Here is a 230,686-nt window from a genome sequence, read left to right as displayed (position 1 = left end):
TAATGCCTGGAAGAAAGGTACGATCTATAAAGCCTTTCATGATCGCGGGACTACCAAACCACCATACAGGGAATACCCACACGATATGGTCTGCTGACTTTATTTTTTCGATAGCTGCCAGCAGGTCTGGTTCCAATTCCGTTCTTTTACGGTATCCATATTGAAGGTTGGGATTGAATTGCAGGTCTCTTATAACAATGATGGAAACCTCAGAGGAAGAAGCATTCAGTCCTTTGCAATAGGCGTTTATGAGTGCATCATTGAAACTTTCTTTATCCGGATGGCCGTTTATAATCAGTATCTTTTTCATGACTGCAAAGCAATGACATCTGTGTTGCCGCAAAAAGGACAAATGTCTAATTCGTCACAGCCTTTCTGATGCGGCTCAGGTGGCGCTGTGTAATACCCAGGTAGGAAGCCAGGTGCTGTAAGGAGATAAACTGAATATAAGCCGGATTTTTTGCAAGCAGATCACGATAACGCTTCTCAGCGCTTTCTTTGAGTAGTCCTAATACACGTTGTTCCATCCTCAGGTATTCCTGCTCTGCCAATAGTTTGAGGAATCGCAACCAGTTAATGCTTCTCTTTTCCTGTTCGAGGATAAAGTCGTGTGGTATTACGATCATTTCCACCGGTGTTATCGCCTGGATATTTTCTGCGGTGGGGCATTGTGTGAGAAAAGACGCATAGGCTGTTACAAAGCTGCCGGCAAACATAAAGCAGCTGGTGATCTCCTCTCCTTTTTCATTTATATAAAAAGACCTGAAGATGCCTTTATTGATAAAGGCTACTGCTTTACAAGTTTGTCCACTCCTGATAAAATAATCATCTTTCTTAATAGCACGGTTATTTCCTGCCTTTAAGACAGCTGCTATTTCTTCTTCATTAAGTATATTAAATGCTTGCAGGTATTGTTCCATTGTATGTACAGAAAAGGCAAATATCAGTAATATAGTGGGTATTCACCTAAAACTAGATACTATAGCCTTTTATATACATTCTCTGCCAGATGATGATGGAGCCATTTGCCGGCGGCTCTGGTATCTTTATCAGTGGTGCCTTTCCCGGCAACCAGTTCCAGGCCCCATTTGCGGCCTTCGAACTCAAAAAGAATATCTTTAGCTTCTGTGGGTTCTGTCACCATCCAAATGGCTACCGAGATATTCCTGAACACGAAAGTACAGTCCCAGGTTACGTAGTAAAGCTGTTGCTGATAAGGGATTACCTCGCTGTAATTGATAAATTTACCGGCATATCTGCCTTTGGTTTCTATGCCTGTTTTCACCGCCGCAGTAGAATTTTTCATCTGGTAGTATACCAGCTTGAGTGGAGGTTTGGGCTCATCGCCTTTACGGCGAAGCACTTCACGGAATAGCACCAGCCACATCTCCTGTATTTCATGCACGAATTGTAATTCTGTTTTTAAGTCGGCCCCATTGACCCACACTCCCCAACCCGTGTTATTGGTCCTTTTCAGGCCCATACTGCGGTCATTGGAGAGATGACGTATAAACTCACCTGCTCTGCCCCAGGTCTCAAAACCGAGCATAAACAGTTCGTTATTTTCAATAATGATTGCTTCCATGGCATGGCGCATGATAGGGAGGAAGGGGTAATGAATTTCCTCAATGCGCACGATGCTGTTTTTGTATCTGTAATACAAACCTTCTTTGATATGCTCTAACTCTAATGGCACTGCTATACTATTTGCGGATGAAAGTGCCCCGGCACAAAAATACTAATATTTTTAGCATTTGAGCAAATTAGATTTCATTTCTTGCAGTGCAATTTTTTGAATGAAAATAGCGGCATGTATGTCAATGCTTTGCGACATCCATTATTGCATATTCATAATCTCCAATATTCCTTTCTGTACTTATGAAGTTAATACCAACGAGAACAATCGGTTTCTTCTCATCCAGGTAAGGCTGATAATACTTATTGGTGCGTATTTGCTCAATAGCGCGCGACGCACTGCTATTCAGCTTCAGTTCCAATATATAAATGAACTTATCTGTATTAATAACAATATCTGCACGCCCTCCTGCCTGCATCTCATCAGATCTTACTTCTTTACCCAAAATCGAGCGAAGTACTATAAATAACGGCGTATGATAGGCTTTTTCACTTTTCTCAAATAAGAAATAAGAAACACTGCTAAAGAGCCTTTTAACTGTTTCTATAAAGCCATCCACATTGCCCATTTCCAGGTCCATCTTCAATTGATGCGAAGCCACTCCAACAAACCTGGATAATTCTCTGGTCAATTCCGCTTTAGTTATTAATACCCCTAATAACTCACTCACGCTAACATCCTTGATAGATTGTTCACACATCACATGTGCCCTATTATTGGTTCTTGCTTTTTGCAAGACTACGTATTTATGATAATAGGGAATGGTGGCCTTCATACATTCCTGACATAAACAAGGTACCAGCATGTCATAATCAATTCCACGATACAGCGCATTTATACTCTCCAAATGTGTAACGATACTTGCCAGGTAACCGCGTTTCTCCACGCCTGCAACAGCAATAGAAAGCTCCTTTTCTTCCTCATCTACGATTACTACCGCTTTGGCTTCATAGTTTTTATCCTCTATCACCATACCTGTTCTCCATTTCAGGTCATTCTTAATCTCTTCATGGCGCTTTACTACCATTTTAGGAAAAATAGATTTAGGTAGAAACGCATTGTACTTGACCTTAAATTTCAGGGCATTCTTAAAATCAAATTTGAAGTCGGGTTGCTCTTTACTCAACAAGTCGGGAATGAGAAAATTATTATCATCAATTTTATAACACAACTCAAATTTCAGCATCAGCGATACTAAAAAATTATATTTCCATATAGGATATCGCTCCTTGTCAAGAATTCTATCTAATTGACATAAAGAAAAACGCCCATAATTATTGGCTATTTCTGCGGAATTTATGATAGCATAAAATGCCCCGGTAAGCCAGGATGGATTGATTACATTAGTTTCATTCAAGCCCGCATCCGGAAAATAAGTAACAGCCCCTAAATGATGTAGCCAGTTAATCAATGTTCCCTGATGGGTGTCCGCAACTCCTTGCTGATTACAGATTTCCCGGTAAGCTTCAAAATGGATATAGTCCTTCAATTCATCTCCATTTCTCATTTTCTCTAGCTCAGACTTTACACCCAGCCAATTATTTCCCCACATCGTTTTTACATAGGACAACTCTTCGATTGTATCAACCAGCATCTGCTTGAATTCAGGCAGATTTTTTCCTGTCTGACAGGAGATCTGTAAATAGCGCCCATTTATATTAGGGTACTTTCCAGTAAGATGTTTAATATTTTCATGGCTGGATGGGTTTTCATCAATCTTATTCGTGACGATAATCACCGGAGAATTTCCACCAAAGACCTGTATTAATTTCAACCACTTCTCTGTATCTGTATTTTCTCGGGCATTCAATACGAGCACGTATACACTTCTTTCTGTCAAAAAAAACTGATGTGTATGATGCATGATATCCTGTCCCCCAAAATCCCAAATTTTCACCAATACATCATTGGGTAACTTGCTGATGTCTATATTGATTCCATGCGTTTGCGCTTCCTGCGCGTTGTGTTGCTTACCTATCAGGTAATTCAGCAAAGATGTTTTTCCCGAAGCCCCCTCTCCTAAAAGAATAACTTTTACTTCGTTCAGTGGCTGCGCACCATTATCCAGTGATTTAAAGTAGTCGCGTATTGCCTCCTTTCCAATGGAGATCAATTCAACAGGGATATTTTGGATAGGGTTGTTATCTATACAAATACCATTCGGTATGTACTCCAGTCTTTTTCTTAATGGCAAATCCCAATCAAACAACCATCTTGGTAATTTAGAGATCTGATTATCGTTAAGGTTGACTGTCTGAAGAAAGTGCATTTCCCTCAACACCGAAATTTCTTTAATATTATTGTATGATAAGTCAAGCTCTGCTAAGGATTTAAGCTCCTTTAGTGCAGCAATACTATCTAGTTCATTTTTACTTAAATATAGGTGTACTAAGCGGGGCAGATCCAAAACAGGTAAATTTCTGAGCGATAAATTGCTGGCATATAAATACCTTAACTCTTTCAAATAATTAACTACTGCAATATCAACAATAGGATTTGCAGCAATTCTCAAGGATTGTAGTTTATGTAGAGACACCAAAACAGAGATATCTGCTATTTGATTAGATTCTAATGAAAGATAGTTAAGGTTTGTTAGTGAACTAAGCGGAGTAATATTTTCAATGTAATTATTAGACAAACCCAATTCTTGCAATTTCGATAGCTGGCCTAAGCAAGAAATATCAGTACATCTATTACCTGACAAATTGAGGTCTTCCAGATTTGTAAATAAAATAAGTTCTGATAGATCCTCCAATTGATTACCTGCCAAATCAAGACTTCTTAAATTCTTCAGTTGCTTCAGTTCCGCAGGAATAGTTGTAAACCCACATCCTCGCAAAACAACCGACACCACTTCTCCTTTTTCCATCCCATACCCATTACCAGTACGGAAATGATGTAAATGTTTCAATTGCGTAAAACTATCGCGACGTCTACTATCTAAATAATGATGCCTAGGCATCTTTTCAAGCAAACTTGGATCATTACGAAACTGTTCTTTCACTCTTTTTCGTATAGCCCTAATAATACTGTCTTGGGGATTTGCCATTTTTACAGCGTGGTTTTGGTGGTATAATGCTAAACAATGTATCGAATATAGATATCCATACACATGATCTCAATAAACAAATAACTTATAAATTAATAAAAAATAAGCATCTGCCAAAAAATCTACGATAGCAGTCTTCTGAAGAATAGTTACCTTTCCTTATGTTTTTACAATCATTCCTATGCCAAATGTCCTTCATGATAAATTCCTAGGCTGCCTCGCAGGCGGTGCTGTTGGTGATGCCATCGGCAGCCTCTATGAAACGCAGACATACATCTCCGACATCGACTTTAACTATATACATGGCATCACCGATGATACACAGCTAACGATGGCTACTTGTGAAGCCATCATTGACAGTCCCGTGCTGACGCCCGATGCCGTAGCACAAGCCATGCTGAAATGGTATAACAAAGGGATACTACGTGGTCTTGGCAGTAGCACACTTAGTGCATTGCGAGCATTGCAGGTTGGCGCGCACTGGGCGCTGGCAGGAAGAAGTGGAGAATATGCTGCCGGCAATGGCGCCGCCATGCGTATAGCGCCACTAGCCTTCATTTTGGACGTTTCAGCCCAACGACAACTAATCCGCGACATCTGCTACATCACACATAAAAATGAAGAAGCTTATGTTGGTGCAATAAGTGTATTATATGCGCTACAAAATATCCTCCGGGAAGGCAAACCCGCCACAACAAATCTTATCGCTCCAATCATCGACCATATTCCTGACACCAAAGTAAAAGATAGTCTGCTCCTACTCGCTGAACGCCCACATTATAAACTACCCATTGCCGCTGAATTAATAGGCACGTCTGGCTATGTAGCCTGCTCAGTTCCATTTTCTATTTTCGCCGCACAGCAAATCACTCACATGGACTTTCTCACTGCCATGAAAGGAATTATGCAATGTGGCGGCGACACCGATACTAACGCGGCCATCGCCGGACAATTAATGGGCGCCGCTATCGGCTATAATGCACTACCTCCTGAAATAAAAACTGCCTTCAGGAAAATTCCTGAAAGCAGCTATATTTTTGAATTAGCAGAAAAGATGAAAACAAAATGCCTATTATAACCTCGCATTTTTACTAATCGCCTGCATGATCACACCCATGGCCTCCCGCCCTTCAGGGGTAGGCATTGCCACGTAATTATGCACCTGTCCCTGCTTCAAATACAACCTGACAGGTACGCCAGCAGCACTGGCTTTTGCTGCCAGATCAACGCTGTCGGGATACAACAGGTCCAATGTTCCGGAAAAAATTATCATCGGCGCTAAGTCATGACAGTCGCCGTTCAGCGGACTAACATAAGGATGCCTTATATCCTGTTCGCCGGCATACATACGAGCGCCTTCCTTCATGCCAGGAATATCCTGGATAGGATCGGATTTAGCCAGAGCCACTTGTTCTGCGCGATTAATACCTGCATCGAGTCCTGGTGAAATCAGCACCAGCTGCTCCGGCTGCATACAACCGTTATCACGCAACCATTGGGCTGCAGCCAGCGACATACCCGCTCCTGCCGAATTACCCATCAACGTTACTTTTGCGACACCGGCATCCATCATTAAATCACGTAGCAATGCTCCTACCACCGGTACAATATCCTTGGCAGTAGCACCGGGCGCCAATGGATAGATAGGTACTACACAATGAACGCCAGCCTTGCGGGTCATCTCCCCAATGATACGCCAGTGGGCAGGCACAATCTCATTAATATAACCACCACCATGCAGGAATACTACATAATGATGGACAGCGGCATTATCTGTAGGTGCGGTGTAGTATACAGGCCATCCTGCAAAAGTTTTCCTTGTTACCGTTACGCCGCTGCCTAGCTTCTTCGGCTCATAGGATGCAGGCCGCAAAGCTAGTTTACGCACCCGTTTCTGAACAGCAGCTGCCGAAGCCGTTTGTCGCTTAATTGGCAGTAATCTCAACAAAACAGTAAAAAAACGACTCTGCCAGCTGGAACCCTGGTCCTCTTTTATCAGTAGTTTATCTGCATTCATTATAAAGCTATCCTTGTTCATTGCCAGTAATTTTAGAAAGATGTTTAGCTACAAAGCTCTATGAATGAAGCATCTAAAACTTGTACAAAGCTGCTGACTTTTGCAGATGGCAATTACCAGGGAGATCATCTTATCTTGAATACAGTAACACCGCAGCGGCTTGATATACATTTATACTGTTACCCGTATTTTTTTCAACCAAATCTGTAGCTTTTATGAGAACACTACTACTCTTCGCAACAGCGTTGTTGTGCAGTAACATGCTGTTTGCACAAAATTACTGGAAAGCCCATACCGACCCCGGCAACATCAGTACAGACAAGGCCGTAGCCCGACTTGCATTTCCGGCAACCTTCAAATTATTTGATCTGAATATTAGTTCTTTACGGGGCGATGTATTCAGAGTTGTCAGCAACAAGCAGGTGCCTAAAACCATTATTGAACTACCCAATGCCGACGGGCAAATCGAGCAATTTGAAATCAGCGAAGCCTCTAACTTCGATCCTGCCCTGCAGGCGCAGTTTCCCGAGATAAGAGCATTCTCCGGAAAAGGCATCACCGACAAATCTGCCACTGTAAAAATGAGTATTTCTCCACAAGGAATACAAACCATGGTTTTTCGTACAGAGAAGGAAAATGAATTCATCGAGCCTTATTCTGCAGACCATAGCGTGTATAGTGTATTTAAAAAACACGCCAAGGTATTACCATGGAAATGCTCTACGCCAGAACAGAAGCTGGCAACAAGCATCAACAATCAAATTCCTGTAACGGCCAGATCTACCGGCGATGTTAAAACATTGCGACTGGCACAATCCGTGACTGCGGAGTATTCCAATTATTTCGGCGCTACCAGTCCTGCACAGGTTTCATTGGTGCTGGCAGCTATTAATGCTACGCTTACACGCTGTAATGGCGTTTATGAGCGCGACCTGGCCATACACCTCAACCTGATAGCAACAGATACGGCGGTTATCTTCTATGATCCTTCTACAGACCCCTATTCAGTAGCTTCCACTGGTGCCGGCGGTGCATGGAACAGTGAATTGCAAAACACCCTTACCGCCAAAATCGGCGCAGCAAACTACGATATCGGTCACCTGTTTGGTGCTTCCGGTGGTGGCGGTAATGCCGGCTGTATCGGTTGTATCTGTGTGGATAATTCAAAAGGAAGTGGTTTTACCTCTCCTGCTGATGCAATTCCACAGGGAGACAATTTTGATATAGATTATGTGGTACACGAAGTAGGCCACCAGCTGGGTGCTAACCACACCTTTTCTATGTCTAACGAAAGCACCGGTATGAACGTAGAACCAGGATCAGGTATCACCATCATGGGATATGCTGGTATCACCAGCCAGGATGTTGCACCACACTCTATCGACATCTATCATGCAGTGTCCATCGCGCAAATCCAGGCTAACCTTGCCAGCAAATCTTGTCCTGTTACTACCAGCATTGCTGGTAATAATGCGACTCCCGTTGCCAATGCTGGCAGTAGCTATTATATTCCTATCAGCACACCATTTGCATTGACAGGTTCTGCTACTGATGCAGATGCCGGCGATGTACTTACTTATTGCTGGGAACAAAAAGATGCTGCCTCTACTTCACAGACAGGATCCAGCAGTGTGGCCAGCGCCACTAAAGCTACCGGCCCTAACTGGATTTCATTTGCACCTACCACTTCGCCTGTAAGGTATTTCCCTAAAATGGCCACCATCCTTGCAGGTAACCTGATCTCAGGTCCATTGCCAGGCGGCGATGCAGGTGCCAATACGGAAGCGTTAAGCTCTGTTTCCAGAACATTAACATTCCGACTAACGGTAAGGGATAACGTACCGTACAGATCTACCGCACCGGTGGCTATCGGACAAACAAACTTTTCCGACATGACCGTAAATGTTACCAATACTTCCGGTCCATTCGCGGTAACATCTCCCAATACCAAAGTTACCTGGGCAGGTAATTCTTCTCAAACCATTACCTGGAACGTAGCCAGCACCACAGCTTCACCGGTAAGCTGCGCCAATGTGAAAATCTCCATTTCTACTGATGGTGGAAATACTTTCAGCACATTGGTAGCCAGCACGCCTAATGATGGCAGCGAAGTGGTAACCATTCCGGATATCGCTACAACCACCGCCAGGATAAAAGTAGAAGCAGTAGGAAATATCTTCTTTGATATTTCTAACAGCGACTTCACTATTACTTCCAGTTCTACCTGTACCCCGCCAACAGCATCGGTTTCAGCGATCGATACTGCTGCGGCTACCATCAGTTGGGCAGCTATCAGCGGCGCAGTATCCTACGACCTGGATTATAAAGCGACCAGCTCTTCTACCTGGATCAATGCGGCAACAGCTACCACATTGCTCACTAAGAGCCTTACCGGCCTGGTTCCTGGCACCACTTATGATTACAGAATAAGAACAAATTGTGCTAGTGGCAGCAGTAGCTATGTATCCTCACAGTTTAGCACCAACCCTTCCGGTTGTGGTACGCCTGCAGGCCTGAACAGTTCAGGTGTTACCAGCAGCGGTGCCAGTGTTTCCTGGACAGCCGTAAGCGGCGCGGTAAGCTATGATGTGGATTATAAACTGAATAGTTCCTCTACCTGGACCAACGCAGCTACCGCAACCTCAGCTACTTCCGTAAGTTTAAGTAGTTTGACTTCCGCTAGTTTGTACGACTGGAGAGTTAGAGCGAATTGCTCCGCTGGCAGCAGCTCGTATAGTGCAGCGCAGTTTACTACATTAACTGCATCCGGCTGTGCGAATACACTGGATAATGCGACCAACAATACCACCTCCGGCGCCGCCACCATTCCGTTTAATACGGATGTAACAGGACTGATCAGTCCAAGTGGTGATATCGACAACTATAAATTCGTTATCACTACCAGCGGTACTATCACTATTACATTGGGTACGCTACCTGGCGACTATGACCTGAAACTGCTCAACAGTGCGGGTTCGCAGGTGGCTATCTCTCAACTGGCCGGCACCAGCAGTGAAACCATCAGCAGAACTGTTAGTGCAGGTACTTACTATGCACAGGTATATGGCTATAATGGCGCTAATAGTAGCACCACCTGTTATACCCTGCGTGTACAGTTAGGTACTGCAACAAAAGATGCGGAGCATGGTAGCAATGATGCACCACAGGTACACGTATATCCTAACCCTGCCAATAATGTATTGAACGTTAATCTGGCCGGATACAAAGGAAAATCAGAAGTGAATATCTCTGATGTAAGTGGCCGCGTGGTGGTACGCCGTTATGTTAGCAGTGCCAGTGCACAGGTAGATATCAGTGCATTACCTGCAGGCGTGTATATCATCAGCGTTAAAAACAAAGATGGCAATGCCACTATGACGAAGTTTATTAAACAGTAATAATTTTTTTCACACAGAAAGAATAATTACGGGTAATCCAATAAACGACAACACCCGCCATGATGGCGGGTGTTGTCGTTTACACTAATATTATTTACCATAACTATCTTTATAGGGCTCTTTTGCCTTTCGGGCCTTTTCAAGATATGCAACAGGATTAAAATTGGGGTTCGGATTATCTCTATACTCACGTTCCACGACATCTTTCATTAAAAAAAAGTCATACCCCACCTGCTCAGTTGTTAACCAACCATCTGGATTCAAAAATGATTTACTGCTCCAGTTCAACTCCAAATCAAGCTGTTTAAGTAATGTAGGAATCCTTTCATAATTACGATTATAAAGGTCCAGGTTCCAACTAAACTCGCATTCTTCCTTATCATAAACCAGTGGCATCCAAATATCCGTGTTCAGTTTGAGCATAAAAAATTGCTCGTAGGTTCTGAAATCCTCAATGGTTACAATGCCATGATGGATGTCTGATCCTGCAGAAGTAAATATTACAGTATCACCGGTAATATTGAATCTGGACGACTTATCCAAACGGCCACTATTAGCAATTATTTCAAGGAGTTGATCCAGTGTTTCATATACTAACACTTCATTATTAATTTTTCTTGGGATAAGTATCCCGGTTGAAATGAGGTTTGATAATAGTATACGCAGGTCTCTTCTTACTTCCTGATATGGTTTATCAGTGTTCTCATCATTCATTACCCCACTGAAGCCCCAAATGCCAGTAACTTCTACCATAATTTAAAATTTAATGTACTGTAGGTTATTATTTTCGTATATCACTTTAATTTTTTCTCCATCAGAAAAAATTAAATGTACTTCATTCATGATAGTATTATTATTATTCTCGCTCTTTATATTAAAATGAAGGACATTGAGTAATGCTTTTGTTATTTCTTCATTATTCTTTATGCTAGCCAGATTATCTCCTGGTATCAGGCGCAATTCTGGAATTCTAAAATCTACTTTTGCTTTTTCCAGCTGACTACATGCATTATAAATAGTTTGTTTACTCAATAAAGCAGTATTTGATTTAAATTGATAACCTACAGAATACTCCATTGCACCTGGTGCTTTGCGAATACCTAAGTCAACATCATATTGTCCAGGAATATTATCTTCAAACATCAGATACTCTGCTGTATGATTGTTCGCCAGTAATTCTTCGGCCTTATCTAAAGCCTGCATTGACGCTTTCATACCTTGTTCATTCACGATAGCATTAGTAATAACTTTCTGGTAATTATAAATACTCTCGCATTTCCCTTCAATTACCTGTTTAGCAAATTTGGATGAAGTTGCCGTATTTTCTTTCATCCTTGCAAGCAATTTATCAAATTTGAACTGAAGTTTTGTGTCTTTGCCAGCAAATCCATAGAGCTTGGTTTTGAGTGCATCCCAGTTTATGTCTGAGGGGCCACTGACATCAGTACTGATCGAATTTCCAAGTTCAACAAATTCTTCACCTGCCGCTGGTACATTGCTCAATTCTATTACAGGTGCTGATTCAATACTACCTCTAGGTGTAATTCCAACAAACTCCTGCGATGGAACAATTGCGCCGTTCGGATAAAGTCGCACCGAACCCTCACTGGCTACCAGGTTAATACCGGTGTACCTACTCAGGTTTTGAGCTGCCTCCAGACTTGAACAGGAAAGTAATACAATTGTTTTTCCGGATAGTTCTGGATTACCTAAGATCCATTGTCCCAAGGAGCGGTGATTGAAGGTTTTCTCCACACCATTGACCATGATACTGAATTCTTCTCCGGAGCCGTGCAACACAATGTAAGCATAATTGTCTTCTCCTGCCTTGATCCATGATCCAACTTTTCCAAGCTGTGTCTGATCTAATACTACTACCAGCTTATTAATACCTGCGGCCTTTTCAGCTGCCACAATTGCCTCACCATTAGCGATGGTCCGCATCCGACTCATTCCTATTGCCAATTCAGGACTTGCTGATGCTACCGGGGCAATGGTTTTCTGGAATTCATAATAGGTATTCAGGAGTGGCTCAGCATTTCCCAGTTTATTTAGCGCATGTGATGCTCCCCAAACGGTTAGATTCACACCCAATCCCGCCATGTTTGCATAGTCAACAGCTGATGAAATACGTTCCCACTGATCGTATCCTTCTTTATTCAACAGGTAAGCCTGGGGTGATATATTATTTTTTTCTTTCTGGATAAGCTGATCACAAGCGGATTTAGCAGCACTGGCTTCTGCAAGGAAAGCATTTACCTGACCCAACAAACTTAGCGATGCGCCATCAGACAAAATCACTGAAGCAACATAAGTAGCCATCACCAGGTTATTGATGCCCTCTCTTCTATCTCTTACTGCCTGCACACGTAACAGGTCATTACGGTAAAGCATACCCATGAAAGACGGCAACACCATCTTATCGCCAGCGGTAATTCCCAATTCATGAATATTACGTACAGCCAGCATACTCATAGGCTCAAATGGATCCAGGTCATAATCATAGGTCACATCCATCTGTGTTGCTGGCAATAAGGCTGTTTTCTCCCCTTTCCAGGTGTAGTTCTGATAAAAACGAATTTTTCCAGTTTCCTTGAAATCAACAGCTGTGTTGTCATTTAAATCTACAGATACCGGATCCCCAGCATTCATCTTTAGACCGAACTTAGCCTCATAGCTGATACCATTGATATCATAAGCTTCTCCCGCTTGCGGCCCTAACAACATTATTTGCTGCGCAGGATAATAAGTTACCTTATTAAATCCGGTCACATAGGTCTGATAACTTCTGGATGTTATAGGCACTTTCAGTGCTGCATAATCCGTTTGCAGCCAGGTCGCCAGGATATCAAACACGCTGTGAAGGTCCTCATACCCTACACCATTGAACTGGTTCATGGTTTCTTTCCACAAAGTGCGCAGCCATTGGTTGTTATTGCGCATGAAACCATTTTTCAGCAACTCTGTTCTATTAGAAGCAGGCGTGGAGTTAATCAGATCTTTTAATATGAACTCGCCATCATTTGTAGAGAACCAGGAAGGATCGGTAAACCAGTTATCATTATCTTCTTTTGCTGATAATAACTGATCAAGAATATAAATTCTATCCTTGATATCTATACCTACCAGGGCACACTTCGCATAATTAGCTACCAATATTTTATGGATGTCAGCCGCATCCATATTAGCTTGTACGGCCTTGTGCAAATCAGCTACGAGCTTACTGTCTCCTACTGCAAGCTTGGCAAGTTCAGTTAATACATCATCTTTTGCTTTTTTATAGAACTCATTACCTGAAGGATCTTTGAAAGTATATTTCAGATTGCGGAAAGATTCCAGGAATTGTCTTGACCAAACACGATTACCCAGACAACTCTTATAGGCTGACAACTCATTTTCCTTCAGGTTGGCGATGGTATAGAAGGTTACTAAATCCTTTAATGGACTTGATTCCGATAATACCTCCTGCAAAAATTCTTTTAAGGTAGATTTTCCGTTCTCAAATTCAAATGGTAATTCCTGATTATGGAAGTTGAAAGTTTCAACAGGCAACTCCAGTACTGGGTAGTCAGCAATTTTCTTACTATTCAAAATACTTTCCAGTGTGGCTTCATTGAAAGATGCCTCAATATCAATAACAGCAAAATCCTTTCTGTAAGTACCCTGGCCACTATAATCACCAACAACAGCCGATATATTCTGCTTGACAGCAAACCTGGAAGCATACGTTACAAAGCGGCCACCCTTTACACCCAGGAATACGCCAACACCGCTATTAACCAGCAAATCTTTTGAATATTTCTCTTTGTAGATTACTTTATCTGGACTACCATATCCTATAAAATTATCCCCATCGAAATATGCCTCATAAGATATATTGTTGATATCAAAAGAAATCAGTGCACCAAGGGATACCAGTCGGTTCGTTGCTTGTAAAGTGCCGTCAATTGTCCGGAAAGTCCTGTCTAAGGTGGAGAATTTCAGGTTCTTTGCATTCTCTGGCAAAGTAATATAATTACCAGCCGGTGAGATAAATGTATACGTATTATTGGCTGTATTCTTCAGCTTTTCAAACACCTTGATGTCTGCATATCCAACAAGATCTGCTGCATCATCACCTTCAAAGAGTCCCCATACATTACCTGGATCATGTACTACATCCCACTGGTATTTCAACAGACTATATCCATCCTTATAGTCCATCAAGTTGTCTGTAGTTCCCTGATCGATACCTATGCCCCCACTGAATGTATGCTCTAATGTATAAGCGCCATGCCCCGTTTCATGTGCCACCGCACGGCCTATTTCAGCGACAGAAGCACCTTTTACAAATACAAATCCAAATTGGCTTTGACGCGGCATCTTACCCAGCAAATCGGCATCTTTCAGCACTACTTCATCTACTACAAACAGATAGGTTGCGTCTTTATCAATGGTACGCCCCTTGCTGTAAGCTTTCTTCATTGCCTTTTCTTCACCAGTAAAACCATTCCCGAGAAAAGCACTTTTACCATCCTGCAGCACTTTATCGCCATCCTGGTCCCAGGACAAGTCAGTCCTGAAAGAATTATCCACTTGTACGGTATAGTTCACCCCTATCTTACCATAGGCCTCTGCCAGCCTGTTACGGATTGCGTCTTCTGGAACTGCGGTGTTAGCACCAACAGGCACCAGCACCACTTTTTTCTCCATAGGCAGGTAGCTGGATACCAATAGTTTTCCTAAGCTAACATACTTTCCTGCCTTCGCATGTACGGCAAATATCTCCTGTGCATCATTACCAGGGCCGCCAGTGACCGTAATCGTATATTTATCACCGTTACGTACAAACGGAAATGCGATGCCTTTCCCACTCACAAACTTAATACTGTCACGGTTGATAGCATCAGTGCCATTCGTAAGCGTTGCTATCACTTCTTCTATTTTACCAGGTACAATTGCTTTCGCACTTACCCTATATGCTCCATCTGCCAGTGACTCATAACTTTTTTCCAGTACCTTCTTACCATAGTAGGATGGTTTCCAACTATCAAATGCATATTTATTGGAAGTACCTGGAGAGAATATCACTGACCCTTTTGTAAGATCGAGTATATTCAACGCAGCCAGTGCTGTGGCATTACCCGCCAGTCCTTTATCACGTTTACCCGCCGACGTTACCTTCCCGTCTTTATCAACATTATATAGATTGCCATCAGTATCTTCAATCACCATTGGCAATGTTTTGCCCTTGGATTTATAGTCAATTACTTCCTGTTTACCAGTCTGACTGTCTGTTAAAGTGATAGTGCCTTTATCAGGGTCAACTTTAATATTATCTTTTGTGAAGATGTGCAGGTTAGTAGTGATGTCTGGAATAATATCTCCTGTTTTCACCTGTCCTGCATCATTACCACCCCGTTGCTCCTTCAAGGCATCTTCTGTAAACTTATCTATTCCGTCTGTGGCTGCCTGCATCTCACCTCTGATCACTACCATGTCGCTGTTGACAAAGACTTTCCTGAACTCCAATAGCAGGCCGGCGCCAAAGCCAGTAGTGATAATCTTTCCTGTTCCGCTGAACGTCCCATCCCCACCGGATACCTCTTTCAGTAAAACATCGAAATGTCCTACCCGAACGATCATACCAGCAGATAAAGACGGTATTGGCTGGCTGTTCTGCGGCAGCTGCAAGGATGCCATTTCACCGCAATTGAATGTGCGTAAAGCATCTGTGGTGACTTTCACTATTTCACTGAAGGGTCCATAAACCCCAGCCACGCGCCATTGTAACCTGGCTTCATAGGTACGGCCAGGTTCAAGACTATGCAAACTCAGCACAGTATCTGCCTGCTTCTCTTCCGAATGCCAGTCGAAATCCACTCCTCCCTGCGCCGAAGCACGATATTCTACACGATAGGCGTCTACGTTATATCGCGCTGTACCTGTTGCTAGTGGCCATGATAACCGAATGCTTCTTTCGCCCATACCTTTACCATACAGTGTTGGCTTTGCGATGTTATAGGCATCAAATGGATTATTGCCCTGGTAAAGGAATTTGCAGCTCTGGCTATAACCTTGATTGCTATACGCATCACGGCCACTTTTATCCCTTGCCTGTACTATCCAGGCATACTCCATACTATCTATTAACGCCGGCTCCGCAGGACCATAAACAATGCTGGTATTTTCTGTAGTAACCGTATATATAGGACGTGCACTACGGATGATATAATCCGCATTGCTACCCTTTGGTTTTATTTCATATAGTGAGAATACATATTCTGTGGCACTGCCTTCCACTGGGCTCAGTGTAGTGCGGCTACTCCAGCTAAAGGAGAGAAACTGTGGGTCTTTCTTTTCTACCCTACTACCACATACCGGTAAATTCAATAATGGCGGGTCATTCTTTCTGAAATAAAAAACATTAGCGCCAACGTTACTTATCTGAATAGTAGGCCTTCTGAAATCGAATGCTGTAAACGTAATGCGATACGCACCTTCTGGTAATGATTTGTTCTTTTCATAGGCATCACGACTGAATCCACCAGTAAAATCAATATTATCCGAATTGAGATAATCCGTCAGGTCGGCACCACTGATAATGGTAGGTACTCCTGCTGATAAGGTAAGCGGCCTTGCCACAAAGCGTGGAGAAGTACGCATGATTACCACTCCATTTTGTTCAATAGTCATCCTGAGGACAACATCGTAGGAGGGCCTCGTAAGATCGTTCTGTACTAATATCACCCGCATCTTATCACTGCCAGGCACCACATAATCGGGAAGATATACGCTATAGGGTGGGATGATCTGCGTACTGGCAGTAACAGGGTATTGCTGCGCAACCACCGTCTGACGGAACAGTATTAATAAAATTAAACTGAACAGGTATCGGATAATTCTAACCTTCTGCATATCTCTCATTAAAAAGAATAAGTATAATTGATTGTACTGGTCAACTCGCTGTAGGCCTGTTGTGACTCGGTAGCACCTCGCATCAGCCAGATTACTGACAGGCCTATATTATGTCCCGCCTTCCTACTGAATAATTTTCGTTTACCCGATGACGTTACAGTTTCTGTTTTCTTTCCCTTTGGCGTATAGTTAAGATTTAACCCAGAATTAAAGAGTGAACTCGACGCCGTCTTCGTTTCGCCGGAAGTCGCGGTAGTAGTAGCCTGCGTAACATTATAAGTGGCCATCACAGCGGTTCGGAATGTTTTATCCAAATATTGCTTGCTTACGTTCATGGTAGGTCCCAGAAAGGTTGTCTGTACCCCGGTAGCATTGTTGTTATAATAGTTTACTCCACCCGTCAGTGACAGGTTTTTCGGTTGTATATTATAATTATAGTTTACAGCAGATGTAAAGAATTTACTTAGGTTAGGCACTGCATCTTTAGCAGTGCTGTTATTATTTGCATACTGATAGGAAGAATTAAGCATAATGGTATGCTGATGTTCTTTGCTACCCGTACGATACATCACGGTACCATTGTAGCTGTTGTTGACCTGATAGAAATCAAGCGTATCCATGGCATTGTTGAAGTAGGGATCTACTTGCGGCCGCATCCTCGTATAATTGCTAAAGTTGGAATAGCTGCCGTTCACAGCCCAATGTTCATTTGGCACCACCGCCACGTTGAACGTACCAACAAAACGCTTATCATCGCTGGCGCGAGTATGGTCAAGGTTATTCACTTGCATACCAGCGTTTCCAGAGAGATTGACTTTTCCTTTAAATAGGGTAACAGTAGGTGCAATCGTAATGTTACGCATGTCGTTTACAACCGTATAGGCGCCTAACGTTTCATATTCTGGCGCAACTCTTTCATAGCGTAGCTGTATGGAATAAAAACTGCCTGAATAACCAAGTCCAGCCTGAATAGCATCGAAATAGCTGGTAGTACCTGTTGAAGATAACAGGTTACCTAAAAAATTATGTCCGGAACGCACCGTACTATCTGATCCTTTTATCGCACGGGTATCTCTGTTTAGTGCAGACACAGCGTACTCAATATCAGTAAAGAAGCGCTTAAATATTGTCTTACGCAGATTAAATGATACGGCCACATTTTCTTTTGGTGTGATAGTAGCATCAGCAGGAATAAATTCCAGCGAGCCCATTTTATCTTTTGCCCGGAAGATGGAAATACCATAGGCGTCACCGTTATTTTCGTAACCGAGCTTTAAACCATAGCCATTGCGTTCAAAAGCAGCGCGGCTATAATTTTCGGGATGCAGTACATCAAACTGGACAGCTTTCAGGAGTCGGCCATACATTGCCGACATCCGCCATTTGCCAGGCGACAACTCAACTCCAGCCCCATCAAACATATGACCGGCCAGCGTGTAGTTGGAGAAATTCATACTGGTAGTACCAAAATATGCTCTTGCCCATTTATAGGAAGGTGCAAATCTAAACTGGTTGAAAGGTTGTGAATAATTACTCCCCTGGTTACTATAGCTGAAAGTAAAAGGCATATCATATCCAAACATGTTAATGTTCAGATTACCATTAAAATACCAGGCCAGCGGATCACGGCGGTTTTCAATGCCGCTGGCGCTATACGCAGTAGCAGAGGTATTTAATGAACCGCTCATCGTTATGCCCTTTTTAACGCCCAGCTGATCGAGGGCCTGCGACCATACATGACCAGGCATGCCTGTCAACAGCATCAGTGCTACTATATAGATATAGGATCTTCTCATAGTTCTCTTTTGATCGGTTTACCTGGTAATGATGAAACGGATATCCCTGCTTTCATTTTCTGTGACGATACGTAATACATAAGTGCCCGTAAGCGCATTATTCAGTGAAAACTGATCTTCTATCGTTAGCGCGGGATTGTACTGACGTTTGTCATATATCTTACCGTTTATATCAAAAACCGTAACGATAGCCTGCTGCTTCCTGTTGAGCTTCACATTCAGCTTAAAGACACCGGTATTGGGGTTTGGTGATAAAGTAGCCTGATCAATTACCTGTATCGGTGTGGAATAGGAAGGACCAGCGGTTGGGTCATAGCCATCGATAGTGATATTTTTCCTAAGTGTATAGGTACATGCACCAAAAGTAGCTTTCATTTCTATCCAATAAGTCCCAGGTGTACTGAACTTCACTATTGGCGATCCTTCGTTATAGCCTAACAATATAGCCATCGGGTGGAACGACCAGTAAACATTATCCGGCGCAGGCAGGTTGATTTCCTTTATGGCCAGGGTATCCATCGCATTTTTACGGCTTGCTACGAGGAAGTCCACGTCTGGTTTCACATTTGCCTTTTCTATTTTCAGATCTTTATTGGTCGTGCATCCATGTGCATCTTTTACCAATAAGTTATAACTACCTGGTAAAATACCTTGGAAGAGTGCATTTGCGGTGAGTCCACCGTTATTCAAAGAGTAATTGTAAGGAGATGTTCCGCCTGTTACGGTAGCCTGGATAGTACCATCGTTCAGGCCATCGCAGACTGGTGCCGCGGTGGTAACCATTGTTAGTAACTCAGGCTGTGTAACAGTATAGGTGTAGTCTTTATAGCACCCCTTGCCATCAGTAATGCGCAAATCGTAAGTACCTGCCGGTATCCTGTCTGCTATCAGGCTGTTGCCCGCTCCATTACTCCATTGGTAACTGAAAACACCATTACCACCGGTAGCGGCTACACGAATAGCACCGGAGGTTTCACCAAAGCAATTCACAGGTGTGATAACCTCTGTAGCACTAATAGCAGGATATAATGCCCGTATAGTCGTAGTAGTAGTTGCGGCACATCCATTAACATCTATTACCTGTGCATTGTATATACCTGCATTCAGGTTAGTAAAGCTATTGTTGTTGTTGTATGTACCCGTAATTGTATAGGCATAGGGAGATGTTCCACCATTAGCCTGTAAATCAAATTTACCGGTAGGACTGGCACCACAATCCAAATGAACGATATTATTAGCCGCCAAGGTAACTGCTGCTGCCGGCTGTGTTAAATTCACCGATTTATTGATTACACATCCTCTACCATCCTTAATGGTAATCGCATAGTTGCCTGCGCTGAGATTAGCATAATTTGTATTACCTGTATAGGCGCCAGTGTTAATACTATAGGTATATCCCGTATAGGCAGCACCGTTACCACCGCTTGCTGCGATATCGAATTTACCGTCTTGAAGTCCATAACAGGAAATCTGTCTGCCATTATAATTACTGGTTGTAATAATGGCATTCAATGGTGCTGCAGGACTGGTGATACTTATAGGCGCACTTTCCACTGAGTAACAACCTATGCCGTCAGCTACCCGTACTTTATAGGTTCCGGCCACTAATGGCGTGGTATTGGTAAAGTTAGTATAGGCGTTGCCGTTTACTGCATATTGGTTTATCAGCGTTCCACTACCGCCATGCGATTGGAGGGCGATGGTACCTGTAGTACCAAAGCAGATAATATCTTTCGTCGTAATATTATCAATTGTAATCGGTGGATTCAGGGAAGCTACCGTAACATCCATCGCATTGGAGCAGCTATTAACATCCTTCACCTGAATATGATAATCACCGGCAACCAGGCCACTAAAAGTGGTGCCTGCTTGCCAGTTGGCACCACCATCAATACTATATTGAAGCTGTCCTACGCCGCCGCTGCCGCTAACAGTAATACTACCGCCAGGCGTAGATGCACAACGAACATCCTGTTTGTTTGACAAAACAATAGAAAGTGCCCTTGCAGATTCTGTGAGCGCAACCGTCTTGGTTACCACACATCCACGACCATCCTGTACCTTTATCTGATGAGGTCCTGCATACACAGATTGTATGAATGGATTAGCAGAGAATGCGCCATTATCAATTGCATAGGTATATCCAGTATAGGCGTTGCCGTTACCACCAACTGCTGAAATCTGTATCGAACCGTTATTGCCGCCTACACAGGAAATGTTAAAACCATTATAATCCGACAAAACAGTGCTGAAGGTAATAACTGACGGGGGCGCCGTGATAGTGAGCTGTCCAGGGTAATCAGCTTTACAGCCCTTACCATCTGTAATGCGCAGCTTATAGCTACCAGCAACTAATGGTGCGCCACTAGTATATGAAGAAGCGGTAGCCCAGTTATTATCACTGATGGAGAAACTGTAGTTATTATCTCCCCCGGTACCGTTTAAAGAAATCATTCCCTTCTCTCCCAGACAGCGTATATCCGTTGCGGTAGCCGTGTTGATAGCCACCTGCGGATACATATATACGATATTGATCGAAGTATCCTTACTACATCCGTTTGCATCTGTCACCTGCAACAGATAAGTACCCTTTGCCAGACTATTGATTGGGGTGGCGATATTCACGAGGTTTCCATTCAGTTTTACCTGATAAGGAACAGCGCCGCCACTGACAGTGGCAGTAAGCGTTCCTGTTGAGGCGCCAAAGCAGGTAATATCCTGTTTGGTCACAGACAGCTGAAGGTCTGGCTGTACAAGTGTATAGGATTGTGATACTTCACAGCCCCTTCCATCTGTTACAGTTACAACGTAAGTTCCTTTGGAAAGATTATTAAAAATATTGGAAGCCTGATAAGAGCCATTATTCAGCTTATAGCTGTAACCGGCATAGCTTCCGCCGTTTCCACCGCTAGCGACAACCGTGATCTTACCATCCGTGGCATCTTTACAGGAAACATTAAATCCATGATAATCGGCTACTGTAGCAGTAAAGCTTAACGCCACTGCTGGCAGTGAGATTGTTTTGGGCGTAGTGCTTTCTGTGCTGCAACCCTTGCCATCAGTAACCTTAATGAGATAATCGCCAGCTTGCCTGATAGTGAGCGGCGAGGCAAATGGCGTATAGGTAACACCGTTATTATTAGACCAGGCAAAGGTATATACACCATCACCACCTGTTGCCGATGTTACCAGTTTGGCTCCATCAGCCAGACATACAGCATCGGTAACACTTACAGTCCCCAGCACCACTTTGGTTGGCTCGGCAATAGTAATAGTAGAAGATGTTACTGTACAACCGGCATTTGATTTTAAGTCGGCAACGATGACGCGGTAGGTGCCAGGGTCCAGCGCTTCAATTTTAATATCTGTACTGAACCAAAAACTGTTGCCTATCCAGCTACCATTCTTAAACTGCTGCCAGGTATATTTATATGAAGATGACCCACCTGCGGCAACTGCACGCAGCGTGCCATCTGCGGCGCCGTTACAGGTGACATCTGTTTTCGTCAGCGCAACCGTTAAAGGCGCGCGCTGAAATACGTCTACATCCAGGGTTTCATTATCTGTACAAGCGACGTTGCGGTTATATACTTTCACGTTATATTTTCCTGCGGAAAGATTACTAAAGTCGCCTGTATTGCTATTGATAGGATTATTATTGGCATCGGTCAATACATAGCGATACTGTCCTGATCCACCAGTTGCAGAAAAGGCAATATGCCCATCATTACCACCAAAGCAAGAAACACTATCTTTTTGTATGACCTTTATTGTGAGTGCAGGTACCACGTTTAAAGTAGTGGTGGAAGTCCAACCAGTGCAGGCAGGATAATCAGCATTGAGGATCTCTACTTTATAAGTACCGCTGTGTAGATCTTTAAAAGTATAGGATGCAGCTGTAGTAACCGGGGAAGATGCCAGCAATGTAGCATTTTCGTATAACCGGTACTGATAGTTTGTTGCTACGGGTACTGCCACAATATTGATAGCGCCATTACCTGGTGTGTTACAATCCGGTTGTGTCAGCGTAATCTGTCCCGTGATCAGCGGCGGCTGTGTGAGCGTAGTTTTTACAGTTACGATACTCCTGCAGGCGCCATTTCTGACTACCGCCGTATAATCACCCGCAGGCAGGTTATTCCAGACGAAGGTATTTCCTGCAAGCCACTTACCTGTTACCAGCGTATCACCAGACTGATTCATTAACGTATATATATACCCGGCATTGACATCCCCACCAGTAGCTGTTACGCTTAGCTTACCATCATTGGCACCATTGCAACTTATATTGGTAGCCACGACGAGGTTTGCTGGTACTGCCAGTGCTGCTAACTCACCAATATGTACTGAAATTGGCGTATAGCAGTTACCAGCATCACTTCCGGGGTTCAAGACCCATAGCGAGTAATCACCAGGCTTTAAGCTATTAACAACAATAGCTTTGTTTGCAGGCTCAGCGCCATTACTCCAGTTGACATCACCACAGGCACTATCGCCGGTGGATACACGCGGATCGCAAGGAGCAGTATTATTAATACCTTTTCGTATCAGCCAACGCAGGTTTGGATAATTACAAACGATCGCTTCTTTTGGAATAATGACCTGTCCATTATCTTCATTGAAGCAGGACGCTATTTCTATTTTTTGGGATGCATCTATTTTCGGCGCTGGTGGCAGAAAGAAATAAGAGCTCAATTCTGAATAAGGACTTTCAATATTCAAGGAGCTAACTGCCTTCACGCGGAAATGTACTTTCCTGGTACTAGTTATACCGTTGGAAAACAAAGCAGCTGGATCAAATGAAGTAGTGGCATCTGTACCCGTACTTAATGTTTGCCAGTGGTGAATCGTAACCGAGTCCGGCTTAGCGCAATCATCGCTTGGGAAGAACACATCGTAGGGGTGCATCTGATCATCTTGTCCCCACTCCCAAACAATCTCCCAGTGACCGCAACCGTCATATTCGTTGTAATCTTCACAAAAACACTTATCAGGATTTTTAATATTGTAATCTTCTTCCGCAAAAGCATACTCCCAGGTATATTTTAACCCAAGGCCATTGCCAGTAGGAGTGGTTGCAATATTGATCGGGTTATTGGTACAAAAGGTATTTGTACTGCCATTAGCATCGCTGAGCTTAGGTGCAGAAGACGCCAATACCGGCAACTTTAGGGAAACATCTGCATAAACAATTGTATTACCTTCATATACCCGCATCCTCGGAAATGGCCACCATACACCCTGTGGTATATTCAATGGGGTAAAATTCAAAGTGGTGCTGGCCTCATGCAAGTCAGGCACATTAAAAGTAATACCGCCTACATCCTGTACAGTACAGGGGTCACTACCTGTTTTTCGTTCATGGTGTGTTACCATTACCAAATTGGTAGTACCAGCCCAATTACCCGCCGGGTTACTGAAGTATATATTATCTACTTTATCAAAGTTCTGCCTGTCTTCCTGGATACATATTAATCGGCGGTACTCATTCCAGGAATCTCTGTAAAACCGGAGCCTGGCGCCATAGTTATCTCCCTTATCGTTATAGTTGGCGCCCCAGGCTGTAACCTTATACTCCATTGTTACTGTTTGGGCAGTAACCACTTTCATTGATAATAAAAAAAATAAATAAAGTAAAATTCTTTTCATAGGATTTCAGGGATTGGGGTTAATACTTCACTTCTGTTACCTTGCTCATCTCTGTTTTAATATCTCCTTTCAAAATGGCTGTAATCTTGTATTTGTAGACGTTTCCAAGAATGATCTCTTCATCCTTCCATTGTGATTGATTACCGTCCTGTGTAGCAAATAATACAAAAGGGCCGTCATTCTTCGCCCTGTAAATACGATATGATTTTGCATCATCTTTGGTACCTGTCCAGGATAATACGATCTGTTTTTTCTGCTCATCTACTATTCCTTTCACGCCGTTAATGGCAGCACGCTTGCCGGTTTCAAACCATACATCGCCACTAATGTCTCTGGATGTATTCCCTGCATCATCAGCTACGGCCAATTCATAATAGTAAGTATTTCCCAGGCGAACAGCCGTATCCACGTACACAGTGCGTACTTTGGAGGTATCCCAAACTGCAATTTCCAACCGTACACTGTCTTTTGTATTAATTCTATACAAAACATATTTTACAACATCTTCACTGCTACTGTTTACCCAACTTAATACTACTGCCTGCAGACTATCATTTCGATATGCTTTTGTAATTACTGGCGCAGTAGGTGCAATTGTATCAGGGCGCTTCAGCATCAGATAAGGGCTATATTCAGATGTATTGAAATTTTTATCTATTGCAATAACCTTGTAATACACTTTGGATGCTAGTGTATGTAGCGTGATAGTGTCCAGGAATAAAGGTTTTTCAGCAATTTCTTTGGTCACCTCTACAAAGTCTTCCTGTAATCCGTTAGCACGGAAGATCCTGTAACCTTTGAGATCTGGTTCTGCATTGTTATCCCATTTCAGCGTGACGTGTCCCAGTGAATCTACCTTTCCTGCCAGGCCCACAGGTACAGCAGGCGGGATGGTATCCATTACCTGAGCAAAGTATGGGAATGAATAAATAGCTTTTCCACGTTTGGTTATACCTTTGATTCTGTAATAATTGGAGTTGAAAGGCTTTTCATCTGTATACTCATAAACAGGGCCATTAGCCATGGAGAGTGTTGCCAGTGGCTTAAATGGACCACTACCATTATCAGCGCGGGTAATAACAATACTGGATAATTGTTTGGCGAGATCTCCCGGCAGCTGCCATCGGAGTTTTACTTTTTTATTATCTATGATGATAATCGTGTCCATCACAGGTCTTTCCGCCACAGCAGGCATGCCTATTCCATCTGCAACTTTAGAGTATGGTCCATATTCACCGAAAGGCGTGATACCTCTTACGCGGTAATAAAATCTGGTATCATTGTCTGGCAGCGCATCTTTATAATAAGAAAAACCTGCGGCATCGGGTGCGGTAGGTATGATAGGCAGATCGGAAACTGGTTTGAATATCTTTCCGTCAGTTGACCTTTCTACCTGGTATGCCGTGTACATGGCTTTACTGAAAGTTGTCAGCCAACCTAAAGTGGCAGCGCTATCTGCCCATACGATTGCCAGTTCTGGTGGCCTCGCCAGCAGTACCTGCTGTCCTGGCGCAGCAGAAACTACCGCAGTATCTATCATCAGATTCTTTGGTTGCTGTGCGAGGAAAATACGATATGCATATCTTTCTCCCTGTTTCACAGTGGTATCTTCCAGGTAGAGCCCAGCAGCCTGGGCTACTTTCACAGACATATCACAAGAAAGCAACGCCATCGCCATACGCCAGTCGTTCTGGTTCTTTGTCTCGAAGAAAGCTCCCAAGCCTTCTTCTGGCTTCACTTTCTTATTACCATCTCCATAAATCATCTCTGCAACAATGGCGACACGTTCTTCTTTTGCAGATAGCTTTTCCATCTCCACCAGGGATGCTGGTTTAATGGGTTGAGGGTATAACAATACTGGTTTAGGATTGGCTGTTAAAACGCCATTTACAGATATGGTAAAACGTTCTACAACATAACCATATTTATTTCCCATTTCCCAACCGATATAAGTCGTTGGCGACCACCGAAGCTGAACGCTGTTCTTCTTCGGGTTGGCAATACCTGCAATTTTATGTTCCTGCTGTGCATTCGCATAAACCGTAATCATCAGCAAAAAGAAGGATAACAAATAGTTTTTAAACATACGGTGCATCAGCCTTATAATTTATAGTAAATACTTCGTGTAATCGATGACGTTATATTATTAGAACCTGGCAGGCGATACTGGAATTCTACTGGATAGAACTGTCCAGCCTGAAGGTCTGGGAATGTTGAATTTAGTAACCTGCTAATTTGTGGCGTTACTGTTCCTCCATTGATATAGTATTTGGTAGCCTTGTTCATCAGCTCATTGAAATCATCATTGGCAAAAAAGGATACATAGTACATAAACCTGCACTTACCAGGGATACTCAGTGCAATACCTTCTTTGACATGTGCATCTTCCAGCTGATAAAGGTTATAATCATTATTATAGAGCTTAACTGCATCAAGTGGTGGAATACCGCCGGTGGCAGGATCTCTTGTAATGGTAATGGAAGGATGGAAAGGATAACCGTTATACAATAATGGCAGCAGGCTATACTGGTACCAGCTATTACCTGTTACAGCTTTCATGGTGATCAATGGTTTGGTAGCCAGACTGGCATCTCCTTCGATTTCAAATTTATCGAAGGTCTCATCTGTATCAAAGCGTTGGCCTATCACACTGATATAGTTTATTGCCACATCAAACAGATCGCGGGGATCTGTGGTGCCATTCATTTTCTGGACGAAAGTGCTGTACTTGCTGGTACGGAAGTTATAGCTGATCAGCTCTTTGGACAAGCCTGAAGACGCGGTACCTTTCAGGGTATTCTGGGAATAGGTGGTCGTGTCGCCATCTTCCCCAATAATGGTTGTTGATTTTTTCTGCACATTGTTGATAGCCGTTTGTCCATCCAGTGAAGTTCGTTGGATCGCAAATCCGTATACGGCTTCTTTGCTTAGTGCCGAAGGAATATCGAAGTTTACCATTGCCACAGCAGCATCATATGAAACGTTGGTTGCTGCTGTCTGCCCTTGTGCAGATGTCATTGCACCCGTTACCTTCCAGTTTTTCCCTGCAGCATCAGTAGCGTCGAACAGGTAAGGTTGGCCGCGTTTCAATTTGATATAGCCTTTGTTATACTCTTTTGGATAGAAATTATACTGACGTCTGATAGGATAGCTATATGCTACGTTTTCCCAGGGAATATTATCAGGAGCCTCGCCAGTAGTGAAGTTCACAGATTTTGTTTCGTAGTCGATGCTGCTGCCGTTTTTCAGTGCATCCCAGGCGCCACCATTCTGACGTTCAATATGCACTTTGGCAGCAGCTGTCAGTTTGCTGGTTGGCGGGAGGATATCCCGCAGGATGAGCGAAGCAGCTGTTCCTTCCGAATTTATTTCGGTAATGCCTTTTATCTCCTGCTGATCTTTCACGAGTTTCAGTTCGTCCAACTGAATGCGATAGGTGGCCACTTCATCATATTCATTCAACATGCTAAAAGGTTTACCCACCGCCAGGTTGAAGGCCACCTGCGGCGTAGCAAATACGCTTACATCCTGTGCCTGATCATCAGGTTTGATATCACTTATCACCTGTACATTCAACTCTTTAGCACCTACAACTTCACATTGGGTACCCAATTCAATTTTAATATTCGCAGTACCTTTTACCAAGCCGCCCAGTACAGCATACTTCACACCTACCATACCACGGAACCAGCTAGGGTTGGGTAATTTTGCCTGTAACAATACTGCTGCTGATAAGCTCGCAATAGAGAATCCACGCTTCTTACCAAATACTTTCACCCGGATACCCACATCTCCTTTTACAAAAACATAAGCTTGTCCTGATGCATACCATCCATTGAACCCTATCACACTATTGCTTCCTTTACACCTGGCCTCTCCATAGTTACGTAGTAATATATCTGTACCAGCACCTAGGGCGAAGTCGCCATACACGCCAAAATCGAAACTGAAGCCTACCCTGAAATGCGCACCAAATCCAAAACCACGGCCTGTAGACATACTGTTCTCCATTGCCATAAAGTCGGTATTGATATCAGGGAAGACATCTTTCACTTCTGTAGGTAGCGGCGGCATATCTTCTACCTTGGTACCCATCATGAAATAAGTTTTGATCTCTGCCAGGCCAAGAACGTTTAGCCCAAACATCTGTGAAGGACGACCAATATAAAACCACCAATCCGTAGGGCTTACGTGGAAAGCTGCTTCCCCAACGAGTCCGCGCTCGTTGATGCCGCGTAAAACGCCGGCAATATTTATATATGTTTTACAGTTAGCATCAAAAGTACTGTTGACATTATCATAACGCATTTTAAATTGTACCCAAACAGGGGCTGACTCATCTTCTCCAGCTTCTTTATTATTTTTTGCTTTAATAGGAAGATGGACTACGTATCCTGCACCATCAAATTGTGCATACCGGAAACCGCCATCGGTACCAAATTGCACCTCCAGTGCAACGTTGGCATTCACTACCATTTCTTGCACCAAAGACAATGACACACCGCCAATAAAGCCTAGTCCGGCTTCTTTCACTGGCAGGTAACGGAATATTTCGCTAAGATCTTGTTTCATCCCACCAGACTTATCTACATTATCTCTGGCCTGGTAAGGGTCGAAGTTTGCCGGCCGCTCCATGTGATAGGACATACCGCCCATCAGGCCAGTGATCTGAACGACAGGCCCAATTGGTATGGTTACACCGATATACGCATCTACGTGCCAGTAGCGATAATCATCTTTGGAGCCAAAATACGCGGTGGCTTTGGCTTTAGGAATAGGACCCGGAATACTGAAATCCAGCATCCCTCTGAAACCATTGCCAAATGTAGGATGGTTATCAAAGATGGTCAGTACCCCATGCATAGAGAAAGCCATTACCTTCACCGTGAGGTCTATATCATTAATGGCCACCTTATCCAGTTTCCAATGGGTAGTCGTTTTGGTAAAGGTTTCATTTTTAATATTGACCGTCTGTGTTTCCTCCTCTTGTTTTGCTGTGATAATAAAAGAAGTACTACCGGCAAATCCTTTATCACTAGAATTCATGAAGTTCAGTCGAACCGTAGCACCTATAGCCACTTTGCCTTCCGACAAACCGATATGGATATCATCAAAGCCAATAGGGAACCCACTCATCTTGGAATCACCAGTGGTCTTGATGTCGAATGTACCACTATGAACATAAGGTCGTTGAGTCGATAACGTTAGGTCCTGGAAGCTGATATCTTTCACTTGCAACAGGGAATGACTAAGCGATACCTTTCCATTCAATACCGCCACTGGTATGAAGTCTGTAGCTGTTTTAGAAACCTGTATACGGCTATTTTTATTGAGCGTAATTTCTCCGGCAAAGAATGGATATTTCTTATCTGTAGTGGTACTGATACCAAAAGAATAATAAGTATCGCTACCTCGCATACTCACGGATGCATTATATCCTAATGGGTCTTCACCAAGGAAACCTATTCTCATGAATCCTGCAAGCTCACCACCATTGAGTTTATTTTTGCTAAAAGAGAGACCTAATTTTGTTACAGACAATGGCCATCCACCCGCGCTGGCATCCCCCAGCGGAATAAGGTTTTCGGCTACTATGCTACCACTGATACCCTGATCATCTATAAAGAAATTTTTAACCGTAACAGAAGGACGGCCTTTGGCAGTAGCCAATTGCTGTGGTAGGCCTACCTCCAATTCCTGCAGAAAAAAACCACGCCACAGGAATGGGTTAGAAGGATCTTCCAGCATATCACTAGTAACCATTAAGCCCGTTGGATTGGCGATATCACTCATGTCCACTGTGGCATTTTTTACTTTAAAGCTGAAATCCTTTAAGCCACTGATATGGAAAGATGGAATATCAACAGATGCCATGATATTATTCAGATCATGAACATTAACCTGCATCCTTGCGCGTAGTTTATCTGCTGTCGGGTCTTCGGGAGATATCCAACCTTTGTCAAATTCAAAAACGCCGGAAAGATTCGCTGCCTTAAAACCATTACAATCCCATTCAACATAATTCGATCCGTCGCCAGGGAAAGTTAGATTCAGGTGTTCATTTATAGGAATTGATTTCTCATTTAACAAAACAAGTTTGGTAGATGATGAAGCAGATATGCCACCGGGAGTAAAGGCTACATCTTTAGCGCCAAAGATCAGTTCTGTTTTGGTACCAGGAAAAGTAAAACGAAAATATGCATTAAAAAATGCGCCATTAGGCGTTAATCTGGCACTGTCTATTGCAATAACATACACGCGTCCATTGATCTCTCTGACAATACCCACCGGCAATTTGCCCATATCCTCTGCACTTAGCGCATTAATATAATGCCCATCCTCTTTGATCTTATCAAAAACGCCAAGTGCATGTCCGACAGCAGTATTCTTAATAGTGCTATCAGCCATGAGTGCGGGAACGGGATCTTCAGCAGCAAATACAGGATTGACCAACAAAAGTGAAAACAGTATCACCAATGCCGACAGGACATAGGAAGGGCTACAGCGTTTTTTTGACATCAGACTTCTAGGTATAGGGTTTGGCTACATTATTACTTGCGGGCAAATATATTAGGAAATATTAAATTATAAATTTTTACCATTAAATTTAACATAGGCAGCTTAAAAGTAAGCCACCACTGTATATCAAAGGATGTAACCGCTTAAGCGGCGCTATTCATCAACTTTCCCAGTCAGGTTAACATCCGCATATTTCCATGCTTCATCAAATGCCAGCTTTACTTGTGCAGCCTCTTTATCTTTTTTCTGTGCGGATAACGCATGATATAATCCTGATAATGCCCATCCATTCTTTTTCCATGTTTTTAAATCCTGGCGATATACGTTTTCAGCTTCGTTGTACTTACCGGCTAGCAGGAGCGCTGCACCGAGATAATGCCTAACAGAGAAGAACCAGTCTGGCGGCTCGTTATAATTCAAATTATCTTCAATTGTTATGGCCTGTTGCAATAGTGCAATAGCATTACCTGTATGCTTTCCCTGCAAGGCTATTTGTGCTGCCAATACTTTTTCAGCAATTTGTACAAGATCAGCAGTGGTGTTGATATCCCAAACAGTAAGGTGTGCCAGCGTGGTATCCCGGGCAAGTACTTTCAGCGTATCCAATTCTTTTTGTGCGTTGGGCAGTTGATGCTTGCCAGCATATGCCATGCCTTGCGCATAATGTCGGATAGCATTTATATACACTAAATTTTCTGGTGGCTGAGGAAGTGCAAGAATGGTATCCCACATGCCAAATTTTACGGCGATATTATAGGGGATGGTATAGTAATGCTGCAAGGTTCCCCATTTAGGCTGACGCATAATATCTGTTGCCGTGTGCTCCTGCAGCTTTCTTGCGGCCTTCCAGGCCAGGGCTGCATTACCTTCCAGGGTTGCGGCTGCCGCCAAAAAATGCCAGTTATGTGGAAAATACGCCAACGGATACACGCCCTGCGCATGACAGGCAATGAAGTAATTACTATCCACCTCTACCGCATGAATATTAGCCAGGGCTCCTAAATGATAATCTCCGGTATTAATATAAATATGTGAAGGCATATGTAACAGATGTCCAGACCCGGGCACCAGTGTATCCAGCAAATGTGCGCTGGCTAAGGCTTTTTCGGGCGTAGCAGATGCTTCCAATGCATGAATATAGAAATGATGTGCGCCGGGATGTTTGGGATTTATTTTCATCAGGTGCTCCAAAACAGCGATCAGCTCTGGCGTCCAGGGTTTTGGCTGCTTTGTTTTTTTCTCATACAAATCCCATGGATGCAAGTCCATTAAAGATTCTGCGTATAACGCACCAACATCCGGATCACCAGGAAATTGAGTATATACTTTTTTCATCGCCGCTGCAAAGGCAATGTCCAGCGGCTTTCTGTCGGCAGGCGCCGGCATAGCATAACGCGATACCAATGCATGAATCAATGCCTTTTCCTTTGGGGTAGCGTTGTCGCTGAGTGACTGCGCTTTTTTAGCAGCATCGTAGGCACGTTGAAAGTTATCTTCTTCCATACCACCATTGTAGTTAGGCCCCAGCACATAGGCAAAGCCCCAATAAGCCATGGCACAGGTGGAATCCAGGCGCGTAGCCTCATAGAAAGACCGGGCCGCTTCGGCATGATTAAAGCCATACAACAACATCATGCCCTGATTAAAATAATCTTGTGCTTCCTTGCTCCTGGTAGAAATACTGAAATTAATACCTTTTAACCCTGGCAACTTAGGCGCTTTCTTTCCGGAGGTATACCAGCTTTTGTCTGTTGTCCGGGAAGTGTAGCAGGGAATATCCGCGGATTTTTTGCCAGAAGCCTGCGTCTCTTTGTGCTTACCGCTGTTATTACAGGCAAGCAGGAATAAAATAGAAATGATTAATAAATAGTTTGGTTTCATCAGTAGCTTATTTAAATGATTACCAGTAAATAAGCTCCGCACTACTACAGTATAGGTTATACGAAAATTAGCCATAACTAATTTACAAAAAAAGAAATAGTATTTCTCTTCCTACCACAAATACCCGATAGAAGGAAGATAATATTAGAGAGAGATGATAATAAATCAGTTAGGTCAACAACAATTCTAAATGCTATGTGTTTACTAAGACAAAGCTACCAAATTTCCCTCCTAAGCCATAGCTAACAGCAACCATCTACGTCCGTCAGGACAAGTGCAATTGTATTTTCAATTTCTGTTTTTATTTGCTGTGTTACATTGAGTGTAGCATAACAGGATTCTTTTGCGTTGGTGTTTTATAAACATTAACCAGGCAAGACAATCAGGCGAGTGGGATGTATTACAAAACGACCCAGTATCACCACTATTCCATCAATCTGCGGCAGATAAAAATATGTCCATCAAACAACAGCGATAAATATTACTGAAATCTACCTTGGGCGCATTGGTAAAACCCGGCTTCCATCTAAACAAAAACCGCAAACTATGAAAACTCGAGACCTAACTGTTCTGAAAAGGGCAGCAATAATGGGATTGCTCATCTTTGGCATTCAGCTGCCTCAAAAAGTGAAGGCACAAGCTGATCCACAGAAAGTAACCGCTGAGCAATTCAAAGGCGTCATTAAACTGGACGTGCGCGATTCTAAACCTGACTGGGCCCCCTACACGCCGAAAAAAGCGCCCACCGGCGCGCCCAATGTACTATTCATTTTGTTTGATGATACTGGCATTGCCGCATGGTCGCCATATGGTGGTGCCATTCAAATGCCTACCCTCCAAAAGCTTGCTGACCGCGGAATCCTGTATACGCAGTGGCATACTACCGCGCTCTGCTCTCCTACCCGTGCTACACTACTTACTGGTAGAAACCACCACCTGACAGGCAATGCAGCCATTACGGAAGCGGCAAACGGCTTCCCCGGTGCACATGGCCGCATCCCAGCACAATGTGCTACCATCGGCCAGATATTACAAGACAATGGCTGGAGTACTTTCTGGATCGGTAAAAACCATAATGTTCCCGAACAGGATGTTGCCTCCGGCGCCAGTAGAAAACAATGGCCGTTGCAGTTAGGCTTCGATCGTTACTATGGCTTCCTCGGTGGTGAAACCAATCAATGGTATCCCGACCTCGTAGAAGACAACCACTTCGTAGATCAGCCATACACGCCAGAAGAAGGCTATCACCTTTCAAAAGACCTGACAGATAAAGCCATTCAATACCTCCAGGACCAAAAGGCAACTAATCCTTCCAAACCCTGGTTCATGTGGTATTGCCCAGGCGCCAACCATGCGCCGCATCAGGCTCCCGAAGCATATATTGCTAAATACAAAGGCAAATTTGATGAAGGCTATGATGCTTATCGTAAATGGGTAGTTCCCCGCATGATCGCTAAAGGCATTATCCCGGAAGGTACAGTACTCACCGATTTCAATCCGTTGCCGCCAAACATTGCTAACCCTGGCGACTATGTGAAACCCTGGAATGAACTGAAGCCCGACGAGAAAAAATTATTCTCCCGCCTGGCAGAAGTATATGCCGCATTCTCTGAATACACCGATGCACAGGTAGGTCGTGTGATCGATTATCTGGAGAAAACTGGTCAGATGGATAATACCCTGATCATCTACGCAGCTGATAACGGTGCTTCCGGAGAAGGTTCTCCCAATGGTTCTGTTAATGAAAATAAATTCTTCAACGGTTATCCTGATCAGTTATCAGAGAACCTGAAATACATGAATAAGTTAGGTAGTCCTGATACCTATGAACACTATCCTACTGGTTGGGCAGCAGCATTTTCAGCGCCTAATAAAATGTTCAAACGCTACAGTGAATATGCTGGCGGTACTTCCGACCCATTGGTCATCTGCTGGCCTAAAGGCATTAAAGCACATGGAGAAATACGTAATCAATACCATCACTCTACCGATATTGTACCTACTATCCTGGATGTTTGCGCAGTGCAGATGCCCAACACCTATCGCGGCGTAGGACAGTACCCGTTATCCGGCGTATCTATGCGTTATACTTTTGATGCTAAACCTGACGCACCTACGCAGAAACATGTGCAATATTATGCCATGCTAGGCACCAGGGCCATCTGGGAAGACGGCTGGAAAGCAGTGGCATTACATGCTCCACTAACCGGCAAAGGTCATTTCGACCAGGACGAATGGGAATTATATCATGTAGATGCAGATCGCTCCGAATCAAAAAATCTAGCCAAACAACATCCTGATAAACTCAAACACCTGGTTAATCTCTGGATGGAAGAAGCAGAAAAAAATCTGGTATTGCCATTGGATGATAGAACAGCTGTAGAAGTATTAGGCTTAGAACGCCCTGCAGAAGAAGCCCCTAGAGACTTATACGTGTATTATCCAGGAACAGCGCCAGTGCCGGAAGGCGTAGCCGTGAGCATTCGTGGCAGATCCTATAAGATATTGGCGGATGTAGATATTAAAAGCGCGAATGCCAACGGTGTCATCTTTGCTCATGGCTCTCGTTTTGGTGGGCATAGCTTGTTTATCAAAAACAACAAGTTATACTATGTATACAATTTCCTGGGCATCAAGCCTGAACAGAAGTTCGTATCCAATATTCCATTGAAGCCTGGCAAATATACCGTGGGGATGGAATTCACGCGCGAAAGCACAGGCGAACATGGAGAACAGATTGGTAAAACAAAACTTTATATCAATAATAAAGTAGTGGCAGAAGGTCCGATGAAAACACAGCCAGGTAAATTCACACTGGCGGGTGATGGGCTCTGTGTTGGCTATGATAGCGGTGATGCGGTAAGCGAGGAATATAAGAGCCCTGGCAAGTTTACTGGTGGTACTATACTCGGTGTAGGCGTTTCCGTTGGTAAACAGGAATACAGTGATCTGAATAAAGAAGCACAGCGCGCATTACAAAGAGATTAAGTAAGATGTGTTGTTTATTGAAAGCGAAAGGTGGTGATCACCTTTCGCTTTTTTATTATAAAGAGATATCCCATTGTAGTCTGAATCGCCATTCTGTAGCGGGAATACCGCCTGTTTTATCATAATTGAAATAGCTACCTTCTGCAGTAATTTTATTTTTATGTCCATGAAAAAACCAGTTAACGGCAACAGTATTTTCTCTTTTCTTGGTTTGATCTTCTTCTCTGTTGGGAAAATAACCAGCATTTCTGTAGGCTACTTCCAGCGGTGCGGGCCACCAGTCGAAGGCCTGATGAAAGAAGTACCCTGCTTGCGCATAGTAGCCGTGGATGGTATTTGTTTCGTTGTTATTCAGTTTGTCGATGATCTCTTTCCAGTGTGCTTCCATCTGCCAGCTAAAGCCTCTATACATAAAAGCCGTTTCTATATTGGCCTGGTTAACACGGTACTGCCCGGGTTTACCATCGGCATAACCGTCCAAATAGCCGCCACCAGCCTGAGAGAAACGGGTATAAGGACTTTGGTTGGTAACGCCGTTGATGGCAAGTACACCAGCAGGATGTTCATGGATTTCAATATCGCTGCCTTCAAAATCGAGGTATAGGCCGGTAAAGTTCCATTGCAGGCGGCTGAAGTACATGAGATGATTATCATCATTTGTTGTGGAGCCGCGGCCTGTACCTGTGAAAGCGCCCAGCCAGTAATTGAAGTCGGCCAGGCCCTTGCCTTTCAAATGCCCATAAATCTCTGCGCCTTGTTGCCTGTCTACTGTAAATTCCCTATTAATAATTGATCTGTCTGCCAGCTGTTGTTCTCCGCTGCTGATCCTTCTCTCCCTGGAATATTCCACTTTAAACTGCCCGACCTGGAATTTAAGCCAGTCCCACTTTTCCACCATTATCGTATAGTTGAGCAGGTTAGATTGACTCAGTTCATATTCCCAGTAATATTTCAGCCAGGGTTTAAATGCGTGCCCGCCTACTTTTAGTCTGGCCCTGTTGATTTTAAAAGCGGTTTTATGTTCACCGAAGAAATCATCATAAGTAACGGGGTCCTGATCTTCCGGGGTGGCAAACCGAAATTGCAGGCGGCTTTGTATCTGCAAAAGGAATTTATCGTCTCTGGTGCGGAATTCAAAGCCTTTATCACCATAAACGGCAGAAACTTTTTTGGTCGTATCGGATAGAATATACTGAGCTGCGGCATGCTTACCTAACAGGCAGAATATAGTCAGACAGCAGATTGTACGGGCTTTAGGGCCGGAGTAGCATTTGAACATACAACTTCTTTTCTGTGGGAATAGTAACAATTACATCTACAGTACGCAAGGGTTGATACCTGGTATGCCCTGTTCTTCATACATCCATAACCGTTAACAAACCTATAGGAGAATTGTTGATCCACAGGAGGAATTGTGGTGAATGAAAAGGTTACACCATGCGCTGGGCGCGGTGTAACCTTTTCCATTTTCATGCATGTCCGTTAGCGATGGATTATTGATAGAGGTAATTTAATGCGATGATGTCATTAGCATTAAAAGTACGGTTGCCACCATTGGAGCATGCCAGCATCCAGGAATTGGCATCAGGGCCGCTAGGGGTGCCTGGGAGATATACAGCGCCAATACCGCCATCACCTTCATCAACAGGATCGCCGCCGCAGCTATAGGAACGGTCCATATAGTCAGTATGGCGCATACCAATGCAGTGGCCTATTTCATGCTGGATCACGGAGCCTACATACTGCACGTTAGGGTTGCTGCCGTAAGCATCTGGATGGGTATTCATCTGTACCAGGTTATATGGATTGCCATAATCATCAGGGAAGCCGGAAGATCCGAGGGTGATGTATCCGCCGCTAGGACCTTCATAGAAGCCCTGGATGGTGATATCCGCAGTACCGCTGGTGATGCGTTGGAACTGGATACGCAGGCCCAGTGCGTTGTAACGTTGAATAGCCAGGTCAGTGCCCTGAATGAAGGCAGATCCCAGGTTACTGACAGACACGGTGATCACACGTGGCAAGCCAGACACCAGGTTATTAGTGGAATACTGTTCTGTTTTGGCGACCCTTACTTTATTGGTCTGCCCTTTTTTGTTAAGCTCTTTAGTGCTGAGAAAAATATCTCCTTCAACGAGATAGCCTCCGTTTACGGCGTGTACATTGGATGTACTGAAACCTTTCGCTTTAATAAGTGCCATTACATCATTGGAGATGTTAGGTTTGGTGGCACTTCCTTGTTTGTTGTCTTTCTGGCAAGAAGTAATAAGTGATCCTGCCAATAGGCAGATCAGGAAAAACAATACTTGATTTTTCATCGGGTTGCGATTTTTGGTTTGTGGGTTTGTAGGTTTTAGATTGCTATTGTCTCTGCATGAAAAAGTCTTTACCATAGCCGATTTTGGCAGCTAACGTTTAAATGTATACGTACTTTTATTTGAAATGTGGGTTACTCAGATTTGCTATAAGATAATGGCTCTGCGTTCGGGTTTTAATCGTGACTATTTTCCAATATTACAGCTTTCCTTCAATTGAAAAAAAATAATTTAAATTAGTTCCACTCGTATTTCCACGTTGTGGAATTGCAGTCTCCTGGCCTATTTTACAGCTTCATTTCAGGTTATTTTAATCGCTTTTTAATTCGTTTTTAATCTCAATGATGATAAATTCGATTGCATTATTTTGTTGAGCGATATTTACCGTTTTCTCAAACGGACAATTGACAGACCTTTCCACGGCAAGTATTATTTTTCTATTTTTCAATTAACTTAGTGTATAAACTTTCTGCTTATGACATACGATCAACTATTGGCCAGTCGTGTCAGAATTTATTTAAGTGAGATAGAAGGTATAGCGGTTGAGGAAAAAAATATGTTTGGCGGTCTTGCATTCATGATCAACGGTAAAATGTGCATCAACGTTTCTGACGACCAGCTAATGTGTAGGTTTGATCCGGCACAAACAGAGGAGCTGTCTCTGAGAAGCGGCTACCAGTCCATGATTATGAAGGGTAAGGAATTAAAGGGCTATTGTTATGTTGATCCTGTTGGCTATAAAAGCAAAAAGGATTTTGAGTTTTGGATGCAACTTTGTCTGGATTTTAATGTGAAAGCTAAATCTTCCAAGAAAAAATAAAAGGCTGTCTCTACCAGGTAGAGACAGCCTTATTATCCTTTGTACCTGCCGGTATTAGTAATTCTTCATAGATACTACTTTCTTTGGCACTGGCTCAAAGAAGCCTACTTCTTCTGCATATTTAATCATCAGATGTACTTTTTCTTCATCAAAGTATGTCCATTTGAATTTCAGCTTTTTCAGGATGGCATCCGTAGCCTCATAACATACCTGATAAGAATGTCCTTCTTCCTGCTTATCATCTCCAAACAGATCTGCCTGTAGGAATAAGCGGTCTATCAGGTCTTTTTTAGTATGATAGGAATCCAACATTTTCTCCAGATAAGTATAGATATTTGTTAGCTCTATTTCATATCCATAACTATTCAGATGGGCCGCAAATTCAGCAGCAGAAAGCAGATGCGGATTACGAACATGATAATTTTTATTCAGCAATCCTGGCTTATCAAATATCTGTAGTATCGCGGCAGCTACCTGGTCAATATTAGACAACTCCAGCTCATTGAATTCTTCCGGCATCACCTGGAAGGAAATAAATCCTTTGATCTGGTTATAGAATGCATTGTTGTCGATATTCTCCTGGAACTTACCGGTAGCAGAATGGAATGATAAGTGCCCTACACGATAGATGTTGACCGCAATCCCCTGGGCTCTTGCCGCATCCAGCAGCCGTTCTGCCTCCAGCTTGCTCTTCGTATAAAAGTTAGGTGCTGCTTGTCCCTTGTACAAATCGGCTTCTGTATACAGATAATCATTGCTGCCTTTTTCTGCCATACCAGCAACACTGGTAGTAGAAATATGGTGGATGGCTTTCTTTCTGCCCATTTTACAGTAATCCAGCAACGTCTGCACGGAATGGGTATTCACTGCCTCAAACTCACTGTAGCTACCATAGTGTTTTACGTTAGCGGCCGTATTCAGGATACAGTCTGTATCTGCCATCATAGCCTCAAATACCGCGTTATCCATTCCTAATTGTGGTAAGGCAATATCACCTTTATAAACCCGCAGTTTTGCATGGTCTTTAGGCAATGGCGTACCAAAATAGAAGGCATACTTTTCAGACAAACGACTGAAAGCTACGTCATCACTCTCTGCACGCACCAGCACGCATACCTGTGAATTGTTTCGCTGCAGCAATTCATACAACATATGAATACCCAGGTAGCCGGTTGCTCCCAGCAGTAAGATTTGCTGATAGTTAATAGTGCTGGTAACATCCAGCTGTTGCCATGCTTTCACCTGTTCGAGGTATGGTCGTTGCTGTTCTGCCAGTAGCTCCTGCATGGCCGCAGCCTGCGTCTGCAGGGCTTTATGATCTACCTGTGCCGGATCAAACCTATTCATCATCGCTGCCAATTTATTCTTAAAGTGATCTTTTTCATAAATCACATATTTAGAAATACCAGCGATAGTAGGATGTTGGAAGAGGTCATTAATAGATACCTGAAAATCTACCTTCATCTTGGCAATTAAGCGGATCGCGGTAATAGAGTTACCACCAGCAGCAAAGAAATTATCGTGTATGCTTAACTGTGGTATGTTGAGTACCTCTTTCCAGATTGTCAGCAGCTGTTCTTCTATCTCGTTAGCCGGGCCAGCATCCTGTTGATGATCGGTGAGCATCGCGGAAGTCGGCGATGGTAACCCTTTCCGATCAATTTTACCATTAGGCGTCAGCGGGAACGACTCCATCGGAATCATCACCGGCGGCACCATAAAGTCGGGCAGCTTGCTCTTCAGATAGGCCATGATAGCATCTTTATTGAATTCCTGATCTGGTATCACATAGGCCACTAGTAGTTTATTATCATGCTCACCACCTTTTACGACCACCACGGCATCATTTACCAATTCGCATTCCTGCAACACGTTTTCTATCTCTCCTAATTCAATACGATATCCACGTACCTTCACCTGTTCATCTATCCGGCCCATGTATTCAATGTTCCCATCAGGCAGCCAGCGGCCCAGATCACCGGTACGGTACATGCGGGTTTCGCCGTTACCTGCATATGGATTGATCACAAACTTCTCCTGAGTAAGTTCAGGGCGGTTGAGATAACCACGTGCCAGTCCTGCCCCACTCACACATATCTCCCCTGCTACCCCTACCGGACATAAGCCACCATGTGCATCCTGGATATATACCTGTACGTTAACCACAGGCTTACCAATAACAACGATCCCATCTTCTTTAATAGGGTCGGTAGACATTGTAGTACAGATACTATTTTCCGTAGGTCCGTAACCGTTAAGCAGCCGCACACCTTTAGCCTGTAGGTACCTGCCATCCTCTCTGTTTAATGGCTCGCCACATGATACAATGGTTTTCGCTCTGTCTACCAGGTCTATCATACTGTGCAAATAGGACGGTGGCAATAATAACACATCTACTTTTCGTTTATTGATCAACGTAGCAAAGCTGGCAGAAGACAGCAGATCTTCTTTACGAGGTAGCACCAAAGTACCACCATTAGACAGCGCACTGAATATCTCCATGCAGGAGGCATCAAAGCCGATCGTTGCAAACTGCAGCAGCCGCGTTCCTACTTCAATTTCTAATTGTTCCCGCTGATCATGTACCAGGTTCACCACGCCTCCGTGTTCAATCAATACACCTTTCGGTTTACCGGTAGAACCGGAAGTATAGATCACATAGGCCAGATCATTCACCAGTGGTGCATCAGCCAATGCTGTTACCGGATAACCGTCGAATAATGCGGTATCTGTAGTTATTACCTTTTCTATACCATCCAATGCGGCGCCTAGTTTATCATTTACCGCAGGACTACTTACCATAATGCTGGCAGCGGTGTCGCTGAGGATATATTGTATCCTGTCTGCCGGATACTCAGGGTCCACCGGAACATACGCTCCTCCTGCCTTCATGATGGCATATAAGCTAATAATCAGCTCCGGTGAGCGTTCCATACATAACGGCACCAGAGTATCTCTTCCAACGCCTTTACTGCGCAGGTAATGCGCTAACTGGTTGGTACGTTCATCCAGCTCTTTATATGTCAGGGTAATATCCTTAAACATTAATGCCGGCGCATCAGGAATTTCCGCTGCCATCGCTGAGAACATGCCAGGTAAGGTCAGCTCCTGCGGCACAGCTGCTACCTTACTGTTGAAGTCTATCAATAACTGCTGTTCTTCTTCCTCATTCAATAACGGCAACGCACATATGTGAGTGGCAGGCGCCAGGGTGATGGATCGTAGCAGCTGTTCAAAATGTCGTCCAATCCTGCTCACCGTTTCTCCATAGAACAAGTCAGTACTATATTGAATGATCAGGGAAAGTCCTGCCTCTGTTTCCTTCAGGCAGAAGTTAAGATCAAATACAGACGTAATATGATCCAGTGGTTCTTCTGTTAGCTGCACCGTTCCTAAGGTCAGCTGAGGAATTTCCGGGGTGTTCTGTAATACCAGCATTACCTGGAACAATGGGCTTCGGCTCATATCACGCTCTGTCACCACGGCGTCCACTATTTTCTCAAATGGAACTTCCTGGTATTCATAAGCGCTTAATGTAGTTTGTTTCACCTGCTGTAGCAAGGAAAGGAATGCAGGGTTACCAGCAAGGCTACTGCGTAGTGCCAGTGTATTGATAAAGAAACCTGCCAGCCCTTCTACTTCCTGGCGTGTACGGCCGGAAATAGGGCTTCCCACGCAAATATCATCCTGGCCACTGTAACGATATAATAAAACGTTCAGTGCTGCCAGTAATGTCATGAAGAGGGTTACACCTTCTTGCTGCGATAAGGCCATCAGCTGGTCTGTTAGCGCACGATCGAGCTGCAGGTATTCTACAGCACCTTTTTTACCTTTTACGGCAGGCCTGCTTTTATCTGTTGGCAGCTGCAGGGCGGGTATGCTTTGCAGGTTTTCTTTCCAATATAATAGCTGTGTTGCCAATACCTCATCCGACATATATTTCCTTTGCCAGATAGCATAGTCAGCATATTGTATTTCCAGTGCAGGCAACTTCACTTTTTCACCGGTTGTATAGCCATTATACAGCGCGATCAGTTCTTTGAACAGAATGCTGATAGACCAGCCATCAGAAGCAATATGATGCATGTTCATCACCAGGATATGCGTGGTGGCATCCAATGCGATCAGGTGCACGCGTAACATATATTCTTTGGTGAGATCAAAAGGCTTTCTTATCAAGGAATGCACCAGCGTTCTATAGTCTGCAATAGCAGGTTGATTGCCACATAAATCAATATGTTGCAGCTGCCATTGTTGTGCCGACAATACCTGTTGGCCTGAATGTCCATCCTGCTGTGTAATGACAGACCTTAATACTTCGTGGCGTGCTACCAGGTCGTGGTAGGCATTTGCCAGCGCTGCTTTATCCAGCGTACCCTCCATGCGCAATACTACTGGCACGTGGTATTGTACACTACCTTCCATCTGGTCAATGAACCACAAACGTTCCTGGCTATACGAAAGCGGGATCAGTTCAGGCCTTTGTTGTGGCGTTACTGCCGGCAGCAGCCAACCCTTACCATTCTGACGGATAAACGCTGCCAGACGTGCAATGGTAGGATTCGCGAAGATGGATTTTACCGCTACTTCAACCTCCATATGCTTACGCAGGGCAGATTGCAGGCGCATAGCCAGCAGTGAGTGGCCTCCCAGTTCAAAGAAATTATCGTGAACACCTACTTTTTCTATTTGTAATAAAGTACTCCAGATAGCTGCCAGCTGTTGCTCTGTCAGGTTGCGAGGCGCTACATACGTAGTACCTCCCAGTGCGCTGAGGTCTGCTTCAGGTAATGCGCGTTTATTGATTTTACCATTATTTGTCAATGGCAGTTCCGGTAAAGTGATGAAGAGAGATGGCACCATATACTCTGGCAGTCTGGACTGCATCCAGGTGCGCAGCTCTTCTTTTCCGAAATGATGTTGCGGTACCACATAAGCCACCAATCGTTTATTACCGTATTGGTCATTTTTCACCAGTACCACACATTGTGCCACCAGCTCACATTGACCCAGTACGCTTTCCACTTCGCCTATCTCTACACGGTTGCCACGGATCTTCACCTGGTCATCTTTACGCGACAGGTAATTGATATTACCATCAGGCAACCAACAGCAGATATCACCAGTTTTGTATAAACGACCATTGCCACTTGTATCAAATGGATCGGTCATAAACCGCTCTGTGGTTAACTCCGGCAGATGCAGATAGCCTTTGGCTACTTGCACGCCACCGATAAAGAGTTCACCTGGAACGCCCACCGGACAAGGATTTCCGTTGGCATCTAAAATGTACAAAGTAGTATTTGCAATTGGTTTACCAATAGGCGGTAATACACGGTGGTTATAATCTTGCGGCTGTATCATATAGGCACTTACCACGTGTGCCTCCGTAGGGCCGTATTGGTTATGCAGGCGTGTATTTCCTTTTTCCAGGAATAAGCGAAGATCATTGCTCAGTTTGAGCTGCTCTCCTGCCGTAACTACTTCCTGCAGATATTGCGGATAGATACCGCTTTCCTGTGCGTATTCTACGAGATTTTTCAGTACTACATATGGCAGGAACAGGCAATTGATCTTTTCAGTATTGATCTGCTCCATGAGGATGGCCATGTCTTTCCTGCGTTGTTCATCTACGAGGTGCAGACTCCCACCAAAGCTGAGTGTAAAGAATATCTCCTGGAAGCTCACATCGAAATTGATACTTGCAAATTGTAATATTCGTTTAGGCATGCGGGTATCAATCTCTTGTTGTTGCCAGCAAAGCAGGTTAAACAGCGCTTTATCCGGCATTTCCACGCCTTTTGGTTGTCCGGTAGAACCGCTCGTATAGATGAGATAAGTTAGTTTGTCAGGAGATGTATAACGGCTGATATTCGCAACCGGCTGGCCCGACAAAAGATCGTCCTTCAGGTTGATGATGCGCGCTGCTGCAATATCTCCAGGCAAGAGACCCTGACTACGTTCATCTGTGATCATCAAACTAAAGTTTGTATCGGAGAGAATATAACGGATACGCACCTCCGGATATGCAGGATCTACTGGTACATAAGTGGCGCCGGCCTTCAGAATACCAACAATGGCAGTAATCATTCCAAGGGAGCGCGACATGCAAACAGGTATCAGCGTGTTTTCTACCACACCTCTTTCCTGCAGGTAATGCGCCAGTTGATTCGCTTTTTCATTCAGCTGACGGTAGGTATATTGTTCATCTCCGAAAACAACGGCTACAGCATCCGGCGTTAATCTTACCTGGGCTTCAAACAGGTCTATCACTGCTTTATCGGTAGGATATATTCTTGCCGTATCGTTGAATGTCAGCAATAATTGTTTTTCTTCTGCGGCCGTGAGCATCGGCAATGCTCCTATCTGTGTAGAAGGTGCTTCCACAACGGCTTTCAACAGCATAAGATAATGTTCTATCATCCTCGCGATCGTGGCCTCCTCATACAGATCACTGCAATACTCTACGCGGAAACGTAAGCCGGTAGCGGTGGTTGTAACATCCACTGTCAGATCGAATTTGGCAGTGGTGTTAGGCACCGGCTGAATAGTTACCTGTACATCTTCTAATTGTAAGTCTGGAATTTCCGGCAGGTTTTGCAGGATAAACATCACCTGGAACAATGGTGTGCGGCTCATATCTCGATCACTTACCACAGCTTCCACAATTTTTTCAAATGGGGCATCCTGATATTGATATGCCTCTAGCAGCGTTGCTTTTACCTGTTTGAGTAAAGACAAGAAGTCCGGGTTACCAGCCATGTTGCTACGCAGCGCAATAGTATTCACAAAGAAGCCGATCAAAGGCTCTATGGTTTGCTGGGTACGGTTAGCAATAGGGCTACCCACACAAATATCCTCTTGTCCGCTGTAGCGGTATAACAAGACTTTGAAAGCCGCCAGCATGGTCATAAACAGCGTAGTCCCCTGTTGTCTGGACAGTTGATTCAGTCCAGCGGTGAGGGTGCCGTCTACTTCATAATACAGCGTATTTCCGCGGGTGCTTTGTGCAGCAGGACGTGGGAAATCTGTTGGCAGTTGCAACGTAGTGACATCGTCCAGTTTCTCTCTCCAGTAAGCCAGTTGCTGATTAAGCAGCGTGCCTTCCAGGTGATGCCTGTGCCACAATGCATAGTCCGCATACTGCACCTGCAACGGTTCCAGCTTATGCGGCGTTTGCTTATGTTCCGCATCATAGATCGATATTAACTCTTTGAGCAGTATCGACACCGACCATCCATCAGAGGCGATATGGTGTTGTACTATAACCAGGAAATACTCACGGGGAGCCAGTTCCACCAGGTGTACCCGCAGCATATAATCTGTAGAGAGATTAAACGGCTGGTTATAACAGTCTGTGATTTCTTCCAGGATTTTGTTCCTGTTGGGCTCCATGGTCCTGTCTATTACGTGTATACGCCATCCATCTGCTGACAGGATATGCTGGCTTACCTCTCCATCTTCTTCCAGGAATACGGTGCGTAATGCTTCATGCCTGTCTACTATTGTTTTCAATGCGCTTTGCAGTGCATGTACGTCCAGGTCACCATCCAGTTTCAATACCAGTGGCATATGATAGGCTACACTGCCTTCCATACGGTCTATAAACCATAATCTTTGCTGTGCTGAAGAAAGTGGCAGCTTGCCTTCTCTTGGATAAACAGTAACTGCCGGCAGCACCGTTCCTGGCTGCTGGCGGCGGATATGCGCTGCCAGATCAGCTACAGTTGGATAGCTGAAGAGATCACGTATCGGGATCTCCACTTCCAGTTCGCGGCGTATTGCAGATACCACGCGGGTAACCAAAAGAGAGTGCCCACCCAGTTCAAAGAAATTATCGTATATCCCTACCCGTGACACTTTCAGCAATTGCTGCCAGATGCCTGTCAGCACCAGTTCCGTAGCATTACGTGGAGGCATATACGCTGCTGCCGGCATCAGAGAATGGTCCGGCTCTGGTAACGCGCGTTTATTAACCTTACCATTGCTTGTCAGTGGAAGCTTTTCCAGTGGCATCAGCACTGCTGGAACCATATAATCTGGTAGCAGCTGTTTGAGATAAGCTTGTATTTTTTCTTTCTCAAAACTACCTGCCGGTACTATATAAGCAGCAAGGTATTTACTACCCAGCTCATTTGTACGCGCCATTACTACGGCTTGTTCTACCCATTCGCACTGTTGCAGTACTCTTTCTGTTTCTCCAGGTTCGATACGATAACCACGTATTTTCACCTGATCGTCTGTACGGCCCAGGCAAAGCACATTTCCATCGGCTTGCCAACAGCCCAGATCGCCGGTTTTATATAATTTTTCGGACCTGTTATTATTGAACTGATGGGAGATAAAACGTTCTGCTGTCAGTTCAGGTAAATTGAGGTAGCCCAGGGAAAGGCCAGCGCCACCTACATATATTTCGCCGGTAACGCCTACTGGCACCAGCTGACGGCGGCTATCCAAAATATATACCTTACGGTTGCTCAGCGGGCGACCTATAGGCACCGGCACTTTCACGGCGCCAGCTTCCACTTCGTAGGTGACCGAGAAAGTAGTATTCTCCGTAGGGCCATAAGCGTTAATAATACGCAGTGCAGGATATTGCTGTTTTAATTTACTGATATGTTCTTCTGATAATTTCTCTCCACCTGCCAATACTACGGACAAGGTTTCAAAAATACTGCTGTCTGTATCTATCAGCTGATTAAACCAACTGGCAGTAAACCACATCATATTCACCTGGTGCGTGCGGATTTCCCGTTTCAACACTTCATTATCCAACAACTGTTGTTCAGGACAAAGAATGAGTTGACCTCCATTGAGCAGCATACCCCAATATTCAAAGGTAGCCGCATCGAAGGAAGGTGCGCCGGTAGATAACAAGCGATCGTTTGCACTGAAAGAAACATAGTCCACTCCTTTCACGAGGCTCACCACATTTTGATGGCTTACCATAACGCCTTTAGGCGTGCCGGTAGAACCAGAAGTATAAATTACATAGGCCAGGTCTTGTGGAAGTGACACCGGCAATGGCATGCTCTCAGCAGTAGTCAGCTGTTCCAGCTGATCAAGGGCGATACACTTCATGGTAGTACCAGTCTGTTGCAGCGTTGCAATATGGCTGGCAGTAGTAAGCAACAGTGTACTGTTGCTTTCGGATAACATATAGCTGATGCGTTCCACAGGATAATGTGGATCTACTGGTACATAAGCACCGCCGGCCTTTAATATCGCCAGCGTGGCTATGATCAGCTTCTCTGATCTTTCCATGCAAAGCGGAACACGCATACCTGCCGTTACGCCTGCGGCCACGAGGTATTGCGCTAATTGCGAAGCAGCAGTATCCAATTCAGCATAGCTGATTTCCTTACCATCAAATACTACAGCGATGGCGTCTGGCATCAGGGCTACCTGTGCTGCGAAAAGCTCGGTAATACCTTTCTCCGCAGGATAGCTGATAGCCGTATCGTTAAAGGTTTCCAGCAGTTGTGTTTCTTCCACCGCCAGTAGCATCGGCAAGAAACCGACCTCCATAGCAGGACTGTTAACGATTGCCGTCAGCAGTTGTTTGAAGTGAGTAATCATCCGCAGGATGGTGTCCTCGCGGAACAGGTCTGTACAATATTCTACGCTTCCTGAAAGCCCTGTAGCAGTTTCTTCTAACGTGAAGTTCAGGTCTACCTGAGCAGTAGTATATGCGATTTTTTCAGGTTGTAAATTTGCGGCGCCCAAAGCGAGATTGGTAGCCACCGGCATGTTCTGCAAAGTAAATATTACCTGGAACAATGGACTATAGCTGAGATCACGCTCTTTAACAACAGCTTCTACTACTTTTTCAAAAGGAATATCCTGGTGCTCATAGGCATCCAACGTAGTATTTTTTACCTGTTGTAGCAAGCCTGCAAAAGTTGGATTATCGTGCAGTTGCGTACGTAATGCCAGGGTATTCACGAAGCAGCCAATCAGGCTTTCCGTTTCCTGGCGCGTACGGCCGGAAACAGGACTACCAACGGTAATGTCTTCCTGGCCGCTGTAACGGTATAGCAACACATTAAATGCCGCCAGTAACGTCATGAACAAAGTAGTGCCTTCCTGCTGCGACAATGCATTTAACTGCTGTTGCAGTGTATCGTCTATATGGAACGGAATGATAGCACCACGATTGGAGAATACTGCCGGACGGGTGAAATCCAGTGGTAACTGTAACGTGGTAACATCCGCCAGTTGGCGGTTCCAATAAGATTGTTGCTGTTCCAGCACCGTGGCTGACATATACGAACGCTGCCAGCGGGAATAGTCTGTATACTGGATATCCAATGGAGATAGTACAGGCAGTTGTTGTTGATTAAATGCGGTATACATCTCCATTAATTCTTTTATGAAGATGCTCACAGACCAACCATCACCTGCGATGTGATGCAGCGTAAGCGCAAGGATATGAGATGTTGCCGACAATCCGATCAGTTGCCCACGTAACACATGGTCAACAGACAGATTAAACGGCGCATCAATCAGCGTTTTCACATAATCATGCAAAGCAGCAGTATCCTCGCAGAGATCGTGTCTGGTGATGGTTTCCAGCTGCCATCCATCTTTCTCCATTACCTGCTGATGTGGCAACTCATCTATAACGGTAATGACAGTACGTAATACTGCATGACGGTTAACCATTTCACGGATGGCCAGTTCCAGTGCTTGTTTGTTGATGACGCCTGTGAGACGGAACACCACCGGTATATGATATTGTATACTACCTGTCAGGCGATCTATAAACCAAAGCCTTTCCTGTGCAAAGGATAACGGCTGCGGACTGGTATATGCCTGGGCAGTAATCCCTTGCAGCACGGGGCCGGTCTGTTGCGTGATAAAGGCAGCCAGGCTAGCGATGGTAGGATAATTGAAGATCGCTTTTACTGGTACTTCTGCCCGTAATTGTTTTCTGATGGCAGATTGCAGACGCATCGCCAGCAAAGAGTGTCCTCCGGATTCAAAGAAATGATCGTGTATACCTACACGTTCTCTGGATAGCAACTGTTGCCAGATGCTTGCCAGCAGGCTTTCCTGTTCATTACGGGGAGCCATATACGCAGCATCAGAGAGCGCAGTATCGTCTGGCGCAGGCAGTGCTTTTTTATTCACTTTTCCGTTTGGCGTCAATGGTAGTGTTTCCAGGGCTATCAGGAAAGAAGGAACCATATAATCCGGTAATCTATCTTTGAGATAAGCCTGTATAGCTTCTCTATCAAAAGTATTTTCTGTTACCACATAACCTGTCAGGTAGCGGTTTTGCTGCTTATCTGTCCAAACAGTTACCACGGCTTGTCTAACGCCAGGACAAGCTTCCAGCACTCTTTCTGTTTCTCCTGGTTCAATACGGAAGCCACGGATTTTCACCTGTTCATCAATGCGGCCCATGTAAACGATGTTGCCATCAGCCATCCAGCGGGCGAGGTCACCCGTACGGTAAAGCCTTGCGGAAGGATCATCAGAAAAAGGATCTGCTATAAATTTGGCAGCGGTCAGTTCAGGATCCAGATATCCTTTAGCCACGCCATCTCCCCCTACATATAATTCTCCAGTAACACCCACCGGAACAGGATGTCCCGCACTATCAAGGATATACGCAGTTCTGTTTTTCAATGGGCGGCCAATAGGTACATTGCCACTGACAGTCGCTTCATGGATGCGGTAATAAAGGGAGAAAGTTGTATTCTCCGTAGGGCCGTATATGTTAGACAGTGCTATGTGCGGATAAGTACTTCTGAATTTATCAGCATGCTTTTCGGACATCTTCTCTCCTCCTGTCAGCACATCCTTTAATCCGGCAAATACGCTGATATCCATATCTATCAACTGATTGAACCAGCTGGTAGTAAAGAACATTTTCGTAACCCTATGTTGTATAAGGTCTTGCTTTAACAATTCAATATCCAGTAAACTGCTTTCTGTGCTTAACACGACGCAGCTGCCATTCAACAGTGCGCCCCAATATTCAAAGGTGGTAGCATCAAAGGAAAGAGAGCCGGCAGAAAGGATCACATCCTCATTCGTCATGGTGATGTATTCCTGCGATTTTGCAAGACTCACCACATTTTTATGTGTAACCGCAACACCTTTAGGTTTTCCGGTGGAACCGGAAGTATACATAACATAGGCCACTGTTGCCGGTGTTGACTGTTCTACAACAACATCCACCGGGAATTGCAACAAGTCATGATTATCATCTAAATAAATTATTTCTTTATCAACAACTTGTAAGGTATCCTTCCAACTCATTTCACTTAATACCAGCGAACTATCACAATCATCCATAATCTGCAATATTCTTTCCGCAGGATAGTCAGGATTTACCGGAACGTAAGCGGCGCCGGTTTTCAGAATACCCAGCAAGGCTACCATCAGATTAGCAGAGCGTTTCATGCATACTGGCACATAGGCCCCCGCATTTAATCCTTTACTGCGTAACTGGTGCGCAAGGCGATTAGCTGCTTCGTCCAGTGTTTTATAAGTAAACGAAGTTCTATCATATACCACAGCAATTGCATCTGGTGATAGCTTCACCTGCGCTTCAAACAACGCAGTGATGCTCTTATCCGCAGGGTATGGTATTGCAGTCTGGTTAAACGTCTGTAACAGCTGTGTTTTTTCGGCAGCTGTCAGCAGTTGAATGTCTGCAAGTGTTTTTACAGGCTGCGTGGCTATTTGCATTAATACCTGCTCAAAATGCGCGGCTATCATTTGGATAGTGGCAGCATCAAGCACCACCTCATTATACAACAGGCCTATTTCCAGTCCTTTCGACATCATCACGCGTATCGTCAGTGGATAGTTAGGATGTTCCTGTACCTGGAGGTTATGCATTTGCAGTTTCCATTGAGGAGATTGCAGCACAGGGTTTTCCGGGTAGTTTTCAAATACCAGCAGGCTGTCAAACAATTCTTCGCGGATGCCTGTCCAGCGCTGGATATCATTCAATGCTGCATATTGGTGTTCACGGCTTTGCAGCTGCGTAGCCTGGATATCCTGCAGCCACCCAGTGATGGATTGCTCATTTGCCAATGTGGCGAACAACGGAAGCGTGTTGATATATAATCCAATTTTTTTATCAACACCATTCATTTCATCAGGTCTGCCGGCAACGGTTACACCAAACATAGCGGCGGGTTTCCCGGTATAACGGGATAACAGGTACGCCCACACGCCTTGTACCAGGGTGTTGAGGGTGATATGTTGTTGGTGGGTAAATTTCTCCAATTGCTGACGTGTAGCGGCATCCAGCTGCAGTAGCGTTTCTTTGATGCGCCCTTCTCCTTTTGTACGGGAAGCTGAGGCAGCCACAAACGGTAATAAACAACCTTCGGTGGCCTCTTTCAGATAGCCGTGCCAGTAAGCTTCTTCAGCCAATAAATCTCTGTCTGCGAGGAAATGGATGTAGTCACCGAATTCGTCTACTTTCAGCGCTGGCACTGTGTTATTGGTTACAATAGCCTCGTAGGTTTCCACCAGTTCACCGAGTAATACCGGCAATGACCAGCCATCCATCACCAGGTGGTGGTAGGTCCATTGCATGCGATATTTATCATCTTGCAGGCGGAACAGCGTAATACGCATCAAAGGCACGTTCTCAAAGTCCAGCCCCTGTTCGCGGTCTGCTATCATCCATGCTTTCAACGCTTCCTGCTGTTCATTCTCCGTCATATGACGGTAGTCCAGCACGGTAAAAGGCAATACCGCATTATGATATACACATTGCACCGGAATACTGCAAATCTTTGCGTAGAAGGCAGTCCGGAATATCGTATGATTTTGTATCAGGTGTTCCCAGCTTTTTTGGAATGCGGCAACATCGAGATTAGCGAATTCACAGCCCGACTGTTCTATGTAAGCGCCACCTTTTTCATCAAACAGGCCATGGAACAGCATTCCCTCCTGTAATCCTGTGAGCTTATAAAGTCCTGCTACCTGAGATCTTCTGGAGTTACCATTTTCTGTGCCATCGAGGAATTGGTCCAGTTCATCGTTGGTCATTACTGCGCCTAGTCCATAGTCTGAAGGAGACGTGATGGATGCTTGGTGACTGCGGTCAGCACAGTGTGAGATGATTGCTTCCAGCTGCCGGCGATAGTCTGCCGCGATGCTGGCAATAGTGGCCGCGTAGAAGTGTAGCTGGCTGTAGCTCCAGTCGATGACGAGTTGTCCGTCATGAATCATGCTGTTGACAGCCAGTTTCTCAGGAACGAAGCGCAGCGGCGACCCGCCGGCATCCAGTGAAGACAGTGAGGTTTTAATGGCGCCCTGGCTTGCAGGCAGGTTATCACCTTGTCCCAGATAGTTAAAGCCTATTTCCCAAGGTACGGCTCCTTGCAAGGCTGCATGTCTGCCAATATATTTGCTGACGCCATATCCGATACCTTTATCAGGGACCTGGCGTAGTTGTTCTTTTATATCTCTGATCAATCGGCCGGTATTATCTCCCGTAGGAGCTTCGAGCCATACTGGATACTGGCTGGTAAACCAGCCGATGGTGCGGTTTACTGCGATGTCAGCGGCGATATCTTCCCTACCGTGTCCTTCCAGGCCTACAAGCACGCCTGTGCCTTTATTCCAGCTTGTAAGGGTAAGTGCCAGGGCAGACAACAAGATATCGTTGATCTCTGTGCGGTATGCAGCTGGTACCTCCTGCAGCAGACGGCGGGTAGCCGTTGCATCCAGGCGTACCGTTTCTTTGCGTATATCCGATACCGTTATTTTCCCGATATATTGAAGATCAATTGGTAAAGTGCTACGTTTAGCCACTACCGTTTCCCAATAGCGTAACTGTTGCGGGTGGTGGCTTTTTTGTGCGTAATCAGCCAGGGCATCGTGCCATTGCCGCACGGAGCTGCCTTTAGCGCCCAATACAGCGTCTGCAGGAGCCGCTGGCTGTTCCAGCAAGCGATTGAGATCTTCCAGCAGTATACGCCAGGAAACGCCGTCTACAACCAGGTGATGAACAACGAGCAACAACCTGTTGTTGATTTCAGCAGAAGGCGTTTGTATGAGCGTAGCCTGCAGCACATTACCATCACGAATATTCAGGCGGGCCAGACTTTCTTCTACATAAATGCCAATCTGCTGCTGCCAGTTTTTCTGTTTGCGCCGCATATCCCTGACATGCAGGGTTGGTTCCATAGTACCATATGTTTGTTGCCATACATTTTCTACTTGGTGATAGGAGAAACGAAGTGCATCATGGTATTGTACAAGCTTGCCGAGTGCGTTTTCCAGCAAAGCCGGGGACAGATGCTTATCTATTTCCAGCAACAATTGTTGTGTAAACAGTGCAGGCTGGCTGCTGCCTTCTTCTTCGAAGTACCAATGTTGAATGGGCAAAAGGCCGCTGTTACCTGTCAGCAATCCTTGTTCACCAGTGATGCTTACTGCAGTTTTCAGCAAGAGCTGTTCTGCCAGTGCAGCCACTGTCTGATACTTGAAGAGATCTTTGGCCTTCAGTTCATATCCTACTCTTCTGGCACGGCTCACCACTTGCATGGATACGATGGAGTCGCCGCCCAGTTCAATGAAATTATCGTGTATGCCTATACGTTGCAGTCCCAGCAGCTCCTGCCAGATAGCAGCCAACTGCTGTTCTGCTTCATTGCGCGGCGCTACATAAGCTTCCTGCTGAAGGTCGGCAGCATCAGGTGCTGGCAGTGCTTTTTTATCTACTTTACCATTGACAGACAAGGGCAGCTGTGCCAGTTCCACGAGTATGGAAGGCACCATATATTCAGGCAGTTGCGCCTTCAAACGGTCAAGAACAGCTAGTTTATTATACTCCGCGTCTGTGGTAACATAACCTACCAGGCGCTTATTATTTCTTTCATCTGCCCATGCTACTACCACTGCGTGTTTAACGCCTGGGCATTCCTGCAGAGCATGACTGATTTCCCCTAGTTCTATACGGTAGCCACGTATCTTTACCTGATCGTCTATACGGCCGAGATATTCGATGTTGCCATCCGGGAGCCAGCGACCGGTGTCGCCGGTTTTATAGAGGCGTTTGCCAGTGGTGTCGGTAATAAATTTTTCTGCCGTCATTGCCGGGAGATGCAGGTAACCATTGGCCACCTGGGGACCTCTTACATACAGCTCACCTGTTACGCCCAATGGCAGCGGGTTTTGCTGCGCATCCAGTATATGTACCTGGAGATTCGCTACCGGCTTACCGATGGTAATTAGTTTGTCTTCCGGTTGAATTTGTGCCACAGACGACCATACAGTACACTCCGTAGGTCCGTATTCGTTATATAGCGCAGCCTGCTTTACTTCTCTGAAGTGGCGCTGTGCCAAGGATACTTCCAACGCTTCCCCTGCAAGGATTACCGTAGATAAAGCCGCCTCCTTTAAGAGGTCTTCTTCCAGCAAAAAACGGTAATACGAAGGCACACAAAGGATCATATCCGTACGTCTGAGTAATTGCTTTACGGTGTCCGCATCTTTCAATGTTTCTTCTCTGCATACGATCAGTTTTCCGCCGCTGCACAATGTTCCGAAGATGACTGCTACGGAGGAGTCGAAAGAGAAAGACGGTACCAGTAATGCAGTACCGGTGCTGCCGTAATAGGCTATTCTTGCCTGTGTGGAGGCCACCAGGTTTTGATGCGCGATGGTAACGCCTTTTGGGTTGCCTGTAGAGCCAGAAGTATAGATTACATAGGCCATGTGCTGCGACTGTAAGTCCGTTTTCACGGGAGTTACAGGATATTGCAGCAGCACATCTTCCAGTAGGCGGACGTCAATAATTTCAGCGGTGGTGTATTGCTGCAGCGGCAGACTACCAGCCACATTGCTGAGCACTATTGCCGCCTGGGTATCCTGCAGCATGAAGGTGATGCGGTGTTGTGGATAGGCCGGATCTACCGGAACATAGGCGGCGCCAGCTTTCAGCACGGCGAGGATGCCAATGATCATCTCAGCGGAGCGCTCCATGCATACCGGAACAAATGTATTTTCACGTACCCCCCTTTCACGCAGGTAATGCGCCAGCTGGTTGGCCTTTTGATCCAGCTGCTGGTAAGTGAGTGTTTGGTTTTCAAACACCAATGCTTTAGCTGTTGGCTGAATGCGCACCTGCTCTTCGATCATTGCATGGATAGAAGGATAAGGCGCTACATCGATATGATTGTTGTTAAAGCTTGCCAGCAGCGTTTCTTCTTCATCAGGGATGACGCTGATATCGGCTATCTTTAGCTGTGAACCATTATTGAATTGCTGAATGATATGCAATAAGCGTTTTACCAATAAGCGTATATCCGTTTCCGTGAAAAAGGCAGGATAATAATCCGCTTTCAGTTGTAGTGGCTGACCATTGCCATAGTCGCGCCAAAGCAGCTCCAAAGGGTATCGGGTGATCTCACTGGTAAGTTCGTGGGTGCTGCTACTGATGGCAGCACCGAAGTCCAGGTTCAGATTGAGATTGGCGTGGTTAACAAGAATATCTACCAGTTGATCTGTGGTGCCATTGAGTTTCAGGGAGCGGCTCAGATCAGCTATCTGATATTGCTGATGGAGGTTATCATTTTTTCTGGTGGTTGCAATCTGCTCCAGCAAAGCAGTTACCGTATCTTCTTGCTGATAAGTTCCCAGGAATGGCGTGATACCAGAGAACATTCCTGCTATTTGCAGTAGTTTTTTATCTTTTCTGCGATGTACCGGCGTGCCGAATACAAAGGTGTTATGTTCAGTGGTTTTTGCGAAGTAGATGGTAAGCGCCGCCAGTGTAAGGCGTAGTAAATTGGCCTTGGTAGCTTCTTGCAGCCTTTCCAGCGCTGCTTTTTCCGCCGCAGTAAAATCTATAATGAATGCCTGGCACTGGCGAGGATTGGCATCTGCACGCTGATACCTACGCTCCAGCAATTGGGCTGGCTTTTTATCGATCATCTTTTCCCAATAGGCAGCATCTTGCTGATAGGCTGGCGACTCTTGATAGGCGATGGCCTCAGCGGCAGCGGCTATGTACGAAGCGGGCGACCACTCCAGGTTAGCACCTTGCACCAGGGATTGATATTTGCGTGCCACATACTGATAGGTGGCTGCAAATCCATATCCATCAATAATCAGGTGATGATATTTACAGAAATACAGATGTTCATTTGGGGCAATGGTGAGGAGGTATTGTTCGCTGAGTGCGGTGTCTTTATTCAGGAGGAAAGGCACTTCCAGGCGATCCCTAAGCCACTTATCGATGGCGGCAGGTTCAGCGTCGGTAAAGTCAATACAAATCACTTCCTGCAGGGTGAAGGCATCGTCCAGGTAGGCATGTGGTGCTGCGTCGCTAACGTCGAACCGCATACGGAATACATCAAATACCGCTGGCAGCGTTTCTGCGGCGGCAATAAATTTTTCTCCATCGAGGGGGCCGGTGATTCGGGTTACGCCTCCAACATTATAGGTCGAGTTGTTGGCGTTGATTAACAAATCCATGAGGATATCCCGCTGAGCAGGATGAATGGGCGTTGCATGAAGTGGCATGGCTTAACGGCATTAAATAATGAAATAATAGATCAGGGTGTGTTCCTGATCTCGCTGTCATTTTCTGTTACAACAAACAATGACAATCTTGTCCAACTGGCTACAGCAGTTAGTAATAGGTTAAAAGTATCAACAAGTTTGTGCAGGTAAATCGTATTACATTGTCAATGAGTATAGCTATTGATGGGTAATCGTTGTACTGCAGTAACCCTTAAATGAACGGGTATAAAAAACAAGACCTGGATAGTAATTTTGAGTTCATGTCAGTAGGGTATTTTATAATGGGAAAATATTTTCTTGTTAATTCATCATGCAACAGTTAACAAATAGGCATGGAACTGCATTCCACTCCTGCATGTATCTGGTGTATGATATCATAAAATCATTATATAAAAATCCGCTGATTGCTACTGCAATACAGGGAATGCTGGTTAACCTGATATTTCTACTGCTAAAACACACATAATTTCTTACCTCAACTAACAACAGGTTATTGTTAAAAAATCATGTTAAAATTGTAAAGTTTCTCATAAGCCCAGGGTTTTACAACAAGGCTTCGCAAAATAAATAGTGATTTAAAAGGATTTCAAAATTGGCACTAACAAACTTCTAGTCTGCGACTAAAAATTGCGGCATGAAGGTAAATAAAATTAACAACTGAACAAAAAAAATTGGATTTGCGGAGGCAGATTTCACAGAGAATTCATCTCGTATAAAAACAGCCTAACAGCAAGGAAATCAAGACAAAAGGACTGCAAAAACCAGCCGTATAGCGGGGTACCAACGAAGCACATTTATGAGGTATCATATAAATTGAAAGTAATGGTTAATGGGTAGTTTTTTCTATCAAGAATATCAATTCATTCAGCTTTAGATTTTACAATAAATTAAACTTCCTTTTTTCGTTTTGTCATTTCTGCCAAAGGGCACAAAAGCAAACGACTTGAACCTGATAAAAAACCAGACTCAAGTCGTTTACTGAGCATGCTCTAAGATCCAGGAATCCTTCATCAAGTCCCTCGCTTCTTATAAGCTCTTTCTATTGTTTTTCAAATAGTTTTAAAAAGGCAGGATAGATATCATCTATTTTCTTATCAGGATTCTCTGCACGAACTTTCAGCAGATTATCAGTAAAAAGTTTCATCTGAGGGAAACCTCTGCCTGTCATCAGCTGGCATAATTCCGCAGTGGTTGCAGTGAAAGCAGCATCATCATAATGTTCTTTTATATACAGCAGAAAAACACCATAGGTCATATACTCGTCGAAAACCTTAATGGGATTAGGATAAGCCGATATCCCATATACTTTTTCGTTCACCCAAAAATTCCTGTCTTTGAAAAGTTGATTAATGCTTTCTTTATTGTTATCAGATGGAAGCCCAACATAGTTGTGGTCTATCTCTGTAAACATTATCCTGGTATTGTAAATGGCATTTTGTTTTTCGGTAAGATCAGGGAGCTTATCCACAGGCGGCAGCACCATGAAAATTTGTTGGAAATTATTATTCTTAAAATCGCCCGTGTAGTTTAACCCATTAATTAAAGGGGAGCAGAATACAATATAGTTATTGATACTATTCTTAAAATTTTTTTCCAGCCATTTCCACTGATTGCCAAGGTTGGCATTTTTTTCATAATCATTTACAATGCTCGCGTAATATGTTTTATGGCTGTTATAAAACTTCCTGAAGTTTGATTTTTTGGCAAAAGCCTCTATCTGCGTTTTGTAAGTGGTGATAGGATTTTCTTTGATCGTCATTTTCGCAAGACTTGCTGCAGGAAAGAGATATACTTTACTTTTCTCCAGTTTATCCTTTTTAAAATTATAAGCGAAAGCATTTCCCGTTAGAAAAATATAATTGATAGGCGTAACTGCCATCAAAGAATCAAAGGTTTTAATGATCGGCTCATTGGCAAATGGTTTGAAATAGGCAAGAACATCCTTATAATAGTCGCCTTGTTGCTGGATCATATCATCATTCTCGATGCCAGAAGGAGTAATGGCAATCATAATATGGATTAACTCCTTTACTTCATGGATATCAATTTTGTATTTTCCCTGGTTTTCCTTTTTGAAAGCATCAGAGAAGCTTACTTTTTCCTGGGCATACGAATGAAAAGTTGCAAAAAGCAGCATTAACGGCAAGAGATGTTTCTTCATAAATTTTACAGTCAGATGGAATAGATTTTATTATAACCAGATGCTTATTACGCTGGTGCGTCGGTATTTTCAGCGGTCAAAGATAAAATTTCACGGGGTATTCATAAGGGAAAAATTCTTGAATATTGCGGCAGCAGCCAGGTGCTCCCCCAAAGAAACGAAAGCCTATCTCTATAAAGAGATAGGCTGCCTCGAATTAAGTGAAGCCTCAGCGGCGCCTCTTAAAATCGATTATTTTTCATTGTTAAAATCAGTCTTTCGAAAGCATTAATGTACTTATTTCTTCTAATGTCTTACCACTCGTTTCTGGTAGCTTTTTCCAGGATATCCAGAAAGCAAACATGCTGAATACAGCAAATCCCAGGAAGGAGACAGCCGCCCCTGCATATTGCAGACATAGCGGAAAAAACTGTCCTACCAGCCAGTTGGCAATCCACAAGCTCATGGTAGACACCGCGATAGCATTACTTCTTACAGCAGTAGGGAAAATCTCGTTAATAATAACCCAGGTCACCGGGCCAAATGAAAAAGCAAAACACGCAATAAAAATGACGATGGGTAACAATACCACCCATCCGTTTACGATGTTGAGTGCAAACAATAATGCAGTAGTTAACAGCGATACCACAGCACCGCCGATTCCCCACAGCAGCAAAGGCTTACGACCATATCTGTCAATAATATAAATCGCTACAAAAGTGAATAATGTATTTACAATACCAATGGTCACCTGTCCTCCCAGTGCCTGTCCTAGTTGCAAGCCTGCATGCTCCAGAATGGAAGGCCCATAGTAGATGATAGCATTGATACCACTGAACTGCGAAAGTGCTGCCAGTAATATGCCTATGAACAATGCCTTTTTAAGGCTGCCATTAAACCTGGCGCCTTGGTTATTCTTCGATTCATTCAAGGAAGTTGTTATTTCTTTCATTTCCCTATCTGCTTCTTCATTACCGGAAATCCTTGCCAGTATACGTTGCGCCTTATTAAACTGCGCGCGCAAGGCCAGCCACCGCGGACTTTCAGGAATAAAAACACTCATCAGCAAAAACAAAACAGCCGGAATAATACCCACCGCAAACATGCCCCTCCATACCTCACTATTAAACATCAGGTGTAACCAACCTGTGGATATCGCCTGGCTATCCGCACCTGATTGAATAAGCGAGTTCGAAAAATAAGCAGCCAATATACCAACTGTGATTGCCAACTGATAGAAAGTAACCATCTTGCCACGGAGCGATGCCGGCGCCAGCTCAGCAATATACATGGGACAAATCACAGAAGCCGCGCCAATGCCTGTGCCGCCAATGAGCCTGAATATGATGAGCCATGTGGCATCCGGCGTGAAAGTACATCCTGCCGCAGATATTGCAAACAAAATGGCAGATAGCAACATCACCTTCTTTCGTCCCAGCACATTCCCCAGCCATCCGCTGACGAATACGCCCGCAATACAGCCTAGCAAAGCAGAGCTTACAAACCAGCCTTCCATGAGGGCGTTCATATGGTACTGGCTTTTTACAAATGGAATTGCACCTGAAATAACAGCAGTATCAAAGCCAAATAAAAATCCTCCCAGTGTAGCCGTTAAAGTTATAAGCGTCAGGTATCGGGTATTAATAGCAGATTGTTTGTTCATGCTGATTATATTGAATAGTTAACAACATTCATCTTTTACATAAGCAGAAACCAGAAATGCCTTTTCTGTTCCTTTATTACGGACAGTGTAAGACGTCACCGCAGCAGGTACTACAAAGGTTTCCGCATATCGGAATACAGTAGATTTTTTATCAACAACAACTTCTATTTCGCTTCCTTCCACCAACATACAAATATGGCATTGCCCATTGGTCGCAATAGTTATATCACCAGAAAATTCATACCTGTCTACCGTATAGAAATGCTCCGGATGCGTTGGCAGTTGTAGCTTTCTTCCTTCATTCCATTCAGTTACGACCTGTGGGTGAGAGATTAGATTCGTAGGCACATAGTCGCCTTTCCGGTCGAAATAAAGGTTATTAAAGGCATGTTCAATGTTAATAGGGCGCGGCTTTCCGTCGAGGCCGGGTCTTAACCAATCATACATTTTAAACGTGAAGATGTAGGGTGTGCTGCTTATTTCCAGCACCAGATTGTTCTTACCCGAAGCATGTACCGTACCGTTAGGAATAAGGAACAGGTCATGTTTTTTAGCGTCAAACACCTGGATATAATCTGATACCGGAAGCGCTTTACCTTGCTCCTGTGCAGCTATCAGGGCCTGTTTAAATTCCGCAGGATTAATGTTCTCTGTGAAACCAAGATAGACCTGTGCATCAGGCTTGCAATCCATGATATAGTAGGTTTCATCCTGCGTAAAATTCTCACCGAAGTTTTCACGAATGTATGCTACTCTCGGATGACACTGTATGGAAAGGTTGCCTCCATCAAAGGTATCGAGGAAATCGAAACGGATAGGAAACTCAGTACCAAAGCGTTTTGCAGCTTTGCCCAATACTTTTTCATTATCCTGATACAGCAGGTAATCAAATGATATCTCTAACAGGTTATTATCAGACTCCAGTACGATCCCGTTTTCGGGTGTTATCAATTCAAAAGACCATGCATAGTTGACTTCTTGTTGTTGAAGGCCATCCAGGTGTTGTTTCATCCAGTTGCCTCCCCATATGCCAGCCTCAAACCATGGTCTGGCACGGAATGGCTGTGCTACAACGGCATGAAGTGCATTTCTGAAATCCTCACCGCTCATCCAGGAAATATGATGAATACGCTGTTCATCAACAATGGCAGCCATCTTATGTAAGAGCTGTGCTTTATGCATATTCAGCACCGGCCAGTCTACAAAATAAAATCGTTTATACGTTTGGGTTAGTGGGTAGCGAGCTCCAGTACCAAGATTGGTAATACTGCCAGCCCTCATACGATACTGGATTTCGTTTTTGGGAACATCCAGGTATATGATTGGCGCATCCCATCCACTAAGAGCGGCACCGCTGCCATATACGATATTGATATCTGCATTCCCGTCAGGTTGTAGCAGATGTAGTTTTTCCTGGTCAAAGAAATCAACAAGGGCGCCGGTGAATTTCTTTCCAAATACAGGATCCTCTCCATTCAGTGATGCATTTACCATCAGGTCTACAGCCGCTTCAGATTTCAGACAAGATTCAATATCATACCAGAAAGCACGTACTCCCTGGCTTAGGAGAGCTGCATTCAGTTGCTGACGAAAAGGTTCCCAGAGTACGCCCCCATATCCATCAATGACCAGATTTTTGTGTGTACGGATATACGCTGCCAGCGTGTCAAAACCTGTATGCACCTGCCCTTCCGCCAATTGAAAAGCGGGGAACATATCATAACCAGGAACAGCAGTTTTATTAATCGGTAAAAGCGGTTGGTTGGTTTTTCTGTAAGATGTAATATCTGCTGATAGTTGTAAGTTGATTGATTCCATTTGTCCAAAGTATTTATGATAACCATTATCCTCAGCCATTATGGCCGCGCCATTGATTATCATCTGTTCAGTATCATCTGTAAAAATTATTTCCGTAGTACAATTATTGTCATTGAAATATTGTTGAAGTTGCCCGGCAAAGAGATGATTAGCCCTGGCAATACTGCCACCAATCACTAATACAGCACATTCAAATTTTTTCAGCCATGGTATAATAAATGCAGACAAATTATCTGCAAATCTTTCAAAAATGATGACGGCTTCTGTATTATGTTCCTCCACCAACTGCTTTACAGACGAAATATGACTACTGGTAAGCATTTCATACTCCTGTAAAAACCAACGTGTAGAAAAATAATCATCTGCAATGCTGGCTTTAAATGGCTGATCATAGAATGCTGCATTAGCAGGAATAGACGGATGATGATGCAATAACTGGTCTTGCTCAAAAAAGGCAGATCCAAAGCCTGTTCCCAATGTCAGGAAGATACTGCGAGGCGATGTGCGCTGCAAACTGTTGTAGCAGCCTATGGCAAAGCAATGTGCATCGTTGGCAAAATGAAAGGCTATTTTATTATCGAATGATGCCTGCAATGCTGCCTTCATATGCAAGCCGAAGGTTTTCTCAAACTTGCTGCCTACCCCACTGATAGTGCTTACCCCTTTGGGATAATTGAACGGCCCTGGAAAGGCTATCCCTACAGTGGATACACGACTTTCTTTTTCCAGCAGGCATGCAACAGCAGCCTGGATATCCGAGCAGATTTTAAATGCAGCGTCATTGCTATTGAGAGATGTCCGCTCCACATACAGCTGCCTGTCATTTTCCAGCAAAGCCGCTGTGATATGGCTTCCTCCAACATCAAGGCCTATCTTAAACTGATCTTTCATTTATGTAATGGTGAATATTGGCAGTATAAAAATTTCATAACGTGGAATTCAATAATGTCATACTGTGGAATCTATATTTCTTCTATTGCAGCATCATTAAGGGCAAAAAAATCCCCGGCTCCTGCCAGTACTTATTTTCCGGCGGAGCATCTTCTATTGCACTAAAGCTGTTTACGGACGCTTGATCTCTATACTATAGGTAAAGCAATCACTCCGATACCAGCAGATATTGAATTCGATGGGTTTCTTTCCGGCGTCCAGCACTACCCTTCTTCTTTCCAGTACCGGTGTGCCTTTCGCTATCTTCAGCAGCCCTGCAATTTTTTCACTGGCAGCAATGGCCCTTATTTCCTCCTGGGAGTAAACAGGCACTGTATTAAACTCATTGTCAAGCAATTCGTACAGCGGCTGTTCATAGTTCTCTTTTCCCGTAAGGCCTATTCGCGGATGAAAAAAGGATTCGAAACATACCATTGGCTTCCGGCCTGTGCTGCGGATACGCTCCAGGCAAACTACTGTAGTGCCAGGCGTTATTTGAAGACTTCTGGCTACTTCCTGACTAGCTTTTACTGTACCTACTTCGTGCTGAAGTGTTTTGAAAGGAATGCCTTTATCTTCCATTTCATGTGTAAAGCTATACCAGTTGCTTAAGTCGGTCTTGATCTTGTTCTTTTTCACCAGGGTCCCAGACCTTTTCTTCCGCTCCAGCAAGCCATCTTTCACCATAGAGCCAATGGCCATGCGGAGGGTATTGCGGGAAATGCCCCAACGTTTGGCCAGGTCCATTTCTTTCGGGAACAAGTCGCCTTCCTTAAAGTAATTCTCTTTGATCAATCGGCGCAATTGGTCTTCCGCCTGCTGATGCAGTGGAATTTTGCTTTCATGATCTAACAAAGGAATTTTGTTCATATGTGCGAACATATTATTTTTTTCAGATTCCAGGAAATAAAAATTTGGATCGGTGAGATATAGGAAAATAGTACTTGTATAGATAGCTATTGGGGCATGCTCCGTTTTTTAAAGCGCATTTGTATTAAGATATTAGCTTTGGCGCTATGGTAAAGGTTATAGACGAAAAAAGGCGACCATAAGGCCGCCTTCTTCCGTCTATAACTATACAGGGATCTCACCATATCATCTGCCCCCGCCACAGCATCCACCGGTAAAAAGTACCATTATTCTTACCTTCTTTTGCGTATTATCAATATAGCAGCTCCGAGGGCCAGCAACAATCCTGGCAATACCCACAGCAAAAAGATCTTCTCTACTTCCAGACCTTTAGGTGTTATGTTGATTTTTTTGTCTTTACCTTCTGGAAGAATGGTATAGATAGGAAACTCACCATAGCTTAACCAACTGAATAGTGATTTACTAAAATAGAAGTTGGCCATAAACTTATTTCCATGTATAGCCATCACTTCGATGTTGGAGATGAAGTCTGCATCACCTGTTACAATGATGCGTTGTTCTTTACCATGGACTTTTCGGCTAAGACTCAGCGCCAGTGGGACCGCTTTTCTATCATCGCCGTTGGCGGCAGAAAAAACGATCTGACCAGAATCTGTCACCAGCTTGTCCTTCTTAATCCAGCTCTGGGTATCATCAGAGATTAGCAGCGGTTTTACGGTAAAGCCACTGTTGCTATCCCATGTAAGGCCAGTAGCACCAGGCATGGATACAGGCAAACTGTCTTTATGGGCTTTGTCTACTTCTTGCGTAAATGCCGCAGATGTGCTGGTGAGATAAGTTAGTGCCAGGTCAGGGGCCTTGTCTTTACCAGGTTGTACTAGGATACCATCCATCAGTTGTACCCCCAGGGTTTGCAGCAAGGGATTGAGCACTGCTTGCTTTCCAGGCTCACCGGCTATCAGTATGTTGCCACCGTTCTCAATGTACTTTCTGAGTTTTGCCAAGACAGTATCAGGGAAGGCTGCCTTAGGATCAGCCACCACCAGGGCAGTAATATCTGTCGGGATATCGGATGTTTGCGCATTCACGGTATCCACATCAAACCCTTGGTTTATCAGGGCATGTCTAAAAGTGGGCTCATTGCTCAGCTTCTTGTATTCTCTGTCTGCTGCATTATGAATGCTGCGTTCCAGTTCTCCTGTCAGGAAAGCGATCTTGGGAAACTTGGACTGCTGCAGACGTTTAAAAGCAGCAGCTATCTCCGATTCACCCGGAAAAAATTCCATATCATTAAAGACACGAAGGAAGGTGGTTTTGTTCTTATAGCGCAGTTGCATAACAAAGCGACTGAGCTCTGGCTTCAGGTCTATCATTTTCCGGATCTCATCCGGTGATTTAAAAATTTCAAAATCCACATTTTGCGCCTTGGCTTTTTGTTGCGCTATTTCCTTCAGCGTTTTTCCTTTGTAGTATTTAAGGTCGTCCCGGCTATCATCATAGGTGCTGTCATAATAGTTTACAAAGTTGAAATTGATGTCTGTCTTGAACCTTAAATAGGTTCCCCATTTCCCCATAAATCCGTTCCGGGCTTGAGGCAGGCCTATATAACAATTCCTGTTTAACAGATTGTTATAAACAGTTATATCAAGAGGACCATCATTAAATGCCTTCGTAATTTCCTGCAACCTTGGCCTTAGGGTATTGGTTTTACGAGCAGTGGCATCATAATAACCGATAAAACGGGGCCGTGAACTGATATATCCTATCACCAGCACTAGTACGAACACTATCACATATCGTGCACCTTTCACGATAGGCGGCTTGGACTCCATACCACCTTTCAGTTTGAGGTAAGTAAAAGCCAGGAACATGGCCGTAACCAATACAAAGTAAAGAATGGTGCTCGTAGAGATCAGCCCTCCCAGCAAAGTGTGGGCACGTCCTGACAGCGCAAGGAAGTAGGTAAGGTCCCTTACGAAATTAATATTCTGCCAAAGAGTACCAACATAACTCAATGCGGCAATCATTACAAAAGTACTGATGGCGGCTACTACCTGATAAATAGAGAGGCAGGACATGAAAAGGCCGATGGCGGCATAAGTACACAGCAACAGATAAAAGCCCAGGGTTGCAGAAAGCAGGAGACCTACATCTACTGACTGGATATTGTAGGCGCCAGCCACCATAAATATGGCGGCAATACTTACCATTATCAGGCTATATACCATGGTGGCCGCATACTTCCCGAGAACAATCTGCCATACCTTTACAGGTGAGGAATAAAGCAAGCGCATGGTACCACTGCTGGTTTCCCGGCTGATAAGCCCCATTGTCAGCAATGGAATGTAGAGATACAGCTTGTCCATCACTGAATTGAAAAAGCCATCCTGGCTGAGAAATATTCTATTGGTGAGATCCGCGATGTAACTTGCAGATAAGCCACCAGCTTCCTGATAATTGAGGTAGCGCTCCAGCAGGCCCATGTATGCCAGGGCACTCTGTACGAGGAACGCAATCATCAGGAACCAAACTATCGGCGAATAGAAAAGTGTGCGTAGTTCGGTCTTTGCAATTTTTATAATCGTTTTCATTTATGACTGATCGGAGAATTAAGATTGAGAGGATTTGATGGACAATTGTTTGAAGATGGTATCCAGTGCGGTTTTATCGAAGGAGATCTCACGCAGGCGCCAACCATTATGCACAGCGGCGGCAGTAAGCCTTTCGGCTATTTCCTGGTCGCAGTCGAAATGTACGCGTAGCAGCTTTTCTGTGAGGAAATCCACCTTGGTCACACCAGCTACCTGCAGCAGTGCTGCCTCAGCCGGGGCGTTTTCCAGGTGTATAACCACACTGCGTGGTTCTACGTAATTATTAAAAGCGTCCATGGTATCAGCAAAAACAATCTTGCCACCCTCAATCATCCTGATGTCTTTACAGAGCATTTGTACCTCTGTGAGAATATGTGATGAAAAGATCACGAGGCAATCTTTCGCGATATCTTTGATCAGTGCTCTTACTTCCAGGATCTGGTTAGGATCCAGGCCATTGGTAGGCTCGTCCAACACTACCAAATGGGGACGATGAATAATAGCCTGAGCGATGCCCACGCGCTGCCGGTAACCTCCGGAGAGGTTACGCAGCAGGCGGTTACTGAAATGAGTTATACTGCAACGCTCCTTTACTTCCTCCAATGCTTTTTGCACCTTATCCTTTGGCATTTGCCGCAAGCCGGCACAATAGGTCAAATACTCGTCTACCGTCAACTCCAGGTGAAGCGGCGCCTGCTGCGGCAGAAAGCCTACTTCTCTTTTGGCCATTTGCGGCTGTTCTCTCATATTGAATCCATTGATGTACACCTGTCCTTCGGTTTGGTTAAGCGTACCACAGAGGATATTCATGGTGGTGGATTTTCCCGCGCCGTTTGAACCTAATAGTCCAACTATTCCTGTATTGTTGAACTCCATGTTGATATCACGGATCGCCCAGGACGCGGAATATTTATGAGAGAGATGCTCAATTTTTACGATGCTGTTCATTTTGCTTTCTTCTATTGTTGCTATTATTTATGGATTGTTTGGCATGCCTGCGTTGTATTGCATGAAATTGTACGGGAGCTGCAGCACCAGGCGGTCTGGCTGGCGCAGTGTATATGAAACAGTACTGCCGTCCTTATTATACAGTGTATGCGTAAACGTTATTCCTGTAAAAAGGGGGTCCACAGAAAGGCGGCGCATATCAAACCAGCGATAACCTTCCATTGCAAATTCACGGATACGTTCTTCAATGATGAATTTGATCAATGCTACCTGATCCCCTGCTACTGTGGCAGGAACTGTTGCATCTACTACAGGCATACGATGGGCACGCAGTGTTTGCACATCTTCAACTGCCCCTGACAGGTCATTGAGTCGCGCTTTACATTCGGCACGTAACAAGTATAATTCTGATAATTCCAGCCCATATCTGCTGTACATCACACCATATTTTCTCAGGCGTCCACCAGCATTGAGGGAACCATCAGGATTCTTGTTGGTATAGAGGAGCAAGCGTAGATCTGAAGCTCCATACAGGGCTGCTGTTTGAGGTGTCAGTACCAATCCGTTGTTTCCATAAAAATTCCCGTTAAATCCAGCATTATAAAAGACCTTGAATAGTATAGATTCTGTCATGTCGATATAACTATTGCCAGGTCCTTTGGTTGGACCGTAATTGTTGCTGATAGGCAGGAACGCGCCACCCGGCGCCATGGTCTGGTTATAATCATACAATTGTGCACCACCGGTTCCCAAGTCATTGAAGGCTGCATTCAGTAATGGTAACGCATCATTATAACGCCCCATAAAAAGGTATATCTTTCCTAACATTCCTTCTACTGCCGCTTTAGACATACGGGTACGAATAACTGGTACTACCGGCAGGTCGGGCAGGGCTTCTGTAAGATCTTTAATGATAAAATCATACATCTCCTGCACAGTACCTCTTTTAAACACGGTAGCTGTGATATCCGCCTGAGTAATAATTGGAAAGCCCAGATCTGTACCTGCGGTAGCAGCCTGATATGGTTTTGCATAAAGATTAATGAGCTGGAAATTACCCCAGGCACGGGTTGCACGGGCTTCGGCACGGATGCTTCTTTTTTGTGCATCTGTTCCTTCACTGGAATTCATCACCTCATTAATAATCTTGTTCAACGAATACATATTAGTAACAATACTACCCAGCAACAATGGTTGGCGCTGATATGGATCATTCGGGAAATAGATCACATCCTGCCACTGGAAAAGCCTGACCATGTGTTGGGAAACAGTACTGAACAGCCCATCTTCTGCGGCCAGATCATCTTCCATTAATGCAACTTCCTGCCATCCTCCTGCAAAACGCGAATCATAGAAACCAGGACTGTTCATCAGTTTATCATAATCGGATGTAGTAGATGCCACCTGATTACCCAACGGCACTACTTCCAGAAAACTTTTTTTACAAGAGGTGAAAGCTACCGGAGTTGTGATGCAGATCAGGAGATATAGTAATTTCTTCATAATGCTGTGTTGTTTAAAATCAGATTAAAGTGTTACTCTTAACCCCAGGCTATAACTATGTTTAGACACCGGATAAAAGTAACTTCCATTAAGCGGGTCTGAATTGAATTCCGGATCAATGCCGTAATGATTCGCTTTCCAAACCATAAAGTTGCTGGCCTGTGCAAATACACTGGCACGTTGTACTCTTAAAGCTTTTAATAAAGACGGCTGCAGGTCGTAAGACAGCGTAATATCCCGGAGTTTTATATAGGAAGCATTTACTACATTTATATCTGCATAGTTAAAGTAGTCCATGTTTCTGCGGGTATAATCAATTGACGGATTAGAAACATAGGAAGGCACGTTGGTAAATGCTTCATCACCTGGTTTTTTCCAGCGGTCAAGAAAATCTGTTCTGAGATTACCACCGAAGTATGCACGGTTGGCAAGACGACCGGAGCTTGTATAGTTTACTACCCTACGCATCACATGGCCAAGGTTGTAGATGAGATTTGCAGACAGGGAGATTCCTTTATAACTGAAAGTATTGGTAAGTCCTCCACTGAATTTAGGTTGTGAAACACCTTTATATACCAGGTCGTCGCCTGTTGCGATATTGGGATTTTTGGTTATCTTATTATTGGCCAGTTTTATTTGAGGATCACCCAAGCTGTCGAGACCAGCATAATTGTAGGCGAACACCGCACCGAGCGGATAACCAGCCACCTTCGCAGATCCAATTTTAGAACTGGTTGTGTTGTATATCGGTGAATTTACGCCCCAAGACAGCAGTTTATTCTGGTTATATCCGAATACCCAACGGGTAGTCCACCTAAAATTATCAGTGCTGATATTCTGTGAAGTCACCGTGATCTCTATCCCTTTGTTGTTTGCCTTTCCGAGATTACCAGCGATTTGTGAGAATCCGGTAAATGGATTTGCAGGGATATAACTGAGTAGGTCAACTGTAGTCTTACTATATCCTTCAATACTACCATTGATGCGATTGTTGAACAACGCAAAGTCGATTCCCACGTTGATAACTTTCACACTTTCCCAGGAAAGTCTTTTATTAGCCGCGGTTCTGATGCTCATAGCGTCTCCGGCTATACTACCGCTGAACGTTTGAGGATTAGCGCTCAGTACATCATACAACGTTGCCGCACCTACGTAAGGGGAATTTCCCAGAATTCCGTATGTACTTCTCAGTGCAAGCGCGTCAATCCATTTGATCCCTGACATGAAGGACTCCTTATCTAATCTCCATTTGCCACCCAGACTCCATACTGGTTTGTTCTGGGAAGACACATCACTACCGAAAAGGCTACTCTGGTCTTGTCTCCAACTCATATCAGCACTGTACTTCTGGTTAAAGGAGTAGCTTGCCAAAGCAAAGTAGGAATTGAAACGGGTGACAGTTCTGGAAACCTGGTAGAAACTGCCGCCCAGATAGCCAGTACCAGTTATAGTGCCAGGTATTCCTTTGGACATGGTAAGATAGTCCAGCACCGGATAGGAACCTAAGTCCCGGTTATATCCATATATGTTAACACTGGAGTTTTGCGCATATTGTTCCTGCGCTTCCTGTCCTGCCTGCAGGGTAAGTGCATCTTTTCCCTGGCGTGGTTTGGCCTCATACACCAGCTGGTTACGCACCATCCAGTTATGTTGGTCGTTGGTGCTGGTGTTATAAGTGCCACCTGTTATCGGGAAATAATAAATAGGTGTGGAAGCTGCTGTAGGTGCTACGGTAAGGCTCAACTGCATTTTTCGTACGTTGAGGGTTTTGCCGTCGGAATAAGTATCATAGGTACCAGGGGTTTTCTGATAGCCGTAAACACCCTCAAAACGAAGTCCTTTCCAGAGTTTCACGCCCACTCTGGCATTTACACTTGCACTCAGATTGGTCTGTTTATTCTGTTGGTTGTTGAGGTCTTCCAGTGGGTAATAGTCCAGGTTTATACGGCTGCGTGCCTGGTAATCCTGCCGAATGGAATCTCCATAACCTGTCATATAAGGCATGTTGATGTTTTTACCATTTGCGTCCTGAAACTGCTGATACGGCAGGACATCATTAGTGATGCTCAATATGCCCTTGCTGGTAGTGACGGTATTATTCAGTGCTGTGTTCAATGTAATGGTAACACGTTGGCCGGCATTGAAATTCTGAGTGAGATTCAGCCTGTAGCTGTTGCTCTCCTGGCCTCTATTGATGCCCTGTGCATTTACATAACCCAGGGAAAGGTAATAGGAATAAATATTGGTACCACCGGAGGCAGATATGGTATGACTGGTAGTGACAGCAGGCTGGGTGGTAAGACTGATCATCTGAGATCTACCATCGATGTTGGCAAGGCTATCCAGACTTTTGTTAGCTTGTTCTGCGGAAATCAGTCCCCGATACTGGTTGTAAAGGATCATATCATGGGGGGCTACATAACCATTGGCGACACTGGCCCATGGATAGCGCACCGGATCAAATACTTCCCGGGCTGCCTGAATATATTGTTTGCTGTTAAGCATAGGATCATGGGCCCATTCCGGCTTGCTTTGAACAGTTACAGAACCATTGTAATCAATGTTCATGCGCTGGTTCTTTTTACCTTGGCGGGTAGTGATAACCACTACGCCATTAGCAGCACGGGCACCGTAGATGGCCGCTGCCGCCGCATCTTTAAGCACCGTGATATCTTCTATATCATCCTGGTTCACGGCACTGAAATCAGTGGAAACAATACCATTTATTACGTATAAAGGCTCCACATCCAGCATTACGCTGCCATTTCCCCGGATCAGGCTTTTCCTTGATGTAATACCATTTGAATTACCTTTGGACTTTACACTAAGGAGACTGTTATTCACGGTCATACCAGCCACCTGTCCATCCAATCGGCCAATAATATCCGTTACGTCCCTGCTGCCTACCCGGTTCTTGAAAACCTCCATATCCGGTTTAGCAAAAGAACCCGTAGCCCTTTCCTTGCTCAGCTGCTGGTAACCGGTATTGTATACGACGGTTACAGCCGATAATTGCGACAACTGTTGTTTCAGCGTCACGCTCATCTGTTCTCCCAATTTTACAGCAACCGTACGTGTTTCATAACTGATACTTCGGAATATCAGGCTATCGCTTTTCTCCGCAGGTAATACGAAAAAGCCCTTTTCATTTGTAGGCATAACGCGTTTGTCGCGCTTTGTCATAACTGTAATACCAGGCAATGGGTTTCCCTGTTCATCAGTTACAATACCAATAACACGAGGCAATTCCTGCTGTACTTGCTCTTGCGTAGGTGAACTGTTCTTCACTGCTTTTTTTCTGATGAATACTGTCTTGCCCTGGATGACGTATTCCAACGGCAATTTCTCCAGTATAATACTCAGCGCCTTCTCCAATGGCATGTCCTTTAACTGTACGGCAACAGGATCTATCCCGGCCAATGCTTCATTGGAATAAAAGAACTTGTAGCCCGTCTGCATTGAAATGTCAGCAAACAATTTCGCAGGCAATGCCTTTCCCGAATAGTTGACATGCTGTGCCTGCACGGCTACACACAGGTGCAGTAATAATCCCAGCACCAGCATGTTACGGACTTTAATAGTTGGTTGGTTTTTGATTCTCATACGCTCTTTTTGCCGCAGTTGCGCGAGGATAGGGACATTGTAACCCTTAATTTGCATACTTTTGCGTTTCTTGAGTTTAGTAAATGAGTAGAGGTAAATACTGCTTCATGGTAAACTTTATGACAAGCCGGGGGCAGGACGCCAATCACTGGCACCCGGTTTTTTCATTTTGTCCACATAAAATATTTTCAGGATTCCCCTTACTGTTTGATTTTGGCTATTATTATGGCATTTTTATTATGGTTGTATGATCAGCTTATTTCCATTCTCAAATGTATAGTGCAGCTCATTCGACCCTAATCCCTGCAATACCTGCAAGAGTGTTAGTGATCTTTCTATTTCCCCGGTAAAAGTGGCCTTAGGCATCTCTCCTCTGAACTCTACTTCTATATTATACCAACGTGACAGTTGGCGCATTACTGTTTTTATATCCGCATTCTCAAACCAGAAAAGACCATTTTTCCAAGCCATCACTGCATTTATGTTTGCTGTTGATACAGACGTATTTCCATTTGACGTTATTGCCGCTGTCTTTCCTGGTGTTAATAAACAGCTTTCTCTTTTTGTTTCTATTTTTATCGCTCCCGATATCAATGTAGCTTTTATAGCTTTCTCTTCCGGGTATGCATTAACGTTAAAAGAGGTTCCCAGTACACGTATGGCGGTGTTATTCACGCTTACTGTAAATGGCTGATGTGCATTTGACGCCACCTCAAAATAGGCTTCACCAGTGACTTCTACACTTCTTTCCTTGCCGGTAAAGGCTGTCGGATAACGGATAGAACTGGCGGCATTCAGCCAAACTTTTGTGCCGTCTGCCAATACGAGACGAAACTGTCCCTGGTTTGGAGTACTCAACTGATTATAACTGACTTCTGTAGCTGCTCCTTTTATTTCATATTGCAGACTGCCATTCTGCTGATGCAAAGCTGCTGCTCCCTGTTGAATAATCTGATTTCCGGTACTATCAAGTGCCACCTGTGATCCATCAGCCAGGGTAAGCACCGCCTTACTGTAACCTGACTGAATATCAGGAATCATTGCAATTGCATTACGGGCATTTCCCTGCTTGTGATTAAAAAAATAATAACCGGTCATCACCAGCAAACCTGCAAGTACTGCTGCTGCCCATACCCAACGACGTATATAATTGGATTCAGCCACATTAGGCGGCATCTGATGCAATATCCCCGACTTTTGGCGCCCCGCCTGCAACACCAGCGCTAACTCACTGGAGATGAGCTCCTGATCTAACTTTTCCGCTATTCCGGCATCCTCATTCATCAATGGATTCAAAAGTTCCTGCCAATCATGTTCACTGCCATCTCCTGCAAAAGCAAGTAATTCTTCCTGCTCAGCAGCAGAGAGTTGGCCTGACTTATATTGTTCCAGTAAATAACTAAAACGGGATGCGTCCATAATTCGGTGTTCAGTAATTAAAGTGGCGTGGAAAAAACAAACGTACTAATCATCGCCAAAAAAAATTTCTGGCCAGAGGATCATTACGCTTATAAATCATCAATTTATTTAAAAATTATCCAGCAAAGCAACACCCAGGGCAAGGGATAACCTGCCTGCGCCAAATGTTCCCGGATCTGCTTCAAAGCGGTTACCAGCGTGTTTTTTACTGTATTTACAGAGAGAGATAGATGTGCTGCAATTTCTGAAGGCTTCATTCCTTCTTCCCGGCTCAACTGGTAAATGCGCCTGCGTTGTTCGGGCATTCTCAATACGGCATACCGTACCAACCCGGCTAATTCAGCCACAGTAGTAGGATCAGTCTTTGTCAGCGGCTGTCCATCCGACAGACCATCCTGATATATTGTATTCTCACAGCGTTTTATCACCAGGTTCTTACGTAATACTGCCCTACATTGCCGCGTCGCAATCCGAAGGAGCCATCCCCGCATGTTCTGCACATCCAGTAATAGCTCACGCTGCAACCAAATCTGTAGAAATGTTTCCTGTAGCGCTTCACGCACATCTTCATCATTCAAGGAAAACCGGTGTACTAACGAAAATAACTGGGGGTAATAATAGGTGAAAAACTCGCCAAATGCCTGCTCATTGCCAGCTGCTATTTGCTCGACAAGCACTTTCTCATTATGGATATAGTTGGTGGACAATGCTGCTAGTTGACTTTGGATGGGGCTAAATTTAGTAAAAATAATTTGTCGTCCAAATAATTACGATTTCATTGCCATAGTCGACCTGGTACTATACCTGCAACATATCCAGTCATTCAACAACAGGGGAAACCTTTTACAGTAAAAGGTTTCCCCTGCTTATATATTTTACACCTTCATTGCCTAAACAGGCATTTAAAAATTTAATATAATTGGAAGGTCATGATAGTAGCTCCATTTTTACTGGTAATTTTTCCATACATATTGCCGCTATCAAAATAATAATCTAAAGAAAATTCATTGTTCTGTAAGAATGTATCCAATAAACTTACGTTATAGGTGGCATAACCTGGAGCCAATACAATCTTGTTACTAAGTTTATATAATCCTGTTGTTGGGTTAAAGTCATAGTCATAACGGAACCTGGTGGCATATATAGCATTTCCTTTGAATAACAACCCTTCCATTATAATCTTCTTATTAGCAACATCCCATACCAGATTGATCTCGCTCTTGTCGTAAGAGTTCGGATAAGCCAGTACAAGTAGGCTCAATTGCTTCAGGATAGTGGTTCCCGCAGGATTTGTGCCCGGCAGGTTAGCTAAAAATGGAAGATTCAATCCCATATAGCTGCGACCTATCATTTGATTCAATGGAAGCAACGCTACCTCCGAACTACGAACTTCTATCTTTTCGCCACTCATTGTTTGTATAAAAAGCTTATTGCCTTCCAGCAATATCCGTGTAACGGATGTATTCCCAATCTGCAAGCCATTGGATAATTCAAGACCATTGATAGAAAAAGAAAAATTCCCTGAGGAAAGTTTGATTTCATTATTTACCACACTCATTATTCCCACACTTCTGGCACCAGTATTAGGTATAATCTGATAAGTAACGCCGCCATAGTCGAAAAGTGAAACCTTGTTAGTTGCAAAAACATTCTTTACCGTATTAATATTTGCCCGATAACCTCCGCTTAAATAAGCATCCTGTTCCTGTTTGTTTGCTTTTACCAAAATCATGCTGGTCCTAAATTTGCGACCTACCAGGAACATCGAATCAGGGGTGGTCCGAACAAACTCAAATTCATTGTCTCCTTTAAATCCTTGCCCTACAACACCTCCACTCACAGCAGGATTTGGATCACTTAACAAATGAATGTAATTATACGTCTCAAAGGAAAGGATCGGTGCGTTTACCAATTTAACCCTGTATGCAGATACCTGCACCACAGCGCTACTGGTATCATTAACATCTGACACCATGCCAACCCGGTCCTTATTTCCTCCAAAATCGAATGACATATAAAATCCGAAATTACCTTTCAAGCCAGTGGTATTGGTAACTTTCCAACCATACTGTGCTTGCGTGAGCATCTGCAGGTATTGTTGTTGCTGCGCGCTCATACGCTCATCAGGCGTTTTATCAAAAACAAGATCTACATCTGAGCGGCTACAACCTGTAACCAAAACAGAGATGACAAAAATGAGTTTATATAAATTCTTCATAATCTCATGTATTAATTTGATTAATCGTTATTCATCCTACTTTCTCAATTTCACCAACTGAAAGTTGAGATAACTACTCCTGTCGCCGGCCTTATAAAAGCCACCTGTGTTGAAAAAAGTTTCATCGCGGCGGGAGATATCCGGTTTATTCACCGACCAGTCTACCTTGAAATTTGAACCTGTCAGATAACTGGAGATATTGGCCATGAAAGATGCCATGAAATAATTGGCATTAGTATAGTTTACGCCAGTTCCCTGAGTAGCTTTTACAATGCTGATAGTATGATTAACCGGATCCTGTGTGTAAGTGAAGTTATAATCCGCGTAGATGACTGGGGCCGTACCGGACCTGAAAGGCACACTCACTATCAAAGTTCCGGTGGTAGCATTAGTAGGCGTAAATATATACGTCAAATCCTGCACAACATATTTAGCAGATGGGCTGTATGCGTATACTGCTGCTTTAAAATTATCTACGGCAGTTTTTACGTCCGCAGAAACGGTGGCGGTATTATAGCTTAGTTTTGGATCAAATAATCCCTGGTTGAAAAACCAATATTCAAAAGCCTGAAAACTTTTATCATTGAATTGATTATACATCGCAAAAGCAACTTCTCTTTGTAATTTTCTGAAATCAACATCAAATTGATCTCTGAAATAGTTTACAACAGCCGTTTCCTTTTTCTTCAATATGTCATATCCTGATTTGGGTATCTTACCGGCTTTATTATCAAACCACAGCTGTCCATATGCCAATAAAAAACCTGCGGTTTCTGCAAAATCCTCCATCACATTGGCTCTTGCATAACGGGAAACAAATCCCAACGAATCGTTATCCTTATCCGGATAGAGCGTAGTATTACGCCAGGATTCTGTATAGTCAGCCCTGGAAATATTTTCAAACTCCAGTGGCAATCGTTGAATCTGCGACAAGGTATGTGTGAATTCATGGTGTAAGGTCTTCAGCCTTGGACGCACCGCTTCCGGGTCATTGACATTGACAGCGTTCACCTCGTAGAGCGTAATATTTCTACCACCACTGGCAGTAGCTAATACGCGTGATCCATCAGACTGAACAGAAAATGATCCAAATAAAACCCATTCTTTGGGAACATTTTTTTTCACGAAGGTGTTGCCTCCTGCAATTTGATAGGGCTGTACAAATCCATTCAGCACCATTCCCATCTGTTCTTTTACTTTGCTTTCCAGCGGTGGCACCAGGTTTTCATCAATTGATCCTTTGTATCGATCAAAACGATAAACAACTTCTATGTTATATGGATCTGTAAAATTTTTAGTTAACCAATTATCAAGTTCGGTAGGTGTATAATCTAAATTCTTATTGAATTCGAAATCCACCTTCTCTTTTTTCCTACAGCCGGAAGCACCCAGCACTAAAAGGAAAGAAAGTATGATACAAAATATTTTCATAGCCAAATTTTAAATGTGATCTATCTGGGATTCTTTGTTAATCCTGAAAGCGCTGCACTTGCAGGTATTTGAAAAACACGGCGTAAATCATTCTTCTTTAACACGTCATATGTTGTATCCCAATTACTATCTAACAACCGGTGTGAAATCTCTATTCCGAGACGATTAATATCCAACCAACGAATCCCTTCATGTGCAAAAGCCTTTTGTTTAAAGTCCATTACAGTATTCATCAGGCCTGATTTAATATCTGTAGTGTTGTAGAAACTCAAGATTTTTTCCTCGGTGATTTTATGCAATGTCACATCGTAACCATCAATCCTCACTTCCGCAAAGTCATTCAGATCTTGTAGTGCCGATGCATAATCACCTGTATTGATATAGGCTTCCGCCCTGTTCATCAGCGCCTCATCCGCCGAAAACAGGCATTGAATAGTGTAATAGGTCCAGTCAGTGGTATATGCGTTTGCTCTATAGGAATAAGAGGGGTATTTTCCTAATTGCAGTTTATCCGGATTTCCGCCAAGGCGCGTATAATATTGGTAAAATTGTTTTCCGGCAACAGTATTCCCACTGATTATTTTCTCTGTGGACAATCCTGCACCATAACGACAACTCGCCGCGATGTTACTGAAATTGGAATAGACATTTGCCAGCATCAGGTTGAAATTCTGCTGACTGCTTGCAAATAAAGAAGGTGAATTACTACCAGCCGCCTTCAGCGCTCCGGCTATGGGCCTGATATTCTGTTTAAAATTGTTTTCAGGGAAAATAGCACTTGCATATTTAATAACTTTATCATACTCTCCCTTGAAAAGGTAAAACCGTGCAGCAAAAGCATTGGCCGCCCGCTCGTTGAAATGGAATTTAGGTGACTTATAGGTGATTCCTTTAATAAGGTTCATACCTTCCAGTAAATCCTTTTCAATATGCTCATACACAGAAGCCACCGTTCCCCTTTCATAATTTTTGAACGCTGTATTTTCCGGAACAGTGAGATACGGTATCCCTGGAGATGAGTTATCACCATTGATCTGATAAGGTTTCGAAAACAATGACACCAGCATATGATGCGCATAAGCCCTTGCCAACAAAGCCTCACCTTTGTATTGCTGCCCTTTTGTGCCAAAATTATTATCATCAACGGCTTCAATAGCATGATTGGCTGCTGCGATAGCTCTATACATATCTAACCAGTAAGTATTGGGAGAATAGCTATCAGACACTTGTGCGACTTCTTTCCACAGATAGCTGTCGCGGGCAACATCATTAAGTGAGAAATCACCAGGTCCTTTATCTACGCTATTGTCTGAAGCCATTTCTGCAAACAGGAAGTAATCAGCTGATGGGTAGGCCGTCACTAATAACTCCCCTACTTTGTCAGGAGTGTCTAATTCCGTACGCATATCCGGATTGACTTCAAAATACTTCTTACAGCTTCCCAGCAATAATGTAAGCAGTGATAAACTGATAATATTGTATATATTTTTCTTCTTCATTTTATTCAATGCTTTTAATTAGAAACCAGCTTTCAAAGAGAAGGTAAATTGTCTTGGTACCGGCAATGCTACTCCTCCGCTGCCAAAAAATTCCGGGTCCGCGCCATTCAGTTTCTTATCGGCATAGAGTAGCAATATGTTGTTACCCACCAGGGCTAAATCGAGATTTTTCATTTTTAACCAGGCAGCATAAGCCTTTGGCAGGCTATAACCCAGCGTAACATTTTTTAAGCGGATAAAATCACCTTTGGCCACCCGTTGATCTGAAGAATTATAGGCACTATAAGCATAACTGGGGTCGCTGGGCATGTGAGCCTGGGCCACCAATGGATCTACAATAGTCGGAATGTTCGTACGTTTTTCATCCCCTGGCACCATCCATCGGTTTAACCACTCTTTAGACATCCCGATATCATCACTCAGCACCGAAGTGAATACAGGGGCAAGACGTACGTAGTTGCCCATACTGAAGGTAAACAGGAAGGAAAGGGATAAATTTTTATAAGCCAGCTGGTTATAGAAACCACCTGTCAGTGTTGGATCTACCGGACCATGATATTTCAGGTACTGCACATTAGTGCTCTGAAAATCTACCTTCATGGCATTTCTTTCACCAGACTCGGAAACGAAGGTTGGATATCCATAATTGGGATTCAGTCCATCAAACTGTACAGAAAACAATCCTCTTTGGGCATAACCTTCTAATGGGCCTCCTTCTGCTCTTACTAAATTTGCCAGTGTAGGGTTAATCACCAATTTGGTAATCTTATTTTTGTTATAAGCAAAATTGAAAGAACTGCGCCACCTGATATTTTTTGATTGAACAGGATTTCCTGCGATGGTAAATTCAAAGCCTTTACCAGACATAGTTGCGTAATTGGCGATTTTCTGCACCTGACCACCAATTCCGGAGGTGGTAACGGGTCCGATCAAATCAAAAATATCTCGTTTATAAAAGTCCAATGTAACATTGACTCTATTGTTGAAGAAGGCCAGGTCCGATCCGACATTTGCTTCATACAATTTCTCCCATGTCAGGTCTGCATTTTCAAGTGCCGAAATATTGACATATTGCTCTTTATCTGTTTCTATGGGTCGATATGTAATACCATTATTATAAAGCACTGACTTATTGCGGGCGTTACCCAAGTTCGCAACAAGGCCATAGGTACCTCTTACTCTTGCACCGCTGAGGAACTTCCCTTCTGCATTAAAGAATTTCTCCTGGTCGATATCCCATGCAGCGGAAACGTTCCATGTTGGCAGCCATCCCAGGCTTTTCCCTTTGGCTTTGGTTTTACCAAGCATATTTGATCGGTCGAATCTGGTCGTAACATTGAAGCTATACTTATCAGCAAAAGCATAAGCGCCACGGGCCATCATTGCAGCAAATCGATCTTTAGAATACCCCATACCATAATAAGGCAGGTTTTGATATTGCGCATCCTGGAAGTATCTGTAATCTGGATGCACTAACCCTGAATTGCTGTACTGGTAACCGATACCGTCAAAATTATCATACTGTCTGTCAGTAGAGCGCACTTCCATAGATCCAAAAACATTTACCCTATGTTTTCCTCTAAACTGCGCATCATACTCTAGGTTATGCCGGAAGTAATAACTCACCAGGTTATCGGTGTTGACATTATAGAAACCTCCGTCAGGTAAAACAACGACAGGCAGCGAACCTGGGACATTGGGATCTTTAAACAGGAAGGGGTTATTTTCCATGATGTATGGATCACTGTTAAAAGCCTTGTATGCACCCACCATATTTGAGTTTTCCATTACATAATGCTTTCTGAAGGTAGTAGCATAACGATAAGATCCGTCTGCAGAATAGGTAAAGTGTGAGGTAATCTTATACTTGAATCCTGCCTGCACTTTCAATTCATTCAATCCGAGGTCGATGTAATTATTCTTCAGCTCATTTAAGATATTGAAAGGAGCAAAATTCTTTCTGAAGTATTCCAGATTACCATCTTTATCATAGGGAGTCATCAACCGGCTTGTATTCATTGCATAGGAGAACGGGTTGATATCAAAATCTCTGGTAAAGCCGCCTGTATTAGGATTAGTCCCTCTCGTGAGGGTACCTGGCGTACGTTGGTCCCTGATAGAACCATTAAACAACAGTTCACCACTAAACCTGTCGCTTAATTTAAAGTTGGTTCTCAAATTCGCTGTATACCTTTTCACCCTATCCCCTACTGTTTGTCCTCCATCATTCATGAAACTGGTAGATGCATAGGTTTGTGATTTAGCGTTTCCTGATGAGTAACTCAGCGAGTGTTCCTGTAACAGGGAATTTTTGAATAATACATCAAACCAATCAGTATTGGCATCAGCATATCGTTTCAAAAATTTTTGTTTGGAAGCCGGATCGTTTCTTAAAGCAAATGAATCTGCAACAGGGTCATAGTCATACATCAGATCATACATCTTATTAAAAATGCCTCCATCTTTGGAGTTCTTGGAAGCACTATGACCGAAAGATCCTTTACGCTCCATTTCCAGAAGAACCGCCATCTGCTCTGCGGAATTCATCATATTGAATTGCTCATACCTTGGCTTCAGATAGGTGGATAGTGTAGAACTATAATTTATTTGAGGAGCACCGTTAGTTTGCCTTCCTTTTTTGGTGGTAACAACAATTACCCCATTCATGGCACGCGCACCATACATAGCTGTAGCTGCTGCGTCTTTGAGGATATTAAAAGATTCGATGTCATCAGGATTCAAGCCTGCCACAGATGATCCGATCAAGGTGTTAGGATCTCCGGTAGATAAGGCCTCATTGGAAATATTCACGATATCTTCCAGGATGATTCCATCAATTACCCAGAGTGGTTTGTTATCGCCGGAAATCGAGGTGGCTCCCCGCACCCGGATTTTGGGAGCAGCGCCAAATGTGCCGGAAACATTCTGTACAGATACCCCGGCAACCTGTCCTTCCAGCATACGCGATACGTCAGGAACTCCGGCACGTGCAATATCTTTTGCATCTACTTTGGTGGCTGCGCCAGTAAACAACTTCCGGTTAATATTTTGATACCCTGTCACCACAACGCCATCCAGCTTCGTTTCCATATCCTGCAACACAATATTCAGCGATGTATTCGTGGGAGTGATCTTTATTTCTCTGGATTCAAATCCTACCATGGAACAAACCAGGAAACCATTATGGTATTTACTTTTCAGCACAAAACGTCCGTCTTTATCTGTACTGGTACCTGTAGTAGTACCTTTAACAACGATGGATACACCTGGCAGTGGAATGCCATTCGCGCCCACAACCCGTCCTGTAATATTTAGGAGTGTATCACCGGGGAGTTCTGACTTCTCATTGAATGGAGGTGGGTTCGATACGGGTTTCGGAGAAACCAGAATACTTTGTCCATCTATTGCGTACTGAAAAGGTTGATCTTTAAAAACCTCATTCAGGAAGGCTTTCAAAGGCATTGCCAACGCAGAAATTGTCACTGGTTTTGAGGCTTTCAAGACAGGACCACTATATAAAAAGACGAAACCTGTCTGTTTTTCAACAGAGGAGAAAACTGATTTCAATGATGCCTTATCGCCGGAAAAAGAAATGCTCTGTGATTTACCAGTAGCATAAACATTTAGAAAAGCAACAGTTAAGAATACGATCGTTAGTTTCATTACTAACAGGATTTTGGTGACATGGCGGTTTCTTGCACGGGCAAACCACCTACAATAAGCAATTTTTTGCATACTTTTGCAATGTTTGGTTGACGAAAAATTGTCCCAGCCGGACTGTTTTTATGGCACCAGACGCCAGGCCAGTGATGTTCGTAGCATCATTGGCCTTTTGTTTTGGTAGTATTATGTTGTGTTTAAAATAAAAGCTGTCCTCATCCGCAATATTTTGCAGATGGAAAATGCAATTAATCGTTTTGGTAATTACAGAACTACCAATGTATTATTCTCCATTCTGAATCGTATGCCAGACTCGCGCAAAAATTCCAGAATACTTGACAGGCTTACATTTCTGTACATTTTACCACTTATAGTAATACCTGAATCCTTTCCTTCATAGTTCACCTTGATATCATACCATCTTTCCAATTGTCGCATCACTGTGCGGATATCCGCATTATTAAAGCTGAACAAGCCATTTTTCCAGGCAAGGGTTTGAGAAAGATCGACATCGGAGAGTACCGCAATTTTATTGGAACCATCTGTTCTCCCATCTTTTGGTTGGTAATCAGCTGGCAAAATAGTTGTAATAATAGCTTGCTGTCCAGGTTTCAGCACCGTCTTTTCTTGTCTTCCAATAGCAGATTCATGGCGATCCAACAACGAACTATCGCTGACGCCTACACGAACACTCCCTTCGATGACGGTTGCTTTGATTACCCCTTCGTTCGCGTATGAATTAATATTGAAACTGGTTCCTAATACCTCCACTGTGGATTTTCCATCCACATCCACCAAAAATGGTCTGGATTGGTCCTTACTAACTTCCAGGTAAACTTCACCAGTAATCTTCACCAGTCTTTTATCGTCTTCAAAGGCTGAAGGGAAACTGATACTGGAAGCGGCATTCAGCCAGGCTTTGGAGCCATCTGGCAATACTAACTGGTATTGCCCACCGTTAGGCGTAGTCAGCTTTAGTTTTTTACCTGAAACTGGAAGCTTTTCTCCATCAGTATAAGCAATCGCACTGCTCACAGTTATGCCTTTCTTGTTAGAGGCCAGATCAATACTCCTGTCATCCAATGCCAGAACAGCATTATTCATTCCTGGCAGCATATCTTTACGCTTAATCTCATTGTTGGCGGCCAGGTTCTTATTTCGCTGATGTTGTGACAGATATATTCCAGTAGCAATACCAACCATTAATAATATAGCTGCAGCGTACTTTACCCACTTCCGACCAAGCAAATGGACACCATGTGACAGCGCTTTATCGCCGGATTGTTGCCTTCCTGTGTGCAACAACACCTGTTCCCAGACGCTGTTGACGTCTTGATCAGAAAATTTGATGGCCGAATCAAGGGCCACTTTTTCTGTCAGCGCCAGTATCTCCGCTTCATTTAATAATTCCTTGTATTCTTCCGGTTCATTTTCAATGAACGCAAATAACTCAGCCACCTCAGCGGGCGCAGTTTCATTCCTGATAAATCGGGAAAGCAAGTCCTTATAATAAGTGCTTGATTCGTGCATATACAGATATAAGACTATGGAAAAATGAAAAAAGACTATGGGATCTCAATATTTCTTTAAAATATTTTTTGCAAGAGCCAAATCAGGATGGGAGTGAGTTTCTTATGCTCTTTCAGATAATCACGCAAAAAGGAAAGCGTGTTGGACATATGGTTCTTTACGGTGTTGGGGGAGATGTTTAATTCCCGGGCTACTTCTTCATAACTTTTATTATCATGCTTGCACATTTCGTATATACGACGACGTTGGGGTGTAAGAGAATTCAACGCCTGCTGCATAAGACGCCCGTAAGGTGTATCACCCTCTTGAGACAGCGCTTCCGGCTCTATTACCGGTTCATAATAATTAATCAATTGTTCGCGCAGATGACGGTTCTGAGCTATTTCTTTTTGAATATCATAAGCCCTGTTATGACAGACGCGGAACAGGTAATTACGAAAACTCTTCTCAATTTCTATTTTTCCCCGGGCTTCCCAGATCTTAATAAATACGTCCTGTACCAGATCCTTCGCCATTTCAGGTATTTTGACAAGGACAATTGCATAATTGAAAATGTCCTGGCAGTAACGCGCATATATCTCAGCAAAAGCTTGTGAATCATTATCCTTTAGTAATAGGAGTAATTTCGTATCTGGATATGTAGAATACCTGTTAATGGCTGATTGGTTTATCGTAAAATTATGAATTTAAGATGCTGTCACTTATAATTTTCACTGCGGGGATGGCAAGGACCACAGGAGAAAAATACGCGGAAGATCTACGGGAATTTCTATGTAAAGCCTTTTCTTTCAGGCACGATGGATTCACTCATGATCCGATTATGAAAACAGAAGCATATAAATCAAATTACGTTGATCCTCTATTGCGTGCCTTCCAAAGATAGCAAACCATATAATTTATTACAAATGATCATCTGGTTAAAGAGCCATTTAAAAATAGACAAATTGGCGAGTAGGCTGGTACTCTACATAATGAGCAAGTGAATAAATTTTGAAGAAGACTTTTGTTGCTGTATAAAACAGGAGGGGTAATAAAATAGTAATTGACCTAAAAAAACAAACCTCATCTCTATAAAATAGAGACGAGGTTTGCAAGTTTTCAGTGATCCCGCTGGGACTCGAACCCAGGGCCCATACATTAAAAGTGTATTGCTCTACCAACTGAGCTACGGAATCATTCCCTTCATTTTCTCTGTGTTGGGGCGGCAAAGGTAATCAAAAATATTTCATAACCAACTTTTTATAAAAATTTTTCTTTTTAACTTTTTCATAGGGGTAAACGGCTCCTCGCGTGTCATAATAAGGAGAACGCACCATATCATATCCAAAACCGCTACTATTAACAGTTTCCACCTGGATCTTGATTTGTTGTCCGTGTGAATCGCAGGCTGTATAACACTTTTGTTATGCGCCAGGATTAGGAATTGTGCACAGGTACTTATATATTTATGGCTTCAGTTCCTTTAGGGGAGCTGATTTTAAAACTTTTACCAACTTGTCAACTGTTATTTATTACTGCCTACAACCTGTAATTTATGGGATTGCAATATTGCCTTTCCGTTTGTTGTATTTGCTTGCTGATGTAATGTACGTCTTGCTTTACTACGTTCTTTCCTACAGGAAAAAAGTAGTGATGGCTAACCTGCGTGCATCTTTCCCGGAAAAATCTGAACAAGAATTAAAGAGAATTGGTAAGGACTTTTACCATTATCTCTGTGATATGTTCCTGGAAACATTCAAAACACTCACGATCAGCAAAGAAACCATGCTAAAGCGTTGCCGCTTTACGCCGGAAACTGTAGCGCTATTCAATAAATTATCGGCAGAAAATAAAAGTGCAGTATTGGTAATGGGGCATAAAGGCAACTGGGAATGGGCCGGTAACACTTTCAGCATACTCTGCCAACAGCAATTGTATGTTATCTACCACCCGCTCGGCAACAAACATTTCAATAACCTGATGTATCGCATGCGTACCCGCTTCGGCACTAAACTCATTGCCATGCAGGATACCTTCAGGGAAATGGTCAAAAACAGGCACGAAGTAAATGCTACCGCATTTATCGCCGACCAATCACCACAACCATCCACCGCACAGTGGGTACAATTTTTGCACCAGGACACACCTGTATCGAAAGGCACTGAAAAGATCGCACAAAAAATGAACTCACCTGTCGTTTACGTATCGGTGATAAAAGAAAAGAGAGGCTATTACAGAGTAGAAGCTAAAATGCTTATTGAAAATCCTACGGCTGAGAATGAAGGAACCATAACCGTATTGCATACACGAAAGCTGGAAGAAGACATAATAGCACAACCTGCTACCTGGCTCTGGTCGCACAGACGCTGGAAGCATAAAAGAACACAAGCAGCCTAGAGAACAAGTTACCATTAAGTCGCAGCCCATGCTGCGAAAACCACACACCATACAAATTAATTGACCTATGCGCGAAGGAAAAGATCTCATCTTGGCCACTAAACCTTATGCCAGCGAAATTAGATCCAGTAGCTGGTTCCACCTGTGGACCACCCTGGGACTATTGGCTGCTGCTCTCACCGGCACCCTCCTATTACCATTTTTTGTTGCTAAACTTGCAGCCAGCATCCTGTCAGGACTGCTGATCGTAAGAATGTTCGTTATCTATCACGACCATCAACACCATACCATCCTGCAAAATTCTGCCGTGGCCAATGCGATCATGACCATCTTCGGACTCTATATTCTAGCGCCCACCAGCATATGGAAACGCTCCCACGACTACCACCATAAAAATAATTCGAAACTCTTCAGCGCCAGCATCGGCTCCTATCCTATTGCCACCAGGCATAAATATGAACAGATGAGCGCCAAAGAAAGAAGAACATATCTCTTTACCAGACATCCCCTCACCATACTTGCCGGATACCTGTCCATGTTCCTCATCGGAATGTGCGCACAGTCCTTCTTAAGCAGCCCGCGTAAACACCTCGATAGCCTCCTCGCCATCATCATCCACATCGGTGGCAGCATCGCCGTATGCTACTTCCTCGGATGGCAAGCCTGGATGCTCTTTATATTGATTCCTTTCTCCATCGCCTGCTCCATAGGGGCTTACCTCTTCTATGCACAGCATAACTTCCCTGGCGTAACATTCAAGGAAAATGAAGAATGGTGCTACCACGACGCCGCATTGCTCTCCTCCAGCTACATGCTCATGTCGCCCATAATGAACTGGTTTACCGCCAACATCGGCTATCACCACATCCATCACCTGAACGCCAGAATTCCTTTCTATCGCCTCCCAGAAGCCATGGCGGAAATTCCAGAATTGCAACATGCTAAAACTACCAGCCTACGCATTAAAGATATCATCGCCTGCTGCAAACTAAAAATCTGGGATGCCAAACTGCAGCGCATGATCACATGCCGCGAAGCAGCAGCTCTCAGAGGCCCTAAATTCAGTACTTTACCAACTACAGCTGCGGTAACATCCAAAGCAGTATAGCATATAAATAATTAAAGCGAACAGCCGCCTTCATCGTAAGATAAAGGCGGCTGTTCGCTTTTAGAATAATCAATCTTTATAGAATGGCAATTAATGCTTGTGGTAATTATCTATTACTAAGCCCAACAAAGTGATGATTGTCCAAAATGAAACCATCCCCAATATATAAGCTAAAAGGGCAGAGACATATTTCCATACTGGCTTTCCAGCCAAAGACTGACCAATAGCCCAAATAGAATATGCCAGCAAGATAGCCTCTGCCGGTAAGGTCATCTTTATTCCTGTCGTTCCTTCCGCTATCACAAACACCGTATACAACAGCATTCCCGTACCCATCACGAAACATAACATAATCAGGATCTCAAAAAAATTATAACCGCTCTTACGAACAAATAATTTAAGCCATCCACCAATAAATAAGCTCATGATCATATTGGCATATCCATAATGGTGCTCCACCCAATCCCTCATCACCGTTATTGCCGAGTCGGCCGCTATGCCTGGTGTGGTATGCCCCTTTTCTGTATGCAACAGATGCGCCACAATCGTGTATAGCAAAGAGGTAATAACCAGATAAATGACCGGCTTTACCAGTCTGCTCCTATCTTCTAAAAGAAATGACCTGATATTCTTACCTGGTCGTATCAGCAACCCTTTTACCGTATACAAAATCCCCTTCTCAAAATGAAGGACATGCTGGATCTCATGCAAGACATAATGACCATCCACCCGCTTCAATAATGCAGGATTACCACAATGGCCACAATATTTTTCAGTGACTACTTCGTTACAACTTCTGCAATTCATAAGATATTAATTATTTGCCGCCTCCGCGCGGGATTTCAATTCTGCATTAATTTTCTGAAACCGCTGGATTATTGGAATGAAAGCAGCAGGCATTCCCACCAGTGGCATAAAATAGGTCGCCTTTTTCTCTTTAATTGTCATACCCAAAACAACCACCAGTATCATTAGGATAAGTGCCCCAATTAATGCTCCCTTATATTGTCTTTGCTTTTTTCGCAGATCGTTTGTGCTAGTACTTGACAGGTCCATATAACAGTGTATTTCTATCAAAAATCAAAACTTTTTATTTGCAAAACCCTACACTAGAGTGTAAATTTATAGCGACCTAAATGCTTATGAATGAAAAATGCCCCGACATCAAGCCTTCTGACAAAGAATAAATTAGGAGAAATAACGAATACAGACCAACAGGAACAGCATTACCTGGAAGTAATAAAAGCCTTTGCTCGCCTGTCTTACGAGAGCATCTATCTAATCGACTATTCAAATATATCATTTGAATACGTTTCCGATAATCCATTATTCTTATGTGGAAATACAGCTGAAGAAGTGCTGCAAATGGGCTACGAGTTTTACTTTCGTCATGTGCCCGAAAAAGATCTGGCCATACTTTCGATATTAAACGAAGCGGGTTTTGACTTTTATGCGCAGCTCCCAGAAAATGAAAGGAAGCTGTATTGCATTTCCTACGACTTCCACCTCGTGCATAAAGATGGCAAAGAAATCCTCGTCAATCATAAGCTCACACCACTTTTCCTTACGCCGGAAGGAAAAGTCTGGAAGTCCATGTGCATGGTCTCCCTCTCCCATCAGCAAACAGCAGGAAATGTCTGTATCTATAAACAGGGCAGCAAAGAAATCTGGAAACTCAACCTGGAGACTAAAATCTGGACTAAATCAACCAAACCTACACTCACTGAAAGAGAGCTGGAAGTACTGCGCATGCATGCACAAGGTTATTCTATCCAACAAATCGCTGAAAAGATCTTTGTAGCGCCGGATACCATCAAGTACTATCGCCGCCGGATTTTCGAACGGCTGGAAGTCAGCAATATCGCTGATGCTTTAGCAAATGCCGTAAATAACAAACTACTGTAAATAAAAAGGCTCCCTCTAAAAGAGAGAGCCTATTGGTTGAAGGTTGGTTTTCCATCATTTATTTCAGCAGTTCGGCTAGTTTTTGATTTAATGGTTCCCCACCACCTAATGCAATTATTTTACCACTTGGATCTACCAGAAATGCAGCAGGAATAGCCATTACACCATATCTTTTGGCAACTGGGCTCTCGCCTCCGATCAGGTCAGAAACCTGCACCCAAGGCATTTTTTCTTCTGCCACGGCCTGCATCCATTTTTCTTTTTTGTCGTCCAGGGAAACAGATAAGATGGTAAAGCCTTTATCTTTAAACTTGTTGTAAGTAGCTGTCAATGCAGGCACCGCCTCTCTGCATGGTTTGCACCAGCTGGCCCAGAAATCTACGAGTACATATTTGCCTTTGTAATCGTCCAGCGATACAGCTTTACCATTGGTATCATTCAACGTAAATACCGGCGCGGGGCTATTCATCAGACCAAGTGCATTTTCGCCACCGAATTTCTGGATGGTCATGCGCTTGATCGTAAAAGTATTTTTAAGTTCAGGACCTGTTTTTGCCAGCATGTCCTTAAATTCATCATTGCTCAGCTTATTAGCCAGCATAGCGTTGATCAGGAAGGAACCTGCGCCGGCATGAGGATGCGCCAAAACCCATTCATAGCAAGCTTTGGTTAAGGGAATCTCCAGCTGATTTATATCTAACTGCAGATTTTTAATGGCCTCTTCATCACCCAAGCTCACAGCTGTTTCCAGCTTCTTATATAAATCTGCTCTTTTCACTTCAATTGAAGCATTAAGAGATAATATGCTCTTCTGAATATCTACCCAATCCGCAACAAACGGACTACCTGTATAAGTAGCATCTTTAAAGAAAGGTCCATTACCAGTGATATTCATTTTACCAGCTTCCAGGTACATAAAAGTACCTTGTTCCAGTTTACCATTAGTACCTACCTGCATAATATAGGTAGTGCCACCTTCACTCATATCCAGGTCAAAGCTAAAATGTCCATCTTTAACATAGGCAGAATCAACACGATTAGGTAATGGCGCCCATAACGTCACCTTGTCTCCTTCGGGCAAACCTTTAATATTTACATCCAGCTGTAATCTTTTCTGGGCATTGGCTGATAAAGCGGTGCATAGTGCAATTCCTAAAAGCATTCGTTTATTCATAAACGTTGTTTTATGTTGTTAAGGATATCGCCAACAATACTAGATGTTAGCAGAAATATGTATCAAAATTTAGTGCGACAGTTTAGAATGGCAGAAGGCGGCTGCTTAATTTCTCTGTTGATAGCAGTTAGCTATTCTTTGTTCAAATCCTGGCCTGAGTGGATGTCCGATATTTCCATTTATGATATTCCCTTCCTGATCAATAGCCACCCATCGGGTGATGCCAGTCAGGCAATAATGTTCAATAACTTTTTTGGCTTGTGGATCATTGGGGTCGAAGCTGAGGAATAAGTTATTTTCTCCTGCGATATGATGATCTATAGAGAATTGTTTCAGCTTTGCACGGTTATCGGAAGAGGCATCTTCCCATGCCACGGTCAGAAAAACTATATCATTTTTATCCTTATAAGATTCCTCTATTTTCTTCAGATTAGGCAAGGAAGCCACACAAGAAGGACACCACATTGCCCAGAAATCAATAATGACAATTTTCCCTTTAAAATCAGACAGTCGCACCATCTTACCATTATCATTCTCCAATACAAAATTGTATGCCGGCATACCAGGCTCCATTTGTTGATATGATTTATACAGAGAGTCAATAATGTGCATCGACAGGGTTTTAGGCTTTAACGCCGCTTTAGTGATTGGATAAATCATTTTCATATCAGGCGTAAAGGCACGCTCTTTACCTTCTATCTGTATCCAGGCGATGGCTTCTCTCTCCTTGATCCTGTCTACCTTACATTGCAATAATAGCTCTGTCAACTCCTTTGCTTCCGTAATGGTGGAATCCTGCATTCTCCTGCCGGCACGCCATAGGTAAGCTAACTGGCGACTTATATCCTCATCTCCAAAAGCGGTAAGTCCGGATGCAGAAAAATCATATCCCTGCAGATACCAATCACCTAATTCTTTAGTGCGGACGATTTCTTTATGTGCATCGAGAAAATTAAACTTGAAGAGCAGCTGCCTGGCTTGTTCAAATGCTTTTAATGCAGCCAGATTATCAGCCTGTGTAACTTTAGCTGTGGTAATTTTTTTTGCTACCACTGCGGTAGTAGCAGCAATATATTCGTTGGCCTGTTCAGTAGTTTTTATATTAGAAAGATCAACATTGGTGTATAAGCTGTCGATGAGATAAGGTAATAGCTGTCTGGCAGCGTCTTTGCCGGTGCAGCTGGGAATATATTTTCCCTGGACAACTTCCGTTCCGTTATAAACCGGCCGCAACTCCAGGTTTACCTGATCACCAGCGTTGGTGAGTAGTCTACAACCATTCAGCGCAATTACCTGGGTAGTGGCGGCAAGGGTTTTCGAGAATACGGCTACTGACTTATCTTTCTCTACAAAAAATATATCGTTCATACATCTGTCCGACTTCCCATCAAGTGCGCTAAAGCTGATCATGCCTGTAAATACCGGTGAAACATTCACCTTAACATGCAGCGTTGTTACTGGTGGATTGGCTGCAAACAGCCCCTGGTGGCACAGTAACAGGGATAAGAAGAAACGTTTTGCCTTCATCATTCAGTATTATGGTTTAAAATAAAGGCAAGGAGTTAACAAAAAAGGGTGAAGTAATCCGGAGAAATTATTTTGCTAACAAGGATTCAATTTTTTCCTTCAGAGCAGCCTGTTCTGCGGACTCCATCCTTTGTGAGCTCATGTACACGATATGTCCTGTCTTATCCAGCAGCACTACTTTGGTAACGCCGCCGCTTTCTTTCGCGAAGTGATAAAATATCTTACCGTCGCTATCTTCCACCATAGGATAGGTTATACCAGTAGCCGCTACAAATTTTCGTATAGTCGCAGGCGTTTCCTTCAAGTCAATACCGAATACCTTGAGACCTTTATCCTTGTATGCCTGCCAAAAATCTTTTTCCAGGTGCGGCATCAGTTCACGGCATACGCCACACCAGCTGGCCGTAAATTCCATCAGCACCACCTTTCCGCGCAGATCGGCCATAGTATAAGTTTTTCCATCCACTACCTTTAACTTCATGTTAGCCGGAATCAGATCTCCGGGTTTTACTTTATAGTCCCAATAGGTAGTATGATTAGCCACATCCGAACGTTCTTCTATCTGGCTAAACATGGGTACGAAGCTGCGAAACAGACCTTCCTGAAGATTAGCTGCGAGTATATCCCCTTTTCTGCCGATCAGGATGGTACGTGGTAACGTAGTGATTTGATAATCTTTCACGAAAGCCTGTGCATTCGCATCACTGGGTTTAACAGGGAGAACCACATTTATCAGTCTGTTACTTTTGGGTAAGATACCCGGAGCGATTGATTTGCGGGTTACAGCAATGAACACGATGGCTGTATCTTCTGTAGCATCTTTCCAGGCACGTTGGATAGTGTCTATCCCATGACTGTTTTTATCCTGGTTATCCCAGCAATAGATGACCACCATTTTTCCTTTAAAATCAGATAATTTCAGCTGTTTACCATTGCTGGCAGTAAGAGAAAATGCAGGTGCCTCAGAGCGGAAAGGCAACGGTTCATTTGATGACTGCTGCGCGCGCGCAGACAGCATACACGCGAATAACGTGATGAGGGTATAAAAAATATTTCGCATTATAATTAGTTTAAATTGCCAATTGCCTGCAGATCTACGCCCTGTTCCATATAGAACTGAATAACGGCATTATACTTCAATTGTATTAATCCATTAACATCCACTGCAGGGCTTAAATACGTAGTATCAAGGTCTGCTTTGCTATGGCCGGTAATCATGCCTACATAGCCTGCAAAATCCCAGAAGGGGGCACGGTCCGATGTCGGTACTCGAGAAATATCTTCCACTATGCCTTCTCTGAAAGACAGGGTACTTGATCCAGTGCCTGAATACCCTGGAATATACTTCAGAAAACTTAACGGAATACTCATTGCTCCGGATACTATTGCTTGTCGGGCATAGCCTTTATGAAGATAAGACCGTAGCGTTTTTCGGCCTTCAGGCGTCAGGTGTAGAATTGTGCTGTCTGCCCAGGCCATACACATCATCGTTTGGCTGCCATAAATACCCGTTACAGACCGCTGATAAGGCTGTTCGCTATGCAGGGCATCCGCCGAATCTATGGCTGAAGCCAATAGAATTTTGAATGGCAAGGTTTTACGCAGAAATTTCTCCGGATAAAAATTCAGGCATTCTGATTTTAGAAAATCTAAGGCATCGCCCACATATGCAGTGTTACCAACAGTTGCAGTGGCTTTCACCGCCTGGTTTAAATCATAGGAAAAATCCTTCGCCGAAAATTTATACAAGATGTAGGTACCATATTTCGCATGAAATGCAACGATAGAGTCATCATATGATTGATTGCCTTGTGGTAAGGCATAAAAATCAGGTATAGGATCAGGCTTTATATTCTCTTTATGACATCCTGCTAATGCTGACAATAACAGTGGCATCAATCCCAGTAGTATACGTAATGTGATAACACGCATAAAATATTTTTTGATTAAGAAAGCTATTTAATCCGGCTGCCTCAGGCTTCCCATTTGCGGATTTTGTACTAATGCTCTGTTAAGACGCAATACCGCATTAGGAATAGGCAAGGTGTATTGCGGATCATGTTTCTTTAAGGTATATCGCTGTGTTGTTGTTATCGTTGGCATATAATAGTGCGATATTTCAGGCATACCATATCTCCTCAGGTCCATCCAGCGATGCGTACCTTCTGTAAATAGTTCTCGCCTGCGCTCATCACGGCACATCTGCAATAGTTCATTGGCAGGATGAATAGTCCAGGGTGTAAAGCTACTTGGGTCAAATCTTTTGGCCCGAAGCTGGTTAAGATTAAGTAATGCTTGTTGTGCAGCGTTACCGTCACCTTTAGTTTTATACAATTGCACATAGGCTTCAGCCCTGTTCAGATAAGCTTCTGCACTGCGCCAGCTACTGCCCATATTGTATTGTCCATCAGGTCCGACACCCAGATTTACCGAATTTTTCTCATTGAGATAATCTTTTAACACGTAAGGTTTTAATTCATCAGGCCGTATCATGAAAAAGACCGCTGTTCTCAGATCGTTTGATTCAAAACAATTCCTAAGATCAGCAGAAACATCATAAGCCATAGTACTGGATGTAGGGCAATGTTCATATTTGCTGCCATAGTACCAGAGTGTTTCTACATTCCCCACACCAATGATTGGCTTATTATCCGGATCAGGATATCCCCAGTTGTTAAGGTCCATTAGTTGCGGATGATTGGCAATTACATAGTCTGCATTTGCAATAGCCTTATCCCATTGCTCCATGTATAGATATACCCTGCTAGCCAGTAGATGTACAGCCACATGCGAGATACGATATAGTTTTTGTTCTGACTTATTAATACCAAGATAATAGATAGCACTATCCAGATCGGAGGTGATTTGTGTATAGACCTCCTTCACACTATTCCTTTCCAGCGGTTGCTCGGTCAGGTTGGCATCCAATTTAAGTGGAACACCAGGGCTTTTATCAGGTGTTGTAGTGGAATCGTTATAAGGAGCTGCATATAGATTCACCAGGTTGAAATAGTAAAATGCTCTAAGTGCATATGCCTCACCCTTATACTGTGCCTTTTCAGTGGCACTACCTATGGAGTTATCCATATATTGTAAAGCCACATTCGTTCCTAATATCAGTTTGTAATAGATGCTCCAGGAATTAAAACTTCCATAATCATCACTGCCAGTGCGGGAACATTCATCAATAAAATTAGGTTGCCATTGATATGCAGGAGCATTACCTGTTACCATTATTTGCATGTCTGCCAGTAGGCTGCCATTATAACACTGCACATCATCATCCATGAAAAGCAGGTATTGCTGTAATAACTGTTCCTTATCCGGGTAGCCATTTGTATAAAGTATCTCTCCAAAATCTTTTGCTGTTTTGGGCACTACGTCCGACTGTGTTTTCTCTGCCAGAAATTTTTTACAAGACATCAAGCACAGCACAGCACCGGCTAATAAAATCAACTTTTTCATATGCTTGTTTTAAAAATTTACACCCATGGTAAATCCATATTGTCTGCTCATAGGTAACGCAGAGGTCCCGACACCATCTATTTCAGGGTCCTGACCACGTAAAGCTTTATTAGTAATAGTGAACAGGTTGCTGACAAAGAGCCCTGCGGTCAGTCCCTTTATGCCACTGCCTTTGATAAGTTGGGGTGGGCATGTATAATTTATACTCAGGTTGCGACAACGTACAAAACTATTGTTGACTACACGAAAATCTGATTGATTATAGATTGAATAAACATCTACAGGAAAAGTACCTATTAAGGTTGATGTGGTATAATCAACAATTGCCGGAATATCAGTATATTTTTCATCTCCTGGCTTTTTCCAACGGTTGATCCAATCTTTACTAACGTTCACAAATGGATCTGGAACACCGGCCTGAGATCTACCTCTTGTGCTCAATGGATTCAGGCGTTTATGAGAACCTAGTGCATAAAAAAGTTCGGCGGTTACACTTACATTCCTGTACCTGAAAGATGGTGAAAAGCTTCCATTAATTACAGGCTGCAACTGTCCGGAATATACCAGGTAAGAGGTAGGATCGTCTGTTAATGTTTTATCACTCAGTTTACTAAAAGTAGGTAAGCCATTAGTTGCACTCAGGCCAGCATATTTGAAGGAATAAAAACCACTCACGGCTCTTCCAGGAATATAGGCAGTTCCATTCAAAAAGTCGGAATAATATGGTTGAAAATCATTAGGCCCGATTTCATTAAAATTCTTACTGTTTACAAACCTCACCGACAGTCCTACATTTTTCTGTCTAATAACAGCGATGTCTAAGGTTAATTCAACACCCTGGTTTGTAAGTCTACCTCCGTTTTTTAACATAGAACCGATGCCATATTCGGCAGGAAGCGCTCGTGTAATAATTACATCTTTTGTAAGTTTTCTGTAATAATCAGTTGTGAGGTTTATACGCCGATCGAACAAAGAGAGGTCAATCCCGAAATTCCACTGATAAGTTTTCTCCCATCTCAAATTGGGATAAGGCAAACTTTTAATTCCTAATAATGGTACACCTGTAACCAGGTTTATCTGTCCAGAGGAAGGATAAGATGCTATCAGTTCAGGGCCAACTGAACTTACCACATTACCTTGTGATCCATATGTTGCCCGAAAGTCTAATCCACTAATGATACGACTTGTTTGCAGCCAGCGCTCATTACCTACACTCCACCTTCCTGATAATCCAAAGTTCGGTAAGAATTTCGCATTGGAATATTGCCCAAATCTATTATTGCCATCTGTACGTAAGGTGGCACTCACAATATATTTTTTATTGAAACTATATGTTGCAAAAGCAAACATAGACAACGTATTATTAACCGTCTTAGTTAAGCTATAGCTGCTAAGCTGAAGAATGCTTTGGAGTGTCGGATAAAAATTCATTCCTCGATCAGGAAAATATCCAGGCTCAACAGATGATTGACCTTTTAATTGTGAAGAATTGATTTCATTACCAATCGCCACTATAAACTGGTCTCTGTTGTTAAAAAGGCTGGCGTTATAATCCAACTTATTACGCATATTGAGCGCAAGCGTATTTTGGTTTCCCAGATTGGCAATACCACCATAAGCTATTTTTGAGCGATTTACCTGTGCATCATTAGGCTGGAAGTCCAGGTCCCAACCTCTCATAGTAGAAATATACTGGCTTCCCTCATAGGCTGCCGCCATAGATTCTATTGTATTGGTAATGGCACTCGAAACATGCTCGAAGGAAAGACCTTTTGCTATTTTGTAGGTAAGTCCGGCTCTGATGGTCAAGGAACGGATGCTGCTGTTGTTTTCTGTTTGTGCCAGTTCATTTCGCATATTGAATGTAATGGGAGGCGGCAATGGTTCTATAGGGATATCTGATACGACTACCGGATACACGGTAGTGGGATCCAGTGCCCTGGAAGTACTCAAGGCATAACCCAAGGGATTAACGCCTGGAAAATATCCTTGCTGCTGCGCGTAGTTTCCTGAAACATTAAATTCTAGTGCTAATCTTTTACTTGCTTCGGAATGAATAGTCAGGCTCCCACCAAATCCTTTGTTCCTATCCAGGTTGGCACTACCTCTGTTACTACTAAAGTACAAGGAACCATAGTAACTTGTTTTTCCTGAACCTCCACTGATACTAAGCGAGTGATTCATGCTGAAGGCGTTATCAAATAACACCTTAAACCAATCTGTATTATTTGTCTCCAGTTTTGTAACGCCTTTTTTGAAGTCGGCTTCAGTAATCTGCCTGCTGAACAAGGCCTTCAACAAGCCTTCATAGGAAAGGCCTGCTTGCAAGCCAGTAGTATTAGCCAGCAATACGCCAGCATCATATAAGTAACGGGAGAGTTGTACTCTCTCTTTGGAATCCATCAGATTCAGGTTATTATAAGATGGGCGTTGCCGAAAAGAAAGACTGGTATTATAAGATAACTGTACAGGTCCTGCCTTACCTCTTTTTGTGGTTACTACAATGACTCCATTTGCAGCACGAACGCCGTAAATAGCTGTTGCAGCGGCATCTTTCAGAAAGGTGATACTCTCAATATCATAAGGATTCAATCCACTGATTGCATTCCCTATCATAGAGAAATTGCCTGTTTGCGCATCGGAAACCACATTATTTAGCTGTGTGGCAGAAATGTCCACAGGATCAGGCCTTACAACATCGTCTATAACCCAGAGCGGGCTTGCATTTCCTACCAGGGTGGTAGTTCCACGCATACGAATGGTTGGACGTCCATTTACACCACCGCTGTTATTCATCACCATAAGGCCGGGTACCTTACCCTGCAACATCCTGTCTATAGAGGGTTCACCGGGCTGCAACACTTCAGCGGCAGACAGTTTAAACACGGCGGCGGTAGACATACGGGCATCGATTTTTTGATACCCGTTCACTACTACCTCTCCAATTTCCCTGGTGGCAGTATCCAGCCTGATGACGAGCAAGTCCACATCCCTATCTGCGGCAGTGATTATACGTACCACTGTTTTCATACCGAGCATGGATATACGTAGTTGCTGATGATCGTGCATGATCATGGAAAAAAGGCCGTCTTGCATGGTAACGGAGCCTTCACCGGTGCCCACTATCTGTACAGTGGCGCCGGCCAGACTACTCCCATCGGTGGTTTGTACCTGCCCTCTTATAGGGAAACCCAGCACTCCGGTCTGTACCACTTTAGCTTTTTCCGGCATAATCATCACACCCCTGAAATACTCAGTGAAGGATAATCCGGAGTTTGCCAACACACGTTGTAGCAATTCCCTCAGCGTGACATTCTGCTGGTTCACCGTTACCAGCGGCGCTTTGCGTACCTGGTCCATGTTATAGGTGAAGCGCACATTGGTAATCGTACGGATATCCTTTAATACAGTGGATAAGGGCTGTTTGACTGCCTTAAAAGATACTCTGGTATCCAGTACCGAGATTTCCTGTGCCTGCATCCTTCCTGTCAGCACCAGTAAAAGGAATAGCAGCAGTAAAGGCATGGCACAGCCTTGCATGACCTTCCTGAATGAAGGCAAGCCCGTCATTTTTTTCATTTTGGTTAGATATAAAGATTAAACTCTCTGCCAGGCCTCACCGCAGAATGGCCTGTAGCTTTTTTCTATCTGTTCGTTTAATGTTGCCCGGCAGAAACAGCGCGCGCTACATAAATTGTTCTGCCTTGAATCCGGAACATAATTTCGCCGTTGGTAATCCTGATCTGGTCCAATACCTGCTGCAAATTCTCAGGCTCGGCGAGGTCCAGTGTAAAAGTTAATTTTTCCAATGATGCATCCTCAAACTTAAATTCATAATCAAAGCTGCGGCCCAGACTATTTACTATGGTTGATAAACTTTCTTCTTCAAAATAAATATCTCCATCCTTCCAGGATGTAAAGGCCCTTGGATCTACTGTCTGCCACGCTAATTCGCCCGTCTGTAGCTGATATACCGCCTGTTGGCCCGGCGATAACAATACTTTTTTATCTGCTGCTGCCACACTCACTTTTCCATTGGCAAGTGTAGTTTGAATAGTGGTCGTATATGCATTCACGTTAAAACCGGTACCTAACACCGTTACTGTTGCGGCTCCGGCATGTACTACAAAAGGTTGCTTCACATTGGCGGCTACATCAAAATAAGCCTCACCCTGTACCTGTACTTCTCTGGTGTCGCCCTGGAAGGCAGTAGGAAAAATCAATACAGAGGCTGCGTTTACCCATACCCGTGTGCCATCGGCAAGTGAAATAGGAATCTTCCGACCTCTGGGCACTACCAGCGTATCATACTTGGCAGCTATACTTTTTTGTCCGTTGGCAGCATTGTATACGATACCTGCGCTATCAGCCTTAATCGTAGCTCCGTTCACATTTTGTATGATAGCTCCTGCACTGTCCAATGTCAGCACTTTACCGTCCGACAATTTAATATGAATATTTTGCTGAGGTTTCAGGTCAGCTTTGGCTATCAGCGGCGGCTGTGAAGAATGTTTTTGTTGCATCCACCAGAAACCGGCGCCTCCCAGCATAACCGCTACGGTGGCGGCTATTGAAAGTCCTTTTCTCCACTTAACCACCAGCTGCTTTTTATCGCGGGCAGCTATAAACCGCTGCCAGCCCTCTTCTGTAGGAAATCGATCCTGCGATTTTGCCCGACGCTTCATCTCCCTGGCAGTATCCAGCATGGAAAGCTCCTCAGCTGTCAGGCCAGCAGTATCTGCATTTTTTAATGCATCCAGTATTTTTTCCCAATTAATGTCGTTTCCTGGTGTATCCATAACGATATATATTAAAGGCAACCGTATTTATAAAAGGGGTGAATGAAAATTATTTTTTTTCAAAAAATAATAATAGCAGGATTATAAAGACGATCATCCAATCACACTCCTTTCGCAGGAACTGGTAGGCTAATTTAATTTGTGTTTTAACAGTATTGACAGAGATATTCAGCTGGTCTGCGATGTCTTTATATTTAAGATCATCGCGGTTACTCAATAAAAAGATACGTTGGCGCTGAATAGGTAAACGGCCGATAGCCGCCCACAGGGCGGCATCTCGCGTTTCTTCCAGTTCCTTGTCCGACTCCGGTAACGGTATATCATCTTCCTCAAAACTGGAAGGATCATTAAATATGATCTTACCTTTTCTCTTCTGATAATTTAAGCAGGCATTGCGTACGGCGCGTATGGCATAACCTTTAAAATTTTTAGTAATCTGGATCATAAATCGCTTATCCCAACAATAGAGGAAAAAGTCCTGTACAATGTCTTTTGCAGTACTTTCATCCTTTACAACGGTATAAGCGGTAGCACATAAAAAAGAATAGTGAGTGCGGAAAAGCTCCTCAAATGAAGCCGGCTCCATCGAATTTGGTTGATACATATTCCATTGTCCCCTCCCATAAACGTTATCAACGCAAAATAGACTAAAATCCGGATTTATTTAATCATCCGGCTATTTACCAGTCATATCCGTCAGGACAACTACTGTTTCCGCAAGATATTTGTCGGAACGGCAGTTGTTAATCCACTCTTCATATTTAGCTAATTTGTCAGGTGATGGCTGTTTAATGGAGGTGCCTTTAATAACCAGCTGTTGATCAGCAGGCAGTTTTAACGCCATATCTATGGCATTGTTATAGGATTGAATGTTGGTAAGTTGTTTTTTGAAAGCATTTTTTTCCAGGCTGAAAGCCGCTGCTTCATTGGTGTGCAACCATTCCACATCCTGCTTTACGATGCTGAAGGCGCTATCTTTATTGATACGATACTGGGCCTGTTGTGCGATGTTCTTAATAGTTGCATTATCGTTGGAAGGCATAAAATAAGCCTGTGGTATGGAGTCTGCGGCCAGAGCGGTTTCGTTGTCGCGTTCCCGTAGTTTGGCATATTCTCTTTTACCTGGCACAATGATATCTGGAATAACACCATTCAGCTGTGTGGTACCACCGTTAATACGGTAGAATTTTTTGATGGTCAGCGACAGGGAGCCGTAGTTAATATCCGGGATACCTTTTTCTGAATCACCTAATTTGCCCATTGGCAAAGTGTTTTGCATGGTGCCTTTTCCATAGGACGAAGGACTCCCAATAACAATTCCACGGCGATAATCCTGGATGGCGGCCGAAAATATTTCAGAAGCGGAAGCACTGCTTTCATTGACCATCACTACCAGTGGCCCTTCGTAGAGGGGTTTGTCGCCATTCACTATCGGGTAAGACTGAATACCATCTTTATCTCTGCCCAGTACTACCGGACCAGTTTTCACAAAGAGTCCTGTCATTGCTACCACCTGGTCCAGTGAGCCTCCCGGGTTACCTCTGAGGTCTATAATGATACCATCTACCTTTGCGTCTTTTAATTTTTGTACTTCTGTGGCTACGTCTATCGCACAACGGGCGCCGTCCACGTTTTTAACATCATAATAAAACTCAGACAGCTGAATAAGTCCCAGCTTCTTTGCACCTTGTGTAATTACAGCGCTTTTGGCAGCGTTGGCATCCTCCTTTATTTCTCCGCGTTTTACGGTAACTTCTTTTTCTGCGCCAGAAGCCTTTCTCACTAATAGTTTGAGCGTCGTATTGTTTTCACCGCGTACCATTTTGGATATCTCCACGATGTTCATACCAGCAACGTCTATCATTTTGCCATTGTCGTCGCTCAACTGCAGGATGAGGTCATCAGCGTGTAGCAGGCCGCTTTGATCGGCAGTACCACCAGGAAGTATTCTTTTGATATATACGATGCCGTCTTTTACAGCAAGTTCCATTCCCAGTCCGAAATACCGATGGCTCATCATGGTTTCGCGGATGCCAGCATCAGCAGGGGCCATAAAGGAAGTATGCGGGTCCATTTCCATGGCGATGGTATTCATATAAGCGCTGAAACGATCATCCGCGGCGGTATTGCCCAGCAGGTTCTTAAACATGCCATCGGTGGCTGTCAGCACTACTTTCCTGGCTGCCTGTTCTGCGGCAACATCGGATTTGTTTTTATCTTGTTGTTGAATTTCCACCATTTTTCGGAGCACCTGGTACTTGAGGTATTTGCGCCAGATTTCTTTACGGGCGGCAGCATCGGCCGGATAATCCGCGAGGTGGCGGTCTGGCTGATAGCTTTCCTTGATTTTAAAGTTCATAGGCTGCGCCAGCAAGGCACGATATACTTGCTGATCTTCCTCCAAACGTTGCATGTAAATACGGAAAATGGCATTAAAATACGCCAGCGACAAGCTATTCAGCTCATCATCTATCTTGGTTTCATACTGCTGCAGGGCAGTAATATCTGATTGAAGAAAAGTATTTTTATTACCATCCAGTACATTTAAATATTTGTGCCAGATGGCTTTGGAGAAGTCATCGTCTATTGGTTTAGGTGCATAGTGTTTTGTCCGGATATGATTCATCACAATACGGACGGTATTTTTTCTATTTATTTCTTTGTCTGTCTCCGGGTTGTTTGCATAGGCAGTATAGCCTACTGCCAATAATGGTAGTATTTGCCAGTATTTAGCCATATTCATGTCACGATGATTACTGTTTTATTTCGGTAATCCTATGATAAGGCAACTTAACTGGCAAAAGGGGTGAAAAGAAATTTATGTTGTTAAGGATTTTTGCGTTTAAATGGACCTTTAGGCGCGATAATTTCGAGGTTGGTGCCGTCAGGGTCGGTGAAGTAGGCTACTGCTGTACCGAATCCGGAGCGCAGTCCATCTTCTTCCTGGAATACGATGGGTTCACCTTCAGGTTTTACGCCTATTTGTTTTAAGCGTTCCATGGCGGCATCGATATCATCTACTTCGAAGCAGAGGTGCATGGCACTGATCTGGTTATTATGGTAAGAGGTTCTTTCTGGTGCTGGCAACACATATTCCAGGATGTCAATATTTAGGTTATCGAGATGCAGGTTGGCATATTTGATACGTGTATCCTCCAGGCCTTGCGTCTTGGCCATTCTGGGGCCACCGATTTCATCGATATTGGAAACTTTAAGCCCTGTGAGCGCTTCATAGAAAACAATGGATTTTTCCAGATTGCTGACAGTAATGCCTACGTGATTGGCCCGGCTGAAACCAGGAACATTTTTCTGTGCCATAATAGAATGATTTTAGACGTTATGCGTGCTATGTGATGTGTTAGCAGCGTCTATAATGAAACAGTTCGGGGCCAGGATTTGTTTGGTTGGCGCCAGTAAGGGCGGAAGATTATAATGGTATTGCCTGGTATTCCACTCGCGTACTGGCTTAGCAATGTACAGGGGAGAATCAGATGTAATGAATGTAATGTCTTCATTATACCGGGTACCGAATTTGAAGGACAGCGCAATCCAATCTGCTCTTAATTCATCATTACTGTAATATATTGAAGCAGGTGTAAGTTCAACAAGATACATATCCCGATCTTTGTCAAACGCATATTTAATTGACACGTACTTGTATTTTAAAGCTAGTGCATTTAGGTGTTGTGTTAAAAACGAACATGCGGAAATTTCGGATGGAAGCGCAGTAATGTCAGTATCATATCCTCGGTCTATGGCTGGCTGCATCAATGACTGATTGCCACAGATTGAGGAACGACTGCTTCTCCGAAGGCGCTTACCATTGCTCCATTTCAGTTCCGGATGCGCCACCCGCAAAGTTGAATCAGATGAGATAAAAACAATAGGGTCTTTGTATCGACTGTCAAAATCCAGTGAAAAAGGAACCCAATGTTCCATCAGTTCTTTATTGTTATCGTAGATTTCATTTGGCGTTAATTCAACAACATGTGCTTCTATCGAAGCATCGAAAGCATACTTAATTGTAAGATCTTTAAATTTTAATGAAAGCCTATCTAAGTAATTCTTTATCGTTGCAATTGCGGTCATCTTCTTTGTAGTTGTCATGGTATTTTACGAATAAGTTTGATAATCGACTCTGCTTTACGTAAGGCCTGGTAAACTTCTTCTTGATCAATCAAGTCTTCCGAATAATCAGCCTTTTCTCGCAATTTTTTCAGATCGCTAAAATGCCTTTTAAACCAATAGTAATCTTCGAGATTAATCTTTGCCAATTCAATCCCAATTAATAACGCTGCCTGTACATGGCTTCCTTTCTGATTATTTTTTGTATCTGCAACAAATTGTTTCTTCTCATATTTTTTCTTTGTAAACAGAATATGAAAAATTGTTTGCAGACAAGAATAGTAAGAACGATTAATGCTACTACTATATCCCTGAGAATGGATTAATGAAACCGAATCACGCAAATTTTGCTTTGCCTTTTCTTCATAATTAGATGTAATTCGCATAAAATTTACGAAGGTTTTTCTATGGAGGTTAATTTCAAACAATCAAAAACGCATGCAAGAAAAAGATCTAAATAATATGATCAATTCAAAACAAAATTATATTTTCTTCTTCAAAAAAAACCAGGATAATTTTTTATTTTATTTCACCAAAACACCATTAAAATCAAGCATCTTAAAACAACAATCACCTTATCAAAATCGCATCATACGTAACATTTCAACACAGCACTTTCTTTAAATTTAAAAGATAAAAAATCATCATTTTTAGCCTTTCAATAAAAAGTTCTCCATCTTGCACATTGCCCATAAATTCTAACTAACTTTGCATCACTTTTTCAGACTATCTGTCAAAGCAAATATTACTCATTACGTGCATATGATTGAGATAGCGGCAGATGTTAAATCACCAGCATTAACCCAGGAACAAGCCACTGGCGCTGCATTTTGCAGCTTCAAAGACCAGGAATCCGCCAGCATACTGGCGCGAGGCCTCACCCTGGACCTGGAAGCCGATATCCACCCGCTCTGCAAGATAGCGGTAGCCGAGCTGCAGCAGCACCTGGAACAGCAGCAGGAATGGACACATAATTTCGGACTAGGCAATAACGGCTCCGGCGCCATCATCGGAAAAATGTTTGGAGTATTGGTGGTACGGAACCTCAACGGCCAACTGGGATACCTTTCCGCCTTTTCAGGAAAGCTCGCCAACGGTAACCATCATAACAAATTTGTAGCACCTGTATTCGATGGATTAATAGATGGCGGCTTTCTGAATACCGGCATGACTCATCTTACTACTCTCAATCAACAAATAAAAACCCTTGAACAGGAAGATGCTACGCTACATCAGGCTGCCATTGCAGATCTCAAAGAGTCACGCAAAGCACACTCCCACGCCTTACAGCGTAAAATCCATGAACAATATAACTTCAGAAATAAATCAGGTCAGTATAAAAACCTGGTAGACATCTTTACAAATAACGGCTATAAACAGCCACCAGCTGGCGCAGGAGAATGTGCTGGCCCTAAATTGCTACAATACGCCTACCATCATGAAATGGAACCATTAGCATTAGCTGAGTTCTGGTGGGGCTTATCGCCCAAGTCCACCACCTGGAAACATGGCGCCTATTATAAGCCTTGCAAGGAGAAATGTGCGCCTATTTTAGGGTTTATGTTGAGCGAGTAGTATTTAGGGAGATGATCGAATTTTGTTTTTCCTGTTATCACCTATACTCCTCCTCCAATATCGCATATATATACGCATCATGCCAGCCGTCTGCCAATGGTAACACGCTTCTTTTGATCCCTTCCCGCTTCATACCTACCTTCTCCATCACTTTGTAGGAAGCCGTATTATGAATACTACAGCCGCATTCGATCCTATGTAGTTTCAGTTCATCAAAACCAAAGCCCAGCATAGCCTGCATCGCTTCTGTTGCATAGCCACGGCCCCAGTATTCCGGCATCAGCTTATACCAGATTTCTGCCCTGGCATATTTCTTTTCTCCCAGGTCTAACGATATCATGCCAATAAAAGCTTTCGTTACCGGATCAATAATAGCAACGGTATAGTATATACGATCTACATCAAAAGACTGATGCAGCCAGGCTTCCACCAGTCTTTTAGTGGCCGCCTCATTTTCAGGGTAGCCGCTCGGGTTATAGCGGATCGTTTCTGGTAACATATACAGCGCATGCAACGATGCCCAGTCACTCTGCAGAAAATCACGTAGTAGTAAGCGGTCTGTATGGATTTGCAATTTCATTTTACCTTAGTTGATAATTCAGGATTGCAGGCATTAAAATCAAATCTTTCCTGCTTGAAATGAACCCAGCAATGATTATCATCTGCATTCTTTATTTCATCTACCTGCTTAAGGAAAATGGGTACCTGCGTATATTTTTCAAGTTCATAACAAATATCCTTACTTCCAAAAAAAAGATCGCGATCAAGCGTCACCACCTGATAACCTTGACCTTCCCAGGTGCTCTTTATTTTTCCCTCACCAAAGAAGTATATAAAATATGCTCCCGGCACGCATATTATGAATAGCAAGATACAGATCAGTCCAGTAAACCAACGGACAGGCTTCTTTAGTTTACAACAATACGTATATCCAGAAAGAAAAACCATGTACCAGAGGCAAAATTCAATCCCATTAAATGCATAATGATATCCTCGCAAACCCGGCAGTAACAAAGCTATTGAGGCAATGAAAATGCAGGCAAATATTTTCTTCGAAAAATAGTATTGTAAATAAGATCCTATTATCGGAATCAAGATTAACAGGAATGCAAAAAGAAACGTTGGAAAAATGTTTGACATAGCATGAAGGATTAACAACATTAAAGTAAAACTTTTATTCTTCCTGTACAAAAAAACACCTAACCTATTGTGTGTAAATAACTAGCAAGTATATACGTGCAGCAACACTAACAGTAAAGGTGCAAAGCAACTGCTGCTGCCTTACACCTTCACTACATGGTTACCTTGCTTGGAAAAAGATTATTCGTAGTTACTATATGGAAGAAGACATCCATGGATATCTTCTCAAGATATACTTACACAAGCAGTATCTCCCTACATTTCCTTCTCCATAAAAACACTATTGCTCTTGCTCACACCTGGCAAAACTTACACTCATCACCTTTGTGTGCCACCTATTGCCGCATATACTGCATTGCGTGCTTACCATGGTAAAAGAGGGGGCCGGCCGCCCAAATAGCCAGCCCCGTTTGGTATGAATCGACTGCTAATTCTCTCCGTTTTCAGGCCAGGATGTACCCTCCTGTTCCTGACTAGTCCAGGGTTTGCCATTTAAAAAAGTTCCCACATGCGCCTTTACACAATTCCTGATCCATGCCCTGCCCTCAATATTATTATTCACTTTCCGCGGACTACAATACAAGTCATTCTTATCGTCCATGTACAACTGGTAAGCCGGAAATCCGAGTTTGCCGAATTCAATATCCAGGCCTAGACTGTCGGGGCCATAGGAAGGACGCTTAGCAGGAACAGGAGCAGCACTACTTCCAGCAGTGTTGCCACTATCAGAATTGCTATCACTATCACCAATACTTTCAGCACCTGCATTAATATCTTCCAGATAACAACGAATAATGTAGACATTATCTAATCTTTCCAGGTCAAATTCGTGAGGTGTTGCAGATGTTAATGTGAATGAATGATCAGCAGCTTTGTAATTCAGATTGGCGGCTGCAAAAGCGCCATTGGTTGATACAGCGATCTGGAAAGTATAATCGTCATGCATGATGACATTTGCATTCAGATACTGAGCCGGCAACAGCTCAAATTCCTGGTAGTTATATATTTGCCAGTCCTGGTTGGAGCTGGAACTATCGGACCAGCTGAGAACGCAGTGATACATAATATGATTTTTTTAAGGAGTTTGTAAATAGATCAGGCCCATTTGATGGTGAATAATTCTGAGATATTCTTAGGCCTTGTTTCATTACCACCTGTTTCACCGGTATCTGATGTAGTGGTGGTATTAATGGTAGTGGCAGAAACGGCATCGCCCTGCGTGAACAATTGGTTGGGAGAATAGGACAGCTGATGATCATGTTGCGCAAATGCATCTTCTTCTACCGTACCTACATTATCACCTGTAATAGTACCTCCCAGGGCCGTACGTGTGCCTGCGTCAGGATCTATAGTGGCGCCATTATTCCAGGAGCGACTGAAGTAACCTCTCATATCCGGTAATAACGAGCCTCCATTTGTACCAGTGCCAAACCTGCCACTGAGCACGGAATTCAGGCGCGTATAACCATCACCTAATTCTACCGGTGCTTCACATAACGATAGCTCTTCAGCAGGTGCTGTTTCAGTGGCTACATACTGTCGCCGCTCCCCGATCACACCCTGCACCATACACGGTAGCCCTTCGATGGTACACTGCCCTACATTGGCAAATACCTGCGAGATCTTCATCGTGGTAAATGGCATGGAGCAGGTAACGGTAACGTATACACCGGAAGCTAGTTGATCAATGGTCAACGATACATCCATCACCACCGGGCGTCCGACGCTGACAGTAATGGAATCTGTATTGATACCATCAGAGAGTGAAACGGTAACAGGATTATTGGTGACAATATCCATATATACCTTTGCTGATACCGTGCGACCTATCAACACATCCTTCCAGCGTGGGAACTCATGCAGTGCCTGCGAAAACGTCATTGCATCATAGCCTTCACTTTTAGCAATCACACAACAGTTGTTCTGTGGGTCAAATGTGATGTATCCATCGGTACCCTGATCATCATAGACCCAACCATCCGGCGTGTTGTAGGTGATAACTGACCCATCTGCGGTCTGATTACTGAAGTAGCGGAAATCGCCATTATATACAAGGTTGCGCTGTTGCATTGCGTATAGCAGATCGTTGAGGGGTGTACGGCCATTTAAATTGGCGGCGGAGAGTTGTTCCATTGGTGGCTGTATTTATCAGGAGGCACAATGGCCTCCTGATGGTTTTTCATGTGGATGTCCAGTTTATACTAGTTATTTCCGTTGGTAAACAAAAAGGTACCAGAACCGGCATCATACTGCACGGAGATAATATTATTACCACCACCAAAGGTCAGCTCAGTCATTGGAGAAGTGACAGTGGTTACAACCGTATTACTAACTACCTGAGACTGTACCCAGATATAAACGGTAGTATACGGGGTCATTACCGCGGTGCTGGCGAGTAATACCGGAACCGCAGAAATGGCGTTACCATTTACCGGTGTACCGTTTACCACAGCATTCTGGAACAGACCAATGGTCATGTAAGGCTGGTCGATATAAGAGTTCTGTAATGCAAAAGAATTTGGTTGTCCGCCGCTATCAGGACCAGTGATCACACCGCTGGCTTCGAGGGTATACAGCTGGTTCATAGCTGCACCAATAGGAACATTCGACATCTGGTTAAGTACTACGCCGTTAGCGACTTCCTGATTAGATGCATAGATACCATATTGTTCTGTCCAGGTTAACTGGTTTTGCTGTAGCGGGCTGAATACCTGCCATGCTACGTTTGGTGTACCATTGGCCGCCGGTTTTGCGATGACCACATTCGTGCCGGTTACATAAAATGTATCCAGCACATCGCTGGAGAAAGAAGCGTTTAAAGTGTATTGAGCCATTGTTAAAATAGTTTAGCAAAACATACCTACTCTTTTAAGGCTTTTCGGTATCCGCCATCAGTTTGAAGCTTCATTTGACCTGACACTTCAAAATTAGATCGGTATGTGCTGCGTTCCTATTTCATCATATTTCACCAAGGCTTTGATAGCGAGCGCGAGGAGGTTAACCACATAGGCGTTAGTTGCTCATAAGGTGTTGAAACTGTCTGTAATCCTAAGGTTACGGGAATATCGTATAGGCGTCCTGCACCAAATCTTGGCCGGAAAGACCGCAGTCCGGGTGTAAATACTTTTACTACCGGCAATCCCGCATCCGGCCTACTGCAGTTCACTACAATGGTTTCTATATTTAATGTTTCAAGATGGCGGATGATATGCTGGCTGATATCTCCCACCCGATTTGAATTTATAGTAAGGCCAGGAAACTTCTTCGATGCATCATGTGCGCACAGATAATCTAATGAGCGTCTTTCTGGAGGCGGTACCGGGCCCATAATAGCCCGCACCTGTATCAATTCTGTTAATGCGCGTATCATGGCTCCCTCCATAGAAAAGTGGCATCCATATCCGATGAGGTAGGCACGATCGATGCAACCAATAGCAGCAACTACAGGCATAGCTGTATCTATTGTAAGGTCTAGCAATGTCACTTCCCAGCCAGCAGCTTGCAATTGCGCCATGGCCTGCTGGAACCAGGTATCATTCTGCAATAACGAAACCGGTGCTGGCGGCCGATGCAAGCGGTTATACCACCAGACAGCGGTGGCATCTCTTTCTATTAATTCCAGCAAACCTTGCAGGATAGCCTCTTGCAGCGTATTACCTGCCGCGAGTCCATTGGATTCAAAGATAGCAGGCCGTGTGTCTTTTGTATGAGGAATATTATAAAATACAGCATCCGCTGGAACATAGCGCCGCTCCTGCTTTGTAAGCGACCATGCAGGCGCCCAGCTGATAATGGTATTTTCATCTGTCGCAATAGGTACTGGCCCCAGCGCCATCGTATGCGCCGGCGATTGTAACTGCGCCGCTGCAAAATGTTGGATAGCCGTAGGTGGAATGGCTAACACCCCCAGCTGATTTACAGAGGCCTCCAGTAAGGGTTCATCGCCACGAAAAGCGGCACTGTGGCGTTCTATCGCCTCGCATAGGCAGCTAACTTTTGCGGCTATTTCAGTATTGCCTTTTCCATAGGCGGTAATATTTTCACCAAATACATTACCCGCAATGATGGCGCCATAGCAAAATAAGGCCTGTTCCGCCTCCCTGCTCATTATATGAAACTCCCTGATAACGCCCGTTATTGGGTTGATATGATGTTTGTAGCGTTGCCAGGTTTCTTCAGGAGCAATGCCCCTATATATAACGCTTGTATCTTTCAGCGACAGCGGTGCTAGCATCGTTGCTTCCATCATACTGCGGTTGCCGCATGCCGAACATTCCGGCCGCTTTTGTAACGCGTATGCGATTACGCTATTTGCTTTTTCTATTTTATGCAGATGATCGGCAGAATAAATAATTCCCTTACCTGTAATAATTTCATGGATAGTATGTACCAATGATTGCGGTACCTGCTGTGGTGTTGGAAAGTTATATTCTTTAAGCCGCATGCTATCCAGGAGGCACACCGGACAAGCAGTACTATCGCTGTGAAATACAGGCCCAACAAAGCTTAGACCAGCATCAACAAAAACCGGAAGCCATGATTTCCCATCAACAATTGTTTCCTGCCATATGGCTAATGCTTCCTGTAAATTTCGTTGCTGCACTAACGTTATAACAGTATCGCCTATAGGAAAATCTATCGAATTAACCGCTGTCGTTGTTTCATTATGCTCCTTGTCAATAATGCCATCGTCCAGTAATTTTTCAATAGTTATTAAGAGATAGGGAGCGAAGAACTGCCGCTGTAGTTGCTGTAGCAGTTCCGCCACGGCGGCAGATTGCTGTTGTATGGCCTGTAGCAAGCCTACCTGCAATCTGCCGTGTATAGGTTTTATCTCATAACAGTCTACCATATACGCAGTTTCATCACTGGTAATGATAAAATTTTTATGTGGTGCTATCCGCAGCTTTTCATCTATCCATTGTGTTTCCATGTAAGATACCATTGAGATGGAGCTCCAGGTCTATTTTGATTAGTTCTGCAGTGGTGCCAATAATATTCAGCACTCGTTCTGTCATGGCAATTACAATTGTATCCGAACTGAATTGCATTCCAGGCACGCCTTTGTTGTGAATAAAATCATCTCCATATACTGGTGTTTCCAGCGATATTACAGGCGAATAGGCCAACACGGGCTGCTTGGCATTGAAAGTACCCATGAGCATGATTTGATCGGAAACTGTCAGTGATTCATTCAATATAGTGGGCGTAGATATCAAAGTTATTGCCACCAGTTCAGCCTCAGCTTTCCCGATATTATAAATACCATTGGCAGTATATCCCCAGAAACTAGCTTCATCAGGATGAAAATATTCCATACCTGCCTGTCTATATACAAAAGCTTCAAAATCCGGTCCTGTAACCAGTTTCTCTAACCATGTATTGTAATCGGAAGGTATAAATCCGGTAGTTGCCTCCACAGGAAAAAAGCTTACCGCAGAAAGGTTGATGTCTGCTTTATTCATCAGGGCCCATAGCTCTGTTACCTGATGCGGATGGTTGCTATCATGGTAACTGAGCATCCATCCAAATAATTCTGTATGTGCGGCATCTTTGTACATCTCTACAAACTGGCCGCCGGCGTTACTTTGAGAGAAAAGCTGATGTAACATAAAGTTAGATTTTCAGATTAGAAACACATGCAGCAGCATTCCGGCCCTGCTTGCAGCCGTTGTAAATAATCCAACTGTCCTTCCCCAGCAGTAGGCGGCGGCACTAAAGGCACCAGTATTTCATTTACCTGATCTGCGGGCAAACTGAAAATACATACTGGGAATTCGGGCAGGTTTGCAAAATTACCATCTGTTACCATTTTGAAACGCAGTTCAAGGGTAGGCGGATACTCAAACTGGAACGCTGTGGCCAATGCTGTGCGTGGCTGCGTAAGAAGCTCCTGTACGAATGGAATATCCGTCCAGGATTTTTTGAGGGCCAGAAAATACACATTGATCCATTGATTGGTGAGATTTGTTTTCATATTAATGGTCTTTAGTGAGCTGGTTGATTAAACATTGGTGATACAAGACGTAGCTGTCTTCACCATTGCCATAGATACGCTGATTCTTTGCTGTAGCAGCTCTGCGGCTTGCCCTGCTGCTATAGTACTTGCCTTTTTCAATGGCGCCATTGCTAAATGATAATTCTTTTCTGCCAATAGCACAGTGGATAGTAGCCGGTATATTTCTGCATGATATAATGCACCGTCTGCCTCTCCGATTAATGACAGACAATATTCCAATCTTCCTCTGGCCGCCTGATAGTCGCCGGCATGTATTTCCAACTCAGCAACGATTGCCTGCCAGAAACTATTCATCGACTGAATGCCTTTGCTGGCTTCTGCTTCCAATGCGTCTTTTGCCATCTGCAAATCATGTAGTGCCCAGGCTTTCAGGATAATCCCGTAATTAGCGAACATCTGAAGTTCATATTGCTCATTCATTTGTAGCAATGTGTTGCTGAACTCCAATACTTTTTCCTGATCACGTAAATAGAAGAAGACACAAGCCAGTCCCAGGTATGCCGGCCCTGCCGTGAGCGGATGTTCCATGGCGCTCACCTGTTGTAATGCACGCTCCACCAACAACTCCACTTCTTCTTGTCGGTCCATAAAAGCGTATATGCATGCTAGTGTGGTGCAGGCAAGCGTTTCCTGGTTGATTCCAAATTCGTATGCCAGACTCGCATGCACAGTGCTATCATAGGCAGCAAGTGCATCTTCCATCAGTATGGCAGCATCGGCAAAACGACCATCATTGAAATATTGGACACCCAAGAAGATAGCGGCAACTATTTGGTATTTTCCATTATCTGAATCTGTAGCTACCTTATACAGATGCTCTGCTGTAGCCATTGCTTTTTTCCAGTCGCCACGCATCGCATAGTAATTACAATACATCAGCATTCCAGGCAATACATCTTCCTGTACTTCATTCAGTTCATATAAACGTAATAAGATAGCCAGCTGTTCACCCACTACCGGTGATCCATAACTTTCCAGCACCAAAAGATTAGATAACAATAATTGTCGGATACTTGCCTCCTGCTGCTGACGCGCCTCTCCTTCCGGCAAGGTATATAACCATTTTAAGGCCTGATGACAGAGTGCCAAACATTCTTTGTTTGCAGCACCAGGCAATAACAACTGAATACTTTTAATCAACCAGTCTACTGCTGCTATTGCTTTTCCTGCTCCAAACAGGTGACGGGCAACAGTTTCGGCCTGGTATGCATCCGGGGTTTCAGTAACGGCCATCAGCACCTTTACGATACGTTCGTGTACTTGTTGCCGGGCCACGATTACCTGACTTTGATAGGTTACCTCACAAATCAGGGCATGCCTGAAAATATACATTTTGCCCTTCTCGGTTCGTAAAGGATAGATGATGTCTGCATTTACCAATATATCCAGATGTTGTTGCAAGACATCCTCCCCTACTGCAACGATTTTGCACAACAGCATATACGAAAACTCTCTGCCTATGGATGCGGCCACCTGGGCAGTTTCTTTCGCCGCGCCCATGGTATCCAGTCTAGCATATAATAATTCTTTCAAGGTAAGCGGGATCTCCAGCTGTAGCGAGTCTTCCGATAAATGATACATACCATCCTTTAACAACAGTCCTTTTTTGAGCAAGAGTAACATGGTCAACTCTTCTGTAAAGAAAGGTACCCCGTCGGTATGTTTCAACAGGTAGTCCAGGCAAATCTTTTCAATTTTGTGGTGGCCGAGTAAATCTTCTATAAGCTGAATGGAAACTTCAGCACTTAGCGGCTCCAGCATAATTTCCTTTCCTTGCCAGGTGCTTTCAAAGGGAGGCCTTACAGACAGTAATACCATAAAGTTATTGCAGTAATGGCCATGCAGAAATTCAGCTAACAGCGTAAGGCTGCTGGGATCCAGCCAGTGCAAGTCTTCGATGATCAGCAACTGCTTTTCTACCGCAGCGATATTTGCCAAACAAAACTGTAATGCTTCAAATAGCAACTCCCTTTGTTCGCTTGGTGATAATAGAGAAGGTGGATAAGCTTCCGTAAAAGCAATACTTAGCCATGAAAGGAGTATAGGCATGACCGTTGGCTTGTCGCAGTCAGCTGTATCCAGCATTACTTCCAGCAGATGTATGTTTTCAGCAGCCGGGCGATGTGCCTGAAAGCCATAACGCTGCCGCAAAATCTCGAAAATGGTATACAACGCATGATGGCGGTATTCAGGTGTACAGCGCACTTCTATCACTGGATGCATAACTGTTTTGCGGACTTCATATAATAATTTGGATTTGCCTATCCCTGCTTCACCTTTCACCAGGATTACGCGACTATCGCGGTTATTCATCTTTTGCCACGACTGTAGAATCTCATCCAGCAAGGCATCGCGGCCGTACATTTTCCGGTTAGCGCCAGCATCTTTCAATTGGGCAAAAGCCTCGTTATTACGCTCTTTTATGATATAGTAGGCATCTCCCTTAAGATATTCTTCGAAGATCATATAGGGAGATAAAAGCGTATAGGAAGCGGAGGAAACAATTATTCTTTTGGAAGATGATTGTAATAAGAGGTGAAAGGTCTGATTAGCCGTGATGCCTTCGGGTACATTTTGCCGTCTGGAGATCACAGCGCCGGAATGCAGGCTGATTTTTGTATCCAGCCTTACCTGGTATTGCGCCTGCAAACGGCCACAACGTTCTATGGAATCTTCCAGGATTTCAAGGGCCGCTCGGCCTGCCATTCTTGCATCATTGCCACTCCGTTGCGGATAGCCAAAATAAATCATCACCTGGTCAGCAAAGGTACCCTTGAGGAAGCCGCCAAATCTAGCTGCAATATCTGAACAAACAATTAGCTGATCACGCTGTATCTCTTCCAAAATCTCCTCATCTATTGAATTACCTGCGTCATTAATTAAGCTGATACTGGCACACAGCACAGTAATTTGCTGCTTATCTTTTTTCTCGTATAGCCATGCCAGTTTGTTATCTTGTGTTTGCAGAAATTCATTAGCAATAGCTGTCGGGTCAATACTTACATGCTGTAACGTACTATAATCCATCTGCATAAATCTTTCGTACAAAGTCTGTGTACTAAAAACCCGATGTTTGGGATTTTTTGTAAGCACATCATGCAACAGGCCATGTAGTGGATGATATTCCAGGAATGCAGGTATAGCAATAGTTTCAGGACTCAGTTGCTGAAAATAGATATCAGCAAGCGTTTCGCCTTGCACGGCAGGAGCACCGGTAAGACATTCAATCAACAGCAGTCCCCAGGCGTAGATATCCGTTCTGGCCGTCGGCGGTTCACCACGTAGTTGCTCCGGTGCAGCATAGGATGGTGTTCCCAGTGAATCAGCGGCAGCACCACCTTCCTGCGTAAATGCGCCAATCCCAAAATCAAGTACTTTGATGTATGGTTTGATACCTGTTTTGATAACGATGATATTTTCTGGCTTGAGGTCACGATGAACAACACCTTGTCCGTGAGCACAGCAGAGTGCGTCGAGAAGTTGTCCCATGAGTTCCCAGGCCTGGGATACAGGCATAGCACCTTCTTGTTGTAATAATTGTTTCAGGGTGAGTCCTTCCAGGTATTCGAATGCCACATAAGGAGCTCCTTCGGATGTATAACCTTTGTCAAGCAGCTTAACAATATAGGGATGATGTATACCGGCACAGATACGTGCTTCCCGTTCGAAACGGTTTAACTGCAAACTCTTCGTCAATGCTGGTTTCAGTAGCTTTAGTGCTACTAGCTGGTTGGTATGAAGTTGCCGTGCTTTGAAAACCTGGCTGGAAGCACCTTCGCCAATAAAGGACATCAACTGATAGTTTTCCAACGATGGGAAAACTGGTTTTTCGTAATTGGTATACATATGAATGGTTTATCAGCGGGGTCTGATATCGGCCAGCCTATCGTCTCCTTTCAAGATAGTGAAGTATGGATGACCAAGCCTTATTTCGCCAGGCCTCCTTTCTATGATGTTACTAAAGATGTAACCCACATCAGGAATATCACATAACATTTTTCTCAATCTGAAAATCTGGAGGTTTAGAAAATAAACATCTACTTCTTTCTGTAATTCACGTGACAGATCGTTTAAAATATCATCCAGCACGCACCAGCCCAGGTCGGTAGTTGGTAATCCTTGCTGGTGGTCGGTATAGCGCCTTCTGGCTAGTGATAGTAATAAATAGTTATGCGATCTATTGCCCAAATCGATGCTGGTGTGGCCGTTGAGAGAAAGCTCCAGCCGTATATGCTCCTCATCTATACTCAGGTGAAAAATAAATATAGCCTTATCCGTTAGTGTGCGTTGATCTATGGTTTCTTCAATTTCAACTGCCGATACAAATTCCCATTCGTCATTTGCAAAATGAATGCTATCGCCATGCAATAGTGGAATGATATCCCCGGCCTGTTCATAGATCCACCCGGAATCTGGCAGATAATAAATCGCTGCCTCCTGTCGCTCATCAATAGTAAGTGCAGTAACAAAAGACAGGCGAATGTATTCATTGCGCCGGTGTAGCGACTTCAGAAATGGAAACGGTGGGTCCAGGTCAGCAATCTTCCATTGTGTGGCTGTATCGCTGCCAAATTGGATGTTATGTGTTTTAGTAAGTTTTTTGGTAAGGTGCCAGAGATGTTCACCATCCAACAATGTGCCGTTGCGACTATGATCACGCAGGAACCATCCATCCCTGGACCAAAAGATAGAAGCATGCGACTGTGATACATCTGAAAAAGGCAGATGTAATGTTACCGTGGATGGATTTCGGCCAAAAGTAAATAACGGAGTTAATATGATTAGTTCTTCAGTAACCGCATTAATAATACTAGCCATGTAGGATACGTTGATAGAAAATTCAATTTGCCGATCAGGTTTCCACTATTGTTGATATCTAAAAGAGAATAAAAAAGAATGCCCCGAAAGAGACCAGCTAACTTAGATTCGCATTATTCAGATTGGGAGCGCAATTTACATCGTGGTATTGAATCTACAAAAAAAATTCAGAATTGATCAGGCAGGAATCATAGCGTATAAAAACTACGTATATACGTTACTGCGATAATTATTAAAAGAAGATGATATTATGATTAATATATACCAGCACAGAAATATTTTTTTAGAAAGAAATCTTACTGGTATTTCACTCCGCCTTTTAGCACCTATCCATTTTGATAGTTATTGTTTGTGAATTTTACTATAAATAGTTTTGCAACTATATTTTTTATAGTACATAAAATTCTACAGACATGACATCTACTTCAGCAATAAATCAAGAGAAACCGCTTGTCACCATCGTTGGTGTTTTAGGCAAACAAGGACTCAGTACAGCACGTACACTCTTAGCATCCGGCAAGTACCGTGTGCGAGGCATTACCCGCCGCACCGATTCTCTGGAGGCGCTGGAACTGGCAGCACAGGGCGCCGAGCTGGTGAGCATTCCGCTGGACCTTGGCCACCAGGAGGCTTTTGTAAAGGCATTCCAGGGATCTGAAGCAGCTTTTTTATTGACGCCAGCCATCAATCCTCCCGCCACTCATGAATATGAATTAGGTAAACAACTCGCAGATGCAGCCGTAACAGCAAAAGTACCTTTTGTCATCTTCTCTAGTCTGGAAAACGTAGACCTGCGTACAAACGGTAAAAAGTCTGCGCCACATTTTACAGACAAAGCCAAAACGGAAGCCTACATCCGCAGCCTGCCTATTAAAAGTGCATTTATCTATATGGCATTCTTCTACACCAATCTCATGGAGTTTTATACGCCTACACAAAAAGGCGATACGCTGGTATTTCCTGTTTATCTGCCGAAAGATTTCCGTGCACCTTTCGTTGATCCGCTCACAGCTACAGGGCCCGCAGTGCTGGAAATCCTCTCCAATCCTGATTATTATGCGGGCAAATCTCTTCCTGTAATTGGCGATATTATTTCTCCACAGGAAATGGTGGATGCATTTGTAAAAGTAACGGGTAAGAAAGCAGTGTATAGTTCTGCGTATTCCCGCGAAGAATTGCTACATCATTTTCCGGCTTTCGCAGCTAATGAAGCACTCGTAGAGGAACTCACCGGAATGGTTGAATACGCAGTGGAATATGGCTACTATCAGCCTGATCGCGATTTATCCTGGAGCAGAAAAATAAATCCGAATGCGCTGAACTGGGAACAATTCCTCGTTTACACAGGTTGGGATGGGCAACAACGTAAATTTTAAATCATCATGAAAGTAATAAAGGCGCCTGCAAATGCTTTAGGACATAGCAGGCGCCTTGTATTTATGGTAGAAAGATAAAATTAAACGGCTGCTTCTTCTGCCATTACTTGCTGGCCGGTAGGCAGTGGTAAGTCAAAGAGTACGGAGTAGACAGGAATCTGGTGTTGTGTGCCTGCCTGTAAATTCCAATTTGGTAATGTGTTTGTTAATTGGTCCGGCTTACCAATCGGAGCTGCACCTTTGATTGTAAGGAAGCCAGTGAACGGTTGCTGATAACCCAAAGGTTTTAATGTTGTTCCTAGTCCTTCGAAAAATTCCTTCAATGTCATTTTATCATCCTTAGTTCTCACAACGGCTGCGCTAGGACTTGGGTTATACAATGCACCAACTGAACTCATATTTGCAGTTGGGAAATAAGGAACGATATCACTTGAATTTTGGAAATGTTCCTGAGAAGGGACTTTACTATTAAGATCATTCTGGAATATGTCATTACCAGATCCCGGTGCAGCAAAGGTAACCAAATCTACAGCTGCGATTGGGCCTCCTTTCAATTCTTGCATGTAATAAGAAGCATAAACTTTAGCGAGGTCACCACCAAGGCTATGTCCTGCTATAAGCAGTCTTTTACGATTACCCACTGCATTTTCTTTCAGATACTCGAGTGCTGTCTGTGATTTAGAACCTGGCAATGTATTTTTTTCCAATTTCAATGGCTGGAAACCGATTTCAGCACCGGCGCTAATCTTTGCACCTGACGGACCATGAGCCCAGTCTACAGGAACAATATTCAAATCTTCCAGGAAATAATCAACTAAATCCGCGAGGTCATCTGCTGGAGGAACAGAACCTCTGATAACGAGCGCATACAATGCTTCTACATCAGTATATTTATTATACTTCGCGATGAAAAAGTAATTTGGATCAGTTAATTCGCCGGCGCCATGGCTCCAAACCATTTCCCAGTCTGGCATCAAGGTTTTCAGATAGTTTGCGGGCTCGTTCTTGCCACACACGAAACATAATTGTAAGGCAAAAACTCTCCGTCCAGGAGCTACTGCATTGCTTACGGTGTCCATAGTTATGGTATTTTGAAGTTTAAAAAAACAATATGGGGTTTGAGAAAATAACTTACTCATGCTTGGCGGGAACATAAGAACAAAGCTATTTAGGATACATTAAATTGGTATTTGAGGTTAAATAAAACAAAAGGGACAATTAACAATCTATCGAAATTTTCATCTATTATGAGACAAGTAAATTAGTAAATTATTCGGATTCCAAACAAATATTTTTTTTGTAAAAAAAATAAAACAGACTCAATTCACTCAGACATTCCCATAAAAAAGAACCTTAGAAATAATACCAGCATACTTCTTCATTCATTTTAAAGAATAAACATAATTTGTACATTAGATAAATGTTACTAAACAACTGTCAAATGAAGCTAAAACTCAGTACAATCATACTTTATGTACAGAACCCTGCACGATTAAAAGCATTCTACAAGGATGTGCTGGCACTGGAAGTGATAGAAGAAGATGATATATGGATACGCTTAAAGGCTGGCGACGCTTATATTGGCTTACATCAAATAGGCAATCAGTATCTCTGTAAAATCGCCAGCGGCCACCAATTTGACAACAACACTAAGATTGTTTTTGAGCTGGAAGAAGACATCAACATCGTTAGGGAAAAATTGCTGGCCCTGCAAGTGCCAATGCGAGATATAAAGACATTTCCCAATTATGACTACTGGCTCTGCGATGGCACTGATCCCGAAGGAAATGTCTTTCAATTGAAACAACGAAAATAACACCCAACAATTTTTTGGCGGAATTACCCCAGCAATTGTCGTTTTCATACCGGTAAAAATTCTCCAATGAACGACATCTTTGTACAGTCAATAACTACAGCGTTACCAAACATATTAATCACAACGTAGTAACTTTTATTATTTTACAAAGAGGCGATAACATGAGAAAACTAATTGTACTGTCAATGATTTCACTTGATGGCGTTATGCAAGCTCCTGGCGGCCGTCAGGAAGATACATCAGAGGGCTTCACCTATGGCGGCTGGACAGCCTCCTATGATGATGAAATTTTCACCAAAGTACTCCAGGAAGAACTACAGCCTACAGATTATCTTTTGGGCAGAAAAACATTCGAGATATGGGAAGCTTATTGGCCACATCATGCAGACTTCTGGCCTGGCATTAACACTGGCGCTAAATATGTGCTTTCACAAACAAGAGACAAATCAGATTGGAACAACACTACTTTCATCCAAACGGTCGCAGATATTGAAAAGCTCAAGCACTCCGCAGGCGCTGACCTCCAGGTTTGGGGCAGCAGCCAACTTATTCATCTGCTACTACAGCATGACCTGGTAGATGAATTACGTCTCAAAATATATCCGCTGATTCTTGGCAGTGGAAAAAAACTCTTCGCAGATGGCGCCATTCCTGGCAAATTCAATTTAACAGAAAGCCATATTACCGCTAAAGGCGTATACATTGGTGTATACAAGCGAGCCGGAGAAATTATCACCGGTGAAGTACCTTATGAGAAATAAATTGCAGAAATAAGTAGCCGCTTAACTTCAAGGAATTTGACCTGGAACTTTTTGTATTTTACAGGCATGCTCATAAACAATCTCTGGGAAAAAGTAAGCTTCTATCATCCACTATCGGCTGAAAGCCGCGAAGCATGGGGTAATATCATCACCAGTCGCACATACAAACGTAATGAAACGTTAGTCATGGAAGGCCAGGTGCCGCGGCTGGTGGCCTTTGTGCAAAAAGGGCTGTTCTCTCAATACTATACCGCCCCTAATGGCGACGTAATCATCAAACGATTTTTCCCGGAAACCTACCTGGCAGCGTCCGTGAGTGCCTTGCTAACCAAAAGCCCCAGCCAGTTTACCATCAGGGCACTGGAAAACACTGCTGTGCTGGAATATCCCTTCGAAGAATTCAAAAAGCTGACCACCATGTATCCAGACATGGCTGCATTATATATCCGTTACCTGGAAATTCATTGGGTGCTGGAAAAAGAGCCACAAGAAATATCCCTGCGCTATGATACCGCCAAAAGCCGCTATGCTGCCTTTCTGGAGCAGTTTCCAACCCTCGAATCCCGCCTCAAGCAACACGAAATCGCTTCTTACCTCGGCATTACCCCTACTCAATTGAGCCGCATACGCGCCGAACTATAAATTTTTAAAAGTCTCAACATATGTAAATGTTTTTCAGGTGGGCAAGCCGGAATTTTGTCTTCATAAAACAAAAACATATGAAACAGATCAACTACCTCGAAGACCAACTCGCTAACAATGCCACTGTTCATAATCCCGGCGCAGGAGAACGTCTGGAAGTTGCTGGAGCCTCTTTTACTTTTAAAGTAACCAGCGAAATGTCCAACAGCTCCCTGGGCATATATGAGATCACCCTGCCTCCGCGCACTGTCGGCGCTAAGCTACATTACCACCGTTTTATGGACGAAACCTTTATCGTAAATAAAGGCCAGCTCACTGTTTATGCAGGCGAAGATACCCATTACCTGCAACCAGGATCAGTGGTATATGTGCCACGATTCACGCCACACGGCTTCGCCAATGATACCGATGATCAGGTAGTACTCACGCTTATCTTCAACCCCGCAGAAAAAAGAGAAGGCTTCTTCCGCGGACTGGTAGACATTCTTAGCGAACAACCTGTAGATCCATCCAAATTCCTGAAGCTATATAACAAGTATGACACGTTCCCCGTGGATATCAATAATATGCTGCCAACAAAATAAATGCGGCCCTAACGGTCCAGCATATACGATCAAAGCTGTATACGAAGTTTACTACTGATGCCGGTAGCTTCATCAATAATTTCTTTTGGGTATCCGGAAATCTCGAGCAGCTTGATCGCATTCCTGGTGGTCAGCTGCCCCGGCTTCAGCTTATGGTCAAAATGAAGCTGCTCGTCGATGACGGTTTCTGAAAAATGATACAGTTCATAATCATTGGATAACATGCTGGATAGCTCAATATCATGAGTGGAAACAAATACCAGATTATTGTATTTGTTCAGATAGGAAAGAATAGCGCTGGCAGCGGCGATGCGCTCCAAGGTGTTGGTTCCTTTAAACACCTCGTCCAGGATAAAGAAACTTTGAGGTCCAGGTACTGCTTCCTTAATCAGCGAATGCATTACCTCCACTTCCTGAAAATAATAGCTTCGGCCATCCTGCAGGTTGTCATCAATCCGTATGGAGGAAAACAATCGGAAGAACGGCGCCTGAAAAGAGGCCGCAAAGCAGGTGTGAATGGTTTGCGCCAGCACAATATTAATGGCTACCGTGCGCAGGAAAGTCGTTTTGCCAGACATATTCGATCCGGTAATCAACACACTTTTTCCATCTACCTGAATATCATTAGGCGTACAACCAGGTATCAGCGGGTGACATAGTCCAGTTGCTTTCAGTTCCCGGGAAACAGGTAATACTGAAGGAGCACAGGTCTCCATACTACCCGCACGAAGCGAAGCAACGGAGATGACAGTATCAATATTTCCTGTGTAACGGAAGATCGTCAGGATATCCTCTTTCCTTTTACGTAGTTCATCTGCCACAGCATAAAAAGCGATAAACTCTACCAGCAGAAAGGCTTTCAGGTATTCTAAAAGATAGGAAAATACCTTGCTCAGCTCATCCTGACCTTCACTACCGCCGAAGGTGATAAAACTACTTTTGCGCTTGAACGTTTTTAGTCGGGCCAAACTTTGCAAGGCCTCTTCATTATTGAAGGGCAGCTCTTTGGCACATAAGCCGCGAGTCACCTCCATCAATACATGTAGTTGTGGGATAGAACGGAAAAATCTTGCCGTGTTATTTTTATTCCAGTAATGTAGGAAAACGTTAAAAAACAAAGGCAAAAACGCCAATATCAAGAAAAATGGAAAAAATATGGATAATACCAGTAAAACCCCGATACCTACCACGGAAACTATCACCAGCTTATACCAGGAAGGGCGCAAAGGCAGATCAGCTTCCAACAGGCTCGAGATATAAGCAGCGTCGTTGTTTTCCAACGCCGACAATATTAGTTGGGTTTCTTCCCTTGTGGTAGTATTCTCTGAAAAGTAGGTCGTTTGTTGCTCTAGCAGCGCGAGTTTGGCGGCATCATTTCCAGGTTTGCTCAGCAAGTCGTAGAGATATTGTTGTCCTACCGGCGTATTCGTTCGGTCTATACAACAAAATACCTCATCAAAGTCAATATCAGCCTTTGTTTGATTTGACAGCTGCTGGTATCCCTCCTCTGTGTTCACAGCCAGATAACTGCCAAGTCTGGTGAAGTTAGTATAACCGATCTTTGGCATACCCCATCGCTGGCGGATCTTCAGCAGTCGTTTGCTTTTCCTGCGATTAGACTGATTGATATACAGTAATATCGCCGCCGCTAGTATACAAAGGAATACAAATAAGTATGGCATAGTCAGTTGAGGTTAATAAACTCCTGACAAATATACTTTATCGGTGTATGTGAGACTTGTTTTTAGTGAATCATTTTTTTAACTTCACTTACCCTGACTTTCACTAACATCATCTGGACATTATCCAGCATTCACTGTAGTAGTATATATGAAAACAACTTATTTCGCCTTGTCGACTTTCCTATTAATCTTATCTACATGTTGCCTTGGGCAGCAGACAGATGCTACTATTGTTATCAAAAGTAATAACCCGCTCAAAACCCCGCTAGACAGCCTTGTTCAGCGTGCGGCGGAACGATATATGCAATCCCCTGCTACGTTTGATTTATCTATTGGTATCATTAATAAGGGTGTCAGTCATCAGTATAACTTTCATCGCGGTGCGGGCGCTTTAACGCAGGATGTCACCTATTTTGGTTTAGGCTCTATTGCAAAAACCTTTGTGGGCCTTCTGCTTGCACAGGCTGTTGTAGAAAAGAAAGTACGGTTGACAGATGATATCAGAAAATATTTACCTGGAGATTATCCCAACCTGCAATATGAAGGGCATCCTGTGCGAATCGTGGATTTGGCAAATCATACTTCGGCATTACCGCACATGTCCAGGGATTATGCTGATACATTCATTGACAGCATCACCAAACTAAAGCCTGCAGCCTTGCGGGACTTCTTCCGCATTTACACAGCAGATAGTCTGCTCCGGGACATGCATCATTTCACACTCGATACCATCCCAGGCACCAGCTATCGCTACAATGGAAATGCCATGATGGTGCTTATTACGATCTTGCAGCAAATATATCATCAACCTTATAATCAGTTGATTACTGGCTTACTGGATAAGCAGTTGGGGATGAAAAATACTAAACCACAGCTAACAGCAGCGGAAGAGCAACAATTGCTTGTCGGGCATGATGCCAACGGCAAAGCATTGCCTTTTATCCCAGATGATGGTTTCCGGGCAGCACCCTCTATGTTTTCGACGCCAGCAGATATGCTTACTTATGCTGCCGCAAATTTAAGCGAGGAGCATCCAGCCGTTAAACTTAGCCACCAGTCTACATTTACAAATACTGAAGGTATGCACATCGGCCTGAGTTGGATGATAGATAAAGAAACCAATGGATTACCTTTTATCATGCATACAGGTAGAGATGGATTTGGGTTTACGTCGCTATTTTATCTTTATCCAACTATAAAATCTGCTATTATTATCCTGGTCAACGACAACAGTGGAGAAGGTCGTGTCGCGGACTTAAAGCAGGAATTAATATCCAATCTTTAACGTTCATCCCCCCTATTTCTACGCTGACGGTCTTTTAATTTCCTGGTCCTGAAATTATTTGTTCCTTTACAACATGAAGAAACAGGGCATCTACACGCTTTCCGCCTATTGGAAATGCCAGCTGGCAGGCTGGGGAGTTGCCTCCCTGTATTGGGCGCTGAAAGGCCTTACCGGCGGTGGCTTCCTGCTGTCGCTTGCCATCTGCTTTTTTATTACAGATATGCTGTGCTATATCGGCATCACGCATACTTACCGCGCCATTGCCATACATGCCGGCTGGACCCAACTAAATGCCAGGCAGCTACTATGGCGATTGATACCTGCTGCCATCATCATGGGCCTAGTGTTTATGGTAGTGACCATCACAAAACTCTACATACTGAAATACTGGCTGGTAGCAGGTTTCAGACCACCGTTCCTGGCGTATGCCTATGGCGCCGCAGAAAACACCTTCATTGCAGGGATAAGACTAATGTGCATCTGGCTACTGGCCTATCATATGTACCACTACTCACAGCGGGAAATAAGGATGGCAACGGAAAAGGCGCAACTTGAGCTGACAGCAAGTGAAATGCAATTACAGCAACTGGCAGGACAGCTACAGCCACATTTTCTGTTTAATTCGCTGAACCTTGTGAAATCAATGGTTCGTGATCAGCCGGATCAGGCCCGCCGTTCCATTGACCTGCTGGCCGCTTTATTGCGGTCATCACTATACGAAAGGAACCATGCACTGATTCCTTTTCAGGCAGAAATGGAAATAGTAGAAGACTATCTGGAATTACAACAATTGAGATGGGGAGATATATTACGTTTGGACAGACAAATAGAACCAGGGATTGAAGAGATAATGATACCCCGATGGAGTGTACAAACACTGGTGGAAAATGCAATCAAACATGGTATCATGCAACAACTCCAGGGAGGCACCATAATTATAACAGCACAGCGCCAGGAGGAATACCTGTTTGTCTCCATCAGCAACTCCGGCCCCTGGAAGCCTGAAGATGGCTCAGGGATAGGGCTCAGGAACCTACGGGACCGTCTGGCATTACATTATCATGGCGAGGCAGCGTTGCAAATTTCAGCAACAGAAATAAATGTAGATTCAACAATTAAAATACCCCTGCATGCAAACATATAAAGTGCTGATCGTAGATGATGAGAAAGCCGCACGCGAAGAGCTGCGGGAACAACTTCGGCCTTACAGCATGCTGGAGATTATTGGCATGGCACAACATGTACAGCAAGCAAGGGAAATGATAATTGCACATACTCCTGATATTATTTTTTTAGATATAGAGATGCCTGGTTTATCTGGATTTGACCTGCTGCAACAATTACCGGAATTACCTGCCATTATCTTTGTTACAGCGTTTGACCAGTATGCAGCAAAAGCGTTTGACATACATGCAGTTGATTATCTTCTTAAGCCAGTACGCATAGAACGCTTCGCCATGGCGATGGAGCGCGTATTCGACCGGCTCTCGCTCCGCCACCAGGACCTCCAATATTCCAGGCCTATCTTTATTAAAAACGGAAATATGGCAACACTTATTCAGCCAATAGATATCTGCTACATCAATGCCGTAGAAAACTATATCACCATTATTACCAGTGAGCAAAAAAGCGTTCTCAAAAGCTCTTTACAACAATTTGAGCAACGTCTTGACCCCACCGTATTTTGTCGTATTAATAGGAACCAGGTAGTGAACATCTGGCATATTGATACCACCAAAGCCTTGCCCAATGGAAGCATGACTATCATCCTAAAAAATGGCGTCATGCTGGAAACCTCTGTACGACAAGCTTCCAGGCTAAAACAAATCGCACGTTCAACTTAAACACAAACAGATTTTTGTATGAAGAATTTATTGCTGCTGCTCCTGCTGGGTGGCTATGGCTACTGCTTTGCCCAGTATCCGGCGCATGGTTATGATAGTCTGCGTAAGACCATGGAAGCCAACTACCATATAGCAGATAGTATCCTCATCACTTCACCAGAAGGTATAACGTTGACGGCTACACTGGTACGCCCCAATACTTTACACGAAAAGGCGCCAGGGATTTTATTCTATACGATATATACTAATCCAGAACGATCTTTACGGGAAGCCAAATCCATGGCGGATCATGGCTATGTAGGCATTGTGGCAAATGCGCGGGGAAAGTACCTCAGCAAAGACAGTATTCGACCTTATGAGAAAGAGTGCGAGGATGTAAATACCGTCATTGATTGGATAAGTCGCCAATCGTGGTGTAATGGCGCCGTGGCCATGTATGGCGGAAGCTACTCCGGATTTGCGCAATGGGCTGCTACCAAGCATTTGCACCCAGCACTGAAAACAATTGTTCCTTATGTAGCAGCTATTCCTGGGCAGGGCTTACCCATGGAAAACAATATATTTCTTACCTCCAATTATCAATGGGCCTTTTATGTCAGCAACAACCGCTTCACGGATAATGCCGTCAATAACGACAATGATCGTTGGCAGCGTATGCGTAATGCCTGGTTCCATAGTGGTACGGCATTTAACCGAATCGATAGCATCGATGAAACGCCTTCGCCCTGGTTGCAGCAATGGCTGACGCATCCCGACTATGATGCTTACTGGCAGGCCATGGTGCCATGGAAGCAGGACTTTTCCGCCATCCACATTCCCGTACTGACCATTGAAGGCTATTACGATGACGGACAGATATCCGGACTGGAATATTTATATAGCCATTACCGTTATAATCCTTCTGCGGAGCATTATTTAATTATTGGACCTTATGATCATTTTGGTACGCAAATCGGTGGAACTGCCGTTTTGCGCGGTTATCAGGTAGATAGCGCCGCCTTGATCAACACGCGGGAGATTACCTTTCAATGGCTCGATTATGTCCTTAGAGGCGCTCCGAAACCAGCCATACTAAAAAACAAAATCAACTTTGAAGTAATGGGCACCAATAGCTGGCGACATGTTCCAGACATAGAAAAAATGCATGACAGCATCTGGACATTCCACCTGGACCCACATTATAGTAAAGGATTCCATCGACTTACTCAGAATGGAAATGTAAAAGGTAGTATCCGACAAACAGTAAATCTTGCAGACAAAACGCAGACATCTTCTTACTACCCCTACCCGTTGGTGCAATCATCATTTCCGGGTAATAAAGGGCTGGCATTTATAAGCGAACCTCTACAACACGATATTATCATCAGTGGTTCCTTTGCAGGAAAGTTATATGTAAAATGTAACAAGAAAGATTTCGATTTCCATGTGGCACTGTATGAAGTGCGTGTCGATGGCAGCTATTTCCAGCTCTCCTATTTCCTTGCCAGGGCAAGTTATATAACTGACAGGACTACACGAAAGCTGCTGATACCAGGCAGCATTCAGGAGCTTCCATTTGAGCGTTCGCGTATGATCAGCAAGCAGCTGGCCGTAGGTAGCAGGATCATGGCAGTGGTAGATATCAACAGAAATCCTTTTGCTCAGATAAACTATGGCACCGGAAAAGATGTGAGCAAAGAAAGTATTGCTGATGCCAGAGAACCATTGAGCATAGAGTGGCTTTCAGCCAGTACAATAGAGATTCCTATTCTTAGACGCTAGCGGGGAATACAGCATGTTTATCTCCGGCTTATCTTTCCTGGCTAGGCCGGAGATCAAGCACGAAATAGTCGATTTTCAATTATTACACGGTAATACGAAAAATCTGATCATCTTCGCCTGTAGCACTCTTCTTCTGGTCAATTTTTACAAATCCGTATTTCTCATATAGCCCCGCTTCCCGGCTTACAAGATATACTTCTTTAAAACCTATACTTTTTGCATAGTCCAGTGCAGCCCGTATCATTTGCTCACTTAGACGGCGACCCCGATATTGCTCTCCAACAAATACGAACCCTATGTACGGAGTATAGCTTACTTCCGGAATAAAATCCTTTTCAGTGATGGTGCAATAACCAGCAATCTGTTGTCCTTCAAATGCTGCAAAGACGCTTTGCCAACCCGAAAATCCGCCCGTCATCATCAGCTTTGCCAGTAAGGGGCCAGCTTTCCACGAGCAATTTTTTGCATATTCTGTGACTGATTCCCACAATTCATCGCCATCATGTAATATCTTTATTTCCATTATCTAAATATAGGATTTATGTCTGCTTCTAATCGAAATCAATCCCCTCAATAATTAGGAATATTGCTAACCATTGCTCAGCGTAGCAAAACTGTTAACAGGTTAAAATGAGGCTTTATATTCACAATCTTTTTATGTAACATTACTTAGCGTGTCAGTTTTTGAATGTATCCAATCAATTGTGATCCTTCAAATCCCCACTCCGATTGGAAATAACCAATCCTGCGGTATAGCGCTGTCAACAAGACATTCGTCTGTATAGGCATGCCGATAATATCTTATAAAACTTTCAACATAATATTAATCCTTTCTTTACATGGAATATAACTGCTACTTAAAATATCGTTTGGGCATTAGTACACTCGTTGCTTTGTTCACGCTGATAATTCCTATAGTGGCGATTGCGCAAACCGATCCGGTATTTAAACCTATATCAGCGGATATCATTAAAATTCCATCCAAGGTATTAGGTGAAGAGCGAAAAATATATATTTATGTACCCACTGCAGATTCTTTGCAGCCAGATAAACACTATCCTGTATTATATGTGCTTGACGGAGATAATCATTTCAGTCTGGTTGCAGAATATTGCCGGTATCTGAGTCGCAAGGATGTGAATGTAGTCCCAGAAATGATTATAGTAGGCATACCTAATACAAATCGTACCAGGGATCTCACTCCTACCAACAGTATTACGGATTATGAAGGAAAGCCAGACACTAGTTCAAATCCACGGTATAAGTTGAGTGGAGGAGGCAATAATTTTTTGCAGTTCATCGGTACAGAATTAATCCCTTATATTGACGCAAATTACAAAACACAATCCTTCAAAATCTTTGCTGGGCATTCATTCGGTGGTATCACCACCATCAATTGCTTATTAACGAGGCCGGATATGTTTGACGCATATGTTGCGATAAGTCCGTCTTTCTGGTGGGATAAGAGATACTTACTTAAGCTCGCTGATGAAAAACTAAAAAATCTCCAGGCATTACACAAAATGGTCTTTTATAGTGACGCAAACGAAGGAATGTCAGGCGGCAAATCCTTTTTTCATGACGATGTTGTAAAATTTGACGCTATCCTAAACCACAGTAAGATAATAGGTCTAGACAATAAATATGTTTGCTATCCTGAAGATACGCATATGACGGAGCCCATAAAGGCTTACTATGATGCCTTGCGGTTTATTTTCATACACACTGGAGTAGACCACTGACGAATCTGCAATCATTGCATGCCGATGCCCTAAAGCTTCCTTACACAGAAATTTGTCAACACGGAGGAGCTATTTGGTTTACTGCGGTAGAAACTGCAGTATCCAAACAACAATACTATTAGTTAATAACGCTGTGGGAGTAAAAAGAATATTGCTATGACAAACAAAAAATTCCGGATACTTACCTTTATGGAAACTATCCTGTTATGGCTGTAACCAGTTCCCAAACGTTCAAAGGAGTTTTAAAATCCATCATCATATTGGGCCTGATGATTTTCATTCCTGCCGGCACGCTCTATTATTGGCCGGGGTGGATATTCTTCGCTGTCAATGCCATCAACATCTGGTTTATCACATTTTACTTTCTGAAACATGACCCTGCCTTGCTGCAAAGGCGTATGAGTACGGGCCCCACGCATGAAAAAGAAAGGAGCCAGCGCAACATTCAGTGGGTGAATGGGGTGTTAATAGTATCGTTATACGTTGGGGCTGCATTGGAATATCGATTGTTGCCACATGTGATTCCGTTTTATATAGTCATTGGCTGTAACGCACTCATAGCAGTCAGTTTTTACATGATATTCCAGGTATTTAAGACTAATAGTTTTGCTTCTGCCACCGTAGAGGTTGCGGAGGATCAGCGTGTAATCAATACTGGCATGTACCATTATGTGCGTCATCCTATGTACTCCGCTGCATTACTGATGTTTTTTGCAATCCCGCTGTCATTGGGTGTATGGCACATGTTGGCCGTAAGCATATTACTGATTGGGGGCCTGGTATGGAGATTACTGGATGAGGAAAAATTTTTGCGTGCTCACCTCAATGGGTATACGGAATATTGTAGACAAACACCTTACAGGTTGATACCAGGACTGTGGTAAGTTCCTGACAGCAAGCCACTGACTAATCACATCACTGCAGGTACATCGCAGACACATCACATTTTTATTACGCAGACACAAGCTGGACTTACCTTTTGATGGTATTTTTTCCAGGCTATTGATTTTTTCCTTGGAAAGACTTAAATTGGATATTGTATAAGTTTAGATGTTCGGCCTCAATGTATAACAGCCCCAAATTATAGTAGCCCCAAAGTATTGTAGTATTTATTTCGATTAAGATTTCTTGTATGGAAAATACCCCACCCCTACAACCTGGGGGCAATAAGAACAATTATGGAAATACGTCTGCACAACAGGCAAATAGTAAATCTGCCGCAAGCGTTCAGGCCCCTACATTGGAGCTACCTAAAGGTGGTGGTGCGATTAAAGGTATTGGCAGTAAGTTCCAGGTAAATGCCATAACCGGAACTTTGTCTTATAGTATTCCACTTCCTTTAAGTCCGTCGAGAAGCGGCTTCAATCCTATTATCGGACTAAACTACAATTCAGGTAGTGGCAACAGCCCATTTGGATTAGGCTGGAATATTGGGCTGCCAGCCATTTCACGAAAAACAGAAAAACAACTGCCACGCTATAAAGATGAAGAAGCATCAGATACTTTTTTGCTATCCGGTGCCGAAGATCTTGTACCACTGCTGGAAAGAAATGGTGACAGTTGGCAAAATGTTGTAGCCTATAGAACAGAGGACAATATAAATTATACCATATATCTGTATCGCCCTAGGATTGAAAGCGCTTTCACCAGAATAGAACAATGGAAGAATAATGAAACCGGCGAAACACACTGGCGTACGATTTCCAAAGATAACGTACATGCATACTTCGGATTAACCGCCGAAAGCAGGATATATGATCCGGCAAACATTTCAAGGATATTTGAATGGCGTTTATGCAGAAGCCATGATGATAAAGGAAATGTGATCATCTATCGTTTTAAGCAGGAAGATTTCACTGGTATTACTGATAAACTGAATGAAAAGCAACGCCTTCATCGTAGTACACAAATATATTTGAAGCAGGTATGGTATGGTAACAAAACGCCCTGGTATCAAGGCGCTGATCTTCCCGGCGAAAATGACTTCCTGTTCAAAGTGTTACTGGATTATGGTGAGCATGATACAAATGAAGAGATCGCAAAAGATATTTACGTGGAAAAACAAGGTTGGTTATGCCGTCAGGATCCTTTCTCCGATTATCGTGCGGGCTTTGAAATACGGACCTGGCGCCGTTGTTCCCGCATTATGATGTTGCATTGTTTTGATGCACCGGATATGCCACACAGCCCCTATCTTGTATGCTCCCTCCAACTGTCGTATGCTGACAACCTCCTACTGCAATCTACCAACGAACAAGTTGGTGGCTTCTCCCTGCTGGTAAGAGCGCGGCAAAACGGACACCTATGGCAGGAAGAGCAGCAGCAATATAGTACCAGGCATTTGCCTGACACTGAACTACAGTATCAGCAACACGCATGGAACACCGACATTATCAGCATTACTTCAGATAACAGCCGCCACGCTCCTATTGGCATCGATGACAAAAGATATATCTGGACGGATCTTTTCAGCGAAGGCATTGCCGGCATTCTCACAGAACAGGCAGGTGGATGGTTTTATAAAGCTAACCTCGGCAATGGGAACTTTACGCATGCCAAAATCGTAGCCCCCAGGCCAAGCATCTCCGGCCTCGCTGCAGGCGCCATTTCATTAATGGACCTACAGGGTGACGGTGTAAAATACCTTGTCCAGACCGAAAAAGAACCGCGGGGATTTTTCAAATTAACAGCCGATCAAGGATGGGAGCCATTCCAACACTTCAATAACTTTCCCAACATTTCTACCATCAATCCGGATATACGTGCTATCGATCTCAATGGCGACGGACGAGCAGAGCTACTCTATACAGCTGATAATTACTTCCACTGGTATCCAGGTGCAGGCACTGCCGGGTTTGAACTACCTGAATATGTTACCAACGCTATCGACGAAGAAAACGGCCCCGCCATTGTTTTTTCTGATATCTCCCAAAGCATTTTTCTGGCTGATATGAGTGGCGATGGACTCACCGATATCGTACGCATACGAAATGGTGAAATCTGCTACTGGCCCAATCTTGGCTTCGGCCACTTCGGCGCCAAAGTAAACATGGATCATGCCCCCCTGTTTGATACTCCAGACCTGTTCAATCCTGCCAACCTTCGCCTTGCAGACATTGACGGCTCAGGCACTACCGATATTATTTATCTCGGAAAAAATAATTTCACCGCCTGGATGAACCTCAACGGCAATGAATGGACAATAACGCCACAGGTTATCACCGCATTCCCCAGTATCAACAACCTCGCTGATGTGTCAGTACTTGATTTTCTCGGAACTGGTACCGCCTGCATCGTATATTCAACATCGTTGCCCGGTCAGTCGCAGGAACCCCTGCGCTACATAGACTTAATGGCAGGAAAAAAACCATTGCTACTTAATAGCTTCCTCAATAACTGCGGCAAAGAAGTAACCATTGAATACAAAGCATCCACACAATTCTTCCTTCAGGATAAACTTGAAGGCAAAGAATGGATCACCAGGTTACCCTTCCCTGTTCATTGTATTTCAGCCATACAAACAGCAGACAAAATCAAGGAAACTATTTTTATTAGCACCTATCGTTATAGCCATGGTTATTATGATCAGGTAGAAAAAGAATTCCGGGGATTTGCAAGAGTAGAACAACTAGACACAGAATCTTTTGCCAGCTTTTCACTCAATGCAGCTAAAAATGTAGTAGAAGCAGCACTACATCAGGCTCCGATAAAAACCATTTCCTGGTTTCATACCGGCGCTTATCTCTTTAACAACAAAATACTCCACCAATGCAGCAATGAATATTTTCAGAATCCCCAATTTGCAGAATATGTTCTTCCTGAAGTGATACTTCCTGCGGGACTCTCCACTATAGAAGTAAGGGAAGCATTCCGCTCCTGTAAAAGTTTACTGCTGCGCAGAGAAGTATATGCAAATGACCAGCAGCCCATAAGTGGATATCCATACTCAGCATCACAGTCTACCTACGAAATTCAGCTGCAACAACCACACCAGCACAACAAGCCGGCTGTTTTTTTGGTAGTACCTGCAGAATCCATTTCATATGGCTATGAAAGGAACCCTGGAGATCCACGGCTGTCTCGCACATTCACACTGGAAACAGATGAAATCGGCAACGTACTGAAAACAGCATCCGTTGTTTATCCAAGAATCAGCAGGCCGCTGCCACCCGACAATATCCCAGACAAAGTATGGGAACAACAAAACAAAGGACATATTCTCTATGGAGAATCTTTATATACCAATGATATAATAACAGACAATATCTACCGACTCAGGGTAGTATATGAAACTACGTCTTATGAAATCGGAGGTATTACGCTTACATCCACACCATTTATCACAAAAGAAGAATTAAAAATACTGATCAACTCCGCTGCCACTAAAAACTTTGAAGAAGATTTTACCGGCGCAGTGGAAAAACGACGCGCTGCACATAACAGAACCTATTTTCTGAATGATGCACTAAACGGTAGCCTGCCACTGAGCATACTACCCGCACATGGTATCCACAGTCATGGCTGCAAGCTGACTTTCACCCAAGGATTGGTAACAAAATATTATGGCGCCAAGGTGAGCGATCAAATGATGCTAGACGCAAAATATATCCATTCTGAAGGAGATGAACACTGGTGGACATCATCCGGAAAATCAATCTATCCACCAAATCCTGCCAGCAACTTTTATATTCCAATAGGAGGACGAGATGTTTTTGGTAATGAAAATTACGTCGGCTATGACAAATATATTTTACTGGTAAATACAGTAACAAACGCTATCAACAATAAAGTATCGGCAGTAAATGACTATCGGCTGCTGAAACCAGCTGTCATCACAGATGCGAATCTTAACCGCACGGCAGTGACAACAGATGAACTGGGACTAGTAGTACAATCAGCTGTCATGGGAAAGGAAGGTACTGACGTAGGAGATACCCTCGCCGACCCCACCTCAAAAATGGAATACAATATCCTCAACTGGCAACTGAATAAACAACCTAATTACGCACGTATACTCTTGCGCGAACAACATGGCCCCGCCAATACCCGGTGGCAGGAAAGCATTGCCTATTCCGCCGGCGACGACCATGTAGTAATGACAAAAGTGCGCGTAAAACCAGGTAAGGCAAAAAAGTGGAACCCGGTGACAAAACAAATAGAAGAAATGTCAGCAAACCCGCGTTGGATCGGTAATGGCAGAACTATCTATAATAATAAAGGAAAGGTGGTGAAACAGTACCAACCGTTTTTCTCTACCACTTCAGACTATGAAAACGAAGCGGCGTTGGTAGAAACAGGTGCTACTGCCATACTGTTTTATGATGCACCCGGTAGAAACATAAAAACACTTAACCCAAATGGCACCTATAGTAAAGTAACATTTGACGCCTGGCATTTTAAAAGTTACGATGTCAATGATACCGTGAGGGACAGCCAATGGTATATAGACCGGGGTAGCCCGAACCCTGCCCTACCGGAACCAACAGACCCCGAAACCAGAGCTGCCTGGCTGGCCGCCAGACATGACAACACTCCCGGCACTACCTATGTAGACGCAATTGGCAGAAACTTTTACACCACTGCCAACTATGGCAATGGAAAAGAAACCGCCGTATATACCGAAACAGATACCTTATCCCGCTATTCAAAAAGATATGATCAGCTGAATCGCCTCGTTTCCGAAAACTACGCCAACCTGGTAGGACAAACCATGTATGGCAGCACCGCCGAAAAAGGAGAAAAATGGCTATTAAAAGATGCCATCGGAAGACTTGTAAAAATGTGGGATAACAGCGCACTGGAAATACGAAATCAGTATGACGCGTTGCATCGTCCGGTGAGCAGTTTCATAAAAGAAAATGGAACAGAAACCCTGTTTACATACATCTTCTATGGAGATAACCTGCCGGATGCCGCGCAAAAAAACCTCAAAGGAAAAATACACAAAGTATTTGACCAGAGCGGCGCCATTACTTTTTCGGAAATTGATTTTAAAGGAAATGTGCTGACCTCCTACAGACAATTAAATAAAGATTACCAACATATTGTTGACTGGCAGGCACTAAACGGCCTTACCATGTTAGAGGAGATAAACACTGCCGCAGCACCGCTCCTCGAAGAGGAACAGTTTACCACCTCTTCACAACTAGATGCATTAAACCGTACTATCCAGGTAGTATTACCAGATCAAACTATTTTTCATCCGGTGTATAACGAAAGCGATATACTGGATACATTACAGGTACAGATAGGCGGACAGCCAAACGTTACCACCTTTCTGGAAAGCCAGGATTATAACGCTTGCGGGCAACGCCAATACGTAAAACTCGGCAACGGCTTAACTACTAATTATGACTATGATCCGCTCACATTTCGTCTGATAAATATTATCACGAAAAAAGATGGTGTAAATGATAACCAGGCACACCAAAACCTCTCCTATACTTTTGACGCCGTAGGTAATATTGTATATGCTAAAGATGACGCCCTGCAAACCTATTATTTTCAGAACGCGGTCGTCAAACCCGAAAGCAAATTTGAATATGATGCCACCTATCAGCTGGTAAAGGCCAGCGGGAGAGAACTGGCAGGATTGAACGGTAATGTACAACGAAGCAATAATGACCTGCTTTATTTTAATCAACTACCACATGTTAATGATATTAATGCGGTAAGAAATTATACAGAACTATACGAATATGATGACGTAGGTAATATCCTTACACTTCGCCATATGGCCACCAATGCCACATGGAATCAATATTATCACTACGAATACCAGGATGATGCTAACAATCGGACTAACCGGTTAAAAAACACCAGTCTGCCAGGAGACCCGCCCACCGGGCCTTACAGCGGCATGTATACTTACGACATCCATGGCAATATGACTGCCATGCCACACCTCTACGCCGCCAACAGCTTGTCGTGGGATTTCCTCGATCAGCTCCGGCATGTGGACTTAGGAGGTAATAATCATGCCTATTACACCTATAGCTCAGGCAATACCCGACTAAGAAAAGTCATAGAAAAACCTGGTGGCAAAAGAACAGAACGTATATACCTCGGTGCATTGGAGATTTACCGGGAATATGATAATGGAGATAAACGTTTTCAAAGAAACACACTACATATCACGGATAATACCGGCAATATTGCACAAGTAGATACGAAAGTATTTGATACAGATAACATCGATCCTGCCAATGCGCTCAATTCAAATTTAATCCGTTATCAATTCAGCAATCACCTCGGATCTGCGATGATGGAAACTGATGGCGATGGGACCGTGATATCTTATGAAGAATATCATCCCTACGGCACCAGCGCCTACCGAAGCTGTAAAGATGGGGCTGACTTAAGTCTGAAGAGGTACCGCTTCTGCGGAAAAGAGAAAGATGATGAAACCGGGTTCTATTATTTTGGCGCCCGTTATTATGCCCCATGGCTTGGGCGATGGACCAGCACCGACCCCGCTGATTTTGTCAGGGGAAACAACCTTTACAGGTATTGCTGCAATAATCCAATCATGTTCTTTGATCCTAATGGCATGGAGGAATATTCCCCCATCTGGAGCTATAACCCTCAATCCTATACGCCGGCAGAAAGAAAAATCATTAACAATAGCGCCTCGGACCCTGCAAGGGTGCTGGAAATATTCACTGCGCATGGCTACAGAGGTGGCGGCCCCCTTGAATGGAGAGCCGACTTTGGGTCTTCGGGTGGTTGGGTGCGCACAGCACCTTCTACTCCGCTTACAGGTGATGGTAACGGACAGGGAGCAACTCCCAATGCACCACCCAGCGCAGCAGCTCCACAGGCCGCTCCTTCCGACAGTTCCACACCTGCTCCAACTGGTGGCGGTACTCCCAGTCCCACTCCTGGCGTCACTACAGGGGCTACCACAGGAACTCCTGGAGGAGCTTCCACAGGTAGTTCTACAGGAGATGTAAACGGAAGCCCCAATGGCGGTACTACAGGATCTCCTAACGGTTCTCCTAACGGTAGTCCCAACGGCACCTCTGCCAATGGATCCGCCAATGGATCTCCCAGCGGCACCCCAGACGGAACAGGTGGTGGTGGTACCAGAGAACGAAGATATATTACACGAAGTTTCTGGGCAGGACTCCTCACCGGAATAGTAGCCGCTGTAGCCATCGTTGCTTTTGTGGCCCTGCTACCCATTACGCTGCCCGCAAGCGTAGCGATAGGTGCAGCTGTGGTAGGCGTTGGACTAACTGCATACACTGTTACCCAATCAATACGGCAAAGAGATTTTCTTAACCGTCCTATTTCTGAAGATCAGGCCAATTTCAATCTGGGCTTTGGTATCGGAGGACTGATTGGCGGCGCAGGCGCAGGAGCTATTGCCGGGCCTACCGCCGGCGGCGGCAGCCAGGGAGTTAGACTATTGATACCTTCATTAGCAGGTGGCCCCGGAGGAGGTGGTGGTGGTGCAATAGTAATAGGCACCATGGGTGCTACCAATGCCGTTACCGCAGGAGGTGTGGCCGCAAGTGCATCAGGAGTTTATATGGTGGCAACTGGATCCGGTGGTGGTGGTGGCGGCAACAACCCTTCCAGCAGAGAATTTTTTGACCCCGATGAAGCAGCAGAAGCAGTACTGGGAAAAGGATCTGAGATAGGTGAAAGAATCAAAGACATAGGCCCAATAAAAGATCAGGGCGTAATGGATAGCCTGCGATCACTTGGATATGATCCCGCTGAATTCAGAGCCATACAGTACCTCGCCAGAGGACCTAATGGCGGAAGATCCATCATTACTGTTTTTGAATCTGAAGGTGGTGTCTATTTCGGACCACACCTCTCATCAGCTAATTACTAGAAGATTAATATCTGAATAAGCACCCCAATTCACTTTGTTAAAAATACGGTCATGAATATACGTCCTTTTCTTAACGCCAGCGGGTCACAGATCAAAGCGGCAGATTTACATTTGGCCCTGAAGAAACTGCAATTGAATATAGCAGATAAAGAAATATCCGACAAAAATATAGGCGCCACCACTCTCGCCGCCATCAAAGCATTCCAGGAAAAACATGAGCTGCCTACGGATGGGCAGCTCAATGAGAAAACCATTGTCAAAATGAATTCGGAACTGCTGGATGTATTCTTTACTTTAAATAAAACAAGAACTGAAAAGCTCCAGGCTATGCTAGCCAAAACTGGCATAACCGTTAGTCCAGAAGAAATAAAAACGAGACATACCGGCGACAGCACCCGCAAGGCCATTGAAGCCTTCCAGCGTAAGAATGGCCTTCCCCCAGATGGTAAAATATCTGAAACCTTGCTGGATAAACTGGATCAGGAAGTAATAAAACAGACTCTTTCTGCTAAAACCCAGGTAGCCATCCTCCAACGATCACTGTTACGCGCCAGGAAAATAGCAAAAATCACAACTGAAATTGCCCCGCAAGAGATCAAGAACAAAGTAATAGGACCCAGCACTACAGCATTTATTAAAGCATTCCAGGAAAAATATAAATTACCTCAAACAGGAATACTCGACCGTACTACACTCAATCAGATCAACTCAGTAGCAGCAAGTCGCCCTATACCCGTTAAAACCCTAAAGAAAACAATCGCCGCCACGCTCACACCTATCGGTGTTCCCATGCGGCTTAACATGGTAACTCCCAAAGTAAATGCACTTCAGAAAAGCCTCGTGCATCTTGGATTTAAAATAGCCGATACTGAATTTAGTACCCATACGTTCGGCAAAACCACCCGCGAAGCTGTACTCTCCTTCCAAAAACAGAAAGGTCTTCCCGAAAGTGGACATGTAGAAGGTAAAACACTCAAAACACTCAATGAGGCTATCCTTACGGCAAACCCAGCTGCTGAATCCCTCTTCAAATACAGGGTACGAGGATCCGTAAGGGACGAACTATGGAACAGGAAAAATAATATGGTTATAAAAGTATACGAAAAACTGATAGCCGGAGAAGCTGCTGTACCACTGATCACCAAAAAAAATATGCTCAATGGATTCTTTGACATTACCTATACTCCACCTGTCAACAAACAAACAGGACAAATAAAAACCAACATTGATCTTGTCATTAAATTATATCAACCGCAAGATAATAATCCTGCTAATGATAAATTGCTGGATACACAAATCTGTTATAACGTATCCAGGATACATTGGGTGAACTTTACGCTGGGTAACGATAAATACAAAGGCGAATCCATGTATCCCGTAATGATGAATATCTTATTAAAATCATTAAATGGCCAAAACATCCTTAGCATACAGGAAACAGATAAAATTAAACAGGTTACGCAACTAAGCACCCAAACCGGATTAACCGTAGACGATATCATGCGGCTACTACTATCCAGCAGGGTAGCTGCCAATATCAACAATCCAGTTTTAAACCCTGAAGTCTTTTTTGCCTTTATCAGACAAAGCCTTCCCGCAGAATTGCCAGGAGACTTACTCAGGGCCACTTCTAACTGGGAAACCATCGACGCACTCACCGAAAAAACCGCGTCTGGTATCGTATTCCTGACCGATGACCTGCAAAAGATAGCCATTGAAAATGCATTATCACAAAATCTCGTATCAAGAAATATTTTAAAAAATACAGACAATATCATTTCTGCACTGAAAAGTACCCGTACAACCTTTACCCTGCAAAAACCTATCCTGATCGGTAATGGTAGCCTACAGTCCTTACTCGCTGCCTCTCCGGTAAATAATCAGCACTACAATTTCATCGCAGATACTTTCATTAGCAATAATGGTATCAATAACGATTTCTGGACTTCATTAAACGCCAAAGCAGGCACCATTGGTGCAGATAATATCAACAGTTTAAGAACTGTTGTACAACTCGGAGATATCTCTAAAAATCATATTCCCTCTGTACAATTTCTAAAAAATAATATCGGCATAGGGAGAATGTTTAGAAATACTTCAGACATTGCCAAGCTGGATCAACCTGCACTGGCAGCCCTTATCACACAAAACGGGAACCAGGTACCCGATGGTATTCCAGGAAATACTGTCGCAGAAAAAGTGAACACCTATGCAGATGTACTGAAAGTCCGCGCTGAGTCTCTCTTCCCGGCGGTTTCTTTTGTAGCAGCCGTAAAGAAAAGCAATGTCAATCCTTTAAAGAATACAGTAGGTGTAGAACAATTCATCGACCAGCAACCAGATTTTGACCTGAAAAAAGAAACCCTCGACAAATACCTGGTGCAAAATAATATTGGGCTCGATACCGATACAAAAAATGATATAAAGCTTTTGCTCCGGGTATATAAAATGGTACCTGATTCCAAAACAGGCGCCGCATTGCTGGATGCCGGCCTGCATACCTCTCAGCAAATATATTTCGCAGGGAAAGAGAAGATAAGCAAGGCACTCGCCCTTAAAGGTATAGATGAAAAGGTGGCCGGGAAAGTATACGATACTTCCAAAATGCAATATACGCAGGTACTTTCCAAAATGCTGCAATTCAGGCCAGAAGTAAATCTTGGCACGCCTGCAGTCATTATTCCGCAAAATTATACCATGGCGGAAGTAAAAGAAGTAGTGGGAGATATTCCTGACCTGGAAGCCTTGTTCGGCTCACTGGATTTCTGCGATTGCGAATACTGCAAATCATTATATGGACCCGCTGCATACCTCACCGACATACTGCGTTTCCTGAAAGAACACAATTCACAGATCGCTGGAAAAACAGTACTGGACATTCTTTTCAACAGACGACCTGATATCGGCAACATCTTGCTGAACTGTGCCAACACCAATACCGCCCTGCCATATATTGACCTCGTATGTGAAATTCTGGAGAATAATATTTCTCCCCAGCAAATTAATTTCAGCTATCAAACAACACTCACACAGAGTGAGCTGCGTGCATTACCACAATATATACGCCCGCAAGCCTATAACCTGCTGGCAACAGCTAACTATCCAATGGATAGCAACTTCAATCTCTGGCAGGAGGAAGCAAGCACCTACCTAAAATTCCTACGTGTACCAAGATATACACTGATGGAAAATTTCAGGGACATCTCCAATCCTGCCAATTTAATTCCATCGGATTTGGGAATAGCAGCTGCATATTTTGAAATATCTTCTTTTGAAGCCAATCTTATCATTACATCAAAACCCAGTGCAGCAGAACAACTCGTGTACTGGAACTTTAATGGCGCTATCTCCTCTGTGGCCGTAACTACATTTATGCAACGCAGTAAATTAAGTTACACTGAAGTGTTGGAATTACTGATGGTAAAATATGTAAACCCAACAGCCAACAAAAGTGAAATTGTCCGTCCAGCAGGGACCTGCAATACAGATGTTCAGGAAATAAATAATCTCAGCGCCGCCAAACTGGACAGGATACACCGGTTCATTCGCCTATGGCGAAAAACAGGCTACAAAATGTGGGAACTGGATCTCCTGATACGCAATCCTAAAATAGGCAACAATTTGATTGATGCCAATACCCTCTCTAACCTCAAACGCTTCAAACAGCTGCAGGAAAAATCAGCATTGCCACTGGAAAATCTATTGATGTTTTATGGAGATATTAATACCGAAGACAGAATACAGCCTGATAAGCCAAGCGTACAACTGCCATCATTGTATAACAGGCTTTTCCAAAATCCAACGATTACCAATCCTATAGACAGTAGGTTCACATTGCCGCTCAATGGCACGCTGGCATTGGGAACGAATGTAATTTCACCAGGTGTTAATTATACGCCCATACCTACCATACTATCGGCATTGGCTATACGACAAGTGGACATTGATAAAATAATCGGGCAAACAGACAATCATCTCAGCTTACCTACTTTATCGATTCTTACCAGATATACTTACCTGGCAAGAGCGCTGAGGCTTACCATCAGCGATCTGCTGTTACTGATGCAGATCACCAACGTACAAAATCCTTTCAGTTCAGTCCAAACAACACTCGACTTCCTTGACAACCTAACCGATATCAAGGGAGCAGGCATTACCCTAAATGAATTGGATTATGTATTGAATTACAATCCTGATTCACCAGTAGGTTTGCGCGATGAAATATATCTCCAGCTGCTCGGAGCTTTGCGAAAAGGGCTGGCAGACAGTGTAGAAAACATTAATAAGCTGCAACTTACACCTGCCCAACAAAACCAGCTTACCTCTTTTGATGCAACCTCACTTGTGCCGTTGACTGATCCGCAGATAGGACCAGCCATCACGCCACTACTGGCCGTACTGACAACCGTTAGCGATAATTTCAAAAATGCCAACTTCTCTGTTAATGAAACCGCATTCTTGCTTACATTTAATGTCGCAGATATTACGCCTGCCAGCAAAGCAGGACTAATTAGTAACATTCAGCAATTACAGCAAAACCTGCAAAACGTAATCAACCAAGGCGCCAACCAGGTAAAGACACTCACAGGTACTTCCTTCTCATTAACAGATCAGCAGGCAACCTTACTGCTCCTTGGGCTGAAAATAAACGGGCAGCCAGGCAATTTGCTGAGCATTTTGTCAGACGAAACACTCCTGGCAAAAAATGGTGACACTTATGTAGAAATAAACACCGCCAATTTCCCGAACCATTTCAGTGCCTTACAGCTATTGCACAAAGCCGCCCTCCTTACGCTGAAAATGAAAATTACTACCACAGACCTACAGTGGTTTATTGATAACAGCGCAGCAGTAAATACTATTAATTTTTCCGCACTGCCTGTGGCACCTTCGGCAGCTCCTAATCAGTATAGTGCATGGTCGAATATCTGTCAGCTCCTATTGTTCAAGGCAAACTACCCAGAACCGGAAGACGTGTCACTTTGCAGTATCCTGGACAAAGCTAAAGTAGCCGCCACTCCTAAAGCAGATATTCTTGCGGAAATAGTAAAACTGACCCAATGGAGTGCCGATGATCTGAACACTATCGACAGCAAGCTTCAGTTAAAACATACCGCACTGCAATTAGATTATACCAACGCCGAGATATACTTGCGATTACAGAAATGCTTCGACCAAATCAAACTAACCGGTGTAAGCGCTGCCATGATGTTCAGCTGGAACGACCGGGATAATACCACCATCCAAACAGATATTGCATTACAGACAAGACTGGCCGTAAAAGCCAAATTTGCTGATGACGACTGGCTCGAAAAAATAACGCCTCTCCAGGATGAGCTGCGCGAAAAGAAACGGAAAGCACTGGTAGCTTACCTGCTGGAAAATTCTCAGCGTAATGAGCCAACCACTGTTCTGTTCAATGGCAGCACTATTCCTAACCCACTATACTGGAAAGACGCCAACGCACTGTTTAAATATTTTCTGATAGATGTTGAAATGAGTGCCTGCCAGCTTACCTCTCGTATTAAGCAGGCCATCAGTTCTGTACAATTCTTTGTACAACGTTGCTTCCTCAATCTGGAGAATCGTTATGTAATAGTAACCCAGGATGAAAAAGAAGACACGTCCTCTCCTAATGCGTGGTCGCAGTGGAAATCGTGGATGAAAAATTATCGCATATGGGAAGCGAACAGAAAAGTTTTCTTCTACCCGGAAAACTGGCTGGAACCAGAGCTGCGTGATGACAAGTCTTCCTTCTTTGAAGAACTGGAGAATGAAATCATGCAGAAAGATGTGACCAACGACAATGTGGAAGTGGCGTTCATAAACTATCTGCAAAAAGTAAATGAAGTTTCTCACCTGGAGATATCCGGCCTGTATCATGAAATGGAAGATCTGGACCCAGCCGAAGCCGGATACGAGAAAAATATAGTGCATGTAGTAGGCAGAACCAAAGCCATTCCTCATGTATATTATTACCGGCAGTATGATATGAATTATTCTTCCTGGACAGCCTGGGAGAAAATTGAAGTAGACATCAGCGGCGACCATATAGTGCCTGTAGTGTACAACAGGAAACTGCACCTGTTTTGGTTAGTTACACAACAAAAACCTGTTAAAGTAAAGAAAAATCCACCAGCACAGCCTACTACCGGACCTTCTGATAACCAGGAACCCCCACAGGCATGGGAAATACAACTCGGATGGACCATCCTTAAAAACAACGGATGGACACCAAAAAAAATATCTAAACAAAAAATCATTCACCCATGGGAAAGACCATTGTATTCCTATAACCTGAAACCTTACTATCTGGCCAAGGATAATGAACTTTATCTGGACATTTACCTGTCTACTTCCATTGAATTTAATAAAGGATTATTCTATGATCAGTTCCAGGACAAAAAAGTAAGAGTAACCGGCAACGACTTCAATGAAACCTACCTGCCATGGCATTCTTCTTCATTTATTTTTAATGGAGAAGTAAAAGATGTGCAACTGAAAGCACTTACCGGTTATTACCATTTTGAGTTTAGCCTGGATGGAAAAAACTATAAGCTGGATGACCCCAACAGTTCTGATTCTTTTGAATATGTACGCAGTAACTTCGGTGAAGATGGCCGTAATATTTCAAAGATGGCGCCAATCGACTTTGGCCCGCGGCTACGGCTGCCCAATGGCATGCATTACAGCAATACACACCTGACCAATAATAAATTTCATGCGGCCAATGCAAACTCACTACGGTTATTGCAAAATAATACCTCCGTTACGCTGCTGAACAACACCCTAAATCCTTTTGAACTGGTAATATCTCAACAGGATATCCAATTCAATGCAGCTGTACATCCTGTATTTTACCAGGATCCTCAACGTGCCTTTTTTGTAAAACCAGAATGGGTATCACGTTTTGATGCATATAATCACTATATCGGCGGAAACTACAAGTATCGCTTCCTCCCCTTCTATCATCCGTATAGTACTTTGTTTCTAAGGGAATTGAACCGAGGAGGTATACCAGGCTTACTTAACCGTAAGGTGCAAACGCAACCTGCTGCATTTCCACCAGGCAATACTTTTAACTTCAACGCCTATACGCCGGTGAGTACTTCCACTATCGTGGATGCCACTGCGCAATCTGATATCGTCGATTTCTCCTTTGGTGGCGCCTATTCTATTTACAACTGGGAGCTCTTCTTTCATGGACCGTTATTGATCGCCAGCAGGTTAATGCAGAACCAACGTTTTGAAGAGGCCATGCAATGGTTTCATTATATATTTGATCCATCTAACATAGAAGCATTACCAACACCCAAACGTTATTGGATCACAAAACCATTCTTTGAGTTTAATGACGACGATTATCGTAAACAACGTATCGAAAACCTGATCTCCAATATCGACCTGCCGGAAAACCAAGGCCAGCTGAAAGCGTGGAAGAACAATCCTTTTAAGCCCCATTTGATAGCCAGGTACCGTCCAGTGGCCTATCAGAAAAATGTGGTGATGAAATATATCGATAACCTGGTCGCCTGGGGCGATATGTTATTCCGTAGAGATACCATAGAGTCTATCAACGAAGCCTCATTGCTATATATGCTTGCCTATGAAATATTAGGAGAAAGGCCGGTGAAGGTGCCGAATGTGGTAAGTCAGGATATGACCTTTAATCAACTGGAAAGTAAACTGGATGACCTGGGAAATGCCGCAGTCGATGTAGCTATTGAAAATACACTTTTACCAATTCAAGTGGTACCTTCAGGCGGTGGTGGCGATCCAATGCCCAAAATAGATACTTTATATTTCGCAATCCCGAACAATGATCAGTTATTGAAATATTGGGACACAGTAGAAGACCGCCTTTTTAAAATAAGGCATTGTATGAATATTGAAGGGGTGGTCAGACAACTTCCTCTTTTTGAGCCGCCTATTGATCCTGCACTCCTGGTAAAAGCAGCAGCAGCTGGAATTGACCTTGGCAGCGTGCTGAATGACATTGCCACAGGTACGCCTTATTATCGGTTTAGGATAGTTGTACAAAAAGCCATTGAATTCACCAATGAAGTAAAACAACTGGGCGACAAACTGCTGGGAATTCTTGAAAAAAGAGATGCGGAAGAACTGGCCTTACTTCGCTCCAGTCAGGAAATACAGTTACTGGAAGCAGTGAAAGACATTCGTAAAAAAGAAATCGATAACGCGGTGCAAGTAGTGGGTAGCTTGCAAAAAGTAATGGAGCTGGCAGAAGAAAAGCAACAATACTATGAAAGCAGGGAATTTATTTCTATCCTGGAAGCAGTATCAGTAGGCCTTTCCGGAGAAGCTGCGGTATTAAGTGCCCAATCTTCTATGGGAGAAGCCCTTGCCAGTTCATTACATCTCATCCCATCTTTTAGTGTAGGTATATCCGGATTTGGTGGTTCTCCACAGGTAACCATGTCGTTGGGAGGGTCGATGTTTGCCAGTTCCATTCAGGCCGCTGATAGCGCGCTCACTCACTTGGGCAGCGTACTTACACAACTAGGTTCCATTATCAATACCATGGCATCGTACGGTCGCAGAAAAGATGAATGGGACTTCCAGGGCCGACTTGCAGGTATAGAAAAAGACCAGGCACAATTTGAGATCAATTCAGCGATGATAAAGCAGGAAATTGCAGAGAAAGAACTCGAAAATCAGGAACTGCAGATAGAAAATGCCAAAGCCATAGATGACTACATGCATAGCAAATACACCAACAGCCAATTGTACAACTGGATGATCACGCAAATATCTACCATTTATTTCCAGGCTTACCGGCTGGCATTTGACATGGCAAAGAAAGCTGAAAAATGTTACCAGTATGAGTTAGGATTTACCAATACTTCGTTTATACAATTTGGTTATTGGGATAGTCTGAAGAAAGGTTTACTATCCGGCGACATCCTCATGAATGACCTGAGAAGAATGGAAGCAGCTTATATCGACAATAATAAGCGAGAATTGGAAATTACCAAACACTTGTCTTTGATGCAGCTATCGCCATTAAGCCTGATGACACTGAAAGAAACCGGCAAGTGTACTTTGATATTGCCTGAGTTGCTGTTCGACATGGATTATCCCGGCCATTATATGCGGAGGATTAAAAGTCTTTCTGTTTCTATTCCTTGCGTTGCCGGGCCTTACACCAGTATCAACTGCACATTGTCCTTAATTAAAAGTGAGATCAGGAGAGATGCTACATTAACTGGTAACGTCTATGCAAAAATTGATGAAAACGATACACGCTTTAGCACACAGCTGGGGGCTATCACTTCTATTGCTACCAGCCATGCACAAAACGACAGCGGGCTGTTTGAACTGAATTTCAATGATGATAGATATCTTCCTTTTGAAGGGTTGGGAGTAATCAGTGAGTGGCAGATAGAATTACCGAGGGAGAATAATTATTTTGACTTCGCTTCTCTTGCTGATGTAATTCTGCACATGAATTATACTGCCCGTAGCGGAGGTGGACAGCTGGCAATAAAAGCCAGAGAATATCTCCAGGCAAGTTTACCGAATATGGCAGTACGTCTGTTCAGCTTAAAACGTGACTTTGGTACAGAATGGTATCGCTTCTTGCATCCGGAGGGCACTGCCGACCAGGAATTGGTAATAACTTTAAAACCAGATCATTTCCCATTCTTTATCCGCAACAAACTCAATACGCTGAAATTAACACACCTGGATATTTTTATAGAGAGTAAGGAAACTGCCGACTTCTCATTTAATCTTAAAATTACCAGCGCAGATTTATTAACAGCGCAACCGATAGCAATAGATCCGACATTTAACAATGTCTATCACTGTACTATGGACCTCAGTATTATTGCTGGTGGAGCTCCCAACTGTTTAGGTGAACTGCGTCTCAAACTAAAGTTATCTGCTGCAACAGATTTCAAAGCGTTATTAGATAGTCAGGTAGATGATATTTTCTTTTTATTTCAATTAGGTAGTTAGCATGGAGCAATTACTAAAACAAGTTACGCAATATATCAGGCACATCGCCGATCCGGAAAGGATTATACTTTTCGGATCGGTAGCTGCCGGCAATAACAATGTTTATAGTGATATAGACCTTCTGATCGTGATAGCAGCACCACACCATAGGAAGCATCTCATTGCAGCAGTACGTTCCTACATACATGAGCATTCCATGGCGTCAGACATTCTAATCATGCGCCCCTCAGAGCTGGATGCAGCAATGAAATGCACAGATGGATTCATTTCCACCGCATTGAAAAATAGTAGGATACTTTATGAAAAAAACAGCTCAAAATAATTGGTGATTCAAGTCTTTTTTTTTAACTTCAATTATCGGAGTTACTTAAAGTTGAGATATTGAAGAGAAATAGGCGTAAGTTACATGAAGTCACATCATAAAAAGAACTTTGGTTTATATTTTTGAATTAGCTTTCGTCGTGTTCGTCGGGAGCTTTTTCTTTTTTATACCTATCTCATTGTCCAACAAACTCAATACTTCCTTTCAGATGCTATAACCGTTTGGATTGACCACCTTTTCCAAATCTGAATGGATACCCAATGCCATATTCAATATCCCTGAAAATATACCCCCAGTAGGAATTCCAGCTCCTTTACCATTTATAAATACGGTCAGGCATTGTAAAGTGGTGTAATTATATGCATAGCCAAAGGATATGTTATTGAGATGAACACGGGTATACCAATCCGTTTGCGTGCAGATCATATCTTCTACCAAATTAGCATTTCCACTAAGATCGTTCTTAAGTAATCTGGGTACCGTATTATTATCCGTATATGCAACAATACCTGCAGCATGTTTATCATTTCTTTGAATAAGCAGGAATGGTTCCATTTTTAATTGGTGCCCTTCATTGTAATAGAAGGCGATTGCAGGCAATCCTAATGCCATCGAAGAATCCGGCCTGTAAGTAACTTCTACTTTTGTTTCAGTATATGGAACTATCAATGCTGTCTTGGTATCCGACACATACATTTGACTGGCATTCCAGTCTGGAGAAGTATGTATTATCGGAAAACTTGCTAAGGAATAACCATCGGATAGGTATTTCTGGAAAGCCGCTCTGGCATCATTCACTTTTACAAAATTGTTGGGCATTTTACTTTTAGTACAACTAAAAAAGATAATACAGAATGTGAGGTAGATGTTTTTCATAGTGTGATGTTTGGTATTTGAGGAGCAAATGTATAGCAGTTAAAATTTCATTATTTTGATTTACATCAACTATATATACAAGATTGAATATCAATAACTAGTAGACCTAATTCTGGTCTTTAATAAAATCACAGTTACTTACTATGAGGTAATTTTGCGTTTTATGAAATGCAATATCTTTGTTTTATTTCTTATGAAACGGCTGTAGAATTTGAACAAGCTACCAAAGAAAATTTTTAGTAGATACTTCTTATAATTATTTTGTGCTCAGAAAAAATCTATCGAACCAGCAGAGGGTATTTATTGTATATTATTCTTCGTACAGCTAAAAAGAACTATGCATAGAATTAGATAATAGTTTTTCATAGGATGTTGGCTGTAATTTTGAATTATTCTTGTTAGTAAGCCCACATTTCGGATATCTCTTAATAATTGATGTCCCATACAACTCGAACAGTTCTTTAAACCATATCTAATGAACAAAACCTACTTTGATTCCCTGTTGAATGCACTAAACACTATTCATCCGCTCTCGGAGGAATTGACGAATGATATCGTGAACAGAGTACAACTAAGGAAATTTGGTAAAAAGGAAATCGTACTAAGAGAAGGTGAAACAAATTCTTATCTCTATTATGTCAAATCAGGAATATTGAGGGCTTATTACGAAAAGAATGCTGAAGAAGTCACTAACTGGTTTATGTCAGAAGGTGACTTTATCGTATCGGTATTCAGTTTCTTCACCAGAAATCCCAGTTATGAATTTATTGAGGTATTGAAAGACAGTGAACTTGTAATGATTCACTTTGACGACCTCAATTACCTATACAATAAACATCTGGAATTTAATATTGTAGGAAGAAAGCTGACAGAATGGTATTATGTAAAATCAGAGGAAAGACTGTTTGCAATGAGGAAACAGCGGGCATTGGAACGATATGAACATTTATTAGCAAACTATCCGGAACTTATCAGCCAGGTACCTGGCAAATATCTGGCTTCCTACCTAGGCATGACGTTGGAAACACTTTCCAGGATAAAAAATAAAGTATAAATTTTATCGAACTGAGTATCGTAATTACATTAATCAGCATGACAAAATTATGCGTTAGTAACGCACAAGCCTGCGGGTAGAAACAAAAAAAACTTGTAGAATAAGTTGCTACAAGTTTTTAATTAGATAAGTGTATTTATGTTTACTACTGATAGTATCTCCCTTCCTATCTCACAAGTAAGATTATCTATATAGTAATTTATCAATAAGGTTCTACTATCATCCACTCTACCGATGCTATTGTAGAAGGAGTATCTTTTGCCCAAACAATCATAAAACTCGATCCGACCGTTCTTACTCCCAAACAAGGGGGTGTCATTCCTGCAAGAGGTGCCGCTGAATTAACAACTGGTGTTAAAAATATCCTGCTATTGGCTGTCACAGCTGTTGTATTAACAGTTACAGCGACTACACCGTTACCAAAACTAGCTACGCCCATTCTGGCGTTAGATCCGCCCTCCTTTATTTTATACCCACCATCAGAAGCTACACCATTTGCAGTAAGAAATCCTGTACTATCTATCGTAAGTTTGACGGAAACTCCTGGTGATTGAGAGTATTTGGCAAAAACGGCGGTCCCTTTGTCTGTGAACAACATCCAGCCATTATATCCTCCTACCGTTCTATCCTGGAAACCAAAACCTCCTCCCGGGCCAGTAGCCGCTACTAGACCTACTACTTCCAAATTAGCTAATGGCGTTGTTGTACCTATTCCTACAGGTCCCTGCATAGTAATCACTCCGGTAGAACGTTTTATACTGAAGGCGGATCCCAGTGCGCTACCGGTGTTACTATAACGATCTATTGAAAAATCATTGCCTACATTACCTGCTGCTTCTGTATTCACTCTTCTTATCACCCATCTGGTATTTGAAGCTCCATTACCTTCATTCATGCCCAAACCCAGACCTCCGTTATCTACAGGTTGTGTAGTCGTATAACCAGAAGCAGTCCCAGTTCCGGAAATATTGAAACTAGAATTAGCCTGCATACTTGTCCCATTGATAATAAACAAAGGCGACAAATCCAGTGTATCGTGCCCCGATACAGCAATTTGTGAAAGGCCAATTTTTTCCAGTTTTATTTTACGGAATTCAGTGCGGCCACGACCTTTGTTAAATAAATATCCTGAAACATCCTGCGTGCGGTTCTCAAGAATTAGTTCAGCCGTATCACATACGTTGTAAATACGAACGCTGTCCGCCCTGATTTGATAGACTTTTTGGGCGAAACTACGGCATGATAATAATGCGAATAGGATAAGAAATGGAATTTTCTTCCTTAAAATAGGCATAGGTTGGGATTGATTAATTTTAAAACTATTAAAAAAACACCGCGATGCGTGGACCTTTGCTCTTGATCCCGCTGCGACTTTATCAAAAGCTCTGTCAGAAACACTTTATATCCGAATTTGTATCCTTCTGGAATAACTTACTTTGGACCGGACTATTAAGAACTTATAACTAGTACAAGTATACGAAAATTCGTGCTAAATCAACACAAAACACATTAAAATTTATTAACATAAACAATACACCTTATACACGTCTTATAAGGAGCTTATGTCTACAATATAGGTCGTAAATAGGTGTTACCCTATAGCGGTAAATCTGGAAAAGTCCCAGATAATAAACCTTGTTTTTTCGTTAGCCCAGAACAGGAGATGAACATAATTTAGGCAATAAATAGTCAACGATATTTCATTTTAAGAACGAAAATAAGAGTCCCTGAATTAATTAACGAAACGCAAACACATTTTTAGCTATCGCTTTTAAATTTATTTCTATCACGGTCAAAGAAATCATCAACTTCGCCGATTGCAGTTCTAAGGCATCTCATTATTTCTTCGTGAAAATCTGTACCGGAGGCATTTAATGGATCAATAGATTTTACTAAGAATTCCCTTAATTCAAAAAGTTGTTCCCTGTTGTATTTTTTGGATGCTTTCACCAATTCTAACTTCATCAACTCTTCTTGTTGATTTTGTTTGGGGTTGAAGATTTCATTTATATGGCTGCATTGATGACAAACTCCTTCTTGGTTGATTAGTGCACATCTATGTTCAAAAATATCTGTCATTGTATTCCTTGCATCATTGAGCAAATGTTTTATCACACCTTCGGTTTTTTCAAGAATATGACCGATTTCCTTTACCTGAAAATCGTACATATTTTTTAGTATCAATGCAATTTGATTTTCAATAGGCAACGTTTTTGAAATGCAAGTAAAACAATAGTCAATATGTTCTTTCATTTCGTAAGCTCCAGCAGGTGAAGTATCGTGAACCATCCAAAAAACTTGTCTGATTTCTTCCGAACCTATAGCTAAGTCTGCTGCACGGTCTTGTGCGTCGGGAAGCCATCTTTTTTTCTTTCGTAAGTGGTCGTAAGCAAGATTTGTGGCTATTTTAAACACCCAGGTTTTGAGAGAAGCGTCCTGAGTGAAGGTGGATATTTTATTGAATGCTTTTATAAAAGTATCGTGTGTTAGATCATCCAGATCATCTCGGTCTGTAATTAAACGATACAAGTATGATTTAAGCTGATTTTGAAATTCGGCAAACAAAGTATGGAATGCATTAATGTCGCCTGAAACAGCCAATTTAAGTAGGGCTTCTTTATCCATTTAAGTGGTTGCAATTTTATTATACAAAACTGCAACCACTAATTTACTATAATATGTTCATCTTGCCACAATCTACATCTACAATATGGCTATTGAATGCAATACCATAATCACTTGCAAGAAACGCCGCAATTTCACCAACGTGTTTCAATGAAGGGCTTGTTTTCAAGATATCAAATGCTTTGTATTGCGCAACCATTTGTTCCGCATTTATGCCGTACTTCTGAGCAGCATCATTAATAAAACCGGTAATTCTTTTTGTTTCCATTAATGCTCCAGGGCAAATTCCAATGACTTTTATTCCATTTGCACCCCATTCAGCAGCCATAACTCTTGTCAATCCTTCGATGGCTGCACTCGCCGCAGTAATTCCGGCCACATTAGGAAGTTTAGAACGAGATAGTGCAGCTGTCAACAGCAGGATGGTTCCTTCTGTTTGTGATTGTAACATATACCTTGCTGCCACTCTTGAAGTAAGAAACTGTGAACCACAAATCTTTTTTATGGGTGCCATAAATTGCTCAAAAGTAGCTTCTGTTGTTGGCGGGCGTCCGCCCATTTCCTCATAGTTTGCACCAATCCCATTGAATACAATATCTAATTTTCCATTGTCGGCAATTACTTTTTTCAAAAAACTGTCAATCTCTGTTTCATTCAAGGCATCTACCTGTGCAGCTTCAACATTGCCGCCAGTTGCATTAAGCTCTTTTGCCAGTGATTTTACGGCATCCAAGTTTCGTGCTGTGATGTACAACTTTGCTCCGTGTTCTGAAAATGAACGTGCGACAGCTCCTGCAATTTCCCCGGATGCGGCAAACACCACGGCTACTTTGTCTTTTAGATTTGTCATTTTTATATGATTTCATCTATTGACGTTTGAACAAGATAGAACGGTCGGGAATTTTAATAAAATTTAAATTTTATTATATAGTTACTTTATTATTAATCGATTATCGTTAATTCTTTAGGTGGAAAATGTAGTGGCAAATAATAAACTTCCTTGTTAAGAAATAGGCTAATGGATGCTTTACCATAATATTAAAGCTGGTACAGAAATAAGATAGTTTGAGCATTATCGATTAAAATTCGACAATGCTCAAACTACAAATATTTACCACTAATTAATTAAAATCAGGACTCTTGCCGCAAAGTGTTTGCGGGATTGATCAGGGCGGCGCGATATACCTGTACTCCGATTGTCATGATGCCAACGATAGCCAGACTATTCAGACATACCAAATAGATACCAATGCCAGGGGAAGCATGATAAGTAAAGATATGCAGAAACAAATATCCAAGGAATCCGCCCAATGGAAGGCCTATTAACGCAGCTATCAGCATTAACTTCACAAAGCCCCAGGACAACAAATACATCAGCTGGCCCATTCCTGCGCCCATTATTTTACGGAGCACTACTTCTTTCGCTCTTTTCTCGGTGCTATGGGTCACCACTCCCAGCATGCCCAGGGATGCAATTACAAATACAATCAGGATTAAAACGCCATTAATCTTCAGATCTTCATTCTCCATATAGCTGTCGTACATCTGTTGCTCATACCAGCTAAACAGGAAAGGTTCATAAGGGAATAATTTTTTCCAGATATTTTGCAGAGACGCGGTTAAGGCCTCCTGCTGTGTACCCTCCTGAACAAGGAGTGAGAGTGTTTTAAATGATAAGGGATCGTATTGCAATACCAGCGGCGTCACCGGCATTTCATATCTCATAAAGTTGAAGTTCTTCACCACTCCGGCTATAATAACTTCATTACTGTCCAGCATCATGGTCTGGCCAATGGCACTCCTGGGATCCGTTACTCCCAGAGAGGCTACCGCCTTTTCATTGATGACTACAAACCTGCCTCTGGTAGTATCTGAGCCACTCTCCGGAAGATTATTCCCTGCAACGAAAGTCAGTTTCATGTTACGAATAAATGTGGCATCCACAGAATAAGTAAATGCATCCAGTGGATCCATTCCGGCGGTGGTACGTTCTTTCCGGGTAATTTTGATGCGTCCGGCGGCTTCATTCAACGGCGCAGAGGTGGCGCCTATGGTTTTTACACTCGGCAACCGGGAGATCTCATTACGTAATAAAGGAGCCTGACTAGCTGCTGTCAGAGGTATATTAAGAATATTTTTTCTGTTAAAGTTTTGATTGTCTGTGGCCATATATCGGAACTGACTATACATCATAGCAGTACCTACCATGAATATGAGGGATACGGCAAACTGTACTACAATCAATACTTTGCGGAAGCCTATCTTTCCGAATCCGGCAGGTCCTAGTACACCTTTCAGTACGGCTGTCGGTTTTGCGGCAGAGAGGATTCGCGCAGGTACAATGCCAGCTGTCAGTCCGGTTAATAATGCAAAACCTGTGAAGGCAGTCCACAAAAGGAGAGGATGTTGCACCTCCCAGACGAGCCATCGGGCATGGATATACGATTTCATGGCAAAGAGACCCAGTACTCCAATCAACAATGCACAAAATGCGATTAGTACACTTTCTACGAGAAACTGCATCACCAGCTGCCAGCGGGCTGCGCCGGCCACCTTCCGTACACCTACTTCTCGTGTCCTGCTCAAAGACCTGGTAAGCGTAAGGTTGGTATAATTAAATATTGCCAGGGAGATGAGGATCAGCAACATAATAATGTTTACCAATAGCTTGAACCAGGGCTCCACCCCAGGGTTATTCATAAGCCCTCTGAAGTCCGGTGAAATTTCACTGAGCCGCTGTTTTTCAAAACGATAGTCTGTAAGACCAGTGAGGTCAATATGTTTCTTATTTTCAGTACTTACTGCTGCCAGCATCCGGTCCAACTGTGCAGCAGTTGTTCCTTTTTGCAACAGTACATACGTATATGCGTTATAGTTAAGCCATTCATTCTGTGTGGATGCTGTATTGAGCAAAGGATAAGTGGCCATTGATACTACGATGTCTGCATCCAGGTGGGACCGTTTCTTTCCCATTGGTGCAAATACGCCTGTGATGGTGAAGATGCCAATATCTTTCTGCTCCAGTGTTTTCCCTATGGGATCTATATTGCCAAAGAATTTCTCAGCTGTTTCATGAGAGAGCACAACGGTATATGGCGCTATGGCCGGCTGTCCCTTCTCCAGAGGGAAATTAAAGATCTTGAAATAACCAGGACTTACATACTGTCCCCAGGCAGACAATGTTTTGATCCGGTTATTGAAGTTACCTCCAAAGCCACGAATAACTTCTGCCACATCTTCCACACTGCTCTGCTCCTGCGCCAACTTATCCGCCAATGGCAGTGGTGTACTCGCCATCGAAAAAGTCTTGCCCTCCTCATTGGTAACATCTGATATTATTCGATAAATACGATTCGGATATGGATGAAAAGAATCTATCTCGAAACCACTCTGCACCTGGATGATTATCAGCAAACACATGGCCATGGCTAGCCCCAGACCAATCACATTGATCAGTGTAAATAACCGGTGTTTCCACAGGTTACGCCAGGCGCTCTTAAAGTAACTTCTTAGCATAGTATACGGATGTTAATAAAAGAAATTTTGACCCTTCCATTCTTGCCAAAGAAAATGCCCTATCCTAATTAAATTAGTATCAATATATTAATAATTAATAAATAACAAATATGTCCATTACTATAACAGCGGATGTTCATTAATGGACATTGTGAAAATATTATAGTTAAATAAAGCTTATGCTGACACTGGCGCTAAGGCCTAATCCACGCATGCGGATTTTATACCAGGACGTTTTTGGACATATACCAAGTTATGAAAGGAAAAATAGGAAATAGAATCAGGCAATCGTCACCTGAATACAATTAATTGTAAAACAGGCACTCAACTAAGAACAGGCGGTCATTCTATTATATGAAGGAATACATGCCGCATCATTATAATCAATTCATAATATTGTTGAAGATGGACTTTTTATTAATTTTAGCTACTGTCTCCCGCAAGTTATCTGTCACAATAGTTACACTAAAATGCATGCAAAATAATAAGCTTACCAAATTTAAAAACTTCCTCGGCTATGATGGAAAAAAATATAACAAGGAAAAGGCATTGGAGATATTAAATGAAATTGGCGTTAATGCAACAAATGAAATAGGAGAAACGCCACTCATTATTGCAGCTTATTTAGGACGAATTGATATACTAAATTTTATCATAAGCCAGGTAGAAAATGTAGATTACAAAGTAGAAGGACAAACTACCGAATCCGCCCTACTGGAGGCTTGCGCACAAAGGCGCCTCGAATGTATAAAATTATTGATTGAGCATGGCGCCGCATTGGAACAATTAGATAGATACGGGCATACACCGCTATCAAAAGTTTTCACCAACACATTTTCCGATCCTATTCCTGCCGCTGAATATTTAATAACCCAAGGGGCAAAAGTCACGGACAAATGTATAAAATCAGGCATATCCTGGAATAAGGATAGATTCATCGAATTCCTGGAACGGTTCAATATAAGTACGGAACAAATCCCAAATGCAGAAGACCAGCATTCAAAAAAAGATAGTGAACCTGATTCACTATTCGATGTTCAACAGTTACATGCATTTGTTCAACAGAATGATTATTTTAATGCAGCAAAATTAATATGGCAGCAGCTTGTGCCCAAATCTGGTCAGGCACAAACAGTACAGGGTGAGCTATTGCGATCAATTGAAAAATTGAGAGATGAGGCACAGCGAAACGGTAATGCCAATTTCAATGAAAACTGCCACGGTCGACTTATTGCTTATCTTAAGCTTAAGTTGGTAACGTCAAATTATTTTGACGCTGCAAAGTCATTGGAAATAAACCACCATCTGAAAATTTTATCCAGCAAGAACACTCCTTATCTGTCGGATGACATATACGACAGTATTGTCAGCAATATTATAGACTGGTGTTTAAAACATTCGGCTTTGATTCCTCATTCGCAGGATAATAACCTGATCTGTTAATATAAGCTAGGCTTTCGCAATGCCTGGATCCTATTGCCCATGCTGCGATAGAAGGGAATGCATCCCCGAACTACTCTCCTACACCTGTAGAAGCAGTGCAACCGCTAAACTGCAACCTCCTATTTTTCACCGCTCTTTGTTTGTATAAAAAGTTTATTGCCAGCCAGCGTTATCCTTGTAACAATTGTATTCCCAATCTGCAATAAAATAAATAGTAAATGAGTATTTGGATTTTGTTTGAGAAGACTGTTGATTTACTCATCCGAAAAGCTCAGGAGGCAGGAGATCAAATCACTCACACTGATATTATAGTAAACTGCCAGCTAAAGACGCAACAAAATCGTACCTCTAGTAAGGTGTATCTAAACGCTAGCGATCTAAAATAAAAATTCTTTGAAATAGAGTACAATGATCGACTAAAAAAGAAAAACCCGCGCGGTGCGCAGGTTTCAATCTTTATCCAGTGATCCCGCTGGGACTCGAACCCAGGGCCCATACATTAAAAGTGTATTGCTCTACCAACTGAGCTACGGAATCTTATCGTGGTTATTACCGCGATACCCTTGTTTGTAACGGGAGTGCAAAGATAGAAAAATATTTATTTCTACAAAATGTTTTTGAAACATTTTTATTTACACTTTCGCAAAACAGGCCACCATAGCCAGTTTCAGGACATAAAAAAATTTACATTTCTGCGTATGTACTTCGCAGTTATACAACGCCCGTAAAATATAACTGCGAAGATTCATACTGATTCTACATGAAGTGTTCGTCCGCACTAGGACCATAACTTCCTGGAATCGGAATATCCAACAGCCTCAAAAATACGCCCAGCTGTGCCCGATGATGTATGATCTGATGTTGTGACATCTTCAATACATCCAGCTTAGATCGTGTAGAAAGCTCTTTTCCTCCTTTACTTAAAGTCCAGTTCTTGTCGAGCTCCGACTCCTTGCCATTAACAAGCGCTTCTCTGCCGGCTTTCAGCGACGCTTCAAAATATTCCATCAAAGCCTCCGAAGATTCTTTTACGAGGAATTGATTAGTACTCACGTCCAGATCAAGACCATCCGTGTTGAATGTCATCGGTATCCAGGTAGGTAATTCCGCTATATGCGTAGCCAGCCTGCCCATCGTCATACTCTTCTCGTGAGGCTTCCAGCCCAACTTATCCGTTGGTACCTGCTTCAACATTTTCCTGGTAGTCTCAGCTTCCTGGTCAAATTCTTTCAAATACAATTCAAGAATAGTCATATCGTTTTCCTTTTTTGTTGTTGATACAAAGTAAATACCGCCTTGTGACAACCCTATGTCAGTAGCATCTCTCTATAACAAAACTTTTTTTTGAAGTGTTGCCCCCACCATAAAAAAAGCGGGTGTATCAAATTATATTGATACACCCGCCAGCAAACTCATTACGCTTCTATTTATTTCTTCCAGCTATTATCCTTCGGAGTGGCATCCATAAATAAGCCACCATCAACTGAAACCTCTTTGATGGCCGACTTCCCAGGCACCTGTATCACCACTTCTTTGGCATTCTTCTGCCAAACAGCCGGCGTATAATGGAACTGACGCTTCTCCCCGCTCTCATCTGTTACCTCCATATCAAATGGAATGGCAAAACCACCCACATTCTTGATGGTAACAGCATTATTCTTCACACCAGCTACCAAAAGGTCTATATAATTATTACTGAAAAACCAGTTATTCCAGAACCAGTTCAGGTTCTTACCTGTAGCGGTATTCATGATATTGAAGTAATCCCATGGAATAGGATGTTTCCCATGCCAGGTATCCATATATACATGCAAGGCCTTCTTAAAATCTTCATCTCCCAATAAATCCTTTAATGCGAGATATGACAACGAAGCCTTACCGTAAGAATTACTTCCATAACCCATACCACTCACCTGTGTTGACATACTGATAATAGGCTGATCTTCTTCTGTAGACGGGTCCTTCGTATAATAAGACACCCTGAAACGCTGATAAAACTTATCAGCCTTCGCTTTACCCACATCCGCAATACCGATCAGGTATTCGAAAGTAGTAGCCCAACCCTCATCCATAAAGGCATAGCGGGTTTCGTTGATACCCATGTAAAAAGGAAAATAAGTATGCGCCATTTCATGATCCTGCACCAACTTGGCGAAATACATATTATCGCCCACAGTATTATCATTCACCATCATCGGATATTCCATGTCTGCATATCCTTGAAATGCGGTCATCACCGGATAAGGATACTTAACGCCAGGCCAGTGGTTTGAAAACCATGCCAGCGATTTACGGCCAAAATCCACCGAATGATGGAAGTCTACCGCAGTATCATTATAAGCTGCCTGCACACTGCATCTCAAGCCAGTGGCTGTATCCAGCACCGAACTACTCGCATCCCATACATAGTGGTCACTGATGCCATATACCACATCCGTGATATGCTTAGCCTCAAATTTCCAGGTATTATAGTCTTGCTGCTTGGTAACCTTATGACCCAGCATATCCTGTAGACTAGCAATATTTATGGTATTATCCGCTGTATAAGAGGCTTTCAGTTTCGCAGCCACTTCAGGCTGCAATACTTCTGGAGCATTAAGCAGATTTCCAGTTCCCCAAACCACAAAGTTTTTAGGAACAGTCACCGCTACGGTATAATCATTGAAATCATTGTAAAACTCAGCTCTGTCCGTATGTGGGAGATCATCCCAGCCATTATAGTCATCGTAAACGGATACACGCGGATAAGCATAAGCTGCAAATGCGGTCGTGCTGTCAATCATCCCTTCACGGCCACTCTCCTTTGACAAGTCATAGTGCCAGGTAATTTCAATTTTAGCACCGCCATTTGGTGTGATAGGCGTAGGCAGTCTAATGTAGCCTACCGTGCCGACATCATTATTAAATTTCAGCTCCTGTCCATTGTAAACGAATTTATCAATGGTAACGCCATCAGTCAGGAAGTCGCTGGAATGATAACCATCGCGGGGCGCATTCGTTTTGTGGAGATTCGTATTCATGCGAATCCACAGCAGCTTTAGACTATCCGGACTGTTGTTGGTATACTGGATACTTTCTGTGCCATGCACCGTACGCGACGGCGGGCTCAGTTTAATCTGTATATCATAATTTCCTTTGTTTTGCCAGTATTTGGCTCCGGGGTGGCCGCTCTTATCGCGGGTACCAGCGGTATAGGCATTGCGGATATTCCTGGGCATATACAGTTCTTGCGCCTGTACAGCCGAATATCCTACCGCCATTAGAAGTAGTAGTAAATGCTTTCTCATAATCAGAGGATGAAATCTGATCTAACTTCGGTAAAAATACCCGCATTTACAAACCATTTTCTTATAACTGGTGTGCTCCAATGGATAAGTGGCTATCGCTAATACGCGGTTTTCCGTCTATATCCAGCGCCCCTACAATAGAATCCGGCAATAACATTCCACTACTTTTAGCCCCCGACGACGCCTTTAAGTGGATATCCGGTAAATCCACATTCCTTAACTGAGGATCCTGACCATAAACTGACACGGCATCCATACCGCTGGCACGCTGCCAGCTTATCAAATCCGTATATGGATTACCGTTAGTACTGTTCCAGATCCATTGTGGTGTGCCGGTTGTATAATACCAGTTGTTATCCACCATATTCCCCCTACCTGTATTTGTATATTTGTGCAGGAAGACGTCTACCGGTCTTGCATATACGAGATTATTACGAACAATATTATTGAAGCACTGTTCCGTTAAACGAAGCTCCCCTTCTATCTCTCCGAAGGCGCCAGGCACCTTGTTATTCATAAACAAAGTATTATTTACCACATAGCAATCACGGGTGCCGCCAGAAGTATAACCCAGGTACCCACCCAGGTAGATGCCTGTACGCCAACAGTTATATACGAAATTATTTCGCACGATACAGTTGCTGGTAGGAAAGGCATCATTCTCGCTCACAATGCCAATTCCTCTGTCTGCATCATGTATTTTATTTCTCTCTACAATAATATTTCTCGCGCCATCTACATAAATCGCAATAGCGCCATGTCCGTGTATACTGCCGATGGGGCCTCGCGTCATATCGATGTTGTATAACTCGTTATCGCTGATAAGTCCGTTCCGCGCATAGTTCAGCACCGGATTAGGATTAGCGGCATAGCCTCCCGCCGCATCTATACCGATATTCTCTGTATTATAAATTTTATTGCCTCGGATAATAAATCCATCTACATAACCATTGATGGTAAGATTTTCACTATATCCTGTTTGTGTATCATGTATTTCGTTATTCTCTACGATAATCTGCTGCAAAGGCTCGCTGGTATTACCTATCAACAATATGCCATGACCGCTTCTTCCCTGTTCCGGCGATAGCTCAGATGCAATATTATACACCCTGTTATTGCGTAACGTAATAGCTGTAGCGCCATTATTCACTGTAATACCATTCACTTCCGTTCCTTGGGTCGCAGTTCTCAGGTTGCAAAATTCCAGGCCGTTTACGGTCAGGAAATGTGCATTACTAATCGTTAACAGGCTAACTGCTGCACTGGTTAGTATCCCTGTACCATCGATCAGTACACGTTCTCCGGGCATGGCGCTAAGTGTAACCGGTGCCGTTATAGTACCATTTACATTAGCCACCACTAACTGATTATATGTTCCTCCCCTCAGTATCACAGAATCTCCTGGCCGGGCTTTTCCTAATGCCACATTGATCGTCTTCAGGGGATGATGAATATCGCCGGCAGCGCCATCAACTCCAGTTGCAGCCACATAAATAGCATGCGATGCTGGTTTAACAGTAACGCCTGAACGATCCGCTGAACTGCCGCTACAACTCATTATAGCCATTATCACGCAGGCAAATGACCAATATACGCTCATGGCTACTCGGAGATAATTTTTCTGATACAATTGTTATCCTTATCCTTTACATACAATGTTCCATTCTTATCCAAAGCCACACCTACCGGGCCTGCGAAAGATGCGGCCTCCCCTACTCCATTTGTAAATCCGGGTGCATTACCTCCTGCATAAGTTCTTACATCATAAGTACCTGCACTGATAAACCGAACACTCTGATCGATATTATATGGGGTCGAAATATTGCCATCTCCTGCGAGATAGATGTTCCCTTGTGCATCTAGTGTCAAATCCCAGGGCAGCGAGAAACGTGCTGTGGTGGCGGATCCATTAACATAACCTAATTGCCCGGTGCTGCCTGCTATTACTGTTGAAGTCCAGGTTTTGGCATCAAAACGCAACAATGTATGATCCCCATTTACACTCATAATTAAACTCCCCTGCGGATCAAACGCAATACCACCGGGATAATTGATACCATTGATGATCTTATCCTGGCTATTATCACTATTGATTCGCCACACGCTACCGGGGCTATCAGCTATAGCATAGTACAATTGCTTTGATACTTTGTCGTAGGTTATAAACCACGGCGCTACATTACCCCATACCAGTACAGTGGCATTTCCATCGGGCGTAATTTTTCGTATATCCCAGTTGCCAGGATCAGCAGTATATATATTTCCCTGCCCGTCCATGGTCATACCGTATAGTAAAGAAAATTTCGCATCGGTACCTTTACCCTCCGCAAATCCGCTGATACCAGGACTTCCAACAAACAGGCTCACATTTCCCGCACTATCAATTTTTCGTATACAGTGGTTGCCTACATCTGTCACAAACACATTAAACTGGTCATCTACCACAATACCAGCACTTCTATACCAGCTTTCTCCATTGAAATTAAACTGTGCATCGGTGCCCTTGCCATTGGCATAACCAGCCTTACCATTACCCGCCAGCGTTGTAACGCTTCGCGTATATACGTAGTTGAAAAGTTTAGTACTCACCACACTGTCCTTCCCTGATGTCACCACGATATGACCCGTACCACATTGTTTAGGCACAATGGCCATCAGCTGGTTCATATTCGTGCGTAGCACCGTACATTTATGGCCGTTGATGGTCACCGTAAGCTGACTGGTATCCATTGCGAAATTGTCGCCACTGATCAATATCTCCGTGGTACGCCCTCCCGTCTCCGGCGTGAAATTATCTATACGCATGGCAGCACCTGCCACATGCGCAGCAATATTATCTTTCTTACAGCTGGCAAAAGTAATCAGCCCTACCAGGCAACAGGTATATATTTGCTTTATCATAATTTTTTGTAGGTAGATGATGAAATAGATTACCAGCCAGGATTTTGTACCAACGCTCTGTCGCGGGTGATATCCTGTTGCTGTATTGGAAAGAGATACATTTTATTATCCCAGGTACGTTGCTGAAATAAAGTACGTTTGTAAAAATCGGTGAAGGCAAAACCTAATCCGTTATCATTTGCATTTACGTTCAAACCGTAAATGGTCTGGTTTTCCGGCTTACCTAGCAGCAACCTTCTTACAAGCGTATAATACCTGTCGCCTTCAAAACACAGCTCCACCTGGCGTTCACGCAAAATATATTTACGCATCTTATCTGCATTTCCCACCGCATCGGGATACAATGTTTCGATGCCCGGCAGCCCTGCTCTGGCGCGTACCATATCCAGATACTTCACGATATCTGGATTTCCCGGATCATACTCATTCAATGCTTCTACATAATCCAATAAGATTTCTGAATAGCGCAGTATTGTAAATACACCAGGGTTACTCACCTGATCGAAACGGATGTTATCATTAGGACTAATGCGCTTGGCCATGAGATAGCCGGTAATACTATTGTTTCCAGCAGATTTCTGCCCTGATTTACCATTGTAATAAAACTCTATTCTTCCTCTGCCATCTGCATTGGCGTCAGAAGAAAAATAGTTCCTGTCATCGGCGGTTTTGGCAGCCAGCACTGGACGGCCGTTGTACGCCACATATGCATAGAAACGCGGCTCTCTGTTGGCATACATATTCCAGTCGCCGGCCTTTTGTTCCCAGCTGTTAACGCCATCCTGTTGCGCGAAACCTGTTTCCTTATACCCCGACGCAGGATCTTCGATAAACCGGCCATCATTCATCGCGAAAGCATCTACCAGGTTCTGGGTTACGTTATACATATTAGCGCCCGCAGGGCCAGGAGAGGCACATTTGGTGAAGCCCCACTTACTCCAGGATACCAGCCCTATAATAATTTCATTGTTCCACGCTGTCAGGAAAACATCCCGGGTAGAGAGATAAGGGTTGAACTGACTATCGCCATTATCCAAATTCGTATATAGTTTATAGTTAGCTGCATCGATAATGGCTTTATCTGCGGCAGCAGCCAGTTTCCAGCGGTTTACATCATAGGCTGCCGGCGCTAATGGTGTACCATCCTGGTTTTTAAAAGAAGAGAAATTAGAATTCCCATTCCAGAGCGGGCTCGCTGCCAGTTGCAATACCTTCGCCTTGATTGCCATACATGCGCCACGGGTGGCCCTGCCATCATTAGAGGCATTTTCCCAAACGGCCGGCAGGTTCGCTGCAGCCTTATCCATCAAAGCAATGATGGCTGCTACACAAGTATCAAAAGGTGCGCGCGGATAGTTATTAAAATCATCTGTTTGCGACAGCACTTTGTCCAGCTTCACAAACGGACCATACTGGCGCAACAGCTGCCAATAATGGTAACCTCGCAAAAACTGCACCTCAGCTTTATACTGTTTCTTTAAGTCATCACTGAGCTGATTACCCGGTACCTTATCAATATTCTCTTCAAAGATGATTGATTTTCGTATAGCCGTGTAACTGTTGGACCAGAAATAGAATGACCAGTCTACGGGACTCCAGTTACCGCTCACTATCAACCTCGCGCTGGTGGTAGGAATACTCACGGAAGATTCATCTGACACACCCACTTCCGGATAATTACCACCATCAGAAATATGCAGATAGCCATATACGTTATAGAGATAAGCCTCTGCATTGGCACGGGTTTGCCATATTTGGTCTTCTGTAAGGAGATTATCAGGTTTTTTGTCCAGGTATTTGCTGCAAGCACTTAGCGCGATCGCTATTGAACAGAGAAGTATGCAGCATAATTTATTTGTCTTCATAACAATTATCTTAAACGGTTAAAACTGCGCTCTCACACCAACTGTAATAGTTTTAGCGAAAGGATACTTCGCGCCATTGGCGCCTAGTTCAGGGTCCCAGAGTTTGAATTTGGTAAAGGTGAGCAGATTGGTACCTGTAGCATAAAAGGTAATATTGCTGATCCCTTTTTTCTTCATATCAGGCGTTATTAATGAATAGCTCAGTGTAGCCTGTTTCAGTCGCATGAAGCTGCCATCCCTCAACCAATGAGTGCTGTTCTGATAATTGTTATCACTCAAACTGGCAATTGTTAATCGCGGATAATGTGCATTAGGATCGGGATGTTCGGTAGTCCAGCGATTGGAGACATCAGTGAGTATACTCGCAGAATATTGTCCCATACCTGCAAACGGTACCACGCCTACACCACCTGCGCCGGCGTCGCCAAAAGCTATCTCCGAGCCATTAGCCATAATACCTACATCTGCCACTCCGGCAAAAACGGTGGAGAGTTCCAGCTTCTTATAAGTAAGCGTAAAACCATAACCATAGGACCATACCGGGAAATTGGATTTACCAAGGAAGGTCATATCATTGGCATCAATTTTTCCATCGCCGTTTAAGTCGGCATATTTAAGATCTCCAGGGTACATCTTCCTTGTCTGCGCAGGACTCTTATCAATTTCATCCTGACTCTGGAAATATCCTAAACTGACGTAACCTCTGTATTCTCCGTTCTGGTGGCCTTCCAGCTGCTGATATGGATATAATGCTTTTGGTTGATCGGCATATAATATTTTATTACGTGCATACGTGATATTTCCAAACAGACGGATACTGACATCTTTGCCCAGTCGATCAACATACTCCAGACTCGCGTCCAGTCCTTTATTGATCATCTCTCCCATATTGGCATAAATGGCAGCATCATATCCTGCAATCGGAGAAATAGAGTTTCTTAACACCAATATGCTGTTACGATGATCCTGGAAATAATCTACTACAAGATTTAATTTATTGAAGAAGCCTGCTTCCAGTCCAATATCTGTTTTGGCAGATTTCTCCCAGGTGAGATTATCTGTGCCGATGGTGCTTGCAGAGATGCCACCATACCAGGAAGGCGAGTAGCCGAAACCTATACCACCAGCACCATTGATATAAGTGAGATAACCAAAGCGATCACCATTCAGCTGATCATTTCCTGTTTTACCATACGAGCCACGTATTTTCAGCAGGTTTATTTTTCTGATATAAGGCTGAAAGAAATTCTCTTTTGAAATCACCCATCCTGCAGATACTGCTGGGAAATAGCCCCAGCGCTTTCCTTTATCGAAGTTTTCGGAACCGGTGGCACCGAAGTTCACTTCAGCCAGGTAACGATCTTTGAAAGAGTAGGTGGCCCTGGCAGCGGCGCTCTGGTTGCGGAAAGGAATAGCTAGTTTCAGGTTGTCGGCAGATCCTATCACTCTATTACGCATAGATCCTACGAGGAGGCCTCCAACAGTATGGTTGCCAAAACTTCTGTTATAGTTGATATTGCCTTCGAGGTACATCACTCTTTCACCCGAAGCAGAGTAACCGTAACCCAGGTAGGTATCTCCGGTGCGGGTACGCTCAAACTGTAAGTTGCCAGCTTCATCACGGGAGCCAGCATACCATAAATCGTTGGTACCTGGCCGTTTGGTATCAAACTCACCGTAGCTATCAAAAGAAAAACGCGCTACAGCCGAAAGCCCTTGAGTGAGGGCATCCAAGTGCTGAGTAAGCGATAACACCGACTGCACCGAAGGCTTAAACTCCGTGCTATAGCCGGAGTTCTGCACCATGTTATAAGGATTGGCGCCGCCATTATTTCTGGGTCCCGCCCATTTATTGCCAGGATAAGAAATGGGAAAAGAGATAGGATTGGTAGCATAGGCGGCATACCATATGCCGCCTGCAGGATTGCCCGGAAAGTGGCTGTTTACCAGCATAGAGGCCACATTCAGTGATAGCAGTGTAGACTTGGTAACGTTCATGTCTACGTTACTTCTGAAATCGTAGCGTTTGAAATTCAGGTTAGGATTATAACCGTTCTGGTTGGATACTTTATATTGTCCCTCCTGGTCGTAGAAAGACATAGATACATAATATCGCATGGCCTCGCCCCCGCCGTTTACATTGACGTTGGCATTGGTCATGGAGGCCCAGTCTTTATAGATAGATTTAATCCAGTTTACATTGGGGTACAAGTATGGATCCAGGCCGGAAGCTGTTTTGGCGATGACTTCATCAGAATAGGCCGGTGCTTCGCCGGCATTAGTTTTCGCTTCATTATATAATTTCATGTAGGTCACGCCATCTGCCATCTGTGGTAGCTTTGTTAAGCCTGTCCAGCCGGTTTCGGCTTTGGCCGATACCCTGGGCGTACCGGCAATACCTCGTTTGGTTGTAATGATTAATACGCCATTCGCGCCTTTGGCGCCGTACACCGCGGTAGCAGAGGCATCTTTCAGCAGTGAAATACTGGCGATATCCTCTGGATCTATATTATTAAATGCACCACCATAGGTAGAATTAATATCATTACGCTGAACCCCATCAACTACTATCAGTGGTGTAACAATACCAGTGAACGTGCCTATACCACGGATGGTGAACTGCGGGTTGTCATATCCCGGCTCTCCGCCGCTGTTTTGCATGGATATTACACCAGAAACCTTTCCTACCAAGGCGTTTGTAAGAGAGGCTACCGGCACTTTCATATCGGCCATGTTTACACTGGACACGGCGCCGGTTACTGTTACTTTTCGTTGATTACCGAAACCTACTACCACTACTTCATTCAGCTTGTCTACTTTTTCTGTCAGCGTAATTTTTATCGTTCGTCTGGTATTTACGGGTACATCTTCTGTATTCATACCTACCATGGCTACACGAACAATACTGTTTTTATTGACTGTAATACTGAAGATGCCCATCGCATCTGTCACCATACCGCGTGTGCTGCCAATTACGCTCACGGTAGCCCCTGGCACCGGTGTACCGTTAGTAGCCAGCACCTGCCCTCGCACCTGCCATTCTTCGTCTTGCTGCGTGATTACAGCAGGGGCAGGTGCGGGTAATTTCTTATCCAGGATAATACGGTTATGCTGGATCACGTAGGAGATGTTTCTATCTTTCAGGATAGTACTCAATACTTCCTGCAGCGGTGTGGCATGAAAGCTGACACTCACTTCCTCGCCATCATTGAGCAATTGGTTGCTGTAAACGAGAGTGAGCCCTGTCTGCCTTTTTATGGCAGTAAACACCTGTAACAAAGACAAGTGGTTGCCGGAGATAGTCACAGTAGCACGGGCGGCACGGGCGCTATCCTGGGCGCTGACAGCTTGTATGCAGCAGCAACAACATAGCAGCCATAGCAGCAGCAAACTACGCAGGCGTATAGTTTTTTTCATCGCGGAATAGTTTAGAGGTAATCATTACATCTTAACTACACGCGATTTTAGAAACGGGTGACAGGAAAAAATAAAATTATCGGAGAATTATTTTATCGCCATGAACGACGCTGGTAATATTGCCTGTGACTTTCAGGTCGGATAAGAAGTCTTCTAATTTATTACGCTCCATAAGCCCTGTAAACGACCGGGCAGATAGTGCGGGGTTTTCGATCTCTACTTCCACGCCATAAAACCGGGCGGCAATAGGCGCCAGCTGCCGCAGTGGCAAACTGTGGTAATAGGTGATACCAGACATCCACGACAATACATCTTCCTCATCAAACTTACGTACGGAGAAATCATTATTTTCATAGATAGCCTGGCTACCAGGGTTTAATAATTGCACCTGTCCGGCATGGCTGTGCAGGCGTACTTGCCCGCTTACCAACGACGTTTGTACGATACCGTTATTATAGGTATTTATATTAAAGCTGGTACCTAATACTTCTATCTGCTGGGCGGCACTCCTTACAATAAACGGCCGTTTGCTATCTGCCGCAATTTTAAAATAAGCCTCTCCTTCTACGCTTACTTCTCTGGTGTTACCATAAAAATTAAAAGGAAAACGTAAGGTGGTAGCTGCATTCAACCATACTTCCGTACCATCCGATAGCAGCAGTCGGTAATGTTCTCCTGGAGGAACGGTTAAGGTGTTGAGGGTAGTGTCAGCGGAAGTATAAGCCAGTTGTCCATTTTTAGTTTTAATAACGGCATCGCCTATACGAATAACATGATTACTATCTTGTCGTAATGTAATGGTGTTACCATTGGCGAGATTAAGCTGCACAGGAGGTTTAACGGCAATGGCTAAACGAGCAATACTATCTGCGATGGGTTTATTTCTGAGGTGCAGGTACCATGCGCCGGAGAAGGCTATGAGCAAGAGTATGGCGGCAGCGGAAACCATCCGTAGGCGGTGCATTCGCACAATTTTTTTGCGACGGCGGTAATGTTGCTGCAAGGCCTGCTGGGGATCTGCATGTTGGAGTACCGACTTCACCGGAAGCGTATTTCCTTCATCCACCAGCTTTTTCCACTGCTGTGCAAAACTTTCATTCTGCAGCAACTGTGTTTCAATATATTGTTCATCTTCGGGGCTGAGATTTCCCGACTCATGTTGAATATATAGTTGGAATATATGGTCTTGTTCCATTGTCATTATTTCTGAATGATGGCATGACGTAGTAATTTCAGGCCGCGCTTCAGATGCGTTTTAAAAGAATTCAGGCTGATGCCCATTTCATCGGCAGCTTCCTGGTATCTTTTTCCTTGTATATAAACTAAGTGAATGGCGGCTCTCTTTTGTCTGGCCATTTCGTCAAGAGTAGTATTGAGTTGCCGGGTGTAATCCGGACTGTTTTCTGGTGGCCTGTCTGTAATGTCCTGTAACAGAGAAAAACCTTCCTGTTGCTCTTTGGTCAGCTTTTGCTTACGCAGATGGTTCAGACAACGGTTTTTTACAGACTGATGAAGATAGCCTTTAACATCCCCATTGAGATTTAAATATAACTTTTTATCCCAGATATCGACGAAAAATGTTTGCACGAGGTCTTGTGCTTCTGCTTCATTGCGCAGAAACCAGTAAGCATTAAGGCAGAGCATCTGGTAATATTTTACGAAAAACGTATCAAAAGCGGCGCTGTCGCCTGCCTTTAGCCGTTCCATCAGCTCATAGTCTGGTTGTTTTTCCATGGAATACCTGGCCGTGTGAAATACAGGAAATATGCTATTATTAAGGATGGCAGCCTGCCTGGTCACTGTTCACTTATAATGCTGCCGGCATTTACTATTATCTTGGTTGATAGGATCAAGATAATAATTTTTTATTTGTATTAAGAATTTTTTGGGAGATGATCGATGGGGAGATGATCAGATAGTATTAATATATGGTTGATGGATAACAACATCGCGCCAGGTAATTTGCTTTAGCTGGCGCGATGAGATGGATTATTTCAAGGAGAGTTTGATCTTTATGGTTTCTCCTGGCTGCAGCGTTCCGGGATGTGTTTTTATTAAAACGGGCATGACGTCTGTTTTCAGAACGGCCTGTTCATAGCTTCCGAAAAACTGTACGGTTTCCACGGTGGCAGCTACGCCGCTACCTTTTGTCAGCTGTACATTTTCAGGACGAACAAAAACCTGCGCTGCCTTGGTTTTGATGCCAAGCAACTTAGCTTGTTCTGCAGAGAGCAGGTTATATGTACCGAAAAGTTCCGCACAATATTCATCTGCCGGTTGCAGGTAGATATCCTTTGGTGCGCCCTGCTGCACAATATCACCACCACGCATAATCATGATGCGGTCCGCCCAGGACATCACATCCAGTGGATCATGGGAAGTGAGCAGGCAGGTAATGGAAAGATCTGCTGCGATATCTGCGATCACCTGTTTCAGCATTTGCTTGTGGATCATATCCAGATTGGAGTAGGGCTCGTCCAGCACGAGCAGCTGCGGCGCTGTAGTGAGCAGCCGGGCTAATGCCACCCTTTGTCTTTCGCCACCAGAAATCTGGTCGTTTTTACGTTTGAAGAGATGCGTAATACGACATACTTCATAAACTTTTGCTGCGTCTTCATCTACCAGTTTATTATCACGGGCAAGGATTTCCTCTACCCTGAAGTTATTTCTGAGTTCAAAATGCTGCGAGAGATAAGCGATTCCTGGGTGTCCGGGAATCAGGACTTCCAAAGGCCCTTTGACACGGTTTCCCTGGAAATGTACGGTACCTTCATCTGTTTGCACGAGGCCGGAAATAATTTTTAGGAGCGTACTTTTACCAGAACCGGTAGCACCGGCAATGGCGAGCTTCTGGAACTGCGGCATTTCAAAACTTACCTGTTTCACTGCCAGTTGCTCCTGATGGGCTTTGCTGATCTGATTTACTTCAAGAAAATTCATCATGAGGGTGTAAAGGTATTCAAAATGAAGAATAATCATATCTTTTATACATCACAGCTACAATCCCTTGCGGTTTTTTTATAATACATTATATTTGCAGGCCCAAATTGGCATAATTTTGGACAATGCCCATGTTTAGAGGGAATTTTAAAGATTTTAACCATGAAAAAAACATTCGTCGTAGCAGCAGCCGCTTTAGCATTATTTGCTTGTAAAGGCCAGCCGGACCAGGCAGCCATTGAAGCAGCTAAAAAAGCCACCATTGACTCTATCAATAACGTTGAAGCTATCAAACAACGTACTATAGATTCAATGAACTATGTAAGCAAGCATCATCATAAAGGTGGTAGCGAAAGCGGTTTTAGCCCAGCTACATACACCAACGAAGAAGGCGCAGCAGCCAACAACGCTCCTGCGGCAGCAGCAGCTACCCCTGCTGAGAAAAAGAAAAAAGGATGGAGCTCATGGAGCCATACTGCAAAAGGTGCCGTAGTAGGTGCTGGTGCTGGTGCTGTTACTGGTGCGATCGTTAATAAAGATCACGTGAAAGGCGCCGCTATCGGAACCCTTATTGGTGCCGGCGTTGGCGCTGGTACTGGTGCCATCGTGGATCATTCTAAAAAGAAGAAAGCAGCAAATCAATAATTAGAATATTTATTGCTATCTCTCCCACCTTCGGCGAAGAGAGATAGCAAAATGAAAGCGGGTGTTTCAAAGGAATTTGAGACACCCTCTTCTATTTTAAGAATATATCCTAAAGTGAATGATAGGTTTTAATTATAACAGCTACATATGTTGGTTGTCAAATCGGCATCGGGGCGATTAAAACTGTATATATCATCTCCAAAGCCTTTATTTTTGTGATGTTGCCGGGATTATTCGACGCTTCCTCTCCGCCACTAATGGTAGCTAAGAAATTGAGGTGGAAAATATTTCAAGTTGATAGATAATAAGTGTTGTGTCTGTTTCTCGTAGTAAGGATTCCAGCTTATTAAGCTGATGAAAATAACTTTTCTCTAAGCAAAATTTCGTAACTTTTAGATCCCAAAAACAGCCTCAGATAATCATTATTTATAACCTCAAAACAATCCTTATGAGCAACACACAAACCAGAATTTATGCCGGTGGCGCATTTGCCTTTGGCGAAAACGGTGCAGTAGAAGCCATTCAGCAAGGCGGTTATTCTACATTAGTACTATGGTCGGTTCATGTGAATACAGAAGGAAATTTGATTTTTAATAATACTCCTTTTGTCACTAACGGAGTATATCAGGAAGCTAAGCCGATGAATTTGCCTGATAGATGTGCAACACTTTATAAGCAGAACGTTGGTATTATCTTTTCGGTAGGAGCAGGCGGAACCAGCGATTTTGCGAATATTTCCACTTTCGTAAAAAATGGAGTACCCGGACCAGGAAATAACCTGTACGATAACTTCAATGCCTTGTTAGCCGCTATGGTAGCAGCTGGCGGAAATATTGATGCCATTGATTTTGATAATGAAGATTACATGAACACTACTACGATGGTAAATTTTGGGCTGATGCTGAAAGCCATCGGGTATAAATCTGTAAGCTTCTGTCCATATTATGAAAGTGACATCTGGAATCAGACTTTTCAGGATTTAATTACCCAAGGGGGAAGCAACTTTGTAAGTGCTATCCATCTGCAATGTTACTCTGGCGGTATGGGAAATAATCCTCAAGGTTGGGGAAGTGTTATCGCTGGAATAAATCCTGGCACCTTATTAATTCCGGGTTTAGGAGCTATGCAATCGAGTGGCTGGTGGCAGGATAACGCACCCGGACAAAATGTAGTGACGAAACCTAATGTAGCAATGTATGGCAACGGTGATTGGTCGGGCATGCTGAGGCAAGGAACTTATAGTAGTGCCAATGAAGCCATGCAGAGTATGCAGGGAGGAGAAACATTCTTTTTCTATTGTAATCAGACAATCATTCTTCCTACTGGTACATTTCCGGCAACGACGGCTGTGTTTTTCGGTGGAGCACCGTGGTGGGGAAGCGCACCGCAATGTGATGGTTATGAACTAAGCGGACAATGTCAGAATACATATAATGAAGGTGGGGCTTGTCCAAGTGATTTACAGACTCAGTATAGTGCCTGGAGTAATCAGAAATATGCTGTAAACGGAGGTTTCATCTGGCTATATGATTCTATTGTCAATTGTACACTTTCTACCTGCTGTAATGGAGTAAGTAACAATAGTACGGTTACTTTAGCAAAAGCCTACAGAGATGCAATTTACAATGGACTAAATAGTTGAAAAAAGAGAGGCTGTCTCAAAAGTAATTTTAACTCGATTTTATTCGGGTTAGCTGATGGAGAGAATTTTCGTTTATGCAATTCTCAGCACCTTCAGATTACTTTTGAGACACCCTCTTTCTTGGTGAACATTCTATATAAATATTATTCAGTCTTAATACTCTTCACTGGATTCATACTGGCAGCACTATACGAAGTATACCAAACCGTAATCAAAGCAATTACTGCGGTAATACAAGCCGGTAACAGAAAATCCGCAGGCCCCAGATGGATACTATATGCATAACTCTGCAACCACTTCGACATCACCATGGCAGCAAACGGCGCTGCAATCACAAATGCAATCACTATTAACCGAGCAAACTCACGGCCAAACAACCAGAGAATAGAACTTACTGTAGCACCCAATACTCTCCTCACGCCTATCTCCTTGCGCTTTTGCACCGCCTGGAAAGAAACCAGCCCCAGTAAACCAATGCAGCCTATCAAAATCGCAATGACTGCAAATATCCTGATCAACTTCATCATCATCGTTTCTACATCGTATAGCTGAGTAATAGCATCATCCATGAAACCATATTCTATCAGCTGTTCCGGATATATAGCGCTATATACTTTTTTGATATCATCTATTACATGCAGATTCCCCTGCTTTATTTTGATCGCACAACCAGTGAAATTGTCCGGCTGATAACTGATCCTGACAGGATCTATCCCATGGTGTAAGCTCAGGTTATTAAAATTTTTCACCACGCCCACTACATCTAAAAACCGGCCTTCCATCTGTATACGCTTGCCCAATATATCTGCTGGTCTGGCTATTCTCAACTTCTTCACAAACATCTCATTTACCATCACACTATTAGTATCATTGGGATAGAAGTTTCTACCTGCTACCAGCTTAATATCGAACATGCTGAGATAATGCTCGTCACCATTCTTTGTATTTACTTGCCAGGCCTCACTTACAGGGCTATTATTATACTTTACATCGCTGTAATTGTTATTATCAGATAGTGGAGGAGTATAACACAGACTTACATCTGTAACGCCCGGAATCTGCAGGAGCCTATTCTTCAGCGCCACATTGCTACTCTCCTTCGCTCCACGCAAATCAAGTAACAGGATACCATCTTTCTTAAATCCTAAATCTGCATTGATGGCGTAATACATCTGTCGAGCTACTACCAGTGTGCTGATAATCATAAACTGCACTACCACAAACTGCACCACCACCAGGCCGCGACGAATATTAAAACTCCTGCCACCAGGAGCCACCACCTTGCCTTTCAAGGCTTCAACCGGCTTAAACCGCGATAATAACCAGCCCGGATAGAAACCCGCCAGCAAGGAAGTAAGGATAAACAGACCTATTGCAAAACTCGCTAAAGTCAATACCAGCCGCGAATCCATATTGATCGTTACACTAAACAACTGATTCAGATAAGGTAAGGAGAGCATCGCTCCTATACAGCCAACCACCATGGCTATCCCCACAATGCCTGCTGTCTCAAATAAAAACTGCCAGAGCATTTGCCAGTGCGAGCCACCCAAAGCCTTGCGCACGCCCACCTCTTTACTTCTTCGTATAGACTGCGCCGTAGCCAGGTTCACAAAGTTGATACAGGCCGTAACAATGAGTAATATGCCTATCAAAGCGAGGCCCGTCAGATAACGTTTATCTATCACACCATTAAAGCGGGAATCAAAATGACGCTCTGATAAAGGCTGCAGGAAATAGTGAAATAATTTAGCATCTTCCTTAGAATAGTATTTATTTACCAACCCTTTCAACTGATTATCTACATCAGCCTCTCTGACACCAGGCTTTACCTTCAGATAACACTGCATGGAAGTACTCAGCGTATTCCAGTTGCTATCGTTAACAAAGCCCGGACTTAACCGATGAAGATTCTCAAATGGCAGGTAGATCTCTTCCTGATTATCTGTATTTACAGGCACATCTTTCAAAACACCTGCAATCGTATATACGACATTGTTATTAACTACCAGTGGCTTACCTACAGGGTCCTGGCCAGGATAGATTTTATCTGCTACATTTTTCGTAACCAGGGCAGTGTTAGGTTCCGTCAATACAGGTTGACGTCCGTTGAGCATAGGTATATCAAATATCTTGAAATAGTCTGGCTGAATATAGGCGCCGCGAAACTTAAACTTGCTGGCATCGCCGACTTGGGTAGTAGTCACCAGCATCGCCGACCTGGTGGACCTCATCGCCACAGCATCCGTAAAAGCATATTCCTGCCTTAATATATTAGCCATCGGCGAGGGTGCACTGGGGCCGGGATCTAACTGATTATCAAACCTGGTCTCAGATACTACGCGGTAAATACGCGCTTTATCAGGATGGTAATTATCAAAAGAATAGTGATAGTTGATCAGGCAAAATATCAATATGGCACAGGTAACACCCATGGCTAAACCGGTGATATTAATAATGGAGTATGTCTTGTTGCGCTGCATATTGCGCCATACTATTCTTAGATAATTCTTGACCATAGTTGGTTATTTATAGAGCAGCATGGGCTGCTACAAAAATGCCAGAATCATAAAACAATGATTTACAAACAAATATAAAAAAATTCATTAGGCTTTCTGTCCGTTTTTTAAACATAGGATGTTCGTTTCCGGACATCCAAAAATAAAAAAGCCACGCTAGAAAGCGTGGCCTGATACATCACCCAAATATAACTAGATATGAAAAGCTTCCCAGCCAGAAATCGTTGCACGATTGCAGGTCATGGCTTGTGTCCCGTTTTCACAGGAAACATATTTACCATTATTGCCTCGCAGCGAAATCGTACCGTCTGCGTTCACGATCCAGTCAAACTTTTCCCAGTCGCCAATAGTAGTACGGTTACACGTAATAGGATTGACGCCGTTTTCTGATGAAACATATTTTCCCATAGACTGAAGGGCTACTTTACCACCACCGGCATCTACCACGGTAAACTGCTCCCAGGCTTGTGCAGTGGCACGGTTACAGGTCATAGCCTGTGTTCCGTTTTCACCGCTAACAAAGGCATTATTGAAACCTTTGAATGTGAGTGTTTGTCCAATAGGTACAGATGACTGTGTGATACTGTATACACGAACATAGTCTACGTACATACTTGCTGGTAGTTTGCTTTCATCCACTGTCTGACCAGGGAAATCGCCAGCTACTGCAAGGTTTAGTATTATAAAGAACGGATTCTGGAAAGCGCCGGTATTGTTGATGTTGTTCTGCGTATTGGCAGCAACATATTGATTACCATCAACAAACCATTTGATTCCATTTGCATCCCACTCTACCGCATATACGTGGTAGTTTTCGGGATCTGTGGTGGTAGTACCACCGTAACTTACGTGCCCATTGTTATCCCAATGGATGGTTCCGTAGATCGTGTTGCTGGTGTTGACACGTTCCATGATGTCGATTTCACCGCATTTAGGCCAGCCTACAGAACCGATGTTGTTCCCCAACATCCAGAAGGCAGGCCATAAACCCTGGCCTGAAGGAAGTTTGATACGGGCTTCGATGCGGCCGTACTTAGTGGTAAAGTGCCCGGCAGTGTTCATGCGTGCAGAAGTATACGGCCATCCGTTTACGCTCTGTTTCTTCGCAGTGATCACCAGGTTGCCGCCGCTGACAGTTGCATTCGATGCCTGATAATATTCTTTTTCGTTGTTAACACCAGGTCCTGTTTCGAAAGACCAGTTGTTTGTGTTAACGCTGCTGCCATCAAATTCATCTGACCAGATCAGATTATAAGTATTGGCAAGTGCTACCTGAGCTTTTGCATTACCTGTAATTTTTTCAAGTGGCTGACTATTTTCAGCGCTCTTTGTACAGGAAGTAAGGGCTAATAACAGGGCTACGCCCACGTGGAATGGTTTTACAATCATGGAATTTATACTTGTAAAAGTTAACAAAAGAGGGGTGATATACTATCTTCATGGTTAGTCTCTTTGGAATTCGAGTTCATTTAATTGACAGCCGCCTTTAGTGAAATATATCCTGAACTGGTTCTGGCCTTTGTTCAGTTTAATATTTTTCACTGCAATACGCTGCCACCCCTGTACATCCTGAACTGCTACTGCGGTAGCCACGGTACGACCATTATTCAGCAGATTAAATACGGCATTACCCTCATCTTTTGCTGCTTTTACATAAATAGTATAAGTCCCTGCTTTGGGAACGGTTAAAGTATACTGAAGCCATTCTGTATCTTCTATGCTGAAAATATTATACTGGCCCTCTGCTGCGTTGATGTCTACTCCATCATTACGATATACACCTCCACGATTTCCTCTGGTATTGACGCCTGGTGTATAATGATAGCTGGCAGTATCCAGGTCGTTATAAGCATATAAGTTTCTGCCCAGGTCATAGTCTACCGCCTTTACCACTGCCTTATTGGTAATGGTATGTACCTTGAATGGTATGGTGGCGGTAGTACGTACCTGGCGGAACATAGCATCGGTCACATCCTGATGATAAATATTATTTTCTATACGCGCATCTGCCACCAGCTGCGTCAAGGCCGCATAAGCCGCATCCGCAGATGGCTTTGGCCCCTTGCCATTCCAGTAGTCCAGGATGGACTGATAACCTGGATTCAGCTTTATCTCCAAAGGCTGATTGAAACCAATTTTTTTCTCCTGCCACCATGCCCAGCCAATATCATTACGTTCCACCATACTAATCGTATGTTCGTACCAGTTATTAGAGTTCTCGCCGGATTCACCCATCCACAGTGGAACATTATATTGCGCTCTCAGTTCCAGGAAGTGTTTGATAGACGCTTCATCTGTGAAATTGCCATACTTATGGAAACTCAGTGCCATGTTATTATCCCAGGTAGGCAGTATCCCGTTATAATTATTACCAAAAGAATTTCCTTCGATGATAATCAGGTGATTATTATCTACTTCGCGGATAGCTCCAGTGATTTCCTGCATTAATTTCTTTAACGGAGCATTGGTTTTTTCTTTATTACCAATTCTGTCATCTACGTTTTCAAATCCCCAGTTAGGTTCGTTGATGATATCATAACCACCAATCCAAGGTTCATTGGCATATCGGGTTGCTAATTTTTTCCATAAAGCGATCATTTTTGCCTGATTTGCTTCACTTTGCCATAAGCTAGGCCGATCAGGATGACGATCAGATATGGGCAAATCATTTCCTTGTCCACCAGGTGTAGCATGTAAATCCAATATCAGGTACATATGATTGGCCTTACACCAGCTGAGCAAAGAATCTGTCAATGCAAAGCCATCTTCCAGCCAGGTTTGCTGACCAGCAACCGGCTCCTCTTCTACTGCCAGCGTATACAGGCGATAATGCATAGGCAGTCGGATGGAATTGAAACCCCATGCCGCCATACTATCAATATCCGCCTTAGTAGTATGACTTGTCAGCCAGTTTTTATACAACGTAGCTGTATGCTCCGGACCTACCAGCTCCTGGATTTTTTCCCTGATCTTATATTGCTGACCAATATTACCTACACGAAACATATATCCTTCCTGCAGCATCCAGCCACCTAATCCCATTCCTCTCAAAATGACCTTTTCGTTTTTACCATTCACTATAATATGGCCATTGGCTTTTAAAAAACCCTGACCTTGTGCAAGCATACCTAATGATAAAAAGCTGATTAAAAGGCTGGCTACTCTCCTGGCAAAGGAGCTTTCATTTCCGTGAAATCCCATACGTCTGACGTGAATTTATAAGTACTGATCCAATGCTGCGAAATTCTATAATCCCTTGAAAATAACCGAATTCTGGCCTACGTCAATTCTACTACATACCTCATCAAAACCGCCATTGATAAGGGAAATCATGTACTACATCCCTACTACAGCAAAAAAAATATACTTTTACCCCATGAACAGTATGAGGTATATCATTATTCTGGTACTGCTGATTTCGGGTCAACCAATAATCGCTCAAAATACAATTGGACTGTCGGGTATTGCCAACTACGACAAATCACAATATCATGGAAATGGTCAGACATGGGATATCGACATGGACCAGAATGGTATCATGTATTTCGCTAACAACGATGGGTTAATCTCTTTTAATGGCAGCACCTGGAATATTTTTCAGGTACCTAATAAAACGCGGGTACGATCTGTAAAGGTCGGCGACCATGGACGTATATACGTAGGTGCTCAGGACGAGTTTGGATATTTTAAGGCAGACGATAAAGGCGAATTACAATATACTTCCCTGAAACCTAAGATCCCCGCGGATAAGCGGCAGTTTGCCGACGTATGGAATATTGTGCAGCATCACAGCGATATGTTTTTCCGTACGCCCAATAAGCTTTTTAAGCTGGACAATAAGGGTAAGATTGACGTTTTTTTTGCGAAGATTGAATGGAAGGCATTAGGTAGCAGCGGAAAAAATTTATATGCAGAAGATCATGCCACTGGTTTGTATAGATTTGAAAACAATTCCTGGCAACCTTTCTGTACAGCCATCACGGATAAGAAGCTAGTGATCAGCGCCTTCCTGGATGAACAGAATGACACCTTACTGGTAGCCACCATTAAAGATGGGCTCTTCAAAATATATCATAACCAGCTCTATCCGGTAACTACCGCTGCTGACCATATTTTCCGGGGTACGCATATTTATTGTGGCCTTAAACTCAGTGATCATCAATATGCTATCGGCACCTTCTCCAATGGCTGTTATATTATAGATCTTCCTTCCGGAAAAGTGACCCAGCAATTTTCCCGCGATGAAGGCATGCAGAATAATAATGTGCTGCGCATTTTTGCAGATGGTCATACTAACCTTTGGATGACATTGGAAAATGGTATCGACAAGCTACAATATGATGCACCGGTGAAATATATAGTACCTGATCGACGGAATGTGGTAGGCTCTTATACGGCAGCCATCTTCCAGCATCAGATGTATATAGGTACTACAGACGGACTTTACAGCACACCCCTCGATGGCGCCACGGATTATAGTCTGACCAAAGGCAAATTTACCCGCATACCTAATACCGCCGGACAAATCTGGAACCTAAGCATATACGGAGATCATTTACTCATGGGCCACCAGGACGGTACATTTGAAATACTAAACAATAAGGCCGTTCCATTGCTGAAAGATGTTGGCAGCTGGATATACCAGCCGATAGGGCAACGCCTCATCATCGGCAACTATATTGGTTTGGCAGCGATAGAGGCTGATGGCAACACCCTCAAAGTACAACACCATATCGATGGATTGTATGAATCACTGCGTTTCCTGGCGCCTGACGGTAAAGGAAATCTCTGGTCATCGCATCCCTACAGAGGTATTTATCATCTTGTGTTTGTGGCAGATAGTCTGCAATTCAAGGTATTCGGACAAAAAGAGGGACTTCCAACAGACAACAACAATTTCGTTTTCACTTTGCAACAAGAAATGGTTGCAGCAACAACGAACGGCATATACGAATATAACCGGAAGACGAACAGATTCCAGCCTTCTGCTAAGTGGGCGCCTATCTTCAAGGATATGGTCATCAAATACCTGCGGGAAGATAATAACGGAAATGTCTGGTTTGTATCCGATAAGAAAGTAGGACTGGCAGATATTACCACACAAAAAATCACCTGGTTTCCGGAGCTAACCGGGCAAATCATCAGTGGATTTGAATTCATCTATCCTTATAATGATGAAAATATTTTCATGGCGGGAGATAAGGGCATCATCCACCTAAACTATAAAAAATATGCAGAACAGCATGGCGGCCCTACAATACTGTTTGGCCGTATCATGGCCGGCGACAAAAAAATGGACAGTGTGTTGTATGGCGGTTACGATAATGGGAAAGCACAACAGGAGATTAGTTTACCAAATGCCTATCGTAATTTCCGTTTTGAGTTTTCCTCTCCTGCCTTCGCACAAAATAGTAATATCCATTACAGTTATCAGCTAAGGGGATATGATAAAGAGGTTTCTGACTGGGCTGACAAGACAGAAAAAGAATATACCAATCTTCCATTTGGGCATTATACGTTTATGGTTATTGCGAGGGATAATCTCGGAAAAGCCTCTACGGCGGCTAGTTACAGCTTTTATATAGAACCTGCCTGGTACCAAACCTGGCTGGCATGGACGATGTATATCCTGTTATTCATTCTGTTGATATATTTTGTTTATGTCAAACAACAAAAGCGTTTGGCCTTACAGCAGGAAAAGCACCAGAAAGAGCAGGAGCAGCTGATCATCAAGCACCAGCTGGAGCTGGAGCGCAATGAGATGCAGCTGATACGCCTACGTAATGAAAACCTACAGGCAGATGTACAGCACAAGAATAAAGAACTGGCTACTGCGGCGATGAACATTGTGCAAAAGGGAAAAGTCCTGTCCGATATCAAAGAAGCATTTTTGGAGTCTATTAAAAAATTGGCTGACCCCACACCTATGCCTAAGTTCAGGAAGGTGATGAAATTATTTGAGGAGGCCGAGAATAATGAAGATGACTGGGCACATTTCTCTCAGCATTTCGACCAGGTGCATAATAATTATCTGCTCACCTTGAAAAAGAAGTTCCCGGAGTTAACTACCACCGATCTGAAACTCTGTGCTTATTTGCGTATCAACCTTACTACCAAGGAGATTGCGCAAACAATGGGAATCAGTGTTCGCGGGGTAGAAACCAGCAGGTATAGATTAAGAAAGAAGCTGGATATTCCGGGCGAAACTAACTTGTATGATTTTTTGATGGAAGTGGCGTATAGTGAGCAATGAATAGCTGCAAGCAGTATTCTTTAGTATTATACTTTAATAGGAATGCTTTGGATTTCAATACATGGTGACATATTGATTTCCCGGGCAATCATCCGTGCAAGTTCTGCCAGTTCACGCGTTCGCATAATCCTCACCAGTTTGTTGAGGGCAAACAAAATGTTCTTGATACAAGTTTTTGCATCAGGATTTTCTGACTGATATATATTTTTCGCTATGAGCGAAATAATAAATGTACAATGAAGCGCCTTATCCTCTAGTTCATAACAGTCTGCTTGTCTGTATTTTTCTATAAGACCTAGTTTGGCCTTTACCACCTCATTGGAAACGCATTTGGAAATAATATCCAGATCAGTACTGATATTCTCCATGTAGAGCGTGTAGGCTCTGTTCACATTTTTATTTGTGTATTCAGTCACATAAGCCAAACATTTTTCAAAAGACATAGTATTTAAAAATAAATGTTAACAATATTTGAAGAAGTATTATGTCATGATGATGAAATATCCTCAGCTGTATTTTCTCCTAGTTGCAAACAGCGAATTATTTCAAGAAACAAGTCCCCTCCAGTGTACTTGATAACCACCAGTCCTAATGTTATTTTCCTTGCGATTGCTGCTTGAAACTTACCATCCAATGTTTGCACAATCTCATTACTTAATTCCTCTTTTTCGTCCTCAGATAAAACACTCATTGCCTTTGTTATTAAAGATATTAAGTCTTTGGCATCAATTGTCAAATCCATCATACTCATTATCTCGCTGATCTTCTTCATATTCCTCTCGGATAAAATCTGATCAAACTGCCTTTCTGCTGTTTTCAGGAAAATACTTAGTATTAATGATGGTCCTACTTCTACTATTTTGTTCTTGCCATCCTTATACGAGAAAAAAGAACTTCTTAAAAACACCATCGCGCCGAAGCCTGCCACCAGCGCCATCCCCAGCTCATGTCGATTAATCGGACCAAAATTCAAATGATAAGCCTTTATAATCACATACGCCACCACAGCTCCCCAAAAATTAATGAACATATACACATAACTAAACCGGTTGATCAGGATATAATGAAATGTCCTATACCTATTCAGTAACTCTGACAGTCCAACAGATATGCCAATGGCTCCAGACAATAATGCCCAGCACAAAGAATCGTAGGTCATCTCACTAACGTATAAATTCGAAATCGGGTTAACAGGTCAAATGTAAAAATTAACCCCACTTAAAAAATCCACGAATGAAAATGCACAGCGAAAAATAAAATGAACAAAATGAACATGATCAGTCTGAGAAAGAAAATCTCAAAATCATGATGGATGCAATAAGACATCCAGCTGGAAGATAAAAATGCGCAAAAATCCAGGTTATCATCTAAAAAATAAAAAATCAATCTTCCTTCAACGCCTTCTTCATATAACCTTCCACCTCCTTATTGACATCATCCGTGAAGTACATGCGGAAATGATGGTTGTATTGTGTAGCGCTACCAGGCACCTTCCCCACCTTGGTGAAACAAAGATTATCTGCATACTCCTCCTTAAAAGGAAATACAATATGAATGAAATTCCTACCGAATTGAGTAACCCAAGCTATACGCCTGCTCTCCGCAGTTCCCGCTGTAATAGCAATCATTGTTTTAGTAGGCACAAGGCAGATATGCCCCAGCTGGAGATAACGGAAAACAAAAAAATTGAATAAATCACGGGGAATGTCCGGTTTTCCGGCAAAAAAATGCGCTATCTGGGGATTCTCTGCAATATGATCATTGATATCCATACCGTTAAATATCGGATACAAATTTGAGGATAACAAACAAAGGTCTAAAAGCTTGTCAACATTGCTCTCCGAATGGCGGAAGGAAAGGCAGTGATAAACAGAAAATCAAAGTTATCATGTAATCGAATGCTGACATAGTACAAATACGACATTTTCGCTTTTTAGCCCATTATACCATGTAAACGAATGGTATTCACCAACTCAGCCTCATCGAGGATAGAAGGCGTAATACCGGCAAACTCTTTAAAATCACGAATGAAATGCATCTGATCATAATAACCACTCATATGCGCGATACGCGTCCAGGTGGCGCCAGGATGCGTCTCCTTTAAATGATAAGCCTTACAAAAACGAATCAACCGTGCATAACGCTTCGGCGACATCCCCGTACGCTCCACACATTTCCGCTCAAACTGCCGCATACTGATACATGCATCTGAAGCCAACTGCTCTATGGTAAGATTACCGGCATGACTAACGAGATTATCCATCACCAGATCCACCGTGTTCTGCGGCTTCAGCTTATGTAATTTCTTCAACAGATAGTTTTCTATTATCCCTATCATCGCATCCCAGTCATGGATATGCTCCTTCAGGTTATCATTGATATCGTCAATCTCACTACCCAAAAATAATTTGGTATCAAAATCCTGCTCATGCAACTCCGTCATATGAATATTCAGCAACCGAAATAAGCCTCCCGGCTTAAAGGCCACGCCTATACCCAAATGCCGGCGACCCATATCCAGCATCACCGACCGCTCCAACGGCCCCACCGTCAAACTGACGGATTTGGTCATAAACTCATTGGAATACACCCGCTGTACCTTAATAGGATCTTCCAGGTAAAACATGATATATCGCTGATAAGTAGGTACAAACCTATACATATTGGAGAGGCCCCCGTCTTCAGTAAAATCGGTGGCATAAATGGCTATCGTGCTTACAAACTCCCGCAAAGCCGGGTGAGGCAAATAAGTTTTAAACTTCATAGTCCGGAATAATCAGTTGTGATTAACATCTGGATGATTGGCATCTCATCCCATTATGGTTTCCAGCATCTAAGGCATTTCAGGTTTCATCCGATAGAATAGCTACATCAGTTGGTGTCGTCCCGTGTATCGATTGCTGGTTTACCTGATAAATATACCTTTTTTGCCGCTTCTCGAAAAGTATTTCGAAAAAATGCGCAAAAAAACTGCCTTTTCAAGCCTATACGTATTTTATCCTACCCTCTGACACAAAAAGAGCCGGCCCTAAAGCCAGCTCTTTTCAATTAAAAATTTGATGATTACTCCAACCCCCACTGCTTATTAGGCTTGCTGCCCATTTCCAGCTCCAACGTTCCTCCATTCATCAACTGCTCATGGGTAAACCATGGTGTATTAATGATAACTCCATTCAGTTTGGCCGATTGTATATATTTATTCAGATCAGAACAACCATTGGCTATCACGGTAAAATCTTTCCCATTGGTCAGATGCAGGGTTACTTTCGAAAACACCGGGCTCCCGATCGTATACCGCGGCTGCCCTGGCGTCACCGGATAGAAACCCATAGAAGAGAATACAACAAAAGCCGACATCCCTCCTCCATCTTCATCTCCCGGTATACCAAAAATATTATCGTCAAACCAGGTCTTCAACAACAGTCGTATACGCTGCTGCGTTTTCCAGGGCGAATTCGTATAGTTGTACAGGTAAGGAATGAAAAAACTAGGTTCATTTCCCATAGAATATTGTCCCACCAAACCAGTAGCATCCGGGAACTTAGCCCAGAACTCATACCTGCTGCGGCCCAACCCCTCACGGAATAGCTGATCCAGTCGTTTTTCGAAGCCTTCTTTACCGTTCATCAGCTTCATCAGTCCAGGAATATCCTGCTGTACCTGCCACATATACGTCCAGCCATTGTTTTCATCATAGTAGTCGCGGCCACCCATACCGCCGTCGAATACCGGATCGATCTGAATCCATTGACCAGCACTGTCTTTTGGCAGAAAAAACTGACGGTCAGCATTCCAGAGGTATTGATAATTTTTACCGCGTGCCTCAAAAGATTTCCCATCTGCATCCTTACCTAAATCATTCGCCAGCTGTCCTACTGCCCAGTCATCATAGGCGCCGCCCAGTGTCACTGCTACGGCCTGGCGCTTCTCAAAGGGATGTACCGCTTTCACGGTTTCTTTCTCCCCTGGCTTCAATGCGGGGAAATAATGCCGATCATGATAGCAATCGTCCAGCACTGTTTTAGGCCCATTGCGCCATGGCAGCATTGTTGCCGCCGTCGCATTTTTTCTCATGCCTTCATAGGCCTTCGCTACATCAAAATTTTTCAAACCTTTCCTGTACGCATCCAGCATCATCACAGAAGAATGGAAGCCATTCATACAGGCATGATCTCCGAAGATCACCGGAAACGTAGGCAGCCAGCCACTTTGCTCATACATACGTACATACGACTGCAACATATCTTCCTCCCGTCCAGGGCGCAATATAGTACGCAGTGGATGCAATGCCAGATAGGTATCCCATACCCAATCATCTACATAAAAAGGACGATTATCAGTATGTATTTTGTTATCATAACCGCTATAGTATTTACCATCTTCAGAGATATTTACCATTCGTTCATAACAACGATACAATGCGGTATAAAAGCTCCTGCGCTGATCAGGTGTTCCGCCTTCTACTGCTATCTGCCCCATCACATCCTGCCAGGCTGCTCTGGCGTCGGATTCCAGCTGCTCAAATGTTTGTCCCTTCCCCAATTCATGCTGGAAATTTTGCTTTGCCTGTTCCTCACTAATAAAGGAAACAGCATATTTCATTTCCACTACATTATTGGCGCCATCAAAAGCTACCCAGGCCTTTGCTTTTTCTCCTTCTATTTTCTGCTGCGTAGTAGCGTTCCCGTTAATAAATCCCCCAGATTTAGCGGCCCTGTTAAAACGACCGTACACATACACGGGTATCGGCTGATGCCCATCTTCTACCTGATATATCTGCATACCCGTTATGGTACTGTCATTATCGAACCGCCACCAGTTACGGCCATGGTTATACGTGTTAAATAGTAATCGCTTTGTACTCTCCGCAGGAAAAGTAAACCGGAAAAATCCCACTTTCTTTCCTACAGTATAATCAACCGTGATATCCTTTTCTATCAGGTTGGTATAGTAATGCCAGGGAACACGTTGCTCAGCTCCCTGGTCATATGCCAAACGGGTATTAAAGGATGACTCACTCAAATGTTCATCGGTATTGGGTTTCATGGCAAACACCTGTCCCAGCCTATGCGACACCAGCAACAGCGGAAAGCTGCTGATCTGATCGTCCAGATAATCGGCACGCACCGGCGTCATGCGCATCATCTCATTCGGCAACTGCATGGTGGGCCGCGTAGGCTCCAGCAAAGTGCCCACACCGCCTATCTCCGCCCGTACATAAGATAAAACATCCTGCTGTTGCGCATAAGTGGCGCCGTAGCTGATCAATGCCACTGCACAGGAAATAAATATTTTCTTCTTCATAAACTAAAATATCAAACGACTATTCTATAGGTGCAGTGGGTCGTGTAGCCGTCAGCGTTAATAGCTGCTTAAACATCTTCCCACCATCTCTTGTCAAACGCAGGTAGTAATCTGAAGAACAGGCAGTACCATCTTCATCCAATGTTACAAATCCTGCTCCTGCCGGCACGTCCGCAGCGGTGGCCGCGGTCTTGGCAATCTGATTACCCTCATTATATTCATCATACATCGATATATATAAACCCTGACAACCCAATTTCGTCATATTATAAAACTGCCGCCACATAAAATCTCCATGCGCCCGCTGATGCTCCTGTAAATCACCCGGGAGTATACAAGGCTGGTAATCTATACCATTGGCCTTACAGAAAGCAAGATCAGGCTGATTTACCTGCACCAGGAAATTATCTGATTCGGACACCTTACCAATACGTCCTACCATCCAGGGCGATAACATATTAAACGCCTTGTAAACATCCAGATAACCGAAACGGCTGTCGCTGGTCTGATCTCGCCAATGCGTAGGTACACCACCAATTACATAGCATCCCTGCGACTTAAACCAATTTATAACGTCTATGCATACACTGGAAGTCCAGGTATGGTTTTCATCATTAAATCCAAAGCCCCAGATACATACCACCGGTTTATTATTTTGTTTTGCATAGGCAGATGATCCGGTATATGTCTTCATCTTGTTTGTCCAGTCAGCTTTTATCTCCGACTGCATATTCGTCCATCCGCTAACATCATACATGATGTAGAACTTCCGGTTATACTTTTCCGCGGCCCTACGTACCTTTGCGGCCATCGAATCTCTCACCGGACCTTCGATACCACTGGGGTTAAAACGCTGCAATGCCGCCACATCTATACTATATTGCTGCATCCAGGAAAACTGCACGTCTACCGACTGCTCACTATAGGAAGAAAACAAAGATGCCGGCTTGCCATTACCTAAATTGGCGAAAGCGGTAGGAAAGATATTCGTATAGTCGTTTACGTCGGGCCAGGATTTAATCCCGCTGGTAGCTGGTGAAGGCGACTTCCCCCAATCAGTACTCCAGTGCCACCAGAGATTAATGGGGGAACCATCTCCTACACAGGCAAACCATCCCTGATAACCTACAGTTACCTTACCTACCACATCGCCTGCGGGTGATGGCCAGACCACTTTCGTAGTCGTATCGGTAGTACCTGGCCCTGTTCCTGATCCGCCGGAAGGACCGTTATTTCCTCCTTTAGAACAGGACAGCGCACCACAGGCAGCTACCAATAATAGTGCTGTTATATAGATTCTCACAATATTTTATTTAGATGGTAATAGAAAAAACTACTTACCTATGGTCTGCTTTACCAACTGAATAGTACCATCAGGATTGTAGTACAGTTTATCTACACAGATAGAGCGGAGCCAATCGTGGTGCGATAATGAACTATTATGATAGAATGCATACCATTGGCCCTTGTATTCCACAATAGAGCCATGATTGGTATAACTATCGGTAGACTCCATATATATGCCTTTGTACTCCCATGGACCGAGTGGACTTTTACTCATCGCATAACACATGCGGTTATGTTTGCCGTCTTTATCATTATTATCTGAATAAGAAAGATAATAAATGCCATTACGTTTATGCACCCACGAAGCTTCGTGGAAATCTACCAGTCCTTGCATAGGTTGCATCTGCCCGTCGATGGCCATCATGTTATCTTTGAGCTTACCACCCATACACTTGCCACCACCGCCATAATAGAAATAAGCCTGGCCGTCATCATCTACGAATACGCAAGGATCGATGAGTGATTCCAATCCTTCAATATAACCTTGTACTTTGAAATCGCTGGCAGGCTTGGTACTGGTAGCCACGCCTATTTTCCAGGTCTTGTTCCATTCTGTGCCGCTTGGATGCGGAAAGTAGTAATAGTAAACACCATTCTTGTAGGCACAGTCCGGCGCCCACATAAAGCCGCCTTCTTTGCGGCCCCATGGCACCTGGCTGGAGTTCAGTATTTCACCATGATCTTTCCAATGTACCATGTCATCGGTAGAATAGACATGGTATCTGTCCATCAGGTCGCAGCCGCGAGGCGGCGCTACATCATGAGAAGGATAAACATATAATCTGCCATCTGCCCAAACATGAGCAGAAGGATCAGCGGTATAAATATCAGTTACAAAAGGGTTTTTCTGTGCCTGGCAATCGTTGGGAGTGAAGGCAGCAACGAGTGTCAGCAAAGGTACAGCGATGAGCGAGCGTAAATAATTTTTCATCAAAAGCATTTCCATTATCTTTTAATCTTATTGGGCTAAATAATATCTTAAAGAGTTGGAGAGGGGCAGACGTCCCTCTCCGGTATGAAGAACCATCAAGGGACATCCACCTTGACTATTTCTGAGTAGTTAAACTTTTTATAGCTGTCGTTAACGCGAACGCCTACACGAGCATAGAACGTGCGTCCACTCAGCAGATTAGGCACCGTGAGTGTGTAAGTAGTTTTAGCTATCACGTCGGTATATGGGCCGTTGATCGTCTGGATATTCGGGCCCGTATATACGTTATAGATAGTAGCGCCACTCCCCACAAAAGGTGTATTGTTTACGAAAGGCTGTATATCAATGATATTAGGCAGCCCTGCGGTGATTGGTGCGAAAATATTGAACGTCATCTGGAGGGTGGTACCAGAAAGTTTATAGCTAAAATTCTGTATCTCCAGGTATGGCGTCACTTTAAAATCATGTGAAGTAGTACCGCCAATATCTAACAAGGTAGTATCTGTAAGCGGCCAGAAAGCGCCCTGCGTTGGCGTGATACGATAGTGACCACTGAAAATGCGCGTATCTTCAAAAGTACCATCTGGTTTGGCGGGAATATAGTAAGGCGTAGGATTGGCGCTCCAGCTCAGTTCATCCAGCTGCACATTAAAACCACCGGTTTCCGTAAGGAGATTCTTGCCTGTTACATTATCTATCAGGTTGCCTTTAAAAGTAGCATCAGGCCCCGCATAATTATCCACCTTTTTACAGGAGTAACCCGCACATACCACTGCTGCCACCAGGAGACTATATATCATTTTCTTCATAACCTAAAAATTTAAAGTTGTTAGTAACCAGGGTTATTAGGGAACAGGTTAGGATTCTTGCCTAATTCACCTCCTGGCAGCGGCTCGTAGTACCATTTCTTTTCGAAGTTGTAACTACGCTGAAATGTTTCTATCTGTTTCAGGAAGATGTATTTGTTTTCATTTTCGACATAGTATGGCAACAGGCCATAGAAGCGGGTGTTGTCTAACACCTTGTCGGCTATACGCCATCTTCTCAGGTCATACCAGTATTGATGTTCGAAGGCCAGCTCTTTGCAACGTTCGTTACGAACGGAATCGATGGTGATGTTATTGGTAGCCAAAGCGGCGCCGGCTCTGTCGCGCAGCTGATTGATATCGTTTACTGCATCGGCCTGCATATCGCCAGTTCCCAGCTCCATGGCTGCTTCTGCCCTATTAAGCAATACTTCAGCATAGCGCATGTCTATCCAGCTCTGTGTACTTTGATACAGTCCACAGCTAGCTTGATCCGCTTTATAGTTGATATACTTCCTAACGTAAAAGCCTGTACGTGTTAATTCATCACCATCGGTTTTGATACCTGTCAAACCGATAATACGGCGACCGTTGTAAAGTTGATTTACATCTCCTGATAACAGCAGGTTATTAGGTTGATCCCAGGAAGTCGTCATGTTATTAGGCATTTCATCTGCTGCATTACCACCAAATTGCTTGTAGATACCGCGTTGTGCATCGAAGGTATACCCACGCAGTGTGGCGCCCGGGAAGTAGATGGTAGCCAGCAAACGAGGCTCCAGACCTTTTTTCAGGTCCGCCTTGTCGGCAAAGCGTTTAGGAGTGCCGTCAGCATTCACAATATTTAACGGGCCCGTAAAACGCTCTACCAGATCAAGGGTCGGATAAGCTCTTGACAAACCATCTGCCGTCATCAAACGACAGGTCATAGTAGCATCCCAGCTATGAGGCGTACCACTGGAAATTGAATAATCTTTTGCGTATATAGTTTCAGTACTGCTCTGGTCAAGGAAAAGATCTGCATAGTTCTGTTCTTTATCGTCTGATTTACGATAAAGACTATAATGTCCTTCTACCATTTTTGCAGCATCGAAGGCTGACTGGAAATAACGGTTAGCCTGATCTGCGCCAATGCCAGCAAAGCCTTTCTGGCGGGCATCTCCATCAACGAAGTTTGTCGCGCCATATTTAGCGATTGTACCAGCATAGAGCATAGCACGTGATTTATACGCTGCCGCTACATATTTATTAGCCCTGGACCTTTGACTGGTAGGGCCCATCAGCAAGATGGCGCTATCCAGGTCGGAGGCGATGAAGTCATATACTTCCTGCTCTTTATTACGAGGCACCTGTAATTCAGTGATGCTCTGCTCGGGGTAGCTTTGCAGCGTACGTACAATTGGCACTCCGCCATAACGCTTTGCCAGCGAGAAATACAGGTAGGCGCGACAGAAGTACGCTTCTCCCAGCCACTGATTATATTTATCTGAAGCAAATGCTTTCTGATATTTTGGAAAATTCGTCAGCATATAATTGACCGTACGGATTTTATCGTAGGGCCAGAAACCGAAGCCCTGTGCAGCATCGCCGGTGCCCCCGTAAGGACCTGCCAACTCACCACAGATAGCACCAGGTTGATAAAAACACTGCCATCTTCCGCCATCATTTACCATGAAACCATTGTTAGGCTGATATTGGAAGTCTTCTATCGGCAAAGTGCCGTATATGCTTGCCAGGTATGCGGTCACACCTGTTTCATTTGTGAAGATGTCCTGGTCTTTAATGATATTCAAAGGCGCTACATCCAGCTTATTACAAGCTCCGAAGGCAAGCCCTATCACTACCAGTACTAAATATTTTATTTTCATATTGAAAAAGTTTAGAAAGAGATTGATGCGCCCACACTGAATGTTCTGTTCTGCGGATACAGATAACCACCTTGTGAATAGTTCCAGTCTGCACCATCTGCCACCTGTCCCGGATGCTCAGGGTCCATGTTTTTCAGGCCTGTAAGTGTGGCAAGGTTGTAACTGTTGGCATACACGCGAAGATTCTGGATACCGGCTCTTTTCAACAAAGCATGTGGTAAGGTATATCCCAACTCCAGTGTTTTCACCCTCATGTAACTGGCATTCTGTACTGCTTTAGTACCCTGCGCTTCCGGATGACCGGTAACAGGATAAGAACCACCTACCCATTGTGTTTTAGGATCGTACATATTGGCTTTAGGATCTACTGGATGCCATCTGTCAAGGAACTGCACCAATGCACTACGGCCATACATCAACGGAATTGCGTTCTGCTCTGCATACTGCACATGGAAATTAGCAGCACCCTGTAACAATACGCTCAGATCAATACCTTTCCAGCTGGCGCTGAGCGTCATACCAAAGTTTATCAGTGGCTTATCTCTTGTAGCAATAGGTACGGCATCTTTATCATCGATCACACCATCGTGGTTGAGATCCTGGTAATAATAATCACCTGGTAAAACGCCCTGGTTACCACCGCCGGTATTTACATTATAACCATAGATCTGGCCATAGCTGCTAAACTGACCACCATACTCAGGTCCCCACCAGATATTAGAATACCTGTTGTTCTGATTATTTTTATAATTCAGGTAAGAATTACCTGCACGTGTTTGTTCTACATAAACATTTTTAATACGACTGAAGCTGATGTTACCTGAGATATTATAACTTACTTCACCAATATGGTTTCGATGACCTACTACGATATCAATGCTGGTAGTACGATCGCTGTTCAGGTTTTCCAGTGGTAAGGAAACTCCTACTGTTCCTGGCACCTGCGCGCTCTTGGCCGCTGGCAAACCAGCCCTGTTCCTGATAAAATAATCAACAGAACCGCTAAACAATCCATTCCATAAATCCAGGTCTATACCGGCATCAAAAGTTTTTGATTTCAGCCAGGTAAAATTCTGATTGGTAACGCCCTGGGAGTTAATACCATTTACATAAGTACCGCCCAGGATAGCGCCGGTACCAGGATAGTTGTAACCTGCAACCCACTGGTAGTTTACGTTTGCATCATCTCCCATCAAACCATAAGATCCGCGAAGCTTCAGGTTAGAAAGAACGGAGGGATCAATCAAGCGTTGCACAAAAGGTTCTTCACTGATGCGCCATGCCGCCAATGCTGCAGGAAAAAGGCCCCATCTTGCAACAGGACTGAATCGACTGCTACCATCATTACGGATGGTACCTTCCAGGATATATCTTCCTTTATAGTCATACACCAACCTGCCGATCAAACTTTTCATAACTGTTTCGTATAAACCGCCAGGGTCCATGCTTCCAAGCTGGTCGGCATTGTCGCCGGCAAACAGGTAAGGGATACCCAGCGAGAAGTTACGTTGTGCCCAGAAGTCATCACCTTTAACATGATTCTCTTCATACAGGAACATCGCATTTACATTATGCACCTTTGCAAACTGACGTTTATAATTCAGTGAAAGCTGCATGTCTGTAGTGGTAGTATTATAATAGGCGCGTTGTACTTTAGAAGGCAGATTCACGGTAGTAGGCAGGTACAGGTCGTTCTGCGCGTCGTATAGATAAAGGTTGTACGCGTTTCTTACATTGTTATTATCGGCCATGCCCATCATATAAGTATAGGCAGCCCTTGCAGTCAGACCTTCTACTCCAGGAACATCGTATTCCAGATTCAGTTGTCCCTGGAAGTTTTTATTTTTATAAGTAGAATTACCCACCAGACTATTTTGTATTAGTGCAATGGGGTTTCCGTTTTCATCAGTAGCGTACGGATAATCCGTATTGTTGTTTGCATAAATAGGCGTGATGGGTTTATAGCTTTCTGCATATTTCAGAATTTCCCATACACTGCGGCCACCGGGTGTATTTTTTTCATCTACATATCCGGAAACATTCACCATACCACGTAGTCTCTTGGTGATGTTTACATCTACATTAGAACGGAAGTTATATTTATCGTAATTGATAGCATTTGTTTTGAAGATGCTTCCCTGTTTGAAATAACCCAGGCCGAAGTAATATCTCACTTTATCGTTGCCACCGTTGATAGACAGGTTATGCTGTGTTTCAGGAGCAAACTTACGGGTGATAGCGCCCATCCAATCGGATGAAGGCATCTTACCATTTTTATAAACGAGGATATTGGAGTCAGAAAAAGCAGGCGCTTTCTGAGAAAAAAAGTTATCAAAAGAGCTGAGTGTGTTTTCATTGGTCAGCAACATAAACCCAACAGCGTCGGTGCCTTTAGGCACGTTCAGGAACTGCTGCCAGCTCTGGTTGATAGAATAATTGATGTCAAACTTTCCGCTGGCACTCTTGCTACCACGCTTGGTGGTTACCAGAATTACACCGTTCGCTGCCTTCACACCATAGATAGCGGCAGAAGCATCTTTCAGCACAGAGATACTTTCTACTTCATCAGGGTTCATCCTACTGAGATCACCACTGCTGCGAGGGATACCATCGATAATGATGAGTGGAGTACCACCCATGCCTCTGATATCATAGCTGGTATTAAAGGAACCAGGCTCAGAACTTAACTGAACTGTACGCATACCGGCCACTTTACCGGTCAGCATATTTACAACGTTTTCATTTTTGGTTGTTACCAGTTCCTTGTTACTGATGGAAGTCACGGACCCTGTAACAGTTGCTTTTTTCTGCGTGCCATAACCAACTACTACCACATCATTCAGTGAAGAGTTGGATACCGCCATCACTATATTAATAGTGTTGCGGCCATTAATCAGTTGCGTTTCAGTTCTTAAACCTACGTAGGATACTGAGATTTTAGTTGGCGTTACGTTAGACAGAACGGAATATTCACCGTTGTCATTGGTGTAGGCACCGGCGAGGCGTTTGCTGTCGTTTTCCAACACAACGTTGGCTCGTATTACAGGCGCCCCTTTTTCATCTGTTACCCTGCCCTTGATGGTCACTTGCTGGGCCATCATGTATAGGGGAAGCAGGCAGCATAACATTAAATAATAGAATTTTTTCATGTTTTAAATAGTTTAAAAAGCATTCAAACAGCGGGGATGTGTGGAATTTGATAACGTGTTTTTAAGGTGACATGATAATTGTCGTGGAACGTTCATTTAATTTGTTGATTTTGGTTTGTACAGCAACTCTTTTGCATCAGAGCTCACTGCTATTGAAACTTCATAACTGGATTACGATTCCCTGGAATTTGTCAATGCAAAAAACGATTCTGCCATTAACAAACAGATTAATCAGCGATTAATCGGGCATTAATTTTTATTATTTCCTGTTCTTACTTTCGTTTTGGTAGATTTTCGCCATATCCTGGTTTTCCATGGAACCAATTTGCTGCTTGTCCGGCCAACCATAAATAATGGTCGCTGCCTAGTTCATCTTCTATCCCCACGAAAACGCCGCCGGGATGTAAAGGCAGCTTGCTCTCTGTAGCACATTTAAATATGGAGGTGCCCTCGTTCATCTCGTCGAACATTGCGATGTATAACATCTCTGCTCCTGCCTCCTTAGCACCTGCCACCTGCTGCCAGAAAAATGCGCCCTTGTTGCGGGCTATCGTATGTGCAGCAGGACCATTCATATTTCTCCAGCTGAATCCGGGAAATGCCAGTGGTACATAGTCCACGTGGTTCTCTTTACACCATGCGATATCCTTTACTACTGTTTCATGGAAAGCAGGATATGCCGCCTGGTCATATCTTCCTACAAACCATGGTGCTACGATATCGCACTTGCGTAATAAGGCATGCAAGGCTTCATCATGCAAAGCATCTGCGCCGAACTCGCGCCAATAGGTAGGTACGCCCAGCATCACACTGAAGCCCCTGGCTTTCAGTCCGTCGATAATCGTTTCGGCTTCTTTAAAGCCATACTTTCTATGATCATTGAAACCCACCCCCCATATGGTTATCAGTGGCTTGCCATGGTGATGCAGGTAGGTGGGAGATGTTTTACCCGATTTCTCCAACAGACCATATTCTTTTGTCAGCTCGTCGAGATCATGCAGTAAAAACAGCTCTTCACCGGGATTCATTCCACTGAGGTCATACATGATACAGATAGCGCGGTCGTTGCGTTTTGCCGCGGTCATCGCATGATGCAATACAGTATTGAAATGCTGCTTACCGCTGGGATTGCGGACTTCCGCAACAAAACGCTGCATGAACACACCGTCTATGCCATAGTCTTTCATCCATTTAAAATGTAGATCTACGCTGGATTGATCATATGGACTGAATACGTTGGCTACGCTGCTATCGGCAAAGCGGAAAGGGGAAGGGTACTGTTTTTTGTACTCCCTCATATCAGGCCATAGATCTACTTCGCAGGAGCCAGGCGCAAATACGCCCCGGTGCTCGTAGTGGTGCCAGCCTCTGTTGGCACCGTCGGTGGGAGTGTTAAACCAGCCTTGGTAGCCCGCCATTACCAATCCTTTGTAAGATGGGTAATGAAACGGACTATGCTGGGCTTTTGCGTGGAATGATAAAATGCAAATGGTCAAAAATATAAGCGTGCGTTTCATGTAGTTACAGTGTATTATTTAACGTGGAAGATGCCATTCAAACGGATATCCTGGGAAGAACTACCCACCATTACCTCGAAGGCCCCTGGCTCCGTTACTTTTTTCATATCTCGATTCCAGAGTGCCAATGATTCTGCGGCGCTCATACGGAATCGCAGTTTCCTGGACTCGCCCGGTTGCAAGGCTACCCTGCTGAAGGCTTTCAGTGCTTTTGAAGGCGTAGTCACGCTGGATACCTCATCGCGGATATATACCTGTACCACTTCCTCTCCAGCTACTTTTCCACTGTTGGTAACGGTTACGTATATATCAAAACTCTCGGCAGCATGAATTGGCGCCGTTGGCAATTGCAAGGCCTCATAGGTAAACGTGGTATAACTTAATCCATGACCGAAGGGAAATAGTGGTGTAGGCTGTTCATCCACATAGCGGTGGTAAGAGGTTGGCTTATGACTATAATAGTATGGTAGCTGGCCGGTGCTGCGCGGAAAAGTAACCGGCAGCTTTCCTCCGGGATTGGTAATACCTAATAAAACGTCAGCAATCGCCTGTCCGCTCTTTTCTCCGCCAAACCATCCCTCTACGATGGCCGGCACATGCGTCGCTACCCAATCGATACATAAGGCCCTGCCATTCAGCAACACGGCGACTACTGGTTTGCCCGAAGCGACTACCTGCTGTACCAGTGACTGCTGGGCACTGTCCAGCGACAAACCTGCACGGTCCTTTCCTTCTCCCACCACTGCCAGGTCTTCTCCCAATACCACTACTACAACGTCGGCACTTTCTATGGCCGACTGATCATAGCCGGCAACATACCTGATATGCAGGCGATCGCCGGCTCGTTGGGTCAGTCCGGTCAAAATTGAAACGGCAGTATCCGCAGTATTGGAATATCCGCCGAGATAATTACTTTTTGCCAGCGGCCCTACCAAGGTAAGGTTTCGTATACCCGTCAGCGGTAGTACACGCTGATCATTCTTTAGCAACACCACGCCCCTGCTGGCCGCTTCCAGTGCCAGCTGCTGATGTGCTGCACTATGTGTGACATTGGCTAGTAAGGTAGTATCTATATATGGATGGTCAAATAGTCCTAATAAAAACTTCACACGCAATACATCTGCTACGGCGCTGTCCAGTTTTACCTGCGATAACTGATGCTGCTTCAAGGCGGAATCTATTGCCTGTTCAAACTCTTCGTGGCCGAAATCATAGAACTGCATGTTAAGACCCGCATTAATAGCCTGCGCCATCGCATCGGCACGCGAAGCAGCTGTATGATGCGCTTCCAGCGCCATGCGCACCGCTCCGAGATCGCTCAACACAAAGCCTTTGAATCCCCACTCTTTACGTAATACGTCCGTTAGGAGCCAGTGGTTGGCCACCATGGGCAGCCCGTCGATTTCATGGTAGGCCGCCATAATGCCCAGCGCACCTCCTTGTTTCACTGCCTTCTCGAAGGCAGGCAGGTGACTACTCCTGATTTCACGCACACCAATATTTACCGGACCGGTATTGCTACCCGCCTCCGGAATGGGATGTACCACAAAATGTTTAGGCTCACTCACCACGGCATCATGCCTGCTTGGATCTCCGTTCTGCAATCCCTTGACCATGGCTAGCCCTATTTCAGATACCAGATAGGTATCTTCCCCGAATGTCTCCTCCTGACGCCCCCAACGCGGATCCCGGCTAACGTCCAGCAATGGCCCCAGGATCATGGCAGTGCCATTAGCCCTACTCTCTGTTCCTATCGCACGACCCACTTTGCGGACCAGGGCGGTATCCCAGGTAGCGGCCAGCTGCAACGGCACCGGGAAACTGGTACTGCCCTTACGCGAATAACCATGCAAGCCTTCTTCAATAAATAATACGGGAATGCCTAAACGCGTATTTTCTACGGCATAACGCTGTACCTCATTGGATAAGGTAGTGGAGTTGGGATAAAAATCGTGGAGGGAACCGAAGGAACCTTTGGCAAATGCAGCCTTAATGAGTTTTTCATCCAATATTAATGCCTCATGCTGCTGCTCGGACATAGGAGCAACGCTCCAACCTCTGTACATATCCAGCTGCCTGATTTTCTCCAGAGTGGTCATCCTGGAAACCAGGTCTTTCACCCTCGCTTCTACCGGCAGCTTAGCATTTTTGTATGGCAGCTGCTGCGCAGATACAGCAGTTGCAAACGTGGAATAGCATAAAATAATAAATAACGGTCTTAACACCTTCATCGTTGATATAAGAATTATAACGGTTAATGGACATAACGTGGAGTACAAAGGAAGTGTCCACCCATTAACAAACCGTATAAAATCCCATTAATGAAGGCATTAATGCCAAAAAAAGGTAAAAAAATCTATTTAACTATCTCAGAGAAAGCAATTGGATATTCTTCTCCATAAACTTTATGGTAATCTTTTATAAATCGCTCATAGGCATTTTTGGCCAGAGAGTGTCGGCCCATAGCAATCAGCGAATGACATTTCAAACGTAAAGCCTCTTCACTGAGTGGGTCGAAGTTGAAAATACAACTGGCTGTTTCCACTAAGATATCCGCGTCCTGTTGCGGGTGAAGATGACTCGATTCTTCCAGCAGCTCATCTATGATTTTATTGGTGTAGTCAGATTTCAGATCATCCAGCCAGGCGTATTCTGTTTGTTTGAGAAATGAACCTCTCGACACAAAAAACAGCTGCCAGGCCAGTTTCTGACGACCATGGCCCTGGTAAACGGCTTTCACCGCCATGAAATCCATCAGGTCAATGCTTACCAATGCGGGATCATAGTCCAGCATCCAACGCTCATTGTCCTTCTTAATGGAGATCTCCCCTATCTTCGCAAGGATGCCTTTCAGGCGTACGATATTCACCGAAAGATTATTCTTCGCGTTCTTCCCCGCTTTATCTCCCCAGAAAATATCATTTAGCTTTTCAGAAGAAATGCCTTTTGCATTTTTAATGGTATATAATAAGATAACCAGAAAGAGTTCTTTCAACAAAGGCGAAAACTGGTTATTATATGTTGTTCCGTCGGCATCTAATATTTCAAAATTTCCAAACAGGTAAATCCGGATGCCTTTACTACGGTTAAGCACATACGGTGGTTCTTCCGTTACATTCCTTTCCTGAATTGGTTCTGCCACTGGCCTTGGCTGAACCGGCGTGGTGGCAGCAGGGACTGCTGGCGCCTCTGCTGACAGTACGGCTGGTGGTGGTGCAGTGGTAGTAGCAATAACTGTTCTGTTGCGTTGCTTTCGTATCCACCAAACAATTCCACCCAGCGGTATAAGCAACACTATAAGCCACCACCAGCTGAAGGCCAGACTATGGGCTTTGTCAGCAGCCAGCGCAGGCAATGGCGGAAAACCAATGCTGTAAATCTTTACGCTGGTTTGCTTGCCTAATTCTGTGAGCAGGGTTACTGCGAGTAGTTGCCGGGAGCGAGGACAATAAAACAAATCTGCATCGGAGATAACATCCTGAAACACATATGGGATCTCATCTCCCACAAACTCGTATTCGGGTGAGAACAGGGAACCTTTGATCATCTTCAGCCGGGTATCATACCTACTTTCATCGTAGCACAGCACATAGTAGGCCTGTTCCAGCGTATCTATTATAATGGAAGAAGCAAAAACGAAAGGAGTTCCGCTATTCTTGATGGTAAAGCGTTTTTTGAATGTTTTGGTGCGGGTATCGAAACGCATGAAATCATAGAGGTGCTGGGGGCGCAGTACCTGGTCGCCGGTATGACTGCCATAGCCGCCAAGGATGTAGATGCTGTCGTTCCATTGACCAGCCGCCGACATATACCGCGGCGTAAAGTAATCACCCGAAGGTTGCAGGTCTAACCATTGCTGCGTATTGAAATCATAGCGCTGCACCTGGTTTTTATATTTCAGCTGTCCGTAACCTCCAAAAATATAGAGTGCATTTTCCTTACGGGAAAAGACTTTGCTCGTATGTCCGTATTCGGTATTGGCGACGGTATCGTAGGTACGTGTCCAGCGAAATGAGTTATCCTGCCAGGTAGCAATGCTTTTGAGATCGATATAGAAATTATAGAGTTTATTATCTACCGAATTATATAAGGATTGATTAGCCTGGAAAAGATGATATCCCAGGGAAGGTCTGGCAACTTCCGTTGTCATTTCATCATTTGCGGGCAGGCGGTATACGGTATCTTCAGATACGAGATATATTTCTTCTGCTTCCTGATTGAAAGTCACGCTGGCATTACCTTTCACGTTCAGTGATTTGAGCAGGCGCCAGCTGCGGTGCAGATCATCCGACCATAACGGGAAGGTTACAAAAGCAGTTTTATGCGCGATAGAATCTTCTAATGGATTGGTACCGGGTTTTCCCAGTGGCCAGTAGTAGCGTAGTTTATCTCCTGCTGCAACACCAACGTTTCTGAGCATCATTGGCGGTACGTCTGTAGTGATAAAATCTTTATGTCGCAATGCACCAAATACAATATGGAAGCAGTTATCCCTTAATGTAACAGGAGCGGTTTTATAAAGTTGTCCGTTGATATAACAGCTAATGGAAGTTTTTGTGAGATGATAACGTATACGTGTCCATTTGTTGTACAGCGTCGTTTTATCCAGCTTAAAGTCAATACCACAAAAGGATTCACCTACGATGGTATTAAATACTTCATCTTTCTGATTATATACCAGGTCGATATTCTGACCATTATTACTGATCATACGAAACAGGTAGCCGAAATAGATAGACCTGTTGGGAATAAAGGAGAAGTCGAAAGACAGATCCATGCTGTCATCGAAGCAGAAGTCTTTCTGGAAGAGTTCCAGCGAAGTTCTTTTTTCTTGTGGGGCGTTGAAAGAATAGAAAGTGAGGCCATAATTTTCCTGGCCTTTTGTGGAATAAAATGCAGCGAATAATAATACTAAAGTAGTGGCAAGTGTATTGATGGCCGTCTTCATAACTCCACTAAATATATAATTATTCCTGCAATTATTGGAGCTGCGAAAAAAAAACGGACGGCCCTGCATCAATACCAGACTCTCGAAAGCAATTAAGCGTATATACTATCTCCGCATCAGAGGCAATGAAGATATGTAAGAATGGCGAGGAAGGAGAATATAAGCACTACCCCTGCGCGCAAATAATATATCATTGATTTACCGGCTTCACCAGATGCCGGATCATAATTATTACTATTGTAAAAATTACCCTTAAAAGTGCTTTCTATTAAAGTGCTTTGCAAAATGGCGGTCAGTACAAGAAAGCTGATCATAGGTACTAATACCAAAACCCAGAGACCATTTTTATCTCCCAGGGTTTCTTTACCAGTAAAGCCAAAATGAATAGGAATATGATTAGGTAATTGTAACCATGCGATCGTGATTCCAATTACTTGTAATATGAGTAATGAAATAGAGAAATAAGTGATCTGCACAAATTTCTTTTGAGGATCGGGGAAGAAAAACAATTTAATCCTGTTTTCGATCATGGGTTTCAGATTTTGCATTCCTCAGCTTTTGGGTTACCGTGAAATGACTTAATTAGCGTTGATTTTTGATGAAATAAAGGTAGACAGAATTAATGGGGCGATTGCTAGGGTAAATACGGAATTTAAAAGGGACGGCATGCGTATTTCTACGCATATCGTCCCTTAAATATGGTAATTTAATAATTTATATCATATCATTATATGGCTGTATAAGCACCATCAACGGTGTATTTGCCACCGGTTACGAAGGATGCCTTATCACTGCTTAACCAGATCACCAGTTCTGCTACTTCTGCAGCTGTTCCTAATCGGCCCATTGGGTGCATTCCTACTAATGCTGCTTTAGCTTTAGCATCCATGATATCCAGTAAAGGCGTGGTGATATAGCCCGGGCACACTGCATTTACACGCACTCCCTGCGATGAGTATTCAGCGGCCGCCGTTTCTGTAAGGCCGATCACACCATGTTTTGCCGCAACATAAGCAGCTGCATATGGCGTACCTACAAGCCCCAGAATGGATGAAATATTCACGATGGCGCCACCGCCACTTTTCAGCATAGCTGGCAGCTGGTATTTCATGCCATAGAAAACACTATTGAGGTTAATAGCAATGACTTTCTGATATGTTTCTATGCTGTAGTCGGCAATGGGTTTCGACTCACCGCCGATACCCGCATTGTTGCAGGCAATATCCAGGCGGCCATATAGTTCCATTGTCTTATCTACCAGCTTACGACAATCTTCAGGGTTTCCTACATCACATTTTACAAAGGACGCTTCGCCACCCGCTTTCTTGATATCGGCCACCGTACTGGCGCCATGTTCTTCGTTTACATCACTCACGATTACTTTAGCACCTCCCGCAGCATACAGCTTCGCTACCGCTTCACCAATACCAGATCCTGCACCAGTGACCAACGCCACTTTGCCTTTAAATAACTGTTCCATTTCTAATCATTTTTAGTGTGTAAAAATTGATGGTCACATGTAACAATCGTCTTGTTTTACCGGTATAACAAATGTAGCGAATACTACTGTTAGAGGAATCTTAAAATCGCTATAAACTGATATCAATCATGTTTTTATCGACACATAAAAAAGACTGCCATGTGATGTTTATATCAAACAAAACAACAGCAGTCTTTTCATAATTGTTTTATCAAAAAAGATAATTACTTAGACGTAAAAATCTGTCGTAGCTGATCGCCCAACAAGCCACCACCATTTACGGTAATGCTGCCTACCTTTTCTGCGATCCTTTCCACATATTCCATTTCTTTCAGCTTGAACAACATAGGATTTTCTTCCATCAGCTTGGCAGTATTCATCAGACTCCGGGTGCTGGCAGTTTCTTCTCTTCTCATGATGAGATTGGCCTGCGCTTTCTTTTCCGCTACCAATACCTGATTCATGATTTCTTTTACATCTCCCGGCAAAATAATATCACGTACGCCAAAGCTCATAACCTTCATACCTAAAGTGCTTGCTACTGCATGCACCTGCTCCAGCATGAACTGCCCCAGCTGTCCTTTCTTCTCCAGTAATTCATCCAGTCCAAGCGTGCCTACATATTCGCGTAGTATCAGCTGCACCTGCACATACAATTGCTTTTCTGCTTCTTTATTTTCCAATACTACCTTTATAATATCTTCCACAGCATATTGTGCAAATGCATTGATACGCACGGCTGCTTTATCTTTCGTCAGGATTTCCTGTCCGCTGATTTCCAGTGATTGCGTACGCATATCAATGCGCTTCAACTCAATATGACGCCTGTTTGCAAAGAAAGAATGAATACCTCCTCCCAATACAGCGCGATACTCCCCATCTACCAGCAACACTGCTTTTTCAAAAGGTTCGATTTTATGATTCAGGAACAGTTGATACAATAGCGGACTAAATACAATATCCTTACTCAAATCAGAGATAGGGTCTGTAGCGCTGATATTCAGGAGCTGAAATGCCATTTCGTTTTTGTTCTTCAGGAAGATATGTTTCCCAGGTAAGAGGTGCATTTTCAGCAATCCGTTTTCAAATACCAGCGCCACCTCGTTTTGTTGTACATCTACTACCTGCACCAGGCTTGCAAACGTTGCATCTGCCAACAGTTCCTGTACAGGCACCGGCGGCGTGAAAGGCAGGTTGACATCAAAAAGCTGGATTTCTTTTGATTGCCATGTCCAGTATTTCCCTGGCAACAGCACCTGTTTAAAACATCCATTTTTAATTAGTAATCCTACCTTATTTTTTTCAATAGTTATAAATTTCATAGTGTATAGGTTTAGGGGTTAATAGAAAAACAGGCTGTGTGTCTGACACAGGAGCCATTACGGAGCAAGACGGCTGTTCGTACGCAGCTTACATACAGGGCGGAAGTTCTGCATGCAGCGTTTGATACAACAGGAAAGCATTGCTGCTGGTAATTTTACCATGACTGTAACTAACAGTTACAGCATCATGACATCACAGACCTGTACGCCCTTTTTTTAGTAGAGGCGACCTACTATACCGTGTTGGGTTTGTGGCGTTTAACCACTGTTCTTAGAATCACTACCTAAGTGTAATTGGTGTTTAAGACCAATGTTGGGTTTCCAGCGATACAACAGTATACAATCGGCTACAGCCACTGCACTGCCGGGCTACGGATACCCAGGCTTGCATTGTAAAGTGAAAATTACCGTGCGTACAACAGGCTTCGAACCTGTGATACTACCTCATTTGTACGCATCTTTCGGGGCAACAATCCGGGTTAACAATCCGGGCTAACAATTTGGGTTAACAGGCCAGCGGGCAATAAAAAAGCCCTCCGTTAACAGGAGGGCTTGTATTACTCATTACGAATAGTACTTACTTACTCCGTTCCTTTATTAATAAATACACATACCGCTCCCGTGTGGCAAGGCTTTGCCAATACGTAAAACCGGTTTCGTATGTGCTGATAAATCGTATATTCATGACTGTGAGACCATAAAAAAAGCCCCCGCTTTTTGAAGCGGAGGCTCATTGTTATAATTCAGTTATCGTAAACTAATTCAGCTTATAACATGCTCCGCATAAGGATATCTCCATTTCGAGATAGCTTATATGTGTGTTTGATAAACGGATCATGTTACAGGTTTTTATTTGTTTTAAAAATTTTACGATGCAAAGATGATGATAGTATTTAACATCTGCAAATATTTTTTCATACTTGATAACATCACAGTTGTATACTATCTACTCAAACCTACGAGCGTAAAGGCTTCAGCGCATTTCCCCATTTCTCCAATTCTGTCAGCATAAAACCAGCAGATTTATTCAGCATCTCATCCGCGATGAATTCTTCCTGGTCATTAATGAATCTGTCGAACATGGAAATCACCACGCCTTCTGGCAAAGGCATCATCTTGAAAGCCGTCAGTACGGGCTTCAGTAGCTGTGAAGCTCTGGTACCACCGGAAACGCCGCCATAACTAACAATACCTGCAGGTTTGTTGGTCCATTCGGTAAACAAATAATCCAGCGCATTTTTTAAAGGTGCCGGGAAACAGGCGTTATATTCTGCTGTTACAAAAATGAATGCATCTGCGTCATCAATCTTAGCGCTCCATTTCTTCGTATGCTCGTGCTGATATTTTTTTAAGCGCGGATGAAAAGGTTCATCCATCAGGGGTAAATGAATATCGCCCAGGTCTAGTAATTCCACTTCAAACGCAGGATTGGCCTGTGCTAAAGCGCTGATCCATTTAGCGATGATGGGACCTTTTCGGCCAGGGCGGCTGGTAGAACTGATTACCTTTAATTTCAACATTAATTAAATTTTATTAGATAAGTAGATATGACCACGTTATGTGACACAAAGTTTAAAATAACAATCTCAATATCTGAATGTTAAAGAAAATTTTTCTGTTAAATCGCTGCGCACATATACACTGCGTAGTGAAGTTAGATCTTTGACTTCGAACATTCAACAATTATAATTCATAACCCATGATGTTAACTGAAGAACAAGTACTTGCATCTGCGCCCGATGATGCTTCCCGCAAAGCGGGGAAAGAACTTGGCAGTATGCAAAAGTGGGTCAGCACTGGCCAGAGCGAAGCTGCTCTCTGGGGCGCCTGCAAAGGCAGCGGTGCTAAACCTTACCAAACCCAGGTAGACCTGCAGCAGCTTGCCTTCAAATGCAGTTGCCCCAGCCGCAAATTCCCTTGCAAACATGGCATCGGACTATTGCTACTATATGCCCGACAACCACAGCAAATCCCTGCTGACAGCCTTCCTGACTGGGTATCAGCATGGATAGATCGCCGCGCCGTATCCGCCGAAAAAAAGGCAGAAAAACAACAGGAACAGGCGGAAAAAGGTAGTCCAGCCAACAATAAACAACGCCTGCATGCCCGTGATGAAAAGGTCAGCCAGGGAATTGAAGAACTCCAGGTATGGCTCAAAGACATGATACGAAACGGCATCATACATCTACCAGAAAAAAATCGCCAATACTGGGAAAATACCAGCAGAAGACTCATAGATGCGCAGGCCCCTGGCCTGGCCGCTATGGTGCGCAACCTCGGCGATACGCCCTTCTTCAAACAAAACTGGCAGCAGGATTTTATGCAACAACTATTACGGCTATACGCAGTCATTCAAGGATATAAACACCTGGAACAACTGCCGGAAGCATTGCAGGAAGACATACGCCAGCTTTGCGGTTTCACCGTCAACCAGGACTACCTGCGTTCCTTACCGGGCATCAGCGACACCTGGCAGGTGCTGGGAAAACAAGTCAGCGAACAAGACAGACTCGTCACCGAACGTTACTGGCTATACGGAGAAAATACGCAACGCAACGCTGTAGTCCTTCAATTTTACACCCGGCACGTATCCACACCACAATTCTCCCTAACACCAGGTAGCTGTGTTACAGGAGAACTGGTATACTTCCCTTCAGCATGGCCACTGCGCGCTGTCTTGAAAGATTACAAGAATAGTCACACCCCCGTGCAATGCCTGGGCATGCAGCAATGGGAAGAAGTATTGAATGCCCAAACTACCGCCAGCAGCGCGTTACCAGTGTATTACGATCAACTCTACATCTTACAGCAACTGCAACTGGTTATGCATAACGGCGCCTGGTACCTGCAAGACAAGCAACGGCAACTCATGCGTATCAAAGAAGGCTATACGAAAATCTGGAAACTACTCGCTATCAGTGGAGGAAAACCTTTACCCATGGCTGTTACCGGATCTCAACAAACCTATGAGCCCATCGGCATCTGGGACCAACATCATCATTACAAACTACTCTGATGGAAAGCTGGCAACAATTACTCAACACCGCATTACTTGGCACCAATCGCCAGGCACTGCCCACTATAAAAGCAACAGGCGCCCTCGAAGAGGCACTGCAAACCATCAGCAATGCAGGGCTGGACAGAGAAGATCTCCTCCTCCATTCCGGTGCCCTGCTCATGAATTACCGCCAGGCAGGATGCAAAACACTGCACATAGAAGATGCGATCACACATGTTTGTCCTGAAGAGGAAAAGCGCTACTGTAGTCAGGATGCAGTCAGTAGTCTGCTCGAAGCCATAGCACTCGGTTCCAATGCGCTCACCAAATATTGGCTGGAATGCTGTAGCAAAGCAGGTTACATCCTTCCTCCGGCATTATTGCCTATGTTAATGGATAAAGCCGTAGCCAGCAAACAACTGAGAGCGCCGTTGATGGCCTGTTATGGCAAACGTGGGGAATGGCTGGCACTTCTGAATCCCGACTGGGAACTGTTGATCCCCGGCAATGAAATGGAACTATCCACAGATACCTGGGAAACGGGCAGTATTGGCCAGCGTTGCGCCGTACTAAACGCCAGCAGAAAAGATGATCCGGACGCAGGACTCAGCATGCTGATCGAAACCTGGAAGCAAGAGAATGCCGCCACCAGAGCTGCTTTGCTAGAATGCCTGGAAACAGGACTCAACGACAATGACATCCCATGGTTGCAACAACTTACTGCCGAAAAAAGTATAAAAGTAAAAGAGAAGTCCTGGGAGTTATTAAGACAACTACCAGCAAGTGATATCGTGCAGCAATACTGGGAGCTGGTAGCTTCAGCTATTACACTTCAAAATAACCATATCGGCATCACCGACCTGGAACTGCCGCTGGCGCCGGAGATATACAAATCCGGCATCGACAAACTTCCGGCATCATCCATGAAACTAAGCGATGAAATGTACCAGCTGCAACAATTAGTAGCCGCGGTGCCTTGTTCCTTCTTTTCCGGACTGCTACAAGAAGATATTAGCACCTGCGTGAAACTATTATCTGCCGCAGGTTTTGAGACCCCGCTACTAAAAGCAGCCATACAGTTCAAAGAAACGGAATGGCTCACCGCACTGCTACAACAAACATCGGCATTCTATCCGGATGTCTTCCATCTGGCGCCAGCGGCCGACCTGCAAGCCTATGCCATGCGTTTCGTAGAAAAAGAAGGCAGCGCCGTCATTCTGAAAATGGGCGAAAGCAGCGTAGAATGGAGCGTTCCGCTGACAGAACAGATATTTAAGTTCATTGCCATGCACCCATACAGCTATAACAGGAATTATTTTCTCGAACTGGCTCACCTGCTACCAACAGCGGTATTAAAAGTTGATGATAAAAACATCTTCGGAGATATACTCTATAACCAGGCAGCATGGAAAAGTCTGCGGGAAAATCTTTCCCAGCTGCTTGCCTGCAAAAGTGCCATCCTTCATCAATTTCAATTCTAAACAATCATCTGCATAAAATATTTAACTATGTCTAACATATTACGCCAGCATGCCGAAATCCTGTATGCTACTGAACTCGAAGAACTGAAGAAGTATGATAGCGGCAAGCGTCCGCATAACTGGATTATGACGCCACAAGCAGTTGTTACTTACCTGATTGGCGGCAAGCTTTCCAATGGTTTTGAAATAAGCCCTAAATATATTGGTAACCGCCGTCTGATGGAAATCGCGGTAGCCACGCTGGCAACAGATCGCGCCCTTCTCCTCTATGGCCTCCCAGGCACAGCTAAAAGCTGGGTGAGCGAACACCTGGCAGCAGCCATCAGCGGCGATTCTACCATGATCGTACAAGGAACTGCGGGCACCAGTGAAGAAAGTATCCGCTATGGCTGGAACTACGCCAAACTATTATCTGAAGGCCCTAGCAAAAATGCTATCGTTGAAACGCCCGTGATGCGTGCCATGCGCGATGGCAAGATCGCCCGCATAGAAGAACTAACGCGTATAGGCGCGGATGTTCAGGATACGCTCATCACCATACTGTCAGAGAAAGCATTGCCTATACCAGAGCTTAATACCGAAGTACAGGCCAGCAGAGGCTTTAACGTTATCGCTACCGCCAACAACAGAGACAAAGGCGTAAATGAGTTATCCAGCGCTTTAAAACGTAGGTTCAACACCGTTATACTTCCTGTACCTGATTCTATGGAAGAAGAGATAGACATCGTACAACGTAGAGTAGAAAGCTTTGAGAAAGTAATGGAGCTACCAGCAGAAAAGCCTGCCCTTCAGGAAATACGCCGCATCGTCACCATCTTCCGGGAGCTGCGCAGCGGCATTACCACAGACGGTAAGACAAAAGTAAAATCACCAACAAGTACACTCAGCACAGCAGAGGCCATCAGCGTGGTAAACAACGGCCTCGCACTGGCAGCATACTTTGGCGATGGTCAGCTGAAAGCCGCAGATGTAGCCGCAGGTATCATTGGCGCAGTAGTAAAAGACCCGGTGCAGGATAAACTGGTTTGGCAGGAATACCTGGAAACAGTACTGAAACCTCGTGAAGAATGGAAAGACATCTATCGTGCCTGCAGAGACCTCGGCGCTTAATCTAAAAAAATTCCTTATGCCTGTACATATACTGGGTATACGACATCACGGCCCAGGCTCCGCCAGAAACGTAATGGAATACCTGGAAGCCTTACAACCCGATATCATCCTGGTGGAAGGGCCACCAGAAGCAGATGAGCTGTTGCAATGGGCCAGCCATGAACAATTACAGCCTCCAGTGGCCATATTAGCTTATGAACCCGAAAGGCCCAACCATAGCAGCTTCTATCCATTCGCTACTTTCTCGCCCGAATGGCAGGCGATTACGTATGCCCGTAAACGTAACATCCCTGTACGCTTTATGGACCTTCCGCTGACTTATGTGTATGGGATAGAAAATGAAAAAAATGCAGCTGCTGACACTACTACCGATATTACTCCTGCTGCCGAAAGTCAGAATAGCGTGCCCACCGCCGCTGCTGAACAGCAACACACCTATGATCCTATCGCACTCCTGGCAGTAGCCGATGGCTTCAGCGATGGAGAACAATGGTGGGAACATATGTTCGAATTCAGACGCCGCAACGATAATATATTTGAAGCCGTCATGGAAGCCATGACAGTACTCCGTCAGGAAATACCCGCTGCCACAGATAGTATGAATGCATTGCGGGAAGCATGGATGCGTAAAATGATACGTCAGGCAGAAAAAGAAATGTATCCAGAAATAGCCGTTATCTGCGGCGCATGGCATGCCCCTGCATTGAAAGATATGCCGCCAGCGAAGGATGATAATGAGCTCCTGAAAGGATTACCAAAAGTGAAAGTCGCCTGCAGCTGGACACCCTGGACCTATAACCGCCTGAGCACACGTAGTGGCTACGGCGCCGGCATCGCATCTCCTGGATGGTACCAGCATAAATGGCGGCATCCTGATGATGATGGCACCCGCTGGTTAACGCTAGTAGCCAAGCTTTTCAGGGAACATCAAATGGATATCTCCACCGCACATGTGATGGAAGCCGTTAGACTCAGCAATGCACTGGCATCACTGCGAGACTTGCCTACACCGGGTTTGGAAGAACTCAATGAAGCGGTTGTCACCGTACTGTGTAATGGAAACGACCTGCCCATGCAGCTGATCAACGAACAACTGATCATCAGCAATACTATTGGCAGCGTTCCTGAAGATATCCCGAAAGCGCCGCTGCAGGCGGACATAGAGCGACAACAGAAAAAGCTGCGCCTGTCCGTAACCGCTGACTTTAAAGATTATCAGCTGGACTTACGTCAGCCCAACGACCTGCAACGCAGTATATTCCTTCATCGCCTCCAGCTGCTAGACATCAACTGGGGCGAACAAAAATATACCGGTGGTAAAGGAACTTTTAAAGAACAATGGCGCCTGCAATGGGAGCCCGCACTGGCAGTAGACATCATCGATAAAAGCTGCTGGGGCAACACTGTAGAAAGTGCGGCATCCAGCTATGTAACAGACATGGCTAAACGTAGCCAGGAATTGAAAGCGGTATGCCGTATGCTGGAATCCTGTATCCCCGCCGAACTGCCAGCAGCCACAAACATGTTGATACAACAGGTCAGCAATATGGCCGCCACCAGCAGCGATGTTATACAACTCATGGAAGTATTGCCGCCACTAGTAAGCATTACCCGATATGGCAACGTAAGGAAAACAGATGCTTCCATGGTACTAGCAATCATAGAAAGTATCGTCACCAGGATATGTATCAACCTCCCTGCTGCCAGCACCAACATTACAGATGATGCGGTCAATGCATTGCTGGAGTTGTATTATCAGATGAATGACGCCATCCTTACACTGCAGCAATCTGTATTTGCAGATAGCTGGACACAGGCATTGCACAAAATTGCTACTGGCAACAACAGCGCTAAAGCACTGGCAGGATATGCCACCCGACTACTTAGTGATGCACAACATATCGACAAGGAAGCGCTGATCAGCAGATTTAGTGTAGCCATGTCCGTAGGTAATCCACCTGCCGACGCTGCCGCCTGGCTGGAAGGTTTCCTCCGTGGCAGCGGCACGCTCCTACTCATAGACGATACACTATTTTCTTTGTTACGTAACTGGGTAGATAGCCTGGATGATGATATTTTCATACAGCTATTACCGTTATTGAGAAGGACCTTCGCCACTTTCAGCGCACCTGAAAGAAGGCAGATCGGCGACAAGATCAAAAACAACGCAGCAGGCACTATGCCTGTTAGCACAGTAGCCTCCGATATAGACGACACCCGCGCCGTGGCCGGTATACCTGTTATTCTTCAACTGCTGGGCCATAGTCCTGCACAAACCATTGCATCATGAGCAACGATACAGCACTGCGCAAATGGCGCCTGATACTCGGCGGTGATCAACACGACGGTACCGGCTATACGCTCAACACCGCCGACCAGAAAATTGATAATACCCTCGAAGCATTGTACGATAATGACAGGAAAGGCGGCCTGGGGCCTTCTTCTCCCAATGTCAACAGGTGGCTGGGAGATATACGCTCCTTCTTTCCCTCTTCTGTAGTGAAAATTATGCAGCAGGATGCCCTGAAGCGACTCAACCTAACCCAACTGCTGCTGGAAAAGGAAATACTGGAAAACACGGATGCCGATGTGCACCTGGTAGCCACGCTGCTATCACTCAGCAATGTGATCCCGGCTAAAACAAAAGACACAGCCAGGCAGGTAGTAAGAAAAGTCACTGATGAGTTGATGCGTAAATTATCGCAGCCCATGCAGCAGGCAGTGACCGGCGCACTCAATCGCAGTGCGCGCAATCGTCGTCCACGTCATAATGAAATAAACTGGTCGCTGACTATTCAGAAAAATCTGAAGCATTACCAACCGGAGTTTCAAACAATTATTCCTGAAACTAAAATTGGTTACGGCCGCAAACGCACAGCGCTAAAGGATGTTATTTTATGTCTTGATCAGAGTGGCTCCATGGGCGCCTCCGTCGTATACGCTGGCATCTTCGGCGCGGTGATGGCTTCTATGCCGGCGCTGCAAACACGCATGGTTGTATTTGATACTACCGTGGCCGATCTTACAGAACAACTACAGGATCCTGTAGACTTGCTCTTTGGCGTGCAACTTGGCGGTGGCACGGATATACAACTGGCCCTTTCCTATTGTCAGCAAGTGATTACGCGCCCAGCAGATACTGTTATGGTACTTATCACCGATCTTTATGAAGGGGGTAATCCTGCGAATATGCGTAAACGTGCGGCTGAACTGGTAAGCGCTGGCGTACAGCTGATCGTACTCTTAGCGCTCAATGATGACGGTACGCCAGGATATGATCATGAAAATGCGCAATTCCTTGCTGACATGGGCGTTCCTGTATTTGCATGTACACCCGATAAATTTCCCGACCTAATGGCTACGGCACTATCGAAGCAAGATGTTATGCAGTGGGCCCATGCGCAGGAGGTGGCTAAGTAAAGCCCTGGTGCATTGCATCAGTATTGGGATTTTTTGGTTTCATAGAGATGCCCTAAGCATCTCCATGAAACCAAAAATATACTGCTGGATATTTATTTATCAAAACAAACTCTTACAATCGCCACATCATCTACTGGCTTCAACCCATAAATATGCTCCATGGCTATCATCTTCCTATCCAACATATGACAATTTTCCGCGCCATGATCATCCATCAGTAAAAAGCTCAGGATATCTGCCAGCTCTGCATAATCGCGGGTATCAAACCTTCGAAAAGTAAGCACGCCATCTGTACAAATTGAAAATTGTTGTATATCGCTGACAGATATACGTTGTTGCTGCAACGCAAACCATTTATCAAAATCTTCCTGTAAATTATATCCTATATAATCCGGCATATTGTTCTGATCAAATTCATATAATGCCCCATCTACCACGATCAATCCATCTCCTATACAGATAAACTCCATTTCCTTACCGGAAGATTCACCTATCGCCAGCACCAGTGTATTCAATAGCTCATAAATATCCAGGTGCAGCATTTTTTGTAAGGTGCCCAGCTCCCAGAATAATTGTCGTAGTACCGATTGGAGAATAGTAGCAGAGGAAGATGGTCTGTTGTCCAGGAACTCGCGGTAGTAATGTTCTCTGGCGATTTTTCGTAGCAGCTTACCCGTTAGGGCTGCTGCAAAGAAACTTTCTGCGCCCATGGAACATCCATCCAAGACGGCGCAAATAAATTTTCCCGCGCCGATATCTGCTGTCAGCAGATAATCTTCGCAGTGATTAGCATGATGCTCCCCTATTTTGAGGGTAGTATAAACTTTCATATCTGGTTGAAAAACTTCAAAATAGCACAGGGCACTGTTATCAGTTTGCATACATACGTATACGTAGGTCGGTGGTGGATTGCTGGCTGCGACTAGCCACGGTGAAGAGTAAACGAAGTTTTCTTATCAACCATGGACTATAGAGATCTGGCCGCAGATCAAGCCGGGCCAGCCTGTTACCATCTTTATCCCAGAAGGTGAGCCGGTGCATGGTAATACGCCAGGTAATTTGCAGGTGTTCATATGTCACCTGGTCTACATCTGCAAAATTAACACTAAACTGCTGTGGACTAAACGGGTGAATGATATGTATATGTTCAAATACAAATATTTTTTTGCGTAGGTCGATAGTTACATACTGCTGCGAATCTGTTAGTAACAGCAGATCTCGGAGATAGATAAGATATAGCAGCAGGAAGATACCTGGCGCTAGCCAGGAGTCCACCCCATGTTTGCTGATATATACGAAATACCAGACAGGCAATAGCAGAAAGCCCGCCCAGGAAAACAGAACAAATATCCTGGAGTCGCCCCTGGGGCATATCCTGACACTTTCAGCATCCACCTCCAGCAATGGAGCTGCATGGGATTTCGCCAACAGCAACTCTAATCCACGAATCGTGCGTTCTAATCTTGACAATGGCATAATGTGGGGCTTAATTTTCAGAATAGTTGAAACGTGCTATAGTTACCCCTAAAAGTTACGATGAATGACTGCAATGTTAACACCAGCGTTTTTTCAATTATATTATATTTACAGACAAATAAAAAAGTTTCCTATATGAAACCACTGTTGGTATTGCTGGGCACATTTATCTTAAGTCTGCTGATCATAAAATTCATCCGCAACGAGTATGCATGGGCGTTGGCTGGGCGTATATCCATGGCCGTTATGTTGTTTTTTACTGCGTCTGCACATTTTGCATTTTCAAAAGGTATGGAGATGATGATGCCTGCTGCTATACCTTATAAGAAATTTTTAGTTGCCTTCACAGGCATCCTGGAAATCGCCGGGGGAATTGGATTGCTGTTGGTATCCACACAAAAAATGGCAGGTATATGCCTGATAATTTTCTTTCTGGCGGTATTACCCGCAAACATATATGCATCACTGCACCAGGTAGATTACCAAAAAGGCAGCAGCGATGGTAACGGCCCAAAATACTTATGGTTCCGTATTCCTTTGCAGGTACTATTTATTGCATGGGTTTACTTCAGCGCAGTATATTAATCATTAACGCCAACGTTTACGGCCAAAGGAATAAGAAGCGCCTAACGATGGTCCATTATAGCCCCATTTGAGGTTTCCATTAAAATGTGGTCTGGTAGCATCTACTTTGAAGTTTAGCCCCGTATATCCCAGCGAAGCATCGAGGCCGGCAATGATATGATAGCTCACCTGCAAGGTGCCGCTCCAGATACGACCTTTGATATCATCAATGGTTAACTGCAACCAGCTGATCTCTCCCTGGATAGCCCAGCGTGGAGAAAATGCATAGCCACCCCATAAGCCTACATCAGGCAATGGCGCTGTAATAGAAAAGCGTTCTGCCTGCGTATTAATATTGGCGCCGGCCAGACTAATACCTGTGCCCAAACCTACCAGGTGCGCCCCTATCAGCACACCAGCCTCATATTTAGGCTGAGAAAGAAATGCATAACCATAGGAAATACGATAAATGTCTGTGTTAAAATAGGCATCTACATGACTATTGATATTATAGGTATTATCTCCAAAAGTGATTTCTCGCTGTATAGTATGATCAGAAGTCCTTCTTAAACTCACCCAGGAAAGATCTAATCGCGATCTTCTGGATATACGCCATTGAAAATCTCCCAGGAAATTTACCGTATTCTTTTTAAAGCCGAGATCACTTTCCAAATCAATATCGGTACCTATTCTTCCCGCAGTACCGTTGATGGCAACGTTTGTATTATTTACGACAAAAAACAAGCCTGCAGATACTTTGAAGCGACTCACCCACCAGGGTGCCTGTGGTAATTCATAAGTGGGCGACTGCTGAACGATCGTCTCGTTACTACTGGTTTCCTGTGCATTTATGTTGAGAGAAAAAATGCATAACACCGCAGGTAACATCCATCGTATTACAAATCGAGTTTTCATATATATTGTTTTTAGGGGGAGGTTTGAAGAGAAAAACAGGCTGGCCTAACATCCAGCCAACCTGCTTTGTACTTTATTTCTCTTTTATGAAATTGCCGTTTTTATCAAACAACAAACGATGAGAAGGAGCGTTAGCTTTATTGATGGTTACTTCCTAGGTAGCTGTTGTTTTAGTAGGTTCAATAAATCTTTTTACTTTGTCTTTGGTAATGCCATAACCTTTATAATGTGTTACGATATAGGTGGATATCGTTTTAGGCAATGCTACATCTTTGGCCACTTCATTTGCCCTGATAAGGTTTCCATGCCTGTCGTACAACGCTTCCAGGTTCATATTGGTGCCGGTGAGGTTCAGTGAATAATATTCCTCGCCACCTTCAGGTTTGTTCTGCTCCTCTATTTCCCAGTTCTTTTTATAAACAGAAGTAGGGAGCTTCATGATATCCTTCAGGTTAGCTTTAGGAAATTGTTTCTGATATGCCGCCAGTACTTCCGGCGGAAGTTGTGATTTCTTAATACGTTTTGCATCAAGTAATACTTCCTGATCATCGGTCACGCTTTGTGCACGCAAGGTAGGTGCCAGGCCTATCATTAGCAGGAGCAGCATGAAAAGTCCGGATTTTACCATTTTCATACAAGTAGGATTTTTAGGGTGATAGAATATTTACGTATATAGGTTATTGCTTTTACCTGGCGCCGATGGGAATCCCCACTGCTACCAGAAATTGCCTGTTTTTTCCCTGCAAATCATTCTTATAGATATTTCCCAGCCCGAGGTTGTATTGTGCGTTAAATCGCAGTCCTTTTCCTTTCATCAACACATACTGAATATCAAAAGTTGCTCCTCCATCTATACGATGTATATCATGTTTTGTTTTAAATATATAAGAGAGCTCACCATTATCGGTATCCTTGACATATACATCTTTGGCGTTAGTCCGGATAGCGCCGTATGGCCCTACGGCCACACCAAAAGATGGCGTGATCCTATACCTGATCATAGGTGCAAAAGACATATAGGTGATCAGCCGGTTGAAGTCCTGTCCTACGAGCTGATTATCATCCGGTGGCTGAAAACTATTCTCATATCTCAGCTGCCTGGCTCCCTTAGGGCTACGCATAATTATATCCATCGCCAGCTGCCAGTTATTTTTCAGGTCAAACGTGGTATAAGCTCCAATGGCAAAACCATAACGCGGCTGCTGCCCCGTGGCGTCTTCCAGATAGCTGCCTGCCAAACCAACCATAATGCCAACATGCAATCGTGTAGTGGTAATCTTTTTACCGAATACCAACGCTATCAATGCCTGCGCCTTCCCTTCCTGACAACTCAGCAACAGCAATAAAAACAATGCGGATATCTTCCTTAAAAACATCATCATTTTGATCGTATCATTTTAACCATGCACTTCCAAATTGTATATAAAACCCCCATTGTTCTGGCCCACGGGCTACGTCAGCCCCCATATACAAACCAAACTTACGGGCAAGCATATACCGAAACCCGGTGCCGTAATTGTATTCCCAACCGGAAGAACCAAAATCCGCATACTCATCGAATACCTTACCTACACCGGTAAAGAAGACGGCGCTCCATCGCCTGAATACATTCCAGCGTTGTTCTGTTTCTGCCAGCATATTTACATTTCCCTGGTAACGCCCTCTGGGTATACCTCTCAGATCCAGTGAGGGTTTGAAATAAAATGGAATATCTCCTATCACCTGCTGATAATCTCCCCGGAAACCAGACACCCATTTCTTCTTATGACCAATAGGAAAATATTTGTAGAAAAAACCATTCATATGGGTATAATTGAAATCACTTCCAAAGGCTTCGTAAGAAAAATTTGCATCCACATGGATCTTCGAACCCTTGTTGGGCGTGAATATATTATCCCTGTTATCAAACTCCACCAACACGCCAGGGATACTGCTGATATTATCCAGTTCTTTGGGTTTAAATAATGAATCCGGCAGTATATGACTGATTTGTTTGGCAGTGGTTTTCACAAAAACATATTGTATGCCTGCCGACCAGTTAGAATATCCCAGCTGTTTCTGTAATCTTAGAAAAGCAGGTATGCTTTTGATATTTGTTTTAAACTTTACTTCTCCGAGACTGGGCAGCGTTTTATAAAAATTGAGGTTCATGTTCATATACCCTGCAAATACTTTATAGCTAAGATGCCAGGGCACGATGGTACCACTTCTAAAAAGTCCTGCGCCCCAGCTTTTGCTGGCCGTATAAAAAGCGAATCCGCCGGTAATATCCGGTGGTATCGGCGCTAATTTCTTATACCTGTTTAATGTTTGTACAGGTTGATGATGCTTATGCATCAGGATGGGCGCAATAGCGCCACCAAAGCCTACAGCAGGTTCCGTGATGATATCCGGTACTGGCACAAAACCATTCGCATTGATAATCCAATCGCTGAGGTCTATAGCATGGTCTAGTGAATCGTGGAGTGTAAATTTCCATTTAGCTGGTTTCTGTTTGATACTGTCCTGGGCCTGCACCAATAGACACGAGCACAGCAATAGTATCACCAAACCTACTGCCACCAAAGGTTTTATAAAAAAAATCCAGCTATTTTTTTCTGCTAAAAGAAGCATGACCCGCTTTTTACATACAGACAAGCAGTTATTATTTGGGTTGATGATGCGGGGCGTTTATACTTAGGGGTTACTTACCGTTAAACACATGCATATTATAAATAGTTTTCACCAGCGTCACGAATTTTCTGGATATTCCTGTTTAAACATTTTCTTTATTGGTGTGTTGAATTAATGAGATCAGCATTCAGTGTTCTTTTTCCGTTACGTAAGAAGACGACACCACGGAAGACCTGAAACTATCTATCAACCTACCTCCTGGCATAACAGCATTATCATCATCTTCATGTAGCAACAGGGTCACCTGGTATGTATTAGTAATTGTAATGCTGGTAATAAATCCCATCTGTTACTATCTGATGCTTCCGAGTTGTAAACCACCTGCTATCTGCTGGAATAGCGTATTCACCCGATATTAATACTGAATCCATGAAAAGATTTACCCTACTCTTGTCCTTAACATTGGTCTTGCTTTCTGCATGCCGGAAAGAACCTGACCTGTCTAAATTGTCGTCCAATTTTGTAGTGCAAACGGACCGTGATCCCAACGCCCAGTTCAATACCTACAAGACGTTCTACATTTCGGATACTATCGCATATCTCTCCAGCAACAAGAACGACACCATCCTGGTAGACAACAACGCCAAACAACTGGTAGCTGCCATCAGACAGAATATGGAGTCGAGAGGTTATACCTTCGTAGCCAGAAATGCTAGTCCAGACCTGGGTATCAACACTGTCGCTATTAAAGATATTACTGTCGGTGTTGTGTATCCTGGCTATTGGTGGGGATTTCCAGGCTATTGGGATCCATGGGACTGGGGCTGGTATTATCCTTACTATTATCCATGGACGACCACTTATGCAATCACTACAGGGAGCTTTATCATTGAACTGGTAGATGTAAAAAATGCGCAGGCAAACCAGAAGCTGGATGTTATCTGGACGGTAAACCTCAATGGGGCATTGGGTTCCGCCGCCACCAACACCACACTGGCTATCAATGGTATCAACCAGGCTTTCGTACAATCCCCTTATGTAAAAGCCCAGTAGTATTTCACCCAAAACGCATTTTATGAAAAAATATATTCTAACGGGCGCTTTACTGTTTGCTATCAGCAGTTGCAGCTTTGCCCAGGAAATCAATACTTACACCACCACCAATAAAATCAGTAATCTTTTTGGTTTATCATGGGAAATAAGCATTCCTTCGAGCAATGATCTTATCTCCAAAACCAGTCTGGCAGGGGGCCGCGCAGAATATCGGCACTTCCTTGCCAACGCACCAGTATCATTTGGTGTAGGTATCAGCTGGAACTCTTATGAGCAGTATTCTCCTACACAAACATTTACCTATAAAAACGGCAATTCTGCTATCACCACGGATATGGATAAAATTATCTATACCGTTCCTATCACCGCTTTAGCACATTACTACTTCAACAATGGCCGCAACGTTATGCCATATGTAGGCGTTGGTATCGGTGCACAGTATGCAGAACAGGATATCTACTATAATATTTTTGTAGCAAACCAGTATAACTGGGGCTTTGTAGTAAGACCAGAAGTAGGTGTACTCATACGCCCTAACGGCGGTGGATGGGGCATCCTGGCGGGTGCCAACTATCAGTATGGCAGTAATAAAAATGACTTCACCAATAGCAACGGACTAAAAAGCGTAGCATTTAATATAGGTTTTTTCCTGAGCAGATAACTGCTGGCAATTGCATTATCTCCGCCAACTTTAATATCGATGCTATTGCTACCGCGAATACCGGGGATGATGTGCTGAAGATATTTAAGTTTTGATGATTGCTAATTTGTTTATGCTTAGGAACGGCCGTCTCTTTTCCAAGAGACGGCCTTTTTATGTTTAGGCTCCAGGCCAATTCCCTGAATCCCTGAGATAAAAAAAGGGAAGGCTCCTCAGCCTTCCCAAACAAAACCATCATGAAAAAAAGTCTGTGACGTTATAGCAATATGCTTACATTTTTCTTGGAAGAGACGCCATTATCTTGGCAACAGCTTCAGGAATTTTGGTATCAGGGTCTTTCACCGGACCATCGATCTGAGAGTTGCCGATACCTTGCCATAATAGTTCACGTTTATTTCTGTCTATCACATCAATGATCAAAGATCCATCTACGTATTTATCAACAGAATAACTGGTTGTACTAGACATCATACCCATACCACCACCCCAGTAATAAGGCCTGTAAAAACCACCATAACCATAGTAATCCGTATTAGCTGTAACGTTCTGACCCTGTTTGGCAATGGTAACGGGGTTCACCAGCAAATCAGCAGAGCCGGTGTCGGCTGTCATTGTATAGCCTTTGGCATTCATCTGACTGATAATTGCATTATCGATACGGTTTACATTCAACTGGCTCAACGGACTCTTTGAACCTGCCGGGTGATATATGGCGTATGTCTGGTAACGGGAGAAATCAGCATGACTGCTAACATCATGCGATACTTTTAGGGTAGGGCCGCAGGCTCCTATCGCCAGCACCGAAAAAGCAAAAAGAAGTAGTCGTTTCATATACTATAGTTTATTGGTAGAGATGTATGATTACCAGGAATATCCTATGCTGAACACTGTGCCATAGTCCACCTTCTGTGCATCTACATTAGGTGGTCTGCTATCGAAATCGAAATACACCTGCACATTGGCTGTCAGGTGAGAAATAATTTTCCAATACAGTATAACGTTCTGGTCTATACGCCATCTGCCCTGGTCTGAAATGCCATAAAAAATGGCATTGGTACATTGTAACTTAAGCTCCGGCTTTCCCAGTTTATACAAGTAATAGTTTACATATAATGGTATTTCTGTAGAAACCGACCTGCCGTTGTTTACAGAATCCGTGCTGTATTCTTTTTGTACGGATATACCTGTAGCCATTCTTAGGTCATGTTTTCTGTTTTTAAGTATGATAGGCCCGGCCCCTTGTGCAGCCTGGTAACGGGCATTTAAGCCTAACTCTGTGCTGCGTTGAAACTGAAGGGTACTAACTGCAAAGAACTTCTTCCAGAATTCTATATATGCATTCAATCCCATGTCCGCTTTCTCAATGCCTTTAAATTCTGAATCCATAGTATACATCAGGTCACCATTGGTCTGGAATAACCAGCGTCGCGTGCTGTAGGTCGCAGTATGGCTTTCATTGATACGACCTATATTACTGGAACGGGAATAAGAGTAACCTAAACTTGCATTTCCATCCAGCCGGGTCCAGAATTTTTTATCTAGATTTTCTATATGGTCAAGGTCTTGAATGAATAAATCTATCGTATCGTGTTCCCGGATGATCTTCACCCATCCTGGCGCTTTTCCTTTGCTTAAGATGCCTACATGGCGTATATTATTTACATCCTCGATCAGATATTGTTTACGCCTGGCTACGATATAATCGATGTCTCTCAGCTTGATTACTGCGTTATCGTTCAGTTTGTCAGGATCGAAGGTGAGCTCGCCTCGCTGAATTTGTTTAACCTTTCCTGTCAGATGATCGCCGTTAAAGAGTTGTATTTCATCTGAAATACCGGGTGTAAGCTGCTGTGCCGCCGTTTTCCAGGAGAAAAGGATAGCTGCAGCAAAGAGTCCTGCGTGTATATATTTTACCAACGCCATCGGTAGTTGCCTGATAATAATACAGAAGAACGACCACCTAAAAATCCAATCTCTGTACGCACCTGCCAGCGTTTGGTAAACTGGAATTGTCCGCCGGCCAGCATACTCCACTGCGAAGTGGGCCGCTTTTTCAGTGAATAATGCACTGTGATATCATCCGGCAGGTTATTCATTTTATTGAGGATACCTTGTGCAAGACCCTTCACCACTACCTGCTGCGGCTTCGTCAATCCTTGGTACCATTGTTCTGTTTCGGCTACTATCTTTTCTAATTGATCTTTATTCATCTGTGGATTTAAATCACTCAGATCTATTGAGCCAACGGTATTTCTATTTACAAAAAAGCCGGTAGTGCCTAACCATACAGCAAAAGAGCGGTCAGGATTATTTTTGAAAATGAAATTATAACCTAGTCGAGGAGTGATCATCCATGTTTTTACCAGCTGGTCTAGTTTGTCCAGATTCGTCCAGGTATGATTGATATCTGTAATGGTGATGATCCCGTGATAACCGCCGGCCAGCGTGGTTCCCAGTCCGAAGGTGCTACCTTTGAATTTCGTTTCGCTGGAAAAATTAAACGGCGCCACAATATTTACAGCCGTAGTTGCCTGTACATATCCCCCTATCGCATATACGTCAATGAATGGGAGCAGCCACAGGTCGACCCTACTTGTTACACTCTGCATTTTTGCCTGGACTGCCCCAAACTTTATAAAATCCATAGGCACCGGATCATGATCATTGAATCCTACCTGCAGATCAGTGATATTTACGTCCTGTGTGCCATAGTTGAGATTCAGCATAGCCCCTACAGGATATTGAAGATTAATACCTTTTTGTACAGCCTTTTTTCCCCAGATGGGAAAATGATAAGGGTAACCTGCTTTACGGAGACTGTCTTTATAAGCCTGGTCGCCCTGCCCTATTTTCATACCGGCGCCAGCTTGTCCGCAGACATGCCCGCTAATCAGTATAACCACTACCGTGAGTATGAGGTGAATATGCAGTCTTCTCCCTTGGTTCATATAACAGGTTAATGACCTAATGAATATTGATTGATGCCTGGTTGTAACAGGGCTTGGGGAGATGATGCCAATGTGTGGGTTTATGCTCGGGAAGATATTGATGATTAGATAACAATCCCCGCGGGAAAAAGGTTAAAGGTTTGTGCTATTTAAAAGATTTTTCATTTGACAAATTCCCATTAACTTCGTTGACATCAGCAGTTACCTGCATTCTTGCTCTCCAGGCATAAACATCTTTCGTCATCGATTCTTTATAAAAAACATCGACGATGAAAAAATATCTGCTTCTTTTCGTTTGCGCGATCGCGTTATTCTCCTCTCCATTTCTTGCTACAGCCCAGTTAAAAGGCGATCATCTGCTTGGTGATGTGGGTTTGCAATCAGGTACACAGGCACCTGCAAGCTTCTCTGTATTTGTTCCGGTATATTTTTACAATACCAATAAATTAAAAAATGCAAATGGAGATGTTATCCAGCGCGACATACACCTGAATATGTTTGTCACAGGTATTGGCGCTGCCTGGGTCACCAATCTGAAAATATTAGGCGCCAACTATGGAGGTTCGGTGCTGATTCCTTTTGCCAGCAATCGTTTGGAGGCTACCAGCACCAGCAAGTCACCATTTAATTTCTCTGATATTTATTTCCAGCCGGTCCAATTGGGCTGGCATATTAAACAAGCAGATTTTCTGTTTAGTTATTCTTTATATTTTCCCTCCGGGAGATATGCATTAGGGGCGGATGACAACAGTGGTCTCGGGCAACTTGTCAATGAGTTTGCTGCTGGCAGCACGGTCTTCTTTGACAAGAAAAAAGAATGGAATTTCTCTGCCTTGTTTTCTTATGCTTTCAATGGAAAAAAGAAAGATACAGAGTTACGCACCGGTAATAACTTCAGTATAGAAGGCGGCCTCGGAAAAACATGGTATCTCAAACCTGCGAAGGGTCCTATTCCCAAGATCGTAAATTTCGGCGCAGTGTATTATATGCAGTTTAAAACCACGGAAGATAAAATTCCTATCGGCACTTACCTGTTAGATCCTAAGAAAGATCATTTATATGCCGTCGGTGCAGAAGGGGGGCTTTTTGTACCACAGATACGTATGCAGTTTAACCTGCGGTGGTTAGCAGAAATGGCAGCGGTGAACAGATTTCAGGGGAATACTTTTTTGTTGATGGTAGCGTATAATATCAAGTCTTTCGCCAAGGCGAAGTAAATAAGCGATTTTTCTCTCTTTTTTTGGAGAGGCCTCGGCCTCTCCAAAAAAAGAGTACTTTTTAAATCCCCCGGCCAAAGGCCGGAGGATTTAAAAAGTACCAAAAAGAATTGTGGAATGCTAGGCCCACGCTTTCCGCAAAAGGCGCAGCCAATTACCATGCATAATATTTTCAATATCAGCAGCTGCATAGCCGCGCTTAGCAAGCATATCAGGCAGCAGCTGTAAATCGGCGATGGTTTCCAGATCGTATGGACATTGCTCTTTACCGAAAGCACCATCGAGGTCAGTGCCGATGGCTACGTGATGGGCGTTGCCGGCAATCTGACAGATATGGTCCATATGATCGATCATTTTCTCCAGGTCACAGTTCATGCCTTTAGGCGTAGAAGTACCTCTTACCCATCCCGGTACCATCATCCAGGCATCGAGTGCAGCGCCGATGACAGCATCTTTCTGCACCAGTGTTTTGATCATCTCATCACTGAACTGACGATTGTGATTAACCAGCTCCCTGCAGTTATTATGGCTGGCCCATACAGTACCGTTGAAGATGTCCATTGCATCCCAGAAAGCATCATCACATAAGTGGGTGGCATCGAGGATGA

The 230,686-nt window shown here is 43.6% G+C and carries 139 protein-coding genes and 2 tRNA genes (2 of these 141 running past the window's edge); 36 read left to right on the top strand and 105 right to left on the bottom strand.

The genetic code is table 11. The features are described 5' to 3' along the window. From ACE38W_RS02765 to ACE38W_RS02750, 4 genes are all read right to left on the bottom strand, one after another. Positions 1–310: the 5' portion of an NAD(P)H-dependent oxidoreductase gene (locus tag ACE38W_RS02765; RefSeq protein WP_375828701.1), read on the bottom strand. Its footprint begins 269 nt before the window's first position; the window shows 310 of its 579 coding nt (coding positions 1–310); the start codon lies at positions 308–310; its stop codon lies off the left edge, out of view. 46 nt (positions 311–356) lie between these two features. Next, positions 357–920, bottom strand: coding sequence for a Crp/Fnr family transcriptional regulator (locus tag ACE38W_RS02760; protein WP_375828700.1), 564 nt, complete (start codon positions 918–920; stop codon positions 357–359). A gap of 59 nt (positions 921–979) precedes the next feature. Continuing rightward, positions 980–1,696 carry a hypothetical protein gene (locus ACE38W_RS02755; RefSeq protein WP_375828699.1) on the bottom strand — a complete coding sequence of 239 codons (717 nt, stop codon included), beginning with the start codon at positions 1,694–1,696 and terminating at the stop codon, positions 980–982. A 121-nt stretch (positions 1,697–1,817) separates the two neighbouring features. Further along, positions 1,818–4,685: a COR domain-containing protein gene (locus ACE38W_RS02750; RefSeq protein WP_375828698.1), complete on the bottom strand. Its 2,868-nt coding sequence runs from the start codon at positions 4,683–4,685 to the stop codon at positions 1,818–1,820. A 181-nt stretch (positions 4,686–4,866) separates the two neighbouring features. Here ACE38W_RS02750 and ACE38W_RS02745 point away from each other — a divergent pair, with 181 nt between their 5' ends. Next, positions 4,867–5,763 carry an ADP-ribosylglycohydrolase family protein gene (locus ACE38W_RS02745; protein WP_375828697.1) on the top strand — a complete coding sequence of 299 codons (897 nt, stop codon included), beginning with the start codon at positions 4,867–4,869 and terminating at the stop codon, positions 5,761–5,763. Here the strand turns inward: ACE38W_RS02745 and ACE38W_RS02740 are convergent. Beyond that, on the bottom strand, positions 5,758–6,723 hold the full coding sequence (locus ACE38W_RS02740) for an alpha/beta hydrolase (protein WP_375828696.1): 966 nt from the start codon (positions 6,721–6,723) through the stop codon (positions 5,758–5,760). The two genes, ACE38W_RS02745 and ACE38W_RS02740, sit on opposite strands and share 6 nt — an antisense overlap. A 194-nt stretch (positions 6,724–6,917) precedes the next feature. Here ACE38W_RS02740 and ACE38W_RS02735 point away from each other — a divergent pair, with 194 nt between their 5' ends. Continuing rightward, positions 6,918–10,100 carry a reprolysin-like metallopeptidase gene (locus tag ACE38W_RS02735; protein ID WP_375828695.1) on the top strand — a complete coding sequence of 1,061 codons (3,183 nt, stop codon included), beginning with the start codon at positions 6,918–6,920 and terminating at the stop codon, positions 10,098–10,100. Positions 10,101–10,190: 90 nt separating this feature from the next. Here the strand turns inward: ACE38W_RS02735 and ACE38W_RS02730 are convergent, their stop codons facing one another. The 7 genes from ACE38W_RS02730 to ACE38W_RS02700 form a co-directional block, all read right to left on the bottom strand. After that, positions 10,191–10,853, bottom strand: coding sequence for a hypothetical protein (locus tag ACE38W_RS02730; RefSeq protein ID WP_375828694.1), 663 nt, complete (start codon positions 10,851–10,853; stop codon positions 10,191–10,193). A gap of 3 nt (positions 10,854–10,856) precedes the next feature. Continuing rightward, positions 10,857–16,997, bottom strand: a complete 6,141-nt coding sequence (locus ACE38W_RS02725; protein ID WP_375828693.1) for a hypothetical protein — start codon at positions 16,995–16,997, stop codon at positions 10,857–10,859. Positions 16,998–17,005: 8 nt separating this feature from the next. After that, positions 17,006–18,793, bottom strand: a complete 1,788-nt coding sequence (locus ACE38W_RS02720) for a hypothetical protein (protein ID WP_375828692.1) — start codon at positions 18,791–18,793, stop codon at positions 17,006–17,008. An 18-nt stretch (positions 18,794–18,811) separates the two neighbouring features. Then, positions 18,812–24,442, bottom strand: coding sequence for a T9SS type A sorting domain-containing protein (locus ACE38W_RS02715; protein ID WP_375828691.1), 5,631 nt, complete (start codon positions 24,440–24,442; stop codon positions 18,812–18,814). Between the two features lie 19 nt (positions 24,443–24,461). Then, positions 24,462–26,528 carry a hypothetical protein gene (locus tag ACE38W_RS02710; RefSeq protein ID WP_375828690.1) on the bottom strand — a complete coding sequence of 689 codons (2,067 nt, stop codon included), beginning with the start codon at positions 26,526–26,528 and terminating at the stop codon, positions 24,462–24,464. Between the two features lie 14 nt (positions 26,529–26,542). Continuing rightward, positions 26,543–30,961, bottom strand: coding sequence for a hypothetical protein (locus ACE38W_RS02705; protein ID WP_375828689.1), 4,419 nt, complete (start codon positions 30,959–30,961; stop codon positions 26,543–26,545). A 153-nt stretch (positions 30,962–31,114) separates the two neighbouring features. Then, on the bottom strand, positions 31,115–32,842 hold the full coding sequence (locus tag ACE38W_RS02700; RefSeq protein WP_375828688.1) for a tetratricopeptide repeat protein: 1,728 nt from the start codon (positions 32,840–32,842) through the stop codon (positions 31,115–31,117). 546 nt (positions 32,843–33,388) lie between these two features. Here ACE38W_RS02700 and ACE38W_RS02695 point away from each other — a divergent pair. After that, a complete protein-coding gene (locus ACE38W_RS02695) occupies positions 33,389–35,830 on the top strand; it encodes an arylsulfatase (RefSeq protein WP_375828687.1) in 2,442 nt (813 codons plus the stop codon). A 55-nt stretch (positions 35,831–35,885) separates the two neighbouring features. Here ACE38W_RS02695 and ACE38W_RS02690 read toward each other — a convergent pair whose 3' ends face one another. Together ACE38W_RS02690 and ACE38W_RS02685 are read right to left on the bottom strand one after the other, a co-directional pair. Beyond that, complete coding sequence (locus ACE38W_RS02690) at positions 35,886–37,109, bottom strand: porin (RefSeq protein WP_375828686.1); 1,224 nt, start codon at positions 37,107–37,109, stop codon at positions 35,886–35,888. Positions 37,110–37,323: 214 nt separating this feature from the next. Further along, positions 37,324–38,148 (bottom strand): M57 family metalloprotease, encoded by an 825-nt coding sequence (locus ACE38W_RS02685; RefSeq protein ID WP_375828685.1) that lies wholly within the window; start codon positions 38,146–38,148, stop codon positions 37,324–37,326. 472 nt (positions 38,149–38,620) lie between these two features. Between ACE38W_RS02685 and ACE38W_RS02680 the strand changes: the two genes are divergently transcribed. After that, positions 38,621–38,965 (top strand): TfoX/Sxy family protein, encoded by a 345-nt coding sequence (locus ACE38W_RS02680; RefSeq protein WP_375828684.1) that lies wholly within the window; start codon positions 38,621–38,623, stop codon positions 38,963–38,965. A 54-nt stretch (positions 38,966–39,019) separates the two neighbouring features. Here ACE38W_RS02680 and ACE38W_RS02675 read toward each other — a convergent pair whose 3' ends face one another. From ACE38W_RS02675 to ACE38W_RS02590, 18 genes are all read right to left on the bottom strand, one after another. Further along, positions 39,020–57,472, bottom strand: coding sequence for a non-ribosomal peptide synthase/polyketide synthase (locus ACE38W_RS02675; RefSeq protein WP_375828683.1), 18,453 nt, complete (start codon positions 57,470–57,472; stop codon positions 39,020–39,022). Between the two features lie 1,039 nt (positions 57,473–58,511). Next, positions 58,512–59,633, bottom strand: coding sequence for a DUF4932 domain-containing protein (locus tag ACE38W_RS02670; RefSeq protein WP_375828682.1), 1,122 nt, complete (start codon positions 59,631–59,633; stop codon positions 58,512–58,514). A 250-nt stretch (positions 59,634–59,883) separates the two neighbouring features. Further along, complete coding sequence (locus tag ACE38W_RS02665) at positions 59,884–61,275, bottom strand: sugar porter family MFS transporter (RefSeq protein ID WP_375828681.1); 1,392 nt, start codon at positions 61,273–61,275, stop codon at positions 59,884–59,886. Between the two features lie 18 nt (positions 61,276–61,293). Next, a complete protein-coding gene (locus ACE38W_RS02660; protein WP_375828680.1) occupies positions 61,294–63,984 on the bottom strand; it encodes an ROK family protein in 2,691 nt (896 codons plus the stop codon). A 171-nt stretch (positions 63,985–64,155) separates the two neighbouring features. Continuing rightward, positions 64,156–64,893, bottom strand: coding sequence for a GntR family transcriptional regulator (locus tag ACE38W_RS02655; protein WP_375828679.1), 738 nt, complete (start codon positions 64,891–64,893; stop codon positions 64,156–64,158). Between the two features lie 272 nt (positions 64,894–65,165). Beyond that, positions 65,166–67,484 (bottom strand): Gldg family protein, encoded by a 2,319-nt coding sequence (locus tag ACE38W_RS02650; RefSeq protein WP_375828678.1) that lies wholly within the window; start codon positions 67,482–67,484, stop codon positions 65,166–65,168. Between the two features lie 18 nt (positions 67,485–67,502). Next, a complete protein-coding gene (locus tag ACE38W_RS02645; protein ID WP_375828677.1) occupies positions 67,503–68,432 on the bottom strand; it encodes an ABC transporter ATP-binding protein in 930 nt (309 codons plus the stop codon). A 27-nt stretch (positions 68,433–68,459) separates the two neighbouring features. Next, complete coding sequence (locus ACE38W_RS02640) at positions 68,460–69,935, bottom strand: RagB/SusD family nutrient uptake outer membrane protein (RefSeq protein WP_375828676.1); 1,476 nt, start codon at positions 69,933–69,935, stop codon at positions 68,460–68,462. Positions 69,936–69,959: 24 nt separating this feature from the next. Beyond that, positions 69,960–73,538, bottom strand: a complete 3,579-nt coding sequence (locus ACE38W_RS02635) for a SusC/RagA family TonB-linked outer membrane protein (protein WP_375828675.1) — start codon at positions 73,536–73,538, stop codon at positions 69,960–69,962. Between the two features lie 237 nt (positions 73,539–73,775). Beyond that, positions 73,776–74,957: a FecR family protein gene (locus ACE38W_RS02630; protein ID WP_375828674.1), complete on the bottom strand. Its 1,182-nt coding sequence runs from the start codon at positions 74,955–74,957 to the stop codon at positions 73,776–73,778. 104 nt (positions 74,958–75,061) lie between these two features. Beyond that, positions 75,062–75,664: an RNA polymerase sigma factor gene (locus tag ACE38W_RS02625; RefSeq protein WP_375828673.1), complete on the bottom strand. Its 603-nt coding sequence runs from the start codon at positions 75,662–75,664 to the stop codon at positions 75,062–75,064. A gap of 203 nt (positions 75,665–75,867) precedes the next feature. Next, positions 75,868–77,175 (bottom strand): DUF4302 domain-containing protein, encoded by a 1,308-nt coding sequence (locus ACE38W_RS02620; protein WP_375828672.1) that lies wholly within the window; start codon positions 77,173–77,175, stop codon positions 75,868–75,870. A gap of 36 nt (positions 77,176–77,211) precedes the next feature. Next, entirely contained in the window at positions 77,212–78,606 is a 1,395-nt protein-coding gene (locus ACE38W_RS02615) for a substrate import-associated zinc metallohydrolase lipoprotein (protein ID WP_375828671.1), read from the bottom strand. A gap of 20 nt (positions 78,607–78,626) precedes the next feature. Next, positions 78,627–80,105: a RagB/SusD family nutrient uptake outer membrane protein gene (locus ACE38W_RS02610; protein ID WP_375828670.1), complete on the bottom strand. Its 1,479-nt coding sequence runs from the start codon at positions 80,103–80,105 to the stop codon at positions 78,627–78,629. Between the two features lie 18 nt (positions 80,106–80,123). Further along, positions 80,124–83,840, bottom strand: coding sequence for a SusC/RagA family TonB-linked outer membrane protein (locus ACE38W_RS02605; protein WP_375828669.1), 3,717 nt, complete (start codon positions 83,838–83,840; stop codon positions 80,124–80,126). A 189-nt stretch (positions 83,841–84,029) separates the two neighbouring features. Continuing rightward, the gene (locus ACE38W_RS02600; protein ID WP_375828668.1) at positions 84,030–85,295 is read right to left on the bottom strand and encodes a FecR family protein; all 1,266 of its coding nucleotides are present in this window, start codon (positions 85,293–85,295) and stop codon (positions 84,030–84,032) included. 56 nt (positions 85,296–85,351) lie between these two features. Further along, on the bottom strand, positions 85,352–85,951 hold the full coding sequence (locus ACE38W_RS02595) for an RNA polymerase sigma factor (RefSeq protein WP_375828906.1): 600 nt from the start codon (positions 85,949–85,951) through the stop codon (positions 85,352–85,354). A gap of 446 nt (positions 85,952–86,397) precedes the next feature. Beyond that, a tRNA-Lys gene (locus ACE38W_RS02590) sits at positions 86,398–86,470 on the bottom strand. 319 nt (positions 86,471–86,789) lie between these two features. Between ACE38W_RS02590 and ACE38W_RS02585 the strand changes: the two genes are divergently transcribed. Together ACE38W_RS02585 and ACE38W_RS02580 are read left to right on the top strand one after the other, a co-directional pair. Further along, complete coding sequence (locus ACE38W_RS02585) at positions 86,790–87,671, top strand: lysophospholipid acyltransferase family protein (RefSeq protein ID WP_375828667.1); 882 nt, start codon at positions 86,790–86,792, stop codon at positions 87,669–87,671. Positions 87,672–87,738: 67 nt separating this feature from the next. Further along, positions 87,739–88,779, top strand: a complete 1,041-nt coding sequence (locus ACE38W_RS02580) for a fatty acid desaturase family protein (RefSeq protein WP_375828666.1) — start codon at positions 87,739–87,741, stop codon at positions 88,777–88,779. A gap of 90 nt (positions 88,780–88,869) precedes the next feature. Here the strand turns inward: ACE38W_RS02580 and ACE38W_RS02575 are convergent, their stop codons facing one another. Continuing rightward, positions 88,870–89,586 (bottom strand): DUF3667 domain-containing protein, encoded by a 717-nt coding sequence (locus ACE38W_RS02575; RefSeq protein WP_375828665.1) that lies wholly within the window; start codon positions 89,584–89,586, stop codon positions 88,870–88,872. Positions 89,587–89,592: 6 nt separating this feature from the next. Next, positions 89,593–89,835: a hypothetical protein gene (locus ACE38W_RS02570; RefSeq protein WP_375828664.1), complete on the bottom strand. Its 243-nt coding sequence runs from the start codon at positions 89,833–89,835 to the stop codon at positions 89,593–89,595. A 90-nt stretch (positions 89,836–89,925) separates the two neighbouring features. On the opposite strand from ACE38W_RS02570, the gene ACE38W_RS02565 reads away from it, so the two are divergent. Continuing rightward, positions 89,926–90,684, top strand: a complete 759-nt coding sequence (locus tag ACE38W_RS02565; protein WP_375828663.1) for a response regulator transcription factor — start codon at positions 89,926–89,928, stop codon at positions 90,682–90,684. Between the two features lie 58 nt (positions 90,685–90,742). Here ACE38W_RS02565 and ACE38W_RS02560 read toward each other — a convergent pair whose 3' ends face one another. From ACE38W_RS02560 to ACE38W_RS02505, 12 genes are all read right to left on the bottom strand, one after another. Further along, the gene (locus tag ACE38W_RS02560) at positions 90,743–91,858 is read right to left on the bottom strand and encodes a redoxin domain-containing protein (protein WP_375828662.1); all 1,116 of its coding nucleotides are present in this window, start codon (positions 91,856–91,858) and stop codon (positions 90,743–90,745) included. A gap of 105 nt (positions 91,859–91,963) precedes the next feature. Next, entirely contained in the window at positions 91,964–93,388 is a 1,425-nt protein-coding gene (locus tag ACE38W_RS02555; RefSeq protein WP_375828661.1) for a TlpA family protein disulfide reductase, read from the bottom strand. 64 nt (positions 93,389–93,452) lie between these two features. Then, positions 93,453–94,445: a redoxin domain-containing protein gene (locus ACE38W_RS02550; protein WP_375828660.1), complete on the bottom strand. Its 993-nt coding sequence runs from the start codon at positions 94,443–94,445 to the stop codon at positions 93,453–93,455. A 5-nt stretch (positions 94,446–94,450) separates the two neighbouring features. Next, complete coding sequence (locus tag ACE38W_RS02545) at positions 94,451–95,317, bottom strand: hypothetical protein (RefSeq protein WP_375828659.1); 867 nt, start codon at positions 95,315–95,317, stop codon at positions 94,451–94,453. 27 nt (positions 95,318–95,344) lie between these two features. Continuing rightward, complete coding sequence (locus tag ACE38W_RS02540) at positions 95,345–96,850, bottom strand: RagB/SusD family nutrient uptake outer membrane protein (protein WP_375828658.1); 1,506 nt, start codon at positions 96,848–96,850, stop codon at positions 95,345–95,347. Between the two features lie 9 nt (positions 96,851–96,859). Beyond that, positions 96,860–100,429: a SusC/RagA family TonB-linked outer membrane protein gene (locus ACE38W_RS02535; RefSeq protein ID WP_375828657.1), complete on the bottom strand. Its 3,570-nt coding sequence runs from the start codon at positions 100,427–100,429 to the stop codon at positions 96,860–96,862. A 77-nt stretch (positions 100,430–100,506) separates the two neighbouring features. Then, complete coding sequence (locus ACE38W_RS02530) at positions 100,507–101,649, bottom strand: FecR family protein (protein WP_375828656.1); 1,143 nt, start codon at positions 101,647–101,649, stop codon at positions 100,507–100,509. A gap of 49 nt (positions 101,650–101,698) precedes the next feature. After that, a complete protein-coding gene (locus ACE38W_RS02525; RefSeq protein ID WP_375828655.1) occupies positions 101,699–102,235 on the bottom strand; it encodes an RNA polymerase sigma-70 factor in 537 nt (178 codons plus the stop codon). Positions 102,236–102,325: 90 nt separating this feature from the next. Continuing rightward, on the bottom strand, positions 102,326–104,392 hold the full coding sequence (locus ACE38W_RS02520) for a carboxy terminal-processing peptidase (RefSeq protein WP_375828654.1): 2,067 nt from the start codon (positions 104,390–104,392) through the stop codon (positions 102,326–102,328). Positions 104,393–104,475: 83 nt separating this feature from the next. Continuing rightward, positions 104,476–104,967: a VOC family protein gene (locus ACE38W_RS02515; protein WP_375828653.1), complete on the bottom strand. Its 492-nt coding sequence runs from the start codon at positions 104,965–104,967 to the stop codon at positions 104,476–104,478. Between the two features lie 12 nt (positions 104,968–104,979). Beyond that, complete coding sequence (locus ACE38W_RS02510; protein ID WP_375828652.1) at positions 104,980–105,738, bottom strand: hypothetical protein; 759 nt, start codon at positions 105,736–105,738, stop codon at positions 104,980–104,982. Positions 105,739–105,752: 14 nt separating this feature from the next. Continuing rightward, positions 105,753–106,160, bottom strand: a complete 408-nt coding sequence (locus ACE38W_RS02505; RefSeq protein WP_375828651.1) for a hypothetical protein — start codon at positions 106,158–106,160, stop codon at positions 105,753–105,755. A 376-nt stretch (positions 106,161–106,536) separates the two neighbouring features. Here ACE38W_RS02505 and ACE38W_RS02500 point away from each other — a divergent pair, with 376 nt between their 5' ends. Beyond that, positions 106,537–107,349 (top strand): pseudouridylate synthase, encoded by an 813-nt coding sequence (locus ACE38W_RS02500; RefSeq protein ID WP_375828650.1) that lies wholly within the window; start codon positions 106,537–106,539, stop codon positions 107,347–107,349. A gap of 37 nt (positions 107,350–107,386) precedes the next feature. Here the strand turns inward: ACE38W_RS02500 and ACE38W_RS02495 are convergent, their stop codons facing one another. The 10 genes from ACE38W_RS02495 to ACE38W_RS02450 form a co-directional block, all read right to left on the bottom strand. Continuing rightward, positions 107,387–107,929 (bottom strand): GNAT family N-acetyltransferase, encoded by a 543-nt coding sequence (locus ACE38W_RS02495; protein WP_375828649.1) that lies wholly within the window; start codon positions 107,927–107,929, stop codon positions 107,387–107,389. Continuing rightward, positions 107,926–108,489, bottom strand: coding sequence for a hypothetical protein (locus tag ACE38W_RS02490; RefSeq protein WP_375828648.1), 564 nt, complete (start codon positions 108,487–108,489; stop codon positions 107,926–107,928). Before ACE38W_RS02490 ends, ACE38W_RS02495 begins: the two co-directional genes overlap by 4 nt. 427 nt (positions 108,490–108,916) lie before the next feature. Further along, positions 108,917–109,552: a hypothetical protein gene (locus ACE38W_RS02485; protein ID WP_375828647.1), complete on the bottom strand. Its 636-nt coding sequence runs from the start codon at positions 109,550–109,552 to the stop codon at positions 108,917–108,919. Between the two features lie 32 nt (positions 109,553–109,584). Beyond that, on the bottom strand, positions 109,585–110,622 hold the full coding sequence (locus ACE38W_RS02480; protein ID WP_375828646.1) for a hypothetical protein: 1,038 nt from the start codon (positions 110,620–110,622) through the stop codon (positions 109,585–109,587). Positions 110,623–110,690: 68 nt separating this feature from the next. Beyond that, positions 110,691–111,323: a hypothetical protein gene (locus tag ACE38W_RS02475; RefSeq protein WP_375828645.1), complete on the bottom strand. Its 633-nt coding sequence runs from the start codon at positions 111,321–111,323 to the stop codon at positions 110,691–110,693. Between the two features lie 131 nt (positions 111,324–111,454). Continuing rightward, positions 111,455–113,422 carry a TOMM precursor leader peptide-binding protein gene (locus ACE38W_RS02470; protein WP_375828644.1) on the bottom strand — a complete coding sequence of 656 codons (1,968 nt, stop codon included), beginning with the start codon at positions 113,420–113,422 and terminating at the stop codon, positions 111,455–111,457. Continuing rightward, on the bottom strand, positions 113,400–114,101 hold the full coding sequence (locus tag ACE38W_RS02465; RefSeq protein ID WP_375828643.1) for a hypothetical protein: 702 nt from the start codon (positions 114,099–114,101) through the stop codon (positions 113,400–113,402). The genes ACE38W_RS02470 and ACE38W_RS02465 overlap by 23 nt, the downstream gene beginning before the upstream one ends. Positions 114,102–114,118: 17 nt before the next feature. Beyond that, the gene (locus ACE38W_RS02460; RefSeq protein ID WP_375828642.1) at positions 114,119–114,466 is read right to left on the bottom strand and encodes a hypothetical protein; all 348 of its coding nucleotides are present in this window, start codon (positions 114,464–114,466) and stop codon (positions 114,119–114,121) included. Between the two features lie 27 nt (positions 114,467–114,493). Next, positions 114,494–118,354, bottom strand: coding sequence for a TOMM system kinase/cyclase fusion protein (locus tag ACE38W_RS02455; protein ID WP_375828641.1), 3,861 nt, complete (start codon positions 118,352–118,354; stop codon positions 114,494–114,496). A 12-nt stretch (positions 118,355–118,366) separates the two neighbouring features. Next, positions 118,367–119,326, bottom strand: a complete 960-nt coding sequence (locus ACE38W_RS02450) for an FHA domain-containing protein (RefSeq protein WP_375828640.1) — start codon at positions 119,324–119,326, stop codon at positions 118,367–118,369. 413 nt (positions 119,327–119,739) lie between these two features. On the opposite strand from ACE38W_RS02450, the gene ACE38W_RS02445 reads away from it, so the two are divergent. Further along, the gene (locus ACE38W_RS02445; RefSeq protein WP_375828639.1) at positions 119,740–120,702 is read left to right on the top strand and encodes an NmrA/HSCARG family protein; all 963 of its coding nucleotides are present in this window, start codon (positions 119,740–119,742) and stop codon (positions 120,700–120,702) included. Between the two features lie 80 nt (positions 120,703–120,782). Here the strand turns inward: ACE38W_RS02445 and ACE38W_RS02440 are convergent, their stop codons facing one another. Beyond that, positions 120,783–121,781, bottom strand: coding sequence for an Mbeg1-like protein (locus ACE38W_RS02440; RefSeq protein ID WP_375828638.1), 999 nt, complete (start codon positions 121,779–121,781; stop codon positions 120,783–120,785). Positions 121,782–122,143: 362 nt separating this feature from the next. Between ACE38W_RS02440 and ACE38W_RS02435 the strand changes: the two genes are divergently transcribed. From ACE38W_RS02435 to ACE38W_RS02420, 4 genes are all read left to right on the top strand, one after another. Beyond that, positions 122,144–122,518: a VOC family protein gene (locus ACE38W_RS02435; RefSeq protein WP_375828637.1), complete on the top strand. Its 375-nt coding sequence runs from the start codon at positions 122,144–122,146 to the stop codon at positions 122,516–122,518. Positions 122,519–122,679: 161 nt separating this feature from the next. After that, positions 122,680–123,279, top strand: a complete 600-nt coding sequence (locus ACE38W_RS02430) for a dihydrofolate reductase family protein (protein WP_375828636.1) — start codon at positions 122,680–122,682, stop codon at positions 123,277–123,279. Positions 123,280–123,315: 36 nt separating this feature from the next. Then, on the top strand, positions 123,316–123,921 hold the full coding sequence (locus ACE38W_RS02425) for a Crp/Fnr family transcriptional regulator (RefSeq protein WP_375828635.1): 606 nt from the start codon (positions 123,316–123,318) through the stop codon (positions 123,919–123,921). Between the two features lie 77 nt (positions 123,922–123,998). Then, on the top strand, positions 123,999–124,505 hold the full coding sequence (locus ACE38W_RS02420; protein WP_375828634.1) for a cupin domain-containing protein: 507 nt from the start codon (positions 123,999–124,001) through the stop codon (positions 124,503–124,505). 29 nt (positions 124,506–124,534) lie between these two features. Here the strand turns inward: ACE38W_RS02420 and ACE38W_RS02415 are convergent, their stop codons facing one another. Continuing rightward, the gene (locus tag ACE38W_RS02415; protein ID WP_375828633.1) at positions 124,535–126,187 is read right to left on the bottom strand and encodes a hypothetical protein; all 1,653 of its coding nucleotides are present in this window, start codon (positions 126,185–126,187) and stop codon (positions 124,535–124,537) included. A gap of 148 nt (positions 126,188–126,335) precedes the next feature. On the opposite strand from ACE38W_RS02415, the gene ACE38W_RS02410 reads away from it, so the two are divergent. The 4 genes from ACE38W_RS02410 to ACE38W_RS02395 all read left to right on the top strand — a co-directional run bounded on the left by ACE38W_RS02410 (position 126,336) and on the right by ACE38W_RS02395 (position 131,077). Next, complete coding sequence (locus ACE38W_RS02410; protein WP_375828632.1) at positions 126,336–127,472, top strand: serine hydrolase domain-containing protein; 1,137 nt, start codon at positions 126,336–126,338, stop codon at positions 127,470–127,472. 73 nt (positions 127,473–127,545) lie between these two features. After that, positions 127,546–128,616, top strand: coding sequence for a sensor histidine kinase (locus ACE38W_RS02405; protein WP_375828631.1), 1,071 nt, complete (start codon positions 127,546–127,548; stop codon positions 128,614–128,616). After that, positions 128,603–129,316 (top strand): LytR/AlgR family response regulator transcription factor, encoded by a 714-nt coding sequence (locus ACE38W_RS02400; protein ID WP_375828630.1) that lies wholly within the window; start codon positions 128,603–128,605, stop codon positions 129,314–129,316. Before ACE38W_RS02405 ends, ACE38W_RS02400 begins: the two co-directional genes overlap by 14 nt. An 18-nt stretch (positions 129,317–129,334) precedes the next feature. Further along, positions 129,335–131,077 carry a CocE/NonD family hydrolase gene (locus tag ACE38W_RS02395; protein WP_375828629.1) on the top strand — a complete coding sequence of 581 codons (1,743 nt, stop codon included), beginning with the start codon at positions 129,335–129,337 and terminating at the stop codon, positions 131,075–131,077. Positions 131,078–131,159: 82 nt separating this feature from the next. Here the strand turns inward: ACE38W_RS02395 and ACE38W_RS02390 are convergent, their stop codons facing one another. Further along, a complete protein-coding gene (locus tag ACE38W_RS02390; protein WP_375828628.1) occupies positions 131,160–131,600 on the bottom strand; it encodes a GNAT family N-acetyltransferase in 441 nt (146 codons plus the stop codon). Between the two features lie 316 nt (positions 131,601–131,916). Here ACE38W_RS02390 and ACE38W_RS02385 point away from each other — a divergent pair, with 316 nt between their 5' ends. The 5 genes from ACE38W_RS02385 (at position 131,917) to ACE38W_RS02365 (ending at position 151,967) form a co-directional block, all read left to right on the top strand. Next, positions 131,917–132,819 carry an alpha/beta hydrolase gene (locus ACE38W_RS02385; protein WP_375828627.1) on the top strand — a complete coding sequence of 301 codons (903 nt, stop codon included), beginning with the start codon at positions 131,917–131,919 and terminating at the stop codon, positions 132,817–132,819. Between the two features lie 206 nt (positions 132,820–133,025). Then, positions 133,026–133,703 carry a methyltransferase family protein gene (locus ACE38W_RS02380; RefSeq protein WP_375828626.1) on the top strand — a complete coding sequence of 226 codons (678 nt, stop codon included), beginning with the start codon at positions 133,026–133,028 and terminating at the stop codon, positions 133,701–133,703. Positions 133,704–133,951: 248 nt separating this feature from the next. Continuing rightward, a complete protein-coding gene (locus ACE38W_RS02375) occupies positions 133,952–141,664 on the top strand; it encodes a SpvB/TcaC N-terminal domain-containing protein (protein WP_375828625.1) in 7,713 nt (2,570 codons plus the stop codon). 51 nt (positions 141,665–141,715) lie between these two features. Then, positions 141,716–151,645 carry a neuraminidase-like domain-containing protein gene (locus ACE38W_RS02370; RefSeq protein WP_375828624.1) on the top strand — a complete coding sequence of 3,310 codons (9,930 nt, stop codon included), beginning with the start codon at positions 141,716–141,718 and terminating at the stop codon, positions 151,643–151,645. Position 151,646: 1 nt separating this feature from the next. Beyond that, positions 151,647–151,967, top strand: coding sequence for a nucleotidyltransferase domain-containing protein (locus tag ACE38W_RS02365; protein ID WP_375828623.1), 321 nt, complete (start codon positions 151,647–151,649; stop codon positions 151,965–151,967). Positions 151,968–152,171: 204 nt separating this feature from the next. Here ACE38W_RS02365 and ACE38W_RS02360 read toward each other — a convergent pair whose 3' ends face one another. Further along, positions 152,172–152,843, bottom strand: coding sequence for a hypothetical protein (locus ACE38W_RS02360; protein WP_375828622.1), 672 nt, complete (start codon positions 152,841–152,843; stop codon positions 152,172–152,174). A 475-nt stretch (positions 152,844–153,318) separates the two neighbouring features. Here ACE38W_RS02360 and ACE38W_RS02355 point away from each other — a divergent pair, with 475 nt between their 5' ends. Beyond that, the gene (locus tag ACE38W_RS02355) at positions 153,319–153,897 is read left to right on the top strand and encodes a Crp/Fnr family transcriptional regulator (RefSeq protein WP_375828621.1); all 579 of its coding nucleotides are present in this window, start codon (positions 153,319–153,321) and stop codon (positions 153,895–153,897) included. A 202-nt stretch (positions 153,898–154,099) separates the two neighbouring features. Here the strand turns inward: ACE38W_RS02355 and ACE38W_RS02350 are convergent, their stop codons facing one another. From ACE38W_RS02350 to ACE38W_RS02335, 4 genes are all read right to left on the bottom strand, one after another. Then, positions 154,100–155,191 carry a hypothetical protein gene (locus ACE38W_RS02350; RefSeq protein ID WP_375828620.1) on the bottom strand — a complete coding sequence of 364 codons (1,092 nt, stop codon included), beginning with the start codon at positions 155,189–155,191 and terminating at the stop codon, positions 154,100–154,102. 464 nt (positions 155,192–155,655) lie between these two features. Further along, positions 155,656–156,522: an RNA polymerase sigma factor gene (locus ACE38W_RS02345; RefSeq protein WP_375828619.1), complete on the bottom strand. Its 867-nt coding sequence runs from the start codon at positions 156,520–156,522 to the stop codon at positions 155,656–155,658. Between the two features lie 46 nt (positions 156,523–156,568). Continuing rightward, positions 156,569–157,372 (bottom strand): SDR family NAD(P)-dependent oxidoreductase, encoded by an 804-nt coding sequence (locus tag ACE38W_RS02340; protein ID WP_375828618.1) that lies wholly within the window; start codon positions 157,370–157,372, stop codon positions 156,569–156,571. 281 nt (positions 157,373–157,653) lie between these two features. Then, the gene (locus ACE38W_RS02335) at positions 157,654–160,038 is read right to left on the bottom strand and encodes an ABC transporter permease (protein ID WP_375828617.1); all 2,385 of its coding nucleotides are present in this window, start codon (positions 160,036–160,038) and stop codon (positions 157,654–157,656) included. 405 nt (positions 160,039–160,443) lie between these two features. Between ACE38W_RS02335 and ACE38W_RS02330 the strand changes: the two genes are divergently transcribed. Further along, positions 160,444–161,481, top strand: a complete 1,038-nt coding sequence (locus ACE38W_RS02330; RefSeq protein WP_375828616.1) for an ankyrin repeat domain-containing protein — start codon at positions 160,444–160,446, stop codon at positions 161,479–161,481. A 464-nt stretch (positions 161,482–161,945) separates the two neighbouring features. Here the strand turns inward: ACE38W_RS02330 and ACE38W_RS02325 are convergent. From ACE38W_RS02325 to ACE38W_RS02280, 10 genes are all read right to left on the bottom strand, one after another. Next, positions 161,946–162,018 (bottom strand) — tRNA-Lys (locus tag ACE38W_RS02325). Positions 162,019–162,237: 219 nt separating this feature from the next. After that, positions 162,238–162,735 (bottom strand): DinB family protein, encoded by a 498-nt coding sequence (locus ACE38W_RS02320; protein WP_375828615.1) that lies wholly within the window; start codon positions 162,733–162,735, stop codon positions 162,238–162,240. 173 nt (positions 162,736–162,908) lie between these two features. Continuing rightward, entirely contained in the window at positions 162,909–164,768 is a 1,860-nt protein-coding gene (locus ACE38W_RS02315) for a M1 family metallopeptidase (protein WP_375828614.1), read from the bottom strand. A 61-nt stretch (positions 164,769–164,829) separates the two neighbouring features. Continuing rightward, positions 164,830–166,368 (bottom strand): right-handed parallel beta-helix repeat-containing protein, encoded by a 1,539-nt coding sequence (locus tag ACE38W_RS02310; protein ID WP_375828613.1) that lies wholly within the window; start codon positions 166,366–166,368, stop codon positions 164,830–164,832. A gap of 2 nt (positions 166,369–166,370) precedes the next feature. Beyond that, the gene (locus ACE38W_RS02305) at positions 166,371–167,669 is read right to left on the bottom strand and encodes an IPT/TIG domain-containing protein (protein WP_375828612.1); all 1,299 of its coding nucleotides are present in this window, start codon (positions 167,667–167,669) and stop codon (positions 166,371–166,373) included. 29 nt (positions 167,670–167,698) lie between these two features. After that, positions 167,699–169,534, bottom strand: a complete 1,836-nt coding sequence (locus ACE38W_RS02300) for a RagB/SusD family nutrient uptake outer membrane protein (RefSeq protein ID WP_375828611.1) — start codon at positions 169,532–169,534, stop codon at positions 167,699–167,701. 18 nt (positions 169,535–169,552) lie between these two features. Next, positions 169,553–172,951: a TonB-dependent receptor gene (locus ACE38W_RS02295; protein ID WP_375828610.1), complete on the bottom strand. Its 3,399-nt coding sequence runs from the start codon at positions 172,949–172,951 to the stop codon at positions 169,553–169,555. Between the two features lie 76 nt (positions 172,952–173,027). Beyond that, complete coding sequence (locus ACE38W_RS02290) at positions 173,028–174,146, bottom strand: FecR family protein (RefSeq protein ID WP_375828609.1); 1,119 nt, start codon at positions 174,144–174,146, stop codon at positions 173,028–173,030. Between the two features lie 5 nt (positions 174,147–174,151). Continuing rightward, a complete protein-coding gene (locus ACE38W_RS02285; protein WP_375828608.1) occupies positions 174,152–174,685 on the bottom strand; it encodes an RNA polymerase sigma factor in 534 nt (177 codons plus the stop codon). 255 nt (positions 174,686–174,940) lie between these two features. Continuing rightward, positions 174,941–175,894 carry an ABC transporter ATP-binding protein gene (locus ACE38W_RS02280; protein ID WP_375828607.1) on the bottom strand — a complete coding sequence of 318 codons (954 nt, stop codon included), beginning with the start codon at positions 175,892–175,894 and terminating at the stop codon, positions 174,941–174,943. A 159-nt stretch (positions 175,895–176,053) separates the two neighbouring features. Here ACE38W_RS02280 and ACE38W_RS02275 point away from each other — a divergent pair, with 159 nt between their 5' ends. Both ACE38W_RS02275 and ACE38W_RS02270 read left to right on the top strand, forming a co-directional pair. Continuing rightward, complete coding sequence (locus tag ACE38W_RS02275) at positions 176,054–176,536, top strand: hypothetical protein (RefSeq protein WP_375828606.1); 483 nt, start codon at positions 176,054–176,056, stop codon at positions 176,534–176,536. A 448-nt stretch (positions 176,537–176,984) separates the two neighbouring features. Then, the gene (locus tag ACE38W_RS02270) at positions 176,985–178,178 is read left to right on the top strand and encodes a hypothetical protein (protein WP_375828605.1); all 1,194 of its coding nucleotides are present in this window, start codon (positions 176,985–176,987) and stop codon (positions 178,176–178,178) included. 143 nt (positions 178,179–178,321) lie between these two features. Here the strand turns inward: ACE38W_RS02270 and ACE38W_RS02265 are convergent, their stop codons facing one another. The 3 genes from ACE38W_RS02265 to ACE38W_RS02255 all read right to left on the bottom strand — a co-directional run bounded on the left by ACE38W_RS02265 (position 178,322) and on the right by ACE38W_RS02255 (position 183,898). Continuing rightward, a complete protein-coding gene (locus ACE38W_RS02265) occupies positions 178,322–180,697 on the bottom strand; it encodes an ABC transporter permease (RefSeq protein WP_375828604.1) in 2,376 nt (791 codons plus the stop codon). A gap of 192 nt (positions 180,698–180,889) precedes the next feature. Next, entirely contained in the window at positions 180,890–182,086 is a 1,197-nt protein-coding gene (locus tag ACE38W_RS02260; protein ID WP_375828603.1) for a family 16 glycosylhydrolase, read from the bottom strand. A gap of 54 nt (positions 182,087–182,140) precedes the next feature. Beyond that, a complete protein-coding gene (locus tag ACE38W_RS02255) occupies positions 182,141–183,898 on the bottom strand; it encodes a cellulase family glycosylhydrolase (RefSeq protein WP_375828602.1) in 1,758 nt (585 codons plus the stop codon). 175 nt (positions 183,899–184,073) lie between these two features. Between ACE38W_RS02255 and ACE38W_RS02250 the strand changes: the two genes are divergently transcribed. Beyond that, the gene (locus ACE38W_RS02250; protein WP_375828601.1) at positions 184,074–186,950 is read left to right on the top strand and encodes a triple tyrosine motif-containing protein; all 2,877 of its coding nucleotides are present in this window, start codon (positions 184,074–184,076) and stop codon (positions 186,948–186,950) included. 26 nt (positions 186,951–186,976) lie between these two features. Here ACE38W_RS02250 and ACE38W_RS02245 read toward each other — a convergent pair whose 3' ends face one another. The 17 genes from ACE38W_RS02245 to ACE38W_RS02165 all read right to left on the bottom strand — a co-directional run bounded on the left by ACE38W_RS02245 (position 186,977) and on the right by ACE38W_RS02165 (position 211,142). After that, on the bottom strand, positions 186,977–187,393 hold the full coding sequence (locus tag ACE38W_RS02245; RefSeq protein ID WP_375828600.1) for a hypothetical protein: 417 nt from the start codon (positions 187,391–187,393) through the stop codon (positions 186,977–186,979). Between the two features lie 44 nt (positions 187,394–187,437). Then, positions 187,438–188,109, bottom strand: coding sequence for a hypothetical protein (locus tag ACE38W_RS02240; protein ID WP_375828599.1), 672 nt, complete (start codon positions 188,107–188,109; stop codon positions 187,438–187,440). Positions 188,110–188,332: 223 nt separating this feature from the next. Continuing rightward, complete coding sequence (locus ACE38W_RS02235; protein ID WP_375828598.1) at positions 188,333–188,722, bottom strand: hypothetical protein; 390 nt, start codon at positions 188,720–188,722, stop codon at positions 188,333–188,335. Between the two features lie 161 nt (positions 188,723–188,883). Beyond that, positions 188,884–189,714 carry a helix-turn-helix domain-containing protein gene (locus ACE38W_RS02230; RefSeq protein WP_375828597.1) on the bottom strand — a complete coding sequence of 277 codons (831 nt, stop codon included), beginning with the start codon at positions 189,712–189,714 and terminating at the stop codon, positions 188,884–188,886. Between the two features lie 299 nt (positions 189,715–190,013). Then, the gene (locus tag ACE38W_RS02225) at positions 190,014–192,254 is read right to left on the bottom strand and encodes a GH92 family glycosyl hydrolase (protein WP_375828596.1); all 2,241 of its coding nucleotides are present in this window, start codon (positions 192,252–192,254) and stop codon (positions 190,014–190,016) included. A gap of 19 nt (positions 192,255–192,273) precedes the next feature. Next, positions 192,274–193,557 (bottom strand): glycoside hydrolase family 71/99-like protein, encoded by a 1,284-nt coding sequence (locus ACE38W_RS02220; protein WP_375828595.1) that lies wholly within the window; start codon positions 193,555–193,557, stop codon positions 192,274–192,276. A 30-nt stretch (positions 193,558–193,587) separates the two neighbouring features. Continuing rightward, positions 193,588–194,532, bottom strand: a complete 945-nt coding sequence (locus tag ACE38W_RS02215) for a family 43 glycosylhydrolase (protein WP_375828594.1) — start codon at positions 194,530–194,532, stop codon at positions 193,588–193,590. Positions 194,533–194,627: 95 nt separating this feature from the next. Further along, on the bottom strand, positions 194,628–195,341 hold the full coding sequence (locus ACE38W_RS02210) for a DUF3823 domain-containing protein (protein WP_375828593.1): 714 nt from the start codon (positions 195,339–195,341) through the stop codon (positions 194,628–194,630). 20 nt (positions 195,342–195,361) lie between these two features. Then, the gene (locus ACE38W_RS02205) at positions 195,362–197,206 is read right to left on the bottom strand and encodes a RagB/SusD family nutrient uptake outer membrane protein (RefSeq protein ID WP_375828592.1); all 1,845 of its coding nucleotides are present in this window, start codon (positions 197,204–197,206) and stop codon (positions 195,362–195,364) included. An 11-nt stretch (positions 197,207–197,217) separates the two neighbouring features. Next, positions 197,218–200,355 (bottom strand): SusC/RagA family TonB-linked outer membrane protein, encoded by a 3,138-nt coding sequence (locus ACE38W_RS02200; protein WP_375828591.1) that lies wholly within the window; start codon positions 200,353–200,355, stop codon positions 197,218–197,220. A gap of 272 nt (positions 200,356–200,627) precedes the next feature. After that, positions 200,628–201,872 carry a glycoside hydrolase family 71/99-like protein gene (locus ACE38W_RS02195; protein ID WP_375828590.1) on the bottom strand — a complete coding sequence of 415 codons (1,245 nt, stop codon included), beginning with the start codon at positions 201,870–201,872 and terminating at the stop codon, positions 200,628–200,630. Positions 201,873–201,886: 14 nt separating this feature from the next. Further along, positions 201,887–204,103: a glycoside hydrolase family 3 N-terminal domain-containing protein gene (locus ACE38W_RS02190; protein WP_375828589.1), complete on the bottom strand. Its 2,217-nt coding sequence runs from the start codon at positions 204,101–204,103 to the stop codon at positions 201,887–201,889. Between the two features lie 125 nt (positions 204,104–204,228). Beyond that, a complete protein-coding gene (locus tag ACE38W_RS02185; protein ID WP_375828588.1) occupies positions 204,229–206,820 on the bottom strand; it encodes a kelch repeat-containing protein in 2,592 nt (863 codons plus the stop codon). Between the two features lie 116 nt (positions 206,821–206,936). Further along, complete coding sequence (locus tag ACE38W_RS02180) at positions 206,937–207,368, bottom strand: hypothetical protein (RefSeq protein WP_375828587.1); 432 nt, start codon at positions 207,366–207,368, stop codon at positions 206,937–206,939. A gap of 179 nt (positions 207,369–207,547) precedes the next feature. Next, the gene (locus ACE38W_RS02175) at positions 207,548–208,300 is read right to left on the bottom strand and encodes an SDR family NAD(P)-dependent oxidoreductase (protein WP_375828586.1); all 753 of its coding nucleotides are present in this window, start codon (positions 208,298–208,300) and stop codon (positions 207,548–207,550) included. Positions 208,301–208,524: 224 nt separating this feature from the next. After that, positions 208,525–209,622, bottom strand: a complete 1,098-nt coding sequence (locus ACE38W_RS02170; RefSeq protein ID WP_375828585.1) for a slipin family protein — start codon at positions 209,620–209,622, stop codon at positions 208,525–208,527. 956 nt (positions 209,623–210,578) lie between these two features. After that, positions 210,579–211,142, bottom strand: coding sequence for an NADPH-dependent FMN reductase (locus ACE38W_RS02165; protein WP_375828584.1), 564 nt, complete (start codon positions 211,140–211,142; stop codon positions 210,579–210,581). Positions 211,143–211,321: 179 nt separating this feature from the next. On the opposite strand from ACE38W_RS02165, the gene ACE38W_RS02160 reads away from it, so the two are divergent. Genes ACE38W_RS02160 through ACE38W_RS02140 form a run of 5 tightly spaced genes read left to right on the top strand, consistent with a single transcriptional unit; the run spans position 211,322 to position 218,631 of the window. Then, positions 211,322–212,638 carry an SWIM zinc finger domain-containing protein gene (locus ACE38W_RS02160; protein ID WP_375828583.1) on the top strand — a complete coding sequence of 439 codons (1,317 nt, stop codon included), beginning with the start codon at positions 211,322–211,324 and terminating at the stop codon, positions 212,636–212,638. Next, a complete protein-coding gene (locus ACE38W_RS02155; protein WP_375828582.1) occupies positions 212,638–214,101 on the top strand; it encodes a DUF5691 domain-containing protein in 1,464 nt (487 codons plus the stop codon). Before ACE38W_RS02160 ends, ACE38W_RS02155 begins: the two co-directional genes overlap by 1 nt. A gap of 27 nt (positions 214,102–214,128) precedes the next feature. Next, on the top strand, positions 214,129–215,211 hold the full coding sequence (locus ACE38W_RS02150) for an AAA family ATPase (RefSeq protein WP_375828581.1): 1,083 nt from the start codon (positions 214,129–214,131) through the stop codon (positions 215,209–215,211). Between the two features lie 16 nt (positions 215,212–215,227). After that, positions 215,228–217,501 carry a DUF5682 family protein gene (locus ACE38W_RS02145; RefSeq protein WP_375828580.1) on the top strand — a complete coding sequence of 758 codons (2,274 nt, stop codon included), beginning with the start codon at positions 215,228–215,230 and terminating at the stop codon, positions 217,499–217,501. Next, positions 217,498–218,631, top strand: a complete 1,134-nt coding sequence (locus ACE38W_RS02140) for a VWA domain-containing protein (RefSeq protein WP_375828579.1) — start codon at positions 217,498–217,500, stop codon at positions 218,629–218,631. Before ACE38W_RS02145 ends, ACE38W_RS02140 begins: the two co-directional genes overlap by 4 nt. A gap of 92 nt (positions 218,632–218,723) precedes the next feature. On the opposite strand, the gene ACE38W_RS02135 is transcribed toward ACE38W_RS02140, so the two are convergent. Next, a complete protein-coding gene (locus tag ACE38W_RS02135) occupies positions 218,724–219,461 on the bottom strand; it encodes a protein phosphatase 2C domain-containing protein (RefSeq protein ID WP_375828578.1) in 738 nt (245 codons plus the stop codon). Positions 219,462–219,501: 40 nt separating this feature from the next. Further along, complete coding sequence (locus ACE38W_RS02130) at positions 219,502–220,107, bottom strand: hypothetical protein (protein WP_375828577.1); 606 nt, start codon at positions 220,105–220,107, stop codon at positions 219,502–219,504. Positions 220,108–220,242: 135 nt separating this feature from the next. On the opposite strand from ACE38W_RS02130, the gene ACE38W_RS02125 reads away from it, so the two are divergent. After that, the gene (locus ACE38W_RS02125; RefSeq protein WP_375828576.1) at positions 220,243–220,692 is read left to right on the top strand and encodes a hypothetical protein; all 450 of its coding nucleotides are present in this window, start codon (positions 220,243–220,245) and stop codon (positions 220,690–220,692) included. A gap of 3 nt (positions 220,693–220,695) precedes the next feature. On the opposite strand, the gene ACE38W_RS02120 is transcribed toward ACE38W_RS02125, so the two are convergent. The 5 genes from ACE38W_RS02120 to ACE38W_RS02100 all read right to left on the bottom strand — a co-directional run bounded on the left by ACE38W_RS02120 (position 220,696) and on the right by ACE38W_RS02100 (position 224,545). Further along, the gene (locus ACE38W_RS02120) at positions 220,696–221,586 is read right to left on the bottom strand and encodes a hypothetical protein (RefSeq protein ID WP_375828575.1); all 891 of its coding nucleotides are present in this window, start codon (positions 221,584–221,586) and stop codon (positions 220,696–220,698) included. 154 nt (positions 221,587–221,740) lie between these two features. Next, complete coding sequence (locus ACE38W_RS02115; RefSeq protein WP_375828574.1) at positions 221,741–222,220, bottom strand: hypothetical protein; 480 nt, start codon at positions 222,218–222,220, stop codon at positions 221,741–221,743. A 52-nt stretch (positions 222,221–222,272) separates the two neighbouring features. Then, positions 222,273–222,968 carry an outer membrane beta-barrel protein gene (locus ACE38W_RS02110; protein ID WP_375828573.1) on the bottom strand — a complete coding sequence of 232 codons (696 nt, stop codon included), beginning with the start codon at positions 222,966–222,968 and terminating at the stop codon, positions 222,273–222,275. A gap of 10 nt (positions 222,969–222,978) precedes the next feature. Then, a complete protein-coding gene (locus tag ACE38W_RS02105; RefSeq protein ID WP_375828572.1) occupies positions 222,979–224,199 on the bottom strand; it encodes a BamA/TamA family outer membrane protein in 1,221 nt (406 codons plus the stop codon). A gap of 187 nt (positions 224,200–224,386) precedes the next feature. Beyond that, positions 224,387–224,545: a hypothetical protein gene (locus ACE38W_RS02100; RefSeq protein WP_375828571.1), complete on the bottom strand. Its 159-nt coding sequence runs from the start codon at positions 224,543–224,545 to the stop codon at positions 224,387–224,389. 83 nt (positions 224,546–224,628) lie between these two features. Between ACE38W_RS02100 and ACE38W_RS02095 the strand changes: the two genes are divergently transcribed. Beyond that, positions 224,629–225,252 carry a DUF4136 domain-containing protein gene (locus tag ACE38W_RS02095; protein ID WP_375828570.1) on the top strand — a complete coding sequence of 208 codons (624 nt, stop codon included), beginning with the start codon at positions 224,629–224,631 and terminating at the stop codon, positions 225,250–225,252. A 22-nt stretch (positions 225,253–225,274) separates the two neighbouring features. Next, a complete protein-coding gene (locus ACE38W_RS02090; protein WP_375828569.1) occupies positions 225,275–225,913 on the top strand; it encodes an outer membrane beta-barrel protein in 639 nt (212 codons plus the stop codon). 270 nt (positions 225,914–226,183) lie between these two features. Here the strand turns inward: ACE38W_RS02090 and ACE38W_RS02085 are convergent, their stop codons facing one another. Genes ACE38W_RS02085 through ACE38W_RS02075 form a run of 3 tightly spaced genes read right to left on the bottom strand, consistent with a single transcriptional unit; the run spans position 226,184 to position 228,861 of the window. Then, positions 226,184–226,744, bottom strand: coding sequence for a DUF4136 domain-containing protein (locus ACE38W_RS02085; protein ID WP_375828568.1), 561 nt, complete (start codon positions 226,742–226,744; stop codon positions 226,184–226,186). 30 nt (positions 226,745–226,774) lie between these two features. After that, positions 226,775–227,836, bottom strand: coding sequence for a DUF481 domain-containing protein (locus ACE38W_RS02080; RefSeq protein ID WP_375828567.1), 1,062 nt, complete (start codon positions 227,834–227,836; stop codon positions 226,775–226,777). Then, positions 227,824–228,861 carry a hypothetical protein gene (locus ACE38W_RS02075; RefSeq protein WP_375828566.1) on the bottom strand — a complete coding sequence of 346 codons (1,038 nt, stop codon included), beginning with the start codon at positions 228,859–228,861 and terminating at the stop codon, positions 227,824–227,826. Before ACE38W_RS02075 ends, ACE38W_RS02080 begins: the two co-directional genes overlap by 13 nt. Positions 228,862–229,130: 269 nt before the next feature. Between ACE38W_RS02075 and ACE38W_RS02070 the strand changes: the two genes are divergently transcribed. Continuing rightward, a complete protein-coding gene (locus tag ACE38W_RS02070; protein ID WP_375828565.1) occupies positions 229,131–230,078 on the top strand; it encodes a transporter in 948 nt (315 codons plus the stop codon). 120 nt (positions 230,079–230,198) lie between these two features. On the opposite strand, the gene ACE38W_RS02065 is transcribed toward ACE38W_RS02070, so the two are convergent. Further along, positions 230,199–230,686 carry the final stretch of a dipeptidase gene (locus ACE38W_RS02065; RefSeq protein ID WP_375828564.1) on the bottom strand. It continues 583 nt past the right edge of the window, so 488 of the gene's 1,071 nt are visible here — the last part of the coding sequence; its start codon lies beyond the right edge, outside the window — the gene reads right to left on this strand; its stop codon occupies positions 230,199–230,201.

Source organism: Chitinophaga sp. Hz27 (genome assembly GCF_042263525.1).
Classification (GTDB): domain Bacteria; phylum Bacteroidota; class Bacteroidia; order Chitinophagales; family Chitinophagaceae; genus Chitinophaga.
This window is presented reverse-complemented; position numbering and strand designations above follow the sequence as displayed.

Excerpts from the sequence above, each read along its gene's own strand:
- ACE38W_RS02280 (WP_375828607.1), bottom strand. The coding sequence starts at position 175,894 with ATGATGAATTTTCTTGAAGTAAATCAGATCAGCAAAGCCCATCAGGAG.
- ACE38W_RS02415 (WP_375828633.1), bottom strand. The coding sequence starts at position 126,187 with ATGCCATACTTATTTGTATTCCTTTGTATACTAGCGGCGGCGATATTA.
- ACE38W_RS02320 (WP_375828615.1), bottom strand. The coding sequence starts at position 162,735 with ATGACTATTCTTGAATTGTATTTGAAAGAATTTGACCAGGAAGCTGAG.
- ACE38W_RS02520 (WP_375828654.1), bottom strand. The coding sequence starts at position 104,392 with ATGAATATGGCTAAATACTGGCAAATACTACCATTATTGGCAGTAGGC.
- ACE38W_RS02525 (WP_375828655.1), bottom strand. The coding sequence starts at position 102,235 with ATGGAGCCGGCTTCATTTGAGGAGCTTTTCCGCACTCACTATTCTTTT.
- ACE38W_RS02460 (WP_375828642.1), bottom strand. The coding sequence starts at position 114,466 with ATGAAAACAAATCTCACCAATCAATGGATCAATGTGTATTTTCTGGCC.
- ACE38W_RS02085 (WP_375828568.1), bottom strand. The coding sequence starts at position 226,744 with ATGAAACGACTACTTCTTTTTGCTTTTTCGGTGCTGGCGATAGGAGCC.
- ACE38W_RS02245 (WP_375828600.1), bottom strand. The coding sequence starts at position 187,393 with ATGTCTTTTGAAAAATGTTTGGCTTATGTGACTGAATACACAAATAAA.
- ACE38W_RS02190 (WP_375828589.1), bottom strand. The coding sequence starts at position 204,103 with ATGAAGGTGTTAAGACCGTTATTTATTATTTTATGCTATTCCACGTTT.
- ACE38W_RS02170 (WP_375828585.1), bottom strand. The coding sequence starts at position 209,622 with ATGAAATTTATAACTATTGAAAAAAATAAGGTAGGATTACTAATTAAA.
- ACE38W_RS02210 (WP_375828593.1), bottom strand. The coding sequence starts at position 195,341 with ATGAAGAAAATGATATATAGTCTCCTGGTGGCAGCAGTGGTATGTGCG.
- ACE38W_RS02735 (WP_375828695.1), top strand. The coding sequence starts at position 6,918 with ATGAGAACACTACTACTCTTCGCAACAGCGTTGTTGTGCAGTAACATG.
- ACE38W_RS02505 (WP_375828651.1), bottom strand. The coding sequence starts at position 106,160 with ATGCGAATTACATCTAATTATGAAGAAAAGGCAAAGCAAAATTTGCGT.
- ACE38W_RS02225 (WP_375828596.1), bottom strand. The coding sequence starts at position 192,254 with ATGAAGAAGAAAATATTTATTTCCTGTGCAGTGGCATTGATCAGCTAC.
- ACE38W_RS02630 (WP_375828674.1), bottom strand. The coding sequence starts at position 74,957 with ATGGACGCATCCCGTTTTAGTTATTTACTGGAACAATATAAGTCAGGC.
- ACE38W_RS02385 (WP_375828627.1), top strand. The coding sequence starts at position 131,917 with ATGGAATATAACTGCTACTTAAAATATCGTTTGGGCATTAGTACACTC.
- ACE38W_RS02390 (WP_375828628.1), bottom strand. The coding sequence starts at position 131,600 with ATGGAAATAAAGATATTACATGATGGCGATGAATTGTGGGAATCAGTC.
- ACE38W_RS02155 (WP_375828582.1), top strand. The coding sequence starts at position 212,638 with ATGGAAAGCTGGCAACAATTACTCAACACCGCATTACTTGGCACCAAT.
- ACE38W_RS02680 (WP_375828684.1), top strand. The coding sequence starts at position 38,621 with ATGACATACGATCAACTATTGGCCAGTCGTGTCAGAATTTATTTAAGT.
- ACE38W_RS02200 (WP_375828591.1), bottom strand. The coding sequence starts at position 200,355 with ATGAAAAAATTCTATTATTTAATGTTATGCTGCCTGCTTCCCCTATAC.
- ACE38W_RS02485 (WP_375828647.1), bottom strand. The coding sequence starts at position 109,552 with ATGTATCACTGCGTTCTCAGCTGGTCCGATAGTTCCAGCTCCAACCAG.
- ACE38W_RS02510 (WP_375828652.1), bottom strand. The coding sequence starts at position 105,738 with ATGACCGCAATTGCAACGATAAAGAATTACTTAGATAGGCTTTCATTA.
- ACE38W_RS02530 (WP_375828656.1), bottom strand. The coding sequence starts at position 101,649 with ATGGATACACCAGGAAACGACATTAATTGGGAAAAAATACTGGATGCA.
- ACE38W_RS02340 (WP_375828618.1), bottom strand. The coding sequence starts at position 157,372 with ATGACAAATCTAAAAGACAAAGTAGCCGTGGTGTTTGCCGCATCCGGG.
- ACE38W_RS02150 (WP_375828581.1), top strand. The coding sequence starts at position 214,129 with ATGTCTAACATATTACGCCAGCATGCCGAAATCCTGTATGCTACTGAA.
- ACE38W_RS02575 (WP_375828665.1), bottom strand. The coding sequence starts at position 89,586 with ATGAATTGCAGAAGTTGTAACGAAGTAGTCACTGAAAAATATTGTGGC.
- ACE38W_RS02235 (WP_375828598.1), bottom strand. The coding sequence starts at position 188,722 with ATGGATATCAATGATCATATTGCAGAGAATCCCCAGATAGCGCATTTT.
- ACE38W_RS02130 (WP_375828577.1), bottom strand. The coding sequence starts at position 220,107 with ATGCCATTGTCAAGATTAGAACGCACGATTCGTGGATTAGAGTTGCTG.
- ACE38W_RS02635 (WP_375828675.1), bottom strand. The coding sequence starts at position 73,538 with ATGAGAATCAAAAACCAACCAACTATTAAAGTCCGTAACATGCTGGTG.
- ACE38W_RS02305 (WP_375828612.1), bottom strand. The coding sequence starts at position 167,669 with ATGATAAAGCAAATATATACCTGTTGCCTGGTAGGGCTGATTACTTTT.
- ACE38W_RS02705 (WP_375828689.1), bottom strand. The coding sequence starts at position 30,961 with ATGTCAAAAAAACGCTGTAGCCCTTCCTATGTCCTGTCGGCATTGGTG.
- ACE38W_RS02365 (WP_375828623.1), top strand. The coding sequence starts at position 151,647 with ATGGAGCAATTACTAAAACAAGTTACGCAATATATCAGGCACATCGCC.
- ACE38W_RS02080 (WP_375828567.1), bottom strand. The coding sequence starts at position 227,836 with ATGGCGTTGGTAAAATATATACACGCAGGACTCTTTGCTGCAGCTATC.
- ACE38W_RS02105 (WP_375828572.1), bottom strand. The coding sequence starts at position 224,199 with ATGCTTCTTTTAGCAGAAAAAAATAGCTGGATTTTTTTTATAAAACCT.
- ACE38W_RS02700 (WP_375828688.1), bottom strand. The coding sequence starts at position 32,842 with ATGAAACCAAACTATTTATTAATCATTTCTATTTTATTCCTGCTTGCC.
- ACE38W_RS02645 (WP_375828677.1), bottom strand. The coding sequence starts at position 68,432 with ATGAACAGCATCGTAAAAATTGAGCATCTCTCTCATAAATATTCCGCG.
- ACE38W_RS02450 (WP_375828640.1), bottom strand. The coding sequence starts at position 119,326 with ATGGCTAGTATTATTAATGCGGTTACTGAAGAACTAATCATATTAACT.
- ACE38W_RS02440 (WP_375828638.1), bottom strand. The coding sequence starts at position 121,781 with ATGGACACCGTAAGCAATGCAGTAGCTCCTGGACGGAGAGTTTTTGCC.
- ACE38W_RS02725 (WP_375828693.1), bottom strand. The coding sequence starts at position 16,997 with ATGCAGAAGGTTAGAATTATCCGATACCTGTTCAGTTTAATTTTATTA.
- ACE38W_RS02075 (WP_375828566.1), bottom strand. The coding sequence starts at position 228,861 with ATGAACCAAGGGAGAAGACTGCATATTCACCTCATACTCACGGTAGTG.
- ACE38W_RS02120 (WP_375828575.1), bottom strand. The coding sequence starts at position 221,586 with ATGAAAACTCGATTTGTAATACGATGGATGTTACCTGCGGTGTTATGC.
- ACE38W_RS02550 (WP_375828660.1), bottom strand. The coding sequence starts at position 94,445 with ATGCGAAATATTTTTTATACCCTCATCACGTTATTCGCGTGTATGCTG.
- ACE38W_RS02195 (WP_375828590.1), bottom strand. The coding sequence starts at position 201,872 with ATGAAACGCACGCTTATATTTTTGACCATTTGCATTTTATCATTCCAC.
- ACE38W_RS02350 (WP_375828620.1), bottom strand. The coding sequence starts at position 155,191 with ATGCCTATTTTAAGGAAGAAAATTCCATTTCTTATCCTATTCGCATTA.
- ACE38W_RS02165 (WP_375828584.1), bottom strand. The coding sequence starts at position 211,142 with ATGTTGAAATTAAAGGTAATCAGTTCTACCAGCCGCCCTGGCCGAAAA.
- ACE38W_RS02140 (WP_375828579.1), top strand. The coding sequence starts at position 217,498 with ATGAGCAACGATACAGCACTGCGCAAATGGCGCCTGATACTCGGCGGT.
- ACE38W_RS02090 (WP_375828569.1), top strand. The coding sequence starts at position 225,275 with ATGAAAAAATATATTCTAACGGGCGCTTTACTGTTTGCTATCAGCAGT.
- ACE38W_RS02180 (WP_375828587.1), bottom strand. The coding sequence starts at position 207,368 with ATGCAAAATCTGAAACCCATGATCGAAAACAGGATTAAATTGTTTTTC.
- ACE38W_RS02695 (WP_375828687.1), top strand. The coding sequence starts at position 33,389 with ATGAAAACTCGAGACCTAACTGTTCTGAAAAGGGCAGCAATAATGGGA.
- ACE38W_RS02470 (WP_375828644.1), bottom strand. The coding sequence starts at position 113,422 with ATGGAAACACAATGGATAGATGAAAAGCTGCGGATAGCACCACATAAA.
- ACE38W_RS02260 (WP_375828603.1), bottom strand. The coding sequence starts at position 182,086 with ATGATTGTAAAACCATTCCACGTGGGCGTAGCCCTGTTATTAGCCCTT.
- ACE38W_RS02565 (WP_375828663.1), top strand. The coding sequence starts at position 89,926 with ATGAAAAATGCCCCGACATCAAGCCTTCTGACAAAGAATAAATTAGGA.
- ACE38W_RS02430 (WP_375828636.1), top strand. The coding sequence starts at position 122,680 with ATGAGAAAACTAATTGTACTGTCAATGATTTCACTTGATGGCGTTATG.
- ACE38W_RS02465 (WP_375828643.1), bottom strand. The coding sequence starts at position 114,101 with ATGTTACATCAGCTTTTCTCTCAAAGTAACGCCGGCGGCCAGTTTGTA.
- ACE38W_RS02240 (WP_375828599.1), bottom strand. The coding sequence starts at position 188,109 with ATGACCTACGATTCTTTGTGCTGGGCATTATTGTCTGGAGCCATTGGC.
- ACE38W_RS02615 (WP_375828671.1), bottom strand. The coding sequence starts at position 78,606 with ATGAAAATATTTTGTATCATACTTTCTTTCCTTTTAGTGCTGGGTGCT.
- ACE38W_RS02655 (WP_375828679.1), bottom strand. The coding sequence starts at position 64,893 with ATGAACAAAATTCCTTTGTTAGATCATGAAAGCAAAATTCCACTGCAT.
- ACE38W_RS02310 (WP_375828613.1), bottom strand. The coding sequence starts at position 166,368 with ATGAGCGTATATTGGTCATTTGCCTGCGTGATAATGGCTATAATGAGT.
- ACE38W_RS02720 (WP_375828692.1), bottom strand. The coding sequence starts at position 18,793 with ATGAGAAGATCCTATATCTATATAGTAGCACTGATGCTGTTGACAGGC.
- ACE38W_RS02535 (WP_375828657.1), bottom strand. The coding sequence starts at position 100,429 with ATGAAAAAAATGACGGGCTTGCCTTCATTCAGGAAGGTCATGCAAGGC.
- ACE38W_RS02665 (WP_375828681.1), bottom strand. The coding sequence starts at position 61,275 with ATGAACAAACAATCTGCTATTAATACCCGATACCTGACGCTTATAACT.
- ACE38W_RS02400 (WP_375828630.1), top strand. The coding sequence starts at position 128,603 with ATGCAAACATATAAAGTGCTGATCGTAGATGATGAGAAAGCCGCACGC.
- ACE38W_RS02135 (WP_375828578.1), bottom strand. The coding sequence starts at position 219,461 with ATGAAAGTTTATACTACCCTCAAAATAGGGGAGCATCATGCTAATCAC.
- ACE38W_RS02370 (WP_375828624.1), top strand. The coding sequence starts at position 141,716 with ATGAATATACGTCCTTTTCTTAACGCCAGCGGGTCACAGATCAAAGCG.
- ACE38W_RS02285 (WP_375828608.1), bottom strand. The coding sequence starts at position 174,685 with ATGGAAAAACAACCAGACTATGAGCTGATGGAACGGCTAAAGGCAGGC.
- ACE38W_RS02620 (WP_375828672.1), bottom strand. The coding sequence starts at position 77,175 with ATGAAGAATTTATATAAACTCATTTTTGTCATCTCTGTTTTGGTTACA.
- ACE38W_RS02500 (WP_375828650.1), top strand. The coding sequence starts at position 106,537 with ATGATTGAGATAGCGGCAGATGTTAAATCACCAGCATTAACCCAGGAA.
- ACE38W_RS02275 (WP_375828606.1), top strand. The coding sequence starts at position 176,054 with ATGAAAAAAACATTCGTCGTAGCAGCAGCCGCTTTAGCATTATTTGCT.
- ACE38W_RS02540 (WP_375828658.1), bottom strand. The coding sequence starts at position 96,850 with ATGAAAAAGTTGATTTTATTAGCCGGTGCTGTGCTGTGCTTGATGTCT.
- ACE38W_RS02715 (WP_375828691.1), bottom strand. The coding sequence starts at position 24,442 with ATGAAAAGAATTTTACTTTATTTATTTTTTTTATTATCAATGAAAGTG.
- ACE38W_RS02160 (WP_375828583.1), top strand. The coding sequence starts at position 211,322 with ATGATGTTAACTGAAGAACAAGTACTTGCATCTGCGCCCGATGATGCT.
- ACE38W_RS02605 (WP_375828669.1), bottom strand. The coding sequence starts at position 83,840 with ATGCAAAAAATTGCTTATTGTAGGTGGTTTGCCCGTGCAAGAAACCGC.
- ACE38W_RS02475 (WP_375828645.1), bottom strand. The coding sequence starts at position 111,323 with ATGGCTCAATACACTTTAAACGCTTCTTTCTCCAGCGATGTGCTGGAT.
- ACE38W_RS02555 (WP_375828661.1), bottom strand. The coding sequence starts at position 93,388 with ATGATGAAGGCAAAACGTTTCTTCTTATCCCTGTTACTGTGCCACCAG.
- ACE38W_RS02445 (WP_375828639.1), top strand. The coding sequence starts at position 119,740 with ATGACATCTACTTCAGCAATAAATCAAGAGAAACCGCTTGTCACCATC.
- ACE38W_RS02495 (WP_375828649.1), bottom strand. The coding sequence starts at position 107,929 with ATGAAATTGCAAATCCATACAGACCGCTTACTACTACGTGATTTTCTG.
- ACE38W_RS02205 (WP_375828592.1), bottom strand. The coding sequence starts at position 197,206 with ATGAAAATAAAATATTTAGTACTGGTAGTGATAGGGCTTGCCTTCGGA.
- ACE38W_RS02420 (WP_375828634.1), top strand. The coding sequence starts at position 123,999 with ATGAAACAGATCAACTACCTCGAAGACCAACTCGCTAACAATGCCACT.
- ACE38W_RS02560 (WP_375828662.1), bottom strand. The coding sequence starts at position 91,858 with ATGAATAAACGAATGCTTTTAGGAATTGCACTATGCACCGCTTTATCA.
- ACE38W_RS02580 (WP_375828666.1), top strand. The coding sequence starts at position 87,739 with ATGCGCGAAGGAAAAGATCTCATCTTGGCCACTAAACCTTATGCCAGC.
- ACE38W_RS02345 (WP_375828619.1), bottom strand. The coding sequence starts at position 156,522 with ATGGATAAAGAAGCCCTACTTAAATTGGCTGTTTCAGGCGACATTAAT.
- ACE38W_RS02185 (WP_375828588.1), bottom strand. The coding sequence starts at position 206,820 with ATGAAGACGGCCATCAATACACTTGCCACTACTTTAGTATTATTATTC.
- ACE38W_RS02095 (WP_375828570.1), top strand. The coding sequence starts at position 224,629 with ATGAAAAGATTTACCCTACTCTTGTCCTTAACATTGGTCTTGCTTTCT.
- ACE38W_RS02255 (WP_375828602.1), bottom strand. The coding sequence starts at position 183,898 with ATGGGATTTCACGGAAATGAAAGCTCCTTTGCCAGGAGAGTAGCCAGC.
- ACE38W_RS02315 (WP_375828614.1), bottom strand. The coding sequence starts at position 164,768 with ATGAGAAAGCATTTACTACTACTTCTAATGGCGGTAGGATATTCGGCT.
- ACE38W_RS02100 (WP_375828571.1), bottom strand. The coding sequence starts at position 224,545 with ATGGGATTTATTACCAGCATTACAATTACTAATACATACCAGGTGACC.
- ACE38W_RS02570 (WP_375828664.1), bottom strand. The coding sequence starts at position 89,835 with ATGGACCTGTCAAGTACTAGCACAAACGATCTGCGAAAAAAGCAAAGA.
- ACE38W_RS02230 (WP_375828597.1), bottom strand. The coding sequence starts at position 189,714 with ATGAAGTTTAAAACTTATTTGCCTCACCCGGCTTTGCGGGAGTTTGTA.
- ACE38W_RS02380 (WP_375828626.1), top strand. The coding sequence starts at position 133,026 with ATGGCTGTAACCAGTTCCCAAACGTTCAAAGGAGTTTTAAAATCCATC.
- ACE38W_RS02395 (WP_375828629.1), top strand. The coding sequence starts at position 129,335 with ATGAAGAATTTATTGCTGCTGCTCCTGCTGGGTGGCTATGGCTACTGC.
- ACE38W_RS02300 (WP_375828611.1), bottom strand. The coding sequence starts at position 169,534 with ATGAAGACAAATAAATTATGCTGCATACTTCTCTGTTCAATAGCGATC.
- ACE38W_RS02355 (WP_375828621.1), top strand. The coding sequence starts at position 153,319 with ATGAACAAAACCTACTTTGATTCCCTGTTGAATGCACTAAACACTATT.
- ACE38W_RS02640 (WP_375828676.1), bottom strand. The coding sequence starts at position 69,935 with ATGAAGAAATTACTATATCTCCTGATCTGCATCACAACTCCGGTAGCT.
- ACE38W_RS02110 (WP_375828573.1), bottom strand. The coding sequence starts at position 222,968 with ATGATGATGTTTTTAAGGAAGATATCCGCATTGTTTTTATTGCTGTTG.
- ACE38W_RS02670 (WP_375828682.1), bottom strand. The coding sequence starts at position 59,633 with ATGAAGAAACATCTCTTGCCGTTAATGCTGCTTTTTGCAACTTTTCAT.
- ACE38W_RS02405 (WP_375828631.1), top strand. The coding sequence starts at position 127,546 with ATGAAGAAACAGGGCATCTACACGCTTTCCGCCTATTGGAAATGCCAG.
- ACE38W_RS02250 (WP_375828601.1), top strand. The coding sequence starts at position 184,074 with ATGAACAGTATGAGGTATATCATTATTCTGGTACTGCTGATTTCGGGT.
- ACE38W_RS02675 (WP_375828683.1), bottom strand. The coding sequence starts at position 57,472 with ATGCCACTTCATGCAACGCCCATTCATCCTGCTCAGCGGGATATCCTC.
- ACE38W_RS02600 (WP_375828668.1), bottom strand. The coding sequence starts at position 85,295 with ATGCACGAATCAAGCACTTATTATAAGGACTTGCTTTCCCGATTTATC.
- ACE38W_RS02750 (WP_375828698.1), bottom strand. The coding sequence starts at position 4,685 with ATGGCAAATCCCCAAGACAGTATTATTAGGGCTATACGAAAAAGAGTG.
- ACE38W_RS02375 (WP_375828625.1), top strand. The coding sequence starts at position 133,952 with ATGGAAAATACCCCACCCCTACAACCTGGGGGCAATAAGAACAATTAT.
- ACE38W_RS02515 (WP_375828653.1), bottom strand. The coding sequence starts at position 104,967 with ATGGCACAGAAAAATGTTCCTGGTTTCAGCCGGGCCAATCACGTAGGC.
- ACE38W_RS02660 (WP_375828680.1), bottom strand. The coding sequence starts at position 63,984 with ATGAAAGATCAGTTTAAGATAGGCCTTGATGTTGGAGGAAGCCATATC.
- ACE38W_RS02125 (WP_375828576.1), top strand. The coding sequence starts at position 220,243 with ATGAAACCACTGTTGGTATTGCTGGGCACATTTATCTTAAGTCTGCTG.
- ACE38W_RS02730 (WP_375828694.1), bottom strand. The coding sequence starts at position 10,853 with ATGGTAGAAGTTACTGGCATTTGGGGCTTCAGTGGGGTAATGAATGAT.
- ACE38W_RS02330 (WP_375828616.1), top strand. The coding sequence starts at position 160,444 with ATGGACTTTTTATTAATTTTAGCTACTGTCTCCCGCAAGTTATCTGTC.
- ACE38W_RS02215 (WP_375828594.1), bottom strand. The coding sequence starts at position 194,532 with ATGAAAAATTATTTACGCTCGCTCATCGCTGTACCTTTGCTGACACTC.
- ACE38W_RS02265 (WP_375828604.1), bottom strand. The coding sequence starts at position 180,697 with ATGGTCAAGAATTATCTAAGAATAGTATGGCGCAATATGCAGCGCAAC.
- ACE38W_RS02270 (WP_375828605.1), top strand. The coding sequence starts at position 176,985 with ATGAGCAACACACAAACCAGAATTTATGCCGGTGGCGCATTTGCCTTT.
- ACE38W_RS02175 (WP_375828586.1), bottom strand. The coding sequence starts at position 208,300 with ATGGAACAGTTATTTAAAGGCAAAGTGGCGTTGGTCACTGGTGCAGGA.
- ACE38W_RS02290 (WP_375828609.1), bottom strand. The coding sequence starts at position 174,146 with ATGGAACAAGACCATATATTCCAACTATATATTCAACATGAGTCGGGA.
- ACE38W_RS02145 (WP_375828580.1), top strand. The coding sequence starts at position 215,228 with ATGCCTGTACATATACTGGGTATACGACATCACGGCCCAGGCTCCGCC.
- ACE38W_RS02610 (WP_375828670.1), bottom strand. The coding sequence starts at position 80,105 with ATGAAGAAGAAAAATATATACAATATTATCAGTTTATCACTGCTTACA.
- ACE38W_RS02410 (WP_375828632.1), top strand. The coding sequence starts at position 126,336 with ATGAAAACAACTTATTTCGCCTTGTCGACTTTCCTATTAATCTTATCT.
- ACE38W_RS02455 (WP_375828641.1), bottom strand. The coding sequence starts at position 118,354 with ATGTATACCAATTACGAAAAACCAGTTTTCCCATCGTTGGAAAACTAT.
- ACE38W_RS02115 (WP_375828574.1), bottom strand. The coding sequence starts at position 222,220 with ATGAAAATGGTAAAATCCGGACTTTTCATGCTGCTCCTGCTAATGATA.
- ACE38W_RS02490 (WP_375828648.1), bottom strand. The coding sequence starts at position 108,489 with ATGTCAAACATTTTTCCAACGTTTCTTTTTGCATTCCTGTTAATCTTG.
- ACE38W_RS02685 (WP_375828685.1), bottom strand. The coding sequence starts at position 38,148 with ATGAAAAATCAAGTATTGTTTTTCCTGATCTGCCTATTGGCAGGATCA.
- ACE38W_RS02760 (WP_375828700.1), bottom strand. The coding sequence starts at position 920 with ATGGAACAATACCTGCAAGCATTTAATATACTTAATGAAGAAGAAATA.
- ACE38W_RS02070 (WP_375828565.1), top strand. The coding sequence starts at position 229,131 with ATGAAAAAATATCTGCTTCTTTTCGTTTGCGCGATCGCGTTATTCTCC.
- ACE38W_RS02480 (WP_375828646.1), bottom strand. The coding sequence starts at position 110,622 with ATGGAACAACTCTCCGCCGCCAATTTAAATGGCCGTACACCCCTCAAC.
- ACE38W_RS02710 (WP_375828690.1), bottom strand. The coding sequence starts at position 26,528 with ATGTTTAAAAACTATTTGTTATCCTTCTTTTTGCTGATGATTACGGTT.
- ACE38W_RS02690 (WP_375828686.1), bottom strand. The coding sequence starts at position 37,109 with ATGTTCAAATGCTACTCCGGCCCTAAAGCCCGTACAATCTGCTGTCTG.
- ACE38W_RS02740 (WP_375828696.1), bottom strand. The coding sequence starts at position 6,723 with ATGAACAAGGATAGCTTTATAATGAATGCAGATAAACTACTGATAAAA.
- ACE38W_RS02435 (WP_375828637.1), top strand. The coding sequence starts at position 122,144 with ATGAAGCTAAAACTCAGTACAATCATACTTTATGTACAGAACCCTGCA.
- ACE38W_RS02295 (WP_375828610.1), bottom strand. The coding sequence starts at position 172,951 with ATGAAAAAAACTATACGCCTGCGTAGTTTGCTGCTGCTATGGCTGCTA.
- ACE38W_RS02360 (WP_375828622.1), bottom strand. The coding sequence starts at position 152,843 with ATGAAAAACATCTACCTCACATTCTGTATTATCTTTTTTAGTTGTACT.
- ACE38W_RS02650 (WP_375828678.1), bottom strand. The coding sequence starts at position 67,484 with ATGAAAACGATTATAAAAATTGCAAAGACCGAACTACGCACACTTTTC.
- ACE38W_RS02545 (WP_375828659.1), bottom strand. The coding sequence starts at position 95,317 with ATGCGTGTTATCACATTACGTATACTACTGGGATTGATGCCACTGTTA.
- ACE38W_RS02335 (WP_375828617.1), bottom strand. The coding sequence starts at position 160,038 with ATGCTAAGAAGTTACTTTAAGAGCGCCTGGCGTAACCTGTGGAAACAC.
- ACE38W_RS02745 (WP_375828697.1), top strand. The coding sequence starts at position 4,867 with ATGCCAAATGTCCTTCATGATAAATTCCTAGGCTGCCTCGCAGGCGGT.